Annotated in this window: 207 protein-coding genes, 3 tRNA genes, 2 pseudogenes and 1 riboswitch (1 of these 213 cut by a window edge); of the genes and pseudogenes, 105 read left to right on the top strand and 107 right to left on the bottom strand. The window is 64.4% G+C overall.

The annotated features are described in order from the left end of the window. Position 1 precedes the first annotated feature (1 nt). Together rpiB and ACFFF7_RS07820 are read right to left on the bottom strand one after the other, a co-directional pair. Positions 2-439: a ribose 5-phosphate isomerase B gene (rpiB, locus tag ACFFF7_RS07825; RefSeq protein ID WP_379480810.1), complete on the bottom strand. Its 438-nt coding sequence runs from the start codon at positions 437-439 to the stop codon at positions 2-4. Between the two features lie 8 nt (positions 440-447). Further along, positions 448-1023 carry a protein tyrosine phosphatase family protein gene (locus tag ACFFF7_RS07820; RefSeq protein ID WP_379480809.1) on the bottom strand — a complete coding sequence of 192 codons (576 nt, stop codon included), beginning with the start codon at positions 1021-1023 and terminating at the stop codon, positions 448-450. 21 nt (positions 1024-1044) lie between these two features. Then, a riboswitch (ZMP/ZTP riboswitch) is annotated at positions 1045-1126 on the bottom strand. An 89-nt stretch (positions 1127-1215) separates the two neighbouring features. On the opposite strand from ACFFF7_RS07820, the gene ACFFF7_RS07815 reads away from it, so the two are divergent. Beyond that, positions 1216-2802 carry an MFS transporter gene (locus tag ACFFF7_RS07815; protein ID WP_379480808.1) on the top strand — a complete coding sequence of 529 codons (1587 nt, stop codon included), beginning with the start codon at positions 1216-1218 and terminating at the stop codon, positions 2800-2802. 4 nt (positions 2803-2806) lie between these two features. Here the strand turns inward: ACFFF7_RS07815 and rpoD are convergent, their stop codons facing one another. From rpoD to ACFFF7_RS07795, 4 genes are read right to left on the bottom strand one after another with little or no spacing between them, the layout of a single operon-like run. Continuing rightward, positions 2807-4828, bottom strand: a complete 2022-nt coding sequence (gene rpoD, locus ACFFF7_RS07810; protein WP_379480807.1) for an RNA polymerase sigma factor RpoD — start codon at positions 4826-4828, stop codon at positions 2807-2809. Beyond that, positions 4828-6693 carry a DNA primase gene (dnaG, locus tag ACFFF7_RS07805; protein WP_379480806.1) on the bottom strand — a complete coding sequence of 622 codons (1866 nt, stop codon included), beginning with the start codon at positions 6691-6693 and terminating at the stop codon, positions 4828-4830. Before dnaG ends, rpoD begins: the two co-directional genes overlap by 1 nt. Further along, positions 6690-7100 carry a hypothetical protein gene (locus ACFFF7_RS07800; protein ID WP_379480805.1) on the bottom strand — a complete coding sequence of 137 codons (411 nt, stop codon included), beginning with the start codon at positions 7098-7100 and terminating at the stop codon, positions 6690-6692. Before ACFFF7_RS07800 ends, dnaG begins: the two co-directional genes overlap by 4 nt. Further along, a complete protein-coding gene (locus ACFFF7_RS07795) occupies positions 7101-7553 on the bottom strand; it encodes a GatB/YqeY domain-containing protein (RefSeq protein WP_379480804.1) in 453 nt (150 codons plus the stop codon). A 156-nt stretch (positions 7554-7709) separates the two neighbouring features. Here ACFFF7_RS07795 and carA point away from each other — a divergent pair, with 156 nt between their 5' ends. The 4 genes from carA (at position 7710) to greA (ending at position 13099) form a co-directional block, all read left to right on the top strand. After that, positions 7710-8876 carry a glutamine-hydrolyzing carbamoyl-phosphate synthase small subunit gene (carA, locus tag ACFFF7_RS07790; RefSeq protein ID WP_379480803.1) on the top strand — a complete coding sequence of 389 codons (1167 nt, stop codon included), beginning with the start codon at positions 7710-7712 and terminating at the stop codon, positions 8874-8876. After that, complete coding sequence (locus ACFFF7_RS07785) at positions 8876-9187, top strand: hypothetical protein (protein ID WP_379480802.1); 312 nt, start codon at positions 8876-8878, stop codon at positions 9185-9187. Before carA ends, ACFFF7_RS07785 begins: the two co-directional genes overlap by 1 nt. After that, a complete protein-coding gene (gene carB / locus ACFFF7_RS07780) occupies positions 9187-12510 on the top strand; it encodes a carbamoyl-phosphate synthase large subunit (RefSeq protein ID WP_379480801.1) in 3324 nt (1107 codons plus the stop codon). The genes ACFFF7_RS07785 and carB overlap by 1 nt, the downstream gene beginning before the upstream one ends. 112 nt (positions 12511-12622) lie before the next feature. After that, complete coding sequence (greA, locus tag ACFFF7_RS07775) at positions 12623-13099, top strand: transcription elongation factor GreA (RefSeq protein ID WP_379480800.1); 477 nt, start codon at positions 12623-12625, stop codon at positions 13097-13099. Positions 13100-13135: 36 nt separating this feature from the next. Here greA and ACFFF7_RS07770 read toward each other — a convergent pair whose 3' ends face one another. The 5 genes from ACFFF7_RS07770 to ACFFF7_RS07750 form a co-directional block, all read right to left on the bottom strand. After that, positions 13136-13363, bottom strand: a complete 228-nt coding sequence (locus ACFFF7_RS07770; RefSeq protein ID WP_379480799.1) for a DUF4170 domain-containing protein — start codon at positions 13361-13363, stop codon at positions 13136-13138. A gap of 70 nt (positions 13364-13433) precedes the next feature. Further along, on the bottom strand, positions 13434-13922 hold the full coding sequence (locus ACFFF7_RS07765; protein ID WP_379480798.1) for a hypothetical protein: 489 nt from the start codon (positions 13920-13922) through the stop codon (positions 13434-13436). A gap of 21 nt (positions 13923-13943) precedes the next feature. Next, positions 13944-14276 (bottom strand): hypothetical protein, encoded by a 333-nt coding sequence (locus ACFFF7_RS07760; protein WP_379480797.1) that lies wholly within the window; start codon positions 14274-14276, stop codon positions 13944-13946. Then, positions 14273-14662 carry a phage holin family protein gene (locus ACFFF7_RS07755; RefSeq protein WP_379480796.1) on the bottom strand — a complete coding sequence of 130 codons (390 nt, stop codon included), beginning with the start codon at positions 14660-14662 and terminating at the stop codon, positions 14273-14275. The genes ACFFF7_RS07760 and ACFFF7_RS07755 overlap by 4 nt, the downstream gene beginning before the upstream one ends. 32 nt (positions 14663-14694) lie before the next feature. Further along, positions 14695-15294 (bottom strand): hypothetical protein, encoded by a 600-nt coding sequence (locus ACFFF7_RS07750; RefSeq protein ID WP_379480795.1) that lies wholly within the window; start codon positions 15292-15294, stop codon positions 14695-14697. Positions 15295-15461: 167 nt separating this feature from the next. Here ACFFF7_RS07750 and eno point away from each other — a divergent pair, with 167 nt between their 5' ends. From eno to ACFFF7_RS07730, 4 genes are all read left to right on the top strand, one after another. Continuing rightward, positions 15462-16745, top strand: coding sequence for a phosphopyruvate hydratase (gene eno, locus ACFFF7_RS07745; protein WP_379480794.1), 1284 nt, complete (start codon positions 15462-15464; stop codon positions 16743-16745). 130 nt (positions 16746-16875) lie between these two features. After that, complete coding sequence (locus ACFFF7_RS07740; protein WP_379480793.1) at positions 16876-18954, top strand: M13 family metallopeptidase; 2079 nt, start codon at positions 16876-16878, stop codon at positions 18952-18954. A 57-nt stretch (positions 18955-19011) separates the two neighbouring features. Continuing rightward, on the top strand, positions 19012-20094 hold the full coding sequence (locus ACFFF7_RS07735) for a phosphotransferase (RefSeq protein ID WP_379480792.1): 1083 nt from the start codon (positions 19012-19014) through the stop codon (positions 20092-20094). Position 20095: 1 nt separating this feature from the next. Then, positions 20096-21181, top strand: a complete 1086-nt coding sequence (locus ACFFF7_RS07730; protein ID WP_379480791.1) for an Rv3169 family protein — start codon at positions 20096-20098, stop codon at positions 21179-21181. 29 nt (positions 21182-21210) lie between these two features. On the opposite strand, the gene ACFFF7_RS07725 is transcribed toward ACFFF7_RS07730, so the two are convergent. The 7 genes from ACFFF7_RS07725 to ACFFF7_RS07695 all read right to left on the bottom strand — a co-directional run bounded on the left by ACFFF7_RS07725 (position 21211) and on the right by ACFFF7_RS07695 (position 28527). Next, positions 21211-22035 (bottom strand): FG-GAP repeat protein, encoded by an 825-nt coding sequence (locus ACFFF7_RS07725; RefSeq protein WP_379480790.1) that lies wholly within the window; start codon positions 22033-22035, stop codon positions 21211-21213. Positions 22036-22157: 122 nt separating this feature from the next. Further along, positions 22158-22577 (bottom strand): 6,7-dimethyl-8-ribityllumazine synthase, encoded by a 420-nt coding sequence (gene ribH, locus ACFFF7_RS07720; RefSeq protein WP_379480789.1) that lies wholly within the window; start codon positions 22575-22577, stop codon positions 22158-22160. Beyond that, complete coding sequence (gene ribB, locus ACFFF7_RS07715) at positions 22577-23878, bottom strand: 3,4-dihydroxy-2-butanone-4-phosphate synthase (protein WP_379480788.1); 1302 nt, start codon at positions 23876-23878, stop codon at positions 22577-22579. Before ribB ends, ribH begins: the two co-directional genes overlap by 1 nt. 57 nt (positions 23879-23935) lie before the next feature. Next, entirely contained in the window at positions 23936-24742 is an 807-nt protein-coding gene (locus ACFFF7_RS07710) for a crotonase/enoyl-CoA hydratase family protein (protein ID WP_379480787.1), read from the bottom strand. A gap of 65 nt (positions 24743-24807) precedes the next feature. Then, positions 24808-25791, bottom strand: a complete 984-nt coding sequence (locus ACFFF7_RS07705; protein WP_379480786.1) for a HupE/UreJ family protein — start codon at positions 25789-25791, stop codon at positions 24808-24810. Next, positions 25788-26621: a peptidylprolyl isomerase gene (locus ACFFF7_RS07700; protein WP_379480785.1), complete on the bottom strand. Its 834-nt coding sequence runs from the start codon at positions 26619-26621 to the stop codon at positions 25788-25790. Before ACFFF7_RS07700 ends, ACFFF7_RS07705 begins: the two co-directional genes overlap by 4 nt. A gap of 13 nt (positions 26622-26634) precedes the next feature. Next, positions 26635-28527, bottom strand: coding sequence for a DUF3604 domain-containing protein (locus ACFFF7_RS07695; RefSeq protein WP_379480784.1), 1893 nt, complete (start codon positions 28525-28527; stop codon positions 26635-26637). Between the two features lie 146 nt (positions 28528-28673). Between ACFFF7_RS07695 and ACFFF7_RS07690 the strand changes: the two genes are divergently transcribed. Genes ACFFF7_RS07690 through ACFFF7_RS07680 form a run of 3 tightly spaced genes read left to right on the top strand, consistent with a single transcriptional unit; the run spans position 28674 to position 32137 of the window. Then, positions 28674-29768: an acyl-CoA dehydrogenase family protein gene (locus tag ACFFF7_RS07690; RefSeq protein WP_379480783.1), complete on the top strand. Its 1095-nt coding sequence runs from the start codon at positions 28674-28676 to the stop codon at positions 29766-29768. Continuing rightward, positions 29765-30970 carry an acyl-CoA dehydrogenase family protein gene (locus ACFFF7_RS07685; protein WP_379480782.1) on the top strand — a complete coding sequence of 402 codons (1206 nt, stop codon included), beginning with the start codon at positions 29765-29767 and terminating at the stop codon, positions 30968-30970. Before ACFFF7_RS07690 ends, ACFFF7_RS07685 begins: the two co-directional genes overlap by 4 nt. Positions 30971-30979: 9 nt before the next feature. Next, a complete protein-coding gene (locus ACFFF7_RS07680) occupies positions 30980-32137 on the top strand; it encodes an acyl-CoA dehydrogenase family protein (RefSeq protein WP_379480781.1) in 1158 nt (385 codons plus the stop codon). On the opposite strand, the gene ACFFF7_RS07675 is transcribed toward ACFFF7_RS07680, so the two are convergent. The 7 genes from ACFFF7_RS07675 to ACFFF7_RS07645 form a co-directional block, all read right to left on the bottom strand. Further along, positions 32134-34128: a hypothetical protein gene (locus ACFFF7_RS07675; protein ID WP_379480780.1), complete on the bottom strand. Its 1995-nt coding sequence runs from the start codon at positions 34126-34128 to the stop codon at positions 32134-32136. The two genes, ACFFF7_RS07680 and ACFFF7_RS07675, sit on opposite strands and share 4 nt — an antisense overlap. 74 nt (positions 34129-34202) lie before the next feature. Further along, positions 34203-34278, bottom strand: a tRNA-Lys gene (locus ACFFF7_RS07670). A gap of 88 nt (positions 34279-34366) precedes the next feature. After that, positions 34367-35482: a rod shape-determining protein RodA gene (rodA, locus tag ACFFF7_RS07665; RefSeq protein ID WP_379480779.1), complete on the bottom strand. Its 1116-nt coding sequence runs from the start codon at positions 35480-35482 to the stop codon at positions 34367-34369. Continuing rightward, complete coding sequence (mrdA, locus tag ACFFF7_RS07660; protein ID WP_379480778.1) at positions 35482-37581, bottom strand: penicillin-binding protein 2; 2100 nt, start codon at positions 37579-37581, stop codon at positions 35482-35484. Before mrdA ends, rodA begins: the two co-directional genes overlap by 1 nt. Continuing rightward, positions 37581-38132, bottom strand: a complete 552-nt coding sequence (locus tag ACFFF7_RS07655) for a rod shape-determining protein MreD (protein ID WP_379480777.1) — start codon at positions 38130-38132, stop codon at positions 37581-37583. The genes mrdA and ACFFF7_RS07655 overlap by 1 nt, the downstream gene beginning before the upstream one ends. After that, positions 38132-39013, bottom strand: a complete 882-nt coding sequence (locus tag ACFFF7_RS07650) for a rod shape-determining protein MreC (protein WP_379480776.1) — start codon at positions 39011-39013, stop codon at positions 38132-38134. The genes ACFFF7_RS07655 and ACFFF7_RS07650 overlap by 1 nt, the downstream gene beginning before the upstream one ends. A 47-nt stretch (positions 39014-39060) precedes the next feature. Next, positions 39061-40107 carry a rod shape-determining protein gene (locus ACFFF7_RS07645; RefSeq protein ID WP_379480775.1) on the bottom strand — a complete coding sequence of 349 codons (1047 nt, stop codon included), beginning with the start codon at positions 40105-40107 and terminating at the stop codon, positions 39061-39063. A gap of 188 nt (positions 40108-40295) precedes the next feature. Between ACFFF7_RS07645 and mutL the strand changes: the two genes are divergently transcribed. Both mutL and ACFFF7_RS07635 read left to right on the top strand, forming a co-directional pair. Further along, positions 40296-42089, top strand: coding sequence for a DNA mismatch repair endonuclease MutL (gene mutL / locus ACFFF7_RS07640; protein ID WP_379480774.1), 1794 nt, complete (start codon positions 40296-40298; stop codon positions 42087-42089). Further along, entirely contained in the window at positions 42089-42577 is a 489-nt protein-coding gene (locus ACFFF7_RS07635; protein WP_379480773.1) for a hypothetical protein, read from the top strand. The genes mutL and ACFFF7_RS07635 overlap by 1 nt, the downstream gene beginning before the upstream one ends. Here the strand turns inward: ACFFF7_RS07635 and ACFFF7_RS07630 are convergent. Genes ACFFF7_RS07630 through ACFFF7_RS07620 form a run of 3 tightly spaced genes read right to left on the bottom strand, consistent with a single transcriptional unit; the run spans position 42562 to position 45133 of the window. Continuing rightward, positions 42562-43020: a MaoC family dehydratase gene (locus ACFFF7_RS07630; RefSeq protein WP_379480944.1), complete on the bottom strand. Its 459-nt coding sequence runs from the start codon at positions 43018-43020 to the stop codon at positions 42562-42564. The genes ACFFF7_RS07635 and ACFFF7_RS07630 overlap by 16 nt on opposite strands. 14 nt (positions 43021-43034) lie before the next feature. Beyond that, entirely contained in the window at positions 43035-44393 is a 1359-nt protein-coding gene (locus ACFFF7_RS07625; RefSeq protein WP_379480772.1) for a hypothetical protein, read from the bottom strand. A gap of 26 nt (positions 44394-44419) precedes the next feature. Continuing rightward, positions 44420-45133, bottom strand: coding sequence for a MauE/DoxX family redox-associated membrane protein (locus ACFFF7_RS07620; RefSeq protein ID WP_379480771.1), 714 nt, complete (start codon positions 45131-45133; stop codon positions 44420-44422). A gap of 91 nt (positions 45134-45224) precedes the next feature. Here ACFFF7_RS07620 and ACFFF7_RS07615 point away from each other — a divergent pair, with 91 nt between their 5' ends. Further along, positions 45225-45614, top strand: a complete 390-nt coding sequence (locus tag ACFFF7_RS07615) for a MerR family transcriptional regulator (RefSeq protein ID WP_379480770.1) — start codon at positions 45225-45227, stop codon at positions 45612-45614. On the opposite strand, the gene ychF is transcribed toward ACFFF7_RS07615, so the two are convergent. From ychF to ACFFF7_RS07590, 5 genes are all read right to left on the bottom strand, one after another. After that, a complete protein-coding gene (gene ychF / locus ACFFF7_RS07610) occupies positions 45611-46711 on the bottom strand; it encodes a redox-regulated ATPase YchF (RefSeq protein ID WP_379480769.1) in 1101 nt (366 codons plus the stop codon). The genes ACFFF7_RS07615 and ychF overlap by 4 nt on opposite strands. A gap of 31 nt (positions 46712-46742) precedes the next feature. Beyond that, a complete protein-coding gene (gene pth / locus ACFFF7_RS07605) occupies positions 46743-47315 on the bottom strand; it encodes an aminoacyl-tRNA hydrolase (protein ID WP_379480768.1) in 573 nt (190 codons plus the stop codon). 89 nt (positions 47316-47404) lie between these two features. Next, complete coding sequence (locus ACFFF7_RS07600) at positions 47405-48022, bottom strand: 50S ribosomal protein L25/general stress protein Ctc (protein WP_379480767.1); 618 nt, start codon at positions 48020-48022, stop codon at positions 47405-47407. 120 nt (positions 48023-48142) lie between these two features. Continuing rightward, entirely contained in the window at positions 48143-49018 is an 876-nt protein-coding gene (locus ACFFF7_RS07595; RefSeq protein WP_379480766.1) for a TraB/GumN family protein, read from the bottom strand. Beyond that, entirely contained in the window at positions 49008-49895 is an 888-nt protein-coding gene (locus tag ACFFF7_RS07590; protein ID WP_379480765.1) for a TraB/GumN family protein, read from the bottom strand. The genes ACFFF7_RS07595 and ACFFF7_RS07590 overlap by 11 nt, the downstream gene beginning before the upstream one ends. A 102-nt stretch (positions 49896-49997) precedes the next feature. Here ACFFF7_RS07590 and ACFFF7_RS07585 point away from each other — a divergent pair, with 102 nt between their 5' ends. The 3 genes from ACFFF7_RS07585 to ppdK all read left to right on the top strand — a co-directional run bounded on the left by ACFFF7_RS07585 (position 49998) and on the right by ppdK (position 55954). After that, positions 49998-50900 (top strand): glycine--tRNA ligase subunit alpha, encoded by a 903-nt coding sequence (locus ACFFF7_RS07585; protein ID WP_379480764.1) that lies wholly within the window; start codon positions 49998-50000, stop codon positions 50898-50900. Beyond that, complete coding sequence (glyS, locus tag ACFFF7_RS07580) at positions 50897-53122, top strand: glycine--tRNA ligase subunit beta (protein ID WP_379480763.1); 2226 nt, start codon at positions 50897-50899, stop codon at positions 53120-53122. The genes ACFFF7_RS07585 and glyS overlap by 4 nt, the downstream gene beginning before the upstream one ends. A gap of 168 nt (positions 53123-53290) precedes the next feature. Then, the gene (ppdK, locus tag ACFFF7_RS07575; protein WP_379480762.1) at positions 53291-55954 is read left to right on the top strand and encodes a pyruvate, phosphate dikinase; all 2664 of its coding nucleotides are present in this window, start codon (positions 53291-53293) and stop codon (positions 55952-55954) included. Here the strand turns inward: ppdK and ACFFF7_RS07570 are convergent. Beyond that, complete coding sequence (locus ACFFF7_RS07570; protein ID WP_379480761.1) at positions 55951-56694, bottom strand: methyltransferase domain-containing protein; 744 nt, start codon at positions 56692-56694, stop codon at positions 55951-55953. The genes ppdK and ACFFF7_RS07570 overlap by 4 nt on opposite strands. A gap of 63 nt (positions 56695-56757) precedes the next feature. Here ACFFF7_RS07570 and ACFFF7_RS07565 point away from each other — a divergent pair, with 63 nt between their 5' ends. After that, entirely contained in the window at positions 56758-57387 is a 630-nt protein-coding gene (locus ACFFF7_RS07565) for a class I SAM-dependent methyltransferase (protein WP_379480760.1), read from the top strand. A 3-nt stretch (positions 57388-57390) separates the two neighbouring features. Here the strand turns inward: ACFFF7_RS07565 and ACFFF7_RS07560 are convergent, their stop codons facing one another. Then, the gene (locus tag ACFFF7_RS07560; RefSeq protein ID WP_379480759.1) at positions 57391-58371 is read right to left on the bottom strand and encodes an MBL fold metallo-hydrolase; all 981 of its coding nucleotides are present in this window, start codon (positions 58369-58371) and stop codon (positions 57391-57393) included. A 6-nt stretch (positions 58372-58377) separates the two neighbouring features. Continuing rightward, a complete protein-coding gene (locus ACFFF7_RS07555; protein WP_379480758.1) occupies positions 58378-61107 on the bottom strand; it encodes an Rne/Rng family ribonuclease in 2730 nt (909 codons plus the stop codon). Positions 61108-61600: 493 nt separating this feature from the next. Between ACFFF7_RS07555 and ACFFF7_RS07550 the strand changes: the two genes are divergently transcribed. The 6 genes from ACFFF7_RS07550 (at position 61601) to ACFFF7_RS07525 (ending at position 69129) form a co-directional block, all read left to right on the top strand. Next, positions 61601-62500, top strand: a complete 900-nt coding sequence (locus ACFFF7_RS07550; RefSeq protein WP_379480757.1) for an N-acetylmuramoyl-L-alanine amidase family protein — start codon at positions 61601-61603, stop codon at positions 62498-62500. Between the two features lie 77 nt (positions 62501-62577). Further along, entirely contained in the window at positions 62578-65175 is a 2598-nt protein-coding gene (locus tag ACFFF7_RS07545) for a penicillin-binding protein 1A (protein WP_379480756.1), read from the top strand. A 37-nt stretch (positions 65176-65212) separates the two neighbouring features. Continuing rightward, positions 65213-65764 carry a peroxiredoxin gene (locus ACFFF7_RS07540; protein ID WP_379480755.1) on the top strand — a complete coding sequence of 184 codons (552 nt, stop codon included), beginning with the start codon at positions 65213-65215 and terminating at the stop codon, positions 65762-65764. A 91-nt stretch (positions 65765-65855) separates the two neighbouring features. Beyond that, positions 65856-66983 (top strand): peptide chain release factor 2, encoded by a 1128-nt coding sequence (gene prfB, locus ACFFF7_RS07535; RefSeq protein ID WP_379480943.1) that lies wholly within the window; start codon positions 65856-65858, stop codon positions 66981-66983. Positions 66984-67009: 26 nt separating this feature from the next. Then, positions 67010-67714 carry a class I SAM-dependent methyltransferase gene (locus tag ACFFF7_RS07530; RefSeq protein ID WP_379480754.1) on the top strand — a complete coding sequence of 235 codons (705 nt, stop codon included), beginning with the start codon at positions 67010-67012 and terminating at the stop codon, positions 67712-67714. Next, complete coding sequence (locus ACFFF7_RS07525; RefSeq protein WP_379480753.1) at positions 67711-69129, top strand: NAD(P)H-dependent flavin oxidoreductase; 1419 nt, start codon at positions 67711-67713, stop codon at positions 69127-69129. Before ACFFF7_RS07530 ends, ACFFF7_RS07525 begins: the two co-directional genes overlap by 4 nt. Before the next feature lie 16 nt (positions 69130-69145). Here ACFFF7_RS07525 and ACFFF7_RS07520 read toward each other — a convergent pair whose 3' ends face one another. Together ACFFF7_RS07520 and ACFFF7_RS07515 are read right to left on the bottom strand one after the other, a co-directional pair. Next, on the bottom strand, positions 69146-70450 hold the full coding sequence (locus tag ACFFF7_RS07520) for an ammonium transporter (RefSeq protein ID WP_379480752.1): 1305 nt from the start codon (positions 70448-70450) through the stop codon (positions 69146-69148). A gap of 119 nt (positions 70451-70569) precedes the next feature. Continuing rightward, entirely contained in the window at positions 70570-71589 is a 1020-nt protein-coding gene (locus ACFFF7_RS07515) for a 2-hydroxyacid dehydrogenase (protein ID WP_379480751.1), read from the bottom strand. Positions 71590-71673: 84 nt separating this feature from the next. On the opposite strand from ACFFF7_RS07515, the gene ACFFF7_RS07510 reads away from it, so the two are divergent. Then, entirely contained in the window at positions 71674-72144 is a 471-nt protein-coding gene (locus ACFFF7_RS07510) for an SH3 domain-containing protein (protein ID WP_379480750.1), read from the top strand. 27 nt (positions 72145-72171) lie between these two features. Here ACFFF7_RS07510 and ACFFF7_RS07505 read toward each other — a convergent pair whose 3' ends face one another. Both ACFFF7_RS07505 and ACFFF7_RS07500 read right to left on the bottom strand, forming a co-directional pair. After that, a complete protein-coding gene (locus tag ACFFF7_RS07505) occupies positions 72172-72420 on the bottom strand; it encodes a hypothetical protein (RefSeq protein ID WP_379480749.1) in 249 nt (82 codons plus the stop codon). A 141-nt stretch (positions 72421-72561) separates the two neighbouring features. Further along, complete coding sequence (locus ACFFF7_RS07500) at positions 72562-73758, bottom strand: acetyl-CoA C-acyltransferase (RefSeq protein WP_379480748.1); 1197 nt, start codon at positions 73756-73758, stop codon at positions 72562-72564. A 144-nt stretch (positions 73759-73902) separates the two neighbouring features. Here ACFFF7_RS07500 and ACFFF7_RS07495 point away from each other — a divergent pair, with 144 nt between their 5' ends. The 21 genes from ACFFF7_RS07495 to ACFFF7_RS07395 all read left to right on the top strand — a co-directional run bounded on the left by ACFFF7_RS07495 (position 73903) and on the right by ACFFF7_RS07395 (position 93891). Beyond that, positions 73903-75336 (top strand): coniferyl aldehyde dehydrogenase, encoded by a 1434-nt coding sequence (locus ACFFF7_RS07495; RefSeq protein WP_379480747.1) that lies wholly within the window; start codon positions 73903-73905, stop codon positions 75334-75336. A gap of 107 nt (positions 75337-75443) precedes the next feature. Then, positions 75444-75818 (top strand): NADH-quinone oxidoreductase subunit A, encoded by a 375-nt coding sequence (gene ndhC / locus ACFFF7_RS07490; RefSeq protein WP_379480746.1) that lies wholly within the window; start codon positions 75444-75446, stop codon positions 75816-75818. Then, entirely contained in the window at positions 75815-76375 is a 561-nt protein-coding gene (locus ACFFF7_RS07485; protein ID WP_379480745.1) for a NuoB/complex I 20 kDa subunit family protein, read from the top strand. Before ndhC ends, ACFFF7_RS07485 begins: the two co-directional genes overlap by 4 nt. 7 nt (positions 76376-76382) lie before the next feature. Beyond that, complete coding sequence (locus tag ACFFF7_RS07480; protein WP_379480744.1) at positions 76383-77186, top strand: NADH-quinone oxidoreductase subunit C; 804 nt, start codon at positions 76383-76385, stop codon at positions 77184-77186. Continuing rightward, positions 77183-78394: an NADH-quinone oxidoreductase subunit D gene (locus ACFFF7_RS07475; RefSeq protein ID WP_379480743.1), complete on the top strand. Its 1212-nt coding sequence runs from the start codon at positions 77183-77185 to the stop codon at positions 78392-78394. The genes ACFFF7_RS07480 and ACFFF7_RS07475 overlap by 4 nt, the downstream gene beginning before the upstream one ends. Then, positions 78394-78729, top strand: a complete 336-nt coding sequence (locus tag ACFFF7_RS07470; RefSeq protein WP_379480742.1) for a nuclear transport factor 2 family protein — start codon at positions 78394-78396, stop codon at positions 78727-78729. Before ACFFF7_RS07475 ends, ACFFF7_RS07470 begins: the two co-directional genes overlap by 1 nt. Beyond that, entirely contained in the window at positions 78729-79397 is a 669-nt protein-coding gene (gene nuoE / locus ACFFF7_RS07465) for an NADH-quinone oxidoreductase subunit NuoE (protein WP_379480741.1), read from the top strand. The genes ACFFF7_RS07470 and nuoE overlap by 1 nt, the downstream gene beginning before the upstream one ends. A 3-nt stretch (positions 79398-79400) precedes the next feature. Continuing rightward, positions 79401-80684 carry an NADH-quinone oxidoreductase subunit NuoF gene (nuoF, locus tag ACFFF7_RS07460; RefSeq protein WP_379480740.1) on the top strand — a complete coding sequence of 428 codons (1284 nt, stop codon included), beginning with the start codon at positions 79401-79403 and terminating at the stop codon, positions 80682-80684. Between the two features lie 47 nt (positions 80685-80731). After that, on the top strand, positions 80732-80953 hold the full coding sequence (locus tag ACFFF7_RS07455) for a hypothetical protein (protein WP_379480739.1): 222 nt from the start codon (positions 80732-80734) through the stop codon (positions 80951-80953). After that, positions 80946-82961 carry an NADH-quinone oxidoreductase subunit NuoG gene (gene nuoG / locus ACFFF7_RS07450; RefSeq protein ID WP_379480738.1) on the top strand — a complete coding sequence of 672 codons (2016 nt, stop codon included), beginning with the start codon at positions 80946-80948 and terminating at the stop codon, positions 82959-82961. The genes ACFFF7_RS07455 and nuoG overlap by 8 nt, the downstream gene beginning before the upstream one ends. Beyond that, complete coding sequence (nuoH, locus tag ACFFF7_RS07445; RefSeq protein ID WP_379480737.1) at positions 82958-84031, top strand: NADH-quinone oxidoreductase subunit NuoH; 1074 nt, start codon at positions 82958-82960, stop codon at positions 84029-84031. Before nuoG ends, nuoH begins: the two co-directional genes overlap by 4 nt. Next, positions 84028-84513, top strand: a complete 486-nt coding sequence (nuoI, locus tag ACFFF7_RS07440; protein ID WP_379480736.1) for an NADH-quinone oxidoreductase subunit NuoI — start codon at positions 84028-84030, stop codon at positions 84511-84513. Before nuoH ends, nuoI begins: the two co-directional genes overlap by 4 nt. A 12-nt stretch (positions 84514-84525) precedes the next feature. Further along, positions 84526-85143, top strand: coding sequence for an NADH-quinone oxidoreductase subunit J (locus ACFFF7_RS07435; RefSeq protein WP_379480735.1), 618 nt, complete (start codon positions 84526-84528; stop codon positions 85141-85143). Continuing rightward, a complete protein-coding gene (gene nuoK, locus ACFFF7_RS07430; RefSeq protein ID WP_296680862.1) occupies positions 85140-85445 on the top strand; it encodes an NADH-quinone oxidoreductase subunit NuoK in 306 nt (101 codons plus the stop codon). Before ACFFF7_RS07435 ends, nuoK begins: the two co-directional genes overlap by 4 nt. 7 nt (positions 85446-85452) lie before the next feature. Continuing rightward, entirely contained in the window at positions 85453-87471 is a 2019-nt protein-coding gene (nuoL, locus tag ACFFF7_RS07425; protein WP_379480734.1) for an NADH-quinone oxidoreductase subunit L, read from the top strand. Continuing rightward, positions 87471-89012 (top strand): NADH-quinone oxidoreductase subunit M, encoded by a 1542-nt coding sequence (locus ACFFF7_RS07420; protein WP_379480733.1) that lies wholly within the window; start codon positions 87471-87473, stop codon positions 89010-89012. Before nuoL ends, ACFFF7_RS07420 begins: the two co-directional genes overlap by 1 nt. After that, positions 89012-90478 (top strand): NADH-quinone oxidoreductase subunit NuoN, encoded by a 1467-nt coding sequence (gene nuoN, locus ACFFF7_RS07415; protein WP_379480732.1) that lies wholly within the window; start codon positions 89012-89014, stop codon positions 90476-90478. The genes ACFFF7_RS07420 and nuoN overlap by 1 nt, the downstream gene beginning before the upstream one ends. Then, positions 90475-91185 carry a biotin--[acetyl-CoA-carboxylase] ligase gene (locus ACFFF7_RS07410; protein ID WP_379480731.1) on the top strand — a complete coding sequence of 237 codons (711 nt, stop codon included), beginning with the start codon at positions 90475-90477 and terminating at the stop codon, positions 91183-91185. The genes nuoN and ACFFF7_RS07410 overlap by 4 nt, the downstream gene beginning before the upstream one ends. A gap of 14 nt (positions 91186-91199) precedes the next feature. Further along, positions 91200-91982 (top strand): type III pantothenate kinase, encoded by a 783-nt coding sequence (locus tag ACFFF7_RS07405; RefSeq protein ID WP_379480730.1) that lies wholly within the window; start codon positions 91200-91202, stop codon positions 91980-91982. Next, entirely contained in the window at positions 91979-93613 is a 1635-nt protein-coding gene (locus ACFFF7_RS07400; protein ID WP_379480729.1) for a ribonuclease J, read from the top strand. The genes ACFFF7_RS07405 and ACFFF7_RS07400 overlap by 4 nt, the downstream gene beginning before the upstream one ends. Positions 93614-93618: 5 nt before the next feature. Then, the gene (locus ACFFF7_RS07395; protein ID WP_379480728.1) at positions 93619-93891 is read left to right on the top strand and encodes a DUF1467 family protein; all 273 of its coding nucleotides are present in this window, start codon (positions 93619-93621) and stop codon (positions 93889-93891) included. On the opposite strand, the gene ACFFF7_RS07390 is transcribed toward ACFFF7_RS07395, so the two are convergent. Beyond that, complete coding sequence (locus ACFFF7_RS07390) at positions 93888-96503, bottom strand: coiled-coil domain-containing protein (RefSeq protein ID WP_379480727.1); 2616 nt, start codon at positions 96501-96503, stop codon at positions 93888-93890. The genes ACFFF7_RS07395 and ACFFF7_RS07390 overlap by 4 nt on opposite strands. Before the next feature lie 70 nt (positions 96504-96573). Here ACFFF7_RS07390 and ACFFF7_RS07385 point away from each other — a divergent pair, with 70 nt between their 5' ends. The 4 genes from ACFFF7_RS07385 (at position 96574) to ACFFF7_RS07370 (ending at position 100610) form a co-directional block, all read left to right on the top strand. Next, a complete protein-coding gene (locus ACFFF7_RS07385) occupies positions 96574-96876 on the top strand; it encodes an Hpt domain-containing protein (protein ID WP_379480726.1) in 303 nt (100 codons plus the stop codon). A gap of 122 nt (positions 96877-96998) precedes the next feature. After that, complete coding sequence (locus ACFFF7_RS07380) at positions 96999-98174, top strand: hypothetical protein (protein ID WP_379480725.1); 1176 nt, start codon at positions 96999-97001, stop codon at positions 98172-98174. A gap of 24 nt (positions 98175-98198) precedes the next feature. Continuing rightward, complete coding sequence (locus tag ACFFF7_RS07375) at positions 98199-99167, top strand: hypothetical protein (RefSeq protein ID WP_379480724.1); 969 nt, start codon at positions 98199-98201, stop codon at positions 99165-99167. A 3-nt stretch (positions 99168-99170) separates the two neighbouring features. Continuing rightward, positions 99171-100610 carry a sensor histidine kinase gene (locus ACFFF7_RS07370; RefSeq protein WP_379480723.1) on the top strand — a complete coding sequence of 480 codons (1440 nt, stop codon included), beginning with the start codon at positions 99171-99173 and terminating at the stop codon, positions 100608-100610. A gap of 206 nt (positions 100611-100816) precedes the next feature. Here the strand turns inward: ACFFF7_RS07370 and ACFFF7_RS07365 are convergent, their stop codons facing one another. Together ACFFF7_RS07365 and gltX are read right to left on the bottom strand one after the other, a co-directional pair. Beyond that, the gene (locus ACFFF7_RS07365) at positions 100817-102100 is read right to left on the bottom strand and encodes a citrate synthase (RefSeq protein ID WP_379480722.1); all 1284 of its coding nucleotides are present in this window, start codon (positions 102098-102100) and stop codon (positions 100817-100819) included. A gap of 5 nt (positions 102101-102105) precedes the next feature. Next, entirely contained in the window at positions 102106-103569 is a 1464-nt protein-coding gene (gltX, locus tag ACFFF7_RS07360) for a glutamate--tRNA ligase (protein ID WP_379480721.1), read from the bottom strand. 29 nt (positions 103570-103598) lie between these two features. Here gltX and ACFFF7_RS07355 point away from each other — a divergent pair, with 29 nt between their 5' ends. After that, the gene (locus tag ACFFF7_RS07355; RefSeq protein ID WP_379480720.1) at positions 103599-105878 is read left to right on the top strand and encodes a ComEC/Rec2 family competence protein; all 2280 of its coding nucleotides are present in this window, start codon (positions 103599-103601) and stop codon (positions 105876-105878) included. Here the strand turns inward: ACFFF7_RS07355 and lexA are convergent. From lexA to ACFFF7_RS07320, 7 genes are all read right to left on the bottom strand, one after another. Further along, positions 105872-106561, bottom strand: a complete 690-nt coding sequence (gene lexA / locus ACFFF7_RS07350) for a transcriptional repressor LexA (RefSeq protein WP_379480719.1) — start codon at positions 106559-106561, stop codon at positions 105872-105874. The two genes, ACFFF7_RS07355 and lexA, sit on opposite strands and share 7 nt — an antisense overlap. A 126-nt stretch (positions 106562-106687) precedes the next feature. After that, entirely contained in the window at positions 106688-107161 is a 474-nt protein-coding gene (gene moaC / locus ACFFF7_RS07345) for a cyclic pyranopterin monophosphate synthase MoaC (protein WP_379480718.1), read from the bottom strand. A gap of 159 nt (positions 107162-107320) precedes the next feature. After that, positions 107321-108109: an indole-3-glycerol phosphate synthase TrpC gene (gene trpC / locus ACFFF7_RS07340; protein ID WP_379480717.1), complete on the bottom strand. Its 789-nt coding sequence runs from the start codon at positions 108107-108109 to the stop codon at positions 107321-107323. After that, positions 108106-109071 carry an anthranilate phosphoribosyltransferase gene (gene trpD, locus ACFFF7_RS07335; protein WP_379480716.1) on the bottom strand — a complete coding sequence of 322 codons (966 nt, stop codon included), beginning with the start codon at positions 109069-109071 and terminating at the stop codon, positions 108106-108108. Before trpD ends, trpC begins: the two co-directional genes overlap by 4 nt. Then, entirely contained in the window at positions 109068-109652 is a 585-nt protein-coding gene (locus ACFFF7_RS07330; RefSeq protein ID WP_379480715.1) for an anthranilate synthase component II, read from the bottom strand. The genes trpD and ACFFF7_RS07330 overlap by 4 nt, the downstream gene beginning before the upstream one ends. Positions 109653-109661: 9 nt before the next feature. Beyond that, positions 109662-111179 (bottom strand): anthranilate synthase component I, encoded by a 1518-nt coding sequence (gene trpE / locus ACFFF7_RS07325; protein ID WP_379480714.1) that lies wholly within the window; start codon positions 111177-111179, stop codon positions 109662-109664. A gap of 13 nt (positions 111180-111192) precedes the next feature. Further along, the gene (locus tag ACFFF7_RS07320) at positions 111193-113133 is read right to left on the bottom strand and encodes a peptidylprolyl isomerase (RefSeq protein ID WP_379480713.1); all 1941 of its coding nucleotides are present in this window, start codon (positions 113131-113133) and stop codon (positions 111193-111195) included. Between the two features lie 232 nt (positions 113134-113365). Here ACFFF7_RS07320 and tpiA point away from each other — a divergent pair, with 232 nt between their 5' ends. From tpiA to pyrG, 3 genes are all read left to right on the top strand, one after another. Further along, positions 113366-114121: a triose-phosphate isomerase gene (gene tpiA, locus ACFFF7_RS07315; protein ID WP_379480712.1), complete on the top strand. Its 756-nt coding sequence runs from the start codon at positions 113366-113368 to the stop codon at positions 114119-114121. 72 nt (positions 114122-114193) lie between these two features. Then, positions 114194-114613, top strand: a complete 420-nt coding sequence (gene secG / locus ACFFF7_RS07310) for a preprotein translocase subunit SecG (RefSeq protein ID WP_379480711.1) — start codon at positions 114194-114196, stop codon at positions 114611-114613. 140 nt (positions 114614-114753) lie between these two features. Further along, a complete protein-coding gene (pyrG, locus tag ACFFF7_RS07305; protein WP_379480710.1) occupies positions 114754-116388 on the top strand; it encodes a CTP synthase in 1635 nt (544 codons plus the stop codon). Positions 116389-116742: 354 nt separating this feature from the next. Here pyrG and ACFFF7_RS07300 read toward each other — a convergent pair whose 3' ends face one another. Further along, positions 116743-117213 (bottom strand): Hsp20 family protein, encoded by a 471-nt coding sequence (locus ACFFF7_RS07300; RefSeq protein WP_379480709.1) that lies wholly within the window; start codon positions 117211-117213, stop codon positions 116743-116745. A gap of 132 nt (positions 117214-117345) precedes the next feature. Between ACFFF7_RS07300 and grxC the strand changes: the two genes are divergently transcribed. From grxC to ACFFF7_RS07280, 4 genes are all read left to right on the top strand, one after another. Further along, positions 117346-117609: a glutaredoxin 3 gene (gene grxC / locus ACFFF7_RS07295; protein ID WP_379480708.1), complete on the top strand. Its 264-nt coding sequence runs from the start codon at positions 117346-117348 to the stop codon at positions 117607-117609. After that, positions 117606-118433, top strand: a complete 828-nt coding sequence (locus tag ACFFF7_RS07290; RefSeq protein ID WP_379480707.1) for a carbon-nitrogen hydrolase family protein — start codon at positions 117606-117608, stop codon at positions 118431-118433. The genes grxC and ACFFF7_RS07290 overlap by 4 nt, the downstream gene beginning before the upstream one ends. After that, positions 118430-118891: a DUF1178 family protein gene (locus tag ACFFF7_RS07285; RefSeq protein ID WP_379480706.1), complete on the top strand. Its 462-nt coding sequence runs from the start codon at positions 118430-118432 to the stop codon at positions 118889-118891. The genes ACFFF7_RS07290 and ACFFF7_RS07285 overlap by 4 nt, the downstream gene beginning before the upstream one ends. 37 nt (positions 118892-118928) lie before the next feature. Then, positions 118929-119005, top strand: a tRNA-Arg gene (locus ACFFF7_RS07280). 1 nt (position 119006) lies between these two features. On the opposite strand, the gene ACFFF7_RS07275 is transcribed toward ACFFF7_RS07280, so the two are convergent. Continuing rightward, a complete protein-coding gene (locus ACFFF7_RS07275) occupies positions 119007-119702 on the bottom strand; it encodes an anti-sigma factor family protein (protein ID WP_379480705.1) in 696 nt (231 codons plus the stop codon). Beyond that, positions 119699-120163 carry an RNA polymerase sigma factor gene (locus ACFFF7_RS07270; RefSeq protein WP_379480942.1) on the bottom strand — a complete coding sequence of 155 codons (465 nt, stop codon included), beginning with the start codon at positions 120161-120163 and terminating at the stop codon, positions 119699-119701. The genes ACFFF7_RS07275 and ACFFF7_RS07270 overlap by 4 nt, the downstream gene beginning before the upstream one ends. Positions 120164-120270: 107 nt before the next feature. Between ACFFF7_RS07270 and ACFFF7_RS07265 the strand changes: the two genes are divergently transcribed. The 5 genes from ACFFF7_RS07265 (at position 120271) to ACFFF7_RS07245 (ending at position 125769) form a co-directional block, all read left to right on the top strand. Continuing rightward, complete coding sequence (locus tag ACFFF7_RS07265; RefSeq protein WP_379480704.1) at positions 120271-121500, top strand: S8 family serine peptidase; 1230 nt, start codon at positions 120271-120273, stop codon at positions 121498-121500. A gap of 105 nt (positions 121501-121605) precedes the next feature. Further along, complete coding sequence (locus ACFFF7_RS07260; RefSeq protein ID WP_379480703.1) at positions 121606-122760, top strand: hypothetical protein; 1155 nt, start codon at positions 121606-121608, stop codon at positions 122758-122760. Positions 122761-122938: 178 nt separating this feature from the next. Continuing rightward, positions 122939-123223, top strand: coding sequence for an FtsB family cell division protein (locus ACFFF7_RS07255; RefSeq protein ID WP_379480702.1), 285 nt, complete (start codon positions 122939-122941; stop codon positions 123221-123223). A gap of 114 nt (positions 123224-123337) precedes the next feature. Then, the gene (pdhA, locus tag ACFFF7_RS07250; protein WP_379480701.1) at positions 123338-124414 is read left to right on the top strand and encodes a pyruvate dehydrogenase (acetyl-transferring) E1 component subunit alpha; all 1077 of its coding nucleotides are present in this window, start codon (positions 123338-123340) and stop codon (positions 124412-124414) included. After that, a complete protein-coding gene (locus tag ACFFF7_RS07245) occupies positions 124414-125769 on the top strand; it encodes a pyruvate dehydrogenase complex E1 component subunit beta (RefSeq protein WP_379480700.1) in 1356 nt (451 codons plus the stop codon). The genes pdhA and ACFFF7_RS07245 overlap by 1 nt, the downstream gene beginning before the upstream one ends. 7 nt (positions 125770-125776) lie before the next feature. On the opposite strand, the gene ACFFF7_RS07240 is transcribed toward ACFFF7_RS07245, so the two are convergent. The 6 genes from ACFFF7_RS07240 to ACFFF7_RS07215 form a co-directional block, all read right to left on the bottom strand. Further along, on the bottom strand, positions 125777-126463 hold the full coding sequence (locus tag ACFFF7_RS07240; protein WP_379480699.1) for a TadE/TadG family type IV pilus assembly protein: 687 nt from the start codon (positions 126461-126463) through the stop codon (positions 125777-125779). After that, on the bottom strand, positions 126460-127059 hold the full coding sequence (locus ACFFF7_RS07235; RefSeq protein WP_379480698.1) for a TadE/TadG family type IV pilus assembly protein: 600 nt from the start codon (positions 127057-127059) through the stop codon (positions 126460-126462). The genes ACFFF7_RS07240 and ACFFF7_RS07235 overlap by 4 nt, the downstream gene beginning before the upstream one ends. Further along, the gene (locus ACFFF7_RS07230; RefSeq protein WP_379480697.1) at positions 127056-128954 is read right to left on the bottom strand and encodes a pilus assembly protein; all 1899 of its coding nucleotides are present in this window, start codon (positions 128952-128954) and stop codon (positions 127056-127058) included. The genes ACFFF7_RS07235 and ACFFF7_RS07230 overlap by 4 nt, the downstream gene beginning before the upstream one ends. Before the next feature lie 117 nt (positions 128955-129071). Next, on the bottom strand, positions 129072-129500 hold the full coding sequence (locus tag ACFFF7_RS07225; RefSeq protein ID WP_379480696.1) for a TadE/TadG family type IV pilus assembly protein: 429 nt from the start codon (positions 129498-129500) through the stop codon (positions 129072-129074). Between the two features lie 8 nt (positions 129501-129508). Then, on the bottom strand, positions 129509-129958 hold the full coding sequence (locus tag ACFFF7_RS07220) for a TadE/TadG family type IV pilus assembly protein (protein ID WP_379480941.1): 450 nt from the start codon (positions 129956-129958) through the stop codon (positions 129509-129511). After that, positions 129958-131550, bottom strand: coding sequence for a pilus assembly protein TadG-related protein (locus ACFFF7_RS07215; protein ID WP_379480695.1), 1593 nt, complete (start codon positions 131548-131550; stop codon positions 129958-129960). Before ACFFF7_RS07215 ends, ACFFF7_RS07220 begins: the two co-directional genes overlap by 1 nt. Before the next feature lie 168 nt (positions 131551-131718). On the opposite strand from ACFFF7_RS07215, the gene ACFFF7_RS07210 reads away from it, so the two are divergent. Together ACFFF7_RS07210 and ACFFF7_RS07205 are read left to right on the top strand one after the other, a co-directional pair. Beyond that, a complete protein-coding gene (locus ACFFF7_RS07210; RefSeq protein WP_379480694.1) occupies positions 131719-132315 on the top strand; it encodes a hypothetical protein in 597 nt (198 codons plus the stop codon). Between the two features lie 41 nt (positions 132316-132356). Then, the gene (locus ACFFF7_RS07205; RefSeq protein ID WP_379480693.1) at positions 132357-132833 is read left to right on the top strand and encodes an EF-hand domain-containing protein; all 477 of its coding nucleotides are present in this window, start codon (positions 132357-132359) and stop codon (positions 132831-132833) included. A gap of 71 nt (positions 132834-132904) precedes the next feature. Here the strand turns inward: ACFFF7_RS07205 and ACFFF7_RS07200 are convergent, their stop codons facing one another. Both ACFFF7_RS07200 and trmFO read right to left on the bottom strand, forming a co-directional pair. After that, entirely contained in the window at positions 132905-133669 is a 765-nt protein-coding gene (locus tag ACFFF7_RS07200) for an outer membrane protein (RefSeq protein ID WP_379480692.1), read from the bottom strand. 248 nt (positions 133670-133917) lie between these two features. Beyond that, positions 133918-135285 (bottom strand): methylenetetrahydrofolate--tRNA-(uracil(54)-C(5))-methyltransferase (FADH(2)-oxidizing) TrmFO, encoded by a 1368-nt coding sequence (gene trmFO, locus ACFFF7_RS07195; protein WP_379480691.1) that lies wholly within the window; start codon positions 135283-135285, stop codon positions 133918-133920. 67 nt (positions 135286-135352) lie between these two features. Between trmFO and ACFFF7_RS07190 the strand changes: the two genes are divergently transcribed. Together ACFFF7_RS07190 and ACFFF7_RS07185 are read left to right on the top strand one after the other, a co-directional pair. After that, the gene (locus ACFFF7_RS07190; RefSeq protein WP_379480690.1) at positions 135353-136033 is read left to right on the top strand and encodes a lysoplasmalogenase; all 681 of its coding nucleotides are present in this window, start codon (positions 135353-135355) and stop codon (positions 136031-136033) included. A gap of 29 nt (positions 136034-136062) precedes the next feature. Continuing rightward, the gene (locus tag ACFFF7_RS07185) at positions 136063-137007 is read left to right on the top strand and encodes a magnesium transporter CorA family protein (protein WP_379480689.1); all 945 of its coding nucleotides are present in this window, start codon (positions 136063-136065) and stop codon (positions 137005-137007) included. Positions 137008-137011: 4 nt separating this feature from the next. On the opposite strand, the gene ACFFF7_RS07180 is transcribed toward ACFFF7_RS07185, so the two are convergent. Together ACFFF7_RS07180 and gyrA are read right to left on the bottom strand one after the other, a co-directional pair. Continuing rightward, the gene (locus tag ACFFF7_RS07180; protein WP_379480688.1) at positions 137012-137854 is read right to left on the bottom strand and encodes a TauD/TfdA dioxygenase family protein; all 843 of its coding nucleotides are present in this window, start codon (positions 137852-137854) and stop codon (positions 137012-137014) included. Continuing rightward, positions 137854-140601, bottom strand: coding sequence for a DNA gyrase subunit A (gene gyrA, locus ACFFF7_RS07175; protein ID WP_379480687.1), 2748 nt, complete (start codon positions 140599-140601; stop codon positions 137854-137856). Before gyrA ends, ACFFF7_RS07180 begins: the two co-directional genes overlap by 1 nt. Positions 140602-140901: 300 nt before the next feature. Between gyrA and ACFFF7_RS07170 the strand changes: the two genes are divergently transcribed. Then, entirely contained in the window at positions 140902-142302 is a 1401-nt protein-coding gene (locus ACFFF7_RS07170; RefSeq protein ID WP_379480686.1) for a hypothetical protein, read from the top strand. A 60-nt stretch (positions 142303-142362) separates the two neighbouring features. On the opposite strand, the gene ACFFF7_RS07165 is transcribed toward ACFFF7_RS07170, so the two are convergent. Beyond that, a complete protein-coding gene (locus tag ACFFF7_RS07165) occupies positions 142363-143016 on the bottom strand; it encodes a carbonic anhydrase (protein WP_379480685.1) in 654 nt (217 codons plus the stop codon). Between the two features lie 66 nt (positions 143017-143082). Between ACFFF7_RS07165 and lipA the strand changes: the two genes are divergently transcribed. Then, on the top strand, positions 143083-144015 hold the full coding sequence (lipA, locus tag ACFFF7_RS07160; RefSeq protein ID WP_379480684.1) for a lipoyl synthase: 933 nt from the start codon (positions 143083-143085) through the stop codon (positions 144013-144015). Then, positions 144015-144479, top strand: a complete 465-nt coding sequence (locus tag ACFFF7_RS07155; protein WP_379480683.1) for a type II toxin-antitoxin system RatA family toxin — start codon at positions 144015-144017, stop codon at positions 144477-144479. Before lipA ends, ACFFF7_RS07155 begins: the two co-directional genes overlap by 1 nt. On the opposite strand, the gene ACFFF7_RS07150 is transcribed toward ACFFF7_RS07155, so the two are convergent. Together ACFFF7_RS07150 and ACFFF7_RS07145 are read right to left on the bottom strand one after the other, a co-directional pair. Next, complete coding sequence (locus ACFFF7_RS07150; protein WP_379480682.1) at positions 144437-144934, bottom strand: CinA family protein; 498 nt, start codon at positions 144932-144934, stop codon at positions 144437-144439. The genes ACFFF7_RS07155 and ACFFF7_RS07150 overlap by 43 nt on opposite strands. A gap of 69 nt (positions 144935-145003) precedes the next feature. After that, a complete protein-coding gene (locus ACFFF7_RS07145) occupies positions 145004-146149 on the bottom strand; it encodes a bifunctional 2-C-methyl-D-erythritol 4-phosphate cytidylyltransferase/2-C-methyl-D-erythritol 2,4-cyclodiphosphate synthase (protein ID WP_379480681.1) in 1146 nt (381 codons plus the stop codon). Between the two features lie 74 nt (positions 146150-146223). Here ACFFF7_RS07145 and dusB point away from each other — a divergent pair, with 74 nt between their 5' ends. The 6 genes and pseudogenes from dusB to hfq (ACFFF7_RS07115) form a co-directional block, all read left to right on the top strand. After that, positions 146224-147240, top strand: coding sequence for a tRNA dihydrouridine synthase DusB (gene dusB / locus ACFFF7_RS07140; RefSeq protein ID WP_379480680.1), 1017 nt, complete (start codon positions 146224-146226; stop codon positions 147238-147240). A gap of 3 nt (positions 147241-147243) precedes the next feature. Further along, positions 147244-148326, top strand: coding sequence for a two-component system sensor histidine kinase NtrB (locus ACFFF7_RS07135; protein ID WP_379480679.1), 1083 nt, complete (start codon positions 147244-147246; stop codon positions 148324-148326). Next, complete coding sequence (locus ACFFF7_RS07130) at positions 148323-149732, top strand: sigma-54-dependent transcriptional regulator (RefSeq protein ID WP_379480678.1); 1410 nt, start codon at positions 148323-148325, stop codon at positions 149730-149732. The genes ACFFF7_RS07135 and ACFFF7_RS07130 overlap by 4 nt, the downstream gene beginning before the upstream one ends. A 59-nt stretch (positions 149733-149791) precedes the next feature. Beyond that, positions 149792-152002: a sensor histidine kinase gene (locus ACFFF7_RS07125; RefSeq protein WP_379480677.1), complete on the top strand. Its 2211-nt coding sequence runs from the start codon at positions 149792-149794 to the stop codon at positions 152000-152002. 31 nt (positions 152003-152033) lie between these two features. Beyond that, complete coding sequence (gene ntrX, locus ACFFF7_RS07120; protein WP_379480676.1) at positions 152034-153434, top strand: nitrogen assimilation response regulator NtrX; 1401 nt, start codon at positions 152034-152036, stop codon at positions 153432-153434. Positions 153435-153570: 136 nt separating this feature from the next. Further along, a pseudogene (hfq, locus tag ACFFF7_RS07115) lies at positions 153571-153813 on the top strand (RNA chaperone Hfq); the annotation flags it as partial. Positions 153814-153875: 62 nt separating this feature from the next. Here the strand turns inward: hfq (ACFFF7_RS07115) and ACFFF7_RS07110 are convergent. Together ACFFF7_RS07110 and ACFFF7_RS07105 are read right to left on the bottom strand one after the other, a co-directional pair. Beyond that, entirely contained in the window at positions 153876-154742 is an 867-nt protein-coding gene (locus tag ACFFF7_RS07110) for a recombinase family protein (RefSeq protein ID WP_006961816.1), read from the bottom strand. Positions 154743-154884: 142 nt separating this feature from the next. Beyond that, positions 154885-157794 (bottom strand): Tn3 family transposase, encoded by a 2910-nt coding sequence (locus ACFFF7_RS07105; protein WP_006961814.1) that lies wholly within the window; start codon positions 157792-157794, stop codon positions 154885-154887. Between the two features lie 113 nt (positions 157795-157907). Between ACFFF7_RS07105 and hfq (ACFFF7_RS07100) the strand changes: the two are divergent. Beyond that, positions 157908-158282, top strand: a pseudogene (gene hfq, locus ACFFF7_RS07100) (RNA chaperone Hfq); the annotation flags it as partial. 50 nt (positions 158283-158332) lie between these two features. Continuing rightward, positions 158333-159610, top strand: coding sequence for a GTPase HflX (hflX, locus tag ACFFF7_RS07095; RefSeq protein ID WP_446686284.1), 1278 nt, complete (start codon positions 158333-158335; stop codon positions 159608-159610). Here hflX and mazG read toward each other — a convergent pair. The 10 genes from mazG to ACFFF7_RS07045 form a co-directional block, all read right to left on the bottom strand. Continuing rightward, entirely contained in the window at positions 159587-160381 is a 795-nt protein-coding gene (gene mazG, locus ACFFF7_RS07090) for a nucleoside triphosphate pyrophosphohydrolase (RefSeq protein ID WP_379480675.1), read from the bottom strand. The two genes, hflX and mazG, sit on opposite strands and share 24 nt — an antisense overlap. A 51-nt stretch (positions 160382-160432) precedes the next feature. Continuing rightward, positions 160433-160606 (bottom strand): hypothetical protein, encoded by a 174-nt coding sequence (locus ACFFF7_RS07085; RefSeq protein ID WP_379480674.1) that lies wholly within the window; start codon positions 160604-160606, stop codon positions 160433-160435. Next, entirely contained in the window at positions 160603-161370 is a 768-nt protein-coding gene (locus ACFFF7_RS07080) for an MBL fold metallo-hydrolase (RefSeq protein WP_379480673.1), read from the bottom strand. The genes ACFFF7_RS07085 and ACFFF7_RS07080 overlap by 4 nt, the downstream gene beginning before the upstream one ends. Further along, positions 161367-162143 carry a TatD family hydrolase gene (locus ACFFF7_RS07075; RefSeq protein ID WP_379480672.1) on the bottom strand — a complete coding sequence of 259 codons (777 nt, stop codon included), beginning with the start codon at positions 162141-162143 and terminating at the stop codon, positions 161367-161369. Before ACFFF7_RS07075 ends, ACFFF7_RS07080 begins: the two co-directional genes overlap by 4 nt. Then, the gene (gene metG, locus ACFFF7_RS07070; RefSeq protein ID WP_379480671.1) at positions 162143-163699 is read right to left on the bottom strand and encodes a methionine--tRNA ligase; all 1557 of its coding nucleotides are present in this window, start codon (positions 163697-163699) and stop codon (positions 162143-162145) included. Before metG ends, ACFFF7_RS07075 begins: the two co-directional genes overlap by 1 nt. A 29-nt stretch (positions 163700-163728) precedes the next feature. Continuing rightward, positions 163729-164685 (bottom strand): DNA polymerase III delta subunit-related protein, encoded by a 957-nt coding sequence (locus ACFFF7_RS07065; RefSeq protein ID WP_379480939.1) that lies wholly within the window; start codon positions 164683-164685, stop codon positions 163729-163731. Positions 164686-164687: 2 nt separating this feature from the next. Then, positions 164688-165323 carry a dTMP kinase gene (tmk, locus tag ACFFF7_RS07060; protein WP_379480670.1) on the bottom strand — a complete coding sequence of 212 codons (636 nt, stop codon included), beginning with the start codon at positions 165321-165323 and terminating at the stop codon, positions 164688-164690. After that, complete coding sequence (locus tag ACFFF7_RS07055) at positions 165320-166483, bottom strand: D-alanyl-D-alanine carboxypeptidase family protein (protein WP_379480669.1); 1164 nt, start codon at positions 166481-166483, stop codon at positions 165320-165322. Before ACFFF7_RS07055 ends, tmk begins: the two co-directional genes overlap by 4 nt. A gap of 40 nt (positions 166484-166523) precedes the next feature. Next, on the bottom strand, positions 166524-167408 hold the full coding sequence (locus tag ACFFF7_RS07050; protein WP_379480668.1) for an SPOR domain-containing protein: 885 nt from the start codon (positions 167406-167408) through the stop codon (positions 166524-166526). A gap of 67 nt (positions 167409-167475) precedes the next feature. After that, positions 167476-168522: a lytic murein transglycosylase gene (locus tag ACFFF7_RS07045; RefSeq protein WP_379480667.1), complete on the bottom strand. Its 1047-nt coding sequence runs from the start codon at positions 168520-168522 to the stop codon at positions 167476-167478. An 87-nt stretch (positions 168523-168609) separates the two neighbouring features. On the opposite strand from ACFFF7_RS07045, the gene ACFFF7_RS07040 reads away from it, so the two are divergent. Next, positions 168610-168699: transfer RNA gene (locus ACFFF7_RS07040), tRNA-Ser, on the top strand. Positions 168700-168706: 7 nt separating this feature from the next. Here the strand turns inward: ACFFF7_RS07040 and ACFFF7_RS07035 are convergent. The 4 genes from ACFFF7_RS07035 to ACFFF7_RS07020 form a co-directional block, all read right to left on the bottom strand. Then, positions 168707-169228, bottom strand: coding sequence for a hypothetical protein (locus ACFFF7_RS07035; RefSeq protein WP_379480666.1), 522 nt, complete (start codon positions 169226-169228; stop codon positions 168707-168709). Positions 169229-169328: 100 nt separating this feature from the next. Next, positions 169329-170741, bottom strand: coding sequence for a dihydrolipoyl dehydrogenase (gene lpdA, locus ACFFF7_RS07030; protein ID WP_379480665.1), 1413 nt, complete (start codon positions 170739-170741; stop codon positions 169329-169331). 2 nt (positions 170742-170743) lie between these two features. Then, positions 170744-171115, bottom strand: coding sequence for an acyl-CoA thioesterase (locus ACFFF7_RS07025; RefSeq protein WP_379480664.1), 372 nt, complete (start codon positions 171113-171115; stop codon positions 170744-170746). A gap of 7 nt (positions 171116-171122) precedes the next feature. After that, positions 171123-172376, bottom strand: a complete 1254-nt coding sequence (locus tag ACFFF7_RS07020) for a pyruvate dehydrogenase complex dihydrolipoamide acetyltransferase (protein ID WP_379480663.1) — start codon at positions 172374-172376, stop codon at positions 171123-171125. 124 nt (positions 172377-172500) lie between these two features. On the opposite strand from ACFFF7_RS07020, the gene ACFFF7_RS07015 reads away from it, so the two are divergent. Continuing rightward, positions 172501-172953 (top strand): universal stress protein, encoded by a 453-nt coding sequence (locus tag ACFFF7_RS07015; RefSeq protein WP_379480662.1) that lies wholly within the window; start codon positions 172501-172503, stop codon positions 172951-172953. Here the strand turns inward: ACFFF7_RS07015 and ACFFF7_RS07010 are convergent. The 8 genes from ACFFF7_RS07010 to radA all read right to left on the bottom strand — a co-directional run bounded on the left by ACFFF7_RS07010 (position 172950) and on the right by radA (position 182529). Beyond that, the gene (locus ACFFF7_RS07010; RefSeq protein WP_379480661.1) at positions 172950-175208 is read right to left on the bottom strand and encodes a ribonuclease R family protein; all 2259 of its coding nucleotides are present in this window, start codon (positions 175206-175208) and stop codon (positions 172950-172952) included. The two genes, ACFFF7_RS07015 and ACFFF7_RS07010, sit on opposite strands and share 4 nt — an antisense overlap. Before the next feature lies 1 nt (position 175209). Continuing rightward, entirely contained in the window at positions 175210-176760 is a 1551-nt protein-coding gene (locus tag ACFFF7_RS07005; RefSeq protein ID WP_379480660.1) for an aminoacyl--tRNA ligase-related protein, read from the bottom strand. A gap of 51 nt (positions 176761-176811) precedes the next feature. Continuing rightward, positions 176812-177363: a polyhydroxyalkanoate synthesis repressor PhaR gene (gene phaR / locus ACFFF7_RS07000; RefSeq protein ID WP_379480659.1), complete on the bottom strand. Its 552-nt coding sequence runs from the start codon at positions 177361-177363 to the stop codon at positions 176812-176814. Positions 177364-177450: 87 nt separating this feature from the next. Next, positions 177451-178494, bottom strand: coding sequence for an alanine racemase (locus ACFFF7_RS06995; protein WP_379480938.1), 1044 nt, complete (start codon positions 178492-178494; stop codon positions 177451-177453). Beyond that, positions 178484-180118: an MFS transporter gene (locus tag ACFFF7_RS06990; protein WP_379480658.1), complete on the bottom strand. Its 1635-nt coding sequence runs from the start codon at positions 180116-180118 to the stop codon at positions 178484-178486. The genes ACFFF7_RS06995 and ACFFF7_RS06990 overlap by 11 nt, the downstream gene beginning before the upstream one ends. Before the next feature lie 37 nt (positions 180119-180155). Continuing rightward, positions 180156-180590, bottom strand: coding sequence for an iron-sulfur cluster assembly scaffold protein (locus ACFFF7_RS06985; protein WP_379480657.1), 435 nt, complete (start codon positions 180588-180590; stop codon positions 180156-180158). 1 nt (position 180591) lies between these two features. Further along, positions 180592-181149, bottom strand: a complete 558-nt coding sequence (locus ACFFF7_RS06980; RefSeq protein ID WP_379480656.1) for a CvpA family protein — start codon at positions 181147-181149, stop codon at positions 180592-180594. A 12-nt stretch (positions 181150-181161) separates the two neighbouring features. Continuing rightward, positions 181162-182529, bottom strand: a complete 1368-nt coding sequence (radA, locus tag ACFFF7_RS06975; protein ID WP_379480655.1) for a DNA repair protein RadA — start codon at positions 182527-182529, stop codon at positions 181162-181164. Between the two features lie 71 nt (positions 182530-182600). Here radA and ACFFF7_RS06970 point away from each other — a divergent pair, with 71 nt between their 5' ends. Next, on the top strand, positions 182601-184934 hold the full coding sequence (locus ACFFF7_RS06970) for a patatin-like protein (RefSeq protein WP_379480654.1): 2334 nt from the start codon (positions 182601-182603) through the stop codon (positions 184932-184934). On the opposite strand, the gene ACFFF7_RS06965 is transcribed toward ACFFF7_RS06970, so the two are convergent. The 3 genes from ACFFF7_RS06965 to dnaK form a co-directional block, all read right to left on the bottom strand. Further along, positions 184931-185920, bottom strand: a complete 990-nt coding sequence (locus tag ACFFF7_RS06965) for a class I SAM-dependent methyltransferase (RefSeq protein WP_379480653.1) — start codon at positions 185918-185920, stop codon at positions 184931-184933. The two genes, ACFFF7_RS06970 and ACFFF7_RS06965, sit on opposite strands and share 4 nt — an antisense overlap. A gap of 201 nt (positions 185921-186121) precedes the next feature. Next, positions 186122-187246: a molecular chaperone DnaJ gene (gene dnaJ, locus ACFFF7_RS06960; protein ID WP_379480652.1), complete on the bottom strand. Its 1125-nt coding sequence runs from the start codon at positions 187244-187246 to the stop codon at positions 186122-186124. Between the two features lie 69 nt (positions 187247-187315). Continuing rightward, positions 187316-189232, bottom strand: coding sequence for a molecular chaperone DnaK (gene dnaK, locus ACFFF7_RS06955; RefSeq protein ID WP_379480651.1), 1917 nt, complete (start codon positions 189230-189232; stop codon positions 187316-187318). 176 nt (positions 189233-189408) lie between these two features. Between dnaK and ACFFF7_RS06950 the strand changes: the two genes are divergently transcribed. From ACFFF7_RS06950 to ACFFF7_RS06935, 4 genes are all read left to right on the top strand, one after another. Continuing rightward, positions 189409-189927: a copper chaperone PCu(A)C gene (locus ACFFF7_RS06950; RefSeq protein ID WP_379480650.1), complete on the top strand. Its 519-nt coding sequence runs from the start codon at positions 189409-189411 to the stop codon at positions 189925-189927. A 74-nt stretch (positions 189928-190001) separates the two neighbouring features. Beyond that, a complete protein-coding gene (locus ACFFF7_RS06945; RefSeq protein WP_379480649.1) occupies positions 190002-190424 on the top strand; it encodes a vgr related protein in 423 nt (140 codons plus the stop codon). A 72-nt stretch (positions 190425-190496) separates the two neighbouring features. Next, positions 190497-191657, top strand: coding sequence for a PrnB family protein (locus tag ACFFF7_RS06940; protein WP_379480648.1), 1161 nt, complete (start codon positions 190497-190499; stop codon positions 191655-191657). 40 nt (positions 191658-191697) lie between these two features. Then, a complete protein-coding gene (locus ACFFF7_RS06935; protein WP_379480647.1) occupies positions 191698-192183 on the top strand; it encodes a hypothetical protein in 486 nt (161 codons plus the stop codon). Here ACFFF7_RS06935 and grpE read toward each other — a convergent pair whose 3' ends face one another. Then, positions 192184-192750, bottom strand: coding sequence for a nucleotide exchange factor GrpE (gene grpE, locus ACFFF7_RS06930; RefSeq protein WP_379480646.1), 567 nt, complete (start codon positions 192748-192750; stop codon positions 192184-192186). A gap of 15 nt (positions 192751-192765) precedes the next feature. Beyond that, the gene (gene hrcA, locus ACFFF7_RS06925; RefSeq protein WP_379480645.1) at positions 192766-193809 is read right to left on the bottom strand and encodes a heat-inducible transcriptional repressor HrcA; all 1044 of its coding nucleotides are present in this window, start codon (positions 193807-193809) and stop codon (positions 192766-192768) included. 79 nt (positions 193810-193888) lie between these two features. On the opposite strand from hrcA, the gene rph reads away from it, so the two are divergent. Genes rph through ACFFF7_RS06905 form a run of 4 tightly spaced genes read left to right on the top strand, consistent with a single transcriptional unit; the run spans position 193889 to position 197279 of the window. Further along, on the top strand, positions 193889-194602 hold the full coding sequence (gene rph / locus ACFFF7_RS06920; protein WP_379480644.1) for a ribonuclease PH: 714 nt from the start codon (positions 193889-193891) through the stop codon (positions 194600-194602). Further along, a complete protein-coding gene (rdgB, locus tag ACFFF7_RS06915; RefSeq protein WP_379480643.1) occupies positions 194599-195228 on the top strand; it encodes an RdgB/HAM1 family non-canonical purine NTP pyrophosphatase in 630 nt (209 codons plus the stop codon). The genes rph and rdgB overlap by 4 nt, the downstream gene beginning before the upstream one ends. 9 nt (positions 195229-195237) lie before the next feature. Further along, positions 195238-196389 (top strand): radical SAM family heme chaperone HemW, encoded by a 1152-nt coding sequence (gene hemW / locus ACFFF7_RS06910; protein WP_379480642.1) that lies wholly within the window; start codon positions 195238-195240, stop codon positions 196387-196389. Then, positions 196386-197279: a tyrosine recombinase XerC gene (locus ACFFF7_RS06905; protein ID WP_379480641.1), complete on the top strand. Its 894-nt coding sequence runs from the start codon at positions 196386-196388 to the stop codon at positions 197277-197279. Before hemW ends, ACFFF7_RS06905 begins: the two co-directional genes overlap by 4 nt. 3 nt (positions 197280-197282) lie before the next feature. On the opposite strand, the gene ACFFF7_RS06900 is transcribed toward ACFFF7_RS06905, so the two are convergent. From ACFFF7_RS06900 to rsmI, 4 genes are read right to left on the bottom strand one after another with little or no spacing between them, the layout of a single operon-like run. After that, positions 197283-197879: a DedA family protein gene (locus ACFFF7_RS06900; protein WP_379480640.1), complete on the bottom strand. Its 597-nt coding sequence runs from the start codon at positions 197877-197879 to the stop codon at positions 197283-197285. A 25-nt stretch (positions 197880-197904) separates the two neighbouring features. Next, entirely contained in the window at positions 197905-198867 is a 963-nt protein-coding gene (gene gshB / locus ACFFF7_RS06895; RefSeq protein ID WP_379480639.1) for a glutathione synthase, read from the bottom strand. A gap of 18 nt (positions 198868-198885) precedes the next feature. Continuing rightward, the gene (locus ACFFF7_RS06890) at positions 198886-199239 is read right to left on the bottom strand and encodes a YraN family protein (RefSeq protein ID WP_379480638.1); all 354 of its coding nucleotides are present in this window, start codon (positions 199237-199239) and stop codon (positions 198886-198888) included. Further along, on the bottom strand, positions 199236-200060 hold the full coding sequence (rsmI, locus tag ACFFF7_RS06885; protein ID WP_379480637.1) for a 16S rRNA (cytidine(1402)-2'-O)-methyltransferase: 825 nt from the start codon (positions 200058-200060) through the stop codon (positions 199236-199238). Before rsmI ends, ACFFF7_RS06890 begins: the two co-directional genes overlap by 4 nt. A gap of 40 nt (positions 200061-200100) precedes the next feature. Here rsmI and ACFFF7_RS06880 point away from each other — a divergent pair, with 40 nt between their 5' ends. Next, complete coding sequence (locus ACFFF7_RS06880; protein WP_379480636.1) at positions 200101-201246, top strand: penicillin-binding protein activator; 1146 nt, start codon at positions 200101-200103, stop codon at positions 201244-201246. A gap of 57 nt (positions 201247-201303) precedes the next feature. Next, a complete protein-coding gene (gene parE, locus ACFFF7_RS06875; RefSeq protein ID WP_379480635.1) occupies positions 201304-203301 on the top strand; it encodes a DNA topoisomerase IV subunit B in 1998 nt (665 codons plus the stop codon). Here parE and ACFFF7_RS06870 read toward each other — a convergent pair. Further along, positions 203298-203597 (bottom strand): putative quinol monooxygenase, encoded by a 300-nt coding sequence (locus ACFFF7_RS06870; RefSeq protein ID WP_379480634.1) that lies wholly within the window; start codon positions 203595-203597, stop codon positions 203298-203300. The two genes, parE and ACFFF7_RS06870, sit on opposite strands and share 4 nt — an antisense overlap. 81 nt (positions 203598-203678) lie before the next feature. On the opposite strand from ACFFF7_RS06870, the gene ACFFF7_RS06865 reads away from it, so the two are divergent. The 7 genes from ACFFF7_RS06865 to ygiD all read left to right on the top strand — a co-directional run bounded on the left by ACFFF7_RS06865 (position 203679) and on the right by ygiD (position 211646). After that, positions 203679-205046: a DUF4139 domain-containing protein gene (locus ACFFF7_RS06865; protein WP_379480633.1), complete on the top strand. Its 1368-nt coding sequence runs from the start codon at positions 203679-203681 to the stop codon at positions 205044-205046. Positions 205047-205053: 7 nt separating this feature from the next. Beyond that, the gene (locus tag ACFFF7_RS06860) at positions 205054-206682 is read left to right on the top strand and encodes a DUF4139 domain-containing protein (RefSeq protein ID WP_379480632.1); all 1629 of its coding nucleotides are present in this window, start codon (positions 205054-205056) and stop codon (positions 206680-206682) included. A 99-nt stretch (positions 206683-206781) separates the two neighbouring features. Further along, positions 206782-207624: an AAA family ATPase gene (locus tag ACFFF7_RS06855; protein ID WP_379480631.1), complete on the top strand. Its 843-nt coding sequence runs from the start codon at positions 206782-206784 to the stop codon at positions 207622-207624. Between the two features lie 3 nt (positions 207625-207627). Then, positions 207628-208323, top strand: coding sequence for a hypothetical protein (locus ACFFF7_RS06850; protein WP_379480630.1), 696 nt, complete (start codon positions 207628-207630; stop codon positions 208321-208323). Continuing rightward, positions 208320-209198, top strand: coding sequence for a DUF817 domain-containing protein (locus tag ACFFF7_RS06845; RefSeq protein ID WP_379480937.1), 879 nt, complete (start codon positions 208320-208322; stop codon positions 209196-209198). Before ACFFF7_RS06850 ends, ACFFF7_RS06845 begins: the two co-directional genes overlap by 4 nt. A gap of 215 nt (positions 209199-209413) precedes the next feature. Beyond that, positions 209414-210595 carry a vWA domain-containing protein gene (locus ACFFF7_RS06840; protein WP_379480629.1) on the top strand — a complete coding sequence of 394 codons (1182 nt, stop codon included), beginning with the start codon at positions 209414-209416 and terminating at the stop codon, positions 210593-210595. Between the two features lie 250 nt (positions 210596-210845). Then, entirely contained in the window at positions 210846-211646 is an 801-nt protein-coding gene (gene ygiD, locus ACFFF7_RS06835) for a 4,5-DOPA-extradiol-dioxygenase (protein WP_379480628.1), read from the top strand. On the opposite strand, the gene ACFFF7_RS06830 is transcribed toward ygiD, so the two are convergent. The 3 genes from ACFFF7_RS06830 to ACFFF7_RS06820 all read right to left on the bottom strand — a co-directional run bounded on the left by ACFFF7_RS06830 (position 211643) and on the right by ACFFF7_RS06820 (position 214727). Further along, the gene (locus ACFFF7_RS06830; RefSeq protein ID WP_379480627.1) at positions 211643-212923 is read right to left on the bottom strand and encodes a spinster family MFS transporter; all 1281 of its coding nucleotides are present in this window, start codon (positions 212921-212923) and stop codon (positions 211643-211645) included. The two genes, ygiD and ACFFF7_RS06830, sit on opposite strands and share 4 nt — an antisense overlap. Before the next feature lie 95 nt (positions 212924-213018). Beyond that, the gene (locus ACFFF7_RS06825; protein WP_379480626.1) at positions 213019-214221 is read right to left on the bottom strand and encodes an exo-beta-N-acetylmuramidase NamZ family protein; all 1203 of its coding nucleotides are present in this window, start codon (positions 214219-214221) and stop codon (positions 213019-213021) included. Continuing rightward, positions 214218-214727, bottom strand: a complete 510-nt coding sequence (locus ACFFF7_RS06820; protein WP_379480625.1) for a DOMON domain-containing protein — start codon at positions 214725-214727, stop codon at positions 214218-214220. Before ACFFF7_RS06820 ends, ACFFF7_RS06825 begins: the two co-directional genes overlap by 4 nt. A gap of 81 nt (positions 214728-214808) precedes the next feature. On the opposite strand from ACFFF7_RS06820, the gene tyrS reads away from it, so the two are divergent. The 5 genes from tyrS to ACFFF7_RS06795 all read left to right on the top strand — a co-directional run bounded on the left by tyrS (position 214809) and on the right by ACFFF7_RS06795 (position 219414). Further along, positions 214809-216035, top strand: coding sequence for a tyrosine--tRNA ligase (gene tyrS, locus ACFFF7_RS06815; RefSeq protein WP_379480624.1), 1227 nt, complete (start codon positions 214809-214811; stop codon positions 216033-216035). 86 nt (positions 216036-216121) lie between these two features. Then, positions 216122-216460: a PilZ domain-containing protein gene (locus ACFFF7_RS06810; protein WP_379480623.1), complete on the top strand. Its 339-nt coding sequence runs from the start codon at positions 216122-216124 to the stop codon at positions 216458-216460. 79 nt (positions 216461-216539) lie between these two features. Then, a complete protein-coding gene (locus ACFFF7_RS06805) occupies positions 216540-217805 on the top strand; it encodes an MFS transporter (RefSeq protein ID WP_379480622.1) in 1266 nt (421 codons plus the stop codon). Continuing rightward, positions 217802-218719, top strand: a complete 918-nt coding sequence (gene cysK, locus ACFFF7_RS06800; protein WP_379480621.1) for a cysteine synthase A — start codon at positions 217802-217804, stop codon at positions 218717-218719. Before ACFFF7_RS06805 ends, cysK begins: the two co-directional genes overlap by 4 nt. After that, positions 218716-219414 carry a dienelactone hydrolase family protein gene (locus tag ACFFF7_RS06795; protein ID WP_379480620.1) on the top strand — a complete coding sequence of 233 codons (699 nt, stop codon included), beginning with the start codon at positions 218716-218718 and terminating at the stop codon, positions 219412-219414. Before cysK ends, ACFFF7_RS06795 begins: the two co-directional genes overlap by 4 nt. Here ACFFF7_RS06795 and ACFFF7_RS06790 read toward each other — a convergent pair. The 4 genes from ACFFF7_RS06790 to ACFFF7_RS06775 all read right to left on the bottom strand — a co-directional run bounded on the left by ACFFF7_RS06790 (position 219411) and on the right by ACFFF7_RS06775 (position 223136). After that, entirely contained in the window at positions 219411-221213 is a 1803-nt protein-coding gene (locus ACFFF7_RS06790; protein ID WP_379480619.1) for an acyl-CoA dehydrogenase C-terminal domain-containing protein, read from the bottom strand. The genes ACFFF7_RS06795 and ACFFF7_RS06790 overlap by 4 nt on opposite strands. A gap of 21 nt (positions 221214-221234) precedes the next feature. Further along, positions 221235-221684 (bottom strand): MerR family transcriptional regulator, encoded by a 450-nt coding sequence (locus ACFFF7_RS06785; protein ID WP_379480618.1) that lies wholly within the window; start codon positions 221682-221684, stop codon positions 221235-221237. 37 nt (positions 221685-221721) lie between these two features. Beyond that, positions 221722-222093 (bottom strand): phosphoribosyl-AMP cyclohydrolase, encoded by a 372-nt coding sequence (gene hisI / locus ACFFF7_RS06780; protein WP_379480617.1) that lies wholly within the window; start codon positions 222091-222093, stop codon positions 221722-221724. A gap of 299 nt (positions 222094-222392) precedes the next feature. Further along, entirely contained in the window at positions 222393-223136 is a 744-nt protein-coding gene (locus ACFFF7_RS06775) for a ComF family protein (protein WP_379480616.1), read from the bottom strand. Between the two features lie 177 nt (positions 223137-223313). Between ACFFF7_RS06775 and ACFFF7_RS06770 the strand changes: the two genes are divergently transcribed. Continuing rightward, positions 223314-223528, top strand: partial view of a helix-turn-helix domain-containing protein gene (locus ACFFF7_RS06770; protein ID WP_379480615.1) — the beginning only. It continues 319 nt past the right edge of the window; only the first 215 of its 534 coding nucleotides appear in the window; its start codon is at positions 223314-223316; the stop codon falls past the right edge of the window.

Below are 223528 nucleotides of genomic sequence, written 5' to 3'. Positions count from 1 at the left end.
CTCAGCAGGTCGGATGGGTAAGCTTGTCGACGCGGCCGGTATGGCGGCCGTTGGCGAACTGGGCGGACAGGAAGGCATCGAGGCAGGCCTTAGCCTGATCGACGCCGATCAGCCGCGCGCCCATGGCGACAACGTTGGCATCGTTGTGCTCGCGGGCCAGGGTTGCGGCATAGGGGTCGGTCACCAGCGCGCAGCGGCACGCCGGGTTGCGGTTGACCGCGATCGAGATGCCGATGCCAGAACCGCACAGGGCAACGCCGAATTGGGCGGTGCCGTCCGCCACGACCCCCGCCAGCTTGTAGCCATAATCGGGGTAGTCGACCCGATCGGCGGTTTCGGGGCCAAGATCGGCGACTTCATGCCCCAGTTCGATCAGGTACTCGCGCAGTTCGGCCTTGAGGTCGAAGGCGGCATGGTCGGAGGCGATGGCGATGCGCATGGCGGTCCTCAGCGGGAATCGGTCTGTGCGCCACTTAGGCGCGGGGCCGCGGTAAGGCCAGTGTCCGCCGGGGCGGCAGCGTCGAAAACATAGTCCTGACCGGCATAGCGGTGGGGCAAATCCTGCTCTGCCGAAGCCCCGATGAACCGCGCCCAGGCTCCGCCCGGCTTCCACAGACGTTCCATTTCGGCCCGGGCCGCGGCTTCGGCAATGCCCTGCCTGTCCTGCCTCCAGCGGTACAGAAAGGCGGAAACGCGCAGGTTCAGGATGCAGTGGACGTGCACGGTCTGCCCGGCAAGGCCATGCATAACCTCGCAGAAGCGCAGGTAGTCGGCTTCGGGCGGATCCGCGAAGTCGACTGGAATATTAGAATACCTAATGTTGAGCGCGGCAAGGCTCGCCGCCTCGTCGGGCAGGCTCTTTTCGTGGCTCGGCAGGGCCAGATTGACCACATGGGTGATCCCAAGCGGAACGAAGCTGGCCAGCTGTTCCTCGCTCGGCTGGCCTGACGACGTCAGGCGATCGTCAAGGCGGTGCCAGGCGGTAATATGCGTTGGATCGCCGGGGCTGTGACGCAAGGACATGGGGGCTCCTACCGTTTGGTGACAGGGTGCCCAGACGAGCGGCAATTCCAGGATCACGCTCCACGGCGGTACTCCGCCTGCCTCGTCAGTCACGTGATGTCGCGGTATTAGGCCCGCGGCGCGGCGCTGTAAACCCGGCGCGCAAAGCTATGCGCCTTGCAAGACAGAACGATGTTGATACCAACCGCCGTCATGGCTCAACTGCTGCGCGATCGTTCGAACACCTGGATCTTCGTCGCGGGCTGCGCTGCGGTGACGCTGGGTGTTCTGCTCCACCTGCCGATGTTCTGGATGGGACGGATGGACGGGTTCCGTCTCGCCGGGATGACGATGGATAGCGAGATGATCGCCGGTATGGGGCTGATCATCGCCGGCATCGCCGCGGCCTGTTATGGGATGATGCCGCGCAACATTGCCGCGCAGATCCACGCCTCGCGCCATATCAGCGTTGCCGCGCCGGAGGATGCCCCGCTGTCGCCCGCGCATTTCCGCCTGATGGCGGTGCTGGTGGTCGCGCTGATGATTGACGTGATGAAGCCCGCCTCGCTGGGTTTCGTCATGCCCGGGCTGACCGCCGAATACGGCGTGCCCAAGTCCGAAGGCGCGCTGGTGCCGTTCGCCGCGCTGACAGGGACTGTGCTGGGCTCGATCCTGTGGGGCATGGCTGCGGACATCTATGGCCGCAAGGCCTCGATACTTCTGTCGGCGATCATGTTCGTCGGCACCTCGATCTGCGGGGCAATGCCCAGCCTCGGCTGGAACATCGCGATGTGCTTCCTGATGGGAGCGGCGGCGGGCGGGATGCTGCCGGTGACCTACGCCCTGCTCGCCGAAACCATGCCAAGCCGCCATCGCGGCTGGGCGCTGGTGCTGGTCGGCGGGCTCGGTGCGTCGGGCGGCTATTTCGCGGCCAGTGGCTTCTCCGCCTGGCTCGAGCCGATATACAGCTGGCGCATCCTGTGGCTGCTCAACCTGCCGACCGGTCTGCTGCTGCTGGCGCTGGGCACGATGATCCCCGAATCCGCCAAATACCTGCTCGCGCGCGGCCGCCGGGCCGAGGCGCAGGCCGTGATGCAGCGCTTCGGCACGACCAGCCACACGCATGGCAGCGAGGAGGAAGACGTCGATTTCGCGCCGATCCACGCCGCCGAAAATACCCCGATAGCCGGCATCTGGTCCAAGGGCATCGCCGGAACCTCGCTGGCGCTGAGCCTGCTCGCGCTGAGCTGGGGTTTCATCAACTTCGGCGTGCTGCTGTGGCTGCCGGCCGACCTGGTGGCTAACGGCGTGCCGATGGCCACGGCATCTGGGCTGATCGCCCGCTCCGCGCTGATTGCGGTGCCGACGGTGTTCGCCGTGGCCGTGCTCTACAGCCGCTGGAGCACCAAGTTCTCGCTGGTTGCGGTGACGCTGGTCACGGCCGCGGGCCTTGCCGGCGTGATCGCGCTCAAGGCCAATGCCGCGCTGTCGCCAGTGCTGCTTCTGGCGCTGCTGATCATCGGCACCAACGGCATGCTGGCGATCATCCTGCCCTATGCGGCGGAAAGCTTCCCGCTGCATATCCGCGGCCGGGCTACTGGCTGGATTGCCGCCTGCACCAAGGCTGGAGGCCTGGCTGCCCAGGCGCTGAGCATTTCCGCGATGGTCCCGCCGCTGGGCGTGGCCGCAGGCGCCGTCATGGTCCCGGCGCTGGTCGCGGTCGTGCTGACCTGGCGCTATTGCCGCGAGACGCTGGGGATCGACCTGCGTCAGATCGATCGCCCGCTACCCACTGGCTGAAGCGCTACTGATCCAGGAACGAGCGCATCTTGCGTGAGCGACTCGGGTGCTTGAGCTTGCGCAGCGCCTTGGCCTCGATCTGGCGGATGCGTTCGCGGGTCACCGAGAACTGCTGGCCGACTTCCTCCAGCGTGTGATCGGTGTTCATGCCGATGCCAAAGCGCATGCGCAGCACACGTTCCTCGCGCGGGGTCAGGCTGGCCAGGACGCGGGTGACCGTTTCCTTGAGGTTGGCCTGAATCGCCGCGTCGACCGGGATCACCGCGTTGGGATCCTGGATGAAATCGCCCAGGTGGCTGTCTTCCTCGTCCCCGATCGGGGTTTCGAGGCTGATCGGCTCCTTGGCGATCTTCATCACCTTGCGGACCTTTTCGAGCGGCATCGACAGGCGCTCGGCCATTTCCTCCGGGGTCGGCTCGCGGCCGCTTTCGTGGAGGAACTGGCGGCTGGTCCGCACCAGCTTGTTGATCGTTTCGATCATGTGCACCGGGATGCGGATGGTGCGGGCCTGATCGGCGATAGAACGGGTGATCGCCTGGCGGATCCACCAGGTGGCATAGGTGCTGAACTTGTAGCCACGGCGGTATTCGAACTTGTCGACCGCCTTCATCAGCCCGATGTTGCCTTCCTGGATCAGGTCGAGGAATTGCAGGCCGCGGTTGGTGTACTTCTTGGCGATCGAGATCACCAGCCGCAGGTTCGCCTCGACCATTTCCTTCTTGGCGATGCGCGCTTCGCGTTCGCCCTTCTGGACCATGTTGACGATGCGGCGGAACTCGCTGAGCGCCATGCCGGTAGCGGCGGCAATGTCGGCGATTTCGGCGCGGATGCGCTCGACTGCGTCGGCCTCGTTGGCGCCGAAGGCCGCCCACTTCTTGTCCTTGGCCGATTGCGCCTGCAGCCAGCCGTCGTCGAGTTCGTGCCCGACGTAGCTGTCAAGGAAGTCCTTGCGGTTGACCTTGTGGCGTTCGGCCAGGCGCAGCATCTGCCCGCCCAGCGCAGTCAGGCGGCGGTTGAAGGCGTACAGGTTGTCGACCAGGTATTCGATTTTCGTTGCGTGGAACTGCACGCTTTCGACCTGCGCGGTAAGATCTTCGCGCAGCTGCTGGTACTGGCGTTCCTTGGCGGCGGGGAAATCGCCGCCCAGGCTCATCGCGGTGAGGCGATCGCCCTGGATCTTCTCGAACTTGCGGAACAGCGAAGTGATCAGCGCAAACTTCTCAAGCGCTTCGGGCTTGAGCTGGGCTTCCATCTGGGCGAGGCTGAGGGTGTTGTCCTCTTCCTCTTCCTCGACCGGACGACGGGCGCGGCGTTCGATGCCGTCCTCATCCTCGTCATCGTCGGCAGAGGCCTCTTCCTCGACCTCTTCCTCTTCCTTGTAGGACGGGCCGGCGGTGGCTTCGGTGATTTCGCCGTCGCCTTCTTCCTCACCGTCTTCGGTCAGGTTCTCGGGCTGCGGTTCTTTCGACAGCATGGCATCGAGATCAAGGATCTCGCGCAGCTGCATCTCTTCGTTGTTGAGCGCTTCGGACCACTGAATGATCGCGTGGAAGGTAATCGGGCTTTCGCACAGCCCAAGGATCATCGTGTCGCGACCGGCTTCGATCCGCTTGGCGATGGCGATTTCACCCTCGCGGCTGAGCAGCTCGACCGCACCCATTTCGCGCAGGTACATCCGCACCGGATCGTCGGTGCGCTCGATCACTTCCTTCTTTTTGACCAGATCCGGCCGTTCCGACATGCCGTCGGGCTGCTCGTCGATCTCGTCGACTTCCTTCTCGTCGGGATCGACCGCGTCCTCGTCGCTTTCGACGATGTTGACACCCATCTCGCTGATCGCGGACATGATGTCCTCGATCTGCTCGCTGGTCATCTGGTCCTGGGGCAGGGCCTCGTTCAGTTCATCGACAGTGATCACGCCGCGGCGCTTCGCCCGGGCGATCAGCTTCTTGATCGATGCTTCGTTGAGGTCGATCAGGGGAGCGTCGCCGCCTTCCTTCTCATTGCCGGTGAAATCTTCGTCCATCAGTCCGCCATTCTTTGGGCCGCCAGCTTCATCAAGCTGTCGCCAGTCGCGCCGGCCATTTGCATGACACGCGCATCAATTTCCAGCTTTCTCTTCAAAAGCCGCCGATGTTCCCGCTCAGAATCATCTGACAGCTCTCGTTCGTAGCGCTCCGTTGCCGCAGCCAAAGCCATTTCTACCTCTGGCCGCTCCACCAACAACCCGATTGCTTGGGCCAGATCGGTCCGCGCAACTTCAGGCGTAGCGCCTTCAATCAAAAAGCCAAAACGCAACGACGCGTAATCATCCGGGGTGGGAGGAGCCAGGCCTCGTTCGATCAATATGGTGTGTAGTCCCGCGGTTTCAAGCGCTTCGCCGCCATCGACTGCATCGACTAGCGCTGCAAAACGCGGATCCCCCAACGGGGCATGGGCCAGCGCGTCGGCGTGTCGTCGCAGCTCCTCGGGATAGCGCAGCAAGCCCGCCAGGATTGCGGCGCTCAGCCCGTCACGCGCGCCGGCGCCGGTGGCATGGTTCAGGCGGCGCGATTGCTGGGCGCTGCGCTGGGGAACCGGGGGCGCGCTCTTGCGCCCCGGCGTCCACGCCCGCTCTTCCCGCCGGGGAAAGGCGAACGCCGAGAAGCGCTCGGTCAATTCGCGCCGATAGAGCGCCTGGATGTCGCGGTCGGCGATGGTCTCGACATGGGCCATCAGCCGCGCCTTCAGCCCGGCCTTGTCCTCGGGCGAGGTCAACGGGGCGGCATCGCGCTCGTGCTCCCAGATCAGGTCGAGCAGGCCGATTGGCTGGGCCAGCAGCTTTTCCAAGGCGCCGACGCCGTCGCGCTTGATCAGGTCGTCGGGGTCCATTCCGGCGGGCAGGCGCACGATCTTCAGGCTGTGCGCCGGGCGCAGCATCGGCAGGGCGCGGGTGGCGGCGCGCATCGCGGCGCGCTGGCCGGCGCTGTCGCCGTCGAAGCACAGGATCGGGGTTTCGACCAGGCGCCACAGCATTTCCAACTGGCGCTCGGTCAGCGCGGTGCCCATCGGCGCAACCGCCTCGGCGATCCCGGCGGCGGCCAGCGCGATGCAGTCCATCTGCCCTTCGACCACCACGATCCGCCCGCTCTGGCGCGATGCCGGCCCGGCGCGGTGGAGGTTGAACAGCGTCCGACCCTTGTCGAACAGCGGGGTATCGGGCGAATTGATGTATTTTGGCGCATCCTTCTTGTCTGCATCGAGGATTCGCGCGGCAAAGCCGATAACCCGGCCGCGCGCATCGTGGATCGGCATGGTCAGCCGGTCGCGGAAGCGGTCGTAGGGTTCCTTGTCATCAACCGCGATGCGCAAGCCCGCCTCGATCAACATCGGTTCGTCGAACTGCTTTAGCGCAGCCTTGAGCGCCTGCCGCCCGCCCGGGGCATAACCGAAGCCGAAGCGCTCCATCGTGTGCGCATCAAATCGCCGCGAGGCGAGATAGGCCCGCGCCTTCGCCCCTTCGGGCTGGTCGAGCTGAGCGCGGTAGAAGTCCTGCGCTGCGCTCAGCACGTCGTGTAGCCCGGCCTGCTGCTCGGCCTTGGCCGCGGCGCGGGGATCGGGGGCGGGGACTTCCATCCCTGCCTCGGAGGCCAGCTCCTTGACCGCGTCCATGAAGGCCAGCCCGCGCTGGTCGGTCATCCAGCGGATAACATCGCCATGCACGCCGCAGCCGAAGCAGTGATAGAACCCCTTGGCGTCGTTCACGTAGAAGCTGGGCGATTTCTCGTTGTGGAACGGGCAGCAGGCCTTGAACTCGTGCCCCGCCTTGGTCAGCCGCGTGGTGCGCCCGATCACTGCGGACAGCGTCACCCGGGCGCGCAATTCATCCAGCCATTGGGGGGTGAGGGTCATGCCGCGCGCTCGCCGCGACCGGACCACGCTACGGCACCTAGTACTGCCAAGCCCAGAACAATATCGATCGCCCCGCAGAATGGCGGCCACCACTCTGGAACGCCGCCTCCGCCACCGAGCAGATGGAATGCAAGATCATAGAGTCCGTGAAGCGCGATCCCGATGCCGACCAGGCGCGGTGCATGGCGCCCGGCGATCACGGCCAGCGTGGCGAAGACCAGAGCCACGCCAAGCTGCGGCACCAAGGCAGCACGGTCACCGGCCATGACGGCGAACAGCACGTAGTAACTCGCGATAACGATCAGCACCGTCGGATAGAACGAGGCGTCCCGATCATACCGTTGCCAGCGGGCAAAGGCGAACACAGCCAGTCCCAGCGCGGCACCGATGGCGGCCGGAACCAGCATTTAGACCAGCGCAGCCTTCACCAGCCCGCTCGCCTTGCCCATATCCAGCTGGCTACCATGCCGCGCCTTCAGCTCTGCAATAACCTTGCCCATGTCCTTCATCCCCGCCGCGCCAGTGTCGGCGATGATCGCGGCGATCGCGGCCTGAACCTCGGCATCGCCCATCTGCTGGGGCATGAATTCCTCGATCACCGCCAGCTCGCCCTTTTCGGTGTCGGCCAGTTCCTGGCGCCCGCCCTGCTCATACAGCGTGATCGATTCGCGGCGCTGCTTGGCCATTTTCTGCAGTACGTCGACCACCAGCACGTCATCGTCGGGCACCGAAGCGGCGGTGCGCAGTTCGATGTCCTTGTCCTTGAGCTTGGCCAGGATCAGGCGGACGGCGCTGAGGCGCGGCTTGTCGCCGGCTTTCATGGCGGCGACCTGCGCGGCCTTGATGGTATCGCGAAGCATTGGGTGTGGTTTCCTGCGTGAATGCGTATGCGGCTGGGGAAAGGCGGACCTTAGCCCAAAGATTCTGGTTTTCCTAGGTTGACCATGGGGGCCAAGGGGTCTAGCCGCCGAGCCTTAGCAACATCGCCAAATCCCAGCTAACGGAGCGCCCCTTACATGGCCGACGCCGCCTCTTCGCACGCACCCCAACCGCAGGGTGCGACGGGAGTCCTCGTGCTCGCCGATGGCACCGTGGTCTGGGGCATGGGCTTCGGCGCGGAAGGCGCGGCGGTGGGCGAGGTGTGCTTCAACACCGCGATGACCGGCTATCAGGAAGTAATGACCGATCCGTCCTACGCCGCGCAGATCGTCACCTTCACCTTCCCGCACATCGGCAATGTCGGGGTCAACGAGGAAGACCTTGAGGCCCGCGTCGACGGCGCGGTCGGCTGCGTGGTGCGCGAAGCGGTTACTGCGCCGAGCAATTTCCGCAGCCAGGGCACCTTTGGCGACTGGCTGGCGAGCAAGGGCAAGATTGGGCTGTCGGGCGTCGACACCCGCGCGCTGACCCGCCGCATCCGCCTGGTAGGCGCGCCTAACGCGGTGATCGCGCACTCCGCCGATGGCAGCTTCGACATCCCCGCGCTGGTCAAGCGCGCCCAGGACTGGCCGGGGCTGGAAGGCATGGACCTGGCCCGCGTGGTCAGCCGCGCCGCCAGCGAGGACTGGCAGGGCGGGGTGTGGACGCTGGGCAAGGGCTATGCCCGCTCGCCCCATTCCAAGCGCCCGCACGTGGTGGCGATCGATTACGGCGCCAAGGACAACATCTTCCGCAACCTCGACAGGGCGGGCGCTCACGTCACCGTGGTCCCGGCGCAGACCTCGCTGGACGAGGTGCTGGCGCTGAAGCCCGATGGGGTGTTCCTCTCCAACGGCCCGGGCGATCCGGCGGCGACGGGGATCTATGCCGTGCCGGTGATCCAGGGGCTGCTGGAACGCGACGTGCCGCTGTTCGGGATCTGCCTTGGCCACCAGATGCTCGGCCTCGCCGCCGGGGCCACGACCACCAAGATGCACCAGGGCCACCGCGGCGCCAACCACCCGGTCAAGCGGCTGGAAGACGGGGTGGTCGAGATCACCTCGATGAACCACGGCTTCGCGGTGGACAACACCGCGCTGCCCGCCGGGGTGGAGGAAACGCACGTCTCGCTGTTCGACGGCTCGAACTGCGGGATCGCGATCACGGGCAAGAAGGCGTTCGGGGTGCAGTATCATCCGGAGGCGAGCCCGGGGCCGATGGATAGCTTTTATCTGTTCGAGCGGTTTGTGGGGATGTTGGGGTGATGGGCGAACGAATTGGTCTCATCGTTGGCACTTCACTGATAGCGTCATTACTCGCCATCGGCGGCTGCGCTGATCGCTCCAATTCCGAGCAGGCAAATTCCGCATTCACCCAAGCTGATGCCGACAAAATCACTGCCAGTTGTCGCGTACCTTCGTCCCTTGTCGTTGTGAGCGGTGAACAAGTGACGATACAACCAGCGAACAATATTCCGATGGAAGCTTTTTCATGCGTCCTTGAAGGGATCAGGAAAGCTGGCGTCCAAAATTTTGGCTTCATTGGCAACGCAGCCCTACCTGACGAGCGGAAATAATGCCCAAACGCACTGACATCTCCTCGATCCTCGTCATCGGCGCTGGCCCGATCATCATCGGCCAGGCCTGCGAGTTCGACTATTCGGGCACCCAGGCGATCAAGGCGCTGAAGGAGGAGGGCTACCGCGTGGTCCTGGTCAACTCCAACCCGGCGACGATCATGACCGATCCCGAATTTGCCGACGCGACCTATATCGAGCCGATCACCCCCGATGTGGTCGCCAAGATCATCGCCAAGGAGCGCCCCGATGCGCTGCTGCCGACGATGGGCGGGCAGACCGCATTGAATACCGCGCTGGCGCTGTTCAACGACGGAACGCTGGACAAGTACGGCGTGCAGATGATCGGCGCCGATGCCGACGCGATCGACAAGGCCGAAGACCGGATGCGCTTCCGCGAGGCGATGACCAAGATCGGCCTCGAATCCGCGCGCAGCGGCATCGCCCACAATGTCGACGAGGCGTTCGCCGTGCTCGAACGCACCGGGCTGCCCGCGATCATCCGCCCCAGCTTCACCCTGGGCGGGACCGGCGGCGGGGTCGCCTACAACAAGGCCGAGTTCGAGGCGATCGTCCGTTCCGGCCTCGACGCCTCGCCCACCACCGAAGTGCTGATCGAAGAGAGCCTGCTGGGGTGGAAGGAATACGAGATGGAGGTCGTACGCGACCGCCACGACAACGCGATCATCATCTGTTCGATCGAGAACGTCGATCCGATGGGGGTCCACACCGGGGATTCGATCACCGTCGCCCCGGCGCTGACCCTGACCGACAAGGAATACCAGATCATGCGCAGCGCGAGCATCGCCTGCCTGCGCGAGATCGGGGTCGAAACCGGCGGATCGAACGTCCAGTTCGCGGTCAATCCCGCCGATGGCCGCCTGATCGTGATCGAGATGAACCCGCGCGTATCGCGCTCATCCGCGCTCGCCTCCAAGGCCACCGGCTTCCCGATCGCCCGCGTCGCGGCCAAGCTGGCGGTGGGTTATACGCTCGACGAGCTGACCAACGAGATCACCGGGGCGACCCCGGCGAGTTTCGAGCCGAGCATCGACTACGTCGTCACCAAGATCCCGCGGTTTGCCTTCGAAAAGTTCAAGGGCGCCGAGCCGCTGCTGTCGACCGCGATGAAATCGGTCGGCGAGGTCATGGCGATCGGGCGCAACTTCAAGGAATCGATGCAGAAGGCGCTGCGCGGGCTGGAAACCGGGCTGGACGGCTTCAACCGCGTGCTCAGCCTTGAAGGGGCTGACCGCGACGCGATCACCGCCGCGCTGTCGCGCCAGACCCCGGACCGGCTGCTCCACGTCGGCCAGGCCTTCCGCGAAGGCTTCACCGTCGATGAGGTCCACGCGATCACCCACTACGACAAGTGGTTCCTGCGCCAGATCGCCGAGATCATCGCCGAAGAAGCCGCGATCATGGCCGACGGCCTGCCCAACGACGCGCCGGGGCTGCGGCGGCTGAAGGCCATGGGCTTTTCCGACAAACGCCTGGCCACGCTGGCGGTGCGCGGGATCGGCGTCGCCGGCGGCATTGCCGAGACCAGCGCGCGCCGCTCGGGCCTGCTCCACGATGCGTTGAAGGCCATGGCCGGGGCGACCAGCGAGAAGGAAGTGTGCGAGCTGCGCCACCGCCTGGGCGTCCACCCAGTGTTCAAGCGCATCGACAGCTGCGCCGCCGAGTTCGAGGCGATCACGCCCTACATGTACTCGACCTACGAAGCGCCGAGCTTTGGCGAGCCGGAAAATGAGGCCTCGCCCAGCGACCGGCGCAAGATCGTCATCCTGGGTGGCGGGCCCAACCGCATCGGCCAGGGGATCGAGTTCGACTATTGCTGCGTCCATGCCTGCTTCGCGCTGAGCGAGGCCGGGTTCGAGACGATCATGGTCAACTGCAACCCGGAAACGGTCTCGACCGACTATGACACCTCCGACCGGCTCTATTTCGAGCCGCTGACCGCCGAGGACGTGCTCGAGATCCTGCGGGTCGAACAGCAGAACGGCGAGCTGGTCGGGGTGATCGTCCAGTTCGGTGGGCAGACCCCGCTCAAGCTGGCCCAGGCGCTGGAGGATGCGGGGATCCCGATCCTCGGCACTTCGCCCGACGCGATCGACCTCGCCGAGGATCGCGAACGCTTCGCCAAGCTGGTCAATGATCTTGGCCTGCGCCAGCCCGAAAACGGCATCGCCCGCAGCCGCGACGAGGCGGTCGCGGTGGCCAACCGCATCGGCTATCCGGTGCTGATGCGGCCCAGCTATGTTCTGGGCGGCCGCGCGATGGAAATCGTCGACAGCGAGGCCCAGCTCGACGATTACATCACCACCGCGGTCCAGGTCAGCGGTGACAGCCCGGTGCTGATCGACCAGTACCTGCGCGACGCGATCGAATGCGATGTCGATGCGCTGTGCGACGGGACGCAGGTCGTGGTCGCCGGGGTGATGCAGCACATCGAGGAAGCGGGGATCCATTCGGGCGATTCGGCCTGCACCCTGCCGCCCTACAGCCTGCCCGCCGAGATCATCGCCGAGATGGAACGCCAGGCCGAACTGCTTGCCCGCGGGCTGGGCGTGGTCGGGCTGATGAATATCCAGTTCGCGGTCAAGGGCAGCGACGTCTACCTGATCGAGGTCAACCCGCGCGCCAGCCGGACCGTGCCCTTCGTTGCCAAGGCGATCGGGCAGCCTGTGGCCAAGATCGCCAGCCGGGTCATGGCGGGTGAGAAACTGGCCGATTTCCCGCCGTTCAAGCGCGACCTGCCGTACATGGCGGTCAAGGAAGCGGTGTTCCCGTTTGCCCGCTTCCCCGGGGTCGATCCTGTGCTTTCGCCCGAGATGAAATCGACCGGCGAAGTGATGGGGATCGACGCGACCTTTGCCCAGGCCTTTGCCAAGGCCCAGCTGGGGGCGGGGATGCGGCTGCCGACCGGCGGAGTGGTGTTCGTCTCGGTCAAGGACAGCGACAAGCCGGTGATCCTGCCCGCAGCACACAAGCTGGTGGCGGAAGGCTTCACCCTGATCGCCACGGGCGGCACCGCCAAGTTCCTGATGGATGCCGGCGTGCCGGTCGAACAGGTCAACAAGGTTGCCGAAGGGCGCCCGCACATTGTCGACAAGATCATCGACGGCGAAGTGGCGCTGATCATCAACACCACCGAAGGCTGGCAGAGCCTGAAGGATTCGCAATCGATCCGCGGATCGGCGCTGACCGGCAAGGTGCCGTACTTCACCACCGCTGCCGCCTCGCTGGCCGCAGTGGAGGCGATTGCTGCGGTGAAGGGCGCAAACCTTGAAGTAAAGTCGTTGCAAGCCTATTATAGCTGAAACAAAGGCGCCTTCCCGACAGCAGCGATAGGCCATTTCCTGTGCCAAAGGCGGCACGGGGCAGTGGACTAGTCACTCTGCAGGCAGGCGAAGCAGGAGGACGGACAAGATCATGGCAAGCGTCGAAAAGCTGCCGATGCTGGCGGAAGGCTATGAACGGCTGATCGCCGAGCTGAAAGCGCTGCGCGAGGAGCGGCCCAAGATCGTTGACGCGATCGAGGAAGCGCGCGCCCATGGCGACCTGTCCGAAAATGCCGAATACCACGCCGCCAAGGAACGCCAGGGCCAGGTCGAAATGTCGATCGCCGATCTTGAGGATAAGGTCAGCCGCGCCCAGATCGTCGATCCGACCACGCTGTCGGGCGACAAGATCATCTTCGGCGCGACTGTGACCTTGCTTGACGATGACGAGAAGCCCGTGCGCTATCAGATCGTCGGTCCGACCGAGGCGGATGCCAAGATCGGGCGCATCAGCTATAACTCGCCACTGGGCAAGGCCCTGATCGGGCGCCGGGTCGAGGATGAGATCGAAGTTACCGTTCCGTCTGGCGACCGCTTCTACGTGGTCGAGAAGATCGAGTTCGTCTGATACGAAAAGGCCCCGGAATTCCGGGGCCTTTCTGGTTCAGCGCTTCAGCATGTCGGGCTGGAGCAGGCGGTGCAGGTGCACCACGACATATTTCATTTCGGCATCGTCGACCGTGCGCTGCGCGGCCGATCGCCATGCCTCTTCGGCGCTGGCATAGTCGGGAAAGACCCCGACAATGTCGAGCGCACCCAAATCGACGAATTCAAGATGCTGCGGATCGCGCACGCGGCCGCCCATCACAAGGTGCAGTTTCTGGTCGCTCATGTCTGGCCCCTGGGGAGAAAGCAAAGCGGCCCTTTAGCGAACCGTGCGTTTCACGCAAGTTAGACCTTGGTCAGGCGCCGTTACGGACCCGCGCGGCCAGCTTGACCGCTTCGCGCGCGACCAGCAATCCCGCCGAGCGGGCCCCGGTTCCGGCCGTACCCGCCAGACGCGTCGCACGGCGGCGCAGCGGGGCGCTGGCCGTGGCAACCTTGGCAACACCATCTTCGCCGGCTTCGCGCGCCGCGTCGTGCGCCTGCTTGCTCAGCGCGAGGCCCAGCTCACCGGCGATCGTCGCCAGGGTCAGCGCGCGTTGGCCGACCTTGCTGCCCGCCCGCTTGGGCAGCAGTGCGCCCGCCAGCAGGCCGATGCCGATCCCGGCGGCAACGGTAAGCAGCGGATATTCGGCAGCAAGGCCGCGATAGTTTTCAGGGGGATAGGCATCGGGAAGGTTGGCGCGCTGCGGAATCATCGGCACGGCGTCGCAATCGCGCTTCAGGCGCTGCTGCGAGGCGGCAACCTTGGCCTTGATACGGTCACGCGTGGATTCGGCTTCGCTCACTTTGCCACAACTCCTTCTGGATCAGTCCAGATCTGCACTATCGTTGCCGGCCTGAACGCGCGCTGCACGGCGCTTGTTCCGAAATGCCTGGATTTTGCGCAGGAGCGGCGCGCGAAACAGCCAGAGCAGCACCGCGGCCACCACGCCGGCGACAATGCCTTTGCTCTCTTCGGCAATCTCGAGCCCGGTTGCCATCGTTTCGACGGCTTCGTCCTTGGCCTTGGCTATGACCCGCGCCGGGACACTGCGCGCGCCAAGATCGGCCTTAACCTGGGCAATACCGGCAGTGAAGTTGGCCTTGGCCGCTTCGCGCATGCGGCGATCTTCGGCCAGCTGATCGGCGGGATCGGTCATGGCGCGTCATCCGTTCCGGACAGCAGCTGCGATGTCCGTTTCCAGCGGCGCGCGGCAGTCCAGCCGCACAGGGCGGCGGCGATCAGCAGGGCGAGAACCGAAACCAACGTGGCCAGCGTTGGGCCGATCAGGGCTGTCAAAGCCAGGACAAGCCCCAGGACCAGCGCCATCAGGGCAAAAAACACCAGAGCCAATGCAAGAGCGCCCCACGCCGCCACGCCCTTCGCGCCCGATCCTGCCACGGCCGCGCGGCTTTTCTGGTAGGCCAGCTCGGCCTCGAGCAGCGTCCGCCCGTCTGCCACCACATCCCGAACGTCGTCCACCAGCGATCGCTCTGCAGCGTCGCTGGTGGACGGTGTTACGGTCGAGAGTGGTTCGTCGGCCATCGGCGCTGACAATGCCTGCCTTGCGCCGGGCGTCAATCGTTCGACGAGCTGCCCTTGAACAGGCGCGAGATCAGAAAGCCGGCAACGGCGGCGATGCCGATTGCCAGACCCGGGCTCTTGCGGACGAATTCCTTGGCGTCATCGCCCAGTTCGTTGATGTCCTTGGCTTCGATCTTGGCGGCGGTTTCCTGCATCGTCCGGGCAGCGGTGCGGGCATAGTCTCCATAGCGGGCGCCCAGCTTTTCATCGATCGTCCCGGCGTTGTCGGCCACGATCTTACCCAGGCTGGCGATCGCGTCGCTGGTCTTGGCCTTGCCATCCTTGGCCAGTTCGCCGGCACGGTCCTTGGCCTGGCCGGCCATGTCCTTGGCATCAGCCACCCAGTCGGTGCTCTTGGCGGACAGCTGGTCCTTGTAGACTCCGGCCTTGGCCTGGGCTTCCTTGGTCAGCGCCTGGGCACCTGCACGGGCTTCCTCGATCGCCTTGGTGAACTTGGCCTTGGCTTCGGTGGTGCCACTTGCGGCGGCCTTCGCAGCGGACGCCTTGGCCGCAGAGGCCTTGGTGGTAGCCTTCTTCGCCGGCGCCTTGCGGGCGGTCTTGGCGGTGGAAGCGGTGGGGGACTTGGATGCCATCGTCTTTGACCTTTCTGCGCCCGGAAGGCGGGCCGTTGTGGCATGTGGTAACGCACGGTTACGTATGCAAGTTCCCACTATGCTGCTTTGCAACTTGTCTGCCAAGGCTGCGCTGTTAAAGCGCCGGGCGAACTGGCGCATTTCAGCCGCAAACCGACGAGGCTTCCATGACCGCGATCATTGACATCCACGCCCGCGAGATTCTCGACAGCCGGGGCAACCCCACGGTCGAAGTCGACATCCTGCTCGACGACGGCAGCTTTGGCCGCGCAGCAGTCCCTTCGGGGGCCTCGACCGGCGCACACGAAGCCGTCGAGCTGCGCGATGGCGACAAGGCGCGGTACATGGGCAAGGGCGTTCTGAAAGCCGTCGAAGCCGTGAATGGCGAAATCCGCGAAGAGCTGCTCGGCCTCGACGCCGAAGACCAGCGCGATGTCGACGCGACGATGATTGCGCTCGACGGGACCGAAAACAAGGCGCGGCTTGGCGCCAATGCGATCCTCGGCACCTCGCTTGCCGTGGCCAAGGCAGCGGCCAATGCGCGCGGCCTGCCGCTTTACGCCTATGTCGGCGGCGTTTCGGCCCATGTCCTGCCGGTGCCGATGATGAACATCATCAACGGCGGCGAGCATGCCGACAATCCGATCGACTTCCAGGAGTTCATGATCATGCCGGTCGGCGCGCCGACGCTGGCCGAAGCGGTGCGCTGGGGGTCGGAAATCTTCCATACCCTGAAAAAGGGCCTGCACGAAAAAGGTCTGGCCACGGCCGTTGGCGACGAGGGCGGCTTTGCCCCGAACCTGTCGAGCACGCGCGCCGCGCTCGATTTCATCATGGAATCTATCGCCAAGGCGGGCTTCAAGGCCGGCAGCGAGATCAAGCTCGCGCTCGATTGCGCGGCAACCGAGTTCTTCAATAACGGCAAGTACGAGATCAGCGGCGAGGGCCTTTCGCTCAGCCCGGTCCAGATGGCCGAATACCTTGCCGATCTGACCAAGGCCTATCCGATCGTCTCGATCGAAGATGGCATGGGCGAAGACGATTTCGAAGGCTGGAAGGCGATCACCGACATGGTCGGCGATAAGGTCCAGCTGGTTGGCGACGATTTGTTCGTGACCAATCCCAAGCGGCTCAGGATGGGCATCGACAAGGGTCTGGCCAATTCGCTTTTGGTCAAAGTCAACCAGATCGGCTCGCTCTCGGAAACGCTCGACGCGGTCAGCATCGCCAACCGCAATGGCTATACCGCGGTGATGTCGCACCGTTCGGGCGAGACCGAGGACGCGACCATCGCCGACCTGGCGGTGGCGACCAACTGCGGCCAGATCAAGACCGGCTCGCTGGCCCGTTCGGACCGGCTGGCCAAGTACAACCAGCTCATCCGCATCGAGGAAGAACTGGGCGACGCCGCGGTCTATGCCGGGGCAGGGGCTTTCGGCCGGCTTGGCTGAGGCTCTTCGCCCAACGGCCTAGCATTCTCGACCAACGGGAATTGTCCAAACGGGACTTCAGGGCCTAGATAGCATCCTTTGGGGGATGCCGGGCGCAGCACTGCGCCCACTGTCCGGAGGACTGACTGACATGCGCAATACCAAACTGATCGCCGCCCTGCTGCTGGGCGTCGCCACGGCTACGTTGGGCCCGGTTGCCTGCAAGATGGCCGACCAGCCCGCGGTCGTGGCCGGAACCAGTGTCGGGATCGACCCGGCGATGATGGACAAGTCGGTCAAGCCCGGCGACGATTTCTATGGCTATGCCAACGGCGGCTGGCAGAAGAACACCGAAATCCCGGCCGACCGATCCAGCATCGGCGGATTCTTCATTGCCAGCGAAACCACCGACAAGCAGCTGGGCGAACTGATTGCCGGGATCGCCAAGTCCACGGCCAGCGCAGACAGTGACGAAGGCCGCATTCGCGACATCTATAATGCCTTTATGGACACGTCCAAGATAGAGACCGCGGGTATGGCGCCGATCAAGGCCGATCTCGACCGGATCGCCGCGATCAGCGATGCCAAGGCGTTGTCGGCGGAACTGGGCGGCAACATCCGCGCCGATGTCGATCCTCTCAACTCGACCAATTTCCAGACCGAAAACCTGTTCGGGGTATTCGTCACCCAGGCGCTCGCCGGGGGCGAGGTCGTGCCTTACATCCTGCAAGGCGGACTCGGCATGCCCGAGCGCGAGTATTATCTGTCGGCCGATCCCAAGATGGCCGACCTGCGCACCAAGTATCAGGCCTATATCGCCCAGCTGCTGACCGATGCCGGCGTGCCCGATGCGGCAGCCAAGGCCAAGCGGGTCTATGATCTTGAAGTGAAGATTGCCCAGGCCCACGCCAGCCGCGCCGAAAGCGAGGACTTCCAGCATAGCGCCAGCGAATGGAGCCGCGCCGATTTCGCCAGCAAGGCCCCGGGCATCGACTGGGACGCGTTCTTCTCCGCCGCCCAGCTGGGCAACCAGCAGAAATTCGCAGCCTATCACGCACAGGCTATTCCGCGACTGTCGGCGCTGGTTGCGTCGCAGCCACTCGATGCGTGGAAGGACTGGCTGACCTTCCACCAGATCAACAGCAATTCCTTCGTCCTGCCGGCCAAGCTCGATGCCGATCACTTCGCCTTTTATGGCCAGGCGCTGACCGGGGCCAAGGAACAGCGCCCGCGCGACAAGCGTGCGCTAGCGCTGGTCAATGCCACGATGGGTGATGCGCTGGGCAAGCTCTATGTCGACAAGTATTTTCCGGCAGCGGCGAAGGCCGAAGTCCAGGGCATGGTTGAGAACATCAAGGGTGCTTTCGCCAAGCGGGTCGAAGGGCTTGACTGGCTGGCCCCCGATACGCGCAAGGAAGCGCTGGAGAAGGTCAAGACGATCGAGGTCGGGGTGGGCTATCCCGATACCTGGCGCGATTATGGCGCGCTGAAGGTTACGGCGGACAACGCCTATGCCAACGTCCAGGCGGCGGGCAAGGTCGACTATGCCCAGCAGCTCGCCAAGATCGGCAAGCCGCTCGACAAGCGCGAATGGTGGATGAACGCGCAGCTGGTCAATGCGGTCAACCTGCCGGTGCAGAACGCGCTGAACTTCCCCGCCGCGATCCTGCAGCGCCCGTTCTTCGATCCGAAGGCCGACGCCGCCTATAACTACGGCGCGATTGGCGCCGTCATCGGGCACGAGATCAGCCATAGCTTCGACAACAACGGCGCCGCCTTCGACAGCACCGGAAAGATGCGCAACTGGTGGACCGCGGCCGATCTGGCCAAGTTCAACGAGGCTGGTGCCGCCCTTGCCGCGCAGTTCGATACCTACGAACCGTTCCCGGGCGTTCGCGTCAATGGCAAGCTGACCCTGGGTGAGAACATCGCCGACGTCGCCGGGCTGGCCGCAGCCTATGACGCCTACCGCGCTTCGCTTGGCGGCAAGCAAGCCCCGGTGATCGACGGCTATACCGGTGACCAGCGCTTCTTCATCGCCTATGCCCAGGCCTGGGCGACCAAGATGCGCGACGAGGCTCTGCGCGGCCGCATCGCCACGGATGGCCATGCGCCGGGGATGTACCGGGCGCTGACCGTCCGCAACCTTGACGCCTGGTACAAGGCCTTCGACGTCAAGCCGGGCGACAAGCTGTACCTGCCGCCTGAAAAGCGCGTCAAAGTCTGGTAGTTGCCATGCCCCGTCCTCTCGTTTAATCGTTCGCTTAAACGAGAGGACGGGAGAGGCATGGCGGAGTTTCCGACGCAGCCAGGGGCGGTAAGTGCGGGCTGGCTTGAGCAGGGGCTGAAAGCGGCCGGCGTGCTGGCGCCTGGCGCACGAATTACCGCTATCGAATGGCAGGCGATCGGCACCGGGCAGGTTGGCGACAGCGCCCGTTTCACGCTTACCTATGACCCACCGCAAGCCGGTCCGCGCACGGTGGCGGGAAAGTTTCCCGCGGCCGACCAGACCAGCCGGGGCACGGCCGCGGCCTTCGGGCTCTACGCCAAGGAAGTCGGCTTTTACCGCGAAATGCGCGGTCAGGCGGGTGCGCGCACGGCTGCGCCGCTGATCGCGATGATCGATGCGGACGGAGTCGATTTCGTCCTGATCTTCGAAGACCTCGGCCCGGCGCGGGGCGGCAACCAGCTCGATGGCTGCTCGCTTGAAGATGCGCGCCACGGCATCATCCAGGCCGCCGCGCTGCACGCCCCGACCTGGGGCGAGCGCGCGATTCTCGACTGCCCGTGGCTGCAACCGGTACCCGGCGTGGGCGAGCAGATCCGCATGCTCTATGGCGGCGCGCAGGACCTGTTCCGGGAGCGTTACGCCGACAGCCTCGAGCCCGAATACATGGCGCTGTGCGAAGGGCTGGCCGCGCACGCGGACCTGTGGTTCGGCCGCGATGTGCCGCCGCAATGCCTGATCCACGGCGATTTCCGGCTCGACAACATGCTGTTCGACATCAAGGGCGGGGCGGAACCGATCGCCGTGCTGGACTGGCAGACGGTGGCGCTGGGCAATGGCCTGACCGACATCGGCTATTTCCTGGGCTGCGGCATCGGCGCCGCCTTGCGCCGTGCGCATGAGGACGAGCTGCTCGACCTCTATTGCGCCGAAATGCAGCGCCGCGGGGTAGCACTGCGCCGCGACGACATCTGGGACGATTACCGTCTGGGTGCGCTCCACGGTGTCTCCACCGCCGTGTTCAGCGCCGCCTATGTCGAGCGGACCGAGCGCGGCGATGCCAACTTCCTGTCGATGGCGCGCGGCGCCTGCGATCTCGCGCTTGCATACGATTCCCTTGAGGCACTGCGAAAGGCCAGCTGACATGGTACTGACCAAAGGCGACGATTTTCCGTTGCACCAGACTCCTGAACCGGTCGCCTATGCCGGGACCGACCGCAATTTCTACGACCGCTATTTCTTCAACGGCTATGGCCCGGATGGCAGCGAATTCTTCGCGATCGCGCTGGGGATCTATCCGCACCTCAACGTCGCCGACGCGCACTTCTCGATCATTCGTGATGGAGTCCAGCACTGCGTCCACGCCAGCCGCGAGCTCGGGATGGAGCGGATGGACATGGCGGTCGGCCCGATCCGCATCGAGGTGCTGGAGCCACTGCAAAAGCTGCGCGTCACCGTAGACGGCGAGGGGATCAAGGCCGACCTGACCTTCACCGGCCGCGCCTTCCCGATCGAGGAGCCGCGCTTCATCCACCGCATCGGTCCGCGCACCTTCATGGACTATACCCGGATGACCCAGAACGGGCGCTATACCGGGTGGATCGAAGTGGACGGCGTGCGGCGGGACTGTGCACCGGGAACGACCGGAACGCGCGACCGCAGCTGGGGTGTGCGCCCGGTCGGCACCCGCGACGAGCAACCCCACGGCGAGGGCGTGATGCCGGGCTTCTTCTGGCAATGGACCCCGCTCAACTTTGCCGACCGCAGCGTGTTCTTCCACGCCAATGCCGATGCGGAAGGGCACATGTGGAACACCCGCGCGGTTATCGCGCCCGATGGCAGCGCCGCGGCGGGCCTGATCGAGACCGAGGGCCGGATGGCCGCGCCGCTGCTGGCGGAAACGCGCTGGCCCGATGGCGGAAGCCTGACGATCGACGGTGCCGATGGCCCGGAAACGCTGACATTCACCCCGCTGGGTAGGTTCCAGATGCGCGGGATCGGCTATACCTCGCCCAAGTGGAACCACGGCCTGTACCATGGCAGGCTGGTGGTCGAGCGCGAGGATTTCGGGATCGAGCAGTGCAGCCCCGGGGCGATGGACAATTTCCACGTCCAGTTGCCATGCAAGGTTGTCAGCGACCGCCACGGCGAAGGCGTGGGCGTGTTCGAACAGCTGATCATCGGTCCCTATCAGCCGATGGGCCTGACCGGCTTCATGGACTTGGGGTAAGGCGGGGGCACGCGGCCCCCGCTCACTTGCTACTTCAGCAGGGTGACGTGCCCGGTCTTGGTGTGCTTCATCTGCCCGCCGGTGAAAGTGATCGTCATCGCCCCGCTGGCGACAGCGCTGCCCGGGCTGGACAGGCCCGACTGGACCTTTTCGCCAAAGGTGGCGCCCTGGGTCTGTTTGGGCACGGTCATGTTGGTGCTCATGCGGGCCGGGGTCTGATCGATCCGCGCCCCTGCGGCGGCGGGGGCCGAACATTCGACTGTCGCGTCGGTGATCTCGAAGTCGCCCGCAGCAGTGCGCAGCGTTGCGTGGGCAATGTGCTTGCCTGGGCAGACCGAGCGCCATTCGGCCTCGATCTTCTGAAATGTCAGGGTCAGGTTGGAGACTTCACTGACGGTTGCCGCATAGGCGAGATCGGCGTGTCCATCGCCGTCGACGTCACCTGCAGCAACGTTGACACCGCCAGCCATCCGACCGCCCTTGCTGGTTGCGAGATCCCAGCTTGCCCGCGGCGTGCCGGCGGCAGCTGTTGCCGAGGGGGCTTCGGTCACCGCGGTCGCGCCGGTCGAGGCACGGGTCGGCGATTCGCGCAGCGACTGGGTGTTCTGCGAAGCCTGGGGGCGGCAGCATTTGTCGTAGGCGGCCTTGCCGGTTGCCATGCCGCTGGCCCGGTCGCGCGGGCTGGTCACGGTCGAGCACTGGCCGGCGTTGCATGCCCCGAACGACCAGCTTTCGACCGCCGCCTCGCCTTTGATGCTGTCGATTTCGAGAAGATAGTCCGACGACGCCGCATTGGCGGCAGAGGCTGCGGCAAGCGCAAAGCCGCTGCACAGGATTGCTGTAAGGTAACGCATGATACCCACTCCCACTGTTTGTTATGAGCGTATCATGCGCGCCCACTTGTGAACAGTTGGTTGGCGGGCCGTCTATCTGCGGTTCAGCCTGATATTGACCGTATCGTCGCTTGGCGCCGCGGTCAGACGTACTTTTCGCGCAGCTTGAGCAAGGCCATCGCCGCCTGCGCCGCTTCGCCGCCCTTGTCCTTCTGCTTCGGGTCGGCACGGACCAGCGCCTGCGCCTCGTTTTCGACGGTCAGGATGCCGTTGCCGATGGCGATCCCGTCCATGGTCAACGCCATGATCCCGCGCGCGCTTTCCCCGGCGACGATTTCGAAATGATAGGTCTCGCCGCGGATCACCACCCCGATCGCAACAAATCCGTCATAGCGCTGCGCCTGGTCGGCCAGGGCGATCGCGCCCGGGATTTCGAGCGCGCCGGGGACGGTGATAACCTCGACCTTGTGCCCAGCCTTCTCCAGCGCGGCGCGTGCGCCAGCCACCAGCATGTCGTTGAGGTGGTCGTAGAAACGCGCTTCGACAATCAGAAAATCAGCCATTATTCGCCTGCCGTTCCGTCAATGGGCCGCTCTCCGACGATCGACAGGCCATAGCCTTCGAGCCCGGCAAGGGTGTGGTGGGTGTTGGTGAGAAGGATCATATCGTGGACGCCCAGCTCGGCCAGGATTTGCGCGCCGACACCGTAGTCGCGCAGCTGCTCGACCTCGGGCGCACCGGCGCCCTTGCCCTGGGCGCGCAGCTGCATGAACCGGGTGACGATACCTTGCATCGGCTTGTTGATCAGCACCAGCACGCCGCTGCCGGCTTCGGCAATCATTTCCATCGACCGGGCGAGCAGGCCCGCGCGCTCGTTCTGTTCGCCGAAGACATCGACGAACATCGACATCGTGTGCATCCGCACCAGGGTGGGTTGATCGGGCGAGATGTGGCCCTTGACCAGCGCCATGGTCTCATCACCGGTAGCGGTGTTGAAGAAGGTGATCGCGGTCCAGCTGCCGCCCCAGCGACTGTCGAACTGCATTTCCGCGCGCTTTTCGACCAGGTGGTCGTGCTTGCGGCGATAGGCGATCAGATCGCGGATCGTGCCCATCTTCAGCCCGTGGCGACGGGCGAACGGCACCAGATCGTTCATCCGCGCCATGGTGCCGTCTTCGTTCATGATCTCGCAGATCACGCCTGACGGATTGAGCCCGGCAAGGCGTGCGATGTCGACCGAAGCCTCGGTATGCCCGGCGCGGACCAGTACACCGCCATCGCGGGCGATCAGCGGGAAGACGTGGCCGGGGGTGACGATATCCTGGCGGCCTTTGCTGGCATCGATCGCCACGGCGACGGTGCGGGCGCGGTCACCTGCGGAGATGCCGGTGGTGACGCCCTCACGCGCCTCGATCGACACCGTAAAGGCGGTTTCGTGGCGTGTCCCGTTGTTGCGGCTCATCAGTTCGAGGCCAAGGTGCTCGGTCCGCTCGCGGGTCAGGGTCAGGCAGACCAGGCCGCGGCCGTGGGTGGCCATGAAGTTGATCGCGTCTGGCGTCGCCATCTGCGCCGGGATCACCAGATCGCCCTCGTTCTCGCGGTCCTCGTCGTCGACCAGGATGAACATGCGACCGTTGCGGGCTTCCTCGATGATTTCCTCGATCGGGACCAGCACCGGGCTTTCGTCGCTGTCCCACAGGAACGCTTCGAGCTTGCGCAGCGTTTCGGCGGTGGGGTTCCAGTCGCCGTCGGTGCAGTCGCGCAGGGTGTTGGCATGAAGGCCGGCGGCGCGGGCAAGGCCGGCGCGCGACATCCCGCCATCGTGGACCAGGCGGCGGACGCGATCGATCAGTTCGGTGCTCATGACTCGGGCGCTATCACATCGCAGTGTGACGCTCAAGAGGCTATCACATTACAGTGATCAATCGCCCTTGAACTGCGGCGTGCGCTTTTCAAGGAAGGCATCGACCGCTTCTTCGTGATCGCCGGTGGCGTGGGCCACCGCCTGCATCGCTGCCGACATTTCCAGCACGGTACCAAGATCGCTGCGCCGCGCTTCCCACAGCAGGCGCTTGGTCATCCGCACCGCGAAGGGCGGGTTGGCGGCGATCCGGTCGGCCAGGGCACGCGCCGCGTCCATCAGTTCGGCGTCGGGCACCACGCGCGAAACCAGCCCGCAGGCGAGCGCTTCCTGCGCGTCGATCATGTCGCCGGTCAGCGACATTTCCGCCGCCTTGGCAAAGCCGACCACCCGCTGCAGCAGCCAGGCGCCGCCATCGCCGGGGATGATCCCCAGCTTGACGAAGCTTTCGGCAAATTTGGCGCTTTCGCCGGCAATGCGCAGATCGCACATGCAGGTCAGGTCAAGGCCCGCGCCGATCGCCGGGCCGTTGACTGCGGCGATCACTGGCACTTCCAGCGCAGCGAAAGCGACGGGCAGCTGCTGGATCCCGCGCTTGTAATTGCCCCGAGTGCGTGCCGGGAGGCCGCCATTGAGGCCCCCGGCATTGGGCTTCATCGCATTGATGTTGCCGCCCGAGCTGAACGCCTTGCCCGCCCCGGTCAGGATCGCGACGCGGACGGTGGGATCGGCCTCGATCCGCTGCAATACGGCGAGCAGGCCGTCGACCACCTCGGTATCGGAAATGGGGTTGCGCAGTTCAGGGCGGTTGATCGTCAGGGTGACCACGCCGTTGGGTGCGGCATCATACAGAACGGCGTCTTCCATCTCGGCTCTCTCCTTCGATCCTTGCCCCGCCTATAGCTGCAAGCGCACCGCTGTCGCGGGGAAATTTAGCCAATCAGGCGTTCCAGAAACCAGAAGCTTGCAACCGTCCCTATGCCATAGGCCAGCAGCAGCGTGGCTGGTCGCAACAGGCCGGGGGCGAAGCGCCGCAGACCTCCTATGACTGCAAGGACCACGGCAATTATCGCCAGCTGGCCAAGCTCCACCCCCAGATTGAACGTCAGCAGCGCGGTCGGCACATCGCCTTCGGGCAAGCCGATTTCGCGCAGTGCTCCGGCAAAGCCGAAGCCGTGGATCAGGCCGAAGCCAAAGGCGACCAGCCACGGGATCCGCTCCGGCAGACGCTGCGGGCCAGTGCCTTGCTTGACGATCTCGACCGCCAGAAAGACGATCGAGAGCGCGATCAATGCTTCGACCGGTGCCTGGGCCAGGCCGAACAGCCCCAGCGTCGTGCCCGCCAGGGTCAGCGAATGCGCCACGGTAAAGGCCGTCGCCGCGCGCACGGTCACGCCCAGCCGGCCGAGCAGCAAGACCAGCGCGATCACGAACAGCAGGTGGTCGTAGCCGGTCAGGATATGGTCGAAACCCAGCGCCAGATAGGTCCTTGCGACCTGCCACGTGTCGGGCACGGCGGTGATCGTGGCCAGCGGATGATCGCGGGTCAGGCGCACGGCCTGGACCGGCCGGCCGAGCGGGGCGACACGCAGCAGCGCGTCGGTGAAGGTCGCCTCCATCCCGGCAATGCCGACCTGCGCGTTGTCGAGCGGGCGGGTGCAGGTGACCGCCATCGCCGCGACCACCGCGCCGCCCTCGATCCGCGACTGGGCCGGGCCGGTGCTGCAGAAGGCGGGCAGGGCCGGGCGGGCGCGGGTCGCCAGCCCGCCCAGGATCGGAGCCTTCCAGATCATCTGCCAATGCGCGGCATCGCGCTGGGTCAGCTCGAGATAGCCCGGTCGCAATTCATCGGCGCGTGCGGGATTGGCCAGCGCCAGCCAGGTTACCAGCCATGCCGCCAGCCAGCGCCAGGTCATTTGGGCATTTCGATCTTGACGTCATAGCCATCGAGGATGCGGCGATAGGCGGCATCCTCGGCCCGGCGCCGGGCATCGGCGCGCCAGTCGTTTTCCAGCGCCTGACGCACGTCGGCGAGGCGCGGTTTGGCATCGGCCGAGCGCGCGGTGACGCGGACCAGGTGCAGGCCGATCGCCGATACGACGGGGCCGCTCCATTGGCCCTGCGGCAGCCGGCGCAAGGCGGTGACAAAGTCATCACCCAGCAGGCCGGCCACTTCGCTGGCCGGCGTGGCGGTAAAGGCAGCAGGTATCGGGACGGGCTGGGCAAAGTGCACGGGATCGCCGCCGCGATTCAGCTCTGGCAGCGCTGCCTTGGCAGCAGCGCGCACCCTATCTGTGTCCGGGCCGAGATAGACCTGCGCAAAGCTGAAGCGGGTCTCTGGGGCATACCGCGCCTTATCCTTGTCGAGCAGCGCCTGAAGCTGCGCATCGCTTGGCGTCGCCGCCTCGGCTTCGCTGGTGGAAAGCGCGATCAACTTGTTGCGCATCCGCCGCACGACGACATCGTCGTCCTTGTCGAGCCCGAGCCGCAGCGCCTCGCGGTAATAGGCCTGGTCGCGGACATAGTCGGCGATCAGGCCGTCAAGTTCGGCGGGGCTGGGCGGGCGGCGGTAATTCTCGTTCCAGCGCGCGGCGAGCTGGGTGACCAGCGCTTCATTGACCACGATGCGGCGCTCGCCCAGGTCAGGCGCGCGCCCGGCCAGCAGCGCGTAGACAACTGCGCCCGCCAGCAGGAAGTGCACCAGGGGTTCGCGCAGCAGGTTTGCCGCGCGGCTGCGCCATGTCATGGGGGTCCGGTCCTCAGGCCGCAGGCGTATACCAGATCGGCGAGCTGTAGGCCCGTTCCTGCGCCTTTACCCGTACGTCGGGACCAAGCTGGATCTTGAAGCGCAGCGCGTCATACGCCGGCCAGCTCGGCGTCGGGATTTCCAGAACGCGCAGGTAATAGAAAGCGCGGACCTTGGGATCGAATTCCGGATCGGACCAGACGGTCGACAAGGTCGGCGCGCCGATGGTGTTGGTGTAGCTCGCCCTGGCGACGTCGACCGTGTCGCCCACCGCGGGGACCTTGCCCCCCGCCGCCTTGCGCTTGTCCATGTCGCTCCACACCACGTCGAAGACCTTTTCGTGCAGGGTGCCGCCGGCATCGACCCAGCCCTTGACCACCTGGACCCGGTCGAGGTTGGCACCGTCGGGGTCTTTCAGCGCCGAAACGATAAAGCTGGGCTTGCCCTGCTTGCCCGCAGGCAGGCTGCCGCCCATCGGCACGCCCCTGGTGTAACCGGCCTTGACCCAGTCGCTCTTGAGGTCGCCGCCGGTGAAGTCCCACCCACCGAAAAAGCGCACGGTCATCCGCGGGCCGGTGGTGGCATAGACCTCGCGCCGGGCCAGGGCGTCCCATATCGCCGCGCGGGTGTTGGCCTTGGCCCAGACCCCGGCATAGCCCCCGGCGAGGTACTGCCAGCCGAACCGGCCCAGCGTGGTCCCCAGCGACTGCGACGACATCGCGCGGCGCGCGCTCGGCTCGTTGCCCGAATGCTTGCCGAAGAAATAGTTCTCGTCGCCGGTCGAAAGCGAGGTGTGGCTATCGGTCGATCCGATCATCCCGAACTTGTAGGGATTGACCCCCAGCTTCTGTTCCAGCGCCAGCCCGCGCTTCAGCGCCTCGCGGACATATTCCGCCGCATACATGTCGGGCCGCTTGGCTTCGGTCAGCATCAGGTTGCCGATGTCCCACCCGGCGGTGCCATAACCGGCAAACTCGTCGTTGGGCGAAAGGAACGGATGGGCTTCGCTGTCACCCTTGATCTGGGTGACTTCGACCACCGGCTCGTGATCGGCGCGACGCTTGGCCCAGGCGGCAGTCATCGGCTTGCCGCTGCCGTCGGTCATCATGAACATCAGGCCGTTCGACACGTTGGAATTGTGCGGGATCGCCAGTACCTTGCCGCCAGTCTTGGCCTGGTAGGCATCCATGTAGTCCCACAGCTTGTCCGGGGTCAGTTCGTTGGTCGGATCGAGCGGGTCGATCTGGCTGACCTTGTCCTTGCCGTCGCGGAAGATGACGTTGCGGTGCAGGTTATTGCCGCCTTGCATCAGGGTATATTCGAAGCCCAGCATGGCGGTGAACTTGCCCGGCTGGTTATAGCGTTCGACGGTGTCGATCGAACTGTTCCAGACATTGTGGGTGCGCTCGGCCGAAGCCTTGGGATCGCGGAACTGTTCGGGCAGGGTGCCCTTGGCCCGTGCGGCGAGTATCTCGGCCATAGCGGCAACCGACTGTTCGGGGCCTTCGTGCATCATGTCGTACCAGCGCAGCACCTGCGGATCGCGGATCAGCAGCCGCGGCGCATTGTACAGCGCCATGGTCGATCCCATGCCCTCGGCATGATCGGTGATGACCAGAAAGTCGAGCGGACGGGCCAGCTTGGCCTTGATCCCGGTTGAACTGGTGACTTCTTCTCCCTGGGCAAAGCGCAGCGCGTCTTCCGGGCCAAGGCGATTGCCGAAGCCGAAGGCGTCGACCGAATTGGCGGTGTGAAGGTGGGTATCGCCCCAATAGACCCGCTCGGGATAGGCGGTCTCGGACACATCGGCCGGTTTGCCGCCGCCAAGGGCTTTGCCGACCTTGTCGCAGCCCGCCAGCGTGGTTCCCGCCAGCAACAGCGCCGCCACCAGTGCGCGTGTCTTCATCATCCGATCCCCTCCCGTGCCGATCCGTTGCCTTCGGCAATGCGTTACCATGCCACGCCGCCGCGCCGCGTCAACCGCCTGTGCAAAGGCGCTTTGCGATTCTTAATCGAACGATTAAACGGGTGGGGAAAGGGAGAGAATCATTCATGTCGATCCTCTATGACGAAGGCCAGCAAGCCATCGCCACCGAATCGCGCCGCGTGCTGGATTCGCGCATGGCCAAGGAGCGTCTGCTCAAATTGCTCGAGCAGGTCGGCCAGGCCGACCAGCCGTTCTGGGACACCGCGGTAGAACAGGGCTGGACAGCGCTGGCGATCCCCGAAGCGTTCGGCGGACTGGGCCTGACCCTGGTAGAGATGGGGCTGGTCGCGCAGGCCGCGGGCGCCGCGACGTCCGGTGCGCCGTTCCTGACCAGTGGCTATGGCATGTCGAGCGCGCTGCTTGGCAGCGGCAAGGCCGATCTGCAGCAGGGCTGGCTTCCGCGCCTTGCCGCGGGTGAGATCACCGCAGCGGTGGCCTTTGCCGAGGGTACCGCGATCCTGCCGCAGCATTCCGCTGTGAGCTATGCCAATGGCGCGCTGACAGGCACCAAACCGGCAGTGGTTGGCGGTGCGAGCGCCGACGTCGCGCTGGTCTGGGCGCAGGGCGGCGCCGGACCGGTCCTGGCCGTGGCAGAGCTTGCCGGGGTGGCCCGTCAGGCAGTCGATAGCTATGACAACACCCGGCTCCACGCCGACCTGACCTTCGCCGGCACTCCGGCACAGGTGCTGGCCGAAGGCGACGCGGCCCACGCCCTGGCGCTCGACGTGCTGGCCCGCATGGCCGTTGTCACCGCGCACGAGCAGGTCGGCGGGGCCGAGGCGTTGCTGACTATTGCCCGCGACTATTCGATCACCCGCAAGGCCTTTGGCCAGTCGATCGGGGCGTTCCAGTCGATCAAGCATCGCATCGCCGAAATGTACGGGCTGGTCGAGATCGCCCGCGCCAATTGCATCCATGCGGCGGCGAGCGAAGGTGCGGCGGATTTCCTGATTGCCGCCGCCGACGCGCGGATTTCGGCGACCGAGGCTTATGATACCAATGCCCGCGACTGCATGCAGATCCACGGCGGGATCGGGGTGACCTGGGAGCTTGGGCTTCACCTCCACATGCGCCGGGCGCGCAGCCTTGCTGCAGAGCAGGGGAACCTGCTGTTTTGGGAAGACCTGCTGGTCAATGAGCTTACTGGAGAAAAGGCATGAGCGAGATCGAAGCCTTCCGCGCCAAGGCGCGCACCTTCCTTGACAGCATGGCCCCGAAATATGCCCGTGCCGCGCGGCAGGGCAACACGGTCGAACAGGACCTCGCGCTGGGCCGCGAATACATGGCGGCCCGCTATGACGCCGGGTTCGGCGGGATCAACTGGTCGCCCGATGTCGGCGGCCAGGGTCTGTCCAACATGCACAAGATCGCCTTCGATGCGGAGGAAATGCAGTACGGCATGCCGGTGCAGTTCTTCGGGATTTCGCTGGGCATGCCGGTGCCGATCCTGATCGCCTATTGCCAGGACAAGGACTTCGTAAAGGAGCGCGTGAAGAAGGCGCTGCGCGGCGAGGAAATCTGGTGCCAGATGTTCTCCGAACCCTCGGGCGGATCGGACTTGGCGGCGCTGCGCACCAAGGTCGAGCCCGACGGCAACGGCTGGCGGATGAACGGCCAGAAGATCTGGACCAGCTGGGCGCAGTACTGCGATTACGGGGTGATCGTCACCCGCAGCGACCCGACGGTTGAGAAGCACAAGGGGCTGACCTACTTCTGGATCGACATGCGCTCCAAGGGCGTCGAAGTGCGCCCGATCAAGTTGGCCGGCGGTGACAGCCACGTCAACGAAGTGTTCTTCGACGACGTTCGCCTGGAAGACGAACAGCGCCTTGGCGCGGTTGGCGGCGGGTTTGGTGTGGCGCTGCACACGCTGATGATCGAACGCTATATCGCCACCGACAGCGCCGGCTTCGGGCCGCATCTCGACGAGTTCGTCAAGCTGGCGCAGGAAACCGACCTCAACGGCAGCCCGGCGATCAAGGACGGCCGGATTCGTTCGGCCATTGCCCGCAACCACGCGATGCGCGCCGGGCTCGATTCGATCACCAAGCGTGCCTTCCTGATGATGCAGGCCGGGATGCAGCCGGGGCCGGAAGGGTCCTTGCAGAAGCTGGTCGCTGTGCGCAGCCGCCAGAAGCTGTCGGAAATGGCGATGGACCTCAAGGGCAACGAAAGCTTCGCCTTCGATCCCCATGCCTATGTCAAGACCGACTGGGGCACCAGCTGGCTCAATGCCCCGACCGGGCGCATCGCCGGCGGGTCTGACGAAGTGCTGCTCAACACCATCGCCGAAAAGGTGCTGGGGCTGCCGCAGGACTATCGCCCGGACAAGGGTGTTCCGTTCAACCAGATCCCGGCGTAACGCCGGACGATGACTGAAAGCGATGACATTGCGGAAATCCGCCGCGCAGTGCAGGCGCTGTGCGCGGAATTTCCGGGCGAATACTGGCGCGAGAAGGATCGCGACCGGGCCTATCCGGCCGAGTTTGTCGATGCCCTGACCACGGCCGGCTTCCTTGCCGCGCTGATCCCCGAGGAATTCGGCGGTTCGGGGCTCAAGCTCGATGCCGCGGCGGTGATCATGGAGGAGATCCAGTCCTCCGGCTGCAACGGTGCCAGCGCCCATGCGCAGATGTACATCATGAACACGCTGCTGCGCTATGGCAGCGCTGAGCAGAAGGCGGCCTACCTGCCGGGGATCGCCGATGGTTCGCTGCGCTTGCAGGCCTTCGGCGTGTCCGAGCCGACCAGCGGCACCGATACGCTGAGCCTGCGCACGGTCGCGGTGCGCGATGGCGACGACTATGTGGTCAACGGCCAGAAAATCTGGACCAGCCGCGCCGAACATTCCGACCTGATGCTGCTATTGGCCCGCACCACGGCGCGCGAGGCGGTCAAGAGCAAGACCGAGGGGCTGTCGATCTTCCTCGTCGATATGCGCAAGGCGGTGGGCAACGGCCTGACGATCAAGCCGATTCGCACGATGATGAACCATTCGACCACCGAGGTGTTCTTCGACGACCTGCGCATTCCTGCCTCCAGCCTGATCGGCGAGGAAGGGAAGGGCTTTCGCTACATCCTCTCGGGGATGAATGCCGAACGCGTGCTGATCGCGGCGGAGTGCATCGGCGATGCCAAGTGGTTCATCCGCAAGGCCACCGACTATGCCAAGGACCGAAGTGTCTTCGCCCGGCCGATCGGGCAGAACCAGGGCGTCCAGTTCCCGATCGCGCGCTGCTATGCCCAGATGCGCGCAGCTGAACTGATGGTCCACCACGCCGCGCAGGTCTATGACCAGGGCGGCAATGCCGGGGAAGAGGCCAACATGGCCAAGCTGCTGGCCAGCGAGGCGAGCTGGGCCGCAGCCGACATGTGCGTGCAGACCCACGGCGGCTTCGGATTTGCCGAGGAATATGATGTCGAGCGCAAGTTCCGCGAGGCACGGCTCTATACCGTCGCGCCGATCAGCACCAACCTGATCCTGAGCTACCTGGCAGAACACGTGCTCGGCCTGCCGCGGTCGTACTAGACTGGCACGGCGATCTGCTTGCCGCCGAACACCGCCTGCCAGCTTTCGATTTCGGCAACCACGACATCGTCGGTGGCATGGGCCAGTTCGGCGACATCGCCGTAGCCGATCGCTCCGGCGGGCGCGCTGGCGAGGATGTCGATCCGGCGCGAGATGTGATCGAGCTTTTCGGCGGTCACTTCCGAAATCTCGCCGAAGCGTTCGAAGTCTCCGAAATAGCGCACTCCGGCCACACCCGCGCCGAATGTCGGGAACATCACGCCCAGCACTGTAAAGTACTTGGACAGGTATTCGACCGTTTCGACGGCGACGAAGCCGGCGTTCTCGAAAGCACGCAGGACCAGGTAGGTTGTGACTGTCAGCACCGCGAGCTGGAATAGCCCTTCGGACAGCGTATCCAGCTTGTGGTGCACAGTCGACAGGCGTTGCGCTTTGCCGAAGTGATAGTCGCGCTGGCTGCGGACGTGGTCGGCCAGCGGGCCAGTCAGCACGCCGCGCAAGTAGTCCTGCGTGATCGCGACCTGCGGCAGGCCCACCCCGCGTAGCACCTGGCGGGCATAGAACTCGGGCCAGCTGGCATCGGCCCCATGCGGCCAGCGCCCGGCCGGGCGCGACACGCCCAGGATGATCAGCAGCGGGGCGTGGCGGAAATATTCGGCGACGCGGCGGGTTTCGAACCAGCGGGTATGGAAATGGCGGCGCTGGCCGATCAGGGTGATCAGCAGCACGCCGCACAGCAGCAGAAGTTCGGCCAGCGCGAACAACCATTTGTGCTCGGGCCCGACAAAGGGAAGATAGGAAACGCCGCCGACGATCGACATGCTCGACAGTACGAAATTGAAGGTCATGCCGCCGCGGTAAGCGTCCGACAGGTGGGCGGAGACGCCATCGCTCCAGGCGAAGCGCTGCATCACCTCGGATCCGACCTTGCCGATCAGTGCGTGATCGGCGCCGGGGAGTGTGCTCGCCTGCCTGAGGAACGCGGCGCCCTGTCCGGAAACGTACGCCTCGGGATGGTCATAGCGTTGGCGCAGGCGGCGAAACCGCTGGCGTAACGTGGTGCCGCCAAACAGCGCTTCAACCCGCCGATAGGCGTGGGAAAGCGGATTGCTGGCATCGCGCCAACGCTCATTGGCCAGCGCCGTAAACCCGGGTTGGCCTTCATCGGACCCTGGATCGAGGGCAACCTGCACCAGGCTCGTCAGGGCCTCGATCCTGCCATCACAATCGGGCGGATTAGCCACTGTCGCCAATGCCTCAGGGGCCAAGAGGATGCGCCAGTCGTTGGGCGCGGCAGGGTTGATCCAGACAACCGGCGAGCCAAGCTCGAGCGCGACGGCAATCGTGTGCCCTGTGCCGCCGACATGCGCCGTCGTCGCGCCGTCCCAGACGGCGATGATCAGGTCCGACTGCTCGATCAGAATGCGTCCGGCCAGCGCAACCCGGCGCGAGCATTCGGCAGCGAACAGCGAAGCAACCGCGCCATCATGAGGACGATCAAGCTTGTCCAGGAACAGCGCGGCGATGGCCTCGTCAGCGTCGGCCAGACCGAGCACTTGCGATTGGTCGGACAGTTCGCGGATCGCTGCCGCGTGTGACTGGGTGACGGGGTCCAGAGCATCTTCACCGGCCAGCAGTCGGCGCGCTTCGGCCGGATCTGAGGTCAGCGAATTGATCGCCCGGTTGAGCCGCCGCCCGAACGGCAGAGGGGCGACGAGTTCATAGCCGCGCTCAAGCCCCATGCCACTGGCCATCCGGTCGGTCCCGTCGGCCAGCAGCGTGTGTAGCCGCGTGGCGGCAAAGGGCCCCACATGGACCGCGCTGGGCGCTGAAGCGCGCGCCGCGTCGATCAAATCCAGGATCTGGCAAAGCGTGGCAGCGATCGCCGCCTCGTTCCGGGCAAAGGCGGCGTGGCCTGCACGATGTCCGGTAACCCCCAATGCCAGGCGGACCTGCGGAGGTGGCGGAGCAGGAACAGTGACGTCGCGCATGGTCCACTTGTGTGCAGGACTTCACGCCGCATCGCAAGGTGCGCGAGCTATCCGGCCGCGAGCTGAGGGAAAAGTGGTGGACGCACTAGGGCTCGAACCTAGGACCCGCTGATTAAGAGTCAGCTGCTCTACCAACTGAGCTATGCGTCCACACGGGCGGTACTCCGCGGACCCGAATCGTCGGGAGCGCCCCCTATAGCGATCTCTTTCGCGCTGGGAAGGGGTTTGATGGCATTTTTTAGCTGCCGAGCGATCCGTCGCGGCGACTCCAGCGATCGACTGCCATCAGCATGCCGATGCAGATCATATTGGTCATCATCGCCGAGCCGCCGTGGCTGATCCAGGGCAAGGGGATTCCGACGACCGGGGCGAGACCGAGGACCATCATCGTGTTGATCGCCATGTAGAAGAAGATCGTAAAGGTCATGCCCGCCGCCAGCAGGCTGGAAAAGCGGTCTGGCGCGTTCTGCGCCACGCGCATGCCCCAGCGGAAAACCCAAAGGAACACTGCCAGCACGAAGATGCCGCCGGCCAGCCCCCATTCCTCTGCCATGGTGGCGAATGCGAAGTCGGTATGTGCTTCAGGCAGGTAATCGAGGTGGCTCTGGCTGCCGTTGCCGAAGCCCTTGCCCCAGAACCCGCCCGAACCGATCGCGATCTTGGACTGGGTGATGTGATACCCCTTGCCCAGCGGATCGCTTTCCGGATTGAGAAACACTAGCACGCGGTCACGCTGATAGCCGTGGAGGAGCGTGAAGAACGCCAGCGGCGCGGCGACGGCGATTGCGCCGCCGGCACCCATGAACCACCACATCGGCAGTCCGGCCAGGAACACCACGACCGCGGCACCGGCCACGATCGACAGGCCGGTTCCAAGATCGGGCTGGAGGATGACCAGCAGGGCAGGAACCCCAACGATCCCGGCCAGCGGGACCAACACGCGCCATGAACGGGTCATGCCCGGCGGCATCATGTCGAAGAACTTGGCCAAGGCCAGGACGATTGCCGGCTTCATCAATTCCGATGGCTGCAGCTGCATGAAGCCGATATCGAGCCAGCGCTGGCTGCCACCGCGCACCGCGCCGAGCAGTTCGACCAGAACCAGAAGAACAATCAGGACGCCATAGACCGGGAAGGCGGCCCACTTGAAGAACTCCTTCGACATCCGCGAGATGACGAACGCCATGACCAGGAAGACCGCGAAATGGATCTCGTGCAGCAGCGCCCACGGCTTGAGATGTCCACCTGCCGCCGAATAGAGCACGACCGAACCAAAGGTATTAAGCGCGAACAGTGGCAGGATGATCCCCCAGGGCTCACGCGCGATCGTGGCGGGGACTAGTGTGCGGGCCATCAGGGAGTCGGTCCCGTGACAGGCGTAGCTGCAGGCACGGGCACCGGGGTCGGCGTCGCGGTCGCCGCGGCCTCGGGGCTGGGTATCGGCGGCGCCGCGCTGGCCTCGCCGCGCTCGGCATCGGTGTTGATCGTCGTGGTATCGACCGCGGCCTGACTGGCGTCGGCGCTGGTGATCGCCTGGGCCACCGCCTCGTCGTTGCCGACCTTGGGTGCACTCGAACCGTACTGCGCGGCAAAGGCGCGGTACTTGGCCTGCATCCGCTGTGCCGGGGTGCCGCCCCACTGCTTTTCCAGCGTGTGGAGCGTATCGAGCGCGGCCGCCGGATCGAACAGGAAGGTCATCACATCGCGCGCGATCGGCGCGGCGGCGCGGGCCCCGAAGGTGCCGTGCTCTACCACGACGGCCATCGCATATTTCGGCGCATCGGACGGGGCGAAGCAGACGAACAGTGAATGGTCGCGCGATTTCCACGCGCCGCCGCCGCCGCGCGCGGTCAGGCGGCGGACCTGCGCGGTGCCGGTCTTGCCCGACATGGTGATGTTGCCGACCTTGAGCTTGCTGCCGCCGGCGGTGCCCGAACCGTTGACCACGCGGAACATCCCTTCGTGAGTGACCGCCAGCTGTTCCGCCGTGAACGGTAGCGCCGGGCCGGGCGGCTTGATCTTGCCAAACAGCAGCGAGGGGACGAGGTTCTTGCCGCTGGCAATCCGCGCGGTCATCACTGCCAGCTGCAACGGGGAGACCGAGACGTAACCCTGCCCGATCGAGGCATTGAGCGAATCCGCGGCGGTCCATTCCTGCTTGTAACGGCGCATTTTCCATGCCGCGTCGGGGATCGTGCCATAGCGCTGGCGAGTGCCGGGCAGATCGAATTCTTGCCCCAGCCCCAGCAATTTGGCCATCGGGGCAATGACGTCATAGCCGACGCGGTGCGACATCGACCAGAAATAGGTATTGCAGCTGCGTTCGATCGCGGTGCGCATGTCGACCGATCCGTGCACCGCGTCGCAGCGGAAGAAGCGGTTGCCCAGCCGGTAGCCACCTGGACAAGAGACTCGCTCTTCCGGGTCGATCCCGTGGGTCTGCAGCGCCAGCGTGGCCATCGGCTTCATCGTCGATCCGGGGGGATAGAGCCCGCGCACCGACTTGTTCAGCAGCGGGATGTGGTCATCCTCGTTGAGCATCTTCCATTCGATCCGGCCGATCCCGTCGGAAAAGGTATTGGGATCGTAGCTGGGCATCGAGGTCATGGTGAGGATTTCGCCGGTGTGGACATCGATCACCACCACGGCCGCGGATTCGAGCCCGATGCGCCGCGCGGCATAGTCCTGTAGCTGGGCGTTGACCGTCAGCTTGAGAACGCCGCCGGGCACGTCCTCGCGCATTTCCAGATCGCGGACGACCTTGCCGCTGGCGGTAACCTCGGCGCGGCGGGCGCCGGGCACGCCGCGCAGCATGGTCTCGAAGTCCTTTTCCAGCCCGTCCTTGCCGATCTTGAAGCCCGGCGTGATCAGCAGCGGGTTCTTGTCCTTCTCATAGTCATCAGCCGAGGCCGGGCCGACATAGCCGATCAGGTGGCCAACCGACGGGCCAGTCTCGTACCACCGCGAAAACCCGCGCTGGGCGATCACCCCGGGCATGTCGGGCAGGCGCACGCTGACCGCGGCGAAGGCATCCCAGTTCAGTCCCGAAGCGACCTCGACAGGCTGGAAGCCGCGGGCCTTGTCCATCTTGTCGCGCAGGTCGCGCTGGACGTCGGGACCAAGCGCCAGCAGCTGCCCCAGTTCGGCAATGGTCTTGTCGACATCGGCCACCCGTTCGGGGATCAGATCGACGCGGTAGTCGCTGCGGTTGGCGGCAACCGGCACATTGTTGCGATCCAGGATCAGCCCGCGCCGGGGGGGAATCAACGTCAGGTTGACGCGGTTGCTTTCCGAAGCCGTGGTGTACTTGGCATTCTGGACCACACCGATCCAGCCCATCCGCACGGCCAGCAGTACGCCAAGGCCCGTCTGCAACCCGCCGATCAGCACGGTGCGCCGCTCAAAGCTATTGCGCAGGGTCCCGGTACTGACGTGGCTCGCTTCGCCGAACATCACACCGGCCGCAGCGGAATCAGGCGGAAGCGGTCGAACAGGCCGACCAGCCGCGCAGCCAGTGGATAGGTCAGGATCGACACGATCAGCTGCGGCCCAAGGATGACCAATGACGCCATGCCGCCGCCAAGATTGGCAAGTCCCAGGGCCAGCACCAGGTACAGCGTAATGATCGCTGCCGAGGCCAGCCAGTTCAGCCAGAAGCCGCGCCACGGGAACCGCGTCTCGATGATGTCGAGCGCGATCATCGTCACCGACCACAGCAGCACCGCGGAACCGAACGGCTGGCCGCTGAACAGGTCGTCGAAGAGGCCCAGCGGCAGACCCGCCCAGACCGGGAACAGGCCCGGGCGCAATTGCTGCCAGCCGATCAGGATCAGGAAACCGAAGGGCGGCACCACCGGGGCAGAGGCGATCAGCGGAAGCAACGTGGTCAGGCTGCCCAGCATGACCATCAGCCACGGTGCGACCAGCGCCAGAACGGGGGAGGGGGCCCGGTTGATCCGCGGGCGACCAAGTTGCTGCAACGATCGGGGCAGCGGCGTGGGCATCAGGGCAGCACCGCCGGTGCAGCGGCGTCGGGCGCGGCAGCCTGGACCCACAGTGGATCGACGGCGACGAAATCAGTGCTGCCAGGATCGCTGAGCGGGCGGGCGACCGCGCCATCGCGGGTCAGCCTGGTCACCACCGCAACGGCGACGTTGGGGCGATAGAGCCCGCCCGCTCCCGAAGTGACCAGTGCATCGCCCGGCTTGAGCGGATTGAGGCCCAGATTGATCAGGCGGATCTGCAGCGATCCGTCGGCCTGCCCGGTGGCGAAGGCCGGAATCCCGTCACTGGCGCGGCGTACCGGCACGACGCTTTCGCTGTCGGTGATCAGCAGGATGCGCGCGGTGCTGCTGCCCACTTCGAGCACGCGGCCGACCAAGCCGAGCGAGGAGCGCAGCGGCATGCCCACGGCGACGCCCTGGTTGGCCCCGGCGCCCAGCGTGGCATAGCGCCGCGTGCTTGACGAAGTCGAGCTGATCAGCCGGGCGACCGCAACCGGCTTGGGCTCGCTTTCCATGATGCCAAGGAGTGCCTTGAGCCGGCGGTTCTCGTCGGCAATCGCGGCGGCTTCGGCCAGGCGGACGCGCGCTTCGGTGACTTCCTTTTCAAGCCGGGCAGTGCGGAAGCCCGCGGTAAAATAGCCCGATACGACATCGAACACGCTTTTGGTGCCGCTACGGGTCGCGGCAGCGGCGCGGCCAGCGGGTGCCACGGCATCGTCGGCGCTGGCGCGCAGTCCGGCAAAGGCCGATGCATTGCCCGTCGATATTACCAGCAGGAGCACACCCAGGCCCGCGCCGATCACCGCGACGACATAGCCGAAAAAGGTACCGTACTGCGCCCTGCGGGAATATCCCGGGCGCCGGTTGCCGGGCGGCGCCATGCCTGCTTACTCCTTCAGCCTGCAACCCCTGCGCAGGCGCCACACAATTAGGCGGTCATCAACACGCCGCGATAGACCGGATCTTCCATCGCCCGGCCGGTGCCCAGCGCGACGCACGAAAGCGGATCTTCGGCGATTGAAACCGGCAGGCCAGTTTCTTCGCGCAGATATTCGTCCAGCCCGTGGATCAGCGCGCCGCCGCCGGTCAGCACAATGCCCTGATCGACAATGTCGGCGGCCAGTTCCGGCGCGGTGTTCTCCAGCGCGATGCGCACGCCCTCGACGATCGCCCCGATCGGTTCGGACAGCGCCTCGGCGATATTCGCCTGGGTAATGGTGATTTCCTTGGGCACGCCGTTGACCAGGTCGCGGCCCTTGAGGTGGATCGTCTCGCCCACCCCGTCAGCCGGTACGGTGGCGCAGCCATAGTCCTTCTTGATCCGTTCTGCCGTGGCTTCGCCGATCAGCAGGTTGTGGTGGCGGCGGACATAGCTGACGATCGCTTCGTCCATTTTGTCGCCGCCGACGCGGACCGACGTGGTATAGGCCAGGCCGCGCAGCGACAGCACCGCGACTTCGGTGGTACCGCCGCCGATGTCGACGACCATCGAGCCGACCGGTTCGGTCACCGGCATGTCGGCGCCGATCGCCGCGGCCATCGGCTCGAGGATCAGGAACACCGAACTGGCCCCGGCATTGCTCGCCGCGTCGCGGATCGCGCGGCGTTCGACCGAGGTCGAGCCCGAGGGCACGCAGATCACGATTTCGGGTAGCGGCATGAAAGTGCGCTTGCCGTGGACCTTGCGGATGAAGTGCTTGATCATTTCTTCGGCGATTTCGATGTCGGCGATGACCCCGTCGCGCAGCGGGCGGATCGCCTCGATGCTGTCGGGGGTCTTGCCCATCATCATCTTGGCATCGTCGCCCACGGCCTTGACCCGCTTGATCCCGTTGATCGTTTCGATCGCCACCACCGAGGGTTCGTTCAGGACGATTCCGCGATCCTGCACATAGACCAGCGTGTTCGCTGTCCCCAGGTCGATCGCCATGTTCTGCGCGCCAAATTTGAAGAATCGCGAAAAGAACGAAGCCATTGAAAAATCCGTATGTTTTCCGGGCACTTGGCGCGACGTACGCGCCAGTGTCAGACCGGGCGGTGGGCGTGGAAGCGGGTCCATTAGCGCGAAGCCGCGGCAAAGGCCAAAAAATAGTTCGAAAGGTTCCGGATATCCGATCACTCGACCTCGAATTTCCGGCACTTCGCCGCTAAACCGGTCGGCTGATGCCAATCATCCGCCGCCTCCCCGAAAATCTGGTCAACCGCATCGCGGCGGGCGAAGTGGTGGAGCGACCTGCCTCCGCCTTGAAAGAGTTGGTCGAAAATGCGCTCGACGCCGATTCCGGCACGATCCTGGTGCGGCTTAGCGAAGGCGGTCTGGGCGGGATCGAGGTGACCGACGACGGCTGCGGTATGAGCGCCGCGGATATTGCCCTGGCACTGGAACGCCACGCCACCTCCAAGCTGCCTGACGAGCATATCGAACAGGTCGTGACGCTGGGCTTTCGCGGCGAGGCCTTGCCCTCGATCGCCAGCGTCGCCCGCCTGACCATCGAAAGCCGGACCCGCGAAAACGGCCAGGGCTGGCGCCGCGTGGTCGATCACGGCGCACTGACTGCCGATGAGCCCGCCGCCCTGCCGCCCGGAACCCGGATCAAGGTCGAGGACCTGTTCGGCAAGGTCCCGGCGCGGCGCAAGTTCCTGCGCTCACCGCGCAGCGAATATGCTGCCTGCCTCGACGTGGTCCGCCGCCTTGCGATGGCCCGACCCGACGTGGGCTTTACCCTGGAACATGACGGCCGCCGCGTTCTGGCGGTGCAGCCCGGCGAGAGCCTTGCCGCGCGGGTCGCGCAGATCGTCGCGCGCGAACTGGCCGATGATGGCGTCGCGATCGAGCTGGAGCGGGGACCGGCGCGGCTGACCGGCGTGGCCGGGCTGCCGACGTTCAATCGCGGCGTGGCGGATCATCAGTACCTGTTCGTCAATGGCCGACCGGTGAAAGACCGGCTGCTGATCGGCGCGGTGCGCGGCGCCTATTCGGATATGCTGGCGCGTGACCGCCATGCGGTGCTGGCGCTGTTTCTCGAGGTGCCGCCGGAAGAGGTCGACGTCAACGTCCACCCGGCCAAGACCGAAGTGCGGTTCCGCGATCCGGCCTTCATTCGCGGCTTCCTGGTATCGGGCCTGCGCCACGCACTGGAAGGTGCGGGGCAGCGCAGCGCCCAGGCCCCGGCGGTTTCGGCCATGGGTAACTGGCAAGCCGAACCGATCATCCGCGCGCCTGAGCCGGCGCTGTCGTCTCTTTTCGCGCGCGAATACGGGTCGACTGGGGTACGCGATGCCGGCCAGGCCTGGCGCGGCTATGAACAGACGATCATGGCCCAACCGCAGGGGCGCGCGGAAGTGGCCGAGATTGCCCCAGAGCCCGCCGCCAGTCACCCGCTGGGCATTGCGCGCGGGCAGGTTGCCAATACCTACATCGTCGCCGAGGCCGAGGACGGACTGGTCATTGTCGACCAGCACGCCGCACATGAGCGACTGGTGCTCGAACGGCTCAAGGCCGCGGGCGCGCAGCAAGCGGTCACCGCCGCGCAGGCCTTGCTGATCCCCGAAGTGATCGAACTGGATGAGCCCGACTGCGACCGGCTTGAAGCAGCATCCCCTGAACTGGCGCGCTTCGGGTTGGCGCTTGAGCGTTTCGGGCCGACTGCAATGCTGGTGCGTTCGGTGCCAAGCGTTCTGGGCAAGGGCGACGTCCAAGCGCTGGTGCGCGACGTTGCCGACGATCTGGCTCAGAACGGGGACGCGCTCCTGCTAGGAGAACGGCTCGACCACGTGCTGGCAACCATGGCCTGCCACGGGAGCGTTCGGGCCGGTCGTGCGTTATCGGTGGCAGAGATGAACGCCTTGCTCCGCGAAATGGAAGTGACCCCGCGATCGGGGCAGTGCAATCACGGCCGCCCGACCTGGGTCAAGCTGGCGCATGGCGACATCGAGAAGCTCTTCGGGAGACGCTGATGCGCAAGCTGTGGTTGCTGATTGTCCTGGCCGGAGCGGCGTGCAAGCCTGATCCGACCCCTGAGCAGAAGGCGGCGAGCGATGCAGCCGCTGTGGCCCAGGTCGAAGCCGCGCAGAAGCTGCGCGCGCCGGTCCAGCCGCTCGCGCTGCAGACCATTTCGGAGGCCGACAGTGCCGCAGCGGCAATCTCTGGCGCGGGATGCTCCTTTGTGCCGCAAGGCGCCAACGATCCTGTGCTAGTCGGTGATACCGAGCGCGCCGTGATCAAGACCAACGATGTGACGACGACGATGGCGGTCGATGCCGGCTCGGCCGCGACCACGCATCATTACATCGGCAAGACCCACACCGCCTTCATCGATCAAGGCGCCGACAAGGGCCAGCCCTGGGGCGATGAAGGCATCCGGGCTGCTGCGACAATGACTGTGCAGGATAGCGAAAAGCGCGAAGTCTACCGCGCCAAAGGCATGTTCTATTGCGGCGCCTGAGCCTCGCGCACCCGGATCAGGCCGATCGATTGCATGGTGCAGACCAGCACGTCATCCTGATTGAATATCCGCACCGCCGACTGGAAGCTGCCCATTTCCGGGCGGGACTGGCTGCGCTTCTTGGACAGCAGCTCGGTTTCCACGCGCAGGGTATCGCCGGGATAGACCGGCTTCAGCCAGCGCAGTTCATCGAGGCCGGGTGAGCCCAGTCCGGCCTGGCGGCGCTCGGTGATATTGTCGACCAGCATCCGCATGACCATCGCGCAGGTGTGCCATCCGCTGGCCGAAATTCGTCCGAAATGGGTTTTCGCAGCGGCCTCGTCGGACAGGTGAAAGGGCTGGGGATCGTACTTCGAAGCAAAGTCGATCACCTCTTCACGGGTGACGGCATAGAGGCCGAACCGCGCAACTGTGCCGACCTCCAGGTCTTCGAAATAGGTCAGCCCATCATCCATGCTCAATGCCCCAGGGTTATCCGCGCGAACAGCGTATAGCCCATTGGGTTGGCGCCATAGGCCGCGTCAAGTGCTGCGGGCTTGGCATAGGCGTTGACGCTGCCGCCCAGCGCCAGCTCGACCGGACCCAGTGGGATCCGCCGGGCATAGCCAAGTTGGAACTTGCTGACGCGAAACGCCTGGTCGTGCAGGGGATCCTCGTGATCGGGAAACAGCTCGTCATTGGCGACGTTTTCGATCCGGCCGAACAGGGTGTTGTGCGCATCGATGTCCCAGTTGGCCTCGGCCAGCCAGGCGGTCAGCGTGTCACCCGGCACCCGGTCCTTGGCGCTGAAGGCCAGCATCGCGCTGAGGCCGCCCGCGGCATAGTGCGCCGAGGCAGTGAAGCGATGCTCGTCCTCGCCGGGGTGAAGCGCCTCGGGCTGCTTCAGCTGGCCATAGCTGGCCTGCAGCGCCCAGCGCCGCGACGGGGTGAGGGTGGCGCGGACCGACCAGCTATCCAGCTTCGGCGTCTCGATATTCCAGCGATGTTCGTCGGGTTCCTGCCCGCGAAATGCACTGGCCTCGACCTGGAACAGCGGCGCTGAATAGCCGGCGGTTACAACACCGTAGGTGATGTGGGTCGAATCGAACCTGTGGTGCGTGATCGGCGGTTCGGGATTATAGCGCGCCGAGCCGCGGTGCATGAAGGCGCTGGGCCCCAGTGCCGGTTCGCCCACTGGCCCGCCGTACAGAAAAAGCGTTCCGGGACCGGCGTTGATGTCGATCCGCGCGGCCAGCTCCATGAACAGGTCGTGCGGGTGCTGGCGGTCGACCAGCGGCAACCCGCCTGCGGTTTCGCCCGTGGCGAACTGGTTCGGATAACCCCGCGCGTCCATCGCCGGTTCAAGGCTCATCATCGCCTTGCCCTGGATCCGCCCCCAGCCGGTGTCGCGCTCGGCAGAGAGCATCGCCATCGAGGTGGCGTAGAGCTTGTCGTCCCCGCGCGGGCCGCCGTGGTCGGTATACTGCAGCGACACCGTGCCGTGGGCCATCAGCATCCAGTCGCCGGACATCAGGTGCAGCCCATGCATCGGGCCTTCATTGCCGGGAAGGCGGGCCGTGCCCGAGCCTTCGGCAAAGGGCGTCAGTTCCGACGCGTGGTTAGCCGCGTCACCTGGCATGTCCATTCCGGGCATCTGCTGCATATCGTGACCTGAATGGTCCATAGCTTCCATCGGCGCCGGTTTGGGCGGTGCGGGCTGAGCAGCGGGATGCATCGTGCCCATCTCATGACCGGCATGGTCGGCATGCTCTTGCGCCAGGGCGGCCATGGGTAGGACGGTAGTCGATACAAGGAAGGCTGTAATCGCGGTCTTCATGGCAGTAAGTCCTATATCAATTAAAGTCAGGCCATCGGCCCGATCAGCATCCACAGCGCCATTGCGATCATGCCCAGATTTTCGCTGAGCGAAACGAACCCTAGCGGGACGCGACTGCTCCCGCCGACGCAGGCGCATTTGATGTCGCGTTTCTGGATGTAGACCGCGTAGAAAACCGAAGCGGCGCCGATCGTTCCGATGATCAAGGCAATGGGGATCGACAGCCAGTCAAGGGCATGGGCCGCCATCAGCGCCCCGGCGGCGAATTCCAGAAACGGATAGGCCGTGGCGTAGGGCACCCAGCGCTGCGCCAACAGGTCATAGCCGAGAAACATGGTGGCAAAGCGATCGACGTCCTGCAGCTTGAGCATGGCGAGGATGACCATGGCGAAGGATACGAACCATTCGGCGGCGCGCAGCGTAAATGGCGCGCCATGGGCAACCTGGCTGACGGCCAGCGCCAATGCGGCAGCAGCGGCGAAAACGGCGAGAACCGGTACATAGCTGACGGCATCCGAATCGGCGACCGGCAGATCTAAGTGTCGCCGCAGATCGTCGTGTCCACCGATCCGCCTGCCATCGATGAACACCTGCGGCGTGGTCTTGACGCCGTGCTCCGCCTTGAAGGCATCGGTCTGTTCGCGGGTCGTCAACCAGCGATCTTCGACGGCAAAGCCTTGCTGCCCGAGCAAATGCAGCGCCTTCAACCCAAAGGGGCAGATGTGGGTGGGCATGACCATGCGATAGAGCACAGCATGGCGGGATTTTGCAGCTTGGTCTGTCATAGCGACTCAGCTTATACCTTCCGGACCATGGTACGGAGTCAAGAGGATGGCGAAGACAATCTCCGAATTGGCCCGCGCCGGCGGCGTCGGCGTGGAAACCGTCCGCTATTATCAACGGCGCGGCCTGCTGTTTGATCCCAAGGCTGGGTCTCTCCAAGGGGCTGGCCGACGTCATTACAGCGATGACCACGTTGCCCGCTTGCGCTTCATTCGGGCAGCGCAGCGCGCCGGGTTCACGCTGGACGAGATCCATGGACTGCTGGCACCGGAAATGACCAGGGTTCAGGTCCGCGCGATTGCTCAGGCCCGCATGACCAAACTCGATGACAGCATTGCCGAGTTGCAGGCGGCCCGTAACTGGCTGGGTACGCTGGCGCGCGAATGCGCTGCGAGCGACAAGGGGCCATGCCCCATTATCACGGCATTCGAGGTCTAGACGTTGAACTTGAAGTGCATCACGTCACCGTCCTGCACCACGTATTCCTTGCCTTCCTGGCGCAGCTTGCCGGCGTCCTTGGCACCGCTTTCGCCGCCCAGGCTGACGAAATCGTCATAGGCAATCGTTTCGGCGCGGATGAAGCCGCGCTGCATGTCCGAATGGATCTCGCCCGCGGCCTCAGGCGCCTTGGCACCCAGGTGCACGGTCCAGGCGCGCGCTTCCTTGGGTCCGACGGTGAAGAAGGTCAGCAGGTGGAGCAGGTCATAGCCTGAGCGGATGATCCGGGCGAGGCCGGTTTCGTGCAGGCCCATTTCCTCCAGGAACACCAGCCGGTCGGCCATGTCCATCGCCACCAGCTCGCTTTCGATCGCGGCCGAGACGATCACGGCATTGGCGCCCTCGGCCTTGGCCTTGGCAAAGACCTTTTCCGAGAACGCATTGCCGGTGGCGGCGCTGTCCTCCTCGACATTGCAGACATAGAGCACCGGCTTGGCGGTGAGCAGCTGGGCCGAATTGAATACCTGCAGCTCTTCGGGATCGCTGGGCCGGGCGAGCCGGGCGGGCTTGCCCTCGCGCAGCAGTTCCAGCGCTGGGAGCAGCACCGAGGCAAGCAGCTTGGCGTCCTTGTCGCCCTGCGCCGCCTTCTTTTGCGCCGCAGGAACACGCTTTTCCAGGCTTTCCAGGTCGGACAGCATCAGCTCGGTCTCGACCGTATCAGCGTCGGAGACCGGATCGATCTTGTTGTCGACGTGCTGGATATCGTCATTTTCGAAACAGCGCAGCACGTGGACGATGGCGTCAACCTCGCGGATATTGCCGAGGAACTGGTTGCCCAGGCCTTCGCCCTTGCTCGCGCCGCGGACCAGGCCGGCGATGTCGACAAAGCCAAGCTGGGTCGGGATGATCTTGGCGCTTCCGGCAATCCGGGCGAGCTCGTCAAGCCGCGGATCGGGCACGCCGACCTGGCCGACATTGGGCTCGATCGTGCAGAACGGATAGTTCGCCGCCTGCGCCGCCTGGGTCTCGGTCAGCGCATTGAACAGCGTGCTCTTGCCGACATTTGGCAGGCCGACGATACCGCAACGAAAACCCATCATTCACTCCAGTTTATATGCCGTGCGGCCCTTAGACGTCCTGCTGGCGCAGCGCCACTTCGTTCATGAAGCGTGCGTCGTCGCCCTTGGCCAACCATTCCGCCTCGGCCGAAATCGCGCCGAGCATGTCGGCGAGCGGGTCCATCTCGTTCTTGGCGTAGTTGCCCAGGACGTGGCCGGTGACCCGGTCCTTGTGGCCGGGATGGCCGATGCCGATGCGTACCCGGCGAAAATCGGGACCAAGGTGCTGGTCGATCGAGCGCAGGCCGTTGTGTCCGGCCAGCCCGCCGCCCATCCGCGCCTTGACCTTGAACGGGGCCAGATCAAGCTCGTCATGGAACACGGTCAGTGCTTCCACCCCAAGCTTGTAGAAGCGCAGCGCCTCGCTCACCGCGCGGCCGCTTTCGTTCATGTAGGTGGCGGGCTTAAGCAGCAGCACTTTTGCGCCGCCGATCCGCCCTTCCTGGACCCAGCCCTGGAACTTCTTCTGGACCGGGCCGAAGCCGTGCATATCAGCCAGTGTGTCCAGGACCATGAAACCGACGTTGTGGCGCTGCAACGCGTGCTGCGGACCCGGATTGCCAAGGCCGACCCACACTTGCATCGCTACAGCTCCTCAATCGGTCCCATGAACAAGAAAGCCGGGCCGCATTGCTGCGCGCCCGGCCGTCCTGTCCAGCAGGAAGTTGCGGCTTAGCCGGCTTCCGCCTCGGTCTTGGCGTTATCGCCTTCTTCGCTGCGCAGGCCCGAAGGAGCAACGATGGTGGCGATGGTGAAGTCGCGGTCGGTAATGGCCGAGGCCGATCCCGCCGGCAGCTTCACGTGGCTGATGTGGATCGAATCGCCCACGTCGAAGCCGGTCACGTCGATCTGGATGTCATCGGGGATCTTGTCCGAATCGCAGACCAGTTCGAGCTCGTGACGGACGATGTTGAGCACGCCGCCGCGCTTGAGGCCCGGCGAAGCGGCTTCGTTGACGAAGACCACCGGCACGTCGACGTGAACCTTGGCGTCCTTCGCCAGGCGCAGGAAATCGACATGGAGCGGCCGGTCGGTGACCGGGTGGAAGGCAACGTCCTTGGGGAGCGTACGCAGCTTCTTGCCGCCGACTTCGATCTCGACGATCGAATTCATGAAGTGGCCGGTGCCAAGCTGCTTGAGCAGCAGCTTTTCCTCGACGTGAACGGCGAGGGGCTCTTCTTTGCCACCATAGACAACGGCGGGGACACGGCCTTCACGACGCAGTGCACGGGAGGCTCCCTTGCCTGCCCGATCGCGCGTCTCGGCCGGCAGGTTAAGCGTATCGCTCATGATATTGCCTTTCGAAAAAACACAAGTTGGTACATCTTCCTCGCCACGCCTCCAGGGATGACCATGACGGGAAGCGCGGGCCGTTAGCGGCATTGGCCCGGAAAAGCAAGCGCAGCGGCGCTATTGCACGCGGGTGACGCGGTATCCCCTGGCGGCCAGCAGCGCTGGCAGTCCCTCTGGCCCGACCAGATGCGCGGTGCCGACCGCAACGAAGGGCCGCTGTCCCTTGCCCAGCATAGCGAGCAGCTTGCCCAGCCATGCCTGGTTGCGCTGCGTGAGCAGGGCGGCGCGCAATTCGGGATCGGCGAGCATCCCTTGCTGGGTCTCGGCCTCGATCGCGGGCAAGTCGCCGCTGCTCCAGGCGCGTTCCATCTGGCGGGTCTGGCTGCGCACATCGCCAGTGTCAGCGATCACCGTCAGCAACAAGTCGCGCTGCTCGGTTTCGGGCAGCGCTTCGAAAATGCGCAGCTGGGCGTCAGCGCCCTCGAACTCCTCGACCGGTCGACCGCTCGCCGCAGCCTTGATCGCGCGGTCGACCCCGTTGGCGCTGTCGCTGCCGGCAACCTGCTGAGCCGCCTGGGCCAGGACCAGCGCACCGGCCCAGGTATCCATCGCGGCCAGGCTGGCGTCCTTGACCCCATAGCGCTTGAGATAGGCGTCATAGTCGGCCTGGGCCTCGCCCGGCAGGCGGCTGCGCAGCGGTGTCGGGGTCGGGGTCGCGCCAAGCGTCGCAAAGGTTCGAGCTACGGCGCCGTCATCGTCGATCCGGGCCACCTCCAGCACGATCCGGTCGGCAGCGGCCAGCGCGGCATCGAGCCTGGGTGAATGCCAGTCGACCGGCGCAGGCAGGGCGTGGATCGTGCCGAGCAGCCACGCCTTCTGGCCATTTGGTCCGTCGATCTGCCATAGCGCGGGGTGCACCTGCTCTGGCTGACGGCAGCCGAACAGCGCCAGCGCGCCGAGCGCGGCGAGGACCAGCCCGCGCTTACTGGACACGGGTTGCGGCGATCCCGGACTTGGCGAGGACGTCTTGGACCGAGCCCTTGCCGCCCAAATGCCCCGCGCCAACCGCGATAAACACCGTGCCCGGCTTGTCGAGGCGGGTCCTGATCCACGTCGCCCAGGCTTTGTTGCGATCGTAAAGCAGCGCCTTCATCATCGCCGGATCGTCCTGTTCGGCGTTGAGCAGATCGGCGAGGGCCATTGCATCGCCCTTCGCCCAGGAATCGACCATCTTCTGAACGTCCTGCTGCAAGGTCGGCAGCGAAGCGATGGTATCGAACAGATAACCCTTCTGCACCTTGGGCGAGAAGGCGCTGAACAGGCCCAGCTGCATGTCCAGCGTTTCCAGCCCGGTGCGCGGCCGACCGGCCTTCTTCGCCAGATCGGACAGCTGCGCCTCGACCCCGTTCTGCATGTCATAGCCCTGCTTCTGCAGCGGCAGGGTGGCCATCAGCACCGCGGCGTACCACGGGCGGAACCGGTCGAAGGATGCGGGCGGCAGGCCCAGCTGGCGCAGTGCGGCTTCGAAGCGGAGTTTCTCCTTTTTCGACATCATCAGCCGCAGCGATTGCGTGGGCGGCAGCATGGCATACTTCATCACCGCTGCGGCGGTATCGGTATCGCCGTATTCGGGAATCTCGGTCACCAGCTCGCCGCTGCTGTCGAAGGCCTGGGCGAGGGGACCGGAATACCATTCGATCCCCTTGGGCAGCAGGTGGATCGTACCGAACAGGTAGATCGTGGTATCGGTATCGGACACTTTCCACAGCGCCGGATGCGCTGCAGCCGGGGCCGGAACACTCTGCGCAAAGAGCGTGGTGGGGACAAGCAGGGCGGCGAGGGCGAGGAGCAGGCGCTTCATCAGGTTCATGGGCCGCTTCCTATCGCGGCACGCGCGGCGCGTCGATGAACGAATACGGCAATCCCCCGCGAACCTTGACCGAGCAAGGGCCATGAGCCAAAGCGCCGGGCGATGAGCAGCACCGGCCAGCCCCTCAGTTTCCAGGACATGATCCTGCGGCTCCACGCCTTCTGGAGCGCGCAGGGCTGCCTGATCCTGCAACCCTATGACATGCGCGTCGGCGCGGGGACCTTTCACCCGGCGACAACCCTGCGCAGCCTGGGCCCGCAGCCTTGGAACGCCGCCTATGTCCAGCCGAGCCGCCGCCCGACCGACGGGCGCTATGGCGAAAACCCCAACCGGCTCCAGCACTATTACCAGTACCAGGTGATCATGAAGCCGAGCCCGCCGAACCTGCAGGAGCTCTACCTGCAGTCGCTTTCCGAGATCGGGGTCGATCCGCTGGCCCACGACATCCGCTTTGTCGAGGATGACTGGGAAAGCCCGACGCTGGGCGCCTGGGGGCTGGGCTGGGAAGTGTGGTGCGACGGGATGGAAGTCACCCAGTTCACCTATTTCCAGCAGATGGGCGGGTTCGACTGCAAGCCGGTCGCGGGCGAGCTGACCTATGGGCTCGAGCGTCTGGCGATGTACATCCAGGGCGTCGACAACGTCTATGACCTGGCCTTCAACGCCGCCGGGGTGACCTATGGCGAGGTGTTCCTGAAGAACGAGCAGGAATTTTCCAAATACAACTTCGAAGTCGCCAACACCGACCAGCTGTTCGAAGGCTTCAAAAACGCCGAGCGCGAGTGCCAGTCGTGTATCGCGGCCGGGGTGCCGCTCGCCGCCTATGACCAGGCGATCGAGGCCAGCCACCTGTTCAACCTGCTCCAGGCGCGCGGGGTGATCTCGGTCCAGGAACGCGCCAGCTACATGGGCCGGGTCCGCGATCTCGCCAAGGGCAGCTGCCAGGCGTGGATCGAGAAGAACGCCGACCAATGGGCGAAGGATTTTCCGGAGTGGGTGCTGTGAGCGACTTCCTGCTTGAGCTGCGCTGCGAGGAAGTGCCTGCGCGGATGCAGGCTGGCGCGCGCGAGGCCCTTGAAAAGCTGTTCCGCAAGGAAATGGACGCCGCCGGGGTGGCGCTCGGCGAAGTCACCGTCTGGTCGACCCCGCGCCGCCTCGCCCTGATCGCGCGTGGCCTGCCCGCTGCGACCGCCGCGGTCAGCGAAGAGGTCAAGGGCCCGCGCGTCGGCGCGCCGCCGCAGGCGCTCGAAGGGTTCCTGCGCAAGACCGGGCTGAGCGAGGCCGACCTGACCGAGCGTGACGGCGTGCTCTTCGCCGTCACCGAAAAGCCCGGCCGCGCCACGGCCGAGGTGCTGGCCGAGGCCATCCCGGCGATTGTCCGCGCCTTTCCCTGGCCCAAGTCGATGCGCTGGGGCGCTGCGTCGCTTTCCAGCGAGAGCCTGCGCTGGGTGCGCCCGCTGTCGGGGATCGTTGCGATCCTCGGCGAAGACCTGGTCGAGTGCGAAGTCGGCGGGATCCGCTCGGGCTTCGCCACGCACGGCCACCGCTTCCACTGCCCGGGCGAGATCACCATCGGCGGGGCTGGCGACTATGCCGAAAAGCTGCGCGCCTGCCACGTCCTGGTCGACCATGAAGAGCGCCAAAACCTGATCCGCAGCGGCGCCGCCGCGGCCGCTGCTGCCGCCGGGCTGGCGCTGATCGAGGACGAGGGCCTGGTGATCGAGAACGCCGGGCTGACCGAATGGCCGGTGCCGCTGCTCGGCCGCTTCGACGAAGCCTTCCTCGACGTCCCGCCCGAAGTGATCCAGCTGACCGCGCGGACCAACCAGAAGTATTTCGTCTGCAACGACTCCGCGGGCAAACTCGCCAACGCCTTCGTCTGCACCGCCAACATTGTTGCCAGCGATGGCGGCGCGGAGATCGTCGCCGGCAACCGCAAGGTCCTCGCCGCGCGCCTGTCCGATGCGCGCTTCTTCTGGGAACAGGATCGCAAGGTGCCGCTGGCCGAGCAGGCGAAGAAGCTGGAGCGGATTACCTTCCACGAGAAGCTGGGCACCGTCGCCGACAAGGTCGAGCGGGTGGCCAAGCTGGCGCGGTGGCTGGTCGAGGAAGGCGTGGTCAAGGGCGCCGACGCCGACCAGGCCGAACAGGCAGCGCAGCTGTGCAAGGCCGATCTCGTCACCGAAATGGTCGGCGAGTTCCCCGAACTGCAAGGCCTGATGGGCGGCTACTACGCCCGCGCGGAAGGCTTGCCCGACGCCGTCGCCGACGCGATCCGCGACCACTACAAGCCGGTCGGCCAGGGCGATGACGTCCCGACCGCGCCGGTGACCGTGGCGGTGAGTTTGGCGGACAAGCTGGATACGCTGGCTGGATTCTTCCTAAAGGGAATGAAGCCAACAGGGTCAAAAGACCCGTTCGCACTTCGCCGTGCGGCAATTGGCCTTAATACGCTGATATTGCAGAACGACCTGCGGTTCTCGATCAAGTTCGCGCTCGGTGGGGCGACTATTGAGCACGCTCTAGGGCAGGTCGAACGCGGTGTGGACCAGTCTGCAGCAAAGTTACTTAGGGGTATGACAGGCGAAATTTCTGCTGACGATGCAGCCGACTTGGTAGCGAGATATTTTGAAATCCAACGTTCAAATCGCGCCAATCAAGGTTCCAAAGAAGGAATGGCCGTAATTCAGAGCGTGGGCGAATGCTGGTCATTCATCATTGAGCGGCTGAAAATCCAACAGCGTGAAATTGGGGTTCGCCACGACATTGTAGACTCGGTTTTCGCGCTCGGCGGAACTTCACCATTCTCAGGGGAGGACGATCTCGTCCGCCTGCTTGCCCGGGTCCACGCGCTCCAGGCCTTTGTCGGGACCGCCGACGGCACCAATCTGCTTGCCGGGTACAAGCGCGCAGCGAACATCCTCAAGAAGGAAGGCGTCGAGGCGACCGAAGAGGTTTCGCTTTCCTACACCCCCGAAGCGGCGGAAAAGGCGTTGATCGATGCGCTCGATGCGGCCGGGCCGAAGGCGACCGCAGCCGTGGCGGCGGAGGACTTTGCCGGGGCCATGGCGGCGCTGGCCAGCTTGCGCGCGCCGATCGATGCGTTTTTCGACGAGGTGACTGTCAACGATGCCGATCCGGCCAAGCGACTCTATCGCCTCTCGCTGCTCGCGCGGTTCCGCGATGCGGTGCACGGGGTGGCGGACTTTTCGCGGATCGAGGGCTGACGCAAGATTACATAAGGTGACAGCGGGTGACGGGCAACTTTTTGCCGCCGTGCACCCTGTCAGGATTGTCAACTTCCACAGCGCCGCCTTGCTGCAATGCACAATGATGGTTACGGGCCAAAGGGCACCGGCCTGCGATTCGCCGGTTCATGGGAATGTCGGAAATCCATGACTTCATACGTATTCACATTCGGTGGTTCCACGCGCAGCGACGATCCGCGCAGCCGTGACAAGACCGTGGTCGGCGGCAAGGGCGCCAACCTGGCCGAAATGGCCGGGATCGGCCTGCCGGTGCCCCCGGGCTTCACAATCACCACCGAGGAATGCGTCCGCTACCTTGCCGAGGGCGGCGAGTTTTCCGACGTCGTGAAGGCCGATGTCGCCGCCGCGCTGGGCCATATCGAGCAGGCGGTCGGCAAGACGTTCGGCGATCCGGCCGATCCGCTGCTGGTTTCGGTCCGCTCCGGCGCGCGGGTTTCGATGCCGGGAATGATGGACACTGTGCTCAACCTTGGCCTCAACGATGTGACGGTGCAGGGCCTGGCCGCCAGTTCGGGCGACGCCCGCTTTGCCTGGGACAGCTATCGCCGGTTCATCCAGATGTATTCCGACGTGGTGCTGGGGATCGACCATCACCTGTTCGAGGATGCGCTGGAAATCGCCAAGGAAGACAACGGTTTCTACGCCGATGTCGAGATGCAGGCTGAAGACTGGCAAAAGCTGGTCAAGGAATACGAGCAAATCGTTGCGGACGCGCTGGGTCGGCCGTTCCCCCAGGACGTCCACGAGCAGCTGTGGGGCGCGATCCGCGCGGTGTTCGACAGCTGGGATTCGGACCGCGCCAAGGTCTATCGCCGACTCAACGACATTCCGGGCAACTGGGGCACCGCGGTCAACGTCCAGGCGATGGTCTTCGGCAACATGGGCGATACCAGCGCCACCGGCGTCGCCTTCACCCGCGATCCGGCGACCGGCGAGAAGGCCTATTACGGCGAATGGCTGGTCAACGCCCAGGGCGAGGACGTGGTCGCCGGGATCCGCACCCCGCAGTACCTGACCAAGGCGAGCCGGGAGCGCGCTGGGGCCAAGCCGCTGTCGATGGAAGAGGCGATGCCCGCGGCCTATGCTGAACTGGCCGCGGTGTTCGAGCTGCTCGAAAGGCATTACCGCGACATGCAGGACATCGAGTTCACCGTTGAACGCGGCAAGCTCTGGATGCTCCAGACCCGGTCGGGCAAGCGCACCGCCAAGGCCGCGCTGAAGATGGCGGTCGACATGGTCGGCGAAGGCCTGATCGACCAGAAGGCCGCGATCCTGCGGATCGATCCGATGGCGCTCGACCAGTTGCTCCATCCCACGCTCGATCCCGAAGCCGTGCGCGACGTGCTGACCAAGGGCCTGCCGGCCAGCCCCGGCGCAGCATCTGGCGCGATCGTGCTCGACGCCGATACCGCGGAAAAGCGCGCCGAACGCGGCGATGCGGTGATCCTGGTGCGGGTCGAGACCAGCCCCGAAGACATCCACGGGATGCACGCGGCGCGCGGCGTGCTGACTGCGCGCGGCGGCATGACGTCACACGCGGCGGTGGTCGCGCGCGGCATGGGCCGGCCCTGCGTTTCCGGGGCCAGCGCGGTGTCGATCGACATGGCCAGCCGTACGCTGCGGATCGGCACGCGCGAGCTCAAGGAAGGCGACGTCGTGACGCTCGACGGGTCGACCGGCGAGGTTATGGCGGGGCACGTTGCGACGATCGAGCCCGAGCTGGTCGGCGATTTCGGCACGCTGATGGTCTGGGCCGATGTCCACCGCCGGATGAAGGTGCGGACCAATGCCGAAACCCCGGCCGACTGCCGCACCGCGCGCCAGTTCGGCGCCGAGGGGATCGGCCTGTGCCGCACCGAGCACATGTTCTTCGACGACAAGCGCATCGCCGCGGTGCGCCAGATGATCCTGGCCGAGGACGAGGGCGGGCGCCGCGCCGCGCTGGCCAAGCTGTTGCCCGAACAGCGCGCCGATTTCCATGCGATCTTCGAGGAAATGGCCGGCCTGCCGGTGACGATCCGCCTGCTCGATCCGCCGCTGCACGAATTCCTGCCCCATGCCGACGCCGAGTTCGAGGAACTGTCCGAGGCAATCGGGATCGGCGTCGCTACACTGAAACGCCGTGCCGACGAACTCCACGAATTCAACCCGATGCTGGGTCACCGCGGCTGCCGCCTGGGGATCACCTTCCCCGAAATCTACGCGATGCAGGCCCGCGCGATCTTCGAGGCGGCCTGCGATGTCGCCGCCCAGGGCGGGACGGCGCCGCTGCCCGAAGTTATGATCCCGCTTGTCGCCACGCGCAAGGAACTGGCAATCCTCAAGGCGCTGGTCGACCGCGAGGCCGAAGCCGTGTTCGCCGAAAAGGGCCGCCGCGTGCCTTACCACGTCGGCACCATGATCGAGCTGCCCCGCGCCGCGCTGATGGCTGGGGAAATTGCCGAGGTGGGCGAGTTCTTCTCGTTCGGAACCAATGACTTGACCCAGACGACGCTGGGCGTTTCACGCGACGACGCGGCGCGGTTCCTGGGGGCCTATGTCGAACAGGGGATCTTCCCGCGCGATCCCTTCGTCAGCCTCGACATCGAAGGTGTCGGCCAGCTGGTTGAACTGGCGGCGGCGCGGGGACGGGCGACCCGGCCCGACATCAAGCTGGGGATCTGCGGCGAGCATGGCGGTGACCCCGCCAGCATTGCCTTCTGCGAGAAGGTCGGGCTCGACTATGTCAGCGCCAGTCCGTTCCGCGTGCCGATCGCGCGATTGGCAGCGGCGCAGGCGGCGCTGGGCTAGAGACGCCAGCCGGTCAGGGTCAGGATCTCGAAGGTCTCGGTCGTGCCCTGGCCGAACGCTTCGCTGGCGATTGCCACCTGTGCCCGGGTCAACGGCGGGCCGGGGCGGGCCAGGCAGTTGCTGAGGCCTTGTGCGCGCAGGTCGCTGACCAGGCTGGTGAGGCTGGAGAAGCGCACCGCAAGGCTGCGATTGTCGACCACCGGATTGGCCCAGCCGGCCCGCTGGAGCAAGGCTGCCCCGGCGCGCACGTCGATCATCGGGTGGAGGCGCGGAGCGGGGCGGTCCCCGTCGGCGGTCAGCATGGCCGTGCGCAGAGCCGGCAGCGAACCGGCGCCGCACAGGCTGGCAATCGCCAGTCCGCCCGGCGCCAATGCCCCGCGCATGTGGATCAGCGCGCCGACCGGATCGTTCAGCGTGTCGAGCGCCGACAGGCTGACGGCCAGGTCGAAGCCGGAAGCGGGGAAGGGCTGCTCCTCGTCCAAGCCGGTCGCGGCGTCGACGGCGTGGACCGTGCAGCCGCGTGCCGCCAGCGCGTTCGACAGGACGCCAAAGCGATCGCCGATGAGCAGGGCATTGCCGGGTTCGTGCCGCAGGAAGGCGAGCCGCTCGGCCACATCCTCGGCCATGTCGTCGAGCAGGTAGCGTGCCGCGCCGTCAGTGCGGGCCAGCTTGTCGGCGCGCCGCCGGTTCGCGATGCGCCGGGCGGCGGCAAAGATGCGGGGCGGGGCGGGGGCGTCCATCGCCTCGCCCCCTGCCTTGCCAGCAGCGCCCGTGCAAGCGATAGTGGCCGGGGGGAGACGGCAATGGGCTTTGCAAACTGGTACGAGGAACAGGTGGTGCCGCGCTTCATCAAGTGCGCCTGCAGTGCCCCGGCGGTGATGGCCCTGCGCGAGAAGATCGTTCCGCTGGCATCGGGCGCGGTGTTCGAGATCGGCTGCGGCGGGGGGATCAACCAGCCGCTCTATGACGCGGCGCGGATCACCGCCTATGCGGGCATGGACCCGTCAGGCAAGGGGCTGGACTTCGCCCGCGCGGCAGCGGCGGGCAAGGGCTGGCAGGCGGACATCCGCCAGGGCTTTGGCGAAGCAATCCCGTTCGAGGATGACCGCTTCGATTGCGTCGTCTGCACCTTCACGCTGTGTTCGGTCACCGACCAGGCGCAGACCCTGAAGGAGCTTCGCCGCGTGCTGAAGCCAGGCGGGCGCCTGCTGTTTGGCGAGCATGGCCGTGCTCCCGATGCCGGCGTGCAGAAATGGCAGGACCGGATCGAGCCGGTGTGGAAGCGCCTGGCCGGCGGCTGTCACCTGACCCGTCCGGTGACCGCAGCCATTGCTGCGGCCGGCTTCGACATTGCCGCGCATGACGCGCGCTATGCCCCCCAAACCCCGCGCTTTGCCGGGTGGATGGAATGGGGCAGCGCGATCAAGGGGTAAGTGTCAGAAGCCGCGGGCTTCGCCGATCTTGAGGATCCAGGCGTTGTCCTCACCGTACTGCTGGTCGCGCGCGGCGGTGCGGAAGCGCTGCGGCGCCTCGAACGGATCCTCCGGCGTCAGCATGATCGAGCCCCAATGCATACCCACAACGTGGCGGGCCTTAAGCTGGCGGGCGATGCCGATCGCTTCCTCGGGCGTGGCGTGGCTGGCCGCCATGATCGCGCGCGGCTCGTAAGAGCCGATCCCGACCAGCGCGAGGTCGAACGGCCCGGCACGCGCGCCGATCTCGTCGAACACGGCGCCGGGCGCGGTATCGCCGCCGAACCACAGGCTGCGCTCCGGGCTGGTCATGGCCACGCTGGCCCACAGCGTGCGGTTGCGGTCGAACAGTCCGCGGCCGGAAAAGTGCACCGCGGGCAGCACGGTGAAGCGGACGTCGCCGAGCGACCATGATTGCCACCAATCGCGTTCGTGGACCGTGCCAAAGCCAAGCCGGGCGAACATCGGGGCAAGCCCCAGCGGACAGAGCACCGGCGTATCGCTGCGCCAGCGGTAGGCCGTCAGCGCGGCGGTATCGAGGTGGTCATAGTGATTGTGGCTGACCACGATCGCATCGAGCCGGGGCAGGTCGCGCGCGGCGATCGCCGGGGCAAGGAACCGCTTGGGCCCAAGGCCTACAGGACCGGCGGTGCGGCTGAGGAATGGATCAGTCAGGATTAGCTTGCCGCCCATCCGCACCGCAAAACAGGCGTGCCCCAGCCAAGCGACGCTATTGTCGGGCAGAGTGGCAATATCGAGCGGCTGGGCCGCGACAAGATTGTCAGGCAGCGGTGGCAGCTTGGCCCGGCGCATGTCCCACAGCAGGAAGCGCAGGAAATCGCGCGGGCCTGCGCGTTGTTGAGGACTGCCAGGCGGATTGCGAAAACCCCCGCCAGTCCGGTGATGCGCAGGGCGATCGGCCGGAACGACGGGGGCATTAGTCATCGCTGGCTATTGCTCGCCGAAGGTGCGCTGCCACCAACCGCGGCGCGGCTTGCCATCATCGTCGGCGGCAGGCTCAACATCCGCGGATTCCGCAAGTGCAGGCTCGGGGGCCGAGGCAGCTTCGGCCTCGGCTTCGGCGTCGACCTTCTTCTTGCGGGTCCGCTTCGGCTTGGCCGACGCTTCGTCGGCAGTCGCTTCGACAGGCGTCGCTTCGGGCTCTGCCACCGGAACAGCTTCTACCTCGGCTTCGACGTCTGCCTTCTTGCGGCGGGACCGCTTCGGTTTGGCCGGGGCTTCGTCAGCTTCAGCGTCTACTGGTTCAGCGACAGCTTCGGCTTCCGGTTCGGCATCGACCTTCTTGCGGCGGGTCCGCTTGGGCTTGGCCGGCGCATCATCGGCAACAGCAGGTTCAGCTTCGGCCGCAGGCATATCCGCTGCTTCGTCGGAATCCTCCTGCTCGCCTTCGGCCTGCTCGCCATCGTTCGAGCCTTCGCCTTCACCGCGTCCGCGACCACCGCGCCTGCGGCGACCACGGCGGCGTCGTTTGCGCGGCGCTTCGCCATCTTCACTGGCTTCGTCGGTGGCCTCGCCGCGCTCTTCGCCTTCTTCGTTTTCGTCGTCGTTCGCAGCTTCGGCCTGCTCGCCGTCTTCGCGAGGCATGCCATCCTCGCGCTCGCGCTTGCCGCCACGCCGACGGCGCTTGCGCCGACGCTTGCCGCGTTCGTCTTCGCCGCCATCGTCGTCGCGTTCGCCGCGATCGTCGTTGTCGCCTTCCAGCTCGTCCTCGTCATCGATCAGGTCGTCATCGTCGTCCTCGATAGCGATCGGCTCGAAGCGCGGGGTGAACTCGGGACGCGGACCGGACGAGCCAACCCGCATCTTTGCGCCCTCGTTCTCGCCCTCTGGCAGGACCTCGACGCGCACGCCGTAGCGATCCTCGATTTCCGCAAGATCGGCGCGTTTGGCATTGAGCAGATAGACCGCCGCCTCGGTGCTGGCGTAGAGCGAAATCACCGAGCCGCGACCCTTTGCCGCTTCATCTTCGATCAGGCGCAGCGCCGAAAGGCCCGCGCTCGACGCGGTGCGGACCAGGCCCGTCCCGTCGCAGTGCGGACAGCCGCGGGTCGTCGCTTCAAGCACGCCGGTACGCAGGCGCTGCCGGCTCATTTCCATCAGGCCGAAGCTGGATATGCGGCCGACCTGGATGCGCGCACGATCGTTCTTGAGCGCGTCCTTCATCGCCTTTTCGACCTTACGGACGTTGGAGTTGTACTCCATGTCGATAAAGTCGATCACCACCAGTCCGGCCATGTCGCGCAGGCGCAGCTGGCGGGCGATTTCACGCGCCGCTTCAAGGTTGGTGTTAACCGCGGTCGCTTCGATGCCGTGCTCCTTGGTGGAGCGGCCCGAGTTGATGTCGATCGAAACCAGTGCTTCGGTCGGATTGATGACGATGTAGCCACCGCTCTTCAACTGAACCACCGGATCGTACATCGCGGTCAGCTGATCTTCGGCACCGTAACGCTGGAACAGTGGCACGGGATCAGCGTACTGCTTCACCCGCTTGGCATGGCTGGGCATCAGCAATTTCATGAAGTCGCGCGCGGCGCGATAGCCATGCTCGCCTTCGACCACCACGTCTTCGATGTCACGGTTATAGATGTCGCGAATCGCGCGCTTGATAAGGTCGCTGTCCGAATGGATCAGCGCCGGAGCCACGCTTCCCAGCGTGGTTTCGCGAATCCCGTCCCACAGCCGGGCCAGATAGTCGAAGTCGCGCTTGATTTCGGTCTTGGTTCGCTGCAGTCCGGCGGTGCGGACAATGCAGCCCATCGACTTGGGCAGCTCGAGTTCGGCAATGATCGACTTCAGGCGCTTGCGGTCTGCGGCCGAGCTGATCTTGCGGCTGATGCCGCCGCCGTGGCTCGAATTGGGCATCAGCACGCAATAGCGGCCAGCCAGGCTGAGATAGGTGGTCAGCGCCGCGCCCTTGTTGCCGCGTTCTTCCTTGACCACCTGGACCAGCAGCACCTGGCGGCGCTGGATGACGTCCTGGATCTTGTAGCGGCGACGCAGCGCCATACGCTTGGCGCGCAACTCGTCGGCTTCCTTGGCGTGGCCGCGATTGTTGCCATTGCTGCCCTGGCGGCGGCGACCGCGACCGCGTCCACGGCGGTTGTCTTCGCCATTGCCGTTGTCTGCAGCGCCATCGTCCTCACCGGATTCCTCGCCGTCGTGGTCAAAGCCGTTTTCGACGTGGCCGTCCTCAATCGTGGCGACATGGTCCTTTTCGTCGGTATCGACTTCGGTAACACCGCCAACGTCATCATCGTGATGGTCGTGCGTGGTGCCGGCCAGGTCGTCGGCCAGACTTTCGCCCAGATCATCGTCGCCGACGAAGTCTTCCTCACCCTCGGCGATGGCGCGCAGGGCGGCCTCTTCCTCGGCATGGGCGGCCTCTTCGGCCAGCAGGGCTTCGCGATCCTCCTTGGGGATCTGGTAATAGTCCGGATGGATTTCGCTGAACGCCAGGAACCCGTGCCGGTTACCGCCGAAATCGACGAAAGCCGCCTGCAGCGATGGTTCGACGCGGGTTACCTTGGCAAGATAGATGTTGCCCTTGATCTGCTTGTGTTCGGCCGATTCAAAGTCGAATTCGTCAATTCGGTTGCCCTTGAGCACCGCCACCCGGGTTTCTTCCGGGTGGCGCGCATCGATAAGCATGCGCGTTGTCATTGGTATATCTCCGTGCGCGCCTTGGCAGGGCCGGCCCGAAACGGGCGGCCCAGTGGGAGGCGCGACTATGTGCGAGAAGGTCGCCCGGTGCGGTGCACCGGGCGGGAACATGCGAAATACCGGCGCGCTTGTGCGTACCGGCGGCGTAGTGCGTGTCTGCAGCAAGGAAAAGGCGCGGCGACAATGGGCGCGCACGACCGGCCGTCCGAGCCGCCGACGCCCGGACGGGCTGCGACGGAGGAAACGGCGAACGGCTTTTCATTACAGCATCAACCTGACTGATCCCGGCGAATGCGCCGGATTCTCCCGCCGGGATATCGTGCCGATCCGAAATGCCGCAACACGCTGTATCGGCGTGAATTGTGCGGAAGGATCGGGACAGGTCTGCCCGGCTGCCGATTGACTAGCAAAGCTTTGCCAAGGCGGCAAGTTGCTTGCGCGGCTGCCAATGACGATTGCGCCGAGCAGGTCGATTCCGTAAGCGCTATGGCCGATGCGCCGCTGGATAATCCTGCCGCTGGTCTTTGTCGCTCCGCTTGCCGTATTCGCGGCGATGATCGGGGCCGATCGCCTGTTCGGTGCGCCGGGACGCGGTTTTGATTATGTCGTCAAGGTAAGGCTGCCTGCGGCTGACGGAGTCGTTGGCCTGCCTCCTGTCGAAGGACCGCAGGATGCCAGTCGTCCGCTCGTGGTGATCGATGCCGGACATGGCGGCAAGGATCCCGGTGCCGGAACCGGGACTCTCAAGGAAAAGGATGTCACGCTGGCCCTGGCGCGGGCCTTGCGCGACGAATTGCTCCAGCGCGGGGGGATCCGCGTGGCCCTGACCCGCGGTGACGATCGCTTCCTGGTGCTGGGTGAGCGGTCCTCGATTGCACGGCGCCTGGGGGCAGACCTGTTCATTTCGATCCACGCCGACAGCACGGGCGACAATGCCGCGGCCCAGGGCGCCTCGGTCTATACGCTGTCGGACAAGGGCACGAGTGAGGCGGCCAGCCGCTTCGCCGCGCGCGAGAATGCCGCCGACGTGATCAACGGCGTCGACCTTGGCGGTACAACGACCTCGGTCAGCTCGATTTTGGTTGACCTGTCGCAGCGGGAATCGCTGGCACGTTCGCAGCAGTTCGCCAACTTGATCCTTCGTGAGGGGGCGGGACGCATTCCGTTCCGCGAAAAGTCCGAACAATCGGCCGCCTTCGCGGTACTGAAGGCGCCCGACATTGCCTCTGTTCTGTTTGAAACCGGCTATATCAGCAATGCCGACGACGCCGCGCGATTGTCATCGCCGCAAGGACGACAGGCCCTCGCGCAGGTCACGGCCAAGGCAATCGAAGCCTATTTTGCCCGCCTGCGCGCATCTGGTGCGCGCGCCGCCCAAGGGCTTGAATATTGAACCTGTTCAAGTCTGCCCGCGATCGCCCGTCCGGGGACTGGCCTTGTCCGTTGCCACCATGCTAGAGCCGATCGCCTATGCCCGATAGCCAGGACCCTGAATCGATCCGCCTTCGCATCCGCCGTGAGGCCGGAGGGTTGCTGAGCCGCACACGGGCCGGGCTCGCCAGCCTGGGTGCGCGCCTGGCTGACACGCATTTCGGCGACTGGTTTGCCCGCCGCTGGCAGGCCAGCCGCGGCTTTCGCATCACGGGTTACATCCTGGCAGCCATTGTCGGGGTGAACTTGCTGGTATGGGCCACAGTAACTCGCAACCTGCCGTCGGCTGACAGTCTGCTGACCTATCAGCCGCCGCTTCCGACGATGGTCCGCGGCGTGAATGGCGAGATTGTCTACAGCTATGCCCGCGAACGGCGGGTGCAACTGCGCTTCGTCGATTTCCCCAAGCCGCTGATCAACGCCTATCTCTCGGCCGAAGACAAGACATTCTGGTCGCACGGCGGGGTCGACTATGCTGGCCTAGCCGGGGCAGTTGTCGACTACGTCACGAAATTCGGCTCCGGCCGCCGGGCCCGTGGTGGTTCGACGATTACCCAGCAGGTGGCCAAGAACATATTGATCGGCAACGAATACTCGATCACCCGCAAGTTCAAGGAAATGATCCTGGCGCGGCGGATCGAGGCCGTGCTGAGCAAGGAGCAGATTCTCGAGCTTTACCTCAACGAAATTCCACTTGGACGGCAAAGCTTTGGGGTCCAGGCCGCGTCGCGTGCTTACTTCGGCAAGGACGTTGCCGACCTTACCCTGGCAGAGGACGCCTTTCTGGCTATCTTGCCCAAGGCACCCGAAACCTATGGCCGCGCAAATCACGCGGCCGAAGCGATTACACGTCGCAACTGGGTGCTCGACCAGATGGTCAAGAACGGGGCCGTCAGCGCGGCAGAGGCCGAACAGGCCAAGGCACAGCCACTCGCCATCGTGCCGCGCCGCGTCGAAGCCTACGACCCCTCGACCGGCTACTTCGTCGAAGAGGTACGTCGCCGCCTGATCGACAAATATGGCGAGAAGGCCGAGGATGGACCCAACTCGATCTATGCCGGCGGGCTGTGGGTGCGCACTTCGCTGGACCCGGAACTGCAAAAGGGCGCGCAGGATGCGCTGCGGGCAGGGCTGTTGCGTTATCAGGGCGGTCGCGAATGGACCCGTCCGATCGCGCACATCGATGTCGATATGGAGTCCTGGCAGGCTCAATTGGCGACGCTCAATAAATCCATATCCTATCAGAACTGGCGCACGGGCCTGGTTCTGACTCGCAAGGGCAGTCAAGCGACCATTGGCTTCAATGATGGACAGACGGCGCCGCTGGTCAGCATTCCTGACGCCTTGAAGGCCGGCGACGTCGTTGCGGTCGGGCCTGTAGGCAATGCCTGGGCCGTGCGCACGATACCTACTGTCTCAGGGGGGATGGCAGTAGTCGATCCGCGTTCGGGCAGGGTGCTTGCGCTGCAGGGCGGATTTGATGCCGGGCTCGACAGTTTCAACCGGGCCACCCAGGCCGAACGCCAGCCCGGATCGACGATCAAGCCGTTCGTCTATGCCACCGGTCTCGACTTTGGAATGACCCCGGCAAGTGAGGTGGTCGACGGCCCGTTCTGTGTCTATCAAGGCGCGGCACTTGGGCAGAAGTGCTTCCGCAACTTCGACATGCGCGGTGCCGGTGGCACACACACAATGCGCTGGGGCCTTGAACAGTCGCGCAACCTGATGACGGTGCGCATCGCCAATGATGCGGGCATGGAAAATGTGGTCAAGCAGATCGACCGGGTCGGCATCGGCAAGTATCCGCCCTATCTGTCGTTCGCGCTGGGGGCCGGCGAAACGACTGTGCTGCAGATGGCCAATGCCTATGCCGCCCTTGCCAACAATGGCCTGCAATATCCGGCGTCAACGATCGACTTCGTGCAGGATCGCAATGGCAAGGTCATCTGGCGGGCCGACAGCCGGCGCTGCGACAAATGCAATATGGCGCAGTGGGACGGCAAGCCGATGCCCAGGCTGGTGCAGCGCGGCAAGCAGGTTATGGATCCGCGCACCGCCTATCAGGTGGTTCATATGCTGGAAGGTGTCATTACCCGCGGCACCGGGGTCGTTCTGGCGGATCTGAAAATGCCGCTGTTTGGCAAGACCGGGACGACGACGGGGCCGACCAACGTGTGGTTTGCCGGCGGCGCCCAGAACATCGTCGGGGCGGTGTACATCGGGTTCGATCAGCCGCGCTCGCTTGGTGGTTACGTCCAGGGCGGAACCTTTGCAGCGCCAATATTCAAGCAATTTATCCAATCGACCCGCAACCGATGGGATAGCCGGCCCTTTGTCGCCCCGGCCGACGTGCACATGGTCAAGATCGACCGCGTGAGCGGCAAGCGGGTATTCGAAGGCCTGGCCACTAACGAGCCCAAGGCCTCGATCATCTGGGAAGCGTTCAAGGCCGATGCCGAGGCCAAGCGCAGCAACGGGCTGGAAGACCTGGCCAAGCAGCGTGACGCGTTGATTGCCGCATTGCGCCGCGGGGCAAGCAGGCCGACAGGCCAGAGCGCGGCCCCGGCGGCCGGACCAGCTACGGAACCCGATGCCGCATCAAGCATCGCCTCCGATGAAACGGTCACGACGCAATAGCATGGACAGCCGCGGTCACTTGGCGCAGGATCAGACCATGAAATATCGCATTCTTCGCGGCGCTGCCGCGCTTATTGCCGCCGCCTTCCTGGCCCCGGCAGCATCCGCCGACCTTCCCCTGGGAGCAAAGGCGCCGGCCTTTGTCACGCAGGGTGCGCAGGGCGGCAAGGCCTTCGCCTTCAACCTGCGCGCGGCGCTGCGCAAGGGCCCGGTGGTCTTGTACTTTTATCCGAAGAGCTTCACGCAAGGTTGCACGCTTGAAGCCCATGCTTTTGCCGATGCGATGGACGATTTTCGCGCCGCCGGTGCGACTGTCATTGGACTGTCTGCCGATGATCTGGCGACCCAGAAGAAGTTTTCGACCGAGCATTGCCGCGACAAGTTTCCTGTAGGCATCGCCACGCCGGCGATTGCGACCGCCTATGACGTCACCTTGAAGGGTGCCGGTGCGCCCGCGGGCATGACCGCGCGGACCAGCTATGTCATCGGCCGCGATGGCCGAATCAAGCTGGCCTATACCAACATGGATTTTCGCGACCATGTGCGCATGACCCTTGCGGCCGTCCGCTCGCTTTCGGGCAATCGCTAGGCGCGCCTGCTTTACAATCCGGAACCTTGCGCTAAGCGGGCCGGGTTGACCGGTGCGGGCGTGCCTGCACCCATTGCGGAGAGTGAATGTCATGCGTGCCGAAGGGCAGGCTCATATCGAACGGATCGAGGCGGCGCTGGCCCTGGTCCGCAAGTTTCTGGATTGGGACCGGGCGCTGCGCCGGCTCGACGAGCTTAACGCGAGAGTCGAGGATCCCAAGCTTTGGGACAATCCGAAAGAGGCCGAAGCCGTCATGAAGGAGCGCCGCCGGCTTGATGCCGCGGTCAGCACCGTCAAGGATATCTCAGCGCGGATGGCGGACGCTATCGAGTTCGTCGAACTGGGCGAGATGGAAGGCGATGAAGCCACCATCGACGAAGGCGTTGCCGCGCTGGCCGCGCTTGCCGACCGCGCCGATGCCGACAAGGTCCAGGCCCTGCTCGGCGGCGAGGCCGACGCCAATGACACTTTCATCGAAATACACGCCGGCGCTGGCGGGACCGAGAGCCAGGACTGGGCCGAAATGCTGCTGCGCATGTATAGCCGATGGGCCGAACAGCGCGGCTTCAAGGTCGACGTGATCGAATACCAGGCGGGCGAGCAGGCCGGGATCAAGTCCGCAACGATCCAGGTCAAGGGCGAGAACGCCTATGGCTATGCCAAGACCGAAAGCGGTGTGCACCGCCTGGTGCGCATTTCGCCCTATGACAGTTCGGCGCGGCGGCACACCAGTTTCAGCTCGGTCTGGGTCTTCCCGGTGATCGACGACAGTTTCGAGATCGACATCAATCCGGCCGATCTCAAGATCGATACCTATCGCGCCTCGGGCGCCGGTGGCCAGCACGTCAATACAACCGATTCGGCCGTGCGCATCACCCACGTTCCTTCGGGCATAATTGCCGCCAGCCAGCAGGACCGCAGCCAGCACAAGAACCGCGAGATCGCGATGGGCATGCTCAAGTCGCGCTTGTACGAAGCCGAGATGCAGAAGCGCGAAGCAGCGGCCAGCGCCGAACATGCCGCGAAAAGCGACATTGGCTGGGGTCACCAGATCCGGTCCTACGTCCTGCAGCCCTACCAGATGGTCAAGGATTTGCGGACCGGGGTGACCAGCCCGACCCCGGCGGACGTGCTCGACGGCGCGCTCGATCCGTTCATGGCCGCTGCCCTGGCACAGCGCGTTACCGGTGAAAAGATCGCGGTGGAAGACGTCGATTGATCGCGCGCGGGTCCGCCTTTGCTCTGTTGCTGGCACTTTCCGCGTGTAGCCGCGCGGACTCGGATGCTGGCCGTGCCGAAGGTGCGCAGGGATTTCCCAAGCCTGACCGGCCGGTATCCAGCATCGTTTCGAATGCCTTCAGCACCGAAGATCAGCGCGACGATCTGGGCGAGGCGAAGGTCGTGATGGATCTGGCGGCGATCAAGGAAGGCACGACGGTTGCCGATATCGGAGCGGGCGAGGGGTATTATACCGTCCGTCTGGCCGAACGCGTTGGAACCAAGGGCCGTGTCCTGGCTCAGGACATCGATGCTGCGGCCATGCAGCGCCTGGGCCAGCGCGTGGAGCGCGAGCGAATCGACAACGTATCGATCAAGGTGGGCGCACCGGCAGATCCGCGGCTTCCCGAAAACAGCTTCGACCGCATCTTTCTGGTCCACATGTACCACGAGGTTGGCGAACCCTATGCCTTCCTGTGGCATATGCGCCCGGCGCTGCGCGACCGCGGCCAGGTCATCGTCGTTGACGCCGATCGCCCTGCCGACCAGCACGGCATGCCGCCGGCGTTGCTGTTCTGCGAATTCAACGCTGTGGGCTTCCGCCTTGTGGAATTTGTCCGTAAGCCCGAGTTGAAGGGTTACTATGCGCAGTTCGAAGCGGTTGGTCCGCGACCCGAACGCGCCGATATCAAGCCGTGCACTGCGGCAAAGGGAAAGACAGCAAAGCAATGACCGGGGCCGCGACATTCAAGGGGTTGAAGCCCATTCTCTACGGCGGGCGTGAGGTATGGCCGCTGGTTGAGGGCGGCAAGGGCGTTTCGGCCACTAATCATATGAGTTCGGGCGCCTGGGCAGCGGCCGGCGGCATCGGCACGGTCAGCGCGGTCAACGCCGACAGTTACGACGCCGAAGGCAAAATCGTCCCCCAGGTCTACGCAGCGCTGACCCGCAAGGAGCGCCATGAGGAGCTGATCCGCTACGGGATCGACGGGGCCGTCGCCCAGGTCAAGCGGGCCTACGAGCTGTCCGGCGGCAAGGGCGCAATCAATATCAACGTCCTGTGGGAGATGGGCGGCGCCCAGCAAATCCTCGAAGGCGTGCTGGCCGCCACCCAAGGCATGGTCGCCGGGGTCACCTGCGGCGCGGGTATGCCCTACAAGCTCAGCGAAATCGCCGAGCGCTACAACGTCTTGTACCTGCCGATCATCAGTTCGGCGCGCGCCTTCCGGGCGCTGTGGAAGCGGGCCTATCACAAGGTCCCGCACCTGTTGGGCGCGGTGGTCTATGAGGATCCCTGGCTGGCCGGCGGGCACAACGGCCTGTCGAACGCCGAAGATCCGCTCAAGCCCGAGGACCCCTATCCGCGGGTCAAGGCACTGCGCGACGTGATGCGGGGCGAAGGCATTGCCGATACCGTGCCGATCGTCATGGCCGGCGGCGTCTGGTTCCTGCGCGAATGGGACAACTGGATCGACAATCCGGAGCTGGGCACGATCGCCTTCCAGTACGGCACGCGGCCGCTGCTGACCGAGGAAAGCCCGATCCCGCAGGGCTGGAAGGACGCGCTGCGCGACATCGAGCCGGGCGACGTGCTGCTCCACCGCTTTTCGCCGACGGGGTTCTATTCCTCGGCGGTGCGCAATCCGTTCCTGCGCAGCCTCGAGGCGCGCAGCGAGCGGCAGATTCCCTATTCCAAGGTCGAGGCGGGCGATCATACCGTGCGGCTCGATGTCGGGGTCAAGGGCAAGAACTTCTGGGTTACCCCGCGCGATCTCCAGCGCGCCCGCGGCTGGGTAATCGACGGCCATACCGAAGGGTTGCGCACCCCCGACGATACGATCGTGTTTGTCTCTCCGGCTGAGCGCGCGATGATCCAGCAGGACCAGAAGGATTGCATGGGCTGCCTGTCGCACTGCGGGTTTTCGTCATGGAAGGACCATGACGATTACACCACCGGCTACCTCGCCGATCCGCGCAGCTTCTGCATCCAGAAAACCCTGCAGGACATCGCCCACGGCGGCCCGATCGACCAGAACCTGATGTTCGCCGGCCACGCCGCCTACCGCTTCAAGCAGGACCCGTTCTATTCCAACAACTTTACCCCGACGGTGAAGCAGCTGGTGGATCGGATTCTGACGGGGGATTGAGGCCTTCGCAAACGGCTCAATCGAATTCCCATGCCCGTTCGCCGTGGCTCGACAAGTCAAGCCCTTCGCGTTCGTCGTCCTCGCTGACCCGCATCGGGAACAGCAGCGACACCAGCACGGCGATCACCGCGCTGGCCACGGCCGACCAGATCGCCACCGCGCCGACGCCGACCGCCTGCGCGGCGAACTGGCTGAGCATGGTCTTTCCTTCGCCGTAACCGGTGCCGCCCAGCGTCGGGGACAGGAACACCGCCAGCAGCAGCGATCCGGTAATCCCGCCTACCCCATGGACCGCGAAGACATCGAGCGAGTCGTCGATCTTCAACCGCTGTTTGATCAACTGGATCATCGGGTAGCAAACCGCTGCAGACAGTGCGCCGAAAACGATCGCTGCGCCGGGTGAAATGAACCCGGCCGCCGGGGTGACGGTGGCAAGCCCCGCCACAGCACCAGTGGCGAACCCGACACTGGTCGGCTTGCCGACAGTGAACCGTTCGATGCCCAGCCACACCATTGCCGCCATGCAGGCCGCGACATGGGTGTTGATGATGGCGCTGGCCGCGTCGTCATTGGCGGCAAGAGCCGATCCGCCGTTGAAACCGAACCAGCCGACCCACAGCAGCGCCGCTCCGGCCATGGTCAGCGACGGCGCATGCGGGAGCATCAGGGTCTTGGGATAGCCCTGGCGCTTGCCGATCAGCAGCGCCGCGATAAGGGCCGAGACGCCTGCCGTCGTGTGGACCACGATCCCGCCAGCAAAATCGAGCGTACCCATCGCACTGGCCAGCCAGCCGCCGCCCCACACCCAGTGCGCCACCGGGGCATAGACCAGCAGGCTCCACAGCGCGCAGAACGCCACCGTCCAGCCAAATCGCGCGCGATCGACCCAGGCGCCGACCATCAGCGCCGGGGTGATCGCGGCAAAGGTCATCTGGAACAGGGCGAAGGCGCTTTCAGGGACCAGCGTATCAACACGGACGTTGCCGAGGTTGCCCAGCATGACATTATCGAAGCCGCCGAGCCATCCATTGCCGGCCGGACCGAAGGCGATCGAATAGCCGGCAACGACCCACAACAGGGATGCAACGGCGGCGATCGCGCCGACCTGAACCAGAACCGAAAGGAAATTCTTGGCCCGCACCAGACCGCCGTAGAACAGCGTCAGCCCCGGCATGGTCATGAGCAGCACCAGCGCCGCCGAGATCATGATCCACGCGGTGTCGCCGGTATCGGAGACGTCATCCGCAGCCTCTTGCGCCAGCGCCGCGAATGGCGTGAGCAGGGCAACGGCAGCAGCACCCAGGGCAGCGAACTTGCGCATGGTACGGTATCTCCCCAACGCCGCGGCATTTTCGGCGCGATTCCTTTGCGCCGCGCCTTAAAGCAACGATTGCAGCTTCGGCAAGCGGCCCAGGATCACGAAGTTGCGCGGCCCGGCGCTTATGCCCAGCCGTCGAGCACCTGATCGGGCGGGCGGTGGCCATCGACCCAGAACCGGATGTTCGCGACGACCTTTTCTCCGGCATGGGCGCGCCCTTCGATCGTGGCGCTGCCAAGATGGGGCAGGGTGATCACGTTGGGCAGGTCGATCAGCCGCTGGTCGACCTGCGGTTCACGCGCAAACACATCGAGCCCGGCCCCGGCGATGCGGCCTTCTTGCAAAGCTGCAATCAGCGCTTCCTCGTCGATCAGGTCACCGCGGGCGGTGTTGATGACAAAGGCGCTCGGCTTCATTTCCGCGATCCGCGCGGCGTTGAGCAAATGGTGCGTGTCTGCGCCGGCCGGGCAATGCAGCGAAAGGATGTCCGCCTCGGCAATGAGCTTTTCCAGGTCGGGTTCAAAACTGGCGCCGAACATGTTCTCGATGCTGGGGGGCAGCCGGTGACGGTTGTGATAGACCACGTCCATGCCAAAGGCACGGGCGCGGTGGGCGACGGCCTGGCCGATCCGGCCCATGCCGACGATGCCCAGCCGCTTGCCGCCAATGCAATGCCCCAGCATTGCCGAGGGTGCCCAGCCGGTCCACTTGCCGTCGCGGACCAGTCGGCTGCCTTCGCCCAAGCGGCGCGGCACCGACAGGATGAGCATCATCGCCAGATCGGCCGTGTCATCGGTAAAGACGCCCGGCGTGTTTGTGACCATGATCTTGCGCAGGCGCGCGGCGTGCAGGTCAATGTGCTCGATCCCGGCACCGAAATTGGCGATAAGGCCCAGCCGCTCACCCGCCTGCTCAAGCATGGCTGCATCGATCCGGTCGGTAACCGTGGGCACCAGCACGTCACAGCCGCGCATCGCCGCGATCAGTTCTTCGCGGCCTAGCGGGCGGTCGGCCTCGTTGAGCACGACATCGAACAGTTCGCGCATTCGCGCCTCGACCGAAGGCAGCAGCCGGCGGGTGACATGGACCTGCGGCCGGTCGGGCAGGCGGCGTTGGCCGGGCGTTTCGGTAACGACTGTCATGGCCTGTCGCTAAGCCTCCCGTTGCGGGACGGTCAAGCGGCTTGAAGCGCAGCCGTTGCTGGCGCTATCGGAGAATCACCAGCTATGAAGATATCCACGCTCCTTTGCACCGTCCTGCTTGCCTGCCTCTCCGCCGCCCCTGCGGCGGCCGATGAGGTCAAGACGCCTTACTGGGCCTCGATCCGCGCGGGCGAGGTCAACATGCGCGCCGGGCCGGGCGAGGATTACAAGATCGAGTGGGTCTACCACCGCCCGCAACTGCCAATGAAAGTGCTGCGGATGATGGAAGGCTGGCGCCTGGTCGAGGATCCCGACGGTGCGCGGGGCTGGATGCTGGCCCGGTTCCTGACGCGGCAACGCAGCGCGCTGGTTAAAGGTCAGGGATTGGCTGACATGCGTGAGAAGGGCTCAGCGGACTCGCGGCTGCTGTGGCGCGTCGAAAAGGGCGTCGTAGCCTTGATCGACGATTGCGAGGATGGCTGGTGCCAGGTCAAGATCGGTGAGCGCTCTGGCTATATTCGGCAGGACAGGCTGTGGGGGGCGGGCGAACCCTGAGGTTGCCCGCCACACCCATGATGCCGCTCAGCGGCGATGGGTCTTGCGGAAATCGCGCGCGTCGTCGCGCAGCTCGTGCTTGGCACCCCGGTACTCGCGGCGTTCTTCCTTGATCCGCGCCTGACTGCCATGGTGGCGCGCGCGATTCAGTTCGTGGCGTTCCTGATGGACCGAACGGATGTCGTGACGCAGTTCAGCCTTAGTGGTATGCGCTTGGGCGATGCCCGGGAGGGCCAGGGCAGCGACGGCAAGCGAGGCGAGCAGGGTGCGGTTCATGCGGCAAACTCCTTCTGGATCGAGCCGACCGCGTGGGGGTCGGCGAACCAAAAAGTAGGTCTGCGAAAATGAACCGCAGATAACTGAACCGGCTGAAATTGGCGGTTTAGTGTCGCCAATTGTCGCACAAGTGTACAGTTCTTAGACCAGTTCCACCGCGACGGCTGTGGCCTCGCCGCCGCCGATGCACAGACTGGCCACGCCCTTGGTCTTGCCGTGACGCTTGAGTGCGGCAATCAACGTGGTGACGATCCGCGCGCCTGAAGCGCCGATCGGATGGCCCAGCGCTGTCGCGCCGCCATGGACGTTGATCTTGTCGTGCGGGATGCCCAGATCGTGCATCGCGAACATCGCGACGCAGGCGAAGGCCTCGTTCACTTCGAACAGGTCGACATCGCCCAGCGACCAGCCGGCCCGTTCCAGCACCTTGGTGATCGCGCCGACCGGGGCGACGGTAAAGTCCTTGGGCTCCTGGGCATGGGCGGCCACGGCAACGACCTTTGCAACCGGCGTCAGGCCCTTGGCCAGGGCTTCGCTGGCGCGGGTCAGAACGAGAGCGGCAGCCCCGTCCGAAATCGAGCTCGAAGTGGCGGCGGTGATCGTCCCGTCCTTGGCGAAAGCGGGCTTGAGCGTCGGGATTTTGTCCGGGCGTCCCTTGCCCGGGGCTTCGTCGGTATCGACCACGCTTTCGCCTGTGCGGCTGACCACGGTGACCGGGGCGATTTCATCGGCGAATGCGCCGCCGCTGATCGCGGCCTGGGCGCGGCGGAGTGATTCGATCGAATAGCTGTCCTGCGCCTCGCGGGTCAGCTGGTATGCGTTGGCGGTGTCCTGCGCGAAAGTGCCCATTGCCCGACCAGGCTCATAGGCGTCTTCCAGCCCGTCGAGGAACATGTGGTCATAGGCGGTATCGTGGCCGATCCGCGCGCCCGAGCGGTGCTTCTTGAGCAGGTAAGGCGCATTGGTCATGCTTTCCATGCCGCCCGCGACCACCAGGTCGATGGTTCCGGCAGCCAGAGCCTCGGCCCCCATGATCAGCGTCTGCATGCCCGAGCCGCAGACCTTGTTGACCGTCGTCGCCTGGACCGACTTGGGCAGGCCGGCCTTGATCGTTGCCTGACGGGCAGGGGCCTGGCCCAGCCCGGCGGGAAGGACGCAGCCCATGTAAACCCGGTCGATATCTGCTCCGTTCACTCCGGCGCGCTCCACCGCGGCCTTGATCGCGGTCGCGCCAAGGTCGGTTGCGGACGCATCGGAAAGTGTCCCCTGCATCGCGCCCATCGGGGTGCGGGCGTAGGACAGGATGACGATCGGATCGTGCGCGGAAAGCTGGGCCATGGAACTGCCTCTCTCAATCGGGGGTCGGGTTTCGTCGCAGCCTTAATGCTGCACTGCGGCAATGGCAATCGCCAGCAGGCACGGGGCTTGCCAATCAATCGCACATGCGAAACAAGGTGGTAAAGTGAAACGGGAGAACCTGCCATGAGCGCCGCCGAGATCGAACGCATGAACGCTGTGCTGGTCAGCCAGCGCGCCGCTTTCACCGCAGCCATGCCCGAAGCACTTTCCGTCCGCCGCGACCGCATCGACCGCGCCGTTGCCCTGCTGGTCGATCACCAGCACGCCTTTGCCAAGGCGGTCTCCGCAGACTTCGGGCATCGCAGCACCGAACAGACGCTGATGACCGATATCATGCCCTCGGTCGGCGCGCTCAAGCATGCGAAGAAGCACTTCGAGGCATGGAGCCGCAATGAAAAGCGCAAGGCGATGTTTCCGCTCGGCCTGATCGGCGCGAAGGCGGAAGTGCGTTGGCAGCCCAAGGGTGTGGTTGGAGTGATCGCCCCGTGGAATTTTCCAGTGGGCATGGTCATGGTGCCGATGGCCGGGATACTTGCCGCCGGAAACCGCGCGATGATTAAGCCCAGCGAGTTCACCGAACGCGTTGCCGAGGTCTTTGCCGAGGTCGTTCCCAAGTACTTTGCCGAGGAGGAAATGGCCGTATTCACCGGCGGGGTTGAGGTCGGCTCGGCCTTTTCCAAGCTCGCTTTCGATCACCTTATTTTCACCGGCGCGACCGGTGTGGGCAAGCACATCATGCGCGCCGCCGCCGACAACCTGGTCCCGGTCACGCTGGAACTGGGCGGCAAGTCGCCGACCTTCGTCGGGCGCAGTGCCGACAAGAAGCAGGCGGGTGAGCGTATCGCCATGGGCAAGATGATGAACGCCGGGCAGATCTGCCTGGCGCCCGATTATCTGATGGTCCCCGCCGAGCAGGAGCAGGATGTCATCGCCGGCGTGGTGTCCGGCGTATCGGCCATGTATCCCAAGTTGCTCGCCAATGACGATTACACTTCTGTGGTAAACGGTCGGAATTTCGAACGGCTCAAGGGTTACCTCGACGATGCCAAGGCCAAGGGTGCCGAACTGATCGAGGTCAACCCCGCGGGCGAAGACTTTACCGCCTCCAACGGCAACAAGATGCCGCTGACCATCCTGCGCGGCGTCAACGACGACATGAAGGTCATGCAAGAAGAAATCTTCGGCCCGATTCTGCCGGTGATGACCTATGATTCGATCGATCAGGCGATCGATTACGTCAACGATCACGACCGGCCGCTGGGCCTCTATTATTTCGGCAAGGACAAGGCCGAAGAGGAAAAGGTGCTGACCCGGACGATTTCGGGCGGCGTCACTGTCAACGATGTCCTGTTCCACAATGCCATGGAAGACCTGCCGTTCGGTGGCGTCGGCCCCTCCGGCATGGGCAATTATCATGGCCATGACGGGTTCAAGACCTTCAGCCACCCGCGCGCGGTCTATCGCCAGTCGGGAATGGATGTGGCCAAGCTGTCGGGCTTCAAGCCGCCTTACGGCAAGCAGACTGCGGCAACCCTGAAGCGCGAACTCAAGAAATAGGGCGGCAAAAGGGGAAGTGCCGGGGAAAATCCGGCGCTCCACCCCTTGCGCGGTGCAACATGCGGGACTAGGGCGCGGGGCAACAATTGCCATCGCGAGTCAGTCTGTTGGTCGACCTGTCGCAATACCTGCCGATCCTGATATTCCTGGCGATTGCGCTGGGGCTGTCATCGCTGTTCGTGTTTCTGCCGATGGGGGTGGCACGCCTGACCGGCGCGCATAACCCGACGGCGGAAAAGCTCAGCGAGTACGAATGCGGCTTTCCCGCGTTCGAGGATCCGCGCAGCCAGTTCGACGTGCGCTTCTACCTGCTGGCGATCCTGTTCGTGGTCTTCGATCTGGAAGCCGCGTTTCTGTTTCCCTGGGCGGTGACTTTCACCAAGCTGGGCTGGTCGGCGTGGATCACGATGATGATCTTCATCGGCGAGCTGCTGGTCGGCCTCGCCTATGCCTGGAAAGTCGGAGCACTGGACTGGGAATGAGCACTCTCGTCAATTCCGCGGGTCAGCCGCTTGTCGCCGCCGGCCAGCCGGTGACTGCGCCGGACCAGGGCTTCTTAAACGACATCAACGCCGAAGTGCATGACAAGGGCTTCCTTGTCACCAGCACCGAGGACCTGTTCCAGTGGGCCCGCACCGGCAGCTTGTGGTGGATGACTTTCGGCTTGGCCTGCTGCGCGGTCGAGATGATCCACGTCAACATGCCGCGTTACGACATGGAGCGCTTCGGCGTCGCCCCGCGCGCCTCCCCGCGCCAGTCGGACGTGATGATCGTCGCCGGCACGCTGTGCAACAAGATGGCCCCGGCGCTGCGCAAGGTCTACGACCAGATGTCGGACCCCAAGTACGTGATCTCCATGGGCAGCTGCGCCAATGGCGGCGGCTATTACCACTACAGCTATTCTGTCGTGCGCGGTTGTGATCGGATCGTTCCGGTCGACATCTACGTGCCGGGCTGCCCGCCGACTGCCGAGGCGCTGCTCTATGGCGTGATGCAATTGCAGCGCAAGATCCGCCGCGTCGGCACGATCGAGCGGTGAGGGCGGTATGAGCGTAGTCCATTCCGCCCCGCGCATGGCCTCGAACGAGGGGGTGGTCACGGCTGTCACCCAGACGCTGGGCGGCAAGCTGCTGTCGGCCCGCGAAGAGCATGGCGAGGTGATCCTCACCGTCGCCCGTGACAGCATCGGCGAATGCCTCGCGGCGCTGCGCGAGACGCATGAATACCAGCAGCTGATGGAGATCGCCGGGGCCGACTATCCCTCGCGGCCCGAACGTTTCGACGTGGTCTACATGCTGCTCTCGGTGACCCGCAATCACCGCCTTATCGTCAAGGTCACCGCCAGCGAAAGCACCCCGGTGCCGACCGTCACCCACCTGTGGCCCAACGCCGGGTGGCTCGAACGCGAAGTGTTCGACATGTACGGCGTGATCTTCGAAGGCAACACCGACCTGCGCCGGATCCTGACCGACTACGGCTTCGAAGGGCATCCCTTCCGCAAGGACTTCCCGCTGACCGGCTATGTCGAGCTGCGCTATTCCGAAGAAGACCAGCGCGTAGTCTATGAGCCGGTCAAGCTGGCCCAGGACCTGCGCCAGTTCGACTTCATGAGCCCGTGGGAAGGTGCCGACTACGTCCTGCCTGGCGACGAGAAAGCTACGCCCACGACCGCTGCGCCGACGCCGACGGCAACTGCGACCCCGGCGCAGACCGGCGCTGGCACCAAGGCCAATGATGCCGCGGCAGACAAGAAATCCGATGGCGCACCGGCGGTCACTGCAACGGCCAAGATCGAACCGGGCGCACCGAAGAAGACCAGCAGCCGACCGAAGAAGGGAGACAAGGCGTGAGCTTCACTCTCGAACAGTCGCCGACCACCGGTGACGAGGTCATTTCCAACTACACGATCAACTTCGGCCCGCAGCACCCCGCGGCGCATGGCGTGCTGCGCATGGTGCTGGAGCTGGACGGCGAGCTGATCGAACGGGTCGACTGCCACGTCGGGCTGCTCCACCGCGGCACTGAAAAGCTGATCGAGCACAAGACCTACCTCCAGGCGCTACCCTATTTCGACCGGCTCGACTATTGCAGCCCCTTGGCGATGGAGCACAGCTACGTCCTCGCGATCGAAAAGCTGCTCAATCTCGAAGTGCCGCTGCGCGCGCAGTACTTGCGGGTGCTGTTCGCCGAGCTGACCCGCATCTGCAACCACATGCTCAACATGGGGTCGCACGTGATGGATGTCGGCGCGATGACGCCGAACCTGTGGCTGTTCGAGATCCGCGAGGATTGCCTCAACTTCTTCGAACGCGCCTCGGGCGCGCGGATGCACTCGGCCTGGTTCCGCCCCGGCGGGGTCCATCAGGACGTGCCGCAGCAACTGCTCGATGATATCGACGCCTGGCTCGACAGCCGGCTCAAGCCGCTGTTCGAAGACGCGATGAGCCTGGTGATCGACAACCGCATCTTCAAACAGCGCAACGTCGACATCGCCCTCGTCAGCAAGGAGGACGCTATCAGGTGGGGCTTCTCCGGCCCGATGATCCGCGCCGCCGGCGTGCCGTGGGACCTGCGCAAGAGCCAGCCCTACGACGTCTATGACCGGATGGACTTCGCGATCCCGGTCGGCACCCGCAGCGACTGCTATGACCGCTTCATGGTCCGGGTCGAGGAAGTGCGCCAGTCGGCCCGCATCATCCGCCAGTGCATCGCTGAAATGCCGCAAGGGCCGATCGCTTCGGACGACCGCAAGGTGGTCCCGCCCAAGCGCGCCGAGATGAAAAGCTCGATGGAAAGCCTGATCCATCACTTCAAGCTCTACACCGAGGGCTTCCACGTGCCCGCCGGCGAAGTCTATGTCGCCACCGAAAGCCCCAAGGGCGAATTCGGCGTCTATCTGGTCAGCGACGGCAGCAACAAGCCCTACCGCTGCAAGATCCGCCCGACGGCGTTCAGCCACCTCCAGGCGATGGACTTCATGTGCAAGGGCCACATGCTGCCCGACGCGACCGCCATCCTCGGCGCGATCGACGTGGTGTTCGGGGAGTGTGACCGGTAATGCCGTATCGCCTCCAGATCGCTACCCAGATGATCGCGCATTACAACGCACAGGACGCCGACGCCTATGTCGCGCTGATGACCGACGATGCCTGCGAGGCCGGTTATCGCGGTGCAGTGTTGCGTGAGGGCAGGGAAGGTGTTCGCGCCGGCCTCAAAGCGATGTTCGCCGAGTTCCCGGAGAATCGCGCCGAAATCGTAACGGGCTACCACCTCGGTGACTATGCCGCGCTGCACGAAAAGGTCTGGCGTTCCAACGCTTCGGAGCCCTTCGAAGTCCTGTCCATCTACTCGTTCGAGGGCGACAAGTGCTCTCGCGTGGAGTTCGTCCGCTAATGGCTGACCGTCATCTCGAACCCGATACCCCGGAGCTGCGCGCGCGGTGGGGCGGCTTTGCCTTTTCCAAGGCCTGGGAGGCCAAGGCCAGGACCGCGATCGCCAAGTATCCCGAAGGCCGGCAGCGTTCGGCGGTGATGGCGCTGCTCGACTTTGCCCAGCGCCAGGTCGGTGAGGAAACCGGCACACAAGGCTGGCTGCCGATCCCGGTGATGGAATATGTCGCCAGGTACCTTGACATGCCGATAATCCGCGTGGTCGAGGTCGCCAGCTTCTACACCATGTACAACCTGGTCCCGGTGGGCCGGTTCCACGTCCAGGTCTGCGGCACCACGCCGTGCATGCTGCGCGGGTCGGACGACATCCTTGCCGCCTGCAAGAAGCGCGGGATGCACAAGGGCCACACCACCGACGACGGGCTGTGGACCCTGACCGAGGTTGAATGCATGGGCAACTGCTCGAGCGCGCCGATGGTCCAGATCAACGACGGCAACTACGAGGATCTGACGGTCGAACGCTTCGACGCGGTGCTTGATGCGCTGGCCGCTGGCAAGACGCCCAAGGAAGGCACCCAGGATCCGGGGCGCCACACCGTCGAACCGCTCGGCGGGCCGACCACGCTGAAGCAGATGGTCAAGACCAACCACGATTATCGGAAGGAATGGTAAGCCATGCTCGCCGATAAGGACCGGATCTTCACCAACCTCTACGGCTACCAGCCATGGACCCTGAAGGCCGCGCAGGCCCGGGGCGATTGGGATAACACCAAGGCGCTGATGGCCCGCGGGCAGGACGCGATCATCGACGAGATCAAGGCCTCTGGCCTGCGCGGGCGCGGAGGGGCCGGTTTCCCGACCGGCCTCAAGTGGTCGTTCATGCCCAAGGAATCGAAGGACGGCCGTCCCAGCTTCTTGGTGATCAACGCCGACGAGAGCGAACCGGGCAGCTGCAAGGACCGCGAGATCATCCGCCACGATCCGCACAAGCTGATCGAAGGCGCGCTGGTCGCCGGCTACGCGATGCGCGCGCGCGCTGCCTACATCTACATCCGCGGCGAATACATCCGCGAGGCCGAGGTGCTCGAAGCGGCCGTGGCCGAGGCGTATGCCGCCGGGCTGCTGGGCAAGAACGCGGCCAAGTCGGGTTATGACTTCGACGTCTTCGTCCACCGCGGCGCGGGCGCCTACATCTGCGGTGAAGAAACCGCGATGATCGAAAGCCTGGAAGGCAAGAAGGGCCAGCCGCGGCTGAAGCCGCCGTTCCCGGCCGGCGCGGGGCTCTATGGCTGCCCGACCACGGTTAACAACGTCGAATCGATCGCGGTTGCCCCCACGATCCTGCGCCGCGGCGCGGCGTGGTTCTCATCCTTCGGGCGCGAGAACAACAAGGGCACCAAGCTGTTCCAGATCAGCGGGCACGTGAACAAACCCTGCGTGGTCGAGGAAGCGATGAGCATTCCCTTCTCGGAACTGATCGAGAAGCACTGCGGCGGCATCACCGGCGGGCGTGACAACCTGCTGGCGGTGATCCCCGGCGGCTCCTCGGTTCCGCTCGTTCCGGCGGCCGAAATCTGGGACGCGCCGATGGACTTCGACGGGCTCAAGGCGGTCGGCTCGGGCCTTGGCACAGCGGCGGTGATCGTCATGGACAAGTCGACCGACATCGTCCGCGCGATCAGCCGCCTGTCACACTTCTACATGCATGAAAGCTGCGGCCAGTGCACGCCGTGCCGTGAGGGCACCGGGTGGATGTACCGGGTGATGGAACGCCTGCGCACCGGCGATGCTGAGCCCGCGGAAATCGACATGCTCCAGCAGGTCACCAAGCAGGTCGAAGGCCACACCATCTGCGCCCTCGGCGACGCCGCCGCCTGGCCGATCCAGGGCCTGATCAAGCACTTTCGGCCTGAGCTGGAACGCCGGATCGCCCAGCACGTGCGGGAGGCGGCAGAGTGAACTCTCGCGGCACACCTCGTTCAACTCTTGCATTGGCCCTATACGTAGTGGCAGCATTTGGTGCGACAAACTCGTTTTTTTCTCCCGGCGCAATCCGACTGTTTGGAGAAGAAGATTTGACCGGCTTGCAATACTTTGCAGCTCTTCTGCACGACTATATTATGATCTTTCTGCCCTTCTTGATGCTGGCGGGCCTAGCTCAAGTGATTCAATACCTCGCTGACATCAAATGGCTGCTTCGCCATAATTTGGAGGGCGGGCATGCCTAAAGTCACCGTAGACGGCATCGAACTCGAGGTTCCGCAGGGCGCGACCGTGCTGCAGGCGTGCGAGCTGGCGGGGAAGGAAATCCCGCGGTTCTGCTACCACGAGCGGCTAAGCATCGCCGGCAATTGCCGGATGTGCCTGGTCGAGGTTGCCCCCGGGCCGCCCAAGCCGCAGGCATCGTGCGCGCTGCCCGCCACCGAGGGCCAGGTGATCAAGACCGACTCCGCGATGGTCAAGGCGGCGCGCGAGGGGGTGATGGAGTTTCTCCTGATCAACCACCCGCTCGATTGCCCGATCTGCGACCAGGGCGGCGAGTGCGACCTGCAGGACCAGTCGGTCGCCTATGGCCGCGGCAAATCACGCTATCACGAGCCCAAGCGCGCGGTGACCGAGAAGTACATGGGCCCGCTGATCAAGACCACGATGACGCGGTGCATCCAGTGCACCCGCTGCGTGCGCTTCAGCGAGGAAGTGGCCGGGGTGGACGAGATCGGCGCGCTCTATCGCGGCGAGAACATGCAGATCACCACCTATCTGGAAAAGGCCGCCAGGCACGAACTGTCGGCCAACGTGATCGACCTGTGCCCGGTCGGCGCGCTGACCAGCGGGCCTTACGCCTTCGAAGCGCGTCCGTGGGAACTCAAGAAGACGCTGTCGATCGACGTTTCCGACGCGCTCGGCTCGAACGTGCGGCTCGACAGCCGCGGGCGCGAGGTGCTGCGCATCCTGCCGCGGATCAACGACGACGTGAACGAGGAATGGCTGTCCGACAAGGGCCGCTACATGGTCGACGGACTGACCCGCCGCCGCCTCGACAAGCCGTGGCTGCGGCGCGATGGCAAGCTCGTTGCCGCAAGCTGGGAAGAGGCCTTTGCCGCCGTGGCCAGGATCAAGCCGGGCAAGTCGGTGGCTGTCGTGGCTGGCGACCTGGTCGATTGCGAGACGATGTTCGCCGCCAAGGCGCTGGCCGGGGCCCTGGGCTCCAGCCTGCTCGAAGGGCGCCAGACCGGGCTCGATTATGACTGCTCGAACCTCGCCGCGGTCAACTTCAATTCGGGCCTGGCCGGGATCGAGGAAGCCGATGCATTGCTGATCGTCGGCAGCCATGTCCGCTGGGAAGGCGCGGTGCTCAATCCCCGCCTGCGCAAGATCGCCAAGCGCGGCGGCAAGGTGTTCATCGTCGGGCCAGAGTGGGAAACCACCTTCCCGGCGACCTTCCTTGCCAACGACCTTTCGGTCCTGGGCAAGCTGCCCAAGGACGCGGTCGACGCGTTCAAGAACGCCGAGCGTCCGGCGCTGATCCTCGGCGGGGCAGGGCTGGGCAAGGGCGCGCTCGATGCATGCCTCGCCTTCGCGGCGGCCAACAAGCTGGTCCGCCCAACGGACAACGGCACCTGGAACGGCTTCAACGTGCTGCACATGGCGGCAGCGCGGATGGGCGGGCTGATGCTCGGCTATGCGCAGAAGGGCGGGATCGCCGATCTGGTTGCCGCCAAGCCGAAGATGCTGATCTCGCTCGGCGCGGACGAGGTGGACTACACCAGGTTCGCCGATTCGATGATCGTCTATATCGGCCACCACGGCGACAAGGGCGCGCATGCCGCCGATGTCGTGCTTCCGGCGGCCGCCTTCAGCGAGAAGCCCGGGACCTACGTCAACACCGAAGGCCGGGTGCAGTTCGCCGACAAGGCGGTCTTCGCCCCCGGTGACGCGCGCGAGGACTGGACGATCCTGCGCGCCATGGCCGACGCACTTGGCGTCTCGGTCGGCTTCGACAGCTTCGACCAGCTCCGCGCCGCGATGGCCAAGGCCGTCCCCGCGCTGGGGCGCGAAGGCCTAGCCGACTACGGCGCGCTACCGAAAGGCAAGGCCGGGGCCAAGGGTTTGATCGAGGCCTATCCGATCAAGGATTTCTACCTCACCAACGCCATCGCCCGCGCCAGCGAAACGATGCAGCGCTGCTCGGCCGAGCTGCTCCACGGTGAGCCCTTCGCGGAGGCCGCGGAATGACCGAGTTCTTCCAAAGCTTCCACTTGTTCGGAATGCAGGCTTGGCATGTAACCATGTCTTACGAAGCTGCCTGGTTCATTGCCACGATCCTTGGCATCCTCCTCATCGCCCTGCCGCTGATGCTGGCCGTGGCGATGATCATCTATGCCGACCGCAAGATCTGGGCGGCGATGGCGCTGCGGCGCGGGCCCAACGTGGTCGGGCCGTGGGGGCTGCTGCAGTCCTTCGCCGACGGGCTCAAGGTGTTCCTGCAGGAAACCATTGTCCCTTCGGCGGCGAACAAGGGCCTGTTCCTGATCGCGCCGATCATCACCTTCACCGTCGCGCTGATGGCCTGGGCGGTGATCCCGTTCAATTCTGGCGCCGTGCTGGCGGATATCAACGTCGGGCTGCTCTACGTCCTCGCGATCTCCTCGCTCGGCGTCTACGGCGTGATCATCGCCGGGTGGGCCTCGAACTCGAAGTATCCGTTCTTCTCGGCGATGCGCGCCTCTGCGCAGATGATCTCCTACGAAGTGTCGATCGGGTTCATCCTGATCTGCGTGGTGATGTGGGCCGGGTCGTTCAATCTCAACACCATCGTCCACGCCCAGCAGAATCATGTCGGCCCGCTCAACGGCTTCGTCTTCAACCCGCTGCTGTTCCCGATGTGGGTGATGTTCCTGATTTCGGGCATGGCCGAAACCGCCCGCGCCCCGTTCGACCTGACCGAGGCCGAGAGCGAGCTCGTCGCCGGGTACCAGACCGAATATTCGAGCATGAGCTTTGCGCTGTACTGGCTCGGCGAATACGCCAACGTCCTCTTGATGTGCGCGCTCAACGCCACGCTGTTCTGGGGCGGGTGGCTGCCCCCGGTCGAGTGGGCGCCGCTCTACTGGATTCCCGGCTGGCTGTGGCTGTTCGCCAAGATCTTCTTCTTCTTTTTCATCTTCTCCTGGGTCAAGGCCACGGTCCCGCGCTATCGCTATGACCAGCTGATGCGGCTGGGCTGGAAAGTGTTCCTGCCGGTATCGCTGTTGTTCGTGGTGCTGGTCAGCGGGTGGCTAATGTTCACGAGGTACGGCATATGACGGTCGGGCAGCTCATCAAGAGCTTCACCCTGTGGGAGTTCGTGAAGGCGCATTGGCTGACCTTGAAGTACTTCTTCAAGCCCAAGGCGACGATCAACTATCCGTTCGAAAAGAACCCGCTGAGCCCGCGCTTCCGCGGCGAGCATGCGCTGCGCCGTTATCCCAACGGCGAGGAACGCTGCATCGCCTGCAAGCTGTGCGAGGCGGTTTGCCCGGCCCAGGCGATCACGATCGAGGCCGAACCGCGCGACGACGGCAGCCGCCGCACCACGCGCTATGACATCGACATGACCAAGTGCATCTACTGCGGCTTCTGCCAGGAAGCCTGCCCGGTCGATGCCATCGTCGAGGGGCCGAACTTCGAATACGCGACCGAAACGCGCGAGGAATTGCTTTACGACAAGGCCAAGCTGCTGGCGAACGGGGACAAGTGGGAGCGGGCACTGGCCGCGAACCTTGAAGCCGATGCGCCGTATCGTTAGGGGCGCGCCAGCATGATCACGGTTCTTGCCTTCTACCTCTTCGCCGCTTTGACGGTACTGGCCGGCGCCTGCACTATCCTGGCCCGCAATCCGGTCCACTCGGTGCTGTGGCTGATCGTCGCCTTCTTCAACGCGGCCGGGCTGATGGTACTGGTTGGGGCAGAGTTCATCGCGATGCTGCTGGTCATCGTCTACGTCGGCGCGGTCGCGGTGCTGTTCCTGTTCGTGGTGATGATGCTCGACATCGATTTTGCCCAGCTGCGCGCCGGCTTCATCCGCAATTTCCCGCTCGGCCTGCTGCTCGCCGTAGTGCTGCTCGCAGAAATGGGCATCGGCATCGGTGCGTGGAGCGTGGGTGGGATCAAGCTTGGCGTGGCCGATGGCTCCGCTCCCACAGACGCTGCGGCCAGCAATATCGAGGCGATCGGGATGCTGCTCTACAGCAAATACCTGTTCCTGTTCGAAGCGGCCGGCGTGCTGCTGCTGGTCGCCATGGTCGGCGCGATCGTGCTGACCCACCGTCAGCGCGCAGGCGTGCGCGGCCAGAACATCGGCCGCCAGATCGCCCGCCGTCCGGGCGAAGCGACGGTCAACGCCAGTCCCGAAGTGGGCAAGGGGGTAGTGCTGTGATCGGTATCGGCCATTACGTCACCGTCAGCTCGATCCTGTTCGTGCTGGGGGTGCTGGGGATCTTCCTCAACCGCAAGAACGTCATCATCATCCTGATGGCAATCGAGCTGATCCTGCTGGCGGTCAACATCAACCTGGTGGCCTTTTCCAGCTATCTGCACGACCTGACCGGGCAGATTTTCGCCATGTTCGTGCTGACCGTGGCGGCGGGCGAGGCGGCTGTCGGGCTGGCCATCCTGGTCATCTATTTCCGTGATCGCGGCACCATCGCGGTCGACGACGTCCACAACCTGAAGGGGTAAGGTACCAGTGGATCCGATCCTCTTCATCGTTTTCCTGCCGCTGCTGGCCGCGATCGTCGCCGGACTGGGCAACCGCGCGCTCGGCAATGTCGCGGCAAAGAGCGTGACCACCGGCGCGTTGTTCATCGCCTGCGCGCTCAGCTGGCCGATCTTTCTGGGCTTCCTTGGCGGCCACGCCGAGCCGCACGTGGTGCCGGTGCTGCACTGGGTGCAGTCGGGCGCGCTGACCTTCGACTGGGCGCTGCGGGTCGATACGCTGACTGCGGTGATGCTGGTGGTGGTGACTTCGGTCTCGGCGCTGGTCCACCTCTATTCGTGGGGCTACATGGCCGAGGATCCGGATCAGCCGCGGTTCTTCGCCTACCTGTCGCTGTTTACTTTCGCCATGCTGATGCTGGTGACCGCCGACAACCTGGTCCAGATGTTCTTTGGCTGGGAAGGGGTCGGCCTCGCCTCGTACCTGCTGATCGGGTTCTGGTTCAGGAAGCCCAGCGCCAGCGCCGCCGCGATCAAGGCCTTCGTGGTCAACCGCGTTGGCGACCTTGGTTTCATGCTCGGCATTTTCGGCACGTTCCTGGTGTTCAACACCGTTTCGATCCCAGAAATCCTGGTCCGCGCCCCCGGCATGGCCGGATCGACGATCCATTTCCTCGGCATGCAGTGGGACACGATGACGATCCTGTGCGTGCTGCTGTTCATCGGCGCGATGGGCAAGTCGGCGCAGCTTGGGCTGCACACCTGGCTGCCCGACGCGATGGAAGGCCCGACCCCGGTGTCGGCGCTGATCCACGCCGCGACGATGGTCACCGCCGGGGTCTTCATGGTCTGCCGCCTGTCGCCGATGTTCGCCGCCAGCCCGGCGGCGATGGCGGTGGTCACCTGCGTTGGCGCGGCGACGCTGTTCTTCGCCGCGACGATCGGTACCACCCAGTGGGACATCAAGCGGGTCATCGCCTATTCGACCTGCAGCCAGCTGGGTTACATGTTCGTCGCCGCGGGCGTCGGTGCGCCCGGCGCGGCGATGTTCCATCTGTTCACGCACGCCTTCTTCAAGGCGCTGCTGTTCCTGGGTGCAGGCAGCGTAATCCACGCCATGCACCACGAGCAGGACATGCGTTTCTACGGCGGGCTCAGGAAGCAGATCCCCTGGACCTTCTGGGCGATGATGGCAGGCACCCTGGCGATCACCGGGGTCGGGATCGTCGACGTGTTCGGTTTCGCCGGGTTCTATTCGAAGGACTCCATCCTCGAGGCGGCCTATGCCTCGGCCAGCGAGAGCGGCCGCTTCGGCTTCTACATGGGCATTTTCGCGGCGTTGCTGACCAGCTTCTATTCGTGGCGCTTGGTCTTCCTGACCTTCTATGGCAAACCGCGCTGGGCCGGATCCGAGCACATTCAGCACGCGGTGCACGGCGATCATCATGGCCACGACAGCCACGCGCACGGCCATCACGACGACGGCACCGCGGGATATCATCCGCACGAAAGCCCGCTCAACATGCTGGTTCCGCTGGTGTTGCTGTCGACCGGGGCGGTGCTGGCCGGCTTTGCCTTCCACCACGCCTTCATCAGCGAAGGCGCGGGCCATTTCTGGAAGGGCAGCGTGGCCTTCAGCGAAGAGCTGATCCACCACATGCACGGCGTGCCGACCTGGGTTAAGTGGGCGCCTTTCGTGGTGATGCTTGCGGGCTTCCTGACCGCGTACCAGTTCTACATTCGCAGGCCCGAATTGCCGGCGCAGGTCGCGACGCAGCTCGGCGGGCTCTATCGCTTCGTCTACAACAAGTGGTACTTTGACGAGCTGTATGATCGGATCTTCGTTAAACCGGCATTCTGGCTGGGGCAGAAGTTCTGGAAATGGGGCGACATCGGCGTCATCGACCGCTTCGGGCCGAACGGCGCAGCCTGGGCCGTGGCGCAGGGCAGCCGCTTCGCGCAGCGCTTCCAGTCGGGCTATCTCTACACATATGCGCTGGTCATGCTGCTGGGCCTGACTGCGGCGATCAGCTGGGTGATGGTGCACTAATGGCGGGCTTTCCCATCCTTTCGCTGATGCTCGGCGTGCCGCTGGTCGCGGCCATCGCGTGCCTGTTGGTCGAGGCCAAGGCAGCGCGCTGGATCGCGCTGTTGGCAACCCTGATCAACTTCGCGCTCGGCGTCGTGCTGTGGTGCAATTACGAAGTCGGCGGGGCGCAGTGGCAGTTTACCGAGAACGTCGCGCTGTTCGCGGGCTTCTCTTGGAAGCTGGGCATCGACGGGATCGCCTTGCTGCTGATCGAGCTTTCCGTGTTCCTGATGCCGGTTTGCATCGGCGCCTCGTGGCTGTCGATCGAGAAGCGCGTCGGCGAATACATGGCGGCATTCCTGCTGATGGAAACTCTGATGATCGGCGTGTTCACCGCGCAGGACCTGTTCCTGTTCTACATCATGTTCGAAGCCGGTCTGATCCCGATGTACCTGATCATCGGTATCTGGGGCGGGGCGGACCGGATCTATGCCAGCTACAAGTTCTTCCTCTACACCCTGCTCGGCTCGGTGCTGATGCTGATCGCGATGCTGTGGATGGTGAACGAGGCCGGGACGACCGACATTCCGACACTGATGGCCTATGACTTCCCGGTCGGGGCGCAGAAGTGGCTGTGGCTGGCCTTCTTCGCCAGCTTCGCGGTCAAGATGCCGATGTGGCCGGTCCACACCTGGCTGCCCGATGCCCACGTCCAGGCGCCGACCGCTGGTTCGGTGATCCTGGCTGGGGTGCTGCTCAAGATGGGCGGCTATGGCTTCATCCGCTTCTCGCTGCCGATGTTCCCGGAAGCGAGCGCCCAGTTTGCCCCGCTGATCTTCGCGCTGTCGATGATCGCGGTGATCGCCACCAGCCTGATCGCTCTGGTCCAGCACGACATGAAGAAGCTCATCGCCTATTCCTCGGTCGCGCACATGGCGATCGTGACGATCGGGCTGTTTGCCTTCAACGTCCAAGGTCTGGAAGGCGCGATGATCGTCATGCTCAGCCACGGCCTGGTATCGGGCGCGCTATTCCTCGCGGTCGGAGTGATCTACGACCGGCTCCACACCCGCGAGATCGACCGCTACGGCGGACTGGCGATCAACATGCCGAAGTATGCGCTGTTCTTCATGCTGTTCACCATGGCATCGGTCGGCCTGCCGGGGACCAGCGGCTTCGTTGGCGAATTCCTGGCGCTGGCCGGGATCTACCAGTTGTCGAGCTGGGTCGCGCTGGTCTGCGGCACCGGGGTTATCCTGGGGGCAGCCTATATGCTATATCTCTATCGCCGGGTGATCTTCGGAACGCAGAAAAATGCCGATGCCGCAGCCATGCCCGATCTCGATCTGCGCGAATGGCTGATGATGGCGCCGATCGCCGCCGCGGTGCTGTGGATGGGGGTTTATCCCGAAAGCTTCCTGAAGCCGATGCGGCAGGACATTGCCGCGCTCGATGCGCGGCTGTCGCAGGCCAGGCCGGCGGGCGATGCGCGGCTGACTGCCGCCAAGCCCGGCGCTGTTGCCACCGAACACGAGAATTCCGCGCATGAGGGGGCGCACTGATGGACTGGTCCCAGTCGCTGCGCCTGGTTGCGCCTGAAGAATTGTTGAGCGTCACCGGTCTGGTGCTGCTGCTCGGCGCTGCCTGGTCGAAGGGCGTGCGCGATGCCCGTGCGGTCACCTGGCTGTCGGTGCTGGCGCTGTTCGTCGCCGGTGTCATGGTCGCGCCCTCGCTGTGCGGCGGCCTGCGTGGGGCAGAGGCTGATGCCTTTGGCGGGCTCTATTCCGGCGATGCCTTCGCTGCCTTCGCCAAATTGCTGATCTTTGCCGCGGCGGGTGCCAGCCTGCTGGTTGCGCCGGCATTCTTCGAGAAGGCGCGGGCGATGCGCGCCGAATTCCCGGTGCTGGTACTTTTTGCCGTCGCCGGCATGTGCATGATGGTCTCGGCCACCAACCTGCTCACGCTCTATGTCGGGCTCGAACTTAACTCGCTCGCCGCTTATGTGCTCGCCGCGTTTCTCAAGAACGACCAGCGTTCGGCCGAGGCGGGGCTCAAGTATTTCGTGCTTGGTGCGCTGGCCAGCGGCATCCTGCTGTTCGGGATGAGCCTGGTCTATGGCTTCACCGGCACCACCAGCTTCGCCGGGATCGCCGCCGCGCTGGGTGGGGGCATGTCGACCGGCGCGACGTTCGGCGTGGTCTTTGTCCTCGCCGGGCTCGCGTTCAAGATCAGTGCCGTGCCGTTCCACATGTGGACCCCGGATGTCTACGAAGGTGCGCCGACCCCGGTCACACTGTTCTTCGCCTCGGCGCCCAAGGTGGCGGCGCTGGCACTGACCATGCGCGTTACGCTTGGCGCTTTCGGCAGCCAGACCGCCGCATGGCAGCAGATCGTGATTGTTGTTTCGCTGATGTCGATCGTGGTTGGTGCCCTTGGCGCCATCGGCCAGAATAACCTCAAGCGCCTGCTCGCCTATTCCTCGATCAACAACGTCGGCTTCCTGCTGATCGGCCTCGCCGCGGCCACACCAGCTGGCGCGTCAGCCATGCTGGTCTATCTTGCGATCTACGTCGCCATGACTGTCGGCGGTTTCGTCGCGGTGCTGATGCTCAAGGACCAGGACGGCAACCAGATCGAAGCACTGGCCGACATCGCCGGTCTCTCGCGTGAGCGCAAGGTGCTCGCCGCCTGCTTCGCCATGGTCATGTTCAGCCTGGCCGGTATCCCGCCGCTGTTCGGGTTCTGGGGCAAGTTCGTGGTCTTCCAGGCCGCGGTTCAGGCCGGACTGCTGCCGCTGGCGGTGATCGGCATCGCCGCCAGCGTGATCGGCGCGTTCTACTACCTTAAGGTCGTCAAGGTGATGTATTTCGACGAGCCGGTCGGCAAGGCGCTGGGCAAGAGCGACTGGGTCCACCAGTCGATCCTGCTGGTTGCCGCGCTGTTCATCTCGCCGCTGGGTTACCTGTTGACCAAATGGCTTGGCAATCTTGCGAACATCGCCGCTTCCACCCTGTTCCCGGGCGCTTGATCCAGTTCATCCCCGAAACCGGTTCGACCAACGCCGACCTCGCCGCGCGTCTGGCGGCGGGTGAGGGCTGGGCCGAGGGACGCTGGTTGGTGGTTGACCGGCAGAACGCCGGGAAGGGTCGACAGGGCCGGGCGTGGTTCGATGGATCGGGCAATTTCATGGGCTCGACGGTGGTGCACCTCGGCCCCGGCGATCCGCCGGCCCCGAGCCTGGCCTTGGTGGTCGGCCTGGCGGTGATCGAGACGATTGCCGATTTCGTCCCGCCGCCGCGCCGCGCCCTGCTCAAATGGCCCAACGACGTCATGATCGATGGCGCAAAGCTGTCCGGCGTTCTGCTCGAATCGAGCGGGCGCAGCGTGATCGTCGGCGTGGGGGTCAACCTTGCCGCCGCGCCGGATCTGCCAGATCGCGCAACTATTGCCTTGTCAGCCTTCGGTCCCGCTCCGGACCGCGATCTTTTTGCGCGCAATCTTGCCGGCAACCTAGCGACGGAGCTGGGGCGCTGGCGGAGCTACGGCCTTGCCCCGCTAATTGCGCGCTGGCTCGCCGCCGCCCATCCGCCAGGCACACCGCTGCGCGTCGGAGAACCGGGCGAAACGCCCACCAAAGGCACATTCGCCGGGCTTGCCGACGATGGAGCCTTGCAACTGCGGCTGCCAGACGGCACGACGCGCACGATCCATGCGGGCGAAATACGCCTCGCCTGAAAAGGAACCCGGCCATGCTGCTTGCGGTCGATAACGGCAATACCAACGTCAAGTTCGCCCTGGTCGATGACAGCGGGGCGATCGTCCAGCGCTGGCGCATTGCGACCGATATCAAGCGCACTGCCGATGAATACGCGGTGTGGCTGGTCCAGCTGCTTGAGATGGAGGGTTATTCGAAGCGCGACGTCAGCGCCGTGGTGATTGCCTCGGTGGTCCCGCGCGCGATTCATAACCTGCAGGAACTGTCGCAGAAGTACTTTGGCACCGAAGCGCTGATCGGCGGACGGGCCCCGGTCGAATGGGGCATTGCGCTGAAGGTGGACGAACCGCGCGCGCTGGGTGCCGATCGCGCCGTCAATGCCATCGCTGCCCACGCGCTTGAACCGGGGGACAAGATCGTCATCAGCTTCGGCACGGCGACCACCTTCGATCATATCGGCGCAGACGGCGCCTATCTGGGTGGCAGCATCGCCACCGGGGTCAGTCTGTCGCTCGACGCGCTCTACAACGCGGCGGCGATGTTGCCACGCATCGCGATTGAACCGCCGCCCGGCACCAGCGTCATTGGCCGCGATACGGTCAGCCAGATGCAGATCGGCATCTATTGGGGTTATGTTTCGATGATCGAGGGAATGATCGCGCGGATGAAGGCGGAGATCGGCCGGCCGGTGAAGGTCATTGCCACCGGCGGGCTGGCACCGCTGTTCCAGGCCCATGCCGATCTGTTCGACCGGGTCGAACCCGATCTGACCCTGCGCGGCGTTGCCCAGCTCTATGCCAATCGGACCATGGCATGACCCCTGGCGACGAACTGCTGTTTTGCGCTCTGGGCGGATCGGGCGAGATTGGCATGAACGTCAATCTCTATGGCTGCCAGGGTAAGTGGCTGATGGTCGATCTGGGCATGACCTTTGGTGCGAACGAATATCCGGGCATCGAGCTGGTTTTCGCCGACCTCGACTTCATCGAGCAGAACCGCAAGGATCTGCTCGGCGTCGTGCTGACCCACGCCCACGAAGATCACATTGGTGCCGTGCCCTATTTCGCCGAAGAGCTGGGCGTGCCGCTCTATGCAACGCCGTTCACCGCCAAACTTGTTGCCAACAAGCTTGCGGAAGCAGGAAATGCCGCCAGCGTCGAACTGAACGTGATCGATCACCTCGACCGGTTTGAGATCGGTCCGTTCGGCATTCGCTATGTCCCGTTGGCGCATTCGATTGCCGAGGGCAACGCGCTGCTGATCGACACGCCTTACGGCAAAATCTTCCATACCGGTGACTGGAAGCTGGATGACCGGCCGCTGGTCGGTACCCCAGCAACCGCGCAGGAACTGACCGCGATCGGTGATAGCGGTGTCCTGGCGCTGGTCTGCGATTCGACCAACGTCTTCAATCCCGAACCTTCGGGCTCCGAAGGCGATGTCCGCGACGGCCTGCTCGCCGAAGTTGCCAAGCACACCGGCAAGCGGGTGGTGGTGACCACATTTGCCTCCAACGTGGCGCGGCTCCAAACGCTGGGTGAAGTCGCGCGAGCGACCAAGCGCCAGCTCTGCGTTGCCGGCCGCTCGCTCGACCGGATCATCCGGACCGGTCAGGACTGCGGTTATCTGCAGGACCTGCCCCCGATCGTCGATTTCGATACCGCGATGGGCCTGCCGCGTGGCGATGTGCTGATCCTTGCCACCGGCGGGCAAGGCGAGCCGCGCGCGGCGCTGTCACGGATAGCCGAGGACAGCCATCCGATCGCGCTCGAATCCGGCGATGTCGTGCTGTTTTCCAGCCGGCAGATCCCGGGCAACGAGATCGCCATCGGTCGGATCCAGAACCGCCTGGCGGCGCGCAACATTGCCATTGTGACCGACCGGCAGAGCCACATCCACGTTTCGGGGCACCCCGGGCGGCCAGAGCTTGAAGCGCTTTATGGCTGGATCCGGCCCGAGATTCTGGTGCCGGTCCATGGCGAAGTACGTCACATGGCGGAACAGGCGCGGCTTGGCCGCAAATGCGGAATTCCCAAGGCGGTGGTGCAGCAGAATGGCGACCTGGTTCGTCTGGCGCCCGGCAAGCCTGGCAAGATCAGCGAAGTGCGGGCGGGTCGCCTCGTGCTGGACGGCGACATCATCACCCCTGCCAATGGCGAGGCGCAGGTCATGCGCCGCCGCCTCGCGCAAAGCGGTCTCGTTGTCGTCATTCTGGATGGCAAGGGGCGGGCCCATGTCGAAGCCATCGGACTGCCGCTGGACGAGGACATGGACGATTTTCTTGGCGAAGCCCGCGAAGATGTCGCGGCGGCCCTGTCTCGGCTCAAGGGCGGTCAGCGCCACGACCGGGAAGCCGTGTCCGAAGCGGCGCGGCTTGCGGCGCGCCGTGCGGCGCAGCGCTGGTCTGGCAAGAAGCCGCAGGTTCGCGTCATCATGCCGGAGTATTAGAAGCGATGAAATGGACGTCGATTATCGCGATCTACGCGCTGTTCTGGGTGCTGTCGGCCTTTATTATCCTGCCGTTCGGCGTGCGGACGCACGATGAGGCGGGCATCGCAAAGATCCCCGGGCAAGCCGACAGCGCGCCGGCCAACTTCGATCCGGCCCGCATCGCTCGGCGTGCAACCCTGCTCGCACTGGTGTTGTTCGGGCTCTATTACCTGAACTACGTCAATGGCTGGATCGGGATGGAGCTGTTCGACTTCTACCCCGGTCGCGAAGCTTAGTTTCGCAACCGTTCGATCGACTGCGCCAGCGCGACATAGAGCTTGCCCATATCCGAAGACAGCAGCGTCACCCCCAAGGCGTGGCCGTCCCGGGTGGATAGCAGTTGCCGAAGCATGGCTTCGAAATCGTGAATGTAGCGGCTGACGTTGTCGCGGAAACTGCGATCGTCCTCATAGAGCTGGGCAACGGCCTTTGCATCGGGCGTTTCCAGAAGCTTGACTGCGCGGCGGGTGAAGATGCCGCGGTCGCCCTTCAGATAGGCCGCCCAGGCCGTGTCCGAAACCTCGGAATCCATCGCCCGGGAAATATCGATGGCGTTTGAATTGAGCGATTCGTTGATTAGCGCGACCCGGCGGGCAAAGTCGTTGTCGACCTGCTCTTCGGCGCGGCTGCGGGCATGGGCCACCCGGCGCTCAAGGTTGCCCGCCAGCTCATTCACCTTGGCCAACTGATCGCGCAGCTGCAGCGCGGCCTCGCGGCTGACCCCGGCGGCGTGGGCGGCTGCCTGTTCAAGCTGCCCTGCCGCCTCCGCAGCACGGGCGCGCATGGCCTTGTCGATGGCCGCACCACTTTCTTCGCCCAGCCGCTCCGCCAGGTCGGACACGGCCTTGGCACTCATCTCTTCGATGCCGGCCACTGCATTGCGCGCAGCAGTGTTGAGCTGTTCGATCGCGGCAGCAAGTTGATCCTGCGCCAAGGCTGCCACGGCGACGCTCTGATTGCGCACCGCATCCAGGGATCCCGTCAGCTCGGCCAGTCCGTCAGAGTGATGGCGGGTGCTGGCCGCGATATCGGCATTGAACTTCGCAACCCGTTCGATCGTGCTGTCGAGATCGTCCGCGCTCTTGAGGACATGCGCCGACAAACTGGCGCCGTGACTGTCCGCCTGTTCGACGGTGCTGTGCAGGGCCAATGCGCGCTCTTCCAAGGCGGCCAGACGCGCTTCACCCACGCCAATCGCGGCCGGAAGATCGCTGCTGCTGTGCTCGACGCTCGCGCGGATCAATTCGAGCAGGCGCACACTGCCGTCGGTCAGTTCGGTTATCTCTGCCCCTGTACCGGACAGCGCGTCTCGGCTTGCGGCCAGCTTCTCGGCAAGCGTCGTCAGACTGGTCGACAATCCGGCTTCCGCCGCGCTGCCATGCGCCGCGATCTCGGTCATTCGGGCGGCGAACTGATCAAGCTGGTCCGCCATGGTCGCGGTTTGCTGGGCAAGGCGCTGGGCATGTGCGTCCTGCGCCTGCTGCCGCGCGGCAATGTCGGCATCCAGCGCGGCCAGACGCTCGCGCAGGCGTTCGGCAAAGGTTTCGTGGCGCAGGTCGAAATCCGTGCTGCGCTTTTCAACCTCGGCGAAGAACAGCGTGTCGCGTTCAGCCATGCGCGAATCCAGCTCGTCAGCCTCTGTCGCCAGAGTCGCCAGGCGCAGACGTGCAGAATCCATCGCCCTCTCGTCGATTTCGCCGACTTTGGTAATTGCTTCGCGCAGCCCGTCTTCAAGCCGGGCAATTGCCGCGCGCCAGGCTTCGGTCGCGGCACTCTCGCCATCGCGCAAAGCGCGGGTGATCGCGGCGCTTTCATCGCGCACCGCGCCAAGCCGCGAGCGCAGCGAGCTCAGGCTCTCGGCCTCATTGCTATCGAGATCCGTGCGCACGGCGGCCAGTTCTTCGCTCAGCGCCGCGGCACGGGTACGGATTGCGGCCAGCACAGCCACCTCGTCTGCGTCGAGCTGGGTCCGGAATTCCTCGCTGCGGCTCCCCAGCGCTGCGAAGCGGTCGGTCGCAATGGCGTCGAGTTGATCGGTCCGCTTTGTGAATTCGTCCAGAGTGGTATCGACCATTTCGCGCAGCGCTGCGACCTGGCGTTCGCTGGCCTGCCCGAACTGGTTGAGCCGGTTGAAGCCCTGGACCATCTCTTCGAGTTGACCCTTGGCCGTGCGCCCGGCCGTGGCAATGTTGTTGGTCACGTCCTTGGCGGCGCTGGCAATGACCGGCAGTTGCCCGCGCAGCTTCTCCATATTGTCGAGGGCCGCGGTGCTGACCGTCCCGATCGTGTCGAGCCGGGCGCCGTTGTCGTGAATCAGACTGGAAAGCTGCTCGGAATGGAGCGACAGGCGCTCGGTCGCGAGGCGGCCCAGTGCCTCAAGATCGCGCGCTTGCGAGGCCAGAAACTCACGCGCGAGGCTCAACTCGCTGTTCACGGTCGTCAGGCGGCGTTCGAGCTGGGCGGATTCCGCGCCAAGCAACTGCGCGGTTTCACCAAAGCGCTGTGCTTCGCGCCGGCTGTTGCGCATGGCAATCAGCCAGGCGACCCCGACCAGCAGAACCGGCATCGACCAGTCGCGGATCCAGCCGAGCCATTCGGCCGCACTGCCGCCGGCCAGCATCGCTGCCTGATTGACGATGAAAAACAACGCGGACCAACCGGCGATTGCAGACACCGCCAGCACCGCGGCGATGATCCCGATCGTGCTGCGGCGGGGAGGCGGCGGAGCCTCTTCCCACACGTCCTCGGCAACAAGAACGGTGTCGTCCTGGCTGTCCTGTTGCGGCTCGACCAGCGCACCGTCAGGCACGCCGGCATCGATGGCGACTATGCGCGATCCCCCGGTCATGGCACGAGTTTACCATGATGTGCCGCGCTTTAAACCCCACTTTAATGGTTTGCGACTAGCTGCATAAACCATGGCATATGAAGCAGGAGCACTGGACGCGACCCTCGCAGCAGCAGCAGGAGACGATCCTGCGCTTTTTTCCGAGCTCCGTCAGGCATTTATAGACAGTCTTTCGCAGCAGGTCGACCTATTGCGACGGTCGCGCTGCGACGGGAACTGGCAAATTGCGGCCTTGCGGCTGAAGGGTCTGGCCGCCAGCTTTCACGCCGAAGCGCTTATCGACATGGCTGAAGAGGCACTGCAGGCAGCGCCAGGTGAACCGACCGTGGTGCGCCGGATCCAGACATTTCTGGATGAATATTCACTGGGTTAGTCGGCGCCTGGCCGGCTACGCCGCCGTGACCCTTGGCAGATTGCTACACTCCGCCTAAACCGCGCGCTTGTCGCACAGCGCGGAGAGAGACGCTGCGGGTTGCCCTGCTGACAATGCTGGAAATGGCGGACGCGGCAACCCCGCGTGCGTTCCTGCGCGTCGGCGGCGTTACCGTGGCGCGCCAGCAGCTTGGACTGGCGCTCGACCTCAAATGTGAGCGGATTATCTGCCTGGCGCATGGCATGCGGCCGGAACTCGTCGATTTGCAGCACGAAGCCGAGGCGAACGGCGCACAATTTCATATCGTGCCGGGCGCGCGGGCCCTGCTTGGCCTGGTTACGGCAGTCGACACGCTTTTTGTCTTCGGCGACGGGCTGTTCGTTTCGAACGACGAGGCAGCAACATTGCTTGAAACCGGTGAAGGCGTGTTTGTCCAACCCATCGAACAGGGTCTGGCCGCCGGGTTCGAGCGGATCGATCTGAACAATGCCAGCGCCGCAGCCATGCGGATCCCCGGCCGCCTGGTCGAGGCTGTCGCCGATTTGCCAGCCGATTGCGACGCAGCCTCCGCCTTGCAGCGGGTCGCCCTGCAAAGCGGGCTGCGGCAACGGCCGATCCCGCCGGTCGACAACGGATCGGTCTTCTGGAGCCTGGTGCGCAGTGATGCCGATGCCCACGCTCTCGAACCGCAATGGATCCGCCAGCGGACCAGCGATGACCGACCGCTTAGTCCCTCGCGGGTCATCGCGCTCGGTTTCGTGCGAAAACTTGGCCCTGGCCTGATCCACGCTGGAAGCGGATCGACCCACCTTGGCATTGGCGCTGTGATGCTGATGCTTCTTGCCGCAGTTGCCGGGTGGTTCGGCTTTTTTGTCGCCGGATTGATCCTTGCCGCTTTTGCGTCAATCAGCGGCGAAGTTGCCGGATTGCTAGGCAGGGTAGAAGCGCAATCGATATACCGCCAGACGCGTCTGATAAAGGCGGACCGCGGCTTTGGCTGGATGATCGATGCCTTGCTTATCGGGTTGGCTGGTTTCGGTACGGCCAGCCAGCACGGCCAGACCGACTGGGACCGCTTGTTTCCGCCCTTCATGCTGATCGCGCTGCTGCGGATTTTGCCGCAAGTGATCGATCGGCGCTGGGCGGCATCTCTGGGTGACCGCGGCCTGCTTGCGCTTGGTCTTGCTTCAGCGCTGGCAGGCGGGGTCGGAAGCGTGGCCGTTCATGCCGGAGCCGTCGTCGCGGCCATCGCAGGAATCGTGCTTCCCCGCGTCACTAAGCGGCTAACGCGACCTTAACCCTGCCGCTATAAGGCGGTGATCATGAATGACCTTTCCGTCTCGATTGCGACCGGCGTTTCTGCCGAAGATCTCCTTCGCGAAGACCTTATGGCTGCCGATGCGCAGATCGGAACCTATGGGCCGATTTTGCGCCATTTGCTCGCCAGCAACGAACATTCGATCTTCAGCGACGAAATAATTGCCCGGGTCCGCGGGATGGTTTCGAATCTGGCGGAGCAGGTGCTCGACGAATTGGCCCAAGCGCAGGGGCACACTGCTGACCGACAGCTTGATACCGCGGATATCGCGCAAGTCGCCGCAGCCCTCATGGCAAATCCGGGGTTGATCGGCCACTGCCATGCCCTGGCGATCGAGTGGCATCTTACCGAACGCCTCCAAGGCCGCCTGGCTCTGGACCCGGTACTGTCGCCGTTGCTGCAGGCATTGATCGCTTCAAGCGACACGGCCACCGCCACCCACGCGATGGCCTTACTGGCTTCGCAGGCACGCTTTGCCCAGACTCAGCGACGCATGCAGTTGCCACAGACCGAGCTGCCGGGCGATCTGTTGCACCATACCTTGGTTGTGCTGCGCGGTTTTGCATCAGGCGATCCGGAAATACGAGCCCATACCGACATTGCAGAGGCGGCAATCCGCTCTCGCTTTGACGAAGGGCGCAGCCGGCTGGGCCTGATCGCGCGCCTGGTCACGGCAATGGGCGGAGGGGCGACCGCCGCCCTTTCAATCACCCATGCCGGGACAGCGATGTTCCTGACGGCACTGGCCATGGCTTCGGGGCAAGAGCGTGACTTGGCCGTTCTGTCTACCTGTGAGGGCCAGTATGCCCGCCTTGCCTTGTCGCTTCGCGCGGCCGGTCTGAAACCCCAGGCGGTGGAGGAGCAGTTCCTGGCGCTCTATCCGGATATTACCCTGCCGGAAAACTTCGACCAACTTGGTGCCGACCGAGCGGCTGCGCTGATCGCGCGGACCAATCCTTATCCCGGCCTCTGATCTATGCATTCGACCGCAACTTCTCTGGCGCAGGCGCGCAGCGACGCCGAAGACCGGTTGATCGCGGTTGACGAGCCTCTGGCCGGTCTGCAGCTGCGTTGCGGCGGTGAATTGCCCGGCTTGATCGCCGTTCCCGCCTTGCTGGAATTGGTCCGCAAGGCGCGGACCTTCAATCTCAAACTGGCGCGCACCATCCGGGCGAGTGACGGCAAGGACAGCATTTCCGCATGGATCGAGGTCGTGCCCGATGCCGATGGGTGCGCGATCACGATCCGTTCGTGGCAATCGAGTCCGCTGCCGCCCGAAGATCCTCTGGAGGTTGCCGAGCATCGCAGCGCGATCGACCGCACGCTGGCAGAACTGACTGCGCGGCTTGATGCCCAGCAGAACGTGCTGACGGTTGAAAGCGATGCGCCGGACCTGGCCGAGCTGGCCGCGGCGATGCGCAGCGGTTTCGGCAAACCGTGGACCGACTTCATTACGGTTTCGGGCAGCAGCCATCAGCAACCGTTGCATTGGCGCCTGCTGGACGGCGCAAACGTTGCGATAGCCGGATCGCAGCGGACCTGGCGTGCGTCGCTGCTGCCCCAACAGGCACCGGGCCAGGAACCGACCGGCTTCGAACTCTGCCTGACTGCCGAGCAGCCGCCGGTGCAAGCGCCCAATGAGCCCGAGGTTCCCAGCGCGCCGGTCATGCCGCAGAACGGGCGAGGCCTCGTCGGACGCGACATTGCGCCGGTGCTGCGGCAGCCGATCGCCCGGATCATCGCCAATGCTGAGACGATCCGGACCCGCATGGCCGGCCCCTTGGCAGAGGAATACAGCCAGTATGCCGCGGATATCGCCGCTGCCGGACAGCATTTGCTATCGCTGGTCGAAGATCTGGCCGATCTGGAAGTCGTCGAAGCCGAAGATTTCAACACCGCACCCGACCGCATCGACCTTGCCGATGTGGCGCGCCGGGCCGCAGGCATTCTTGCGGTGCGGGCGCAGGAACGCGGGATCACCATCGATCCGCCGCGCATGGGTGAACATCTGCCGGCAATCGCCGAGTTCCGGCGTGTGCTTCAGGTGCTGCTCAACCTGGTCGGCAACGCGATACGTTATTCACCGGACAATTCGCAGGTGTGGATCCGGCTTGAGGACGAGGGCGCCCGGGCCAAGGTGATCGTCGCCGATCAGGGTCCCGGCCTCAGCGACGAACAGCAGCAACGCCTGTTCGGCAAATTCGAACGGCTCGGTCGCAGCGATGAGACCGGCTCTGGCCTGGGACTCTACATCTCGCGGCGCCTCGCCCGTGCGATGGGCGGCGAACTGACTGTCGAAAGCGCGCCGGGCAAGGGCGCGCGTTTCATCCTGGACGTTCCGGGCGATCTATTGGCCGCCGCGCCCGTTACGCGCACCGAGCCAGACAAGTCCGGCTCCGACAGCGGCGGTGATTGAACCGTAAATCGCCCATTGCGGGTCGCCCAGCATGAAGCTTGAGCTGGGCCACATGATCAGGCCCAGGCCTTGTCCTGTCCACAAAAGCCCCATCAGCACCATAAGAGTGCCGACAACCAACAGTACCGGTCGCAGAATTGCCATCGCGTATTCTCCCCCGCTGGACCCTGTTGCGGGAGCCAGCAGGACAGAACCTGCGCGCTGGATCAGCGCTTGTCGAGCGGAACGTAATCGCGCTGCGTCGGCCCGGTATAGAGCTGGCGCGGACGACCGATCTTCTGGCCGGGATCGCTGATCATCTCGTTCCACTGCGCGACCCAGCCGACCGTGCGGGCAAGGGCGAACAGCGCGGTGAACATGGTGGTCGGAAAACCGATCGCGGAGAGGATCACGCCCGAGTAGAAGTCGACGTTGGGGAACAGCTTCTTTTCGATGAAGTAATCATCATTCAGCGCCATTTCCTCAAGCCGCAGGGCGACCTCGAAGACCGGATCGGTGACCTTCAGCGCCTCGAACACCTCGCGCACGGTCTTCTGCATCACGGTCGCGCGGGGATCGTAGTTCTTGTAGACGCGGTGGCCGAAACCCATCAGGCGGAACGGATCGTTCTTGTCCTTGGCGCGCTCGATATAGTGCGGGATTTTGTCCGGCGTACCGATCTCGTGCAGCATGTTGAGCGCGGCTTCGTTGGCCCCGCCATGCGCCGGGCCCCACAGGCAGGCAATCCCCGCAGCGATGCAGGCGAACGGATTGGCGCCCGACGAACCGGCCAGACGAACCGTGCTGGTCGAAGCATTCTGCTCGTGATCGGCGTGGAGAATGAAGATCCGGTCGAGCGCCTTTTCCACGACCGGATTGACCACATAGGGTTCGGCCGGCACGCCAAAGGTCATGCGCAGGAAGTTGCCGGTATAGCTCAGCGAATTGTCCGGATAGAGGAACGGCTGCCCAACCGAATACTTGTAGGCCATGGCCGCGATCGTCGGCATCTTGGCGATCAGGCGGTGGCTGCTGATCGTGCGGTGCGTCGGATCGGAAATGTCGGTGCTATCGTGATAGAATGCCGAAAGCGCCCCGACGACGCCGCACATGATCGCCATCGGGTGCGCATCGCGGCGGAACCCGCGATAGAACGTGGCCAGCTGTTCGTGCAGCATGGTGTGGCGCGTGATCGTCGTCTCGAACTTGCTCAGTTCGTCGGCGCTCGGCAGTTCGCCATTGAGCAGCAGATAGCTGACTTCCATGAAGCTGGAATGTTCGGCCAGCTGGCCAATCGGATAGCCGCGGTGCAGCAGCACGCCTTCATCGCCGTCAATATAGGTGAGCGCGCTTTCGCAGCTGGCAGTGCTGGTGAAGCCGGGGTCATAGGTGAACATCCCGGTCTGGCCGTACATCTTGCGGATGTCGATCACATCGGGACCGACCGAGCCCGACAGGACCGGATATTCGAATTCACCGCCACCGGTCGTCAGTTTTGCCGAATTGCCCACTTGCCTTACTCCTCAACTTGCCGTGCAGCGGCGGGAAGGACCTGCGCGCCAATCCGCGCAAGGCTTTCATCCCGTCCCAGCAGAACCAATACGTCGAATATACCCGGGGAGGTCGTCTGACCCGTTAGCGCAGCCCTAAGGGGTTGGGCAAGCTTGCCCAGGCCCAGTCCGCGTTCTTCGGCCATAGCCTTGAGCGCCGCTTCAAGCACGTCGAGCGTCCAGTCGCGCAATCCGGTGATCCGCTCTGCAATTGCCCCCAGCAATGCCCGCGCATCGTCGGTCAGCAATGCCGCGGCCTTGTCTTCGATCGCCAGGGGACGTGTAGTGAACAGAAATGCGGCGCCGGCGGCCAGCTCGTTCAGATCCTTGGCGCGAACCTTGAGCACGGGCATTGCCCTGGTCAGCAATTCAAGATCGACCGCCCCGGTTATCCGCGGCGCAACCAGGTCGGCCAGGCGCGCGTCGTCCGCTTCGCGCAGATAATGTCCGTTGAGGCTCTGCAGCTTGGCCAGATCGAACCGCGCCGCACCTTTGCCGACATGGCCGATGTCGAACCATTCGACCGCCTGGTCGCGGCTGATGATCTCGTCATCACCGTGGCCCCAGCCAAGCCTGAGCAGATAGTTGAACAGCGCTTCGGGCAGGATCCCCATTTCGTCGCGATAGGCATCGACGCCCAGCGCACCGTGACGCTTGGAAAGCTTGGCCCCGTCAGCGCCGTGGATCAAGGGGACATGGCCATAGGCCGGATCGGGCCATCCACCTTCGACAGCATGCATCCCGCGGATGATCAGCAGCTGGCGGAAGGCATTGTTAATGTGATCGTCGCCGCGGATCACGTGAGTCACCCCCATGTCGTGATCGTCGACCACCACCGCCAGCATATAGGTCGGGGTGCCGTCCGAGCGCAGCAGAATGAAGTCGTCAAGCTCGACATTGGCAACGGTGATCGATCCCTGAACCAGGTCGTCGATCGTCGTCTCGCCCTCGCGCGGTGCCTTGATTCGCACGACATAGGGCTGATCGGCCGGCCAGCTATTGGGTGCGGCGTCACGCCATTCGCTTTCGATGCGGAATGGGCGACGTTCCGCCTGGGCCTGCTCGCGCCGCGCGGCCAGCTCTTCCTGGGTCAGGTAGCAGCGATAGGCATGGCCGGCGCCGAGCAGAGCGTGCGCCACTTCGGCGTGGCGATCGGAGCGGGCAAACTGGAACGTTGCCGGTTCGTCACCCATCAGGCCCAGCCAGTCGAGTCCGTCGAAGATCGCCGCGATCGCCGGCTCGGTTGAGCGGGCCCGGTCGGTATCCTCGATCCGCAGCAGATACTTGCCGCCGGTGTGACGCGCATAGAGCCAGTTGAACAGCGCCGTGCGGGCACCGCCGATGTGCAGGAAGCCGGTGGGCGAGGGCGCAAACCGGGTTACGACGCCTTGCGCCGCTCCTGTTCCAGCCATGCCGCTTCCGCTTGCCATTGACCCTGCCTTCCTGTCACCTGTCAGCCATGGTCAGCCGTGTTCCGCCAACTGTCCCGATGGGCGATGCAGAGCCGGATGGCGCTGCACTGCAACATCGCCCTTGGCGCAACCGCGGGCACTTGTCCAGCGGGCTTGCTTTGGTCGAAAGGCATCTCGCCCAGGCCGGATTTGACCGCGGTCCGTGGGGCGTCGTCGCCTTCGCTGCCGGGATTGCGGCATGGTTCATTCTTCCTGGCCCGGCGCAGTGGCTGAGCTGGATCAGCCTGTGCCTGGGCGGCGCAATGCTGAGCCTGGCGGCATTGCGGGGCGAAGGCCGCTTTCCTTATCTGCGTCAGTCGCTTGTGGTCGCGCTATGTGCGGCGGCGGCGGGTTCGCTGCTGGTCTGGGGCAAGTCTGCACTGGTCGGAACACCGCCCGTTGCCCGACCGATGGTGACCATGCTTGAGGGCAAGGTGCTCGACCGGCAAGAGCAGCCTGCCGAGCATCGCGTCCGCCTGACACTGGCCACGCGGGAACCCGAAACGGGCCGGGCGATCAAGGTCCGGCTAAACCTCGATCTCGACAGCGACCGCATCGCTCTGGTCGATGGCGCCGTCGTGCGCTTGCGGGCACGGCTGGTTCCGCCAGCGCCGCCGATGCTGCCCGGCGGATATGACTTCGCCCGTACGGCGTGGTTCTCGGGCCTGGCGGCAACAGGCAGCGTGCTAGGGCCGGTGTCGATTGTCGCGCCAGGCGACAACGGCGGTTGGCTTCAGCGCCTGCAACGAAGCCTGTCGCGCCATGTCCGCGCCAACCTGGATGGATCGGCAGGCACTATCGCGGCCGCTTTTGCCAGCGGCGACCGCGGGGCGATTGCCGAGGCGGACGAGAACGCGATGCGCGATGCGGGACTTACGCATCTGCTGTCGATCAGCGGCCTGCACGTCAGCGCGGTGATCGCTGCGACCTATGTGCTGGTCTTGCGATTGCTCGCCCTGATGCCGTGGATCGCGCTCCGCCTGCGATTGCCGCTTGTTGCGGCGGGGGGCGGGGCGCTGGCCGGGATCGGCTACACCTTGCTCACCGGGTCCGAGGTGCCAACGATCCGCTCGTGCATCGGCGCTCTGCTCGTACTGGCCGCACTGGCGCTGGGGCGCGAGGCCTTGAGCATGCGGATGATCGCGGTGGGGGCCGGCGCGATTCTTCTGCTGTGGCCTGAAGCCCTGGTCGGGCCGAGCTTCCAGATGAGCTTCGCCGCAGTGATCGCGATTGTCGCGCTGCACGGCGAACCGCGGATCCACGCCTTGTTCCAGGCGCGTGAGGAGCCGCTGTGGGCCAAGGCGCTGCGTCAGATCGGCTCGTTGCTTCTGACGGGCGTCGTGATCGAGTTGGCCTTGCTGCCGATTGGTCTGTTCCACTTTCATCGCGCCGGGGTGTACGGCGCACTTGCCAATGTCGTGGCGATCCCGCTGACGACCTTCCTGTCGATGCCGCTGATCGCCTTGGCCCTGCTGTTCGATGCCATAGGCGCCGGCGCGCCGTTCTGGTGGCTGGCTGGCAAGTCGCTCGATCTGCTGCTGGACCTGGCGCACTGGACCGCCAGCTGGCCCGGCGCGGTGACAATGATGCCGGCCATGGGCCGACCAGCGCTGGGACTGTTCCTGCTGGGTGCTTTATGGCTGGCACTCTGGCGCGGGCGCGTGCGCCTGCTGGGTCTGATTCCCGCCGCCGCCGGGACTCTGCTTCTGACCTTGGCCGAGCCACCGGACGTGCTGATTTCAAGCGACGGCCGCCATGTCGGCGTGACGGGCGAGGGCGAAGCTTTGCTCGTCCTGCGTGACAGCCGCAGCGACTTCGCGCGCGATAATCTGGCCGAACTGTCCGGCATGGAAGGCGAGATGCGGCTGATCGCCGACTGGCCCGGGGCGCATTGCAATCCCGATTTCTGCGCGATCACGCTGAGGCGCGGCGGACGCGACTGGCAGCTGCTGATCGGGCGCGGCAAGGACATGGTCGAAGAACGCGCACTCGCGGCAGCGTGCGAACGCGTCGATGTGGTCATCGCGGCGCGCTATCTGCCGCGCTCGTGCAAGCCCCGCTGGATCAAGGCCGACCGGCGGATGCTGGACCGGACTGGCGGTTTGTCACTCGACCTGGAACGGGTACGATTTCGTACGGTTGCCGAAGATGAGGGTCGCCATGGCTGGTGGCAGCCCGCAGCCCGGGCCTACGCCTTTGCTCCGAAGTCGAACGTCACCGGCAATGGCAAGGCGCCACAACCTTTCGGTGCGGCGCCGCGCATAGAACAATCCAATGCCACTCAGTGATAGCGGCGCAGCAGCCCTGCCAGCTTGCCCTGAACCACCACTTCGCGCGGATCGTAGATCTGCGGCTCATAGGCGGCATTGGCCGGATCGAGGCGGACCCGGCCATGCTCCCGGTGCAAATACTTGAGCGTCGCTTCCTCGCCGCGGACAAGGGCAACAACAATCTCGCCATCGCGGGCGCTGTCGGTACGGCGGATCAACGCATAGTCACCGTCCAGGATGCCCGCATCGATCATCGAATCGCCCGACACTTCCAGCGCGTAGTGTTCGCCCGCACCAAGCAGGGCAGCCGGCACCGGCAGCATCGCCGCGGTCTCCATCGCCTCTATCGGCACGCCGGCGGCAATCCGGCCATGAAGCGGAATCTCGATCACGTCATTGGCCGGGGCAGGGCGCGCTTCCGGCGGACGGACCACGGCAGCGGTGCTGTTGGTATTGGCCGCGCGCGGTGCCGGCTTGGCTCCGACATCGTCGGGCTGACGCAGCACTTCCAGCGCGCGGGCGCGATTGGGCAGGCGGCGGATGAAGCCGCGTTCCTCCAGCGCGGAAATCAATCGGTGCACGCCCGACTTCGACTTGAGGTCCAGCGCCTCCTTCATTTCCTCGAACGAGGGGGACACCCCGGTCTCTTCCAGGCGGACCTGGATGAAACGGATCAATTCGTGCTGCTTGCGGGTCAGCATGCGCCTGTCACTCCGATGGAACGGGTGGAACATCCCAGCGATGTATCCGCACCGTTCAGTGAACGAATGCGGAACATCTAAGCAACGAAACGAATCGCGTCAAGCATTTCCGCCATTTCGGCGCAATCACCCGTCAGCGCGCCAGGTCCCCGATTTGCCGCCGCGCTTTTCGATCAGGCGCACTCCTTCGATGACCATGGCTTTGTCGATGGCCTTGGCCATGTCGTACAGCGTGAGCAGTGCAACCGACACCGCGGTCAGTGCTTCCATCTCGACCCCGGTGCGCCCCGTCAGCGCGGCGGCGGCGCGCACGATTACGGCTTCCGCGCCCAGTTCGAAGTCGAGGGTAACGCTATCGAGGGCCAGTGGATGGCATAGCGGGATCAGCTCGGCGGTCTTCTTGGCCGCCATGATCCCGGCAATACGCGCGGCGGCAAGGACGTCGCCCTTTGGCACGGTGCCATCGCGGATGGCCGCCAGCGCCGCCGCATTCATAAGGATGCGGCCCTCGGCGATCGCGCTCCGCGCTGTGTCGGCCTTGCCGCCGATGTCGACCATGCGCGCCTTGCCCGACTCGTCGAGATGGGTGAGCTTGTTCATGCTTTCAGCCGATCATATGAACGACCTGACAAAATGCACAGGGTCGCGAAAATGGAAAAACGTGCTCTCTGCCGGACCGGTTGAAAAACCGCGGTAATAGCAAGGGGAGGGGTGCTGGGCATGCCTTGCCTGTGCCAGAAAGCCGCGCTGTAGGACAGTCTAACCCTGCAGCAGCGACCGGGTGGCTGCGGCAAGGTCGGCCTGGCGCATCAGGCTTTCGCCGACCAGGAACGTGCGTACGCCGCGCTCCGCCAGACGGAGCAGGTCGGCGTGGTGGTTGATCCCGCTCTCGCTGACCAGCAAGGTGCCTTCAGGAGCGAGCGGCAGCAACCGTTCGGTCGTCGACAGGTCGGTGACGAAGCGCTTGAGATCGCGGTTGTTGACGCCGATCAGGCGGGAGTGGAGCCTTGTGGCGCGCTCCATCTCGGCCTCGTTATGGACTTCGACCAGCACGTCCAGCCCGCGCTCGATCGCCGCGGTTTCGATTTCAGCCATTTGCGCATCGTCCAGCGCAGCGACGATGATCAGGATCGCATCGGCACCGATCGCGCGCGCTTCGGCCACCTGCCACGGATCCACCATGAAGTCCTTGCGCAGCACCGGCAGATCGCAAGCGGCCCGGGCCGCGGTCAGATAGTCTTCATGGCCCTGGAAGAACGGTGCATCGGTCAAGACAGACAGGCAGGCCGCGCCGCCCTGTTCATAAGCGGCGGCATGGGCCGGCGGATCGAAATCGCCGCGAATCAGACCTTTGGATGGCGAGGCTTTCTTGATTTCTGCGATCAGCGCGAAGCCATTTGCGGCTTTGCGGCGCAGCGCCGCCTCAAACCCGCGCGGCGGGGTCTGCATGGTAGCGCGCGTATCGAGGTCAGCCAAAGAGGTCAGCGCCTTGCGCGCGGCGACTTCAACCCGCTTGGTGGCGCAGATTTCGGCAAGCTTGTCAGTCATCGTACGGTATCGATCCAGCAATCGAGCAGAGCCTTGGCCAAGCCCTTGTCGAGCGTTTCGGCGGCTTCCTCAACCCCTTCCAGCCAGTCCTCGACCTGGTCCGCCACCAGCAGCGCTGCAGCCGAATTGAGTAGGACCGCGTCGCGGTAAGCGCCGGGCTGGCCCATCAGCACGTCGCGCAAGGCAGCGGCGTTGAATCGAGCATCGCCGCCGCGCAGATCATCAAGATCGTGAGAGGCAAGCCCGGCATCTTCGGGCCGGATCTCGGCAGGTACGCCGGGAATGCCCAATGCGGCGACATAGCTGGTACCAGCGATTGACAACTCGTCGAGCCCTTCAGCCCCGGAAACGATCAGCGCCGCTTCGGTGCCAAGCAGGTCCATCGCATCGCGATACAGCGCAATAAGCGACGGATGGGCGACCCCGACAAGTTGCCGCGAGACACCGGCCGGATTGGCAAGCGGTCCGCACAGATTGAAAATCGTCCTGCGGCCCAAAGCCTTGCGGATCGGTGCAACGCGGGCCAGCGCAGGGTGATGGGACTGGGCGAAAAGGAAGGCGATGCCCAGATCGGGCAGGGTCTGCTCGGCCAGTTCGCTGGCCCGCGCCAGGTTGAGCCCCAGCGCCTCGAGCGTATCGGCCCCGCCGGCCAGACTGGAGGCGGCGCGGTTGCCGTGCTTGGCGACCGGCACCCCGCAGGCTGCGACGACCAGCGCCACCGCAGTCGAGACATTGACGCTGTGCTGCCCGTCACCGCCGGTCCCGCAGACGTCGATCGCGCCGGCAGGGGCCACCACTCGCCGCATCCGCGCCCGCATAGCCAGAACCAGCCCGGCAACGTCGGTCGCGCGCTCGCCGCGATCGGCAAGGTCAGTGAGAATCGAGGCCGTTTCATCATCGGCGATGTCGCCGTCGAGCATGCGCCCGAACAGCGCCTCGGCCTCGACCAATGCGGCGCTCATGCCAGTTCGCGGGTCGGGATGCCGCAGATCGCCAGGAAGTTGGCCAGCATGGCGTGGCCATGCTCGGTGGCGATGCTCTCGGGATGGAACTGGACCCCGTGGATCGGCAGGGTAGCATGGCGAAAACCCATGACGTGCTCGTCGTCGCTGGTCGCATTGACCACCAGCGTATCGGGAATGTCCTTGACGATCAGCGAGTGATAGCGCGTGCCGATGAAGGGCGAGGGCAGGCCCTTGAACAATCCGGTGCCATCGTGGCTGACCGGCGAGACCTTACCGTGCATCAGCCCGCCGCGCACCACCTTGCCGCCGAAATACTGCCCGATCGACTGGTGGCCCAGGCACACGCCGAGCAGCGGTTTTCCAGCGTCGGCCGCGGCACCAACCAGGTCGAGGCTGATCCCGGCTTCGTTCGGGGTGCACGGCCCGGGCGAGATCAGGAATCCCTGCGCGCCAGAGGATATCGCTTGCCCTGCGCTCATCGCGTCGTTGCGCACTACCTCGACCTCGGCGCCCAGCTCCATCAGGTAATGGACCAGGTTCCAGGTGAAGCTGTCGTAATTGTCGATGACCAGGATCATAGCGGCGCCCTATTGCCCGAAACCGGCTTCGGAAGCCACCCGTACCGCCTCGCGTGCGGCGGCGATCAGCGCACCGGCCTTGGCTTCGCATTCGCGCTGTTCATAAGCGGGGTCGCTGTCGGCGACGATGCCGGCCCCGGCCTGGACGTGAAGCATCCCGTCCTTGACCACCCCGGTGCGCAGCACGATGCACGAATCGAGACTACCGTCGGGGGCGAAATAGCCGACCCCGCCGGCATAGGCCCCGCGCGTTTCCGGCTCGAGCTCGGCAATGATCTGGCAAGCGCGAACCTTGGGCGCCCCGCTGACCGTCCCGGCAGGAAACCCGGCGAACATTGCATCGACCGCATCGTGGTGCGCGGTGTCGAGCCGCCCGACCACGTTGCTGACGATGTGCATGACGTGACTGTAACGCTCGACCGTATAGCTTTCGGTGACCTGGACCGTCCCGGCTTCGGCCACCCGGCCGACGTCGTTGCGGCCCAGATCGAGCAACATCAGGTGCTCGGCGCGCTCCTTGGGATCGGCAAGGAGGCTGGCTTCGTTTGCGCGGTCTTCCTCGGGCGTGGCACCGCGAGGCCTTGTGCCGGCGATCGGGCGGATCGTCACTTCGCCGTCGCGGACCCGGACCAGGATCTCCGGGCTCGATCCGGTCAGGGCAAAGCCGGGCAGATCGAGGAAATAGAGGAACGGCGAGGGATTGACCCGGCGCAGCGCGCGGTAGAGCGCCAGCGGGGGCAGGGTAAAAGGGGTGGTAAAGCGCTGGGCCAGGACGACCTGGAAGATGTCGCCGGCCTCGATGTAATCCTTGGCGCGGCGGACCATCGCGGCATAGTTCGCACCCGGCATCGTCGGGGTCAGCACCGGTTCGGGCAGCACGGCATCGCGCGAGGTTTCCGCCACCGGGGCGGCCAGCTGCTGCAACGCCAGGTCGATCCGTTCGACCGCTTCCTCGATCGCCCGGTCGGGCGCGCGTTCGGACGGCCACAGCGGGGCGATGCAATAGAGCTCGTCGCTCAGCCGGTCGAAAACCAGCACCAGTGCCGGGCGGACGAACAGCATGTCGGGCAGGTCGAGCGGATTGGCCGCCGGACGGGGCAGCGTCTCGACCAGGCCATAGGTCTCATAGGCGAAGTAGCCGACCAGGAAGGCCAGCGCCGGGGGCAGGCCCGCAGGCATGGCAATCCGGCACGAATCGACCAGCGCGCGGAGTTCTTCCAGACTGTCACCGGGCAGGGGCGCGAACGCCTGGCGATCATGACGCCACGCGCGGTTGATCTCGCACGATGCGCTGGTTGCCCGGAACACCAGATCTGGATCAAGCCCAAGCATCGAATAGCGCCCGCGCACTTCGCCGCCTTGAACCGATTCGAGCAGGAAATCCCCCCGGCCTTCGCGCATCAGCTTTGCCGCAGCGCCCACAGGGGTTTCTGTATCGGCAACCAGCCGCCGCCAGACCAGTGTGGTCTGGCCTCGCTCGAGGGCGGCGCGCGCTTCGCCTTCGTGTCCTATCCGCGCGGCAGACATCGCAGCGGCCGGATCAGTTGCCGGCGCCGGTCAGGCGGTTGCGTACGGCCTTGACCGCATTGTCGTTGCGCTTGACGCCGATCTCGGTCCGCATCGCGCTGCGCAGCTGCTGCGAGAATTCGTTGGTCTGCAGTTCGGTAATCGACTTGGCCAGTTCGCCCAGCCGCGGATCGTTGGCGGCGACTGTCCCGGGGATCACGTCCTTCAACTGGACAATGAACCAGCCGCGAGCGCGCGGCGCGCCGAGCAGCTTTACCTTGCCCTTGGCCATCTGGAACAGCAGGCCGAGTGGCGGCGGGGTCTGCTGGCCCATGGCCTGCAATTGCTGGCGGGCCATGTCGACCTTCTGCACCGGCGGCAGCTTGAGGCCCAGCCCGGCCACGGCCGCACCCAGATCGCCGCCCTTGCGCACGGCGTCCTCGATCTTCTGGGCCACCGCCTTGGCCGCCGCAGCGCCCTTTGAAAGCTGCACGTCGGTGGCGACGATCGCCTTAATCTGGGCCAGCGGCGGCGGCGCGGCCGGGGCAAGGGTGCCGACATCAAAGATCATGAAGGTCTTGCCTGCTTCGACTTCGGCCAGCTGGGGCTGCTTTTCACCTTCCATGGCGAACGACGCGGCAACAATCTTGGCCAGTTGCGGCGGTGCCTTGGCCCCCTGCTGCCCGAACACGCTGCCATCGGCGAGCAGGGCCGGTGTTTCGGCAACGGTCAGGCCCAATTCCTTGGCCACATCGGTCAGCGATGCGCCATTGTCGAATTCCTCTTCGATTCGTGCCGAGAAATCGGTCAGCGCGGCGCGGCGCTTGGCGGCGGCGGCCTGCTGGGTCAGCTCACCGCGAACGTGGTCGAGGCCGCGGCCGGCCTTGGTGTCGATCGAGTCAACACGCAGCAGGGTCCAGCCAAGCGGTGCCTTGAGCGGGCCGACCAGAGCGCCCTTGCCGGCACCATAGGCGGCGTCGGCAATGGCTTGCGACGTCTGCGCCGAGAGTGCCTGCCTGGTCAGCGAGCCGAGATTGGCAGCAGCCAGGCCTTTGCTGGCAGCGACGGCTTCAAGCGACTTGCCCGATGCCAGTTCGGCCTGGATCGCCTTGGCAGCCGCCTCGGTCGGCAGGACGAGCTGGGTCAGCCTGCGGCTTTCGCTCGCAGCAAACAGCGCCTTGTTCTTTTCATAAAGCGCGGCGATTTCGGCCTCGGTCGGCGCCGGGACGCTTTTGACCGCGGCATCGGTGAAAGTCGCATAGCGGATCGAGCGGCGCTCTGGCAGGGTGTAGTCGGCCTTGTGCGCGGCATACCACGCGCCGATTTCCGCATCACTTGCCGGGGTCTTAGGCGCAAAGGCGTCAGAGGGCAGGGTGGCAATCGCACCAATGCGCTTTTCGGTTAGGATGCCGGCATAGCGTGCCACTGCCTCTTTCGACGTCGACACGCCAAGATCTGCCGGGGCCAGCAACTGGCGCGCCATCATCGATTCGATGATCTGCCGGCGCAGCATCGCATCCGTGGCGCCGCGCTGGCGCAGGAACGCCTGGTAGGCTGCTTCGCTGAACTTCCCGTCGATCCCCTGAGCCGCCGGGATCTTGGCGATTTCGCTGTCGATCAGCCGGTCGCCGATATGCACGCCGTACTTTTCCCCGAAGGCGCGCACCGCGGTGATATCGATCAGGTTGTCGAGCAGCTGGTCGAGCCCGCCTTGCGCAACAAAGGTCTTGATCGTCATCTTGGGCTGCTGCTGACGCAGCTCATCCACCGCATTGCTGGCCGCACGTTCGATGTCAGAAGTGCTGACCCGCAGCTTGCCGACGCTGGCAACCCGGTCACCGCCAGCAATGCCGCCAAATCCGCCGCTATTGGCGACATCGCCGCTGGCAAAGGCCAGGGCAATCAGGCCGACCATGGCCAGCGTCACGCCGACGCCGATGCGCGAAGAGAAGAAATTGCGGAAAAACTGGAGCATGGTTTCGTCGCCGATAGATTTGGCGTGCCGCAAGCGGGCACCTTCGGCGGCGCTTTACGCAGCATTCCCCTGCTTCGCAATGGCCCAGCAACAGTTGCCCAGAGCGGCTTTGCCCGGGCATCGGGTCACCGCAAGGACTTTGACAAGGCTGCCACCGGTCGCCTAGCAGCGCGGCAGATTCGTCCGCGGGGGCATCCCGGCCGGGCACCATCACACATTTGAAGGTTTGACCATGCCTAACCGGCCCTACATCGTCGGCAACTGGAAGATGAATGGCACCCGTGCACAGCTGACAGAAGCGCGCGCGATCGATCGCGGCGCGACGCGTCATGCCGGGGTGCGCGTGGCTATTGCACCGCCCTTTACGCTGATTGCGGCCATGGCGGCAGAGGTCCAGGCGCTGACAGTTGGTGGTCAGGATTGCCACGGCGAAGTCAGCGGTGCTTTTACGGGCGACGTTTCCGCCGTCATGCTCAAGGATGCCGGCGCCGGCTTCGTGATCGTCGGCCACAGCGAGCGGCGCGCGATGCATGGCGAAAGCGATGCGATGGTCAGAGCCAAGGCAGAAGCCGCGCTCGACGCCGGTCTGGAAGTCATCGTCTGCGTCGGGGAAAGCGAAGCCGAGCGCGATGCCGGCCAGGCGGAAGCTGTCGTCGGCGCCCAGCTCGATGCGTCCTTGCCGCGCGGCGAAGGGCTGGTGCCGCGCCTGACCGTTGCTTACGAGCCGGTCTGGGCGATTGGCACCGGCCGTGTTGCCGCCCCTGCCGATGTCGCTGCCATGCACGCGGTCCTGCGCGCAAAGCTTGTCGCGATCTACGGCGAAGACGGCGCGGCGGTGAAGATCCTTTATGGCGGATCGGTCAATGCCGGCAACGCCGCTGAACTGCTTGCCGTTGCCGACGTTGGCGGCGCGCTGGTCGGCGGAGCCAGCCTGACAGCCGACAGCTTTCTGTCGATCGTCGCAGCGGCGGGTCCTGGCGAGGACTGATCCTCAGCAAACCTTGCGCCTTGGCGCGCCTGCGCCTAGATGCGGGCCAACATTCCTGTTTCCGGATATTCCATGTCTTCTCTTTTCCTGTTCCTGATGGTCTTTCAGGCGATCGTCGCCGCGCTGCTGGTCTGGGTCATCCTGATGCAGAAGTCCGAAGGCGGCGGGCTTGGCGTGGGCGGAAGCCCGGCGGGCCTGATGTCGGCGCGCGGCGCAGCGGATTTCCTGACCCGTTCGACCACGGTTCTGGCCACGGTCTTTGTCGTGGTCAGCATTACCCTGGCCGCAATGGCGGTTCGTGCCGGTTCGGGCCGTTCTATTGATGATAGTCTGAAGCGCGCCGCGCCGATCTCTGCCCCGGCAGCGCCGACGGCTCCGATCGATCCCTTGGCCGGTGCCGCGCAGAATGCTCCGGCTGCCGCGCCTGCGGCATCCCCGGCGGCGGGCAATGCGGCTCCGGTCGATCCCTTTGCGGCTCCGGCCAAGAAGTAATCTGCACGCTATGATCTGGTAACGGCCTGCCTTCCCTGGCGGGCCGGTTGCCTGTGTGCCGGGCGCAAGGCGCAATCGTTGTGGATTGCAGCGTCAGGCCCTTGCCCATTACCCCTCTTGAGGATTAAGGCCCGACTCCCATGGCGCGGTTCATTTTTATCACCGGCGGCGTGGTCTCCTCGCTCGGCAAAGGTCTCATGGCGGCAAGCCTTGCCGCGCTGCTGCAGGCGCGCGGCTACAAGGTTCGGATCCGCAAGTTCGACCCCTATCTCAACGTCGATCCGGGGACGATGAGCCCCTATCAGCACGGCGAAGTCTACGTCACCGACGACGGGGCCGAGACCGATCTCGACCTGGGACATTACGAACGCTTCACCGGGGTTTCGGCGCGCCAGGCAGACAATATCACCTCGGGCCGGATCTACCGCGACATCATCGCCAAGGAGCGCCGCGGCGACTACCTTGGGGCGACGGTCCAGGTGATCCCGCACGTCACCGACGCGATCAAGGACTTCGCCAAGACCGAGGTCGACGATCTCGACTTCGTGCTGTGCGAAATCGGCGGCACGGTCGGCGACATCGAAGGGCTGCCCTTCATCGAGGCGCTGCGTCAGCTGCGCAACGAACTGGGGCGCGAACGCACCTGTTCGGTCCATGTCACCCTTGTTCCCTATGTCTCTGCCGCGGGTGAGCTCAAGACCAAGCCGACCCAGCATTCGGTGCGCGAGCTGACCAGTCTGGGGGTCCAGCCCGATATCCTGCTGTGCCGCTGCGAGCACCCGCTGCCCGAAAACGAGCGCGCCAAGATCGCGCTGTTCTGCAACGTGCGCAAGGAAGCGGTGATCCCCGCGCTGGATGCCAGCAGCATCTACGCCGTGCCGCTGCAGTACCACGCTGAAGGGCTGGACCACGAGGTTCTGCACCATTTCGGCCTGACCACGCCCGCGCCCGACTTGTCCCGCTGGGACGATATTGTCGACCGGTACCACAACCCCGAAGGCGAAGTGACCATCGGCGTTGTCGGCAAGTACGTCGGCCTGCCCGACGCCTATAAGTCGCTTAACGAGGCGCTGGTCCACGGCGGCATGGCCAACCGGGTCAAGGTCAACATCAAGTGGATCGACGCCGAACTGTTCGAAGCCGATGACACTGAAATCGTCGCGCGGCTTGAACCGATGGACGGCATCCTCGTGCCCGGTGGCTTTGGTGTGCGCGGCAGCGAGGGTAAGATCGCCTCGGTCCGTTTTGCCCGCGAACGCAAGGTGCCATTTTTCGGAATCTGTCTGGGCATGCAGATGGCCTGCATCGAAGGCGCGCGCAACACGGCCGGGATCGCTGCGGCAAGTTCGACCGAATTCGGCGAGTCGGACGAGCCGGTGGTCGGCATCATTACCGAATGGATGAGCGCGGAAGGTTTGCAGAAGCGCGGAGCCAATACCGATCTGGGCGGCACAATGCGGCTGGGGGCCTATGAAGCGAAATTGGCCGGCAACAGCCATGTCTCCGCGATCTATGGCGGGGCTACCTCTATCTCCGAACGCCACCGCCATCGCTACGAAGTCAACGGGGCCTATCGTGATGCGTTGGAGAAGGGCGGTCTGGTCTTTTCCGGCATGTCGCCCGACGGCTTGCTGCCAGAGATCGTCGAACGCCCGGATCACCCCTGGTTCGTCGGCGTCCAGTTTCATCCAGAGCTGAAGAGCCGTCCATTCGATCCGCACCCGCTGTTTGCCGGATTCATCGCCGCGGCGCTGGCCCAGGCACGACTGGTTTGAGCGGCCGATAAATCATATTCCGGTTACCTTTCAGGCACCTGCAACGATCTTCTAAAATCGGGACTTGAATGGCCTTGAACGGGCCTTGCGCATCACATAGCGATGCGCAACTCGAAAACGAGTCGCATCTTGGCGACGCGTTGAGGGCATTGCGGCGGTGGCATTCCCGACCGCGGCCAAGGGGGAATGGGGCGACCTTCTTAAGACATTTCCCATAGATCTGGGCTTGCCGTGATCTGACCGTCTTCTGCGACCCGGACGATCAAGAATACGGCGGGGCGATGGTCAAACATCGCGGGGGGTGAGGTTTGCAAGAGCCTCACCCCCCAATCGTTTCAGCTACCGAATGCCGGATCAGGCGGCGGCGCTATCCGTGTCGGCATCCTTGACCACCGACAGGGTCTTCTGCGTGCCGACCGCGATCTTCTTCGGCTTCATCGCTTCAGGCACTTCGCGGACCAGGTCGATGGTCAGCAGGCCGTCTTCCAGGTTGGCGTCTTCGACGCGGACATAGTCGGCCAGTTCGAAGCGGCGTTCGAACCCGCGCTGCGCGATCCCGACGTGCAGGAACTGCGCATTGGACGCGTCTTCGGCCTTCTTGCCCTGGACCACCAGCAGGTTCTGCTGCGCGGTGATCTCGATATCGGCAGGCTTGAACCCGGCAACCGCCAGGATGATGCGATAGGCATCCTCACCGCGGCGTTCGATGTTGAAGGGCGGGTAATTGTCGCTGCTGCCCATCCGCGACTGGTTCTCCAGCAGATCGAACAGGCGGTCGAAACCAACCATGGTGCGGCGATAAGGGGTGAAATCGAAACGGTTCATGGCAAAATCCTCTTGTGAGCAATTTCAACAGTGGCGGAGCCCGAAAGCGGCACTCCGCCGGCGTCACCCCTTGCGGGCTGTGACACCAGTGACGAGATATGATACCCAAGCGTCGTTTCAAGAGGAGCCGTGATGACCGCGCCCAAAGTCGAGATCTACACCAAGTGGGGCTGCCCCTATTGCGTCCGTGCCAAGGCGCTGCTTGATGCCAAGGGCGTGAGCTATGAGGAATACGACATCACCCTGGGCGGGCCGACGAAGGCAGAGATGCTGGCGCGCGTACCCGGGGCCAGCACGGTGCCGCAGATCCTGATCGCCGGGCAGGCGATCGGCGGCAGCGACGATCTTCACGCACTCGACCATTCCGGCAAGCTGGACGAACTGCTCGCCGCATGATCAAGGGCCGCGCCGCCATCCTGCAGATGACAGCGGGGATCGACCCCGCTGCCAATGCGGAAACTTTGGTCGGTGCGATCGGCGCGGCGGCTATGGCGGGGGCAACAATGCTGTTCACGCCCGAGATGTCAGGCCTGATCGACCGCGATCGCGCGCGCGCCACTGCCCATATCGTTGCCGAAAAGGACAGCCCGGTGTTGGCCGCAGTACAATCCGCTGCTGCCGATTCGGGCATCTGGGTTGCGCTGGGCAGTCTGGCTGTTGCCCGTGCGGATGGTCGCTGGGCCAACCGCAGCTTCGTGATCGATGGCGAGGGCAGGATCGCTGCCCGCTATGACAAGATCCACATGTTCGATGTCGATCTGGCGACCGGGGAAAGCTGGCGCGAATCCGCCGCCTACGCGGCAGGCGAGCAGGTTGTTACGGTCGAGACACCGCTCGGCCGGCTGGGCCTGACGGTATGTTACGATCTGCGCTTTCCCGCCTTGTTCGAAGCGTTGGGCCAGGCAAAGTGCGATATTATCGCCATCCCCGCGGCCTTTACCGTCCCAACCGGCCAGGCGCACTGGCACGTGTTGCAGCGGGCCCGGGCGATCGAGGCCAGCGCCTATGTCATCGCTGCAGCACAAGTTGGAACCCACGCCGACGGTCGGCAGACCTATGGCCATAGTCTGGTTGTTGACCCGTGGGGCGACGTCTTGCTCGATCTGGGCGATGCGGCAGGCCTTGGCTTTGCCGAGATCGACCAGACACGCCTCAGCGAAGTCCGCGCGCAGCTGCCCAGCCTGCGTAACAAGCGTGCGATAGCGAGGGCAGGGCTGTGATCGTCTACGACCTCGTCTGCCAACCGCTTCAACACCGGTTTGAAGCCTGGTTCGCGTCGTCGCAGGCATTTACCGACCAACAGGAGCGCGGCCTGCTTTGCTGCCCGCAATGCGGCACCGCCGATGTCGTCAAGGCACCGATGGCGCCGGCGGTTGGCCGCAAAGGAAACAGCAATGACGTGGTTTCCAACCCGTCTGCCGTTGTCGGGGGAACCATGCCGCCGGCGATCCAGGAGGTGATGACCAAACTTGCCGCGATGCAGGCTGCGGCGCTGAAGCAATCGAAGTGGGTCGGCGGCGACTTCGCCGAGCAGTCGCGCGCGATGCACTATGGCGAGCGTGATCAAGAGACGATCCATGGTCAGGCCAGCCCGGCCGAAGCCAAGGCACTGGTCCAGGAAGGCATCGCCGTGATGCCCCTACCATTTCCGGTCGCACCGCCAGACGAACTCAACTGATTGCGTCGCCGCGCGCCCTATCCTAGGGAAAGCGCGGGCGCCCGTAGCTCAGCAGGATAGAGCACCAGATTCCTAATCTGGGGGCCATGGGTTCGAATCCCGTCGGGCGCACCACCTATTTCTTCCAGCCGCCAGCAATCGCCTGGGCTTCCTGCGCGGCATCGAGCGCGTCGCCTACAGCCATGTCCTGCGCCGCGGCCATTACCGCCGCATCGCCGCTGCCGGCCTGGCGATAGTCGCCCTGCGCATTGGCTTCGGCCGCGCCGCGGAAGCGGATCTTCCAGCCGTCACCTTCGCGGCAGGCGATGCCAGACGCGGCCTTGTCGGCATAGCCGCGGCACAGCGTCCCCGCCTTGTCGCGGAACGACAGCAACACCTTGGTCCCTTGCGGTCCAACCATCCCCGAGGTTTGGCCGTCCAGTGCGGCAACAAGCTGCGGTCCGGCGAGGTCGCCGCTGCCGGCCTCTTGACGGTTCACCGAGAACAGCAGGACCAGCGCCAGCGCGGCGGCAATCGCGCTGCCGCCGTAGCGCAGGGCAGGGCGCTCGCTCCAGCGTTGCCGGGCGGCACGCACTGCCGCCAGATCGACCACCTTGGCCGCATCGGCGATCGGCGCGGTGAGGCGCTCGGGCAGCGGCTGGGTCAGCACCGGATCGTAGTGCGCCGCAAGCAAGTTCTTGAGCGACAGCATGGCTTCGAGCCGGTCGGCCAGCGCGGGATCCTCGCCCAGGGCGCGTTCAACCCGCGCAGCGCTGAGCTCGTCGAGTTCGCCGTCGGCATAGGCGGCCAGCAGCTCCTCTGAAATGGTCATGGCCGTTCTCCCAGCTTGAGCATCAGCGCCTCGCGCCCGCGCAGCAGCCGCGAGGTCAGGGTGCCGACCGGACACCCGACAATCTCCGCCGCTTCGGCATATTTGTAGCCTTCGACCATCACCAGCAGCACGGCCTCGCGCTGTTCATCTGGCAGGCTGGCCATAGCGCGGTCGACCATCGACAATTCGACAGTCGCTTCCTGATTGCCATCGCTGCCGACGGCAAGCCCGGCGTCGGGATCGACGAAGGTACGCTCGCGCCGCGCGGTGCTGCGGGTCTGATCGATGAATATGTTGCGCATGATCCGGTACATCCAGCTATCCAGTCGCGTACCCGCCTGCCATTGCTGGCGCGAAACGAGCGCGCGTTCGATGGTCGCCTGGCACAAGTCGTCGGCATCGGCAGCATGACGCGCCAACCCGCGCGCAAAGCGGCGCAATCGGGGGAGCAGCGCGGTCATGCCGTCCAGAAAGTCGTCTTCGTGTGCCAATTCGGCCTTTCCTGGATGAAACGAGCGGCCCCGTTCGTTTCATCCATGATTAAGCACTTTTTTGGCTAAGAGGCAGTATGCAACCGTTACACTCCACGCTTATCGCCGGTTTTCTTGCCGCGCTGGCTGCACCACTGGCAGCGCAGCTTGCCTTGCCGCAGCTACCCGCGGTGCCGCCGGTCGGCGGGACGGTCGACGCAATTGCAGCGCGCGCGGGCAATCTTACCCGTGCCTCGCTCGACGATGTCGGCGCAGCGCTGCGTCAGGCCCGGACCGCACGGATCGACGACCTGTTAAGGCGCAACCGCCAGACCATCGAACGCGATGCCGATGGCCAGCCGGCGCGGCGCGGAACCTTGCTGGTGCTTGATCCGGGCGAAGCGGACCGCGCTCGATTGGCGGCGCTTGGCTTCACCCTGCGCGGCAGCGAGCGGCTTGACGATCTAAGCATGACCGTTGTCGAACTGACGGTTCCTGCCGGGCTCGACCTTGCCGCGGCGCAGCGACTGGTGGCGAAGACCCTGCCGGGACTGACCGTGTCGAGCGATCCGCTGCACTTTCAAAGCGGCGGGGCCGCCAGCCTGGCCGCGGCAGAGGTCGGCGCGGGGCAGGGCGCCATCACCACGCCGATCGGTCTGATCGACGGAGCCCCGGCACAGCAAGTCGATGCGCTGCGCGGTTTTGCCGCCGGCGCGCCGCTGCCCAGCAATCATGGCAGCGCCGTTGTGTCGCTGGCAACGCGGGCCGGGGTGCGGACTATCCGGGTTGCCGATGTCTATGGCAACGATCCCGCCGGCGGCAATGCGCTGGCCATTGTCCGGGGCATGAACTGGCTGATTGCCGGCGGTGCCCGGGTGATCTCGATCAGCCTGGTCGGACCGCGCAATCCGGTGCTGGAGCGCGCGGTTGGCGCGGCGCGGGCGCGCCAGGTGCTGGTCGTCGCTGCAGTTGGCAACGATGGCCCGGCGGCGCCGCCGTCCTACCCCGCGTCCTATGGCGGGGTGGTGGCGGTAACCGCGGTCGATCGCCGTAACCGCCCGTTGATCGAGGCCGGGCGCGCGTTGCATCTCGACTACGCCGCGCCGGGTGCGGACATCACGGCACGCAACGCCGCGGGCCGCTTGGTTGCGGTGCGCGGCACCTCATACGCGGTCCCGCTGGTCGCAGCGCGCGCCGCTGCGGCATTCCAGCGCGGCGTGGCCTTCAGCCAGATCGGCGCCGCACTTGATGCCGAGGCGCGCCCGCTGGCGCGCAAGCTGCCCGACCCGCGCAGTGGACGCGGATTGCTGTGCGATGGGTGCCGCTGACGATTTTTTGGCTGTGAGTGAATTTTTTTGGCGAGGCCCATCGTTGTCCCGATGAGCGTCCGGAAATCGACCGGGCGCTGCAAGATCAGAAGAAGGACAACGACCATGACCAAGTTCATTTCTCTTTCGGCGCTTGCGCTGCTTGCAACCACTGTTTCCACCAATGCCCAGGTGCTGGGCGGGCTTGGCGGGGCGCTGCCGTCGCTGCCGTCGATGCCCTCGATGCCGCATGCACCGATCGACACTTCAATCATCGGCCGCGGCGCCGGGACGCTCGACGGATCGATTTCGAAGTCGGTCGACCCGCGTTCGGGCAAGGCAGGTGCCTGGGGTTCGCTTGACGGCTCGGCTTCGGGTGTGCTCGACACGGCCGTGTCGACGCCGATGCACTCGCTGAACGGTTCGGCCGGCGGCAGCGCCCAGGGCCATGCCAGCGGCGGCGGTGAAGCGCAGCTGATCGGCACCGATGCGGCGCGCGGCGCACTTGCCGGAACCCGCGATCACCTGACCCAGACGGCCAGCAGCGCCCGCGATCGCGCTTCGGCTGCCAAGGGCGCCCTGAGCGATCGCGCTGCCACGGCCGTTGCGGCGGTCAAGGACAAGGCTGCTGGTGCGGGTTCGCAGGTCCGCTCGGCCAGCGGCTCATTCGCTGGAAACGCCAGCGGTGACGGCAATGCCTCTTTGACCAAGTCGCTGGGCGGACTGACCGGTTCGGCCCAGGGCAATGGCAGCGCCAATGGTTCGGCCAGCGGATCGACCGGCGGAGACACCACGCCTGCCGGCACTGGCACAATGCTGCCGGGCAATGCGCTGGGATCGGCCCGTGACAAGCTGGGCACGGCCACCGGCGGGCTGGGCAGCCGCCTCGGCGGGCTGACCGGCAATGCCGCCGGTAGCGGTTCGGGCAGCGCCTCGGGTTCGGCCGGCGACGAGGGTTCGTCTTACGATGTCGCCGGTAGCGCCGAAGGTGCAGCCAGCAGCGCGGGTTCGCTGGTGATCACGCCGGGTACCAAGGTGTTCGATGCCGCCGGCGCCAAGATCGGCAAGGTGCGCAAGGTGTTCACCGACGCCAAGGGCCGGGTGACCGGACTGCTGGTCAAGTCGGGCGATGCCATGGCGATGCTTCCGGCCGGCAATTTCTCGGCTGATGGCAGCACCCTTGTTTCGGCGATGGGCGCGGCGCAGATCGGCACCGAGGCGGCACGCCAGTCGGCTCAGGGCGAAGGCAACGCCGCCAGCCAGGCCCAGACGTCCAACTGATCGGACTCAAGCGGGGCGGCCGACTCTCTCCCCCCTCCCGAACATCGGCCGCAACCGTCGTGCGCCCGGACCCCACGGTCCGGGCGCATCTTTTGTGTCAATTCGACGTTTTCCGCTTGAATCGCTGAATCATTTGTGATTCTTAAGGACCATGCGGGGCGGGAAGCACACTTCGAAATTGCCGAAAGAACAGGCCACGCAGGCTATCGCCTTGTGCTGCCTGCTTATTCTTGCCGGATTGACCCTGGCCGGTCCGTCCGGACTGCTGGCGTGGAGCGAAAACAATCGCCTGTTGCAGGAACGCCAGAACGAAGTGCAGCAATTGACCGCGCGCCGGGACGAGCTGCGCAACCGGGTTGCCTTGCTCGATCCCAGCCATGTCGATCCCGACATCGCCGGTGAACTGGTGCGCCGCAACCTCAACGTCGTCCACCCGGACGAAATGGTGATGCTGCTCAACTGAGCCGGGCATCGGTTCGGCCAAATCGCGATCACAAAATACGTATGGGAGTGTTTCCCTTACGGAAGCTTCGCCTTATAGGCGGGCCTTCCGATCCTATCCCCAGGGGACCCGACTTTGGCCAAATCGCCGTCAGCATCGAAGCCTGCCGCATCGTCTGCAGAAAACTCTGAAGACTTCGCCCTGCGCAGCCTGCAGGAGGCGCACGCGGCCAAGCTGCGCTATGACGCCAGCGACGATGAATTGCTGAAATTCTACGAGCAGATGGTGCTGATTCGCCGCTTCGAGGAAAAGGCCGGGCAGCTTTACGGCCTCGGGCTGATCGGCGGCTTCTGCCACCTCTACATCGGCCAGGAAGCGGTTGCGGTCGGGCTGCAAAGCGCGCTCGACGGCGACAAGGACAGCGTCATCACTGGCTACCGCGATCATGGCCACATGCTCGCCTACGGCATCGATCCCAAGGTGATCATGGCCGAGCTGACCGGGCGCGGTGCTGGCATTTCCAAGGGCAAGGGCGGGTCGATGCACATGTTCAGCGTCGACCACAAATTCTACGGCGGGCACGGCATCGTCGGCGCGCAGGTGCCGCTGGGGGCAGGGCTGGCCTTCGCCCACAAGTACCGCGAGGACGGCGGGCTGTGCATGGCCTATTTCGGTGACGGGGCCTCCAACCAGGGCCAGGTCTACGAAGCCTTCAACATGGCCGCGCTGTGGAACCTGCCGATCGTCTTCGTGGTCGAGAACAACGGCTATGCCATGGGCACCGCGGTCAAGCGCGGCTCGGCCGAAACGCATTTCTACCGCCGTGGCACCGCCTTCCGGATCCCCGGGATCGACGTCAACGGCATGGACGTTCTGGAAGTGCGCGCCGCCGCTGAAGTCGCGCTGGCTCATGTCCGCGCCGGCAAGGGCCCGGTGCTGATGGAGCTGAAGACCTATCGCTATCGCGGCCACTCGATGTCTGACCCGGCCAAGTACCGCAGCCGCGAGGAAGTCCAGGAAATGCGCGACAAGCACGATCCGATCGACGCCGCCAAGGCCGAACTGCTCAAGCGCGGCGTGACCGAGGAGGCGATCAAAGACATCGACAAGCGCATTCGCAGCGTGGTCAATGAAGCCGCTGATTTCGCGGAGAATTCACCGGAGCCGGACATGCCCGAACTCTACACCGACGTGCTGGTGGAGTCCTACTGATGGCGGTCGAGCTCAAGATGCCCGCGCTCTCTCCGACAATGGAGGAGGGGACCTTGGCGAAGTGGCTGGTCAAGGAAGGCGACACGGTCAAATCGGGCGACATTCTCGCCGAGATCGAAACCGACAAGGCAACGATGGAATTCGAAGCCGTCGATGAAGGCGTGGTCGGCAAGCTGTTGGTTGCCGAAGGCACCGAAGGCGTGAAGGTCGGCACGGTCATCGCGACTATTGCGGGTGAGGGCGAGGATACGCCGTCAGCTCCGGTACCGACAGCCGCCGCGCCAGCGCCGGTGCTGGCGGAGGCGCCGGTCGCCACCGCGGCCCCGGCGCCAAAGCCGCGCGCGGCCGATCCGGCGGTTCCGACCGGTACCAACATGAAGATGTCGACCGTGCGCGAAGCGCTGCGCGACGCCATGGCCGAGGAAATGCGCCGCGACGACCGCGTCTTCGTGATGGGCGAGGAAGTCGCCGAATATCAGGGCGCCTACAAGGTCACCCAGGGCCTGCTCGAGGAGTTCGGTCCCAAGCGCGTCATCGACACCCCGATCACCGAATACGGCTTTGCCGGGATCGGCACCGGCGCGGCGATGGGCGGGCTGCGTCCGATTATCGAATTCATGACTTTCAACTTCGCCATGCAAGCGATCGACCACATCATCAATTCGGCAGCCAAGACCAATTACATGTCGGGCGGGCAGATGCGCTGCCCGGTGGTGTTCCGCGGCCCCAATGGCGCCGCCAGCCGGGTCGGCGCGCAGCACAGCCAAAACTACGGCCCGTGGTACGCCAGCGTTCCCGGCCTGATCGTGATCGCACCTTACGACGCGGCCGACGCCAAGGGCTTGCTCAAGGCCGCGATCCGCAGCGAAGATCCGGTGGTTTTCCTGGAAAACGAGCTGGTCTATGGCCGCAGCTTCGAATTGCCTGAGCTCGACGATCACGTCCTCCCCATCGGCAAGGCGCGGACGATGCGCGAGGGCAGCGACGTTACGATCGTCAGCTATTCGATCGGCGTCGGCCTGGCGCTTGAGGCCGCCGAAACCTTGGCGGGTGAGGGGATCGAAGCCGAAGTCATCGACTTGCGCACCCTGCGTCCGCTCGACAAGGATGCGGTCCTGACCTCGCTGGCCAAGACCAATCGTGTCGTCGTGGCTGAAGAAGGCTGGCCAACCTGCTCGATCGCTTCGGAAATCATGGCGATCTGCATGGACGATGGCTTCGACCATCTCGATGCGCCGGTCCTTCGGGTCTGCAACGAGGACGTGCCTTTGCCCTATGCGGCCAACCTGGAAAAGGGCGCCCTGATCGACGCTTGCCGAATTGCCGCAGCGGTGCGCAAGGTGTGCTACCGCTGAGCCGGTTTCAGCTCATCACCCCTGCGCCACTGAAGGTCACTTCGCCCTTGTTGCTGCCGCAGTCCTGCACCGGATCGGGCTTGGCCGGAACGCGCTGGTAAATCTGGCTGAGGTCACGGCTGTCGCGCACGTTGAATGCAGCGATCGCCTTGATTTCCTTGTTGGCGATGATCGCACCGGCAATCAGCGGCTGATATGTGTAGCGCACCTCGACGAAGATCACCCCGTCATCCGGTTCCGCTGTTATTTCGCCTCCTTTGGGCCCCATTCCCGATACGGTATCGCCCTGGTTGCCATAGCTGGACGCTACGACCTTGGCCCCGCGGCATCGCTGCCAGTGGATGTACTGCTTGCCGCCGCCTGGCTGGACTTCGAGGCTGCTGATGAAAATCCGCCCGTATTTGTAGATGTTGACGGATTTTCCCGCCTGTATCTGCGCGCCGACAATCACATCGTTGAGGTCGCTTTCGTAGATCTTGCGGTTTTTCAACTGCGAGGTATCGCCAATGCGCGATGCGTTGTCGGCCAGATGGGTCGCCAGTTGGTTGATCTTCATGTTGACCAGAACGAAGTTGGCTTGTTCGACCCCGTAGAGCCCGGCAAACATCAGAAATGGCGCGCCCAGCGCGAACTCGGTCATCGCGACGCCCGAGGGATTGCGCAAAAGCGCTTTCAGGGCGGTCCGCACGCTCACGGGCAATTCCCGACCGGCGGAGCCTTGGGTGCGCCCTGAACCCCATAGGGCTGGTTGCGCAGCACCGTGGTGGACTTGAGCGTGAAGTCCTTGTTCTGGCCCGGCAGCCAGGCGGCGATCGGAACCAGACGCGGATATTTCACGGTGACCGTGTACAACACCGCATCGCGTGCGCCGCCAAAGCCGGCTGCGCCGGGATCGATGTCCCATTTGCCATTGCCATTGGCATCTTCGAACGGTTCGCCGTTGTCGCAGATGCTGTTCGCGTTGCCGTCGCTATAGTCTTCCGGCCGGGCTACGCGGGAAAAGCTGGCGTATGATTTGCGGTCGAAGGTCAGGACGGCGTTGGCCGCAACTGTGTGCACTTCACCCGTCACAATCGCATCAAACGAAGCCTGCTTTGCCTCAGCACCTTCGATGGTAGAACCGCGCGCCGCGCGCTGGATCGCGCCCTGCAGCATCTCGTTGGTGTAGACGTTGTAGCCCAGGTCGAAAATGCCGAGCAGAAGCACCATCAGGGCCGGAGCGACCAGCGCAAACTCGACGATCGTGACGCCTTGCCGGTCCTGGCCAAGGCGGCGCAGGAAGGTGATCATTTGGCGATCCTCAAATCGCCCATCTGCTGCGCGATCTTGGTGAATGTGTCGGACAGCGTTGCCGCATCCTTCGCCTCAAAAGCGTGTCCGTCACCAGCGCATTCCTTCATGATCGGATTGAGGGCGGTACCAAAGCTGATCACCCAGACAGTGACGTTGCGCTTTTTCACCTCGTTGCAGGCCACAGTGAAGCGCTTCTCCACCACCTGCGTCAGGGTTAGTCCGCCTTTTGGGTTGGCCGGATCCCAGCGCCGCCGGTCCAGAGGCTCGACGCCGTAGCTGGCGTAGGAATAGTCCAGCGGTGCAGTCTGCCCGTCGGTCAGGAAGATCAGGTGGCGGCTGGTCGGCTTGCCGTCGATATCGGCGTTGTCAGCGGCGAACAGCCCTGTCGGCGATATCATCCGGCCACCCCAGATCATCCCGATATCGTGGTACGTGCTGCCTTCGGGTGTCAGTGATTTGAGGTAGGTATCCAGCGTACCCGCGTCGAGCGTGTCGAGCTTGCGCGCCGGGGTCGGGCAGACGGCAAGACCGGCCCAGAACGGCATCAGGTACGTATCGTGGTTCTTGACCGGGTTCACTTCCCAGGTTCCCGAACCGTCCCACCACATGCCGCGATCGAAAATGAACCCGGGAATCAGCGGGCGCCACTGCGTCTTCGGATTCTTTGGGGTCGGAACCAGATCGATATCCAGATCGAGCGCCTTGGTCAGATCGACTTTCGTGTAGTCGTCGATTTCGTAGGTATCGCGTTCCTCGACGCAGCCCTTGAACTGCGCCCACAGGGGCTGGACATTTTCGGGTGTTCCGTCGGCCGGAATGCTGTTCCAGTCGCCGATTTTGAGCGGATCGCCGTTCGACCCCTTGGTCCATTGCACGTCAAGCGACAGCGGCTGATAGATCCAGGCCGATTTTTCCTTGGTCACGGTCCAGTCGCGGACATAGGCGGTGAACCTGGCCCCGTTGACAGTGATCTTGCCGTCGCTCCCCGTTGAACAATAGTACTCGATCCCGTCGATTTGCTGACGTCCCGCTCCGGTGCCGTCGCTGCTATAGCCGCCGGAAATATCCTTGTAGGTGGCGGTATTGGACGGGCAGCTGGCTTGTTCGGTTGCGGGCAGATCCTCCCGCTTACCGCTTACGTAGGTTTCGTTCCAGACCAGCTGGCCGGCGCCGGTCGGCGCGGTCTTGCGGCTCTGATAGGTCCACTTGTCGACCATCCAGTCAGAGCGGAGCAGATTGCCGACATTGACGTTGGTCGAATAGGGCAGGAAGCCGTAACGGATTCGTGTGCCCTTGTTCTTGCTCTTTTCCAGCTGGTCGTAGAACGACTTCACCGTCGAGCGGAGGATTTCGATCTTTGGGGCAGGATCGCCGGGATTGGTATCGCGCATCGACCCGGTGGTATCCAGGACCATCATCACGTCGGTGTTGGAAAAGTTTAGCCGTGCCATGCAGGACACCTTCACGGCCACCGTCTTGTATCCGAAGACCTGCATGATCGTGGTCGGCACGTCGACACTGGCCAGCCCACTGATCGCCATGTCGGATTGCAGTGTCATTGTGAAGGCGCGGCCGGTCGTGCCAAAGGCGCCGTTGCCGAAGTTGAGATTGAAGAACTTGTCGCCGGTGGTCTGGACCGTGGCCGGGATGCCGGTCGGGAGCGAAGCACCCAGCTTCTTGCGGGCAGCCAGAACGCCGGCGTCGCAGGCCTGCTGCAGGCGTGCCTGGGTCAGATAGGTGCGACCCATGTCGACACCGCCGCCGATCATCGCCAAAAGGGGAAAAATCGATGCGGCAATCAGTGCCAGGGTATTGCCCGAATTGTCTCGTAGCAGGCGCGCCAGGACGTCGCCGCCCAAGGGCGCGTCGGCTTCTTTGCTCTGGCAAGTCATTGATTTTGCACCCGTTATGCCAGACACATTAGCAGGGCCGGGTAACGACGTCGCAAACGGACAGGGTTAATCAGACGTCAAAGAAGCGTGGAAGTCATGCGTTTTGCAGGGATTTTCCTATACACCTGACTTAACGAAGATCGGCCGCGAATAGCTTATCCGGAAGTCACCCATGCCCGCGAACTGCATGATGTTGGGCATGTCGTAAACGATCTTGAGCGTCTTTTCCGTCACCCCGCTGATCGATTGCGTGGATGCATCAGATACATAAGCGACCACGCCCGAGCCATCCAGCGAGTACGGCGCGGTGGTTGCCCGGCGACGCGCTTCTACGGCTATGTCGATGTTCGCCCGGCGAATCCCTTTTTGGTATTCGACCGTGGTCCAGCGCCCCGTTTCGTTGGCGATGGATCGCATCGAATTGTAAGTGCCCATCCACATTCCGGCCTGGACCACGCCCAGCACCATGGTGATTAGCAGCGGGGCGACGAGCGCGAACTCCACGGCTGCAGCACCTTCATTGCGGCGGCAAAGCGACTTGATCATGCGCACTCTCATCCGATCTGCACCATGCGGCTAACGGCCAGATTGATTGGCGCACCCACCCCGAAGTCGGTCCAGACCGGGGTATAGGTGTCCTTGAGCTTTAGCTTGAGATACGTGGAGACGGTCTTGGTCGAGCCGCAGGTCGTCTTGTCGGTGACATAGGACGTATCGCTGCCGCAACGATACATCCGGTCAATCGTGATGTTGCTGGTCGACACCCCGGTCGATCGCCTGATCACATCCTTCATCGCCGAAATCTGCGTGGTATTGTCGCTCCAACCGGCAAGCGCGATAGACATCGCCTCGTCTGCGCCTGCCTGCAACTCGTGCTGTCGTGCTATGACCTGGCTGACCTGATAGGTGCCCACACTCATCAAAACCAGCATCGGAGTGACCAATGCCGTTTCGATGACCACGGCGCCAGCCGTGTCGCGGATGAGTTTGAGCAGCTTGCGCATCACGCGACCAGCCTGACCGAGTTGCCAGTGCCGCCGACACTGACTGTGTTGATCACGTCGGTCGGGCAGAACCGCGTCATGTTCGCGGTGCCTTCGATGACGATGCGGGCAGCGGCCAGCACGAAGCACCGGGTCATGACGTTGGTCGTGCCGTCGAACACAACCGGGCTCTTTGGAAGATAAACCGTGCCATCCATGATGAAGCCGGAATTGCCGTTGATCTTGTCGAACTGGTTGCCAGGTGAATTGCGGTCTTCGAAGATCAGCATGTCTTTCAGCTGCGTCGCCTGCGTCGATGTCATGCCGCCGGCATTGGGATCGACCATCTCGTCGTAAGACATGGCACGCAGCATGGTGTTGGAACCGCCGTTGATCTTGATCCCGGCACCATTCTTGAGCACAAACATGACGCCGTCGCCGGTCAGTCTGTTCTGGGCGTTGATTGCCAGATCGCCGCCGTCGATCACGTAGACTCCCTTGGCCATCGTGGTGTCGCAGCTAATGGTGAAGTCGGAATAGGTTCCGGGCTGGGGATAGGCCCCCGCCGAAACGCTCCTGTTTTCGACCGATTGCACTACGCCCGTCTGATACATGATGATGTCGGTGCGGGTGTAGGTGGTCTTGTTGCCGGAAACGATCGGCACTTCGGCGCCCGTCGTTACGGTCCTCAGATTATTGATCTGCTGACCGACGGTGACCGCGCTCGTGAAGGTCACTTCCTTCACTTCGTTGCCTTGCGCCAGCAGCACTTCCCCACCACTGGTTTTCCAGGAGTTGCCGTTCGTGCTGGTGTAGACTTGCTTGTACTGCTTCCAGGTGCCCGCCACCTGGGCAACGTATTTGGTGCCACCATCCTGGCAGGTCAGCGTGCGCGGGGTGGGGTTGTTCGGCGGAGTCAGGTTGGCGAACGGGTCGCTCAGGTTTGACTGGTTTTCATAGATCTCGGTGTGACCATCGTTGAAGGCATCGTCGATCCCCCCCTCCGATACGATCCACCCGACATTGAAAGTCGCCCCACCGTTCTTGATCACCGAATCGGGGTTGTTCGACAGCGCCGCCGCGCCGCAGCCGGCGACAACGTAAGCGTTACCGCCGATGACGATTGCGCCGCGGGTCGTCGGATCGACTGCGATCAGGCAGCTGGTGAACGAACGGCCCTGAGCGAACGTTGCCTGGGCACGGGCGCTGACTGTTACGGCCTTGTTGGTCAGGAACGCGCTGAACGGCAAGCGCTTGGTCGCGCTGAAGCTGACGACGACGCTGTTTGCAGTCCCGCCCGACCAGTCGGCCTTGTTAACAGTCGGGACGGTGGAGAACGTGACTTGTTGCAGGTTTGCAGCAAGTTCCTGCTTGGCCCGGTTGATGTAAGCTTCGCCCGTGGCTCCGCCGACAAGAGACCATGCGCCAGCAAGCGCGGCCTGGTCCGCCGCGTACTGCATCTCGCGCTTCCACATGTACCACTGGGCCGTATCGACACCCAGGCCCGCGGCACCGATCAGCGCCGGCAACCCCGCTGCAACCAGCAAAGTGGCATTACCGCTGCCCTGACGGGCGAGTCGGCGCATTGTCCGCTTGAAGGTGCTCAGCATCATGCCCCCGATGAAAATATGGCCATTCAATCCCTAGCGCTTAAACCGCCACGGTTTGCGCTCCTTGAAGGATCAGGGTTAACAGGCGGATAAGGGGAGAAAGTTTGTGACTTGTGAAGGGGCGGCTATGATGGCTGCATGACGGCGGATTTATTGCGAGAAAGCTTGCCGGTGGAGCAGCGTCTGGCGCTGTCCTATGCCCCGGCAGCGGTGCGCAGAACCGTCCTCGCAGTGATGGCTCTCGACGCCCGCATGTCCAATGTCGTCGTCGGTGCGCGCGAGCCGATTATGGGGCAGATCCGGCTTGCATGGTGGCGCGAACGTCTGCGTGAAGTGCGCAGCGATCAACGCGGCGAGCCGTTGCTTGATTTTGTGTCAGACTGCGCAGTCGATCCGCTTGTCCTGACCGGGCTGATCGATGGCTGGGAAAGGCTGCTGGGCGATCCGGACGCTGCAGCCTTGGAAGCCCTGGCTGCTGCCCGTTCGCTCGCACTTGCCAGTGTCGCCGAAACCGATGCCGGTAATGGCGCTGCCCTTCGCACGGGCCGCGAATGGGCGTTGGCCGATCTGGGCCGTTTGCCCGACACCTGGGGGCGCCTGGCTTTGGCGCTGTCAGACTCCCAGACCTGGGCACCGGCCCGGTTGCCGCGCCGTCTGCGCCACATGGCAGTGCTGCACGCGCTGGCCCGGACGGGTCGAGCCAGCCGCCGCGGCCGCAACGCTGGATCCGTACTGGTCGCAGTCAGGGTTGGTTTGCTTGGCATCTAGGCTATGGTCAGTGCGATCCAACTTGCGGGAATCGCCGAACAATGAATCGCACCATCCTTGGCGCCGTGTCTGCCTTGCTGCTTGCCGCTTCGGGCCTGTTCTGGTGGCAGGGCCGCGCCGCGACCGAAGCTGCGGCACCGCCGCCGCCGCTGGCCCTGACCGATCAGGCAACCGACCCAGCTGCCGTCGAGGATGAAATTCCGACCGAGGACGGCGAAGGATTGCGCGGCGCTTCGCTGCCCCAGGCCAGTGAAGCCACGCGCGAGGAAAAGCGCTTCAACCGGCTTGACCGTAATCGCGATAATCTGATCAGCCGCATCGAAGCGCTGGCACCGCGGGTGGCGGCATTCCGCAAGCTGGATACCGATCATAACAATCTGCTGAGCTTCGAAGAGTGGGCGGTGATGACCGCGAACCGCTTCAAGAAGGCCGACGCCGATGGCAACCAGCAATTGACCCGGCCGGAATTCGCCACGACCAAGCCCAAGCCGTCCAAACACCCGACCTGCAAGTGTTGAATGACTGAGTCAAAGAATGCCCGCCCGGATCGAAATCCGGACGGGCATTCCAGGAGGGTTTCTGGTTTGACTTAGAAGTGGAAATTCATCCCGACGCGGACTTGATGCATCTTCAGGTCCTGGCGGATGGTTTCACCATAGGCCGGGCTCTGAAACGCACTGCCTGTAACGTAAGAGGTCTGGTACGTGGTATTGCCCTGATCGGTATAGGTGTAGTCGATCCTTGCCGAGATGTTCTGGGCAAACTTGTGCTCAATCCCACCGCCGACAACGTAGCCGTTGAACGTGTGGTTGAGCTTCGACGCCTTCTTGTAGTTGGCGCTCGAACTGATGTCCGCGCCCAACTCGGCGCGGGTCCAGCCCCAGCCGCCGGTGGCATAGATCAGCGTCTTGTCGATCGCGATCCCAAGCTTTCCTTTGACCGCGTAGGATGCCTTGGGATCAATGCGATTTTCGAACGTGTAAGTGGTCGGGGCGGTTGGGGCTCCCGGCGCGTACGTGGCCGATCGATTGTAGCTGGTCCGGCCCCCGAGCAGGGCAAAGTCAGCTTCAGCGCCAAGCACGAAGATTTCGCCGATCTGGGCATTGAAACCTGCCTGAACGCCGTAATTGGCATCCTTTACGCTCTGCTTGGCGGCCGAGTTTGCGATGACGAAGTCTCTCCGACCCGCGGTTTCCGCAGACCAGTTACCGCTGAGGGTGGTTGCTGACTTTGAATTGGATACATTGTAGCCCGCGCTGACTCCGACATAGGCACCGGTCCAGTCGCCGTCTTCGGCAAAGGCGGGAGTGGCAAAGCAGCAGGCTGCGGCGGCAATGATAACACGTTTCTTCATGGTCAAATCTCCTGGGGTGCCCGTGCACCTCCATTTGCCATGACGGAGTCCTTTCCGTTTTGCCTTGGTCGATGGTTGGTGAAATCAATGTACTGGTACATTGAATCTGCCTGTCCGAAGCTCAATCCGGCCGCGCCAATCCCGGAACGGCTTTTCCTATATACGTCCAGGGATGGTGCGCATTGCCCAATCGCTTTTCGGACCGACCGCAGGTCTGAGCGCCTGTCGCCACGCTCAAGACCGCAGGATCATGCATGAGCTGGCATCTGGCCGTTATTCAGTGCGGCACGCCAGGCTGCCAGATCCTGCTTGGCCCGACTGGTGTAGGCTTCCTTGCGTTGCTTCTTCTTTGTTCCGGGATGGGGTGGTGGGAACAGGCCGAAATTGATGTTCATCGGCTGATAGGTCTCGGCCTCTGCATCGCCGGTGATATGCGAGAGCAGCGCACCTAACGCGGTTGTCCGGGGAGGCGCTTCCCACGTGCTGCCGCACAGCTCTGTCCCGGTCATCAAACCTGCAAGCAGGCCGATCGCGGCGCTTTCGACATAGCCTTCGCAGCCGGTGATCTGTCCGGCAAAGCGGATGTGCGGCGCCGATTTGAGCCGCAATTGCCGGTCAAGCAAGACAGGAGAATTGAGAAAGGTATTGCGGTGCAGCCCGCCGAGGCGGGCAAATTCGGCATTCTCCAGACCGGGGATGGTCCGGAAAAGCCGGACCTGTTCCGCGTGCTTCAGCTTGGTCTGGAACCCGACCATGTTCCACAGCGTGCCCAGCTTGTTGTCTTGGCGCAGCTGGACCACGGCATAGGGCCAGCGGCCCTTGGGGAATTCCGGGGTGGCGTCATGCGGATTGTCCAGCCCGACCGGCTTCATCGGCCCGAAGCGCAGCGTATCCTCGCCGCGCGCGGCCATTACCTCGATCGGCATGCAGCCTTCGAAATAGGGCGTGCTGGCTTCCCATTCGCGGAATTCGGTCTTTTCGCCGTCGAGCAGGCCCTGATGGAACGCGCGGTACTGTTCGCGGGTCATCGGGCAGTTGATGTAGTCCTTGGTCTCGCCCTTATCCCAGCGACTGGCCATCCAGCACACGTCCATGTCGATGCTGTCGCGATAGACGATCGGGGCGATGGCATCGAAAAAGGCCAGGCTGTCGGCGCCGGTTGCGCTGCCGATGCTCTGCGCCAGGTTCGCTGCGGTCAACGGACCCGTCGCCACGATGGTCAGGCCGGCGGCGGGCAGGGTGTCGATCCGCTCGCGCACCACCTCCAACGTGGGCAGAGCAGCCAGCCGTCGCTCGACCTCGGCCGAGAAAACCTCGCGGTCAACCGCGAGCGCGGATCCGGCGGGAACCTGCGCCACGGCAGCAGCACCCATGATCAGGGAGTCGAACTGTCGCATTTCGTGATGAAGCAGACCGACCGCATTCTTTTCATGATCGTCGGAGCGAAAGCTGTTCGAGCAGACCAGTTCGGCCAGGCCGGCACCCTGGTGGGCCGGCGTCATATCGCCGCCGCCGCGCATTTCCGACAGGCGGACCTTTACGCCGCGTCGCGCCAGTTGCCAGGCCGCTTCGCTCCCGGCCATGCCGCCGCCGATAATGTGAACATCATACGCCATTGCGCGCCGCCCTAGCCTTGCGCGGCGGAGAATCCAACGCCAAGCATGGCGCTGAAGGGGATTGTCGATGCCGAAGCGTGCCTTGATTGAGAAGCGGCCGTGGTTGCTGGCCAGCCTGGTTGCCGGGATCAGCTTCTATTTCGTCAAGGACAGCCACTTGCCCGGGCTTTACCAGATGGCGTGGAAGGGGGCGGGGGTGGCGCTGCTGGCGGTCTATGCGCTGGTTCGGCACCACGGCCTGGATTCGCGGCAGATCGCAGCGGTGATGGCGCTGGGCGCGCTGGGTGATGTGCTGATCGAGATCGACATGCTGTATGGTGCGCTGGCGTTTCTGGCCGGGCACATCGTCGCGATCTGGCTCTATGCCCGCCATCGCCGCTCTGCATTGTCCACCAGCCAGCGCCTTCTGGCGATTCTGCTTGTCCCCACGGTGGTCTGGATTGCCTGGTCACTACCCGGCGATCCGATGGAACGACCTGGCATCGCACTGTATTCGACCGGTCTGGCGGTGATGGCCGCAATGGCCTGGACCAGCAACTTCTCGCGCTACAGGGTCGGGATTGGCGCGATGATGTTCGTGATTTCGGACCTGCTGATTTTTTCGCGGCTCGGTCCGCTCAGCGCCAGCGCCTTGCCCGGGCTGCTGATCTGGCCGCTGTACTATTTCGGACAGTTCCTGATCTGCACCGGCGTCATCGGTGAACTGCGCAGCCGGGATTCGGCAACCAAAGCGGCCATTCGCGCGTAATAGCCGGGCGAGGCACGGGGAGCACGACCATGCAGATCCAATTCTACAAGGCGAACGGGCATGACCGGACGCTGGCACCGAAGGATCTCGCGAAATTGCGGATCTCGGCCGACAGCCTGCTGTGGATCAACGGAACCAGTGCGGAGATTGCCGCACTGCCGTTGCCGGAGGCTTTGGCGGACGCTTTCGCAATGCACGATCCGGCCATGGAAACGGTGCGGGTCCATGACAGCTTCTACACTCTGTCCATCCCGGTGCTGAGCTTCCCCGGTGAGGAATCGTCGGGCGCACTGTCGCTGATCGTCGGGCAGGACTGGCTTCTGTCGGTCGGGGAAGGGGTGGCAACCGACTTCGAAGCGTTCATCGATCACGATGTCGGGGAGACGATGAAGGGCAAGCTGTCCGGATCGACCCTGGCTGTGGCCCTGATCGCCGACCACTTCGGGCGGGTTCATCACCGCATTGCCTCGATCAACCGCGAGATCGACCGGATGGAGGAGCGCGTCCTGACCGGGCGCGAAGGGCGCAACACCTTGCAGGTCATGGCGGTACTGCGCCGCCAGGTGTCACGCCTGCGCGAATTGATCGATTCGCTGCGCGGCACGGTGCACGCCCTGACCCGCCCGGACTTCCTGCCCGAAATGGCGGGCGAGGACCGGGCGCATTTCATGCACTTGCAGGCCGGTTTCGAGCGGCTGGAGGACGAAGTGGCGCGGGTGCGCGACACCGTGGTGGCCAGCTTCGATCTCTACGCCACGCGGGTGGCGCAGGATACCAACCGGCTGGTGCGCACGCTGACCTTCTTCACCATCGGCATCGGCCTGGTCGGCGCACTCGCCGGGGTGTTCGGGATGAACTTCAAGGTCGCGCTGTTCGAGAAGGGCGAGCAGGGCTTTTTCCTGGCCGCGTGGATCATGGCCGGCATTCTCATCGTGACCGCGGCGGTGGCTCTGGTCAGTTATCGCCGGCCCTGACCGGTCAGCCGTTCCAGGCGGCGATCGTGGTGCGATGCAACTCGCGGCGGTGGCCTTCGTAGCCGCCGGTGGCCTTGTGCAGCACCGAGCGGTTGTCCCACATCGTCAGCATCCCCGGCTCCCAGCGGTGTCGATAGACGAAGCGCTCGTCGCTCTGCCATTGCTGGAGTTCGAGCAGCAGCGGGAATGCTGCGCTGTCCGCCATGCCTTCGATCCCGACGATATAGCCCAGCGTCGAATAGAACCCGCGTCGCCCGGTTTCGGGGTGCGCTGGGACCAGCGGATGGGTCTGGGTCGCGCGGGCCGATTCGTCGGGCCGGATGTCCATGCTGCGGCCCTTGTCCTTTGCGCCATAGCTGCCGTCGGGGGCATAGGCGAGGCGGGCGGAATGGATCGCGATCAGATCGGTGAGATCGGCCTGACGCGCGGCGGGCAGGGCCTCCCACGCCAGATGCTGGTTGGCGTAAAGCGTGTCGCCACCGACCGGGGGAATGTCGACCGCGTTGAGGCAGGTGCCAGAGGGCGGACGGGCCTGAAAACTCCAGTCGGTGTGCCAGTTTTCGGCAAATAGCGGGCTCTGCTCGTCGGCCTCGCGGCGGATCGCGGCGATATGCTGGCGGCCCCGGATCGGCGCAAAAAACGGATCATCGCCGAAGTCGCCGAAGCAGAGTGTGAAGGCTTCGAGCTGGTCATCGTCCAGATGCTGGTCGGGAAAGGCCAGCACGTGATGCTCAAGCCAGATCGCGCGAATCTCGGCGATCGTTGCGGGATCGAGACTGCGCGACAGGTCGAGCCCGGTCACGCGCGCACCGCACGCCTGACGGCTTGGCTCGACCCGCAGCGCCATCAGCCGTCGCCAACCACGATGGCGCCGTCTTCCGGTTCGCCGCCACCGGGCTCCTCGGCGTCGTCGCCGGTATCGGCCAGCCGCACGGCGCTGACCACGTGTTCCTCGTCGGCGACATTGAACAGGCGCACCCCGGCGCTGTTGCGGCCGATCACCCGCATCGATTCGAGCGGCAGGCGGATCAGCTTGGCCTGGTCGGTCACCAGCATCAGCTGATCGCTCTTGGTTGCAGCAAAGCTGGCCACGACCAGTCCGTTGCGGGCGATGTTGTCGATATTGGTGATGCCCTGGCCGCCGCGACCGGTGCGGCGATATTCATAGGCCGAACTCATCTTGCCATAGCCATTGGCGCAGACAGTCAGGATGAATTGCTCGCGCTCGGCCAGCTCGGCCATGCGTTCGGGTGCAATCGACGGTTCGCCATCCTTCTCGCCCTTCCACGGGGCATAGCGGACGTAGTCCTCACGTTCCTCGCTGCTGGTGCCGACGCGGTGGAGGATCGAAAGCGAGATAACCTCGTCGTCGCCCTTCAGCGTCATGCCGCGCACGCCGGTAGAGGTGCGGCTCTGGAACTCACGCACGTCATCGCCGGCAAAGCGGATCGCCTTGCCCTGGCGCGTGGCGAGCAGGACATCGTCGCTCGCCTCAAGCAGAGCCACGCCGATCAGGCGGTCTTCGCTGTCTTCCTCGAAGCGCATCGCGAACTTGCCGTTGCTGGGTACGTTGGTGAACAGTTCCATCGAATTGCGCCGGACATTGCCCTTGGCGGTAGCGAAGACCACCGACAGGCTGGCCCATTCGGCCTCGTCCTCGGGCAGGGGCAGGACGGTCTGGATCGTCTCGTCCTTGTCCAGCGCGGGGAGCAGGTTGACGATCGGGCGGCCGCGGGTGGCGGGACCGCCTTCGGGCAGCTTCCACACCTTGAGGCGATAGACCTTGCCCGCAGTCGAGAAGAACAACACCGGATTGTGGGTGCTGGTGACGAACATGCTCGTCACCACGTCCTCGTCCTTGGTCGCCATCCCGGCACGGCCCTTGCCGCCGCGGTTCTGCGCGCGAAAGGTGGAAAGCGGGGTGCGCTTGATATAGCCGTCCATGGTCACGGTGACGACCATCTCGTCGCGCTCGATCAGATCCTCGTCCTCGATCCCGTCGGCGGCGGCGGTGATTTCGGAGAGGCGCGGCGTGGCATAGGCATCGCGGATCGCGGTCAGCTCATCGCGCATCACGCCGTAGAGCTTGACCCGGTCGCCCAGGATCGAAAGGAATTCGGCGATCGCCAGCGAGAGTTCCTTGAGCTCGTCGCCGATTTCGTCGCGGCCCAGTGCGGTCAGGCGGTTGAGCCGCAGCTCGAGGATCGCCTTTACCTGCGCTTCGGACAGGCGATAGGTCCCGTCCGCCTGCTCGGCAGTTGGCTCGATCGCTTCGACCAGCGCAATGTAGGGCGCAATTTCCCCAATCGGCCATTCGCGCGTCAGCAGTGCATCGCGCGCCGCAGCGGGGTTGGGCGAGGCGCGGATGATCCGCACCACCTCATCAAGGTTGGTCACCGCGACCACCAGGCCGAGCAAGATATGCGCCCGATCGCGCGCCTTGTTGAGCTCGAACTTGGTGCGGCGTGTGATCACTTCCTCGCGGAAGGCGATGAAGGCGGCGATGAAATCGCGCAGCATCAGCACTTCGGGGCGGCCGCCGCGGATCGCCAGCATGTTCGCCGGGAAGCTCGATTGCGCCGGCGTGTTGCGCCACAACTGGTTGAGCACGACTTCGGGTGTCGCATCGCGCTTGAGCTCGATCACCACGCGCACGCCGAGCCGGCTCGATTCGTCGCGGATGTCCGAAATGCCCTCAATCCGCTTTTCCTTGGCGGCTTCGGCGATCTTTTCGACCAGACCCGACTTGCCGACCTGATAGGGGATGGAGGTCAGCACGATCGAGCGGCGATCGTTGCGGCCTTCCTCGATCTCGTGGCGGCAACGCATGATGATGCTGCCGCGCCCCTCGGTATAGGCCTTGCGCGCGCCCGACAGGCCCAGGATCAGCGGGGCGGTGGGAAAGTCCGGCCCGGGGATGATCTCGAACAGTTCTTCCGAGGTGATCTCGGGCCGGTCCATGAAGGCCAGGCAACCGTCGATCACTTCACCCAGGTTGTGCGGCGGGATGTTGGTTGCCATGCCCACCGCGATCCCGCCCGCGCCGTTGACCAGCAGGTTGGGAAAGCGCGCCGGCAGAACCGTCGGCTCCTGGCGCGAACCGTCATAGTTCTCGGTGAAATCGACCGTATCCTTGTCGAGATCGTCGAGCAGGGAATTGGCGACCCGGGCGAGGCGCGCTTCGGTATAGCGCATCGAGGCCGGCGGATCAGGGTCCATCGAACCGAAATTGCCCTGGCCGTCGATCAGCGGCAGACGCATCGACCAGTCCTGGGTCATGCGCGCCAGGGCATCATAGATCGCGCTGTCGCCGTGCGGGTGATAATTGCCCATCACGTCGCCGACGATCTTGGCGCTCTTGCGATAGGGCCGACCGGCGACGAAGCCGCCTTCCTGGCTGGCGAAAAGGATGCGGCGGTGGACCGGCTTCAGGCCGTCACGCACGTCGGGCAGGGCGCGCGCCACGATCACGCTCATCGCGTAATCGAGGTAGCTGGTCTTCATCTCGTCGACGATGTCGACGCGCTGGAAATCACCCTGCGGGCCGACCGGTCCGGAGTCGTTGGAATCGATGTTTTCGTTGTCGTCGCTCACGCGGAAATCAGCCGTTTGTTTCTGGGAATGGACTAGCGTTCCCGGCACTAGGGCATGGGCGCGGTGAAGGCCAGCGCAGGTGGCCCGGACGCGCCTAAAAATGCGCTGTTTTCCACACTTCCCGCGCCGATTGTGAACGCCATGGCAGCGGTCTATTCAAATGCGGTTCAGCGCATCGGCCCTAGTGCGCGCCCCTGTTGCCAAACAGGCGAATTCCCGCCATTTGGCTTGTCGGAAGGAATTGGTTGTGTCGGTTCGGGAAACTGACCCGTTCGGACCACCAAGAAGGAGACGAATGTCATGATCCGCAGCACTTATCTCACCCGTTCGGCCCTGGGCCTGGCCCTCGCGCTGGGCGCAGCTGCCGGCACTGCCGTTCCGGCACTGGCCAAGGAAAAGCCCGCGGCTGCCCCTGCGGCCGCAAAGATCACGCTCTCAAAGCCGGTCATGGCGCTCTACAATCCGATGAAGGCGGCGATCGACAATGCCGGCAAGCGCCAGGACGTGGTCGAAGCCAAGGCCGCCGTTACCGCGGCAGGAAATGCCGTCAACGCCGCGTCGGGCAAGACCGCCCGCGCCGCCGCGCGCACCAATTATGACGCTGCGGTCAAGGCGCTGGGCGACAAGCTGAGTGCCGAAAAGACCCAGCTCGAACAGTTCCGCGCCGCCGGCACCGTCGCCGATGACAAGTACGCCTATGGCCAGCTGGCCTTCGCGCTGGGCAAGCTGGCCGAAGACAAGAGCCTTCAGCGCACCGGGCTGGCGGCTTCGGTCGAAAGCGGCAAGCTGACCCCGGAACAGGCCGCAGAGTTCAATTTCTTCGTCGGCGCGCTTGCCTATGACATGCGTGACTATGCCGCAGCGCGTACCGCGTTGCAGGCGGCTTCTGCGGCCGGCTATACCAAGAACGACGTCGAAGGCATGTTGGCCGAAGCCTATATCAACGACAACCAGGCGGCTGCCGGGCTCAAGATTCTGCAGGATGCAGTGGCCAAAAAGGGTGCGACCGCGCCCGAGGACTGGCTGCGCCGCGGCGAAGTCGTCGCCTATCAGGCCAAGCTGCCCGACCAGGCCGCATCATTCGGCGCACAGCTGGTCCGCGGCTATCCCACCACCCAGAACTGGGCGCTGGCGATTGCCGTGCTGCGTGACCTCAGCCGCTATCCGTCGCAGGACATGATCGATCTGCTGCGCCTGATGGACCGTACCGGCAGCTATATGGAAGCGCGTGATTACATCGACTACATCGAAGCCGCCGACGCCCGCCGTTCGCCGGGTGAAGTGCTGAAGGTGCTGAACGCCGGCGTCGCTTCTGGCAAGCTGACCGCCAGCAACGTGACCGTTGCCGAAGCGCGGACCATCGCCACCCAGCGTCTGGCCGGGGACAAGGCCTCGCTCCCGGGTCTTGATCGCGATGCCCGTGCCGCCGGCGCTACGGCTGTCGTGACGATGGCTGCGGCTGATGCCTTCCTCAGCTACGATCAGCCGGCCAAGGCGGCCGAACTGTATCAGATCGCGCTGACCAAGCCGGGTATCGATACCGCCCGCGCCCTGACTCGGCTGGGCATTGCCCAGATCGATATGGGCCAGGCGGCTGCTGCGCAGGCGACCTTCGCCAAGATCGAAGGGCCCCGCAAGCAGATGGCGATGCTGTGGTCGGCCTATGCCGCGAACAAGGCGGCACCGGCTGCGGCACAGTAAGCTTTGCCATTCAGAACACGGGAAGGGCGGTGCGCAAACGCCGCCCTTTTCCTATGAGCGTCAGGTGATCGGTGCGAAGTCGCCCGTATCTTCGTCCAGCACATGCAGGATGCCGTCGGAAATCGCAAAGAAGGCACCGCGCAGGCGCAGCAAGCCGGCGCGCTCCTTGGCTTCAACCCAGGGAAAGGTGCGTAGGTTGCCAAGGCTGGCCTTGACCCCGGCGTGTTCCATCGCGCGTTCGGCTTCGCGACCTTGCGTACCGAACTGCGCCACGATCGGTGCGCGCGCCTCATCAAGCAAGGCAATCCAATCGGCAACAAAGCCGCCTTCGCCATGGCTGGCACCATGCATCTCGCGGGTCAGTGCGGCCTTGCAGCCGCCGCACATGCCGTGGCCCATGACCACGATTTCCTTCACGCCCAGCACCTGCACGGCAAATTCCAGCGCCGCTGACACGCCGTGATGGCCCGGCGTCGTTTCGAACGGCGGGACCATTGCAGCCACATTGCGAACAACGAAAATCTCACCCGGATCGACATCGAAGATCTGCGCCGGATCGACCCGGCTGTCGCTGCAGGCAATGACCATGACTTCGGGCTGCTGGCCTTCGCGAAGGCTTGCCCAGCGTTCGCGATTCGATGTCCAGGCCTGGTTGCGGAAGCGGCGATATCCAGCGATCAGATGATCGAGTTCGGGGGAGAAAGCATCGGTCATGGCAGCCCTAATGGCGTCAAATTTTCACGCTGGCAAGCCGCGCGCCAAGCGCCTAGAGGAGCGCGGATGAACGACCTTTCCTCCGCTCCGAAAAGCGAACGCCAGCGCAAGCCCGACTGGATCCGGGTCAAGGCGCCGACCAGCAAGGGTTACGGTGAAACCCGCCAGCTGATGCGCGATCTGCGGCTGAATACGGTGTGCGAGGAAGCGGCCTGCCCGAACATCGGCGAATGCTGGACCAAGAAGCACGCCACGGTGATGATCCTGGGTGATGTCTGCACCCGTGCCTGCGCCTTCTGCAACGTCAAGACCGGGATGCCGCGCACCGTCGATCCGCTCGAGCCGGAGAACGTCGCCGTCGCGGCGGCCAAGCTGGGGCTGGAACACATTGTCATCACCTCGGTCGACCGCGACGACTTGCCGGACGGCGGCGCGGGTCAGTTCGTCAAGGTGATCGAGGCGCTGCGCCGCAACACCCCGTCAACGACGATCGAGATTTTGACCCCGGATTTCCGCGGCAAGATGCGCGAAGCGGTCGAGGCGATCGTCGCCGCCGGGCCCGACGTTTACAACCACAACCTCGAAACCGTGCCGCGGCTTTATCCCACGATCCGCCCAGGCGCGCGCTATTACGCGTCGCTGCGCCTGCTTGAAGAGGTCAAGCGCCACAATCCGCTGATCTTCACCAAGAGCGGCATCATGCTGGGCCTGGGCGAACAACGCCTGGAGGTGCACCAGGTGATGGACGACATGCGTAGTGCCGGGATCGATTTCCTGACCATGGGGCAATACCTTCAGCCGACCCCGCGCCATACCGCGGTCATCGATTTCGTGACGCCGCAGGCGTTCAACGCCTATGGCGCGATTGCCCGGGCCAAGGGTTTCCTGCAGGTCGCGTCGAGCCCGCTGACCCGCTCAAGCTATCACGCCGGCGACGATTTCCGCGCGATGCGCGATGCCCGCGCGGCGCAGCTGGCCAAGGCTGCCATCAGGGGCTGATGCCGGGCATTCGCGAACTGCGCCGCCTACCCTGGTCGGCCGAGCAGATGTTCGATCTGGTCGCCGATGTGGCCCGCTATGCGGAATTCCTGCCCTGGGTCGTGGCCACGCGGGTCCGCTCGAACAGCGATACCGAAATGGTCGCCGACATGATGGTCGGCTTCAAGGCGCTGCGCGAAAAGTTCACCTCACGCGTGGTCAAGCAGCGCCCACAGCGGATCGAAGTCATCTATATCGACGGGCCGATGCGCGATCTCGATAACATCTGGCTGTTCCGCCCGCTGGAGGGCGGCGGGTGCGAAATCGAATTCCAGGTGGATTTTACGTTCCGCAATGCCGTGTTCGAAGCGCTTGCCGGGCAATACTTCGATCGTGCGTTCCGCCGCATGGTTGCGGCCTTTGAGGAGCGCGCGGAAAAGCTTTACGGCAGCAGCAGTTCGAGTGCGACGAGCGCCGCTTCATAGCGGACTGCGGCGCGACCACCGTCTTCAAACCAGCGCTCTTCGGCAACGGCATCCTCTTCGATCTCGCCTCTGACGGCACGGGCAAAGACGACGGTCCCGACAGGCTTCTGGTCTGAGCCACCGGCAGGTCCGGCAATGCCGCTGATTGCCACGGCAACATCCGCGCGGCTGCGGGTCAGCGCGCCTTGTGCCATGGCCCAGACACAGGCGATCGAGACTGCACCGAAGGTATCGATGATATCCATCGGAATACCCAGCACTTCGTGCTTGGATTCGTTCGAATAGGTCACGAAGCCGCGATCGAGCACGGCCGATGATCCGGCCACTTCGGTCAGCGCCGCCGCCACCAGCCCGCCGGTGCAGCTTTCGGCCAGGGCGATGGTCCGTCCCGCCGCAGCATTTTCGCGAACGACACGTTCGGCCAGGGCGACCAGATCGTCAGGCAGCAGGTTCACGGGTGTTTTGTCCAATCCTTGCGAATCATGGCGCGCGCATTGGTCCCGTTGCGCCGGAAAAGCCAGCGCTCAGTTGGCCAGCAGCGTTGCCGCGGCCTGACATGCGATGCCTTCGCCGCGCCCGGTGAAACCCAGCCGCTCGGTCGTGGTGGCCTTTATGCTGACCGCGCCCGGCGGCGTGCCCAGCAGTTTGGCAAGCCGCGCCCGCATGGCATCGCGATGCGGGCCGATCTTCGGCGCTTCGCAGATGATCGTCACGTCGACGTTGCCAATGCGGTAACCGGCCTGCGCCGCAAGGCCGACCGCATGAGTCAGAAAGCGATCCGATGAAGCGCCGCGCCACTGCGGATCGCTGGGCGGGAAGTGACTGCCGATATCGCCCTGGCCGATCGCCCCGAAGATGGCATCGACCAGAGCGTGGATCGCCACGTCGGCATCGCTGTGGCCCGCCAGACCATGGGTATGGGGAACGCGGATTCCGCAAAGCCACAGATCTTCGCCAGCGGCCAGCCGGTGAACGTCATATCCAGTGCCCATGCGAACGGGCAGGATTTCGGCAAAGTCGGCGGCGTAAGTCAGCTTGTGCAACGCTTCATCTCCATCCACCATCGCCACGCTAAGTCCAGCCGCCTGCGCGACCTGGGCATCATCGCCCGCTTGCGCGTCTCCGTCCCAGCTTCGGTGTGCTGCAAGAATGGCAGCGTATGCAAAGGCCTGGGGGGTCTGGACCCTGCGCAAATGCTCGCGCCGCGCTGGCGCTCCCATTTCGCTTCCTTCGGCATGGGCCAGACTGTCGACGACCGGCAGAACCGGAATCGCCGCCACGTGGCTGTCCAGCGCTGCTTGAAGCCGGGCAATGACAGTTGCGGGGACAATCGGCCTGGCGGCATCGTGGATCAGGACATGATCAGGTGCCGCCCCAGCCAGTGCTTCCAGCGCGCGGCGCACCGATAGCTGCCGGGTCGCGCCGCCAGTGACCAGGGCGATTCCGTTGATCCCCTCCAAGGCAAGCCTGGCCAAGTCCTCTGCGCCTTCAGGAACCGCGACGACAATCGGATCGCAACCCGCCGCGGCCAGCGCCTCGACGGAATGGCGCACGACGGGCTTGCCGCGCCACAGGGCAAACTGCTTGGGCACAGGCTGACCTGCGCGCAGGCCCTGTCCGGCAGCAACGATGACGGCGGCAGTACGGGGCAGGGAGAAAGGGGCGCTCATCACCTCTGCCGGTAAGCGCTTGCCGCGCGCGGAGCAATTCCCTATGTGCTGCCTAAATTTTAGGCACAGACGCAATGAATCCGCTTCCTTCCCCGCCGCCGCTCGCCCCGATCATGGTCGGGCCGGTGCGCATCGATTGCCCGGTGATCCTGGCGCCGATGACCGGCGTCACCGACCTACCGTTCCGCCGCATGGTGCGGCGCTTTGGTTCGGGCCTCAACGTCACCGAAATGATCGCCAGCCCCGCGGCGATCCGCGAAACCCGCCAGTCGGTGCAGAAGGCGGCATGGGATCCGGCGGAAGAGCCGGTGTCGATGCAACTGGTTGGCTGCGCGCCGAGAGAGATGGCCGAAGCGGCCAAGCTGGTCGAGGACCGCGGCGCTGCAATCATCGACATCAACATGGGCTGTCCCGTGCGCAAAGTGACCAGCGGCGATGCCGGATCGGCGCTGATGCGCGACCTCAAGCTGGCCGCCAGCCTGATCGAGGCGACGGTCAAGGCGGTCAAGGTGCCGGTCACTGTAAAGATGCGCATGGGCTGGTGCCACGACAGCCTCAACGCCCCCGAACTGGCGCGGATCGCACAGGATATCGGCGCGCAGATGATCACCGTCCACGGCCGCACGCGCAATCAGATGTACAAGGGCAGCGCCGACTGGGGCTTCGTTCGCAAGGTCAAGGACGCAGTGACCATTCCGGTGATCGTCAATGGCGACATCTGCGGGATCGAGGATACGGCAACCGCGCTCGCCCAGTCGGGTGCCGACGGCGTAATGATCGGGCGCGGAGCCTATGGCCGTCCGTGGCTGCTGGCGCAGGTCATGCACTGGCTCAAGACTGGCCAGCAACTACCCGATCCGGCGCTGCAACAGCAGCTTGACCTGATCCTTGAGCACTACGCCTGGATGCTCGACCTGTACGGTGAAGACACCGGGGTGAAAATGGCGCGCAAGCATCTGGCCTGGTACACCCGCGGCCTCCACGGCTCTGCCACGTTCCGCAACATGGTCAATTTCGTCGACGATCCGCGCGAAGTGATGCGCCAGTTGCAGGACTTCTACGCGCCGTTCCTCGACCGGCAGGCGGCCTGACCGATGGATGCCCAGCGCCAGCTGTCGAGCCTTCCGCTCGCGGTGGTGCTGCTATCGCCAGGTCAGGCTGTTGCCGCGGCCAATCCAGCTGCCGAACAACTCTTTGGGCAAAGCCTGCGTCGGCTGAAGGGACGCGCGCTGGCTGATCTGATGACATTTGACGAGCCGTTGCTGGCCGACCGGCTGCTGGAAGCCGATGCCAATGTCTCGGCTCGGGCGACCGACGTGCTGATCGTCGGCCAGGGGCCGCGGCGGATCGATGTGGTGGCCGCACCGCTGGTCGATCAGCCGGGGTGGCAAGTGCTGACGCTGCACGATATTGGCGGGGCCGAGGCGATGCGCGACAATGCTGCACGGGGCGAGGAAGGCGTGCTGCGCGCGCCCGCAATCCTGGCGCATGAAATAAAGAATCCTCTGGCCGGAATCCGCGGCGCCGCGCAGTTGCTGGGGCGCAAGCTTGACGGCAACGAACGCGCGATGACCACGCTGATTGCCGACGAGGTCGACCGGATCGCCAAGCTGATCGACCAGATGCAAACCCTGTCGCGGCGCAACTCGCCCGATCTTGCGCCGTGCAACCTCCATGAGGCAATCCGCCGGGCCAAGGCAGTGATCGAGGCTGGCGGCAAGGCACCGGTTATCGGCGAGGAGTTCGATCCGTCGCTTCCCCTGGTCAGCGGCAATGTCGATGCGCTGGTCCAGGTTCTGATCAACCTCATCGCCAATGCCGCGGATGCCTGCCGTAGCGCGCCCAATCCATCGATCACGGTCCGCACCCGCTTTGCCAGCGGTCTCCAGCTCCATCAGGGTGCCGATGGTGCACCGGTGCGCCTGCCGATCGAGCTGCGGGTCAGCGACAACGGGCCAGGGATCGACCCGACCTTGCGCGAACATGTGTTCGAACCCTTTGTAACCTCGAAAAAAAGCGGGCAGGGGCTGGGCCTGGCGCTGGTGCGGCGACTGGTCCGCGACATGAACGGGCGGATTACCCACGACCGCGACGACCAGACTGGGATCACCCATTTCCGTGTGCACCTGCCGATGGCAGACAACGGGAAATCCCGTGCCCGGGAGCAGGCGGCATGAGTGTCTTGCTGGTCGAAGACGACGCATCGATCGCCATTGTCATAACCGCCGCGCTCGAGGCCGAGGGCTTTGCCGTAACCCGCTGCGACAGCGTGGCCGAGCGGGACCGGCTGCTCGCCGCTGGCCGCTATGATGCGCTGGTGACCGACGTGATGCTGACGGACGGCGACGGGATCGAAACCATCGACGCCGTGCGCCGCGCTGCGCCCGACATGCCGATCATTATCCTGTCGGCGCAGAACACGCTCGATACCGCGGTGCGCGCCAGTGATACCGGCGCGTTCGAATATTTCCCCAAGCCCTTCGATATCGACGAACTGGCACGGACAGTCCGCCAGGCAGTTGGGAGCAATTCCGCCCGCAGCGTTCCAAGCGAAGATGCACCGGTTGCCGGCTTGCCGCTGGTCGGACGCAGCGCCCCGATGCAGGCGGTCTACCGGATGATCACGCGCGTCCTGCGCAACGATCTGACCGTGCTTGTGCTGGGCGAGAGCGGCACCGGCAAGGAACTGGTAGCCGAAGCCATCCACCAGCTTGGCCAGCGCAAGTCCGGGCCCTTCATTGCGGTCAATACCGCCGCGATTCCCGGCGAATTGATCGAAAGCGAGCTGTTCGGGCACGAAAAGGGCGCCTTCACCGGCGCCGTAGCGCGGCACATCGGCAAGTTCGAGCAGGCGCAGGGCGGCACCCTGTTCCTGGACGAGATTGGCGACATGCCGATGCAGGCCCAGACCAGGCTGCTGCGCGCGCTGCAATCGGGCGCCATCCGCCGGGTTGGCGGGCGCGATGAAATCACCGTCGACGTCCGGATTATCGCAGCGACCAACCGCAATCTCGAACCGATGATCGCCGCCGGCACGTTTCGCGAGGACCTCTACTACCGTCTCAACGTCGTGCCGATCACGCTTCCGCCGCTGCGCGAACGTGCAGACGATATCGCGGCCCTGGCGCGGCATTTCCTGGCCCTGGCCGCCGGCGAGGGGCTGCCGCGACATAGCCTGTCCGAGGATGCAGCCGAACTGATCGCGCAGCAGGCGTGGCGCGGCAACGTCCGTGAACTGCGCAATTTCATCTACCGGCTTGCGTTGCTGGCCCGCGAAGACACGATCAATGCTGCGGCAGTGCAACCGTTGCTGGCCGCAAATGCGCGTCCCGATGCAGGCGACGGCCAGGTGACGCTGGCGAGCGTCGTGCAGCACTGGCTAGACCAGAACGAACCCCCGTCGGGCTTGATCTACGATGCGGCCTTGGCCGCGTTTGAAAAGCCCTTGTTCACAGCGGTTTTGCGCCGGACGGGCGGCAATCAGCTGCGCGCGGCGCAAGTGCTGGGGATCAATCGCAACACGCTGCGCAAGCGCTTGCATGAATTGTCGATTGATCCGCTCGACGTCGTTCGCCCCGGTTGAACGCAACTCGTCGGAAAAACCTTGCAACACTGCAACAGTGGTGTTGTAACTGAGCAACGATGCAGTTGCTAAGCAACACCGCCGGCAATCAGGCGTGGCCCCGCTGGTGGCGCCGCGTTCAGATTGCCGCGCGCCGCGCGAACTTCTTCGTCGTCATGTTTGCGCTGTCGGTCGTCGCCTTCCTGGCAATGACGGTCGTCACCTGGTTTGCCCTGTCGGCGCAGGACGCGCGCGGCCAGCTGGTACCGTCCAACTTAACCGCTGTCCTGCTGGTCGGCACGCTGGTCCCAGCGATGGCGATCATCGTGCTGATCGGCCGTTACCTGGCCTTGCGCCGCTCGGAGCAGCTGGCCGGGGGCGGGGGGATGCACGTCCGCCTGGTGTTCTTCTTCTCGATGATTTCGGCCGTGCCGACGCTGCTGGTGGTGGTCTTCGCCTCGTTCCTGTTCCAGTCGGGCGTCGAGTTCTGGTTTTCCGACAATTCGCGCGGCCTGCTGGAAAACGCCAACAACCTCGCGCGCGGCTATTCGGCGCAGTCGCAGAACGAGCTGAAGTACGACAGCCTGGCCATGGCCGCGGACCTTCGCGACGAGATGACCCGCACCCCGATCGCCAGCCAGGATTTCCGCGACTACTATTTGTATCAGGTACTTAATCGCAAGATCAACGAAACCACGATCCTCCAGAAGGGTGCCGACGGCATTCTGCATAAGACGGCATTCACCCGCGGTGAGGCGCCGCTGTCAGAGATATCGGCCGACGCGATCCGCCAGCTTGATCAGGGTGTCGATATCGTCATCAGCACGACCTCGAACTCGATCCGCGCAGTCACCCCGATCGACCGGCGGACGGGAACCTATCTTTACGCCTCGCGAAAATCGGATCTGCTGTCGACCAGCCAGGCCGAAAACATCGTCCGCGCTTATGACCAGCTGACCAAACGCGCACGGATCCAGCAATTGCGCTTCAACATCCTGCTGTTCATCGCCAGCCTTGCGCTGGTCGGCCTGTCGGTGTGGTTCGCGCTGCGCTTTGCCGACCGCCAGGTAAAGCCGCTCTACGATCTGGTCGATGCCGCCCGTCAAGTCGGCTCGGGCAATTTCTCGATGCGGATCGAGGCACGCCGCGGGGCAGACGAAATCGGCCTGCTCAACCGGGCGTTCAACCGCATGACCCAGCAACTTGAGCGCCAGACCCAGGCGCTGGTCGGCGCCAACCAGCAACTCGACGATCGCCGCGCCTTCATCGAGGCGGTACTCGATTCGGTCACCGCCGGGGTGATTTCAACCGATCCCGAAGGGACGATACTGCTGGTCAACGGCTCTGCCCACAAGCTGCTGCTTGACAAGGATTCGTCGCCGCCGGTGGGGCAGAAGCTGGTCGATATTGCGCCGCAGCTGGCCGGGTTGGCTGAAAGCGGCAGGCAAGGCGGGGTGGTGCAATATGCGCGGGGCAGTGAACTGCTGACCCTGGCGGTCAAATCGACCCGCGAACCGAGCGGTTATGTCATCACCTTCGAGGACATCACCCGGCAACTGCTCGATCAGCGCCAGGCCGCCTGGTCCGATGTCGCCCGCCGCATCGCGCACGAGATCAAGAATCCGCTGACCCCGATCCAGCTCGCTACCGAACGGCTCAAGCGGCGCTACACCAAGCTGGTCACCGCCGATGCCGCACTGTTCGAGGAGCTGACCGGGACGATCATCCGCCAGGTCGGCGATCTGCGCCGCATGGTCGACGAATTCTCCAGCTTTGCCCGCCTGCCCAAGCCCGTGTTCCGGGGCGAGGATCCAGTCGATCTGGCCCGCCAGGCGCTGTTCCTGCAGGAAGTCGCGCGGCCCGACATCAACTTCGCTTTTTCGGCCGACGCCGACATAGGGATCATCGCCTGTGACCGGCACCAGTTCGGCCAGGCCATGACCAACGTCCTCAAGAATGCGGTCGAAGCGGTCGAAGCGCGCCAGAAGACCGCCGATACCGACTATCGCGGTTCGATCACGGTGACCCTGACGGGATCGACCGAGGATGTCGTCGTCAGGATAGCCGACAACGGCATCGGCCTGCCGCAGGACCGTGAGCGGATCGTCGAGCCCTATGTCACCACGCGCGAGAAGGGCACCGGGCTCGGCCTGGCGATCGTCAACAAGATCGTCGAGGAGCACGGCGGCGAAATGAGTTTTGCCGCGGGCGAGATCGACGGCGCGGTGGTCTGCCTGCGCTTTGCCCGCGATCCGCTGTCAAACCAGACCAAGTCCGAAGCCGCCGAATGACCGACCGAATTGACATGCCAAAGGAACCGCAATGGCCCTCGATATCCTGATCGTCGACGACGAGCGCGACATCCGCGAACTCGTGGCCGGCGTGCTGAGCGACGAAGGCTATGAATGCCGCACTGCCGGGGACAGTACCTCGGCGCTGGCGATGATCGACGAGCGCCGGCCCAGCCTGGTCCTGCTCGACGTGTGGCTGCATGGCAGCCCGATGGACGGGCTTGAAGTGCTCGACGCAATCAAGCTGCGCGAGCCGGAATTGCCGGTGATCATCTTTTCGGGCCACGGCAACATCGACACCGCGGTTTCGGCAATCGGACGCGGCGCGATGGATTTCATCGAGAAGCCGTTCGAAGCCGAGCGGCTGCTGCTGCTGGTCGCTCGTGCCACCGAGACCGAGCGGTTACGGCGCGAGAATGCACGACTGCGCGAAGGCTTCGTCACCTCGGACGAATTCACCGGCAACAGCACCGCCATCAACGCCGTGCGCGCCACGCTCAAGCGGGTCGCCAATACCGGCAGCCGCTTGCTGATCAGCGGACCCGCCGGAGCGGGCAAGGAAGTTGCCGCGCGGCTGCTCCACAGCTGGAGCCCGCGTGCCGGCAATGCCTTCGTCACGGTCAATTCCGCACGGATCACGCCAGAGCGGTTCGAACAGGAGCTGTTCGGCGAAGAGCAGGGCGGCAAGCTGGTCCGCGCCGGCCTACTCGAAATGGCCGATGGCGGCACGCTGTATCTAGATGAGGTGGCGGACATGCCGCTTTCCACCCAGGCAAGGATCCTGCGCGTGCTGACCGAGCAGGCCTTTGTCCGTGTAGGGGGCCACCGCCAGATCCGTGTCGACGTGCGTGTCGTGTCATCGACGGCGCGCGATCTTGAGCGTGAGATTGCTGAGAAGCGCTTCCGCGAGGATCTGTTTTACCGGCTCAACGTCGTGCCCGTGGCGATCCCCTCGCTGGCCGAGCGGCGCGATGATATTCCCGCGTTGGCCGACCACTTCTTCGCCCGCTTCGCCGCCGATCAGGGGGTGTCGCCGCCCGAAGTGGCGATCGAGGCGATGGCCGCGCTGCAAAGCTACGAATGGCCCGGAAACGTGCGCCAGCTGCGCAATGTGGTGGAGCGGACGATCATCCTGACCCCGCGCGACAAGCTGGGCCGGATCGTCACCGACATGCTCCCGCCCGAAGTTGCCAGCGGCCGCATCGGCAACGACAGCGGCATGCCATCGCTGATGGGCGTGCCGCTGCGCGAGGCCCGCGAGAACTTCGAGCGCGAATACCTGCGGGTCCAGATTCGCCGCTTTTCGGGGAACATCTCGCGCACCGCGGCATTCATCGGGATGGAACGTTCGGCCTTGCACCGCAAGCTCAAGCTGCTGGGCATGGTCGGAGGCAAGGATGGCGAGGAAGGCGAGCTCGAAGAGGCCGTTTGAGCTGGCGCATCATCAGGGCGTTTACGAAGTCACCCGAAAACGGTAACAAGGACTCGGCAAAGACCCGGTTTGCACCCCAGCGGTGCAGCCAGAATGCGGACCGCAGCAGCGGCCGCCAACAAGAAGGAGCCCAATGATGACTTCCAAGACCCTTACGGCGCGCCCGCGTTCGGCCAAGGCCGAAGCCGAAGTTGCTGCAGATGCAGCGCCGATGATCGACACCGCGACCACGCCCGCACCTGCACCCGCCAAGGGCCAGAACCTGCAGGATCAGTTCCTCAACCTGCTGCGCAAGAACAAGACCCCGGTGACCATGTTCCTGGTCAAGGGCGTCAAGCTGCAGGGCATCGTTACCTGGTTCGACAATTTTTCGATCCTGGCCCAGTCGGCCCGAAGCTGCGATTTTGGCCATGTTGAAGAACAAAGATTGAACATGGCGATCTACCAGGCTCGCTCTTGTCCTCCAATCTCGTAAACATCGGTCTCGATCGAGCACCTGTAGCTCTCTGCGATGTTGAACATCTCTGTCTGGAGAGATGCGATCTCATCATCGAGGCTGACGCCATCGGCACCCTGATCATAGGCGACGGTCAGCGTGTAATCGCAGTTCCCGGTCTTTTGCATCTGGTAATCCCGCTCCAGCATCGCCTCAATGCGCTCGCGAGCGGGCTTTCTGCCACGACCATGCTTGTTGAAGTTCTCGATGGTCAGATGCAGGGCGATGGTGACAGAAGGCGGCTTTTCCGGCAGCCCGATCCTTGAAGGAATGACGTCAAGCGCCCGATAGACGGTCATTCTTGAGATCTTGAGGTCGCGCGCGACGCTGGCCTTGCTCGCGCCGGCGGTGATCCGGCGTCGGATTTCATCGTCATCGATGTTTTTCTTCCGGCCTTTGTAGACGCCTTCGGCGCGCGCCGCCTCGATCCCGGCGCGCTGCCGGTCCTTGATGAACGTCAGTTCCATGTCCGCGACCATGCCCAGAATGGTGATCACCATCCGCCCCATGCTTCCGGCCGTCGTCACCTCCGGCTCAAGCACCCGCAATGAGGCTCCCTTCTGGTCGAGTTCATGAACCAGATTGAGAACATCGCGTGTGGAGCGACCGAGCCGATCGAGACGCAGGACGACGAGTTCGTCATCGGCGCGCAGGAACTGCATGATCGTCTCAAGCTCCGTGCGTCCAGTGCGCGATGCGCCCGAGCCTGTTTCGGAGCGGAGGATTTCACAGCCCGCTGCCTTCAACCGGGCAACCTGGATGTCGAGATCCTGGTCGATGGTGCTGACGCGGGCGTAGCCGACGCGGGTCATGGGCAAATCCGTCACATTAGGGTGGCTTTGCCCTCGTACAGTAACATTGGTGACGGAACCACCCTTTTGTGACATGTCGTATATGTCACTTCCGATCGTCACGTTCGGGTGCACCCAAATGGTGCGAGCGGAAAGGCCCCGGTCAGGCAGCAAGCCGCCCAAAATCGATCCGGCTATTCAGATCGAGGTCGAAGCGGCCATAAGGATTGACGTGGCTGTAAATCAGCGGTGTGAGGCCGCGATAATCATCCGGCGTCATCCGGCCCGTCCATTTCGGTTCCACCAGCACGCTCTGAAGCATTCGGGTGTTCACATAGACAAGCGACGCTTGCAGCAAATGTAGCGCCAGGACCGAGAGCTGCTGCTCATCGATGCGGTTAGTGGCGATCTCGCCGCCCTTGCCGAAGAAAACGAACCCATTGGCACTGTTCCAGTTTTCAACGACATTCAGGCCTTCATGAATTTCGCGGCGGAAGGACTCCTCGCGCAGATACCGGCACAGGAAGATCGTCTTGACCGCGCGGCCCAGCTCACTCAACGCCTTGTAGGTCGGGTGCATCACCTCGGAGCGGCTAAACCGGCGCAGGATCGCCTCCGGGTCGGCGGTTTTTGTCTGCATCGCGGCTGCATATTTGACCATCTCGTCATATTGCTGCTCGATCTCATCCCAGTTGATCGGACTGGAGAGGATCGGCTGCAAGTGGGGAAGCCGCGTTCGCATGCCGACATCGGGAAGAGCCAGCTTCTGGCGAGCGATCGCTTTCAGGCGGGGTGCAAGCTCAAATCCGAGAAGCCGGCAAAATGCAAAGCCAACCGCGCTTTGGCCATGACTATCAACATATTGTCGCTGGATTTCCATGTCGGTGCAATGGCGCAGCACGCCCTCGATCATGGAGGCGACCTCGGAGGAAGAGCAGCGCTTGAGCTGGGAATAGACGCATGTCGCGCGTCGTTCGACATGCCAGTAGATCATGACGCCCCGTCCACCATAACGCGCATGCCATTCCGTCATCAGGTTGCGATCCCAGGCTCCGAACTTTGTGGAATCTGACGCACAGGCCGTGCCGGCGTCCCCCCAGACTGCAGCATTGCGGATTGCCAGGGTCGCATTCGCAACCCTGGCACACGCCTCCTTGAGCGCCGCGGCATGAACGAAGCGGCGATGGACATGCAGCAGCTCTTCATAGCTGACATCGGGGGTGGCGCCGGCGATCCGCTTGAGCCCGGCATTCGTTCCCAGGCCGTAGAGGCATAGCAGGAGACGTTGATCCAGCGCGGTTTTCGGCAGTGCAACACGCGAGGCCGATGTTTCGAACGCTTCGAGAAGTCCCGTATCAAGGGCAGCCTCCTTCAGTACGTCGAGCAGCCCGGTCATCGGCCAGCGTTGGCCGATCTCGGTCTTGATCGAGGCGAGACCCCTGGGTTCGGGCAAGGGTTTGAACGGGGTGAGAGATATACGGTTCTCGCCGCGCCACAGCAGCCGAACCTTGTCGTTCCGGGGAATATTGGCATTGAGGAGCAACAGTTCCTGAGCAAGCTCTTCCCGGATGGCGCTTGAAAATGCACGCGCATCCGCCGTCAGGTTCAATCCTGTGTAATATGCTTCTCGCCGCGCATCGAAGTCCTTGGGAAGATCGTCATCGGGATTGCGGTATCGGTCCGCCCCGACAACCCAGATTTCCTTAGAACGGATGCGATCGCGCAGTTGCGCGAGGACACAAAGCTCATAACTGATCCGGTTTACGCGCCCCTCTTCATCAATGACGGAACTGCGCCATCTCGCCGGAATGACCTCGTCGACCGGCACTGCGTGCGGCGGCACGTAGCGGCATCCATCATCCACTTTGCTTCTGATCCAGTCCAGGGCCGCCAGCACCGGACGCCACACGGCGTTGTTCGACCGGAACTCCAGTGCCGAAAGCAGGCTTGGCAGCATACGGCGATAATGATTGGCCCATGACCTCCGCATCACCTTGTAGATCCGCCGATCCAAGGCGCCCTTTGCCTGGCTTTCCTTGATGATCGCCGCCAGTTTGTCCTTGCCGGCGATTGGGAAAATGACATCGCAGATGCGCCCGGATGGATCGTCGATCGAAGCGCTGGCAATCTCGACCAGGAGTCGCTCCTTGCCATAGACCCGCTCGATGTCTTTCGCGATATCGCCCACCACCTTGCGTTTCGAGCGCGATCCGATCTTATGGACCGTCTCGATCAGCAGGTCGACCATCGCATCCGTAAGCTGAGCTTCCCGCGCCATCAGATAAACGGCATAGAGCCCGAGCTGGCGCGCCGGTACATGCCGGCGCATCTCCGAGGCTTTCTCGCCGGCAACCCGGCGAACGATCTGATCGACCCATGCCTTGCCCGTGACCGATAGGAAATCTCGGGGAAGAGCAAGCCGTTGGATAAAGGCGAGTTTGGCGGTCACGCCAAGAATGTTTTCGAGCGTCGCCTGACCTGCATCCCCCTTCATCGTGTTGAAGCCGGTCGGGCCATCGGGATCGGCGAGCGAGGCTTCCAGCAAGGCGACCGCATCCGGCGCAAGCCGATCGCGGACTCGGGCCAACAGGGCCTCCAGATAGAGGTGTCGTTGCGAACGGACGAGGCGTTCCAGCTCCTTGCGCGACGGCCCATAGATACGGCGGTCGCGGCACCACAGGAAAACATGCTCGAGCATGGCATTGATCGGCTGCCCGCCCGCACAAAGATCGTCGGAAATCCACCTCGACAACGCCCTGCGATCCGTCTGCGTCATACGGCGGAACCCGAGATGCCGCAAAATCTCCGCGCAATGCCGGCGGGCGGTGCGCCCGGAAAAATCATAGTGGTTCACGGATTTGGCATCGAGACCAAGTTGCTCCGCCAGATACAAGACACCGTCGGAGGGTATCGACGCATGATCCGGCACAAAGAAGCCATGCCCGGCGAAAAATCTAAGCTGAACCGCCAATCCCAGTCGTGCCGTCTCCGCTTTGCCGGTCACGAACGCGATGTCCGAAAAACTCAGGCTCCAGGAGCCGATCAGATCCCCACTCGAAACGCCAAGGCTCATAACGCCGCTCCCTTATCGGAGCGGAACGTCGTTCCTCGCATGGGCGATCGTCAACAACAACCAGCCCGTTCCCGACGTGTTCTCCAAGATGACCAAAATCGCAGCTTCGGGCCGACTGGGCCATCCTGCTGCGCCGCGATGGCCAGTCGCAGCTGGTCTACAAGCACGCAGTATCCACGATCATGCCCAGCCAGCCGGTTGACGTGCGCCAGTTCGGCGGCACGGCAGAAGGCGGCAAGAAGATGCGCCTGCTGCAGGACGTGTTCCTGTCCAGCGTCCGGTCGTCCGGGGTGCAGGTGACCATGTTCCTGGTCAACGGGGTGATGCTGCAGGGCCGCGTCGCCGCCTATGACCTGTTCTGCATGCTTCTCGAACGCGAAGGCTATGTTCAGCTGGCTTACAAACACGCGGTTTCGACCATCCAGCCGCTCAGCCCGGTCGACCTGACCGGCGAGGACTGGGACGGCGGCGAAGGTGATGCCAGCTGAGCTTTCTTGACGACAACCGTGAAGACGTAGCCCGCGGCGCCCGCGCGCTGGTGGTCTACCCTGAATTTCGGGGACGCGGCTCTGCGTCGATCGATACCGCTGCACGCCTGGAAGAAGCACGCGGTCTGGCTCTGGCGATCGGGCTCGAGGTGGTCGACGCCGTGGCCATCCCGATCCGCGAGGCACGCGCCGGCACGCTGTTCGGGGAAGGGCAGATCCAGAATATCGATGTCGCCTGCAACCAGGGCGAGGCCGAGCTGCTGATCGTCGACGGATCGCTCACCGCGATCCAGCAGCGAAACCTTGAAGACAAGCTGAAACGCAAGGTGATCGATCGCACCGGCCTCATCCTCGAGATCTTCGGTGAGCGTGCGGCAACCGCCGAAGGGCGGCTACAGGTCGAACTGGCGCACCTTGATTATCAGGCCGGCCGCCTGGTCCGCTCGTGGACCCACCTTGAACGGCAGCGTGGCGGCTTCGGCTTTCTTGGGGGACCGGGCGAAACCCAGATCGAGGCCGACCGGCGGATGATCCGCGACCGCATGGCACGCCTGCGGCGTGAGCTGGAACAGGTCCGCCGCACCCGCGGGCTGCACCGCAGCCGCCGCGAAAAGGCACCGTGGCCGGTGATCGCACTGGTCGGCTATACCAATGCCGGCAAGTCGACCCTGTTCAACCGGCTGACCGGGGCGGAGGTGATGGCAGAGGATCTGCTTTTCGCCACGCTCGATCCGACCATGCGGCGGATCCGCCTGCCGGGCTTGGACAAGGCGATCCTGTCGGACACCGTGGGGTTCATCTCCGATCTGCCAACCCAGCTTGTCGCCGCGTTTCGCGCGACTTTGGAAGAAGTGACGGCCGCCGACGTCATCGTCCATGTCCGCGATATCGCCAATCCCGACAGCCAGGCGCAGAAGAACGAAGTTCTGGCGATCCTTGCCGACCTCGGCCTGCTGGACAGCGAAAGCGATGCGCCACCGATCCCGATCGTCGAAGCGTGGAACAAGTGGGACCTGCTTGATGAGGAGCGCGCCGCAGATCTGACCGAGCAGATGGCCGTCCATCCCGATGACGTTATCGTGCCGCTGTCGGCACTGACCGGGCAGGGTTGCGCGGCGCTGCTTGAAACCATTGGCAAGCTGCTGACCCAGGGGGCGCGCCTGCACACTTTTGTGCTGCCGCTCAGCGACGGCCAGCGCCTCGCCTGGCTGCACGCGCATGGGGAAGTAGTGTCCGAGGATGACGCCGGCGAAGATGAGCGCGGCCCGCTGCGCCGGGTGGCAGTGCGGCTCGAACCCCGCGAGCTAGGGCGCTTTACCCGGCTCTGACTTCTTAACGTCAACCCACAGCGACTCCTGCTGATCGAGGGACAGCGCGGCGAAGTCCGTGCCGCGATTTGTGGCGAGCGCTTCCATCGCGCGAAAGCGCCGCTCGAATTTGCGATTGGCGGCGCGCAACGCGTCTTCCGGGGCGACGCCATAGGCGCGCGTGACATTGACCGCGGCGAAAAGCAGGTCACCGGCTTCCTCAGCGCGTTCTTCTTTTGTTCTGGCGGTGGCCAATTCGCCGACTTCCTCGATAAGCTTGTCAACCGGGCCTGCGCGATCGGGCCAGTCGAACCCCTGCCGCGCGGCTCGTTTCTGCAGTTTTTCGGCGCGCATCAATGCGGGGAGGGCAAGGGCAACGTCATCCATCGCGCTGGTCGCGCCCCTGGCAGCGCGTTCATCGGCTTTCAGGCGTTCCCAGCGTTCCTCGCGGCCATCACGGCCGGACGTGCCATCGCCGAAGATGTGCGGATGGCGGGTTTCCATCTTGGCGCTGATTGCTTCAGCGACGGCGTCGAAATCGAACAGACCGTCTTCCTCCGCCATGCGGGAATGGAACACGACCTGGAGCAGCAAGTCGCCAAGCTCATCCTTGAGCGCGGCCATGTCATCGCGCTCGATCGCGTCGGCGACCTCATAGGCTTCTTCGATGGTGTATGGCGCAATCGTGGCAAAGCTTTGCGCGAGGTCCCATTCGCAACCGTGCTGCGGGTCGCGCAGCCGGGCCATTATCGAGAGGAGGCGGTCGAGAGGGGGCATGGCTGGCTCGATCATCTGAGATTGATAATATATATTATGTTAAATACGAGAGTGATCAGTGTGGCTCTATCCGGCGAGATAGCGTGCAACTGCCGCGACCACGATGATAATCCCGATCCAGATCAGCCCCATGCTGACCATCCTGCTTCGCGACAAGCGATGCGCGGCAAGCGCGCGCAGATTGATGATCAGCACCAAGACCGTCGCCACAAGCGCGAAGACAATCTCGCCGTTGCTCATGCCGCAAGCCCCAGTCCGTCATAGCCGACAAGCACGTGCGGCGGCACCTCTGCAGACACAGTGGCAAAGTCCATCGACTTGTCGAGATGCGTCAACACGCCTTTGCCAACCCGGCAGACCTCGATCAACTCAAGCGCCATGGCCAGATGCGCATGGGTCGGATGCGGTTCGCGGCGCAGGCAATCGACCACGAGCAAATCGGTGCCACGGAACAGATCGACCATTTCACGCGTAATCTCGCTGAAGTCTGTCGCATAGCCGATTGTCTTTCCATCACAATCGAAGCGAAAGGCCGTGCTTTGTGCCGGACCGTGCGGCATCTGGCAGCTGGCGATGCCAAAGCCCATGCACATCCGCAGCCGGTCCAATGTATCGAGTTCTACCAGGGTGTGATAGCCGAACTGGCCGGCAAAAACGTAGCCGAAGCGCTGGCGCAAGCGGCGTACGGTTTCGCTTGCGGCATAGCCCGGGATTGGCCCGGCGCGGCCATAGCGCATCGGCCGCAGATCATCGATGCCGTGGCAATGATCGGCGTGATCGTGGGTCCAGAACACCGCGTCGATCCGGTCGATGCCGTTCACCAGCAACTGTGCCCGCAAATCGGTCGAAGTATCGACCAGCAACCGTTGACCGTCGTTACTCTCAACGATGATCGACACGCGGCTGCGACGGTTCCGTGGCTCAGCCGGATCGCACAGGCCCCAGTCGTTGCCGATCCGCGGAACCCCGGTCGAGGTCCCACTGCCAAGCATCAGCAGCTTCACAGGGCGGCCTTGCCGAACAGCCTCGCGAAGTTGCGCGTCGTCGTTTCGGCCAGAAATTCAGACGAAACGCCGCGCAAGTCCGCCACAAATCGCGCCGTGTCAGCCACAAACGACGGTTCGCAGACCTGTCCACGATGCGGCACAGGTGCCAGGAACGGTGCATCGGTTTCGACCAGTAAACGATCGTCCGGAATGTCCGCAGCTATGGCTTGCAAGTCCTTGGCGTTCTTGAACGTCACGATCCCGGATATCGAAATCGTCAAACCGAGATCAAGCACGGTGCGGGCAAAGTCGGCTGAGGCGGTGAAACAATGGATCAGCGCGGGATAAGCGCCCTTCTCCATCTCGTCGCGCAGGATTGTTGCCGTGTCGTGCTCGGCCTCACGAGTATGGATGATCAACGGCAAACCTGTTTCGCGTGCGACAGAAATGTGTTTACGGAACAATGCTTTCTGCGTGTCTCTATCCGAATGGTCGTAATAATAGTCGAGCCCGGTCTCTCCGATTGCGATGACCCTGGGATGCTCGGTCGCCTCCACCAGCGCGGCTTCACCCATGTCGGCATGACCGTCGGCCTCGTGCGGGTGGATCCCGACGCTGGCCCAGACGTCGCTTTCCCGTTCTGCGGTTGCGATCACCTGGTCCCATTCGCGCTGCCGGGTCGAGATCGACAGGAAGCCTCCTACCCCGGCCGCTCGGGCCCGCGCCAGCACCCCGGCCTGATCCTCGACCAGGCCCTTGTATTCAAGGTGACAGTGCGAATCGATCAGCATCAGGCGTCCTCGACAGGCGCTTCAAGCCGCGGGAACACGCCAACCGGCTGCGACAGCCTGAACCCGCTTTCGGCGAGCGGCGAATACCAGTGCGACTGAATCGCCGCGTAGGAGCGCAATTCCGGCGCGATGCCCATCTGATCGAGCAGTTTCGCGGCGCTGTCAGGCATGACCGGGATCGCCGCCACCGCCAGTTGCGCGATCGAAATGAACAGTGTGGCCAGGACCGTCTGCATCCTCGCCGGGTCGGTCTTGCGCAGGGTCCAGGGTGCCTGGGCATCGACATACTGGTTGCAGGCGAAGATCGCCGCCATCCAGTGTTCGAGGCCGACCGAGAACTCGAGCGCGGCGAAACTTTCGGGAAGATGCTTGGTGGCTGCCTCGTCAACCAGTTCGAACAGGGCGAAATCTTCCGCCGCGTGCTCAGTAATTTCAGGGAGATAGCCGTCACAGTTCTTGAAGATCTGCGAGAGTGTCCGCTGTGCGAGGTTCCCGAAGCTGTTGGCAAGTTCCGCATTGCAGCGGGCGACGATGGCTTCGACCGAATAAGATCCGTCCTGCCCGAAGGCGACTTCGCGCATCAGGAAATAGCGCAGCGAATCCACACCAAAGCGCTCGGCCAGACCCATCGGGTCGGTAACATTGCCCAGCGACTTGGATTCCTTCTGTCCACGATTAAGCAGGAAACCATGGCTGAACACGTGCCGAGGTAGCGCAATCCCCGCGCTCATCAGGAAAGCTGGCCAATAGACCGTGTGAAAGCGGGTAATGTCCTTGCCGATCAAATGCAGGTTGCATGGCCAATACCGCGCAAAGTCGCCGCTCTCATCAGGAAAGCCAAGGCCGGTCAGGTAATTTGTCAGCGCATCGACCCATACGTACATCACGTGATTGTCGCTGCCCGGAACCTTGACGCCCCAGTCGAAACTGGTGCGCGAGATCGACAGATCGCGCAGTCCCGACCTCACAAAGGCCAGCATTTCATTCCGCCGGCTTTCGGGACGGACGAAATCCTCGTTCTCCAGCAGCGCTACCAGTTTGTCCTGGTAAGCGGACAGACGGAAGAACCAGCTTTCCTCGACTGTCCATTCTACGGGCGTACCCTGGGGCGACAGTTTGTCGCCCCCCTCGCCAGCAATCAGTTCGCTCTCGTCGTAGTAGGCCTCGTCGCGAACCGAGTACCAGCCCTCATAGCGGTCGAGATAGAGGTCGCCGCTGGCTTCCATCCGCCGCCAAAGTTCCTGAGAGGCGTTGTGGTGGCGCGGTTCCGTGGTGCGCTGAAATACGTCATAAGACACATTCAGGCCATCGCACATATCAATGAAATGCTGCGACATCTGGTCGGCCAGCTGCTTCGGTTCCAAGCCGAGTTCGCGCGCCTTCTGCGCCATCTTCAGGCCGTGTTCGTCGGTCCCGGTCTGGAATCGCACGTCGCGGCCCATCTGGCGCTGGAACCGGGCGATGACATCGGCGGCGATCGCCTCATAGGCGTGGCCGATATGCGGCTTGCCGTTGGGATAGGAAATCGCGGTGGTGATGTAGAACGGTTCGGCCATGGCCGGGAGAATCTTTCCGAAATAGAGGCTCAGGCCGTCTCTCTAGGCATGGCAAGGGATGCCAGCAACCCGCCAATCTCCATAACCAGCAGCCCGGGATCGAAGTTATAGGTCGCGGCCTGTCCGGCCAGCTTCGTCAACTCACCATGCGCTGCGATGACCCGGGCCTGGCGTGGCGGTGCGCCTTTGGACAATTCCGCCGCAACGACCGCGCGGGCCAGGTCGATAGCCGCCTGCTGCCGCTCACGATCAGGCCGCGCGCCGATGGCATCCGCCATGGCCCCGCGCAGGCCCAGATGATCGTCGCCTTCCTCGGTCAGACGTCGCATGAGGGTGTGCAGTACGCCAAGGTCCTGCTCGACAAAGGCCAGCGCCGCGCCGGGCGACCCCTCGGCTGCAGCAATCGCCGCAGCGCGGGTCGCGGCGTCAGCTTGCGGTGCTTCGCTTTGCAGGATCCTGTCGACCTGTCGCGCATCCAGCGGGGCAAAGCGCAGCACACGGCAGCGCGAGCGGATCGTCGGCAGGAGCCGGCCCGGCCGGTGCGCAACCAGCAGGAAGAAAGTGCCTGCGGGCGGTTCTTCCAGACTTTTGAGCAGCGCGTTGACCGCGCCCTTCTCCATGTCGTCAGCGGGATCGATGATCACCGCGCGGCGCGCGCCCAGCGTAGGACGCGTGACCAGGCGCGCCTGCATGCGGCGAACCTGATCGATCGTGATGTTGCGCTTTTTCTGCCATGGCTTGCCGTCAGCGCGCTTTTCTTCCTCGGCGTCGTTGGCAGGCAGATGATCAAGCACGATGATGTCCGGGTGAACCTCCCATGGCGGCTGCGCCAGGCCCGGTTCGGCGACAAGCTGGGCGGCGGCAGCGCGGGCGAAGGCGCCTTTGCCAACGCCCTTCATCCCGGCCAGAATCCACGCGTGGTGCATGCGCGCCGAACCCATCGCATCATGCCAGGCGCGCCAGGGTTCGTCATGGCCGGTCAGCATGGTCACGCGGGGTCCAGCAGCGGCGCCAGTGCGCAGAGAACCTGGCCATGAACCTCGGTTGGCGCGCCATTCGCATCGATCCTCGCGAAGCGCCGCGGCTCTGCTTCGGCGAACCGGGCAAAGGCTGCGGCTACATTCGCGTGATAGGCTGCATCGCGTCCGCCGATCCGATCAGCTCCGCCCGAATCGCGTGCGGCCAGACGCCGCTGCGCCGCTTCCGGTGCCACTTCGAACAGCAAGGTCAGATCGGGCAGCAGACCGTCGCTGCCGATTCGGTGCAGATCCTGGATGTCGGTGTCCGACAGCCCCCCCGCGCCGCCTTGATAGGCGCGGCTCGAATCGACGAAGCGATCGCAGATGACCCAGGTTCCCGCTGCCAGGGCCGGCCGGATCAACCGATCGACATGATCCGAGCGCGCAGCGGCAAACAGCAGCGCCTCGGCCCGCGGGTGCCAGCCATCGCCGTCGAGACCGAGGAGCAAGGCGCGGATTGCCTCTGCCCCGGGGGTTCCGCCAGGCTCGCGCGTGACGACGCAGGCGATCCCGCGCCGGGTCAGTGCTTCAGCGAGCAGGCGCGCCTGGGTGGACTTTCCCGCCCCTTCCCCACCTTCCAGCGCGATGAATTTCCCGGTCGTCATGGCAGCAGCCCTAGCAGGCCATTGACGATCCTGTCGATTGCTCCCGCCTTGCCGACGGCCCGCGCCGCTACGAGCGGCAGGTCATAGCTGCCCGCTGCAGCTGTCGTGATGCGCAGCCGGGCAACGTGCTGCCCTTGGGCCAATGGTGCTCGCAGCGGACCATCATAGACGATGGTTCCACGCACAGCGGTGCCGGTTCCCTTCATCGTGGCCAGCGTGAATGAGCGCGGCACGGTCAGAGGAACGCTGCGCGCCGCGCCGCCCTGGACCCTGGCTGCACCGACAATCATGCCCGTATTCAGGAACGGCCGGCTATCCCATGCGGCATAGCCCCATTCGGCCATGCCGCGGGCGGCGTTGGCGCGGTCGGTATCGGTCCGCGCTCCGCCGATCACCAGCACCAGACGCCGTCCATCGCGCCGGACCGCGCCAAGAAAGTTGAACCCGGCTTCAAAGGTATGCCCGGTCTTGATCCCGTCAGCACCGGACAGAACGCCGGCAAAGGGATCGTGGCTGCTGAGCGTCGCACCGCGCCAGTCCATCGTCTTCTTGCCGATATAGCGGCGGTAGAGATCGGGATGGTCGTTGATCAGGGTTTCGGCAAGGCGGGCCATATCCGCGGCGCTGACCGCTGTTCTACCCCGATCGGGAAAGCCGTTGGGCGTGCCGAAGCGGCTGCTGCGCATGCCCAGCGACCGGGCCCGCGCATTCATCGCGGCAACGAAGTCTTCGGTGCTGCCGCTGGCACTTTCGGCCAAGGCCACGGCGGCATCGTTGGCGGAGACGGTCAAGGTGCCCATCAGGAGCTGACCGATGCTTACCTGCTCGCCCGGCCGCAGATTGAGCGTGGTGCCCTTTCCGGCCCAGGCGCTGGCTGTTCCGGGCCGCACGGTGACCAGTTCATTCTCATCCAGCTTGCCCGCCTTGATCAGATCGAAGATGACCAGTGCAGTCATCGCCTTGGTCATCGACGCGGGCGGAAAGACGACGTTACTGCCGTGTGCGCACAGGGTGCGCCCCGCCGACAGATCGACAAGCAATGCGTGGGGAATGCGCGCCGCCGGACCCGGACAGGCGGGTGCAAGCTGACCTGGCGCGGATGCCCGCAGCGGCAAGGCCGTCGCTGCCACGACCAGCAGCGCGCCGCCCGCAAATCTCATTGCTGCTTCCCCCGCGGCTAAGCGCGGGTTCGGCAAGGCCTTAGTCCGCGCGCTGGATTCTTGCGTCGCTATACCCGGCGGCCCTGGCCTTCGCCAGCGCCGGTCCGGCCTTGTCCTCAGCGACAAAAGGCTCGCTGCGCACTCGCCACAGTTTGCCCGATTGAACCACGGTCGCTCCGGCCTTTTTGGCGGCGGCATCGGCGTTCGCCTTGCTGGCGAAAGTACCGATCTGGACATACCAGGTGCCCTTGGCAGCGACCTTGGGTTCGACGGGCTTGGGCGTTGCGGCGGGCTTGATGTCGGTTTTAGACGATGCCGAATCCGGTTTTCCGGTGACCGCAGGCTTAGGCGCCGACTTTGCCGGCTTTGCCGGTGCTTTGGGCGGTTTGTTCGGAGTAACGGCAGGAGCCGGCGATGCTGCGGCTTCGGGCACCGGAGCGGGCGGCGGCGTCACGACACCCATCTGCTGATCAAGCTTGCGCTGCAGCACGACAAGCAGTGACTTGGGCGTATCCATCCGGGCCGGTGCCTGCTGGCCGCTGCGCAGCATGGCGCGTTCGACCTCGGGCGGATTGACCCGGCGCACCCGCACCGCGTTGCGGGTCGATCCCGCCATGCCAAGCTGCGCGAACGCGCCCGGCGATAGTTCGACCAACTGCGATCCCGTCATCGGACCGCGCCGCTCCATCCGCACCAGGACCGTCTTGCCGGATTCAAGCGAGGTCACTTCGACATAGCTGGGCAGCGGCAAGGTCCGGTGCGAACCGGACACGCCCGATCCGCCTTCGGCCGAAATCCCGGCAAAGCCGACGGCATCATAGTTCATTGTATCGGCCGGGGTATAGGTCACCCCGTCGACCGAGAACTGCGGCCCCAACACCATCGGATAGTCGGCCGAAGGACCATTGGCCAGGGGCGCGGGCACATCCCTGACGGAGGCGCCTCCCCCGCAGGCGGTCACAAGGATCAGTGCCGCAAGCGGCAGACTACGGTTAACGGGCAATCTCATCTGCAAGCAACCCCACGGAAAGTGCGTAGTAGTTCGAGCAGTTATACTGGAGGATAACCCTGTAATTCCCGGTTAACAGGAAAGCGCCATTTCCCGGACCGTCGGGTTCAAACAGGACGGCCAAAGTCGAATCGCCGATTGCCGTCTGCGGCGTGATACCCAAACCGCGCCACTCGCCAACGGTCTTCCACACCGAATGACGGGCATGAACCCGCGGGCAGGACGGAGCGCTGAGCCGCGACGTCAGCAGCGACCGGTCGAGCGCAGCGGGCACCGATGCCTTTACGCCCCAAGGTTCGCCGCGCCGCCAACCGGCGTCGCTGAAATAGTTGGCGATGGATGCCAGGGTATCGGCGCGATCATTCCAGATATCCGCGTCGCCATCGCCGTCGCCGTCGCGAGCGACCCGCAGATAGACCGAGGGAAGGAACTGCGGATTGCCAAAGGCACCGGCCCAGCTGCCGACCAGGCGCTGGCGCGGCACCCCGCGATCGACCATCTTGAGCAGCGCGACGAATTCGCTGGCGAACAGATCACGGCGGCGCCCTTCATAGGCCAGCGTGGCGAGCGAGCGGGCCAGATCGAAGTCGCCCTTGTAGCTGCCATAATTGGTTTCGTGCCCCCAGATCGCCACGATCACCTTGCCCGGCACACCATATTGCGCCTCGATCCGCGGCAGCAGTGCTGCGCTGTCGCGCAAAGTGCGCTGGCCGCCGGAAATCCGCGCGGCGTCGACATGGTCGCGGTAGTAGGGCCAAAAGGCCGGCGGCGAACCCGGCGTCGATCCGGGTTGAGCCTGATCGAGCGCAATGACCCGCGGGTTAAACGTAAGCCCGCTGATCATCTGGTTGATCGTTGCTTCGCTCACCCCCTCGCCCCGGGCCCGCGCGGCAAGCAATTGCAGATAGCCGTCAAAGCTTTGCTCGGATTGCGGCTCGACCTGGGCTTCGGCAGGGATGCCCGGCGCAGAAAATGCAGCGAGCACGGCAGCAACGGGAACGGTCAGGCGGAGGAGGCGCAACAACTTCATTGCGCTGGGTTTCGCACAGGCCGCTGCAGATGAAAACCGCTAAGGGCGTGACAATCGCCAAGTCACGCGCTAGCGGGCGCGATTAGAGGACAGGTGGCCGAGTGGTTTAAGGCAGCGGTCTTGAAAACCGCCGTGGGTGCAAGCTCACCGTGGGTTCGAATCCCACCCTGTCCGCCAGGCAATTTCAATCCGGCGGGGTAAACCTTGCCGCGATCCGCTTGATCCCCTCGATCGTCCCGGCAAAGAACAGCCCGCCCAGCACAGTGGTCAGCAGCAATTGGACCCAGTTGACGTGCAGCTGCACCAGCGGCGCGGCTGCGAGGGTGACGAACAGCATCGTGGCGTTGTTGACGATCATCGGCGCAAGTTTCGTGATGTCGAGATAAAGCCCCAGAAGAAGCGCTCCGAGTGCCAGGGCGATCCCCAGCCCGCCCATATGCGCAGGCCCGTAGACCAGGAACCAGGCGATGCCGATTCCCGTCACCGATCCGATCAGGGCGGCGGGAAACCGGGCAATTTCTAGCTGGCCATTGTTGGCCCAGAACCACAGCAGCATGAAGCCGCCGACCAGCGCGGTGTCGGCGACGAAATTGAGCGCGATCGCCATATAGGCGACCAGTAGCACCACGACTATGAGCAGAATGACCAAGCCGGCAAGCGGTCCGGGCGCTGGCACCACTTCGGGCGCTGTCGACGTATCTTCCATGATGTTCCCCTCCACGGGCCTTTGCGGCCGTTGACGGGAATAGATACCATACCGCGCGTTCGATCCAGCAGTTTCTTAACCGCGTGGTTAAGTTCGGAACCTAGAAGTGTAGTGCACGCCCGTAAGCTGCCAGCACGCTTTCATGCATCATTTCGGACAGGGTCGGGTGCGGGAAGACCGTGTTCATCAGTTCTGCTTCCGTGGTCTCCAGCGTCTTGCCCACGACATAGCCCTGGATCAGCTCGGTCACTTCGGCGCCGATCATGTGCGCGCCCAGCAGTTCCCCGGTTTTGGCGTCGAACACGGTCTTGATGAAGCCCTCGGCCTCGCCCAGCGCGATTGCCTTGCCGTTGCCGATGAACGGGAATGTACCCGCCTTGACCTCGTAACCCGCTTCCTTGGCCTTCGCCTCGGTCAGGCCGACGCTGGCAATCTGCGGATGGCAATAGGTGCAGCCGGGGATGTTGGCCTTGTCCATGGCGTGCGGGTGGACATCCTTGTTGCCCAGCGCCTGGGCAATGGCCTCGGCCGCTATCACGCCTTCGTGGCTGGCCTTGTGCGCCAGCCACGGCCCGGGGGTGACGTCGCCGATCGCCCACACGCCCGCCACATTGGTGCGGCCCATGCCGTCGATCGCGATGATCCCGCGCTCGGCCTTCACGCCCAGTGCTTCAAGTCCGATATTCTCGGTGTTGGGGGCGATCCCGACCGCGACGATGACATGGCTGAAATCGCCGTCGACCACCTTGCCGTCCTTGCACTTGATCTTCGCCTTGACCCCGGTCTTGCCGACATCGAGGCTTTCGACCCCGGCCCCGGTCAGGATCGTCATGCCCTGCTTCTTCAGCGCCTTTTCGAGGAAGGCGGAGACATCGGCATCTTCGACCGGGACGATCCGGTCCATCATCTCGACCACGGTCACTTCGGCGCCCATGTCGTTGTAGAAGCTGGCGAATTCGATCCCGATCGCGCCCGAGCCGATGACCAGCAGTTTGCTCGGCATTTCCTTCGGCGTCATCGCGTGGCGATAGGTCCACACCCGGTTGCCATCGGCCTTGGCGAAGGGCAGGTCGCGCGCCCGTGCGCCGGTGGCGACGATGATGTGCTTGGCGGTCAGGGTCTCGGCCCCCTTCTCGCCGGTCACTTCCAGCTTGCCGCCGCCTTTCAGAACGCCGGTGCCCATGTGGACGGCGATCTTGTTCTTCTTCATCAGGTGCGTGACGCCCTGGTTGAGCTGCTTGGCCACCCCGCGGCTACGCGCGACCACGGCGTTGAGGTCGGCGCTGATCTTTTCCGCGGCCAGGCCGTAATCCTTGGCGTGGCTCATGTAGTGATAGATCTCGGCTGAGCGCAGCAGGGCCTTGGTCGGGATGCACCCCCAGTTGAGGCAGATCCCGCCGAGCAGCTCGCGCTCGACAATCGCGACCTTCAGTCCCAGTTGGCTCGCGCGGATCGCCGCGACATAGCCGCCAGGGCCGGAACCGAGCACGATGAGGTCGTATTGGTCTGCCATTTTCAATCAGCTCCATCGAGTGCGCGCGGACGGTCGTTCTCGTCCAGCAGCACGAATTTGAATTGTCCCCTGGCGACTTCGGTCAGCGCTTCGCCGTTGCGCTCCCGGCCCTCGCCGCGGGCAGCGACAGTCAGCGATGTGCGGCCGGTGGCAATGACTTCGGCATAGACCGACAGCTCGTCCCCCACGGCCATGGTACCGGGAAAGGTGAAGTCGCTGGCATGGACCACCACGGCCTTGCTCCGTCCGATCCGCGAAGCCAGCGATCCCGCACCGAGCGCCAGCTGGCTCATCAGCCAGCCGCCGAACACCCCGCCATAAGGGTTGAGGTCGGTCGGCATGGCCGTCGCGCGAATGACGAGGCTTTCGGCCATGACGGCCTCAGGCCACCAGCCCCAGCGGCGCCTCGACCAGGTCCTTGAACGCCTGCATCAGCTGCGCCCCGTCGGCGCCGTCGATGGCGCGGTGGTCGAAGCTGCCGGTGGCGGACATGACCGTGGCGACGGCGAGCGCGTCTTCGACGATGTAGGGCCGCTTCTCGCCCGCGCCGACTGCCATGATCATCGCCTGGGGCGGGTTAATCACCGCTTCGAACTGCTTGATCCCGAACATACCGAGGTTGGAGAGGCTGGCGGTGCCGCCCTGGTATTCGTGCGGCATCAGCTTGCCCTCGCGCGCCTTGTCGGCCAGCGCCTTCATCTCGGTGCTGATCTGGGCGACGCCCTTGCTGGCGGCATCGAGGATGATCGGGGTGATCAGGCCCGAAGGCGCGGCGACCGCGACCGAGACGTCGGCGCGGCTGTATTTGCGCAGTTCGTCCCCGGCAAAGCTGACATTGCACTTCGGCACGCGCAGCAGCGCCTTGCCCAGCGCCTTGATCAGCAGGTCGTTGACCGACAGCTTGACCCCATCAGGCTCAAGCGCCTTGTTGAGCTCGCCGCGCAGCTTGAGCAGGGCATCGAGCCGGACGTCGACCGTCAGGTAGATGTGGGGGATGGTCTGCTTGGCTTCGGTCAGGCGGCGAGCGATGGTCTTGCGGACATTGTTGAGCTTTTCGGCTTCGTAGGGAATGCCGAAATCGGGGACCGGCGCGCTGGCTGCGGGCGCCGAAGCGACAGGAGCAACGGAAGCCGAGCCCGGTTGCGCGCCCTCGACATCGGCCTTGACGATCCGGCCATTCGGGCCGCTGCCCTTCACACTCTTGAGGTCGACGCCCTTCTGCTCGGCAATCCGTTTGGCAAGGGGGGACGCGACGATACGGTCGCCACTGGCCATCGCTGGCTTCACCGGAGCCGAGGCTGGCGGGGCCGCGGAAGGCTTGGTCTCAGCCACGGATTCCGCCTTGGGTGCCGGAGCGGCCGCCTTCGCAGCAGGCGCCGCACTGGCATCCTCATCCTCGCCGGCGATCGTGGCGATGACCGTGCCGACCTTCACGCCCTCGCTGCCCTCGGCAACAGTAATCGATGTAATTACCCCTTCGTCGACCGCTTCGAATTCCATCGTCGCCTTGTCAGTCTCGATCTCGGCCATGATGTCGCCCGATGAAACCGTGTCGCCAACCTTGACCAGCCACTTGGCCAGCGTGCCCTCCTCCATGGTGGGGGACAGGGCGGGCATCTTGATTTCGATCGGCATGGGCGGAATCCGGTCCTCTTGCGGGCGCTGGCAATGCACCGTCATTGGCCAAAATGTCGCCGTTCGGCAAGGTGCTTGCGCAGAATACGTTTGTATCGGATAGGTCGCGACAAGCGGGGGAAGCATGCGGGTTTATCTGGTCATCATGGACGAAACCGACGAGGCGAGCACCGCGCTGCACTTTGCCGCGCGCCGTGCCGCGCGGACCGGCGGGCAGGTCCATCTGCTGGCCCTGGTCCCGCGCCAGCCCTTCGTCGCTTTCGGCAGCATCCAGGCGACGATCGAGGAAGAGGCTCGCGCCCGGGCCGAGGCGCTGGTCACCACTGCGGCGGGCAGCCTGCTCAGCGAAGGCGGGCAGATGCCGGCGATTGCGGTCAAGACCGGCAATGGCGAACAGGTGATCCGCGAGTACCTGGCCGAACATCCCGAGGTGTCGGCGCTGGTGCTGGGCGCGGCCGGAGGAGGCGGGCCCGGCCCATTGGTGTCGCACTTCACCGCCATGGCCGGGCACCTGCCCTGCCCGCTCTACGTTATCCCTGGCGGACTGACCGACGGCGATCTCGACCGTTTGGGCTAACGCTTCTTGCCCTGATGGCGAATGTTGCCGGGGCGGCCGCGCTTGCCGGCCAAGTGCGCGCCCTTCTTCTTGAGCGGTAACGGGCGTCCGCGCGGTTCGATCCGTGAACCGCTGCCGCCTTCGGGCTCGAACTTCAGCGCACCGGTCAGCGGATTGGCCTCGGCCAGCTTGAGCCGCATCAGCTGCCCCCGCGCATAGCGGGTGCGGCTGCGCTCGCCTTCCAGCACCTGGGCTTTCTCATCGTAAAAGAATCGCTCGTCGCCCAGCACCGAGACCGGGACCAGTCCGTCCCCGCCCAGCTCGATGATCGTGGCGAACAGGCCGAAGCGCTGCACCCCGGTGACGCGGGTATCGAAGACCTCGCCCACCCGCTTGGACAGCCAGGCGGCGACATAACGGTCGATGGTCTCGCGCTCGGCCTCCATCGCGCGGCGCTCGGCGGCGCTGATAGCTTCGCTGACCCGGGTCAGGTTCTCGCGGTCGCGATCTGACAGCCCTGAGGCGGGCGGAAGGTCGCCTTTTGGCCTCGGTTGCTCCAGCGCAAAGCCATCGACCAGCGCGCGGTGCACCAGCAGGTCGGCATAGCGCCGGATCGGCGAGGTGAAGTGGGCATAGCTGCCCAGCGCCAGTCCGAAATGCCCGGCATTGCGCGGCCCGTAATAGGCCTGGGTTTGGCTACGCAGCACCGCCTCCATGATCAGCGCTTTCTCGCTCTCGTCGCTGACGTCCTTGAGCAGGCGATTGAACAGCGTCGGGGTGATCACCTGGCCCAGCGCGATCTTACGCTCGAAGGTGGCGAGATAGTCCTTGAGCGCGACCAGCTTTTCACGTCTCGGCGGCTCGTGGATGCGGTAGACCACCGGCGCGACCTTGCTTTCCAGCGCCTTGGCTGCGGCGACATTGGCAGCGATCATGAAATCCTCGACCACACGGTGCGCATCGAGCCGCTCGCGCAGGGCGATCTGCTCGATCTTGCCTGCCTCGTTCAGCACCACGCGGCGTTCGGGCAGTTCCAGCGCCAGTGGATCGCGGTCGCTGCGTGCCTTCTCCAGCGCGCGCCAGGCCTGCCACAGGTCGATGAGATTCTTGCCAGCCGCGCCTTCATCGATACGACGCTGCGCCTCTTCATAGGCAATGACTTCGTCGATCTGGACGATCGCTCGGGTAAAGCGCCAGCCGGTGATCTTGCCACTCGCTGCAATCTCCAGATGGCAGGCCATGGCCGCGCGCGGCTCGCCCGCCCGCAGCGAGCAGACATCGGCGCTCAGCACTTCGGGCAGCATCGGCACCACCCGGTCGGGGAAATAGACCGAATTTCCGCGCTTGCGGGCTTCGCGGTCTAGCGCGCCGCCAGGCCGGACGTAGTAGCTGACATCGGCAATCGCGACGACCGCGCGAAAACCGCCTTCGCCGTCGGGTTCGGCCCAGATCGCATCGTCGTGATCGCGGGCATCGCTGGGGTCGATCGCGACGATCGGCAGGTGACGCAGGTCTTCGCGCGCGTCGGCGCTGACCGGCAGCCTTGCCGCCAGTTCGGCCTCCGCCACCGTTTCCGGATGGAACGCGAAGGGAATGCCGTGCTTGTGGATCGCGATCAGGCTGAATGCCTTGGGCGCAAGCGGATCGCCGAGGATTTCGGTGACTTTCACCCCCGAGCGCGGTGATTTGCCCGCGGGCTCCGCCAGAACAAGCTGCCCGGCTTCGGCCCCGCCCAGATCGGAAATCGGCGTCGCATTGCGCTCGCGCTTGTCGACCGGGGCCAGCCAGCCCTTCCCCGCCTTGTCGATCTCGACCACGCCCATTACCTGATCGGCCAGGGTGGGCAGCTTCTTCATCGGATGGGCGATCCACCCGGTGGCGGTTTCCTCGGTCCGGGCGAGCACGCGGTCGCCCTTGCGCAGGGCCGCGCCGCGCGCACCCTTCTCGCGGATCCGCAAGCGCGGCGGCGGCGTGGCATCGTCGGGCGTCCAGCTGTCCGGCACTGCAACGGCCTCGCCATCTTCTATGTCGACCACCCGCAGCACGGTGACCTTGGCAACCCCGCCCATTCGGTGAAAGGCGGTGCGGTTGCCGTCGATCAGCCCTTCTTCGGCCATATCCTTGAGCAGCGCCTTGAGGGCGATCTTCTCCTGGCCTTTGAGGCCGAAAGCGCGGGCGATCTCGCGCTTGCCAGCGGGCTCGGCGCTGGCGGCGATGAAGTCGAGGACCTGCTTGCGGGTGGGAAGACCTGGCTGAGGGCGCTGCGCCTTGGCCAAGTCAGTAGGCCCGCGCGACGTAGATGCGTTCGACTGCAGGCTCGCCAGTGAACGGGCAGATACCGGTTACTGGCGCACCGTCCAGCGGAGTGTTGCGGATCGTCAGCTTGAGCGCCTTGAGCTTTTGCACCACGCCCTCGAGCGCCGCGCCGGTCGGGCGCGACCAGGCCAGTTCGGCCCAGCCGGGATAGCGGTTGGTTTCGGCAAAGAAGGCCTCCAGCCCGGCCATGTCGGTGATCCCGCGCTCGATCTGGGCATCGCGGCGCTGCGTCGCTTCGGCATGAAGCGATTGCTGCACGTCTTCCAACTCGGCAGCGGCCTGGCTGAGGAACAGGTCGCGGCTCTGGGCAATGAAATTGACCTTGCCATCCGGGCGCCACAGTCGGTCGCGGCGGACCACAGAGACCTGCCCGCCGGCTGCATCGCGCCCGCCGATCTCGAGGATCAGCGGCACGCCCTTCTTGACCCATGCCCAGCGCTTTTGCGTCGCCTTGCCGGCGCGCTTGTCGAGAAGGACGCGGATAGGCTCGCCAAGTGTGTTCTGCGCTGCCAGCGCGTTGCGCAGGTCTTCGCAATAGGCCAGCAGCGCGGCGTCCCCGTCATCCTCGCGCAGCATCGGCAGGATGACGATCTGCTGCGGTGCAACCTTGGGCGGCACGCGCAACCCGTCATCGTCGCCGTGGACCATGATCAGTCCGCCGATCATCCGGGTCGAAACCCCCCAGCTGGTGGTGTGGCACAGCGTCTGCTGGCCGTCCCGGTCCTGATAGCGGATACCCGCCGCCTCGGCGAAGCCGGTCCCCAGATAATGCGAAGTGCCGGCCTGTAGCGCCTTGCCGTCCTGCATCATCGCTTCGATCGAATACGTCGCAACCGCGCCTGGGAAGCGCTCGTTCTCGGGCTTTTCACCGACGATTACCGGCAGGGCAAGGTCGTCTTCGGCGACCTCGCGATACATCTCGAGCGCGCGCAGCGTCTCGGCCATGGCATCGGCCTTGTCGGCGTGGGCGGTATGCCCTTCCTGCCACAGGAACTCGCTGGTGCGCAGGAACATCCGGGTGCGCATTTCCCAGCGGACGACGTTGGCCCACTGGTTGGTCAGCAGCGGCAGATCGCGCCACGACTGGATCCAACGCGCCATCGCCTTGCCGATCACCGTTTCCGAAGTCGGGCGGACGATCAACGGCTCTTCCAGCTTGGCCTCGGGATCGGGGATCAGCCCGCCCTTGCCGTCCTGGATCAGGCGGTGATGGGTGACCACCGCCATTTCCTTGGCAAAGCCCTCGACGTGCTCGGCTTCTTCGGCAAAATAGCTCAGCGGAATGAACAGCGGGAAATAGCAGTTGTCGACGCCGGCGGCCTTGATCCGCGCGTCCATCAGCTTCTGGATGCGTTCCCAGATGCCGTAACCCCACGGCTTGATTACCATGCAACCGCGCACGCCGCTTTCTTCGGCCATTTCGGCTTCGGAAATGACGTCCTGGTACCAGGCGGCGAAATCGGCTTCGCGGGTGACGTTGAGGGCGTGGCGAATGACGGGCGGTTGACTCATGCCGCGCCGTTAGCGGTTTATCGTCCGCGGTTCAAACCCTGCGGCGGGTAGTTACTTGCCCAGCTTGTCGAGCTTGTCCTGCATCGCGGCCATCTGGGCACGCAGCGCGGCAATCTCGTCATCACGGTCCGATGCCTTTGCAGGCGCTTTGTCTTCGGCCAGGCCCGGCACAAAGGCCGAAGCTGCGGCCTTGAACATCGCCAGGTTCTGTTGCGCCAGCTTGGCCAGCGGATTGGCGCCCAGGCTGGCCTCGAACGCATCGCGCAGCTTGGCCTGGTTGGACCGGAAATTCTCCATCGACGCTTCAAGATAATGCGGCACCAGGCTCTGCATCGAATTGCCATACATCCCGATCAGCTGGCGCAGGAAGTTTACGGGGAGCATCTGCTCGCCGCCGGCGCTTTCTTCTTCCATGATGATCTGGGTCAGGATCGAATGGGTGATATCGGTGCCGGTTTTGGCGTCCAGCACCTTGAAGTCGATCCCTTCGCGGGTCAGCTTGGCCAGGTGATCCAGCGTGATGTAGCTTGACGACTTGGTGTTGTAGAGCCGCCGGTTGGCGTACTTCTTGATGATGACGGTATCGCCGCTGGCTTCGCTCATCAGATGTCCCCTGCGGACCCGAACGCCGCTTTCCGTAACGTTAGCACTTGCAGCAACGGCATTGCAACAAAACCTTGCTGCGCAGCATCACCGCGCAAAACGGCGGCCGAGGCCGGTCAGCAGTTCATATTGGGACAGGCCGGTCAGCTGTGCCGAGCGCGGCAGATCATAGACCACCTCGACCCAGTCGCCCTCGCCCAGGTCTGGCGCAGTGCTTAGGTCGATCACGGTCATGTCCATCGAGACGCGGCCCAGTACCGGCAGATCGTGCCCGTGACCGCGCATCGCACCCTTGCCCGACCAGCAGCGCAGGTAGCCATCGGCATAGCCCAGGCTCACAACGCCGACCCGCATCGCGCGGGACGCAGTGAAGGTGGCGTTGTAGCCGACGCTGTCCCCAGGGGCGAGACCGCGGACCTGGATCAGTGCCGCCTCGGGCATGGCGACCTGGGCAAGCTTTCCCTCAAGCGCGGCGCAGGGAACGCCGCCATAGAGGGCTATGCCGGGGCGGGTAAGATCACCGTGATAGTCCGGGCCCAGTGCAATACCCGCGCTGTTCGCCAAGCTGGCACGGCGGTGCGCGATGTGCCTGCGCGCTTCCTGCCATCGCGCCAGCTGCACTGCATTGAGCGGCGAATCCTCGTCGGCAGAGGCAAGGTGCGATAGCAGCACATCGATCTGCAAGTGCGCAATCAGCGGATCACCCAGCGCAGCCATCGGCAGTCCCAAACGGTTGATCCCGGTGTCGACCATGAGGTCGCACAGTCCGCCGCCTGCCTCGATCCAGCGCTGCGCCTGAGATAGCGAATTGATTACCGGCCGCACGCCAAGATCGCGGGCATAGTGGGCATCGCGAGGCGTCAGCGGGCCGTGCAGCACGGCAACGCTGGCCGGCGGCACCCGCGCCGCGACTGGCGCAGCCTCACACCAATGCGCGACGAAGAAATCGCGGCATCCGGCTTGCCACAGCGTCGGTACCGTCGCCGCCACGCCAAGGCCATAGGCATCGGCCTTGACCGCAGCGCCGGCTGCGGCCGTGCCGGACAGTCCGTCAAGCGCGCGCCAGTTGGTGGCCAGTGCATCGCGGTCGATCGTCAGCCGCAACGCGGCGGGGGGCGGTTCAGGCGGCATCGTCACCATAGTCGCGCGGCGCACCGCCTTTGAGTCCCCATGCCGCGACCACGAAGGCCATCAGCACGACGAACCAGGTGTACCACAATCCGTTGTAGGGATTGCCGGTCTTGGCCACGATATAGGCCGAGATGAACGGCAGGAAGCCGCCGAAATAGCCCGTTCCGATGTGGTAGGGGATCGACATCGAGGAATAACGAATCCGCGGCGGGAACATCTCCGCCAGCAGGGCAGCGACCGGGCCGTAGGTTGCCCCCGACAGCGCCATCATGACCAGCAATGCAAACCCGATGATCAGGCTGTCCTGCAGCGTTGGCTTGACCTTGGCCAGGTCATAGCCCGATGGGGCAAGCAGCGCCTGGAGCTGCTTGCCCCGCGCAGCCTTGTCGTCCCAGAGATAGTCCGCCAGCGGCAGCTCACGCCCGGAAACGTTGATCCGCGCGTCGCCATAGGCGTCACCGCTGACCGAATAAGGCACACCCAGGGCGGACAGATCGCCAAGCAGCTTGCCGCACTGCGTCTGCTGTTCGCTGGCAAAGGGACTGAACGTGCAATCGGTGCCCGATACGATCACCGGCGCGCGCGCGGCTGCCGCCGTCAGGCCGGGGTTGGCGTGGGCGCCCATCAGCCAGAACGCCGGGAACATCGCCAGAAGCGTCAGGGCATAGCCCCAGACGATCGGCTTCTTGCGCCCGAGCCGGTCCGACAGATGGCCGAACCACAGGTAGAAACCCATCCCCAGCGCCGCCGAAATCCCGACGATGATCTGCGCCCGGGTATCCTCGACCCGCATTGCCGTGGTCAGGAACGACAGCCCGGTGAACATCGCTGTGTACCAGATCACCGTCAGGCCCGCAGCGATGCCGAACAATGCGATGAACAGCCGCCGCTTGTTACCAGGGTAGGTAAAGCTTTCGACAAACGGGTTGCCGGCCAGCTCACCCTCGTCGCGCATGGCCTGGAATACCGGGCTTTCGGAAAGCTTGAGCCGCATCCACAGCGAGATCGCCAGCAGCGCCAGGCTCAACAGGAAGGGCATGCGCCAGCCCCATGCTTGCCAGACCTCGGCGCTCATCAGGCCCTTGCAGGCCAGCACGACGATCAGGCTGAGCACGAAACCGCCGACCACGCTGGCTTGGATATAGCTGGTGAAATAGCCGCGGCGCGCTGGCGGTGAATGCTCAGAGACATAGACCGCAGCGCCGCCGTATTCGCCGCCCAGGGCCAGGCCTTGCAGGATGCGCAGCAGGATCACTAGCGCCGGTGCGGCGAGCCCGATGCTTGACGCCGAGGGGATCAGTCCGACCCCGGCGGTGGCAATGCCCATCAGGGTCACCGTGACCAGGAACGTGTATTTGCGCCCCAACCGGTCACCCAGGAATCCGAACAGAACCGCACCAAGCGGGCGGAAGCCGAACCCGACGGCAAAGACCAGCCAGAACAGCAGCGTCGCCAGTGTCGGGTTGTCGGAAGGGAAAAACGCCTTGGTCAGGATCGCCCCAAGTGCACCGTAGATGAAGAAATCATACCACTCGAACACCGTGCCCATCGACGATGCCGCGATAACCAGGCGCATGTCGCTGGTACTGGGCTGGACATCTGGGTGCCGGGCCGGTTCGGTCATGCAAATTCTCCCATCCCTCAATCGAACAGCCTGCGCTCTAACCGGGCGTGGCCTCGCTGGAAAGCGCGTCCAGGGCGGCCTTCCACGGCAAAAGCATTGCGCCGTGACGACCGGGGAAATTCCGTGCCGCGGCGATCTGTTCGAGCATGGGCCAGGCGGGCAATGCAGCAGCACCCGCGAGCCAGGCCTCAAGGTCGCACAGCGATGCGGTAATTTCTGCCTTGCTGCGTCCGCTTGCATGGCTGGCGAAAATCGCGGCCGCCGCCTGCCCGATCGCGCAAGCATGCGTGCTCAGCCCGATTGCCGCGACGGCGCCGTCTACAACAGCCAGGTCCATGTTCAGGCTCGATCCGCAAGCAATGGAGCGTGCCGAACCATGCAGCGGCAGATCCGGACGCGCCGGGAATTGCGCGAGCGACGTTGCCAGGGCGAGGACCTGCGGCGTGTAAAGCGCCGTCGTCGATGCCGTCATGTCAGTTCTGCTTGTGCTTTTTCGAGGCTTTCTTGGCAGCCACTTCCTTGGCGTCGGCATCCAGCGCCTGCTGGCGGCGCTCAGCCAGGATTTCCACCATTTCACGGCTGGCGGCATCCATGAAGGGATAGGACCGCGACTGGCTGATCCAGTCGGGCCGGCCATTGGCACCCCAGACCGTGTCATAACCCAGTACCAGCACCGAGAAAGCCATGACCGCGATCAGCACGCCCTTGATCGTGCCGAAACCGAAACCAAGGACCCGGTCGATCGGACCCAGCACCGATTCCCGGCTGGCCGCGCCAAGCCGTGCCGCCAGCAATTTGACGATCGCATAGGGGATCAGAAGCAGGATCGCGAAGGCCAGTACGGCGGCCCCGGATTCGGTTCCGACACGCGGCGCAAGCCACTCGGTCATCGGTGTGTGCAGCGAATGGATGGCGAAGACCGAGAGCACCCAGGCAGCCAGCGTCAGGACTTCCTGCACGAATCCGCGCAAGAAGCCAGTGATGGCGCCCAGGCCGACCAGCAGCAGGACAGCGATGTCAAAACCCGTCATAAGCGCCGGAAACTATGCGCCGCCCATGATCCGGTCAACGAGATTTGGCAGCATGGTCAGGCCATAAAGGCGCGCTTCGTCGCTTTTTGCCGTGACGTCGCCCGGACCATAGGCATTGCGGAAGCCCAGTTTGGCCGCTTCGCGCAGGCGGACACCGGCGTGCGCGACGTTGCGAATCTCGCCCGCCAGCGACACTTCGCCGAACCACACCGCGTCCGCACCCAGCGGCTTGTCGGCCAGGGCTGAGACCAGCGCGGCCGCGACTGCAAGGTCGGCGGCAGGATCGGCCAGACGGTAACCACCTGCAACATTGAGATAAACTTCTGCCGTGGAGAAATTCAGGCCGCAGCGCGCTTCCAGCACGGCCAGCAGCATGGCGAGCCGCCCGCTGTCCCAGCCAACCACCGCGCGGCGCGGGGTTGCGCCGCTGGCCAGGCGCACGATAAGCGCCTGGATTTCGACCAGCACCGGCCGCGTGCCCTCAATCGCCGGAAACACGGCGCTGCCCGCCACTGGCTGATCGCGACCGGAAAGAAACAGCAGCGACGGGTTGCCGACTTCGGCCAGCCCTGCGCCCTCCATGGCAAACACGCCGATTTCATCCACCGGGCCGAAGCGGTTCTTGATCGAGCGCAGGATGCGGTACTGGTGGCTGCGCTCCCCCTCGAAGCTCATCACCACGTCGACCATGTGCTCCAGCACGCGCGGTCCGGCGATACTGCCGTCCTTGGTGACATGCCCGACCAGGACCAGCGCGACGCCGTTCTCCTTGGCATAGCGGATCAGTTCGAAGGCCGAGGCGCGGACCTGGCTGACCGTACCGGGCGCGCCTTCGATCTGGTCGGAATGCATGGTCTGGATCGAATCGATCACCAGCAGCGCCGGCGGCGCCATCCCCGACAACGTCGTCAGGATATCGCGCACCGATGTTGCCGCGGCCAGGGCAATCGGCGCACCGGCCAGTCCCAGCCGATCGGCGCGCAAGCGTACCTGCCCCGCCGCTTCCTCGCCGCTGATGTAGACTGCACTGCCCCCGCCCTGCGCGATCCGCGCCGCAGCCTGGAGCAGCAGGGTCGACTTGCCGATCCCCGGATCGCCGCCCATCAGCACTGCCGACCCCGGCACCAGCCCGCCCCCCAGCGCGCGGTCGAACTCGGCCAGTCCGGTCGAGCGGCGCTGCAGCACCTGGCCCGGCGCGTCGAGCGCTTCGAACGCGATCGGCCGCCCGCCCGACGACAGATCGTGCTTGATCGAAAATACGGTCGCCGGCGCTTCCTCGGCCAGTGTGTTCCATTCGCCGCAATCGGCGCATTGCCCCTGCCAGCGGGTCGCGACGCTGCCGCAAGCCTGGCAAATATGGCGGCGTTTCGGTTTGGCCATGGGCGCATTCCTAATTGGAACGTAATGAGAACGCAATTGCCTTGGCGCAGAAGGCGTGGAATGAGGATGCCATGAGGCAGAAAGAGCTCCGCATTGCCCTGGTCTGCTATGGCGGGGTCAGCCTGGCCATTTACATGCACGGCGTGACCAAGGAGCTGTGGAAGCTGGCTCGGGCAAGTCGTGCCTTTCATGGCGGAGTGGCTGCTCCGGGCGGGGAGGAAGCGGTCTATCTGGCGCTGCTCGAACATATCGAAAAGCGCCACAAGTTGCGCCTGCGGGTGCTGCCGGACATCCTTGCCGGGGCCAGCGCGGGCGGGATCAATGCCATCTTCCTGGCCCAGGCGCTGCATTCCGGGCAAAGCCTTGAGCCGCTCACCGACCTGTGGCTTGGCCGCGCCGACGTCGATGTGCTGATCGATCCCGACGCCCGGCCGTGGTCGCGGATCAGCAAGTTCTGGGCGATGCCGCTGGTCTATTGGCTGCTCAAGCGACCCGGCAATGTGGTCAGCGCCAGTGTTGCGCCTGAAACGCGGACCGAAGTGCGCAGCAAGCTGTCGCGCCTGATCCGTTCGCGCTGGTTCGAGCCGCCGTTCAGCGGGATCGGCTTTTCGCGCCTGTTGTGCGAGGCGTTCACCGCGATGCGTGACGGCCCAACCGATGCACCGCTGTTGCCGCCGGGTCATCCGATCGACCTGTTTGTCACCGCGACCGACTTCAAGGGTCACGCCGAAATGCTGCGGCTCAACAGCCCCGCGCAAGTGGAGGAAAGCGAGCACCGCCTGTCGATCGGCTTTCGCTCGCTTACCCCCGAAGCGGCGGGTCAGCCGCTGGCCTTTCCGCTTGAGCTGGTCTTCGCAGCCCGGGCCACGGCCAGCTTCCCCGGCGCCTTCCCGGCGCTGCAGCTGGCCGAGATCGACGAACTGGCCGCCAGCCACGAACATGGCTGGCCCAGTCGAACCGCGTTCGTCGAGCGGGTCATGCCCGAACACAGCCATCGCGGCGATGCCGAGGCGGTGGCGCTGATCGATGGATCGGTCCTGGTCAATGCGCCCTTTGCCGAAGCGATGGCCGCCCTGCCCGGCCGCCCCGCCCAGCGCGAAGTTGACCGGCGTTTCGTCTATGTTGATCCCCATCCTGACCAGATCGGCGGCATGTCGCGCAGCGATCCCCGGCCGCCGGGGTTCTTTTCGGTGATTTTCGGGTCGCTGTCGTCGATCCCGCGCGAGCAGCCGGTACGCGACAACCTTGAGGCGATTGCCCAAAGTTCGCGCGATCGGGCCCAGCTCAAGCAGATCGTCGATAATCTGCGGCCCGAGGTCGAGAAGGCGGTAGAGAAGCTGTTCGGCCGCACCCTGTTTTTTGACCGGCCAACCGTGGCGCGATTGACCGGTTGGCGCGCCAAGGCGCAGCAGGCCGCTGCCGAGCGCGCCGGTTATGCGTTCCAGGCCTATGGCCAGGTCAAGCTGACCGGGATCATCCAGACCCTGGCGGACGCCATTACCAAGGCCGCGCCAGAACTTGAGCATGCCCATGGCGACAATCTGGTCGAGTTCCTGACTCGACATCTGGCCGAACGTGGCCTCGATCACATCGGCGGGGCGCGCGGCGGCGCAAGCGACGATGCCGTCGCGTTTTTCCGCGATCACGACCTGGGCTTCCGCATCCGCCGCCTGCGCCTGCTGGCGCGGCGCTTGTCCGAGGAATGGGACGATGCCGCCGCCGACAGCCCCGACGCGCGGCAAAAGGCACGCGACGTCGTCTATCGCGCCCTCTCGCTCTATTTCGACCGCGAAGGCGCTCACGCCTTTGGCACTGATTTTCCCGTCGTGGCACGGCGGGTCTATGGCGATCCGCAAGAGGTTTTGCAGATCATGGCCAATCGCCGGCAATTGCCTGCGACGGATCTGGTGGTCGATGCCCTGCTTGTGGAAGGCATCGCAGATCTGCCGCGCGAACTGCGCCGGCGGATCCTGCTGACCTACCTGGGCTTCCCCTTCTATGACACGGTAACCTTGCCGTTGCTGCGCGGCGACGGAGCAAGCGAATTCGAACCGGCCAAGGTTGATCGCATATCGCCCGACGATTGCAGCGCGATCCGCAGCGGTGGCACACGCGCTACGCTTCGCGGGGTGGAGTTCTACAACTTCGGTGCATTCTTCAGCCGGGTCTACCGCGAGAACGACTATCTATGGGGTCGCCTGCATGGCGCGGAGCGGATGATCGACATCCTCGTCTCCGCCCTGCCCCGCGGCGTGGTGCTAGGGGCAGACGAGATCACCGCGTTCAAGCGCGACGCGTTTCTGGCGGTGCTCGACGAGGAGCAAGGTCGGCTCAAGGCCGATCCCGAATTGATCCCGGGGTTGCGCCGCGAAATCGAGGTCGCCGGTCCGGCCAAGCTCGCTTAGCGCGCTTCGAGAACCATGTTGAACGGCCCTTCGGTGGCGCGGCGAACCTGGTCGAAACCGCCGCTGCGGATCACTTGCGCGAGCCTCGCCTCGCCGGCCTGTGCGCCCAGCGCGGTGCCGACTTCCTGATCGAGCGAGGTAGGCACGCAGATCATGGTCGAGGCGTTGTAGTAGAGCCGTCCGACTGGATTCATGTTGGCGGCGGGACTGTCCCCGGCGATCGGTTCGACCACCATCCACGTGCCTTCCGGCTTGAGGATCCTGCGCATGTGTGATGCGCACCCGGCGGGATCGCCCATATCGTGCAGGCAATCGAACATCGTTATCAGGTCGAAGCCGTCTTCGGCGATATCCTTGGCCGTCGCCACTTCGAATCGCACCCGTTCGCCCAGGCCGTGATCGGCAGCGTGGCGGCGCGCCTCGAGAACCGAGGGTTCGTGAAAATCGAAGCCGACGAAACTTGACGCAGGATAAGCTTCGGCCATGAGCATGGTGGAGAAGCCGACACCGCAGCCGACATCGGCCACCTTGGCACCAGCACGCAGCCGTTCGCTCATGCCGTCCAGCGCCGGGATCCAGTTCTGGGCGATGTTATTGACATAGCCTGGGCGGAAAAACGCCCCGGTCGCGCAGAACAGGCAGCCGGCGTGATCGCCCCAGCGCACTCCGCGGCCATTTCGGAAGCATTCCTCGACCTTGGCCTCGGCCTCGATCATCGCAGCGATCAACTCGAACGCGCCGCGCAGATAGACCGGACTGTCTTCGACGCAAAACACCATCGCCTGCTCGGGCGAGATCGAGAAGGTGTCCTGGCCCGAATCGTAGTCGATGAAGCCGTTGGCAGTCTGTGCCAGCGCCCATTCGCGGACGTAGCGCTCGTGCAGATTGCCGGCCCGCGCCGCCAGTTCGGCCGCGCTGGCCGGACCTTGGGCAAGAGCATCGAACAAGCCGAGTCTAAAGCCCACGCGGGCAGTCGGAACGCTCATCGCTCCGCCGAGGTCGCCAAGCATTTTACCAACGAATTCATGCAAGCGAGATTCGTTCAGCCCTTGTGCCATGCTGCTTCTCCCAGGTTGTCGTGCGACCCGGTGAATACGCGTTATGAAATCAGAATATCACAAGCGTGGAGCGTGTGCACCGCCCAGTGGCACAATCGTCGCTGTCGACCCAGAATTTGCCCTGCTGGATCAGGCCTTGAACGCTTCCTTGATCCGGTCGAAGAAGCCCTTCGACTGCGGACATTCGTCTCCGGTCTCGGTTTCCTGCAACTGCTGCAGCAATTCCTTCTGCCGGGCCGAGAGTCTGGTTGGTGTCTCGACCATGATCTCGGCAACCAGATCGCCCCGACCACGGCCTTGCAGTACCGGCATGCCCTCGCCGCGCTTGCGCAGCTGTTTGCCGGTCTGGATGCCGGCCGGGATGTCCAGAGGGATGCTCTTGCCGTCCAGGCCGGGGATATCGATCGTTCCGCCCAGCGCCGCAGTTGTGAAAGTGATCGGCACGCGAGTGACCAGGTTGGTCCCGTCACGTTCGAACACGCCGTGGCGGCGAATGTGGATGAAGATGTAAAGATCGCCAGGAGGCGCGCCAAACGGACCGGCCTCGCCCTTGCCAGCCAGGCGGATGCGGGTACCGGTGTCGACACCCGGGGGAATGTTGACGTCCAGCGTCTGCGGCTGGTCGACCCGGCCTTCCCCGCGGCACGAGCGGCACGGCTTCTCGATCACCTCGCCACGGCCGTGACAGGTCGGGCAGGTCCGCTCGACCATGAAAAAGCCTTGCTGGGCGCGGACCTGGCCATGCCCGCCGCACAGGTTGCAACGCCGCGTGCCTGTGCCGGGTTCAGAGCCCGAACCATCGCAAGGCTCGCACTTGGCGGCGACTTCGATCTCGATCTGCGCCGCCTTGCCGTGGAAGGCTTCGTCGAGACCGATCTCGAGATCGTAACGCAGGTCCGCACCGCGCCGCGCCTGTTGCCGACCGCCGCCGCCAAAGGCGCTGCCGAAGATCGTTTCGAAGATGTCGCCGATGTCGGAAAAGCCGCCACCCATCCCGCCGGGACCGCCGCCGCCGCTCATGCCCTGCTTGAAGGCTTCGTGGCCAAAGCGGTCATAGGCCGCGCGCTTCTGCGGATCCTTCAGGCATTCGTAGGCTTCGCTGATCGCCTTGAAGCGATGCTCGGCTTCGGCATCGCCGGGGTTCTTGTCCGGGTGCCAGCGCATCGCGAGGCGGCGGTATGACGACTTGATCGTCCCGTCGTCCGCCGTCCGTTCACACTCGAGCAGTTCGTAGTAGTCGGCTTCTACCGCCATGATATCGTCCCTACCCCGAACCCGTCATTCCTGCCGTGGCAGAAATGACGGGGGGAGATCACAGCTTCATCAGCCCTTGTTGTTCTCGTCGACTTCCGAGAACTCGGCATCGACCACCTCTTCGCCGCCTTCGGCCGGCGCATCGCCGCCCGGAGCAGCCGCAGCGGCCTGTTCCTTCTCGTAGATCACCTGGCCCATTTTCATGGCCTTTTCGGTCAGGGCCTGGGTCTTGGCGGTCATTGCCTCGCTGTCGCCGCTTTCGATCGCGGTCTTGGCTTCGGCAATCGCGGCCTCGATCTCGGACTTCAGATCCGCGTCGAGCTTGTCGCCGTGTTCGGCCAGCTGCTGCTCGGTTGCGTGGACCAGGCTGTCGGCGTTGTTCTTGGCTTCCGCCGCCTCACGCCGCTTCTTGTCCTCTTCGGCGAACTTTTCCGCATCCTTGACCATCTGGTCGATGTCGGCGTCCGAAAGCCCGCCCGAAGCCTGGATCTTGATCTGCTGTTCCTTGCCGGTGCCCTTATCCTTGGCATGGACGTTGACGATGCCGTTGGCGTCGATGTCGAAAGTCACCTCGATCTGCGGCACCCCGCGGCGCGCCGGGGGAATTCCAACCAGGTCAAACTGGCCGAGCATCTTGTTGTCCGCGGCCATCTCGCGCTCACCCTGGAACACGCGGATCGTCACCGCCTGCTGGTTGTCCTCGGCGGTCGAATAGACCTGGCTTTTTTTAGTCGGGATCGTCGTGTTGCGGTCGATCATCCGGGTGAACACGCCGCCCAGCGTCTCGATGCCCAGCGACAGCGGGGTCACGTCGAGCAGCAGCACGTCCTTGACGTCGCCCTGCAGCACGCCGGCCTGGATCGCCGCGCCCATGGCGACGACTTCATCGGGATTGACGCCGGTGTGCGGTTCCTTGCCGAAGAACTCCTTCACCACTTCACGCACGCGCGGCATGCGGGTCATCCCGCCGACCAGCACGACGTCGTCGATGTCGGACGCCTTGAGGCCGGCATCGGCCAAGGCCTTCTTCATCGGCTCCTTGGTCCGTTCGATCAGGGTCGCGACCATCTTTTCCAGATCGGCGCGGGTGATCGTTTCGACCAGGTGCAGCGGCGTGGTGGTGCCGCCTTCCATGCGGGCGGTGATGAAGGGCAGGTTGATTTCGGTCGAAGCCGTGCTCGACAGCTCGATCTTGGCCTTTTCCGCCGCTTCCTTGAGGCGCTGCAGCGCGAGCTTGTCGGTGCGGAGGTCCATGCCCTCCTTCTTCTTGAACTGGTCGGCCAGCCATTCGACCACCTGGGTGTCGAAATCTTCACCGCCCAGGAAGGTGTCGCCGTTGGTGCTCTTCACCTCGAACACGCCGTCGCCGATCTCGAGGATCGAGACGTCGAAGGTGCCGCCGCCAAGGTCATAGACCGCGATGGTCTTGCCGTCGTTCTTTTCCAGGCCATAGGCCAGCGCCGCAGCAGTCGGCTCGTTGATGATGCGCAGCACTTCGAGGCCCGCGATCTGCCCGGCGTCCTTGGTTGCCTGGCGCTGGGCGTCGTTGAAATAGGCGGGCACGGTGATCACTGCCTGGGTGACGGTTTCGCCGAGGTACGATTCGGCGGTTTCCTTCATCTTCTGAAGGATGAACGCGCTGATCTGGCTGGGCGAATAGTCCTCGCCCCCGGCCTTGACCCAGGCGTCACCGTTCTTGCCCTTGACGATGGTATAGGGGACGAGCTCGGTGTCCTTCTTGGTCACCGGATCGTCGAAGCGGCGACCGATCAGGCGCTTCACCGCGAAAATCGTGTTGTCGCCGTTGGTTACCGCCTGGCGCTTGGCCGGCTGGCCGATCAGGCGCTCACCATCCTTGGTGAAAGCGACGATCGACGGCGTGGTGCGGGCACCTTCTGCATTTTCAATGACCTTGGGCTTGCCGCCATCCATCACCGCAACGCAGCTGTTGGTCGTGCCGAGGTCGATACCGATTACTTTAGCCATTATAACCCCATCCTTGGTAGCGTGAGTGACGCCGCATCCTTCGCTTCCCTAAGTCGGCAAAGCGCGTGGGCGGCTCCTTATCGCCGTCGATATAGGAGTGGTTTTACTTGGCACAAGGCCCGCAGCCGATTAGCGGAACCGCAGTCCCGCCATGATCCAGAAAGGAACCCGGCCCCGTGATCCCGCTTCGAACCCTTGCCGCTTCGCTCGCACTTGGCCTGGCATTGGCCGCGACCGCGGGATGCAAGCAAAACGGCGCAGCAAATGGCTCCGGCTCGGACACCGCGGCGAGCGAAGCAGCGACACCTTCGCCGCTCAGCGAGGCGCGGCTGATCCTGCCCGCCGTGCGCGGCAACCCGGCGGCGGCCTATTTCACCCTGACCAATGATACCACCGGAACCCGAGCGATTTCGGGGATCCAGATCGACGGGATCGGCAAGACCGAAGTCCACCAGACCATCGGCACGGAAATGACCCCGGTCGAACGGATCGACGTGGCCCCGGGAACCAATATCGTCTTCGAACCGGGCAAGCTCCACATCATGGCGTTCGATGTTGCCAGCACGCTCAAGCCTGGCGACACGACCAAGATAACGGTCCAGTTCGCGACCGGCGACAACATTTCGGGGCCGATGAAGGTCGAGGCGGCCGGGGCGGCGGCAATGGGCGGCATGGACCACGGGGACAGCCACTGAGCGATCCGGCGCAGTCCTGCCCTGCGGGGGGTGAGCGTCCGCTGACAGTCGGCGAGATCGCCGTGGTCCGCAGCGTGTTCGGGCGCGCAATCGACTGCGACAAGGTGACGATCCGGCGGCGGCGCTGGTTTCCGCTGCAGCCGCGCCGGGTCACCATGGCGCCGATGGGCCACCTCCACTTCCACCCGGACAGCACCAGCTATTGCGACGACTTCGCCGCGGCCGGCCTGGAATTGCAGGGCCATTTTATCCACGAAATGACCCATGTCTGGCAGACCCAGAGCAGGGGCCGATGGTACCTGCCGCTGTGCCGCCCCTTTTCAAGCCGCTACGACTATGCCCTGCTGCCGGGCGTGCCCTTGCATAAGTACGGGATCGAGCAGCAGGCGGAGATCGTTCGCCATGCCTTTCTGCTGCGCCGTGGCTGCCGCATCGCTGGCGTACCGAGCAAGGAAGCTTACCGGCTGCTTGTGGATTTCGCCGGGGCGGCGACTTGAAACGCCGCATGCGAACTAGTAACAGTTGAAACCGTCCGGGCGGCCAAACCCGCGCCCGGCCAAGAGACCACCATGAAATTGGGAGACTATGGACTATCGCGCGAGCGGGGGTACCTTGCCGCGTTCGAAATCGACGAAATCACGCTGCCCGATCAATTCGCGCCGATCATCGCAGCAGCCGAGACATTGTCGGGGCTGATCACCAGCGGACAGGTTCGCCGCTGGCTCGATCGCTTGCCCGATCCGCACATCGAAGACTGGGCGGTGACGGCTCCGGAAGAACAGGTTCGTGCCGCGATGGTGCGCTACAGCTTCCTGGTCCAGGCCTATGTCTGGGGTGAGGCCGAAGCGCCCGCGCATTTGCCGGCCAACTTGTCGCGCCCGATGGTGGCGATTGCCGACCGGCTCGGCCAGGCCCCGCTGCTGCCCTATTCGGGCTACGTGCTCGATAACTGGGCGCGGATCGACAAGGCCGCGCCGCTCGCTCTCGACAATGTCCGCATGGTCCAGAACTTTGCCGGCGGCGACGACGAGAACTGGTTCGTGCTGATCCACATCGGGATCGAACTGGAAGCCGGCGTCCTGCTCGACAACGCGGTCGCGCTGATTGCTGCAAGCGAAGCTGGCGATGCGACCACCTGCGAGCGCCTGCTCAACGAAATGCACGCCGCGTGGGAGCGAATCTACGAGATCTTCAAGCGCATGCCCGAGCGCTGTGACCCCTATGTCTATTTTCACCGGGTGCGCCCGTGGATCCACGGCTGGGCGAACAACCCCGCCTTGAACGGCGGCCTGGTTTACGAAGGAATCGCCAAATACGAAGGCAAGGCGCAGGCTCTGCGCGGCCAGACGGGGTCGCAAAGCTCGATCGTTCCGGCAATGGATGCGCTGTTCGGGGTCAAGCATTCGGACGATCCACTTAAGGCGTTTCTAGACGAACTGCACCACTATCGCCCGGTTCAGCACCGGCGTTTCATCGAGGATATCGGAGCGCGTTCGACCTTGCGGCACTTTGTCGAGCAGGCTGGATCGCAGCCGCTCAAGGATGCGTTCAACGCCAACTTGGAACAGGTCGCGCGGTTCCGTACCCGCCACCTTGAATATGCGGCGAGCTACATCAACCGTCAGGCCTCGGCCCTACCCGGCAACGATCCCGATGTCGGCACCGGCGGTACGCCGTTCATGAAATACCTGAAGAAGCATCGCGACGAAAACGCGGCACAGGTGGTTTGAGATTTACGGCGCGTTCATGTGATTGCGACAAACTGCTCTCATGAACGCGCCAACGTCCCTATTGATTCCCGAACAAATCGACATTGAGGAATTCAATCAACTCAGGTTGAAAACTCTTGACGCATTTTACACACTCGATGTCGCTCTTGAAGACTGGCTGCATGATATCGGCTCGAAATGCCCAACCGCATCGACCGGCTGCCGGATCAACGCGCTGGCAACGGCACAATTCCCCGCAAATGTCGCTTCGAAGGCTCAAGCTGATTACCTGTCGGGCCTCAATTCGGAGCTGTCGTCGGCAATCGAGGTTCGGAACCTTGTCGTGCATTCAAGAGCCAGCTTCGGATACGTAGGCGACAGGCCGACGATTTTCCTGAAACCAGTTGGGTTCAAGTTTGCCTCGAGCAATGGCTACTTGCACTTTGAGCTACAAGACATCGAGCTAGCGATCAAAGTCGCCAGCTCGGCTGCCGCGAAAATCTCCGCATGGCGCAAGCAGCGCGATGCCAAGCAAGCCTCTGCCTGATCAATCGCCCTTCTTCGCCACCGCCACCATCGCAGGACGCAGCAGCCGGTCCTTGATCATGTAGCCGGCCTGGAGTTCCTGCAGCACCGTGCCGGGCTCGGCATCGACCGAGGGGACTTCGAGCATCGCCTGGTGCTGGTTGGGATCGAGCGGCAGGCCGACAGCGGCGATTCGGCTGATGCCGTGGAGGCCGAAGACCTTGTCGATCTCGCGGCTGGTTGCCTCGATCCCGGCGACCAGGTTCTTCAGCTTGTCATCTTCGCGCAGTTCCGAAGGGATCGAATCCAGCGCGCGGGAAAGATTGTCGGACACCGACAGGATATCGCGCGCAAAGCTGGTTGCGGCATAGGTCCGTGCGTCGGCAATGTCCTTTTCAAGGCGGCGGCGCACGTTCTGGGTTTCGGCCTTGGCATAAAGCACTTCCTGCCGCGCCGCTTCCAGATCGTCGCGCAGCCGGTCGAGCGCATCGCCCAGCCTGTCGGTTTCCTGGTCCAGCAATTCGTCGGGCACGCCCGCCAGTTCGGCTTCGACCGCGGGGTCGCCCTGCGGTTTCTTGTCTTCGCTCATCGTTTGAAAAACCCGTTATCCGATCAATTTGCCCAGCGATTGGGCCGTGAAATCCACCATGGGGACTAGCCGCGCATAATTCAACCGCGTCGGGCCGATAACCCCCACCACGCCGACCACCCGGCCATCACGGTCGCGATAGGGCGAGGCGATCACCGAGGATCCGGACAGCGCGAACAGCCGGTTCTCTGCCCCGATGAAAATCCGTGTTGCATCGGCCGCGCGCGCCGAATCGAGCAGCTCGGCAACCGATTGCTTATTCTCCAGGTCGTCGAGCAACTGGCGCACCCTTTCGAGATCGTTCAAGGCCGCTTCATCAAGCAGGTTGGCCTGCCCGCGCACGATCAGCACCGGACGCTGCGCCGCGTCCTCACTCCACACCGCCAGTCCGCGCTCTACCAGGTCGCGGCTGACACCATCCAGCGCAGAGCGGCCCGACGCTACTTCCAATCGGATGGCCTTGAGCGCCTCGGGCAAAGTCCGACCTTCCAGATGGGCCGAAATATAATTGGAAGCTTGCTCCAGCACCGAGGCCGGTAGTCCCTGCGGCACAGCGATCACGCGGTTTTCGATACTCCCGTCGGCCCCGACCAGAATTGCCAGGGCTTGCCCAGAGGCGAGCGGGACAATCTGCAATTGCGCCAGTCGCGGCTCGCGCCGCGGCACCATGACGACTCCAGCCGCCGCGGACAATTCGGACAGCAGGGCGCTGGTCGCGGTCAGCGCCGCTTCGATCGGCCCGGGCTGGGCCAGGCGGCTTTCGATCGCGGCGCGTTCCTGCGCGGTCGGTTCGGCCACCTGCATCATCCCGTCGACGAACAGGCGCAGCCCTTGCTCGGTCGGCAGCCGACCGGCCGAGGTGTGCGGCGCGGCAAGCAAACCCAGGCCCTCCAGCTCGTGCAGGACCGAGCGGATCGATGCCGGCGAAAGGTTAAGTCCTCCTGCCCCGGCCAGGGTCTTCGAACCAACGGGCTGTCCGGACCCGAGATAGCCTTCGACCACGAGACGGAAAATCTCGCGGGCGCGGGTGTTGAGTTCGGTGATGGGCAGGCCAGACATTGCCGCTCAATTTAGGGCGCGGGCTTGCAGGCTCAAGCGGAATGCGCCTAACGCGGTGGAAACTTCCAAAGGAACCCCCATGCGACCTTCCGGCCGCGCGCCCGACGAGATGCGCGCTATCAGCTTCGAACCCCACTATACCAAGCACGCCGAAGGATCGGTGCTGGTCAGCTTTGGCCATACCAAGGTGATCTGCACCGCCTCGGTCGAAGAGCGGCTGCCGCCATGGCTGCGCGGCAAGGGCGAAGGCTGGGTTACGGCCGAATACTCGATGCTGCCGCGCGCCACCCATACCCGCGGCCAGCGCGAGGCGGCCAAGGGCAAGCAGAGCGGGCGGACCCAGGAAATCCAGCGCCTGATCGGGCGCAGTCTGCGTGCGGTCTGCGATCTCAAGAAGTTGGGAGAGCGCCAGATCACGCTCGACTGCGACGTGATCCAGGCCGATGGCGGCACCCGCACCGCCGCCATTTCCGGCGCCTGGGTGGCGCTGCGTATCGCCATCGACACCCTGATGAAGCAGGGCCTGATCGCCGAGGATCCGCTGCCCCGCAAGGTTGCCGCGGTCAGCTGCGGGATCTTCAAGGGCACCCCGGTGCTCGACCTCGACTACGACGAGGATTCGAGCGCGGACGCCGACGCCAACTTCGTCCTGATCGAGGGCGGCCAGATTGCCGAAGTCCAGGCCACCGCCGAAGGCGCGACCTATGACGAGGAGGCCCTGCTGCGCCTGCTGCGCCTCGCCCGGATCGGCTGCGAACGGATCTTCACGGCGCAAGGGGAAGCGGTGAAGTGACCCGGCGGCTCGGTTCCGAAACGCTGGTCATCGCTACGCACAACGCGGGCAAGCTCAAGGAGATTTCCGCCTTGCTTGCCCCGTTCGGGCTTAATTGCATTTCCGCCGGATCGCTCGGGCTTCCCGAACCGGCGGAGACCGGCAAGACCTTCGTCGAGAACGCCCTGATCAAGGCGCGGGCTGCGTCGGAAAGTTCCGGCCTGCCCGCGCTGGCCGACGATTCGGGGTTGTGCGTCACTGCGCTGGACGGGCGGCCCGGGGTCTACACCGCCGACTGGGCCCAGCGGCAGTGGTTCGAGGGGCCGGCGGGGCGCGACTGGTACATGGCGATGGGCAAGGTCGAAGGCCTGCTGTGCGAGCGCGGCGACGACGTCGACCGCTCAGGGCACTTCGCCTGCGTCCTGGCCATCGCCTGGCCCGACGGCGACAGCGCGGTCTACGAAGGCAAGGTTCACGGCAGCCTGACCTGGCCGCCGCGCGGGACCATGGGCTTCGGCTATGACCCGGTGTTCGTGCCGCAAGGCCGCGACCAGACCTTTGCCGAGATCGATCCGGACGAAAAGCACCGGACTAGCCACCGCGCCGATGCCTTCGCCAAGCTGGTCGCGGAGCAATTCGGCGGCTAGAACGCAGGCATGGCCCGCGCGCTGTACATCCACTGGCCGTTCTGCCTCGCAAAGTGCCCCTATTGCGACTTCAACAGCCATGTCCGCGACCGGGTCGACCACGCGCAGTGGGAAGCGGCGATGCTGGCCGACATGCGCCATGAAGCGACGATTGCAGGCGGCGAGCCGCTGGGCAGCGTATTCTTCGGCGGCGGCACTCCCTCGCTGATGCCCCCGGCGCTGGTTGCGCGGCTGCTGGAGGAAGCAGAGCGGCTGTGGGGCTTTGCCGAAGGCGTGGAGATCACGCTGGAGGGCAATCCCTCGTCGGTCGAAGCGGCCAACTATGCCGACTTGCGCCTGGCCGGGATCAACCGCGCCTCGCTCGGGCTGCAGGCGCTCGATAACGAGACCCTGCGCTTTCTGGGGCGACTCCATGACGCTGACGAAGGCCTGCGGGCACTCGCGGTGGCGCAGCGGGCCTTCGATCGGGTGTCGTTCGATCTGATCTACGCGCGGCCTGGGCAGACGGTGGCACAATGGCAGGCCGAGCTGGCTCGCGCCCTGGCATTCGGGACAGGGCACCTGTCGCTCTACCAATTGACGATCGAGCCGGGCACGCGCTTCGCGACCATGGTGCGCCAGCGCGAATTCGCACCGCTCGACGATGACGCCGCGGCCGACCTGTTTGCCGTGACCCAGGCCATGACCGCCGCCGCTGGCCTGCCCCGCTACGAAGTCAGCAACCACGCCCGTCACGGCGAGGAAAGCCGCCACAACCTGGCCTATTGGCGCTATCAGGACACCGCCGGGATCGGCCCCGGCGCTCATGCCCGCCGCGGCGGCATGGCCAGCGTGCGGCACAAGAAGCCCGAAAACTGGCTCGATGCCGTGGGAGAACGCGGCCACGGGATCAGCGAAGAGCGACCACTTGGCCTGGCAGAACAGGCCAGCGAGGCGCTGCTGATGGGACTGCGGCTCAGCGAGGGGATCGACCTTGCCGCGCTGGCGGCACGCTTTGCCCTGCCCGTGACCGCGCTGTGCGATCAGGCCAAGCTGGACTTCTACGCGGCGCAGGGCATGTGCTGGCAGCAGGGCTCGCGGATCGGGGTCAGCGAGGCAGGCATTCCGCTGCTCGACGGCTTGCTCGCCGAACTCGTCCCGGCCGGGCTGTTGGTGGCATGACCCGCGCCGATCTGCTGGGCACCTGGCACGATCACCTCGCGCTTGGACGGCGGCGCAGCCCGCATACGGTGCGCGCCTATGTCGCCACGGCGGCGCGGCTGCTCGACAGTTTGGAGCAGAGCGACTGGCCGGCGCTGGCCCGGATCGAAGCGGCGGGTCTGCGGGCACAGCTGGCGCGGCGCCGTGCCGAAGGACTGAGCAATGCCTCCGCCGCGCGCGAACTGTCGGCACTAAAGGCCTTTATCGCTTTCGCCCGCGAACAGGCCGGCATGCGCGATCCGGCACCGCCGCGGATGCGCGGTCCGCGGGTCAAGAAGGGCATTCCCCGCCCAGTCACCCCGGACGAGGCGGTCAATCTGGCTTTCACGGTCGAGGAGGATGCAGCGGAGCCGTGGATCGGTGCGCGCGACCGTGCCGTGTTGTTGTTGCTGTATGGCGCCGGGATGCGCATTGCCGAAGCCTTGTCATTGACCGGCGGAGCGCTTCCCCTGGGAGACGTGCTTGTTGTCACAGGCAAGGGCAGCAAACAGCGCGCTGTGCCGATCCTGCCATTGGTGCGCGATGCAGTTGCCGACTATGCCGCCAAGTGCCCGTGGCCGCTGGCCAGGGACGCCCCGCTGTTTCGCGGCGCCAAGGGCGGGCCGTTGACGCAAGGCGTGGTGCAAAAGGCGATGGCTGCCGCCCGCGTTGCGTTGGGCTTGCCTGCGAGCGCAACCCCGCATGCCTTGCGCCACTCTTTCGCCACTCATCTGCTTGGCGCCGGAGCGGATCTGCGCAGCCTGCAGGAATTGCTCGGTCACGCAAGCCTGGGTTCGACCCAGATCTATACCAAGGTCGACGCGGCAACGTTGCTTGACGTCTATCGCAACGCCCACCCGCGCGAGCAGTAAGGCTCAGTCGGGCTTCCAGGTCACGACCCGCCAAAGCCAACCGGCCACAGCAAGAAGGACAATGGCGACGATCACCGGCCCGATCAGGTGGTCCATTGTCTTGACATAATCGGCCAGCCAGTGGCCCCCAATGATCAGCAACGTGTTCCACACCGCTGCCCCGGCAAAGGTGAAGGCCAGGAACCGGCCGTGGCGCATGTGGGTCAGCCCCGCCGGCAATGAGATCAACGTGCGCAAAAACGGCGAAAAGCGCAGCGCGAAAACGATCCACTGCCCGTGCCGCTGGAAAAACCCGGTCGCCGCCTCGACATCGGCCCAGCGCACCGTCAGCCACCGCCCCCAGCGCCGCACCAGCGGCTCTAGCCGGCGATAGCCCAGCCGATCCCCCGCCAGAAACCACACGTAGTTGCCCAAGGTCGATCCAACCGTCCCGGCAATCAGCAGGGGCCAGAACGTCATGGTCCCGCGCGCCACGGCCACTCCGCCCAGCCCCATGATCACCTCTGACGGGATCGGCGGAAAGACGTTCTCAATGAACATCAGGGCGGCGATGCCCCAATAGCCGCCCTGCTCGATTAGCCTTATTATCCAGCCGTCCATCAGCGCTCAACCGATTGCGCGGCGTTCAGTTCCGCAGGGCGGACTGGCGGCGTTCGATCGCATCCCAGATCAGCGCCGGCGTATCGGTGCCGTTGAAGCGGTCGATCGCGACAATCCCGGTCGGCGAGGTCACGTTGATTTCAGTCAGCCACTTGCCGCCGATCACGTCGATCCCGACGAAGACCAGCCCGCGTGCCTTGAGCGCGGGACCGAGCGCGGCGCAGATCTCCTCTTCGCGCGGGGTCAGCGTGGTCGCCTCGGCATAGCCGCCCTGGGCCAGGTTGGAGCGGAACTCGCCCGCCCCGGGACGCCGGTTGATTGCCCCGGCCACTTCGCCGTCGACCAGGACGATACGCTTGTCGCCCTCGCTGATCTCTTCGAGAAACGGCTGGAACATGTGCGGTTCGACCCAGGCGTTATCGAACAGTTCGATCAGTGCCCCCAGGTTCGATCCGTCGGCGGGAATGCGGATCACCGCCTTGCCGCCGTTGCCGTGCAGCGGCTTCATCACCAGATCGCCGGGATGGCGGGCGTGGAAGGCGCGGACATCCTCGATCCGCCGCGCAATCAGCGTTGGCGGCATGTATTGCGCGAAATCGAGCACGAAGACCTTCTCGGGCGCATTGCGCACAGAGGCCGGATCGTTGACCACCAGGGTCTGCCCCTCAAGCCGCTCGAGCAGATGGGTGGCAGTGATATAGGACAGATCGAACGGCGGATCCTGCCGCATCAGGACGACATCGACGTCCTTGACCAGATCGATCTGGCGATAGTCCTCGCGCGCAAAATGATCGCCTTCGACCTTCTGTACCTTTGCAGGGGCAGCCCAAGCGGTCAGTCGACCACTTTCATAGGCCAGCGACTTGACGTCGTAATGCATCACGCTGTGCCCGCGCGCCTGCGCCGCCAGCATCAGGGCAAAGCTTGAATCGCCGGCGATATTGATCGTTTCCAGGGGGTCCATCTGGACCGCGACGCGCAGGGACATGGGGCAGGAAACTCCGGTTCAGGCAAGCGATGCGTTGACGATGTGGCGTGGCAGGCGCCCCGGCGCAAGCAGCAGAACGTCGATGCGGATGTCTTCGCCGTTGCGGGCATAGCGCGGTGCAACTGCCTGTGCGGCGTCAATCACCCGGCGCAGGCGGTAGGGATCGATCGCCTGATCAGCCTCTGCCGCGCTGGCGCGCCATTTGACTTCGACAAAGGCCACCGTGCGCCCGCGCCGCGCAATCAGGTCGATCTCGCCGCGCGGGGTCTTTACCCGGCGGGCGAGGACACGCCAGCCCTTGAGCCGCAGATACCATGCCGCCAGCACTTCGCCGCGCCGCCCCCGCGCCTCGCGTTCGGCCCGGGTGGTCACTTCAGTTCCAGCGCGCGGGCATAGAGCGCCTTGCGGTCCAGCCCGGTTAACCGCGCCACTTCGGCTGCAGCCTGCGATGCCTTGCTGGTCAGCAGCGCCGCGCGCAGCAGCGCGTCGGGATCCGCATCGTTGGCCTGCGCCAGCGGCGGAGCGATGACCAACACGATTTCACCCTTGGGCGGGTGCGCGGCGTAATGCGCAATCAGTTCATCGGGCGAACCGCTGCGGCATTCCTCGAACTTCTTGGTCAACTCGCGCGCGACCGCCACTTCGCGGCCCGGCAGGACTTCACCAATCGCTGCCAGCGCATCGGCCAGGCGCGGCGCGGTTTCGTAGAAGACCAGCGTTGCCGGAACCCCGCCAAGCTCGGTCAAAACATCGCGGCGCGCCTTGGCCTTATTCGGCAAGAACCCGGCGAACAGGAAGCGGTCGCTCGGCAGGCCCGACAGGGTCAAAGCAACAATCGCCGCGCTGGCCCCGGGCAAGCTGGTGATCGCAATGCCGCGCTCGCGCGCCGCCCGTACCAGTTTGAACCCCGGATCGGAAATAAGCGGCGTTCCCGCATCGCTGACCAGTGCGACCGGTTGCTCTGCGGCCAGCGCCAGCACGCCGTCGCGGGCGTTGTCGCTCGCGTGATCGTCATAGCGGATCATCCGCGCCTTGATCCCCAGGTGGTGGAGCAGCTTGCCGGTAACCCGGGTATCCTCGCAGGCTATCGCAGCCACGCCACGGAGTATCTCTGCCCCCCGCGACGTCATATCGCCCAGATTGCCAATCGGTGTCGCTACAATATAGAGACCGGGAGAGAGCGGCGCGTCCATCGGAGAACCCAATGGACCGCGCGGAGGAGAGCTACAAGCCATGTTCGAAGGTCGCATCGCCAGACGGCACCTGATTGCCGCAACCACTGCCCTGTTGCTTGCCGGGTGCAAAGTCATCCCGACCGGACCGAAGACGGCGCCCCCACCGGTCCCCGCCGACAATCTGCCCAGTGATCAGCAGCGCCACCGTATCGCGCTGCTGGTACCTTTGAGCGGGGCCAATGCCGGCGTAGGCCAGTCGATTGCCAATGCGACGACCATGGCTTTGCTCGATACAAATGCCAAATCGGTCCGCGTAACGTCCTACGATACGGCTGCCGGACCCGCGGCCGCAGCGAAAAAGGCCATTGCCGATGGCGCCCGCCTGATCCTTGGCCCCGTCCAGGCCGACGATGTCGCGCCGATCGCGGCGGTTGCTCGTGCCGCACGGGTGCCGATGATTTCCTACAGCAGCGATGAAGGCGTCGCGGCGCGCGATGTCTTCCAGATGGGCGTGTCGCCTTTGAACTCGATCACGCGCACGGTGCGCTATGCCCGCACCCGCGGGGCGCTGCGCTTTGGCATGCTGGCGCCCAACGGCGATTATGGCAGCCGCGCCGCCGCTGCTTTCACCTCTGCGGTCAAGGCCAGTGGCGGCACATTGGTCGCGAGTTCCACCTATGACCGGTCGAACACATCAGTCGTCAGCGCGGCGCAGCGGTTGCGCGGGCGCGGTTCGTTCGATGCGATCCTGATCGCCGATGGCACGCGCTTCGCCGTTCTGGCCGCGCCCAATTTGAAGGCGTCCGCGGCGGCTTCACCCCGCCTGCTCGGAACCGAGCTGTGGAGCGGGGAAAGCGCAGTCGCGAAGACCCCGGCGCTGCGCGGATCTTGGTTTGCCGCCGTTTCCGACGCGCGCTTCCGCCAGTTTGCCGACAGTTTCAAGTCGCGCTTTGGTTCTGCCCCTTATCGCACCGCAACGCTGGGCTATGACAGCGTGCTGCTGGCGGTAAGGGTCGCGCGTGACTGGAAGGTCGGCGCCCCCTTCCCCGCCGCCCGGCTGACCGACCGTGACGGCTTCCTTGGCCTTGACGGTCCTTTCCGCTTTGGTGCGAACGGTGCAATCGAACGGTCACTGGAAGTGCGCGAGGCACGGGCCGGAACGGTCAGCGTGGTCAGCGCCGCGCCCGACAAGTTCGCCGACTGACGATAACCCGAAGGCGGCGCTTGCGCGGCGGATTCGCTGCGGCCTATAGCCGTGACCATGTCCGAAGACCTGTTTGACAAGCTGCCTGCCAGCAGCGGCGATTCCTACGACGGCAGCGCGATCGAAGTCCTTGAGGGGCTGGAGCCCGTGCGCCGCCGCCCGGGCATGTATATCGGCGGCACCGACGAGCGCGCGCTGCATCACCTCGCCGCCGAAGTGCTCGACAACGCGATGGACGAAGCCGTCGCCGGCCACGCCAACCGCATCGAGGTCCTGCTGGAAGAGGTCGACGGCGCACCCGGGCGGCTGACCATCGTCGACAACGGCCGCGGCATCCCGGTCGATGAGCACCCGCGCTATCCGGGCAAGTCGGCGCTCGAAGTGATCCTCTCGACCTTGCATTCGGGCGGCAAGTTTTCGGGCAAGGCCTATGCCACCAGCGGCGGTCTCCACGGCGTCGGGATCAGCGTAGTCAACGCGCTTTCGACCCTGACCAGGATCGAAGTGGCACGCGACAAGCAACTCTATGCGCAGGAATTTTCGCGCGGTGAAACGCTTGGTCCGTTGCAGCATCTGGGTGGCACCCCCAACCGCCGCGGAACCAGCGTCAGCTTCGTTCCGGATACCGAAATCTTCGGCGAAGATGCCAAGTTCAAGCCGGCACGGCTGTTCAAGCTGGTCCGGTCAAAGGCCTACCTGTTCGCCGGGGTCGAAATCCGCTGGAAGTGCGCGCCCAGCCTGACAAGCGACGATGTACCGGCCGAGGCCGTATTCCAGTTCCCCGGCGGGTTGGCCGACCACCTCAGGGAACAGATCGGCGCGCGCGAATGCGTGACGACCCAGTTCTTTTCGGGTTCGCAGGACTTCCCCGGTGAGGAACAGGGCCGGGTCGAATGGGCGATCGCCTGGCCGCTGTGGTCCGACGGGGCCTACAGCTTCTACTGCAACACCATCCCCACCCCCGACGGCGGCACCCATGAGCAGGGCCTGCGCGCCGCGCTGACCAAGGGCATCCGCGGCTTTGCCGACCTGATCGGGCAGAAAAAAGCCAAGGACATCGCGCCCGAGGACGTGATCACCGGCAGCGAGATCATGCTCTCGGTCTTTGTCCGCGATCCCCAGTTTCAGAGCCAGACCAAGGACCGGCTGACTAGCCCCGAAGCGGCGCGCATGGTCGAGAACGCGGTACGCGACCACTTCGATCATTTCCTCGCCGACAACATGGAGCGCGGCAAGGCGTTGCTTGGCCATGTCATGGAGCGGATGGACGAGCGCTTGCGCCGCAAGGCCGAGCGTGAGGTCAAGCGCAAGACCGCGACCAACGCCCGCAAGCTGCGCCTGCCCGGCAAACTGACTGATTGCAGCGGCGAAGGCGATGCCGAAACCGAACTGTTCATCGTCGAGGGTGACAGCGCTGGCGGCAGCGCCAAGCAGGCGCGCGACCGCAAGAGCCAGGCGATCCTGCCGATCCGCGGCAAGATCCTCAACGTCGCCAGCGCCACCGCGGACAAGATCCGCGCCAACAGCGAAATCGCCGATCTCGGCCTCGCGCTGGGCTGCGGGATGCGCAAGGACTGCAACGCCGACAACCTGCGCTACGACCGCATCATCATCATGACCGACGCCGATGTCGACGGCGCGCATATCGCAACCCTGCTGATGACCTTCTTCTTCCAGGAGATGCCCGAGATCGTCCGCCGCGGGCACCTCTACCTGGCGCAGCCGCCGCTCTACCGCCTGACCGCGGGCAAGGAGAGCGCCTATGCCCGCGACGACGCGCACCGCGCCGAGCTGGAAGAGACGCTGTTCAAGGGCAAGAAGGTCGAGGTCGGCCGATTCAAGGGCCTTGGCGAGATGAACCCGCAGCAGCTGCGCGAAACCACCATGGACCCCAAGACCCGCGGACTGCTGCGCATCACCCTGCCTCCCGAATATGAAGGACGCGCCGCGGTGAAGGATCTGGTCGACAAGCTTATGGGCCGCGATCCGGCGCAACGCTTCATGTTCATTCAGAACCGTGCGGGCGAAATCGATCCCGAACTGATTGACGCCTAGGGGAAGGCGATGACCTCGGCGGCGTAGAGGTTCATCACAGATGCACCCTCCGCCATGGCTGTCAACGCCCGTACGAATGCCCCCGATTCGGACACCGCGAAGTGGGTCTTGACCGCGGCCATGTCGGCCCATTCCTCGACGAAGACGATGCGCTGCGGATTTTCCGCATCGACGTGGCAATTGTGGGCCACGCAGCCCGGCTCGGCGCGCGATCGGGCCGAGTGTTCGATGCCCAGCGCCAGCGCTTCGGCCATGTGCTCGGGACGGATGACGGCGCTGCCGGTGATGACGATCATCGCCGTTCACTAGCACCGATCCATTCATTGCGCAGACAGAAATCCATGTTACCTTATTACATGTAACTGGAGGGGAAATTCATGTCGCGATTGCCTTTTGTCCTCGCCGCGTCGCTCATTGCGCTGGCCGTTCCTGCTCAGGCCGAACCGGGCATTGCGATCACGATTTATTCCGACAACCAGGCGCTGTTGCAGGATACCCGCAGCGTGACCTTCACCGGTGAGCGCCAGAGGGTCGAATTCAAGAATGTCTCCGCACAGATCCGGCCTGAAACCGCTACGCTCAACTCGGCTGGAATGAGCATCTTTGAGCAAAACTTCGATTACGACCTGCTCAGCCCGGCCAAGATCATGGAAAACGCGGTCGGCCAGACGATCACGCTGGTTCGCACCAACCCGGCAACGGGCGCGGAGACGCGCGAACAGGCGGTGGTGCTGGCGGCCAATGGCGGCGTGGTGCTGCAGATCGGCAACCGCATCGAGGTGCTGCGCGACGACGGGCTGCCTGTGCGGGTGATCTTCGACAAGGTCCCGCCCAACATGCGCGCCGATCCGACCCTGTCGATGACGTTGCAGGCACCGGCCGGCACCCGCGAAGCATCGCTGCGCTACCTTACCCCCGGCCTGGGCTGGCGCGCCGACTACGTCGCGTTGTTCGACGAGGGCAAGGAGCAGATCGACGTCCAGGGCTGGGTAACCCTGACCAACAATTCAGGCGTCAACTACAACAACGCCGACACCGTGCTGGTCGCTGGTACCCCGCGGCTGATCGGCCAGGGCGGCTATGGCGGCCAATCCGGCATGGGCACGATGATCGAGGCCGGCACCGAAAGCGGCACCCGCGGGCGGCTGGGCGACTATTACCTTTACCCGCTGGCCGAGCGGACCACGATTGCCAACATGCAGACCAAGCAGGTCAGCTTCCTCGACGTCAAGAATGCGCCGGCGACGCATGGCTATGAAGTCCACTTTGCCTGGATGCAGAACTCGACCGTGCCACTCAACGTCAAGACGATGTACCAGTTCAGCACTTCGGCAAAAGGCGGCCTCGGCGACCAACTGCCGGCCGGGATCGTGCGCTTCTATCTGCGTGATTCGCAAGGTTCGCCGCAGTTCATCGGGGAACATGCAATCGCCAACACCCCGATGGGATCGCGGCTGTCGATCAACACCGGCGATGCCTTCGACGTGAAGGTGCAGCCGATCATGGACAGCCGCACCCGGCTCAGCTCCAGCCGCTGGAAGACCGCAATGCGGTATATCCTGACCAATGCGCTGCCCAAGCCGGTAAAGGTCCAGGTGGTGCAGGACGGACTGTGGGGCGACACCCGTATTGCCGAGCAAAGCCAGCAGACGGTGTGGCGCGATGCCGATCGTGCCGCCTGGCTGGTCGAGGTGCCTGCCAACGGCAAGACCGAGCTGACCGCGACTTTCGACACCCGGTACTGAGCCTCCGGTGCGCCATGCCGCCGCCTTGCTGATGGGACTTGCCGCCCTGCCCGCTGCGGCAGCGGCGCAGGAAGCGACCGCATCCGATCCCGCCGATGTTTCGGCTACGATCTACCGCGATCCCAACCGCAATGGCGGCACGCTGCAGCTTGGTCATCTCGGCGGGTTTGCTGTGGTGACCGAAACTCGCCGAGTAACCCTGCCCGCGGGCCGCGCGAAACTTCGCTTCGTCGGAGTGGTCGATGGGATCATCCCCGAAAGCGCGATCGTCTCCGGCCTGCCCGGCGGGGTGATCGAAAAGAACCGCGATGCCGCGCTGCTTTCGCCGGCATCACTGATGCGCGCGGTGCAAGGCAAACAGGTCCAGCTGAAACGCACTTACCGGACCACGGGCAAGACCCAGCTTGTTGCGGCGCGCGTGATTTCGGCAAGCGAAGATGGCGTGGTCTTCGATACTGTGGCCGGCAAGGAAGCCTTGCGTTGTTCGGGCCTGGCTGAAACCTTTGGCTACGGCGTCGACACGGCGGGCCTGTCGGCACGGCCGGTGTTGTCGGTCCAGACCCGCACAGCCAAGCCAATCACCACCGAGGTCAAGCTGACCTACCTGGCGCAAGGCTTTGACTGGAGCGCCAGCTATACCGCCCAGGTAGATCCCGCCGCCAAAACGATGGACGTCGGCGGATGGATCACGCTGGCCAACGGTAATTCAGTCGGTCTGGAAAATGCCCAGGTGCAGATCGTCGCCGGAGGTCTGCGCCGTGAAGCGTGGCGAAGGCTGGTCGATGGATCGGCGCGCGCAGTAGCGCGTTGCTGGCCGATGCAGCGCACGCATCAGGTGCCGCGCAAACCTGACCGACCATATGAGCTCGTCCGGCCATATGAAGAACAACGCGAGCAGTTGGAAGAAAGGTTGTTGAAGTCCGAAGCGATGGACATCGTCGTTACCGGTTCGATGCGCCGGTCGGATGCGCCCGCACCGATGATGGCGGCCGCACCTCCACCGCCTCCGCCACCACCGCCCGAGCAGCTCGGCGACCTCAAACTCTATCGCATACCCCACCGCACCACGGTGGCGGCAATGCAGATGAAGCAGACCAGGCTGGTCGAAAATCCCGGCGTGGATTTCGAACGGATCTATCGCCTGACCTATGATGCGATGGACCCCGGCGTTTCGGACAACCTTGAAGACAAGGTGGGCACGGATTGGGAAACCCGCACGCCCGTTGCCTTGCTGCGCACGAAGAACGACAAGGCGCACAAACTCGGCCTGCCGCTGCCGTCCGGGGCTTTCGTGATATCGCAGGATCAGGGCGCGCGGACCATGGTGCTGGGTCAGCCCAGCCTGCGCGACACCGCCGAGGACGAAAAGGTCGAGCTTGCGCTTGGTCCAGCGCCCGATGTGACCATCGAACGGCGAACCCGATCGCGCGGCAAGCGCTATCAGAAGCAGGAAATCCGGCTGAGTAACGCTGGACCGGAATCGGTGCACCTCGAGCTGCAATTCAATGCGTGGGGATCGATTATCCTCGATGACGCCGATGGCACCTTGATCAAGCAGGATGGCTTGCCCACCTTCAAGCTCGAGCTGCCGGCGAACAGCAAGCAGACACTGCACTATACCGTGCGCTGGCAATAGCGGCATGCGCGAATCGGGCCGCGCCGCAGCAATGCTTGCGCCGCGCCGCCTGCTCCCTTATCGACTTAACCGGACAGTTAAATGAATCGGGGAGCATCAATGCGTTTCGAAGGCACCAGCGACTATGTCGCGACTGACGACTTGAAGGTGGCGGTCAACGCCGCGGTGTTGCTGCGGCGCCCCTTGCTGGTCAAGGGTGAGCCAGGCACCGGCAAGACCGTGCTGGCACACGAGATCGCCAAGGCAGTCGGTGCGCCGCTGATCGAATGGCACGTCAAGTCGACCACCAAGGCCCAGCAGGGGCTTTACGAGTATGATGCGGTCGCCCGCCTACGCGACGGCCAGCTGGGCGACGAGCGGGTCCACGACATTTCGAACTACATCAAGAAGGGCAAGCTCTGGGAAGCCTTCACCTCGCCCCAGCTTCCCGTTCTGCTGATCGACGAGATCGACAAGGCCGACATCGAGTTTCCCAACGACCTGCTGCAAGAGCTCGATCGGATGAGCTTCGATGTTTACGAAACCAAGGAGCGGATCACCGCTGCGGAACGCCCGATCGTGGTCATCACCTCGAACAATGAGAAGGAACTGCCCGACGCGTTCCTGCGCCGCTGCTTCTTCCACTACATCAAGTTCCCCGATCGCGAGACGATGCAGGCGATCATCGACGTCCATTTCCCCGGGATCCAGAAGGCACTGGTGAGCAAGGCGATGGACGTGTTCTATGACGTCCGCGAAGTCCCGGGTCTGAAGAAGAAGCCGTCGACCTCGGAACTGCTCGACTGGCTGAAGCTGCTGCTCAACGAGGACATGCCGCTCGACGTGCTGCAGAACAAGGACCCCACAAAGGCGATCCCGCCGCTGCACGGCGCGTTGCTCAAGAACGAGCAAGATGTGATGCTGTTCGAAAAGCTGGCTTTCATGGCGCGGCGGCAGAACTGATCGATGCGGCTGGGCAATCATCCCCTGACCGCGCTGCTGTTCGCAACGACGGTAGCGGTACTGGCATTGATGCAGAGCTACTTTCCAACTGTGTTGGCAATTCCTTTGCCCGGAAGCAACATCCGGCCGGTCCTGCTGCTCGAAATGGCGTCACAGCCGCAGCATCTGATCCATATTTTCGGCCCGACTGACGATCCCCTTCGGCCCGCGCGCATTTCCGGGATGAACACCGGCAACGCGATCGATTACCTTTTGATGGTGTCCTATGCGCTGCTGACGCTCAGTTTCTTTTTCGGCATCGCGCAGGAACTTGGCAGCAACATCTGGCGTTTGTTCGGGTGGCTTGGGGTCATCGCTGCATTGGCTGACGCCACGGAAAATTGGCTGATGTTCCGCATGGTCGCTCACATCGCCGATCCTTCGGCTGAAATGGCGGTGCTGCCCTACCCCGTCTGGATCAAGTTCGGCTTGCTTGCGCTGACCTGCGGCGCAGCGGCATGGGCCTTTGTCGGGTTGCGCCGCTGGGCCCTTGCAGCGCTGAGCCTTCCCGCCATTGTCATGCTAATCCCCGGCTTTCTCGATCCGCTTCACGTCGCCCCTATGGCGACCGCGCTGATCGGTCTGGGCTGGCTGGCCATGGCGCTCCATGCTGTGTCGCGTTGGTGGTCAAGCCGCCGGACGGCGCGGCCTGCCGCGTGACCGGGGCGGGCGAGGCACGTTCACCGAATCCCGCCCACACCCGCTTTGCCGCTGTCCGCGCGCGGCTCGAGCGCTATGAACCGCGGCCCGGCTGGAGTGCCTGGCTTTATGAATTCCTGCTGTTCGGTTTCAAGCAAGGGTGGGCCTGCCTGTTCGGCGGGCTGATGCTGGCGATGTTGCTGGCGACCCACCTGTTTTACCCGCCCGCGGCGCCGCTGGCGCGCTATGATTTCCTGACCATCGGTGCGGTCCTGATCCAGGCTGGAATGCTCGCCTTCCGGCTTGAGACCTGGAACGAGGCCAAGGTCATTCTTGCCTTCCACGTGGTCGGCACGGTGATGGAACTGTTCAAGACCAGTGCCGGGTCGTGGCTCTATCCCGAACCCAGCCTGCTGCGGATCGGCGGTGTGCCGCTGTTTTCCGGGTTCATGTACGCCGCGGTCGGCAGCTATATCGCGCGGGTCTGGCGGATCTTCGATTTCCGCTTTTCCAGCTTTCCCAGCCCGGCTCTGGCGGGTTTGCTGGCAGCGGCGATCTACATCAACTTCTTCGCGCACCATTGGCTGCCCGACGTGCGACTGGCCTTGTTCGCCGCGCTGGCCCTGCTGTTTTGGCGGACCCGGGTGTGGTTCCGGGTCTGGCGCGCAGACCGCTGGATGCCGCTGCTGGTGGGCTGGCTGCTGGTCGCGCTGTTCATCTGGTTTGCCGAGAATATCGGCACGTTCAGCCGCGCCTGGCTTTATCCCGCGCAAAAGCATGGCTGGGCCATGGTCAGCCCGGCCAAGCTGGGTGCGTGGTATCTGCTGATGTACATCTCGTTCATCCTGGTCGCTGCTGTGCATCGGCCCCGTGACAAGGACGACAAGCCTAACTGACCGCAAAGCAGGCAATGCCCGCAGCGAACGCCGTGAATGTAAGCACGACCCTGGACATGAGGCTCCGAACGGGATGGGGTTAGCTGACCGCTATCCGACGGGCGCGATCCGGCCAACGATTCATTGCCGATCGCGCGCAAGGAAATCGGCACTCTTGCCCTTGTCCCCGCCCCCGGTTCGATTTAATCAGGTGATTAAGAGCAAGGAGCAGCTGCGTGTTTTTCAATTTCGTCGACGAATTGCGCAGCGCGGGGATCAAGGCCAGCTTCAAGGAGCACCTGATGCTGCTCGAAGCGCTCGACAAGGATGTGATCGAGCAAACGCCCGAGCAGTTCTACTACCTGTCGCGCGCGGTCTTCGTGAAGGACGAAGGCCTGCTCGACCGCTTCGACCAGGTCTTCAACAAGGTCTTCAAGGGTCTGCTCAGCGATTACGGCCAGAACCCGGTCGACATCCCCGAGGATTGGCTCAAGGCCGTTGCAGAGAAATTCCTGACTCCCGAGGAAATGGCCGCAATCGAGAAGCTTGGCAGCTGGGACGAGATCATGGAGACGCTGAAAAAGCGGCTCGAAGAACAGCAGAAGCGTCACGAAGGCGGGAACAAATGGGTCGGCACTGGCGGCACCAGCCCGTTTGGCAACAACGGCTACAATCCCGAAGGCGTGCGCATCGGCGGCGAAGGCAAGCACAAGCGCGCGCTCAAGGTTTGGGAAAAGCGCGAGTTCCAGAACCTCGACAACACGCGCGAGTTGGGCACCCGCAACATCAAGATCGCATTGCGCCGCCTGCGCCGCTTTGCCCGCGAGGGATCACCCGACGAGCTGGACCTTGAAGGCACGATCGAAGGCACCGCACGGCAGGGCTGGCTTGACATCCGGATGCGGCCGGAGCGCCACAACGCGGTCAAGCTTCTGCTGTTCCTGGACGTCGGCGGATCGATGGACCCGTTCATCAAGCTGGTCGAAGAGCTGTTCAGCGCCGCGACCACCGAGTTCAAGAACCTTGAGTTCTTCTATTTCCACAACTGCCTCTACGAAGGCGTTTGGAAGGACAACAAGCGCCGCTGGAGCGAGCGAACCAACACCTGGGACATCCTCCACAAGTACGGTCACGACTACAAGGTTGTCTTCGTCGGCGACGCGGCGATGAGCCCCTATGAGATCACCCATCCCGGCGGCTCGGTCGAGCATTTCAACGAGGAAGCCGGGACTGAGTGGCTCAAGCGCGTGGCCCATGTCTATCCTGCGACGGTGTGGATCAATCCGGTGCCGGAAAAGCAGTGGGGCTATTCGCAATCGACCAAGATGATCAAGGAACTGGTCGGCGGTTCGATGTTCCCGCTGACGCTGCAGGGCCTTGACGACGCCATGCGCGAACTGACCCGCAAGAAGCACTGACGGTCGGCGTCGGGTGGATTGGCGATTCTGGCCAGCCCACAGTGTGCACAGGCAACCAGGTCATAGCCGCTTGTCCCGAACGACGGACAGGTCCGCGCTTCTCCGCATTGATGGCAGCCGGTCAGGCTGACCAGCTGACATTGTTTGGCGGACGAGTGCCCAGGTATGCTGTCGGTTACCGCAGCGCTGCTTGCCGCGGCTCAAGAAATCCTGACCTTGCGCCCTGCGACACTGCTGCCACATAGCATCCATGACCCAGCGACTTCCCGCCCTGTTCCTTGGCCACGGTTCACCGATGACCACCATATCCGATGTGCCCGAGCGCCGCGCCTGGGCTGCACTTGGCCAGACCCTGCCCCGTCCAGAAGCGATCCTGGTGATCAGCGCGCATTGGGAAACCCGGGGCAGGATCCACCTTTCGGCCGGTGACGCGCCGCGTACGATCCATGACTTTGGCGGATTTCCGGCCGAGCTTTACACTGTGCAGTATCCCGCACCGGGATCGGCCGCCCTGATCGACCGGATCGAGGCACTGCTTGGCGAAGACCGCATCGAGCGTGACGAAAGCTGGGGCTTTGACCACGGCGCCTGGGGCGTCGTGCTGCCGATGTTTCCACAGGCCGACATTCCCATGGTCGAGATGAGCCTGGACCGCGCAATGGATCCTGCGGCTCTCCTGGAACTGGGCCGCTCCCTTGCCCCGCTTCGCGATGAAGGTGTGCTGATAATCGGCAGCGGCAACATCGTCCACAACCTGCGCCTTTGGCGGCAGTTTGCCGGAACCCGTCCCGACTGGGCCGTGTCGTTTCAAGACCGGATCAATGACGCCGTGCGCAATGGCGACAATTATGCGCTGACTGCGTTTGCGCCAGACGACCGGGCGGCGGCCGACGCCATCAACAGCGCTGAACATTACCTGCCGCTGCTGCCCATCGTCGGAGCGCGTTTGCCGGGCGACGACGTTGGCGTGTTCAACGACAGCGTTGACGGCGCGCTGTCGATGACAAGCTATCTGGTCGGCGATACGGCCTTGCTTCCCCGCGCCGCCTAGGCGTTGCGATCAAGCTCGCCGGGCAAGCGCGGGCGCAGCAGCCAGAACAGCAGCGCCGGCACCAGGCCAAGCAATGCTGCGCCGTAAAGCACATAGCGCACCGATTCCTCTCCGAAGCCGGGCTTGATCCAGTCGGACAGCATTCCAAAAAACAACGGCCCCATGCCCAGCCCGATCAGATTCTGGCCCAGCAGTAAAAGCGCGCTGGCCATGGCCCGATGACGCGGCGCAACCAAGCCTTGCACCGAAGAGAACACGGGGCCGTAATACAGCGAATTGAGCACGGTGGGCACCAACAGCAGGGCCAGCGACATCCGCCAGTCCGAGGCCAGGTAGGACGATATGGCCATCGGCACCGCAACGGCCATGCCGATGGCTGGCGCCAGCACCAAATTACGCCGGTCCTTGCTGGCCAACCGGTCAGCCAGCCAACCGCCCAACCAGGTGCCCAGGATACCGGCAACGCCGCCGCCGATTCCGAACCACAGGCCAACCTCGCCAGGGGTCAACCCGTGGGTCCTCTGGAAGAAGATCGTGGTCCATGTCCCTTTGCCGTAAGACAGGAAAGAGCACGCCGATGCGGCCGCCAGCATCAGCACGAACGTTGGCCGCGCCAGCAGAATGCGCATCGATGCCAGCATGCCTTCCGCCGTTACGCCCTCAGGCAGCGGCCGCGCCAAGCGGTCGCGATCCTTGACCAGGAAGATGACGAACACGGACATGATGATCCCCGGCGCCCCGACGAACAGAAAGGCGTGACGCCAGCCCAGCACATCGGACAGATATCCACCGATCACCATGCCCAGCAGCGATCCGATCGGAATGCCCAAGGCGTAGAAGGCCATGGCACCGGATCGACGCTCGGCAGGAACACGATCGGCAATCAGCGAGTGCGCTGCGGGTGTACACCCCGCCTCGCCCACGCCGACGCCAATGCGGGCCATGAGCAGTTGCACGAAATTCTGCGCCAGCCCGCACAGCGCGGTCATGCCCGACCACACCACCAGTGCCAGCGCAATCAGCCGCCCGCGGTCAGTGCTTGGCCGATCGGCATAACGCGCGATCGGCAGGCCCAGCAGCGTGTAGAACAGGGCAAAGGCCAGGCCGGTCATAAGGCCGATCTGAGTGTCGCTGAGCCCCAGATCCTTGCGTATGGGCTCGGCCAGAATGTTGACGATCTGGCGGTCAAGAAAGTTGAACACATAGACCACCAGCAAGGTGATCAACATGATCCGAACCGCTTTGGGATCATGCGCGGTTTGCGCGCCTGTGCTCATGCCTTCTCCCTTGATGGCGATATCCGCCGTTCTGTCCTTGATCGAACATCACGGGCGCCAACAATGTCGTCAAGTGGGGGCAGGCGGGAATGCGATCAGTAGAGCAGGAACGGTGATACAACTTCGGCCCAGGCGGCTTCGTCTGCGCCAGCCGCCGCCTCGAGATCCACTGGCGCGCTGTCCGGATCGTCGACCCATTCGCGCAAGGCCGGGCCGCCGTTGATCACATCGATCGCCAAGCGATTGAATTCGTACTCGTACGGAAAATCCCGCCAGATCTCATATTCCGGATAAAGCCGCCGGATCGCCTTGAAGGCCAGCGCCTGCAGCCGCCAGGGGCGGAAGGCGTGATGATCGTAGAACGTGCCTTCGGCATGGATCATCAGGCCATTGCACAGCGCGCCGGCGTGCTTGTGGAAGGTCGGGGTGAACCAGCATTCGCGCAGCGCGCAGCCATCGAGCCATTGCGGCGCAAATTTGCGCATGTCCGCAAGGACGGCCTTGGCATCGATGTCGGGGGCACCGAACAGCACTTCCAGCGGGCGGGTCGTGCCGCGCCCTTCGGACAACGTCGCCCCTTCCAGCATCACCGTCCCGGCATAGGCGCGGGCCATGTTGATACTGGCGGCATTGGGGCTGGGATTGATCCAGATGCGGCTTTCGGGCCAGCCGAACCCCGCGCCATCGGGTTGCCAACCCTCCATCGCGATCACGCGGTAGTCGACGTCGAGCTTGAAGTGCTGAATGAACCAGTGGCCCATTTCGCCCAGGGTCAGCCCGTGACGCATCGGCATCGGCCCCGCCCCGACAAAGCTTTCCTGCCCTGGCAGCAATGTCGTTCCTTCGATCGGTCGTCCCGCGGGATTGGGCCGATCCAGCACCCACACCGCCTTGCCGGTGCCGTGCGCGGCTTCCAGCAGGTAGAGCAGCGTGGTGACGAAGGTGTAGATCCGGCAGCCCAGATCCTGCAGGTCGAACAGGAACACGTCGGCGGTGCTCATCATCTGCCCGCTGGGGCGCCGCACTTCGCCATAAAGGCTGAAAATCGGGATCTTGTAGGTTTGATCGAGTTCATCCGCGGTCTCGACCATGTTGTCCTGCTTGTCACCCTTGAGCCCATGCTGCGGGCCGAAGGCCGACGTGACATTGAGCCCTGCCGCGATCAGCGCGTCGAGCGAATGGGTCAGGTCTGCCGTCACGCTGGCCGGATGCGCCACCAGCGCGACACGCTTGCCTTCAAGCGGGCGGCGCAAAGCAGGGTCGGCCAGCAGCCGATCGATGCCGAACGCAACTGTCACGCGTCCAGCTCCAGCGCGCGGCATTCGCCGGCATGAAACTCGGGCGCGCCGGGGCGGAAAGCCAAGGCCCAGAACCGGTTGACGCCGTCGGCGTCCTCGATGATCGCGTTGAGCGCGACGGTTGCGGGCAAAGGCAAATCGCTGCGGATATCGGCGGTCAGGCGCAGTTCGGTGGCAGATACCGCGACGGCCACGTCCACCTCGGCCGGGGCGTCGCGCATGCCTTCGCGAAAGGCATCGAAATCATAACAGGCCCAGCGGGTCGACGGGGAGAGATTGAACTCGCGATAGCTGATGCCGTCGTGACTCCAGAAGATCTCGAAGCAGGTCGTCTTCCACAGGTCGTCAAATCGGCCCGGTTCGGCAATTGGCGGAACTGCGATACTGCCCACATCGCCGCGCGCAACGAATGTGGCGCGGCAACCGTCCGGGGTGGGTTCAATCGCGGCTTCGATGCTGTGGATCGAACCGGGCGCACAATCGGGATGGAGGACAAGCGGGGTCATGCCACGCCTATTGCCTGCAGCGCGCAGGCTGGGCAAGCGGCACTTGGGCTTCACGCACCTTGCTGCTATGGGCGCCCCGCGATGACCTATACCTCTACCTTGCTCCGCCTGCTCGAAGAACGCGGCTATATCCACCAGCTGACCGATGCCGAGGGTCTCGACAAGCTCGCGAACGCGCAGGTGATACCGGGCTATATCGGGTTCGATGCCACGGCCGCGTCGCTGCACGTCGGCTCGCTCGTCCAGATCATGCTGCTGCGCCGCTTGCAGCAGGCAGGGCACAAGCCGATCGTGCTGATGGGCGGCGGGACCACCAAGGTCGGCGATCCGTCCGGCAAGGACGAATCGCGCAAGCTGCTGAGCACGGCAGACATCGATGCCAACATCGCCTCGATCCGCCGGGTGTTCGAACGCCTGCTGACGTTCGGCGACGGCCCGACAGATGCGGTCATGGTCAACAATGACGATTGGCTGAGCCAGCTTGGCTATGTCGATCTGCTGCGCGAGGTCGGCCCGCACTTTACCATCAACCGGATGCTGACCTTCGATTCGGTCAAGCTGCGGCTTGAGCGCGAGCAGCCGCTGACCTTCCTCGAATTCAACTACATGATCCTCCAGGCCTATGATTTCCGTGAACTGGCGCTGCAGCACGGCTGCCGCCTGCAGCTCGGCGGATCGGACCAGTGGGGCAACATCGTCAACGGGATCGAGCTGACCCGGCGAATGAACGGTGTCGAGGTGTTCGGGGTCACCACCCCGCTGCTGACCACGGCGGACGGCGCCAAGATGGGCAAGACTGCGGCAGGCGCGGTGTGGCTGAATGACGATGCCCTGCCCGCGTATGATTTCTGGCAGTACTGGCGCAATGTCGATGACCGCGACGTCGGCCGCTTCCTGCGCCTGTTCACCGACCTGCCGCTGGATGAAATCGCCCGGCTCGAAGGATTGCCCGGCAGCGACATCAACGCCGCCAAGGTCGTCCTAGCCAACGAAGTCACGCGTCTCTGCCGCGGTGACGATGCAGCACGCGCCGCCGAAGCCACTGCAGCAGAGACATTTGCCGGCGGCGGCGCGGGAGCCGACTTGCCGGTGCTCACCTTGCCTGCGGGCGGGATCAGCGTGATCGACGCGCTGGTTGGAATCGGATTCGCAGCCAGTCGCGGTGAGGCAAAACGCCTTATCGCTGGCGGCGGAGCCCGCATCGACGGGGCAGCGGTGTCCGATGAAAATGCCATGATTACAGAAACTAACGGTGACGTGCGAATTTCCTCGGGCAAGAAAAAGCACGGTATCCTGCGCCCTGCCTAACAAAAAGGCCCATTGGGTTTACCGAATATTCGGCTTTCCCGCGTTACATCCCTCCCTGACTGTTTGTGCAGAGGAAGGACCGTATCATGGGCGTCGGAGCTCAGCTGACCGTTACGGACATGCGCCGTGCCGCGCGCCATCCTGTCGATCACAAGGTGATCGGCGAACACCGCCGCCTGGGCGACGTGCATCTGCATATCATCAATATCTCGGCACATGGGTTCATGGCCGAAGGCGTCAGCGAAATGGAAAAGGGCGAACGCGTCAGCATTCGCCTTCCGGAAATCGGCCGGATCGAAGCGCACCTGATCTGGGCCACCGACGAACGCGCCGGCTTCCAGTTCGAGCGGATCATCCGCCTCGACGATTTCATGAAGATGATCGATACCCTGCAGCCCAACCCGCGCCTGCGCCGCGCGCGCTGAGGCGCGGCCAAACCAGAGTATCAGCGCCCCAACAATCTGATTGCTTGGCAAGCGCCGGACGCGCTGCCATGCCGGGTGGATGACCGCCCCGACATCGCCGCTGGCCATACCGGACTATCGCCGCTTCTGGGCTTCGCGCTTCCTCGCCTCGTTCGCGACCACCGGGATGATCGTCATCCTCGGCTATCAGCTCTACGATGTCGCGCGCAGCGATTATGTGATGACCATGAGTCAGGCCGCGTTCCAGCTCGGCATGTTCGGGCTGGTGCAGTTCGTGCCGATGCTGCTGCTGACCCCGATTTCGGGCCTGGTTGCTGATCGCAACGAACGCCGCACGGTGGCGAGTCTGGCCATCGGCGTCGATTTATTGATCGCGCTGGTCCTTGCCTGGGCAACCTGGAGCGATGCTATCACCCTGCCGCTGCTCTATCTGCTCGGCGTCATGCATGGTTCGGCACGGGTGTTTTTCGGGCCGTCTCTGTCCTCGATCCCGCCCAACATCGTCCCGGCCGAGCTACTGCCGCGTGCGATCGCGATGAGTTCGCTGTCGTGGCAGAGCGCGTCGATCGCCGGGCCGGTGCTGGCAGGGGTACTGTTCGCCAGGATTCCATTCGCACCCTATGCCCTGGCGGCGGCGCTGTTGGCGCTGTCGATCATCCTGTTGCTGGCGATCCGGCCGATCCATCCCCCTGCCGATAACCGCAAGACGCACCCCTACCATCAGGTCCTTGAAGGCTTCCGCTTTGTCCGGGGCGAGCGGTTCCTGCTCGGTTGCATCACGCTCGATCTGTTCGCGGTGCTGCTGGGCGGGGCGACCGCGCTGTTGCCGGTGTTCGCGCGCGATATCCTCCATGTCGGTCCCGAAGGGCTTGGCCAGATGCGCGCCGCAACGGCACTTGGCGCGGTTGGCACCGGGCTCGTCTTGGCGGTCAGGCCGATCGCCCACAACGTCGGCGTGAAAATGCTTGCCGGGGTTGGAGTCTATGGCGCAGCGACGCTGGCTTTCGGGCTGTCGCGCTGGCTGCCCTTGTCGCTCGCAATGCTCGCGCTGCTCGGCGCGGGCGACATGGTATCGGTGTTCATTCGCAATTCGCTGGTCCAGCTCAACACGCCTGACGCGGTCAGAGGCAGGGTGCAAGCGATCAGCAGCTTGGCCATTTCCGCCTCGAACGAACTGGGCGAGATGCAATCGGGCCTTGCCGCCGCGCTGCTCGGGGCAACCGGGGCGGTTGTCTTGGGCGGTGCCGGTGCGGTAGTGATCACGTTGTGCTGGGCGGTACTGTTCCCCGAACTGATCCGCGCCCGAACATTTGCGCCGCAATACAAGCAGGAGCCAGTCCCATGAAGGCCGAATCGATTCTCGCCACCATTGGCAATACCCCGCACATCCGCCTTGCGCGGCTGTTTCCCGATCACGAAGTGTGGATCAAGGCCGAACGCGCCAATCCCGGCGGATCGATCAAGGACCGCATCGGCCTGTCGATGATTGAAGCGGCCGAGGCCGATGGCAGCCTCAAGCCGGGGGGCACGATCATCGAGCCGACCAGCGGCAATACCGGGATCGGCCTGGCCATGGTCGCTGCGGTCAAGGGCTACAAGCTGATCCTGGTCATGCCGGAATCGATGTCGATCGAACGCCGCAGGCTGATGCTGGCCTATGGCGCCACGTTCGACCTCACCCCGCGCGAAAAGGGCATGAAGGGCGCGATCGAGCGCGCGCACGAACTGATCGCCAGCACCCCCAATTCGTGGATGCCGCAGCAGTTCGAAAACCCGGCCAATATCGCCGTCCACGTCCGCACCACCGCGCAGGAAATTCTGACCGACTTTGCCGACAGCCCGATCGACGCGCTGATCACCGGGGTCGGCACCGGCGGTCACCTGACCGGCTGCGCCGAAGTGCTCAAGGTCAAATGGCCCAGCATGAAGGCCTGGGCGGTCGAGCCGACGCTGTCCCCGGTCATCTCGGGCGGACAGCCCGCCCCGCACCCGATCCAGGGAATCGGCGCAGGCTTCATCCCGACCAACCTCCACACCCAGGCAATCGACGGCGCGATCCAGGTCGATCCTGCCGATGCCAAGGAAATGGCCCGGCTTAGCGCGACCACGGAAGGCATGCTGGTTGGGATCAGTTCGGGGGCGACCCTTGCCGCGATCAAGCAGAAGCTTGTCGATCTGCCGAAGGGCAGCCGCGTGCTCGGCTTCAATTACGATACCGGTGAACGCTATCTTTCGGTGCCGGACTTCCTGCCCGAATGAGTGAATTCGCAAAGGTCGCGTATCGCGACGGTGAGACCGCACTGACCGGGCTGCATCTGCGCCCGGTCGGGCCGGCGCGTGCGGCCGTTGCGGTGTTTCCCACCTTCATGAACGCCACCCCCGGGGTGGAGGACAAGGCCCACGCACTGGTCGAAGCCGGCTATGCTGTGTTCATTGCCGACTTCTACGGCCCGGACAGCCCCGCGACGTTCGAAGAAGCGTTCGGGGCGATGGCGCGGCTGCGCGCCGATCCCCGCGCGATGCGGACCCGGCTGCGCGCGGCGGTCGAACAGCTCGGCGTGCTCGAGCCCGGGTTGCCGCAACTCGCGATCGGGTTCTGCCTGGGCGGCCATGCAGTGCTCGAACTGGCGCGCGACGGTCAGGATCTGCTGGCGGTTGCCAGTTTCCACGGGCTGCTCGCCACGCCGCTACCCGCTGATCAAGCGATCAAACCGCGCATCCTGGTCTGCCATGGCGATGCCGACGCGCTGGTTCCGCGCAGCGACATAACCGGCTTCTGGGAAGAGATGGACCGGGTCGGGGCCAACTGGCACTTCCACAGCTATTCCGGGGTCGAACACGGCTTCACCAACCCGCGCATGCTCCATGGCGCGCTCAATTCCGCGTACAACGCCAGCGCCGACCGGCAGAGCTGGGCGGCGATGCTGGCGCTGTTCGACGAGGTGCTTGGCTAAGCGGTAGCAAAGGCCTCGACCGGCAGCGCCATCACGGCATCCGCCCCGCCCTCGATCTTGCGCCGCAGCGCACCAACGTCGGGCAGGAAGCGCTCGCCGAAATAGCGGCCTGTGGTCAGCTTGGCCTGATAGTACGCCGCGTCGCTCCCGCCCGCCGCCAGCGCCGAGAGCGCAGTTTCGCCCATGCGCAGCCACATCAGGCCCAGGGCAACGATACCCATCATGTGCATGTAGTGATGCGCCCCGGCCCCGACGTTGTTCGGGTTGGCCATGCCGTTCTGCATGAACCACATCGTCGCCGCCTTGAGCTCGCCATTGGCCTTCTCGACCTTTTCAGCCAGGCCCGCCAGCTCGGGCTTGGCCTTCGCCGCGGCGCATTCGGCGTCGATCAGCGCGAACAGCGTCTGGACCGCGCGGCCGCCGTTCTGGGCCAGCTTGCGCCCGACCAGGTCCATCGCCTGCACGCCGTTGGCGCCTTCGTAAATCTGGGTGATGCGGGCATCGCGGACGAACTGGCTCATCCCCCATTCCTCGATATAGCCGTGCCCGCCGAAGACCTGCTGCATGGTCACCGCGACGTCGAAGCCCTTGTCGGTGCCATAGCCCTTGATCACCGGGGTCAGCAGGCTGATCAGGTCGTCGGCCAGCTGGCGGTCTTCTTCGCTTGCCGCCTTGTGCGTCAGGTCGACCTGCAGCGCCCCCCACAGACACAGCGCCCGCATCCCTTCGGTAAAGGCCTTGGCGTCCATCAGCATGCGCCGCACGTCGGGGTGGACGAACAGCGTGTCGGCCTTCTCGCCCGGCTCTGCCGCACCGGTCAGCGCGCGGCCCTGGCGGCGATCCTGGGCATAGCGCACCGCGTTTTGGTACGCCGCCTCGGCCTGCGACAGGCCCTGGATGCCGACGCCGAGCCGCGCCGCGTTCATCATGATGAACATCGCGGCGAGGCCCTTGTTTTCCTCGCCAACCATCCAGCCCTTGGCACCATCGTAATTCATGACGCAGGTAGCGTTGCCGTGGATGCCCATCTTGTGTTCAAGGCTGCCGCAGGAAACCGCATTGCGCTCACCCAGCGAGCCATCGTCATTGACCAGTACCTTGGGCACGATGAACAGCGATATGCCCTTGGTGCTGTCGGGCGCGTCGGGGGTCTTGGCCAGGACGAGGTGGATGATGTTGTCGGTGAAATCGTGTTCGCCGGCAGAGATGAAGATCTTGGTGCCCGTGATGCTGTAAGACCCATCGGCCGCGGGCACCGCGCGGGTGCGGATCAGGCCCAGGTCGGTGCCGCATTGCGGCTCGGTCAGGTTCATCGTGCCAAGCCATTCGTTGGCGATCATCTTGGGCAGGTACTTGGCCTGCTGTTCGGGCGAGCCCTTGGCCAGGATCGCCGAGACCGCACCGTTGGTCAGCCCAGGATACATTCCCCAGGCCTGGTTGGCGCTGGACACGAACTCTTCCATGGCGAAGCCCAGGACGTGCGGCATGCCCTGCCCGCCCAGGGCTTCGGGCGCGGAGAGCGTGCCCCAGCCCGCCTCGCGGAACTGGGCATGGGCTGCCTTGAAGCCTTCAGGCGTCGTGACGCTGCCGTCGGGATGGCGGGTGCAGCCCTGCTGGTCACCCGCATAGTTTAGCGGCGCGAGAACTTCGGAGGTGAACTTCCCGCCTTCCTCGATCACCGCGTCGACCAGGTCGGCCGCCGCATTCTCGAACCCGGCGAGATTCGCATAGCTTTCGAGCTTCAGAACTTCGTTGATGATGAAGCGCGCATCGCGCGTGGGGGCCTTGTAGACGGGCATCTTGGGTTTCCTGTTTCGGGTTCAGGCTTTGAACGTGGCGGGATCGAGGCTTTCGATCGTCGCGATGAAATGCTTGAGTTCGGCAATCGCAGCATCAAGGTCGTCACGCTGCTGCTGCAGCCTGGCAACCTTGTCGCGGCACCGCGCGATCGTGACCCGGCGCTGCTGGACGCGGCCGTCGCCCAGATCGTAGAGATCGATCATCTCCTTGATCTCGGTCAGGCTGAAGCCGACGTTCTTGGCGCGCATGATCCACGCCAGACGGGCACGGTCGCGCTTGGAATAGATACGCGAGAGGCCGGCGCGCGCCGGCGCGATCAGTCCCTCGTCTTCATAGAAGCGCAGCGCGCGCGCGGTGACGTCGAACTCCGCGGTCAGATCGGATATCGTATAGCTGTCGCGCTGCAACGCGTCGGGGCGATCAAGATGTGCGCCGTCGTGGGGCTGAGCGGTATGACCGAGGCTGTCCATGGGGACATCGTTTAGCTTACCTTTACGTAAGCGTCAATTATCCCGCAGGGACCAGACCCCCGCCCTCGATCCGGCGATAGAAACAAGAGGTCGCACCGGTATGGCAGGCCGGCCCCGCCCGCTCGCAGATCAGGACCAGTGCATCCTGATCGCAGTCGACCCGGACCTCGATCACACGCAGGACGTGGCCGGATGATTCGCCCTTTTTCCACAGTCGGCCCCGCGAACGCGAGTGAAAGTGGGCGAACCCGGTGTCGAGCGTCGCCGTCACGGCCTCGGCATCCATATAGGCCAACATCAGGACGTCGCGGCTGGCCGCGTCGATCGCAATGGCCGCCAACAGGCCGTTTGCGTCGTATTTCGGCATGAAGGTCGCACCGGTTTCGCGGTCATCGCTGGACATTGTCATGCCGGTTCCTTGTTGCAAGACTACCACATGTGTCGACCAAAAACTGGAAGAACACGACATAGCCCTTCCCTTTCGCTCATGATTCGGGGATTTCAACCCTCGCGGTCAACATCCGCCCGCCGAAGCGGCAGTGTCGAAAGATGCAGCGGCCAGGTTCAGGGAATGAAGTCCGAAACGGACAACCGCATGAGGGATTGAGCGAAGCGGTGCAAGGGGGCACCGCTGAACCGCAAGGCGCTCTCGAGTTTCGTCACGAGAACGCCCGGAGCTTCGGCTTCGGGCGTTTTCGTTTGCTCGGCTCAGGCGATATCCAGCGCTTCGTCCAGAACGCGGGCGAAGCAGGCCACCACGACCTCCGCAGCGCCGGCGCGCTGCAACACCCTGACGCAGGCATCCGTCGTGGCGCCGCTGGTCAGCACGTCGTCAACCAGAACAATCCTTGCGCCCTTGATCGCAGGCGCGCGGCGCGGGCTGATCGCAATCGCCCCGCTAAGCATCCGGTTGCGCGCGGTTCGTCCAAGCCCGCCCAGCGGCGGCGTGCGCTTCGCCCGGATCAGGGCATCGACCATCAGTTCGCCTCCGCGCGCCTTGGCAAGCTCACCGGCAAGCAGCGCAGACTGGTTGAACCCGCGGCTCCACAAACGCCAGCGATGCAGCGGAACCGGCACAAATTTCCAGCCTGCGCCGACTCGCTTGGGCAGGCGCGCCGCAATCAGCCGCGCGAGCATCGGCGCCAGAGCGATGCGATGGCCGTGTTTGAACGCCAGGACGAGTTTGCGTGACGCGTCGTTATAGAGAGTGCCAGCTGCGATGCCGTTATGGTGCGGCGGCGCGCTCAGACAGACGGCACAGTGCGAACCATGAACAACGCTTTCCCCGAACGGCCGCTGGCACGTTTTGCAGCTTGGATCGCCAGGAATGACCAGCTCAGACCAGCACGCAGCACACAGGCCGGCCTGTGCCGCCAGCCCCTCGCCGCACAGCGGGCAGCGCGGCGGGAATACCAGGTCGACGATGGGCGTGATCAGGGGGTGTAACTGCATGTCCGCTCATTCCCGGTGGGCTGATATTGGGCTGTGCAAGGTCCCCTGGCAGCGATGCCGATAGCGTTCGGGCAGACAGTCTTCTTACCCTTGGCAATTGCTTGGAACTAAAGTCTAGTTCGCCTTGCGCGCAAATGTATTTGTTACCAGCCCGGCGGTTTACTATCCTGTCCGGCGATGGATGACATTTTTGAACAGACCAAGGCGCTCGACAGCCTTACCGAAAAGCAGAGGGAAGTGCTTTCACTCGTTGCCGAAGGTATGACCAGCAAGGAGATTGCTCGGAAAATCGGCATCTCTGAATCTGCGGTCAATCAACGGATCGAGGTAATTCGCCAGCGACTGGGCGGCTTGCCCCGGACGCAAATTGCCCGTTTGTATCGCCGGATGAG

Source organism: Novosphingobium aquiterrae (assembly GCF_042434435.1).
GTDB classification, from domain to species: domain Bacteria; phylum Pseudomonadota; class Alphaproteobacteria; order Sphingomonadales; family Sphingomonadaceae; genus Novosphingobium; species Novosphingobium aquiterrae.
Note: the sequence above shows the minus strand (reverse complement) of the source record. Positions and strands in the feature narration are given on the sequence as shown.

What these genes read in the sequence shown, in the direction of transcription:
- rpiB (WP_379480810.1), bottom strand. Translation starts at nt 439, where the DNA reads ATGCGCATCGCCATCGCCTCCGACCATGCCGCCTTCGACCTCAAGGCC.
- ACFFF7_RS07820 (WP_379480809.1), bottom strand. Translation starts at nt 1,023, where the DNA reads ATGTCCTTGCGTCACAGCCCCGGCGATCCAACGCATATTACCGCCTGG.
- ACFFF7_RS07815 (WP_379480808.1), top strand. Translation starts at nt 1,216, where the DNA reads ATGGCTCAACTGCTGCGCGATCGTTCGAACACCTGGATCTTCGTCGCG.
- rpoD (WP_379480807.1), bottom strand. Translation starts at nt 4,828, where the DNA reads ATGGACGAAGATTTCACCGGCAATGAGAAGGAAGGCGGCGACGCTCCC.
- dnaG (WP_379480806.1), bottom strand. Translation starts at nt 6,693, where the DNA reads ATGACCCTCACCCCCCAATGGCTGGATGAATTGCGCGCCCGGGTGACG.
- ACFFF7_RS07800 (WP_379480805.1), bottom strand. Translation starts at nt 7,100, where the DNA reads ATGCTGGTTCCGGCCGCCATCGGTGCCGCGCTGGGACTGGCTGTGTTC.
- ACFFF7_RS07795 (WP_379480804.1), bottom strand. Translation starts at nt 7,553, where the DNA reads ATGCTTCGCGATACCATCAAGGCCGCGCAGGTCGCCGCCATGAAAGCC.
- carA (WP_379480803.1), top strand. Translation starts at nt 7,710, where the DNA reads ATGGCCGACGCCGCCTCTTCGCACGCACCCCAACCGCAGGGTGCGACG.
- ACFFF7_RS07785 (WP_379480802.1), top strand. Translation starts at nt 8,876, where the DNA reads ATGGGCGAACGAATTGGTCTCATCGTTGGCACTTCACTGATAGCGTCA.
- carB (WP_379480801.1), top strand. Translation starts at nt 9,187, where the DNA reads ATGCCCAAACGCACTGACATCTCCTCGATCCTCGTCATCGGCGCTGGC.
- greA (WP_379480800.1), top strand. Translation starts at nt 12,623, where the DNA reads ATGGCAAGCGTCGAAAAGCTGCCGATGCTGGCGGAAGGCTATGAACGG.
- ACFFF7_RS07770 (WP_379480799.1), bottom strand. Translation starts at nt 13,363, where the DNA reads ATGAGCGACCAGAAACTGCACCTTGTGATGGGCGGCCGCGTGCGCGAT.
- ACFFF7_RS07760 (WP_379480797.1), bottom strand. Translation starts at nt 14,276, where the DNA reads ATGACCGATCCCGCCGATCAGCTGGCCGAAGATCGCCGCATGCGCGAA.
- ACFFF7_RS07755 (WP_379480796.1), bottom strand. Translation starts at nt 14,662, where the DNA reads ATGGCCGACGAACCACTCTCGACCGTAACACCGTCCACCAGCGACGCT.
- ACFFF7_RS07750 (WP_379480795.1), bottom strand. Translation starts at nt 15,294, where the DNA reads ATGGCATCCAAGTCCCCCACCGCTTCCACCGCCAAGACCGCCCGCAAG.
- eno (WP_379480794.1), top strand. Translation starts at nt 15,462, where the DNA reads ATGACCGCGATCATTGACATCCACGCCCGCGAGATTCTCGACAGCCGG.
- ACFFF7_RS07740 (WP_379480793.1), top strand. Translation starts at nt 16,876, where the DNA reads ATGCGCAATACCAAACTGATCGCCGCCCTGCTGCTGGGCGTCGCCACG.
- ACFFF7_RS07735 (WP_379480792.1), top strand. Translation starts at nt 19,012, where the DNA reads ATGGCGGAGTTTCCGACGCAGCCAGGGGCGGTAAGTGCGGGCTGGCTT.
- ACFFF7_RS07730 (WP_379480791.1), top strand. Translation starts at nt 20,096, where the DNA reads ATGGTACTGACCAAAGGCGACGATTTTCCGTTGCACCAGACTCCTGAA.
- ACFFF7_RS07725 (WP_379480790.1), bottom strand. Translation starts at nt 22,035, where the DNA reads ATGCGTTACCTTACAGCAATCCTGTGCAGCGGCTTTGCGCTTGCCGCA.
- ribH (WP_379480789.1), bottom strand. Translation starts at nt 22,577, where the DNA reads ATGGCTGATTTTCTGATTGTCGAAGCGCGTTTCTACGACCACCTCAAC.
- ribB (WP_379480788.1), bottom strand. Translation starts at nt 23,878, where the DNA reads ATGAGCACCGAACTGATCGATCGCGTCCGCCGCCTGGTCCACGATGGC.
- ACFFF7_RS07710 (WP_379480787.1), bottom strand. Translation starts at nt 24,742, where the DNA reads ATGGAAGACGCCGTTCTGTATGATGCCGCACCCAACGGCGTGGTCACC.
- ACFFF7_RS07705 (WP_379480786.1), bottom strand. Translation starts at nt 25,791, where the DNA reads ATGACCTGGCGCTGGCTGGCGGCATGGCTGGTAACCTGGCTGGCGCTG.
- ACFFF7_RS07700 (WP_379480785.1), bottom strand. Translation starts at nt 26,621, where the DNA reads ATGACATGGCGCAGCCGCGCGGCAAACCTGCTGCGCGAACCCCTGGTG.
- ACFFF7_RS07695 (WP_379480784.1), bottom strand. Translation starts at nt 28,527, where the DNA reads ATGAAGACACGCGCACTGGTGGCGGCGCTGTTGCTGGCGGGAACCACG.
- ACFFF7_RS07690 (WP_379480783.1), top strand. Translation starts at nt 28,674, where the DNA reads ATGTCGATCCTCTATGACGAAGGCCAGCAAGCCATCGCCACCGAATCG.
- ACFFF7_RS07685 (WP_379480782.1), top strand. Translation starts at nt 29,765, where the DNA reads ATGAGCGAGATCGAAGCCTTCCGCGCCAAGGCGCGCACCTTCCTTGAC.
- ACFFF7_RS07680 (WP_379480781.1), top strand. Translation starts at nt 30,980, where the DNA reads ATGACTGAAAGCGATGACATTGCGGAAATCCGCCGCGCAGTGCAGGCG.
- ACFFF7_RS07675 (WP_379480780.1), bottom strand. Translation starts at nt 34,128, where the DNA reads ATGCGCGACGTCACTGTTCCTGCTCCGCCACCTCCGCAGGTCCGCCTG.
- rodA (WP_379480779.1), bottom strand. Translation starts at nt 35,482, where the DNA reads ATGGCCCGCACACTAGTCCCCGCCACGATCGCGCGTGAGCCCTGGGGG.
- mrdA (WP_379480778.1), bottom strand. Translation starts at nt 37,581, where the DNA reads ATGTTCGGCGAAGCGAGCCACGTCAGTACCGGGACCCTGCGCAATAGC.
- ACFFF7_RS07655 (WP_379480777.1), bottom strand. Translation starts at nt 38,132, where the DNA reads ATGCCCACGCCGCTGCCCCGATCGTTGCAGCAACTTGGTCGCCCGCGG.
- ACFFF7_RS07650 (WP_379480776.1), bottom strand. Translation starts at nt 39,013, where the DNA reads ATGGCGCCGCCCGGCAACCGGCGCCCGGGATATTCCCGCAGGGCGCAG.
- ACFFF7_RS07645 (WP_379480775.1), bottom strand. Translation starts at nt 40,107, where the DNA reads ATGGCTTCGTTCTTTTCGCGATTCTTCAAATTTGGCGCGCAGAACATG.
- mutL (WP_379480774.1), top strand. Translation starts at nt 40,296, where the DNA reads ATGCCAATCATCCGCCGCCTCCCCGAAAATCTGGTCAACCGCATCGCG.
- ACFFF7_RS07635 (WP_379480773.1), top strand. Translation starts at nt 42,089, where the DNA reads ATGCGCAAGCTGTGGTTGCTGATTGTCCTGGCCGGAGCGGCGTGCAAG.
- ACFFF7_RS07625 (WP_379480772.1), bottom strand. Translation starts at nt 44,393, where the DNA reads ATGAAGACCGCGATTACAGCCTTCCTTGTATCGACTACCGTCCTACCC.
- ACFFF7_RS07620 (WP_379480771.1), bottom strand. Translation starts at nt 45,133, where the DNA reads ATGGTCATGCCCACCCACATCTGCCCCTTTGGGTTGAAGGCGCTGCAT.
- ACFFF7_RS07615 (WP_379480770.1), top strand. Translation starts at nt 45,225, where the DNA reads ATGGCGAAGACAATCTCCGAATTGGCCCGCGCCGGCGGCGTCGGCGTG.
- ychF (WP_379480769.1), bottom strand. Translation starts at nt 46,711, where the DNA reads ATGGGTTTTCGTTGCGGTATCGTCGGCCTGCCAAATGTCGGCAAGAGC.
- pth (WP_379480768.1), bottom strand. Translation starts at nt 47,315, where the DNA reads ATGCAAGTGTGGGTCGGCCTTGGCAATCCGGGTCCGCAGCACGCGTTG.
- ACFFF7_RS07600 (WP_379480767.1), bottom strand. Translation starts at nt 48,022, where the DNA reads ATGAGCGATACGCTTAACCTGCCGGCCGAGACGCGCGATCGGGCAGGC.
- ACFFF7_RS07590 (WP_379480765.1), bottom strand. Translation starts at nt 49,895, where the DNA reads ATGAACCTGATGAAGCGCCTGCTCCTCGCCCTCGCCGCCCTGCTTGTC.
- ACFFF7_RS07585 (WP_379480764.1), top strand. Translation starts at nt 49,998, where the DNA reads ATGAGCAGCACCGGCCAGCCCCTCAGTTTCCAGGACATGATCCTGCGG.
- ppdK (WP_379480762.1), top strand. Translation starts at nt 53,291, where the DNA reads ATGACTTCATACGTATTCACATTCGGTGGTTCCACGCGCAGCGACGAT.
- ACFFF7_RS07570 (WP_379480761.1), bottom strand. Translation starts at nt 56,694, where the DNA reads ATGGACGCCCCCGCCCCGCCCCGCATCTTTGCCGCCGCCCGGCGCATC.
- ACFFF7_RS07565 (WP_379480760.1), top strand. Translation starts at nt 56,758, where the DNA reads ATGGGCTTTGCAAACTGGTACGAGGAACAGGTGGTGCCGCGCTTCATC.
- ACFFF7_RS07560 (WP_379480759.1), bottom strand. Translation starts at nt 58,371, where the DNA reads ATGACTAATGCCCCCGTCGTTCCGGCCGATCGCCCTGCGCATCACCGG.
- ACFFF7_RS07555 (WP_379480758.1), bottom strand. Translation starts at nt 61,107, where the DNA reads ATGACAACGCGCATGCTTATCGATGCGCGCCACCCGGAAGAAACCCGG.
- ACFFF7_RS07550 (WP_379480757.1), top strand. Translation starts at nt 61,601, where the DNA reads ATGCGCCGCTGGATAATCCTGCCGCTGGTCTTTGTCGCTCCGCTTGCC.
- ACFFF7_RS07545 (WP_379480756.1), top strand. Translation starts at nt 62,578, where the DNA reads ATGCCCGATAGCCAGGACCCTGAATCGATCCGCCTTCGCATCCGCCGT.
- ACFFF7_RS07540 (WP_379480755.1), top strand. Translation starts at nt 65,213, where the DNA reads ATGAAATATCGCATTCTTCGCGGCGCTGCCGCGCTTATTGCCGCCGCC.
- prfB (WP_379480943.1), top strand. Translation starts at nt 65,856, where the DNA reads ATGCGTGCCGAAGGGCAGGCTCATATCGAACGGATCGAGGCGGCGCTG.
- ACFFF7_RS07525 (WP_379480753.1), top strand. Translation starts at nt 67,711, where the DNA reads ATGACCGGGGCCGCGACATTCAAGGGGTTGAAGCCCATTCTCTACGGC.
- ACFFF7_RS07520 (WP_379480752.1), bottom strand. Translation starts at nt 70,450, where the DNA reads ATGCGCAAGTTCGCTGCCCTGGGTGCTGCTGCCGTTGCCCTGCTCACG.
- ACFFF7_RS07515 (WP_379480751.1), bottom strand. Translation starts at nt 71,589, where the DNA reads ATGACAGTCGTTACCGAAACGCCCGGCCAACGCCGCCTGCCCGACCGG.
- ACFFF7_RS07510 (WP_379480750.1), top strand. Translation starts at nt 71,674, where the DNA reads ATGAAGATATCCACGCTCCTTTGCACCGTCCTGCTTGCCTGCCTCTCC.
- ACFFF7_RS07505 (WP_379480749.1), bottom strand. Translation starts at nt 72,420, where the DNA reads ATGAACCGCACCCTGCTCGCCTCGCTTGCCGTCGCTGCCCTGGCCCTC.
- ACFFF7_RS07500 (WP_379480748.1), bottom strand. Translation starts at nt 73,758, where the DNA reads ATGGCCCAGCTTTCCGCGCACGATCCGATCGTCATCCTGTCCTACGCC.
- ACFFF7_RS07495 (WP_379480747.1), top strand. Translation starts at nt 73,903, where the DNA reads ATGAGCGCCGCCGAGATCGAACGCATGAACGCTGTGCTGGTCAGCCAG.
- ACFFF7_RS07485 (WP_379480745.1), top strand. Translation starts at nt 75,815, where the DNA reads ATGAGCACTCTCGTCAATTCCGCGGGTCAGCCGCTTGTCGCCGCCGGC.
- ACFFF7_RS07480 (WP_379480744.1), top strand. Translation starts at nt 76,383, where the DNA reads ATGAGCGTAGTCCATTCCGCCCCGCGCATGGCCTCGAACGAGGGGGTG.
- ACFFF7_RS07470 (WP_379480742.1), top strand. Translation starts at nt 78,394, where the DNA reads ATGCCGTATCGCCTCCAGATCGCTACCCAGATGATCGCGCATTACAAC.
- nuoE (WP_379480741.1), top strand. Translation starts at nt 78,729, where the DNA reads ATGGCTGACCGTCATCTCGAACCCGATACCCCGGAGCTGCGCGCGCGG.
- nuoF (WP_379480740.1), top strand. Translation starts at nt 79,401, where the DNA reads ATGCTCGCCGATAAGGACCGGATCTTCACCAACCTCTACGGCTACCAG.
- nuoG (WP_379480738.1), top strand. Translation starts at nt 80,946, where the DNA reads ATGCCTAAAGTCACCGTAGACGGCATCGAACTCGAGGTTCCGCAGGGC.
- nuoH (WP_379480737.1), top strand. Translation starts at nt 82,958, where the DNA reads ATGACCGAGTTCTTCCAAAGCTTCCACTTGTTCGGAATGCAGGCTTGG.
- nuoI (WP_379480736.1), top strand. Translation starts at nt 84,028, where the DNA reads ATGACGGTCGGGCAGCTCATCAAGAGCTTCACCCTGTGGGAGTTCGTG.
- ACFFF7_RS07435 (WP_379480735.1), top strand. Translation starts at nt 84,526, where the DNA reads ATGATCACGGTTCTTGCCTTCTACCTCTTCGCCGCTTTGACGGTACTG.
- ACFFF7_RS07420 (WP_379480733.1), top strand. Translation starts at nt 87,471, where the DNA reads ATGGCGGGCTTTCCCATCCTTTCGCTGATGCTCGGCGTGCCGCTGGTC.
- nuoN (WP_379480732.1), top strand. Translation starts at nt 89,012, where the DNA reads ATGGACTGGTCCCAGTCGCTGCGCCTGGTTGCGCCTGAAGAATTGTTG.
- ACFFF7_RS07405 (WP_379480730.1), top strand. Translation starts at nt 91,200, where the DNA reads ATGCTGCTTGCGGTCGATAACGGCAATACCAACGTCAAGTTCGCCCTG.
- ACFFF7_RS07400 (WP_379480729.1), top strand. Translation starts at nt 91,979, where the DNA reads ATGACCCCTGGCGACGAACTGCTGTTTTGCGCTCTGGGCGGATCGGGC.
- ACFFF7_RS07395 (WP_379480728.1), top strand. Translation starts at nt 93,619, where the DNA reads ATGAAATGGACGTCGATTATCGCGATCTACGCGCTGTTCTGGGTGCTG.
- ACFFF7_RS07390 (WP_379480727.1), bottom strand. Translation starts at nt 96,503, where the DNA reads ATGACCGGGGGATCGCGCATAGTCGCCATCGATGCCGGCGTGCCTGAC.
- ACFFF7_RS07385 (WP_379480726.1), top strand. Translation starts at nt 96,574, where the DNA reads ATGGCATATGAAGCAGGAGCACTGGACGCGACCCTCGCAGCAGCAGCA.
- ACFFF7_RS07380 (WP_379480725.1), top strand. Translation starts at nt 96,999, where the DNA reads ATGGCGGACGCGGCAACCCCGCGTGCGTTCCTGCGCGTCGGCGGCGTT.
- ACFFF7_RS07375 (WP_379480724.1), top strand. Translation starts at nt 98,199, where the DNA reads ATGAATGACCTTTCCGTCTCGATTGCGACCGGCGTTTCTGCCGAAGAT.
- ACFFF7_RS07370 (WP_379480723.1), top strand. Translation starts at nt 99,171, where the DNA reads ATGCATTCGACCGCAACTTCTCTGGCGCAGGCGCGCAGCGACGCCGAA.
- gltX (WP_379480721.1), bottom strand. Translation starts at nt 103,569, where the DNA reads ATGGCAAGCGGAAGCGGCATGGCTGGAACAGGAGCGGCGCAAGGCGTC.
- ACFFF7_RS07355 (WP_379480720.1), top strand. Translation starts at nt 103,599, where the DNA reads ATGGTCAGCCGTGTTCCGCCAACTGTCCCGATGGGCGATGCAGAGCCG.
- lexA (WP_379480719.1), bottom strand. Translation starts at nt 106,561, where the DNA reads ATGCTGACCCGCAAGCAGCACGAATTGATCCGTTTCATCCAGGTCCGC.
- moaC (WP_379480718.1), bottom strand. Translation starts at nt 107,161, where the DNA reads ATGAACAAGCTCACCCATCTCGACGAGTCGGGCAAGGCGCGCATGGTC.
- trpC (WP_379480717.1), bottom strand. Translation starts at nt 108,109, where the DNA reads ATGACTGACAAGCTTGCCGAAATCTGCGCCACCAAGCGGGTTGAAGTC.
- trpD (WP_379480716.1), bottom strand. Translation starts at nt 109,071, where the DNA reads ATGAGCGCCGCATTGGTCGAGGCCGAGGCGCTGTTCGGGCGCATGCTC.
- ACFFF7_RS07330 (WP_379480715.1), bottom strand. Translation starts at nt 109,652, where the DNA reads ATGATCCTGGTCATCGACAATTACGACAGCTTCACCTGGAACCTGGTC.
- trpE (WP_379480714.1), bottom strand. Translation starts at nt 111,179, where the DNA reads ATGTCTGCCGCGCGGATAGGACACGAAGGCGAAGCGCGCGCCGCCCTC.
- ACFFF7_RS07320 (WP_379480713.1), bottom strand. Translation starts at nt 113,133, where the DNA reads ATGCTCCAGTTTTTCCGCAATTTCTTCTCTTCGCGCATCGGCGTCGGC.
- tpiA (WP_379480712.1), top strand. Translation starts at nt 113,366, where the DNA reads ATGCCTAACCGGCCCTACATCGTCGGCAACTGGAAGATGAATGGCACC.
- secG (WP_379480711.1), top strand. Translation starts at nt 114,194, where the DNA reads ATGTCTTCTCTTTTCCTGTTCCTGATGGTCTTTCAGGCGATCGTCGCC.
- pyrG (WP_379480710.1), top strand. Translation starts at nt 114,754, where the DNA reads ATGGCGCGGTTCATTTTTATCACCGGCGGCGTGGTCTCCTCGCTCGGC.
- ACFFF7_RS07300 (WP_379480709.1), bottom strand. Translation starts at nt 117,213, where the DNA reads ATGAACCGTTTCGATTTCACCCCTTATCGCCGCACCATGGTTGGTTTC.
- grxC (WP_379480708.1), top strand. Translation starts at nt 117,346, where the DNA reads ATGACCGCGCCCAAAGTCGAGATCTACACCAAGTGGGGCTGCCCCTAT.
- ACFFF7_RS07290 (WP_379480707.1), top strand. Translation starts at nt 117,606, where the DNA reads ATGATCAAGGGCCGCGCCGCCATCCTGCAGATGACAGCGGGGATCGAC.
- ACFFF7_RS07275 (WP_379480705.1), bottom strand. Translation starts at nt 119,702, where the DNA reads ATGACCATTTCAGAGGAGCTGCTGGCCGCCTATGCCGACGGCGAACTC.
- ACFFF7_RS07270 (WP_379480942.1), bottom strand. Translation starts at nt 120,163, where the DNA reads ATGACCGCGCTGCTCCCCCGATTGCGCCGCTTTGCGCGCGGGTTGGCG.
- ACFFF7_RS07265 (WP_379480704.1), top strand. Translation starts at nt 120,271, where the DNA reads ATGCAACCGTTACACTCCACGCTTATCGCCGGTTTTCTTGCCGCGCTG.
- ACFFF7_RS07260 (WP_379480703.1), top strand. Translation starts at nt 121,606, where the DNA reads ATGACCAAGTTCATTTCTCTTTCGGCGCTTGCGCTGCTTGCAACCACT.
- ACFFF7_RS07245 (WP_379480700.1), top strand. Translation starts at nt 124,414, where the DNA reads ATGGCGGTCGAGCTCAAGATGCCCGCGCTCTCTCCGACAATGGAGGAG.
- ACFFF7_RS07235 (WP_379480698.1), bottom strand. Translation starts at nt 127,059, where the DNA reads ATGATCACCTTCCTGCGCCGCCTTGGCCAGGACCGGCAAGGCGTCACG.
- ACFFF7_RS07230 (WP_379480697.1), bottom strand. Translation starts at nt 128,954, where the DNA reads ATGACTTGCCAGAGCAAAGAAGCCGACGCGCCCTTGGGCGGCGACGTC.
- ACFFF7_RS07225 (WP_379480696.1), bottom strand. Translation starts at nt 129,500, where the DNA reads ATGATCAAGTCGCTTTGCCGCCGCAATGAAGGTGCTGCAGCCGTGGAG.
- ACFFF7_RS07220 (WP_379480941.1), bottom strand. Translation starts at nt 129,958, where the DNA reads ATGCGCAAGCTGCTCAAACTCATCCGCGACACGGCTGGCGCCGTGGTC.
- ACFFF7_RS07215 (WP_379480695.1), bottom strand. Translation starts at nt 131,550, where the DNA reads ATGATGCTGAGCACCTTCAAGCGGACAATGCGCCGACTCGCCCGTCAG.
- ACFFF7_RS07205 (WP_379480693.1), top strand. Translation starts at nt 132,357, where the DNA reads ATGAATCGCACCATCCTTGGCGCCGTGTCTGCCTTGCTGCTTGCCGCT.
- ACFFF7_RS07200 (WP_379480692.1), bottom strand. Translation starts at nt 133,669, where the DNA reads ATGAAGAAACGTGTTATCATTGCCGCCGCAGCCTGCTGCTTTGCCACT.
- trmFO (WP_379480691.1), bottom strand. Translation starts at nt 135,285, where the DNA reads ATGGCGTATGATGTTCACATTATCGGCGGCGGCATGGCCGGGAGCGAA.
- ACFFF7_RS07190 (WP_379480690.1), top strand. Translation starts at nt 135,353, where the DNA reads ATGCCGAAGCGTGCCTTGATTGAGAAGCGGCCGTGGTTGCTGGCCAGC.
- ACFFF7_RS07185 (WP_379480689.1), top strand. Translation starts at nt 136,063, where the DNA reads ATGCAGATCCAATTCTACAAGGCGAACGGGCATGACCGGACGCTGGCA.
- ACFFF7_RS07180 (WP_379480688.1), bottom strand. Translation starts at nt 137,854, where the DNA reads ATGGCGCTGCGGGTCGAGCCAAGCCGTCAGGCGTGCGGTGCGCGCGTG.
- ACFFF7_RS07170 (WP_379480686.1), top strand. Translation starts at nt 140,902, where the DNA reads ATGATCCGCAGCACTTATCTCACCCGTTCGGCCCTGGGCCTGGCCCTC.
- ACFFF7_RS07165 (WP_379480685.1), bottom strand. Translation starts at nt 143,016, where the DNA reads ATGACCGATGCTTTCTCCCCCGAACTCGATCATCTGATCGCTGGATAT.
- lipA (WP_379480684.1), top strand. Translation starts at nt 143,083, where the DNA reads ATGAACGACCTTTCCTCCGCTCCGAAAAGCGAACGCCAGCGCAAGCCC.
- ACFFF7_RS07155 (WP_379480683.1), top strand. Translation starts at nt 144,015, where the DNA reads ATGCCGGGCATTCGCGAACTGCGCCGCCTACCCTGGTCGGCCGAGCAG.
- ACFFF7_RS07145 (WP_379480681.1), bottom strand. Translation starts at nt 146,149, where the DNA reads ATGAGCGCCCCTTTCTCCCTGCCCCGTACTGCCGCCGTCATCGTTGCT.
- dusB (WP_379480680.1), top strand. Translation starts at nt 146,224, where the DNA reads ATGAATCCGCTTCCTTCCCCGCCGCCGCTCGCCCCGATCATGGTCGGG.
- ACFFF7_RS07135 (WP_379480679.1), top strand. Translation starts at nt 147,244, where the DNA reads ATGGATGCCCAGCGCCAGCTGTCGAGCCTTCCGCTCGCGGTGGTGCTG.
- ACFFF7_RS07130 (WP_379480678.1), top strand. Translation starts at nt 148,323, where the DNA reads ATGAGTGTCTTGCTGGTCGAAGACGACGCATCGATCGCCATTGTCATA.
- ACFFF7_RS07125 (WP_379480677.1), top strand. Translation starts at nt 149,792, where the DNA reads ATGCAGTTGCTAAGCAACACCGCCGGCAATCAGGCGTGGCCCCGCTGG.
- ntrX (WP_379480676.1), top strand. Translation starts at nt 152,034, where the DNA reads ATGGCCCTCGATATCCTGATCGTCGACGACGAGCGCGACATCCGCGAA.
- ACFFF7_RS07110 (WP_006961816.1), bottom strand. Translation starts at nt 154,742, where the DNA reads ATGACCCGCGTCGGCTACGCCCGCGTCAGCACCATCGACCAGGATCTC.
- ACFFF7_RS07105 (WP_006961814.1), bottom strand. Translation starts at nt 157,794, where the DNA reads ATGAGCCTTGGCGTTTCGAGTGGGGATCTGATCGGCTCCTGGAGCCTG.
- mazG (WP_379480675.1), bottom strand. Translation starts at nt 160,381, where the DNA reads ATGATCGAGCCAGCCATGCCCCCTCTCGACCGCCTCCTCTCGATAATG.
- ACFFF7_RS07085 (WP_379480674.1), bottom strand. Translation starts at nt 160,606, where the DNA reads ATGAGCAACGGCGAGATTGTCTTCGCGCTTGTGGCGACGGTCTTGGTG.
- ACFFF7_RS07075 (WP_379480672.1), bottom strand. Translation starts at nt 162,143, where the DNA reads ATGCTGATCGATTCGCACTGTCACCTTGAATACAAGGGCCTGGTCGAG.
- metG (WP_379480671.1), bottom strand. Translation starts at nt 163,699, where the DNA reads ATGGCCGAACCGTTCTACATCACCACCGCGATTTCCTATCCCAACGGC.
- ACFFF7_RS07065 (WP_379480939.1), bottom strand. Translation starts at nt 164,685, where the DNA reads ATGCTGACCGGCCATGACGAACCCTGGCGCGCCTGGCATGATGCGATG.
- tmk (WP_379480670.1), bottom strand. Translation starts at nt 165,323, where the DNA reads ATGACGACCGGGAAATTCATCGCGCTGGAAGGTGGGGAAGGGGCGGGA.
- ACFFF7_RS07055 (WP_379480669.1), bottom strand. Translation starts at nt 166,483, where the DNA reads ATGAGATTTGCGGGCGGCGCGCTGCTGGTCGTGGCAGCGACGGCCTTG.
- ACFFF7_RS07045 (WP_379480667.1), bottom strand. Translation starts at nt 168,522, where the DNA reads ATGAAGTTGTTGCGCCTCCTCCGCCTGACCGTTCCCGTTGCTGCCGTG.
- ACFFF7_RS07035 (WP_379480666.1), bottom strand. Translation starts at nt 169,228, where the DNA reads ATGGAAGATACGTCGACAGCGCCCGAAGTGGTGCCAGCGCCCGGACCG.
- lpdA (WP_379480665.1), bottom strand. Translation starts at nt 170,741, where the DNA reads ATGGCAGACCAATACGACCTCATCGTGCTCGGTTCCGGCCCTGGCGGC.
- ACFFF7_RS07025 (WP_379480664.1), bottom strand. Translation starts at nt 171,115, where the DNA reads ATGGCCGAAAGCCTCGTCATTCGCGCGACGGCCATGCCGACCGACCTC.
- ACFFF7_RS07020 (WP_379480663.1), bottom strand. Translation starts at nt 172,376, where the DNA reads ATGCCGATCGAAATCAAGATGCCCGCCCTGTCCCCCACCATGGAGGAG.
- ACFFF7_RS07015 (WP_379480662.1), top strand. Translation starts at nt 172,501, where the DNA reads ATGCGGGTTTATCTGGTCATCATGGACGAAACCGACGAGGCGAGCACC.
- ACFFF7_RS07005 (WP_379480660.1), bottom strand. Translation starts at nt 176,760, where the DNA reads ATGAGTCAACCGCCCGTCATTCGCCACGCCCTCAACGTCACCCGCGAA.
- phaR (WP_379480659.1), bottom strand. Translation starts at nt 177,363, where the DNA reads ATGAGCGAAGCCAGCGGCGATACCGTCATCATCAAGAAGTACGCCAAC.
- ACFFF7_RS06995 (WP_379480938.1), bottom strand. Translation starts at nt 178,494, where the DNA reads ATGCCGCCTGAACCGCCCCCCGCCGCGTTGCGGCTGACGATCGACCGC.
- ACFFF7_RS06990 (WP_379480658.1), bottom strand. Translation starts at nt 180,118, where the DNA reads ATGACCGAACCGGCCCGGCACCCAGATGTCCAGCCCAGTACCAGCGAC.
- ACFFF7_RS06985 (WP_379480657.1), bottom strand. Translation starts at nt 180,590, where the DNA reads ATGACGGCATCGACGACGGCGCTTTACACGCCGCAGGTCCTCGCCCTG.
- ACFFF7_RS06980 (WP_379480656.1), bottom strand. Translation starts at nt 181,149, where the DNA reads ATGACGGGTTTTGACATCGCTGTCCTGCTGCTGGTCGGCCTGGGCGCC.
- radA (WP_379480655.1), bottom strand. Translation starts at nt 182,529, where the DNA reads ATGGCCAAACCGAAACGCCGCCATATTTGCCAGGCTTGCGGCAGCGTC.
- ACFFF7_RS06970 (WP_379480654.1), top strand. Translation starts at nt 182,601, where the DNA reads ATGAGGCAGAAAGAGCTCCGCATTGCCCTGGTCTGCTATGGCGGGGTC.
- ACFFF7_RS06965 (WP_379480653.1), bottom strand. Translation starts at nt 185,920, where the DNA reads ATGAGCGTTCCGACTGCCCGCGTGGGCTTTAGACTCGGCTTGTTCGAT.
- dnaJ (WP_379480652.1), bottom strand. Translation starts at nt 187,246, where the DNA reads ATGGCGGTAGAAGCCGACTACTACGAACTGCTCGAGTGTGAACGGACG.
- dnaK (WP_379480651.1), bottom strand. Translation starts at nt 189,232, where the DNA reads ATGGCTAAAGTAATCGGTATCGACCTCGGCACGACCAACAGCTGCGTT.
- ACFFF7_RS06940 (WP_379480648.1), top strand. Translation starts at nt 190,497, where the DNA reads ATGAAATTGGGAGACTATGGACTATCGCGCGAGCGGGGGTACCTTGCC.
- ACFFF7_RS06935 (WP_379480647.1), top strand. Translation starts at nt 191,698, where the DNA reads ATGAACGCGCCAACGTCCCTATTGATTCCCGAACAAATCGACATTGAG.
- grpE (WP_379480646.1), bottom strand. Translation starts at nt 192,750, where the DNA reads ATGAGCGAAGACAAGAAACCGCAGGGCGACCCCGCGGTCGAAGCCGAA.
- hrcA (WP_379480645.1), bottom strand. Translation starts at nt 193,809, where the DNA reads ATGTCTGGCCTGCCCATCACCGAACTCAACACCCGCGCCCGCGAGATT.
- rph (WP_379480644.1), top strand. Translation starts at nt 193,889, where the DNA reads ATGCGACCTTCCGGCCGCGCGCCCGACGAGATGCGCGCTATCAGCTTC.
- hemW (WP_379480642.1), top strand. Translation starts at nt 195,238, where the DNA reads ATGGCCCGCGCGCTGTACATCCACTGGCCGTTCTGCCTCGCAAAGTGC.
- ACFFF7_RS06905 (WP_379480641.1), top strand. Translation starts at nt 196,386, where the DNA reads ATGACCCGCGCCGATCTGCTGGGCACCTGGCACGATCACCTCGCGCTT.
- ACFFF7_RS06900 (WP_379480640.1), bottom strand. Translation starts at nt 197,879, where the DNA reads ATGGACGGCTGGATAATAAGGCTAATCGAGCAGGGCGGCTATTGGGGC.
- gshB (WP_379480639.1), bottom strand. Translation starts at nt 198,867, where the DNA reads ATGTCCCTGCGCGTCGCGGTCCAGATGGACCCCCTGGAAACGATCAAT.
- rsmI (WP_379480637.1), bottom strand. Translation starts at nt 200,060, where the DNA reads ATGGACGCGCCGCTCTCTCCCGGTCTCTATATTGTAGCGACACCGATT.
- ACFFF7_RS06880 (WP_379480636.1), top strand. Translation starts at nt 200,101, where the DNA reads ATGTTCGAAGGTCGCATCGCCAGACGGCACCTGATTGCCGCAACCACT.
- parE (WP_379480635.1), top strand. Translation starts at nt 201,304, where the DNA reads ATGTCCGAAGACCTGTTTGACAAGCTGCCTGCCAGCAGCGGCGATTCC.
- ACFFF7_RS06870 (WP_379480634.1), bottom strand. Translation starts at nt 203,597, where the DNA reads ATGATCGTCATCACCGGCAGCGCCGTCATCCGTCCCGAGCACATGGCC.
- ACFFF7_RS06865 (WP_379480633.1), top strand. Translation starts at nt 203,679, where the DNA reads ATGTCGCGATTGCCTTTTGTCCTCGCCGCGTCGCTCATTGCGCTGGCC.
- ACFFF7_RS06855 (WP_379480631.1), top strand. Translation starts at nt 206,782, where the DNA reads ATGCGTTTCGAAGGCACCAGCGACTATGTCGCGACTGACGACTTGAAG.
- ACFFF7_RS06850 (WP_379480630.1), top strand. Translation starts at nt 207,628, where the DNA reads ATGCGGCTGGGCAATCATCCCCTGACCGCGCTGCTGTTCGCAACGACG.
- ygiD (WP_379480628.1), top strand. Translation starts at nt 210,846, where the DNA reads ATGACCCAGCGACTTCCCGCCCTGTTCCTTGGCCACGGTTCACCGATG.
- ACFFF7_RS06830 (WP_379480627.1), bottom strand. Translation starts at nt 212,923, where the DNA reads ATGAGCACAGGCGCGCAAACCGCGCATGATCCCAAAGCGGTTCGGATC.
- ACFFF7_RS06820 (WP_379480625.1), bottom strand. Translation starts at nt 214,727, where the DNA reads ATGACCCCGCTTGTCCTCCATCCCGATTGTGCGCCCGGTTCGATCCAC.
- tyrS (WP_379480624.1), top strand. Translation starts at nt 214,809, where the DNA reads ATGACCTATACCTCTACCTTGCTCCGCCTGCTCGAAGAACGCGGCTAT.
- ACFFF7_RS06810 (WP_379480623.1), top strand. Translation starts at nt 216,122, where the DNA reads ATGGGCGTCGGAGCTCAGCTGACCGTTACGGACATGCGCCGTGCCGCG.
- ACFFF7_RS06805 (WP_379480622.1), top strand. Translation starts at nt 216,540, where the DNA reads ATGACCGCCCCGACATCGCCGCTGGCCATACCGGACTATCGCCGCTTC.
- cysK (WP_379480621.1), top strand. Translation starts at nt 217,802, where the DNA reads ATGAAGGCCGAATCGATTCTCGCCACCATTGGCAATACCCCGCACATC.
- ACFFF7_RS06795 (WP_379480620.1), top strand. Translation starts at nt 218,716, where the DNA reads ATGAGTGAATTCGCAAAGGTCGCGTATCGCGACGGTGAGACCGCACTG.
- ACFFF7_RS06790 (WP_379480619.1), bottom strand. Translation starts at nt 221,213, where the DNA reads ATGCCCGTCTACAAGGCCCCCACGCGCGATGCGCGCTTCATCATCAAC.
- ACFFF7_RS06785 (WP_379480618.1), bottom strand. Translation starts at nt 221,684, where the DNA reads ATGGACAGCCTCGGTCATACCGCTCAGCCCCACGACGGCGCACATCTT.
- hisI (WP_379480617.1), bottom strand. Translation starts at nt 222,093, where the DNA reads ATGACAATGTCCAGCGATGACCGCGAAACCGGTGCGACCTTCATGCCG.
- ACFFF7_RS06775 (WP_379480616.1), bottom strand. Translation starts at nt 223,136, where the DNA reads ATGCAGTTACACCCCCTGATCACGCCCATCGTCGACCTGGTATTCCCG.